The organism is Marinobacter flavimaris (assembly GCF_002933295.1).
GTDB lineage: Bacteria > Pseudomonadota > Gammaproteobacteria > Pseudomonadales > Oleiphilaceae > Marinobacter > Marinobacter flavimaris.
On record NZ_PSSW01000002.1, the window covers coordinates 113,895 to 336,996 of the forward strand.

The following is a 223,102-nucleotide window of genomic DNA, read 5'->3' on the forward strand; positions in this document are numbered from 1 at the left end:
TGGGCAAGCAGGTAAAGGAAGTCATGGCAACAGGCGGCCTGGTGTCTGACGACATCATCATTGCGCTGATCGAAGAGCGTATTCAACAGCCTGATTGCAAGAACGGTTTCCTGCTCGACGGTTTCCCGCGGACTATCCCCCAGGCTGAAGCTCTGAAAGACCAGGGAATTGCCATCGACTATGTGGTCGAAATTGCCGTGGATGACGAAGAAATTGTGAGCCGTCTGTCCGGTCGCCGGGTGCATGAGGGAAGCGGTCGTATCTACCACGTGAAATACGATCCGCCCAAGGTCGAGGGTAAGGATGACCAGACCGGAGAACCGCTGGTTCAACGTGAGGACGACAAGGAAGAGACGGTTCGCAAGCGTCTGAAAATCTACCACGACCAGACTGCACCGCTGGTTGGCTACTACCAGGACTGGGCGTCGAAAGAGCCGGCTGCGGCACCGAAATACGTCCGTGTCGAGGGCGTTGGCAGTCTGGACAGCATTCGCGACCAGATCCTGTCTGAACTCAAATAAATTGGCATCCTGACCTGAGGTTTTCACACCGGTGAAACTGTTGGCACTGGATACGTCATCAGAGGGCTGCTCGGCAGCCCTTCTTGTTGATGGCGAAATCTCCGAGCGCTTTGAGCTTGCCCCCAGAGGCCATACCCGGCTATTGATGCCGATGGTGCGGGAGCTTCTGGCGGAGAAAAATCTTGCTCCGGCAGAGCTTGATGCCCTGGCCTTTGCCTGCGGGCCGGGCTCTTTTACCGGTGTCAGGATCGCGACCGGTGTTGTGCAGGGTCTTGCCTGGGGGCTGGACATTCCGGTGGTGCCGGTGTCTTCACTGCAGGCCGTGGCGCTGGGTGCCATGGATGCTCTGGACCCTCACGAGGAAACCGGTATTGCGGTAGCCTTTGATGCCCGCATGGGCGAGGTGTATTGGGGCTGCTTCGCTGCCCGGGCAGGACTGCCTGAGGCGTTGGCTTCGGAACAGGTCTGTCCACCCGAGGCAGTCACACTGCCTGCGGGCCCCGAGCGCTGGTGCGGAGCAGGGCCGGGCTGGCAATACCGCTCCGCCATGCCAGCGGAGGTGTCAGGGCGCGTTGATCCCATCGATGAAACCCTGGTGCTGCGAGCAGCCTGGGTTGCGCGCCTGGCGGTAATCGCATTCGGGCACGGCAAGGCGGTGCCGGCGGAGCAGGCCCAACCTGTCTACATCAGGGATGAAGTGGCCTGGAAAAAACTGCCTGGTCGATAGTGACCCCGGCCGACTGGTCTGATCCGGGCAAACCGCTTTGGGTAAAAACTGACCAGCTGTCTTTTCTTCCGTGCGATAATCTTCCATACTTCCATTTCACGTTTTCCTGTCATCCGGCCAGCGGTATCTGAACATGATTGGCGGAATTAACCCGGGCAACAATTTCAACTTCCAGACCGGCAACAACAGCCCGGTCAGGGAGCGCAGCGATGCGGCCCGTGCGCCGGCATCAACGCCCGAAAAAACACCTGACGCGGCCCGCCGTGACCTTGCCGATGGCAATCAGGGTGTTGTCAGCGACCGCAATGCGACCGAGAGCCTCGAGCGGCGTGTAGAAGCCCGTCGTGCCGCTGAAGACGCCCGTCTGGAGCGGTTCCGCGCAGACGAAGTGTCCCTGCCAGCCGCCAGGGCGCTGTCGACCTTTGCCTCTGTCGCCGCAGCCGGTCAGGAAACTGGCGGTAATGGAAGCCTGGCCGGAATTGATATTCTGGTCTGATGCCTGACTCGTCCCCGTCCGCTCCGTACGCCCTCTCTGACCGTTTCCAGAACATCGTCGCTGTTGCCCGCAGTGCATTGGGTGACCGATTGCAGGCCGATGCTCTTGCCGATTCGCTCGGGGTCCCGAATCTTGGTGTCGTCCGCCCCAGAGACATCCGCGACTTCCCGGTTTTACTGTTCCTGGATGAGCAGGGCCTTGGCCTGCAGATGACTGGCAAAGGTGCGCCGGGACCGGTGCGTGCAGAATTCGTGACCGGCAAGATGGGGTATCGGCGGGAGCACGGCGGTGGCGCGGGCCAGTTGGTGGCCAAGGCGGTCGGCTTGCAGAAAACACGGGCCGCATTGCATATCGTTGATGCGACGGCAGGGCTTGGCCAGGATGCCTTTGTGCTTGCCAGCCTTGGCTGCACGGTTACCCTGTTCGAGCGTAACCCGGTCATTCACGCTCTCTTGGCCGATGGTCTTGCGCGCGCAGCCCTGAATGTGGATTGTGCGGCCATTGTCGAGCGCATGCGACTGCTGGAGGGCAGCAGTATTGAATGGCTTGCCCGACCAGGCACCGAGGCGGCGGATGTTGTCTACCTGGATCCGATGTTTCCGCATCGGGACAAGTCGGCCCTGGTAAAAAAGGAAATGCAGGTTTTCCGCACTATCGTAGGAGACGACGAGGATTCCGCACAATTGCTCGCGGCCGCTCTGGAGAACGCCCGTTACCGGGTGGTGGTCAAGCGGCCCCGTAAGGCATCGGCCATTGAGGGAGCGGAGCCAACCACCCGCATTGAGGGCAAGAGCAGCCGCTACGATGTGTACGCCATCCGGGCGCTACCACCGCAGTAAATGCCATCAGGCACCCAGCATGGTGACCTGCTGGATTGCCTGTCGCTTCTCGACACTCAGCACCAGGCGGGCATCGTCCGCCACCTCATCCAGCCCCTCCCCATAGCAGAGCAGGCCATTGTCGTCGGTGGTGATAACGCCATTGTTCTGCATATTGGCAATGAAGTTGCGGAACAGGCTCTTGTCGAAAAACTCCGGCGCATTCAGGCCGAACAGGATCGACATCCGCTCGGCCAGCAGCGCGCTCTGTTCTTCCAGTTCGGCGGCGCTGATCTTGCCCGAGCCGTATTTGCGGAGAATGCCCAGAGCGATGTGGTAGCGCTCTACCGTCTGGATGATGAAGCGGGACAGAACCCTGAGCCTCAGCATGGCTTCGGTGCCTTCCTCGGGTCGACCGATCCGGTCATCGTCCAGGGGCTTCAGCAAGTCATGTTCGATGAGAACGTCAATCCACTGATTGATGACCTTCCTGGCTTCATCGGGCTGGTATTTCAGGAACAGTTCCGATTGCAGGTAGGGGTAGGCTACGCTGGCGAGGAACACAATCTTGTCCCGGCCCAGCGAATCCTTGTTCTCGAAAAGGCTGGCGATCAGTGAGGGCAGCGCAAACAGGTGCTGGATGTTGTTCCGGTAATAGGTCATCAGGATTGCGTTGCTGCCTTCGAGGGCAATAATGTCGCCCAGCTTCTGCGGCTGGCGCGTCACCAGGCCCATGCCTTCACAGTAGGCGATCCAGTCTTTGCCGGACCCCTCTGGCAGGGTTACCGTTTCCGCATACGGGAAAGCCTTTAGCAGGGCGGCGTATTGATCCATCAAGCGGATCAACTGTCCCTCGTCCATGGCCAGTCGCTCGGTGCCAAGAAGAACCGTGGCGGCCATGCCGATCGGGTTTACCGCAACCGACGCGTTGATGTTCGACGCTACCCGGAAGGACAGCTCTGAAACCGCGCTGTTAAGCCACTTCGGACGATACTCGGCGTCGTAGGCCTCGTCGCGCCAACTACTGTGAACATCGTCCAGAACCTCAGACAAATGAATGGCTTCGCCAAAGTTGACTGAAACCCGACCAAAGGAGTTACTGAGTTTGCGAACGGTCTTGGCAAGACCGAATACGCTTTCTTTTTCCTTTTTCTTTCCACGAAGTTCACCCAGATAGGAACGGCCTTCCATCACCTTTTCATAGCCGATGTACACGGGCACGAACACGATGGGTTTGCGATGGTCCCGAAGGAAACTGCGTACGGTCATTGCCAGCATGCCGGGGCGGGGTTGCAGCATGCGGCCTGTGCGGCTTCGGCCGCCTTCGATGAAATACTCGACGGAATAGCCCCGGGAGAACATCACGTGCATGTATTCATTGAACACGGTGGCGTACAGCGGGTTGTCCTTAAAACTGCGGCGCATAAAGAACGCCCCGCCACGGCGCAGGATCGGGCCGACAATGGGCATGTTGAGATTGATCCCTGCGGCGATATGCGGAGGCATCAGGCCATTCTTGTAAAGCACGTAGGACAGCAGCAGGTAGTCGATGTGTGAACGATGGCAGGGCACGTAAACCACGGCATTGTCTTGCGCCACTTCCTTCACCACCCGGATATTGTTGATGGCAATGCCGTTGTAGATCCGGTTCCAGAGCCATGACAACAGCACCTCCATGAATCGAATCGTGACAACGGACATGCTCGCCGCAATCTCATCCGCATATTTGTAGGCCTTGGCGCGGACTTTCTCAGGTGGTATGTCGTCTCTGGCAGCGGTCTCCCGGATGGCTTCCTTGACCGCCTGGGTGCGCACCAGACCTGCCACCAGGGTGCGGCGATGGGACAGGTCTGGCCCCAGTACCGCCTGGCGAACCCGGCGGAAGTGGGTTCTCAGGATCCGGGCCAGCTTGCGGTTAGCCCGCTCCTCGCTGTGCCGGTATTCGTCGATCACCTGTTTCAGTGAGAGCGGCTGGTTAAACTGAACGTAGGTGTTGCGACCATGAACCATGATGATCAGTAACTTCTGAAGCCGGCCGGCGATGGACCAGGTGTCGGACAGCAAAAGTTTTACCAGGGACTTTTCCTTGTCCGGGGAGCGCCCCCAGAACAGGGACACTGGAACAATCTGTACGTCCTGGTCCGGATGTTCGAGACCGTAGCGAACCAGGGCCTGAAACTCGTTCGTGGGTGCCGGCGCCTGACGCCCCCTGAAAAAGCCACCGATCCGGCGATAGAGGAAAAAGAAGGAGTGGGACGGGCCGTTCTTCACCGGAAGGGCTTCGGTGGCGCCAGGAAGTCCTGCACGGATAACTTCCTGCTCCAGAACCAGGCGGCTCGACAGCGAGCTGTATTGCAGCACGTAGCAAACCGGTTTGTCGGGATCCAGAGCGAGGGCTTCAACGCTGTTGCCGCTGACATCAGTCCGGACCCAGATAAACAGTATCTTGCGAAAAAGGGTCAGGATCAGGCTGCGAATGCCCTGGTAAAGACGCATAAATGGCAACTCCGTTGACGAAACAGGTGCCAAGTTTACTTGGTTGAGTACAGGGCGGAAAGGTGGACCTTTCATTCTTGGCCGGTGCGGCAATGTGGTACATTTCCGATTGATCTTCCAATAACCCAGTTGATGCATCGAATGGTGATCGCAATGACTCAGTGGATACCGGGCTGGACGACCCGCCGGCCGGAAAACGGCGATCTGATCCTCGCGCTGTCGGGATCGGGTGTGGTCAAGCCCGATAACGGCTGGCTGCACAGCGGCGACAGCAGCCTTTTCCGGGGCGAATTGCCCGATTCCGTATCTCTGGGCAGTTACAATGGGCGCGGTGTATTCGTGACAGAACTGCCGGACACCGGCGTCGGTAATCAGGAGGTTGTACCGCTGCGGGATGCGCTTTTGATGGTTAGCGATGCGCCGGCGGATATGCTCAGTACCGGCTTTCAGGTCTGGCAATGGTGGCGCGACCACCGATTCTGTGGCCGCTGCGGCGAGGAAACCGGTTTCCATCCGCGTGAGCGGGCCAAGTGGTGCGAACCCTGTGGCATTCCCTGGTACCCGAGGCTGGCGCCCTGCGTGATTGTCGTCATACGCCGGGATGATCGGCTTCTGCTCGCGAAGTCCTCGCGGGTCAAACGGCACTTCTACAGCCTCATCGCGGGGTTTGTTGAACCGGGCGAGAGTCTGGAAGGCGCTGTGCACCGTGAAGTGAAAGAGGAGACCGGGCTGGACGTCACTAACATCCGCTACCACGCCTCGCAACCCTGGCCATTCCCCCATCAGCTCATGGTCGGCTTCTTCGCCGATTACGCCGGAGGCGAGCTGGTTCTCCAGGAGGACGAGCTTGCCGATGCCGACTGGTTCCTGCCGGGCGATACGCCACCGGTACCACCGGAAACCACCATTTCTGGCCGATTGATCCGGGCCATGGAACACGAGATTTCCCGGGGAGGCATTCCGGTTTGAGCAGGCAGTCACCTCCAAGGGTTCTGGTGTTTGACTCCGGTGTCGGTGGTCTGAGCGTTGCGGCCTGCATTCACCGGCAACTGCCGGGACTGGAAATCGTCTATCTGGCAGACAACGCAGGCTTTCCCTATGGCGACAAATCCGAGGCGGTTGTGATCGACCGTTGTTGCAGTCTGATCACCAGAGCGCTCGAGCTCTACCCGTCAGACGCCATCGTGGTGGCCTGCAACACCGCCAGTACCGTGGTTCTGCCGCATTTACGTGCGATGACGGCGGTGCCGGTTGTGGGGGTGGTGCCGGCCATCAAACCGGCGGCAGCAAAGTCCGTGAATCGGCGAATGGGGCTGCTGGCGACACCGGCAACGGTTCGCAGGCCTTATCTCGACAGGCTGGTCGAGGAATTCGCTGGCGATTGCAGGATTGAGCGTATTGGCCATCCGGGGCTGGTGCGCTGGGCAGAGGACCTGGTTTCCGGAATCGAGGTTCCGCTTGCCGAGCTGAGCGAAGCCATGAGGCCTTTTAAAGAGGCCGGTGTGGACACCGTGGTGCTTGGTTGCACTCACTATCCACTGTTACTGGAGAGTCTGAGGGCGAGTCTGCCGACGGTTCGTTTCTGGGTGGACTCGGGTGAGGCCATTGCCCGACGGGTAGCCTGGCTGTTGGAACAGACCGGTCGGCTTGATGTTGCTCAAGGCCCAGTTGCCAGCGCAGGGAAACAACCTGTGAGCGCTGCGCTGTTTTCAGGGCCGGCACCAAAGGGCATCGCGCCCTTCATGGCGGGCCTGGGGCTGGAGGCCAAACGGGTGAGCGAACACTGGCCTGGAGAGCCCCTGGGGGCTACAGCAACCGGGTCAGCTTGAACATGGCGAAAAACTCCAGCGCCGGAATCGACCGTTTGTGACAACAGTAGGTCTTGAAGTTGTCTCCCCTAAAGCGCGACTTTGTAAACTCCAAGCCTTTGAAGTTGTATAGAAAATTGCCCTTCTCGTAGAGCCCGTGCAACAGGCGTTTCAACAGCCTGCTCTCCTGATGCTCTGTTGCAGGATCCAGTGACAGGGGTATCAGTCCGAGATCCAGATAAGGCACGCCTTCCGCCTTGAAGACCTCCATCGCATGAGCCATCAGGGTATAGAAAATGCCCTGTCGGAAATCGGCGTTGGCCCGGGAGATATTGGGCACGTAGCTGATAATCTCGTTGTTGCGATAAATCGGGTCAAAATAGATAAACCCTACGGCCTTGTCGTCCTGATAGGCGTAGAAATGCCGTTCGTTTTCGCGATAGTCCATTTCCATGGGACGGATCAGAAAGCGGATTTCATTGCTCTTGCATTTGCGGGTTCGAATCCAGGCCTCGGATATTTCACGGGTGTGATCGTCACTGAAACGCTCTTTCACCGTAATCCCGTTTTTTTCTGCCTGGTTCAAAGCGGTTCGCAGGATCTGTTTTTTCTTCCCGCTGAGTGACCAGCGGCCCAGATCGATACGGGATTCGCTGCCAAACTGGGTGCCGTAGAGACCAAATCGCAGGTGCAGGAAATCGACGACGGGCTTGGAGACCTGGATGTAACTGGCGTTTGGAAAGCGCTGGTGGAAGCTCTCCAGCAGGTTGCCAAAGTCTTCCGGCGCACAGACGGGATCCGAGAGCACGAAGGTGCCGCCCCATTTGCGCATGTAGGCGATATACCCCATGCCCGGTACATCAAAATATTGCATGCCCGGTTGGAGCGTTGAAAACGACTGGGAATGGGTACCGTACTTCTTCAGGAAGCCGACCCGCTCGGTAAACGTGAATGAGCCGCTCTCAAGTGTGCCAACCCTGTCCAGTGCGAGTATCTGATCCGACATGCTGCTGCTCCCTGATTGTTTTTGTTGGGTGAATCTCTAGCAAAGTGCTCAGGCCTGCTTGCGTCCGAGAATGGACCAGTAGCAGTTCATGTTCAGAAGCTTGAAGTGCTTCTTGTCCGTGACCTGAAGGCCCAGCCGCTGCATGTGCTCGGGATAGTTGTAGATTTTGTGGAATGCATTGTTGGCGAACAGCCAGAAAATGAAGACGGCCATGTACCAGTAAAGCTTCTTGAACATTCTGGAAAGCAGGTTGCCAGTGGGGTAGGAAAAGTCACCAACAACGACCCGGGCGTCGGCTTTGCCCAGCCGTATCAGATGTTCGAGGACCCGGACCATCATGTCTTCATCGAACACGTTCAGGAAGAAATTGGCCACGACCATGTCGTACTGCTCGAACTCATCTACTTTCATGATGTCGCTGTGGATGCGTCGGATCGTGAGGTGTGGCGCCTCTTTTTCCTGAGCTTCGGCAAACTTCCGCAGCATGGTTTCGGACAAATCCACCACGGTCACGTCTGCACCTAGCTCGGCCGCCCGAATGGCGTCCCGGCCATGGCCAACTCCGGCAAACAGAATCTTGTCTCCGGGCCGGACGGTTTCCACATCCAGCATGGCGGTTTTGCAGCGGTGAATATTCTTGCCGCTATAGAGATTGCTGAGAAAATCGTAGACGGGACCGATGTATTTGTACTTGTCGCGCATGATGACTGCTGCCTGTTCTTGTTCCTTGGATGCTGTCACCGTTTTTGTCGTTATTGGTCCGAGAATGTCGGACATTCCGGTAATCAGCGCCTATGGATTCGAGCTTAGAGAACAGGGTGGGAGAAATATGTGCAGTAATGCGCATTTCAGGATACATAAAGTAACGTACTGCAATACTTTGCAAACCCTATCGCGCTTTTATATCGGAGTGTCTGACAATCGATAATCGTATGTCAGAATGAGGCAGCTTTGGCCCTGGTGGATCCGAGAGTTCTGGAAATCTCGGCGGCGGGCCTGGCAGGGCCGTAGAAGAAACCCTGGACCTGGTGGCAACCCAGGCTCCGCAGATAATCCAGTTGCTCGTCGGTTTCCACGCCCTCTGCAACGATCTCCAGCTTGAGTCCATGGGCCATGGCGACAATGGCGTTTACGATGCATGCACCGTCGTCGCCACTGCGGATGGCTTTCACGAAAGACTGGTCGACTTTGAGGGTGTGAATGGGTAGGCGATGCAGGTAATTCAGTGACGAATAGCCTGTGCCGAAATCGTCGATCGCGATCCGGACATCCAAAGCTGCCAGTTCCCGGAGTTTCTGGGAGATCTGTTCCAGATCGTTCATGATCACGTTTTCAGTGATTTCGATTTCCAGGTTACCGGCCGGGAAGTTGTGGGCCTTTACCTGCTGCATCAGGGTTTCTACAAACTGCGGATGCTCAACCTGGATGGGGGACAGGTTGACGGCCAACCGGAGGTGGGTGTGGCCCTCCCGGATCCAGCGGCCGACATCCTGGCAGGCCTGGTCGAGAACACGCTCACTGAGCAGGCCTATCAGTTTGGTTTCCTCCGCCAGGGGCAGGAAGTCTCTCGGGTAAAGCAGTCCCCGCTCCGGGTGCTGCCAGCGAACCAGGGCCTCAAGACCCACGACCCGGTTGGTTGTTGAGCACACCTGGGGCTGATAGAACACTCGCAACTCGTCCCGTTCAAGGGCCTGACGCAGATCCCGCTCGAGGTTCAGCCTGTTGGCCGTATCGATACTCATGCTGTCGGAATAGAAGCGGTAACCGTCCTTGCCCTTGCCTTTGACGTGGTACATGGCAATGTCGGCGTTCTGGATCAGCTGATCCATGGTCTCGCCGGCCTCGGGGAAGATTGCGATGCCGATACTGACACCTACAAATACTTCGTGATCCCCCAGTTGAAACGGTGCCCGCAGGGCATCAATCAGCTTCTTGGCGATCTGTCTCGCGTCTTCGTGATTGTGGATGGAGGGCAGGAGCAGGGTAAATTCGTCGCCACCGAACCGGGAAAGGGTGTCGCCCTTGCGCAGGCATTTCTCGAGCCGGTGAGTCACTGCCTGCAACAGCCGATCTCCCATCGCGTGGCCGAGGGTGTCGTTGATGACCTTGAAACGGTCAAGGTCCAGAAACATAACCGCCAGCTTCTGGCCACCACGGTTGGCGTGGGTGATCGCCAGCTCAAGTCGGTCCTTGAAAAGTGCACGGTTCGGCAATCGCGTTAAAAGGTCATGGTAGGCCTGGAAATTGATGAAGGCCTCGGCTTCCTTCCTCTCGGTAACGTCACGAGCGGTCCCATAATAGGTGGCGCCGTTGCCACTGCCGCCTCCTTGCGTGTTACCGGAGTGCGGCCAGGTTTGCGGATCGATGGGAAAAGCGGTTATCTCGAAATGACGGGTTGCTCGCCGGCTGCCACGGGTTTTAAGGCGGACTTCCAGGGTTCGAGGGTTATCTGCAGTGATGTTTGGTCCCTTCAGGGCCAGTGTCCCGCGGGTCACGTCCCGGTCGTCGAGAATGTGGCGGAAATGCTGGCCGCAAAGTTCCGCTGGCTTATATCCGAGCAGGCTTTCTACCTTGCTGTTCACGAAGCAAAAGTGACCGTCCTGATCAAGCATGAACACGATGTCAGGAGAGCTGTTAACGATGTAACGATGCAGCGCCTCGGATTTCTCCAGCCGCATCTGGATATGCTCGTGGGCTTCGAGGAGTGACTTTTTTCCGATCACGCTCTCAACGGTGGCCAGCAGTTCCTCAGGATCAAAGGGTTTACGGATGTAGTCCAGGGCGCCCCGCCGCAGTGCTCGGCTCACAGCACTGAACGAACTTTCGCCGCTGACCACGATCACGCCGCAATCCGGCTGTCCGATGGCAAGGTGTGCCATAACGTCGAAACCTGTGACCTCGGGCATCCGGAGATCCAGCAAGGCCAGGTCGAAGGTTTGCTGGTCGATCAGCTCGCAGGCTTTTCGGCCCCCGTGAGCTTCCGCAACGTCATAACCCCGGCTACGCAGCAGCGAAGCCAGTGTATTGAGCAGGCGGGGTTCGTCATCTGCTACCAGTATCCGTGCCGTTAACCCGTGACTGAAAGGCTGATCAGTATGTTCAGGTGCCATCGGTCTGTGTCCGTTGTTTCTGCGTCAGTCGGTCTCATTCTTTTTGTGGCTGGCCGCTGGAAGCAGAATCCTGAAGGTGGTCCCTTCCTGCCCCGTGCGACAAGCAATGATGCCCTCCATGTCATCAACGAGCTGTTTCACAATGCTCAGGCCCAAACCGCTGTGGCCCTCTCCCTTTGTGGTTTTCACCGGTGAAAACAGGGCGTCCCTGACCTCACCGGGTATTCCTCTGCCTGTGTCCGAGATTTCCAGCTCAACCCAGGTTCGGTGGTTCTGCCACACTGGCGAAGACGTCCGTATTTCAACCGTGCCGCCATCATCCGCCAGGCTTTCCGCCGCATTTCGAACCAGATTGATCACAATCTGCCGAATCCTCGTGGGGCCAGCCGCAACCCGCGTTGGCTCGCTGCAAAGCGATAACCGAAGGCTGCGGCTATCTGAGCTGAACAGACTATCTTCAAGGATACGAGCCAGACTTTCCAGTTCGGCATTGAGCTCAACCCCGTCATCGCCCTGATCCACGGAGTCAGTATGGCTCATTTGCAGTAAAAGATTGCCCGCCCGATCCAGCTCATCCCGGATTACGTCCAGCTCCTGCTGGACACCAGCATCTTCAAGCCTGCCTCGCAGCTGGTAAATATACTGTCGGATTATGGTCAGTGGGTTGCTGACTTCGTGAACCTGTTTACGCAGCCGGTCGCGGGCGATCTCCTGATCCAGGCCCTCTGTACTGGCTTCGGCATCGGTTTGGGCCGGCACCCGGTCTGCCAGTACCGATGCCAACTGAGCCGTGAAGATATCGGCCAGTTCCAGGGTTGTTGGCAGATGCTCGTTGTCTGTGCCCAGGGCGAAGACACCAGGGCAGTCCCCGCCATTGTTAACCGGTACGGCAAGTATGGAGGGCGTATGGAGCAGTGACAGCAACTGTCGGTCGAGTACTGTTGGGGATCGATCACCAAGGCTGACTGGCAGGCCAGAAATAAAGGCTTCCGTAAGGACGCTGCCGCCGGGCTTGGCGGTGACCGCCAGGTCAGGGATGTCGCCAATGGTCCCGGACAGGAGCACAAGGTTTTCGCCTGTGTGCCCAAAGCACAGCGCCGGCAGGCCGGTGATCAGCGTTAGACTGTTGACCGTCTCGGCGAGAATGTCCTCGGTTTCTCCGGTCAGATCGGCAAGGTTGATCGCCTGGTTCGCCATGGCCTGGCGCAGAATTGTCTGTTTCAGCTGTCGAGAGGCGCTCTCGCCGCAATAATTTTCGTCCAGAGGAATCCCCAGCGATGCAGCCATACCCGAGACTTCGTGGCCGATGCGGCGATTTATCTCCCGGGTCAGTTCCTCGTTCAGCCCGAATACCGTGCCTGCCGCTGCAATGCCGGCGGCATCGGAGAGTGCCAGTCGGGTGGCCAGGCTGATCAGCTTCACCAGATGTCCGGCATCCCGTAGCTCCGAGGATAGTGCCTGCTGGTAGCGCATGGCATCGGCGGCCATTGGCCCCAGCCCCCAGGAGGCAACGAGTTCCGCTGCGATGTCGGACTGATGATCAAGATAGTGTTGCTTCGCCTCGGTGGCTGGCGTTTTAATAGCGATCAGCTCGCCAATGTTGTGAAGCATGCCCAACATGAAGGCTTCGTCAGGCTCCGGATAACGGGTCAGCGTTGCCAGGGCCCGGGCGGTCAACGCGGTGGTCAGCGAGTGTCGCCAGAAATCTCTGAGTTGTTGCCATTCGTCACCGCCCAGCTCGAATAGCAGTTGGCGCAGGGCTGCGGTCAGGACCAGCGTGTGAAAACGTCGGGTGCCAAGTCTCAGGAGTGCCTGGTCGACGGAGCGGATCGGAGTAGAAGGGCCATAAAGTGCGGAATTGGCCAGCGCAAGAATACGAGCTACCAGCGCGGTATCAGCAGAGACAATTTCGCTGATTTTTCTGTAGCTCTCGTCCTGATGACAAGCATCGAGCGCCCGCAAGGTAACTTCCGGGAGACTCGGTAGCTGTAAATCAGGCGCAATGTGCATGGGCTTACCTGCCGTGCTGCGAAACAAGTCAGTAACTGACGGAGCGTTCATTCTTATTGTCCGAAAAGAGCTTAGACAATAATCCGTCGTTATTAAATACTTATTGCTCTTTTTTTAAGCAATATATTATCTGATTCGTGATATGTGTAGAATTTTTACAGGTTAAAATACAGAAAACCGAAAAATCAGGGACCTAGATTGCCGGTGATGAACGCCAGAGAACCTGTTAAGCACAATCCGAACCAACCTCGCACCATCGCCATAACGGGTGGCAAGGGTGGGGTGGGCAAGACCTCGGTCGCCCTGAATCTTGCGCTCACCCTCGCAAGGCAGGATAACCGCGTTCTGTTGCTGGATGGCGACACCGATCTGGCCAACGTCAGCATCATGGTTGGCCTTTATCCGAGAAAAACCCTTGCCAATGTGATGGCCGGAGAGTGCCGTCTTGAGGATATCATCCTGGAGACCGACTACGGCCTGCATATTGTTCCGGGGGCCTCCGGCGTGCAGGAATGCATGGATATGGGGCCAACGGAGAGCCTTCGCATACTCCGGGCACTGTATAACCTGGAAAACCGCTACGATTACGTCATTACCGACACGGCTGCCGGGCTGCAGGCTGCCGGGCTGCATATGATTGCCGCGACAGAGCTGGCCTGCATGGTCGTGACCCCGGACCCCGCGTCCCTGACCGACGCCTTTTCCCTGATCAAGGTTCTCCGGCGCAGGGGCTATAACCGGATTCCGAGCATTCTGGTGAATATGGCCCAGGGCGCCAGTCAGGCACGGTCCGTGTTCCAGCGCCTGGACGCCGCTGCCCAGCGCCACCTGGGAATCTCGCTCCACTATATGGGTGGGATCTGGCGGGACGAGACCCTTCGGCAGTCGGTTCTCAACCAGAAGCCGGTCGCGCTTCTGCCTGTTTCAGACCCTTCCTGCCGCCAGTTTCATACCCTCGCGGATATGCTTGATGTGCGGCTGTCCCAGTTGCCGAGACGAAAGGCTGGCATTGCAGCCTACTGGCATAAGGTGTCCAAACGAGGATCCGAGAGCCCGCTCAAAACAGTGACCAAGCCGGAGCCCGAAACCGAGAGTGAGGCTCATACCCTGAAAGATCGGTGCCTGCAGGCCGTGGGCGAGATTGAGTCTGTTTTCAATGCAGGGCCGATCGATCCTATGCTGCGTTATGAAGCATTTACCCGTCTTTTTGCACTGCTGGGGAGCACGCTGGACAGTGATGCCGTCGAGATTGTGCAAACCGGCCTCGGGTCGTTCCAGTGGGAGAGTCTCAGCCCCGAGCGAAAGAATCACCTGGCCATTCATCTTCGCGAGCTGGCGGACCAGATTTCACCCCTCGAACGTAAAGCGGAGCCTGCCGAGCCGCCTCAATCCCTACTCCGCGAGCCGTTTTACGATCGCATCAGCTTTGGTGAACAGGATCGCCTGGTGCGTGTGCTGAAGGAGCAGCCTGCAGATATCTCGCTGGATCAGCTTCTGCGATCTCTCTCCGGCAATGACCAGGGCGGCTCCCGATAGGCAGAAATACCCACCCTTTTTTCCGTCATTTTTTTTACGTTTTTTGTAGCGTAACTTTGCTGTGTGTCACCGCTCTGTCACCGAAGTTGTGCAAGGATTGAGCATAAATCTGAATCGTGGCCCGCAATATGCAACACATCTGTCGAATCTGATTCGCAAACTTTCCTCTGGTTGGCGGGTGTGCGGCGACAACGAATTGAAATGAGAAGGAGTTCTCCCATGGCAACACAGCAGCTGAATCCCGATGCATCATCAAAAGTACTTGAGCGGCTCCGGGGCAAGCACGTTCTGATTACCGGCACCACGGGCTTTCTCGGCAAGGTGGTTCTGGAAAAGCTCATTCGCGCCGTTCCGGACATAGGCGGCATTCATCTGCTGATCCGTGGAAACAAACGTCACCCCGATGCGCGGGATCGTTTTTTTGAGGAGATCGCCACGTCGTCAGTCTTCGATCGTCTTCGCCAGGACGACAACGAGGCTTTCGAAACTTTTATTGAAGATCGTGTGCATTGCGTAACCGGGGAAGTGACCGAGCCTTTGTTTGGTCTGTCCGCTGACCGTTTCCGCAAGCTGGCTGGCGGCATCGATGTGGTTGTCAACTCCGCAGCCAGTGTGAACTTCCGGGAAGAGCTTGATAAAGCGCTTGCCATCAATACCCGTTGCCTCGACAACGTGGCCGAGCTTGCGCGACAGAACAAGTCGCTGGCGGTGCTGCAGGTTTCCACCTGCTATGTAAACGGCATGAATTCCGGACAGATCACGGAGACCGTGATCAAGCCGGCAGGTGAGGCCATACCCCGGAGCACTGAAGGTTACTATGAGATCGAAGAACTTGTCCGGCTGCTGGAGGACAAGATAGCGGACGTGCGTTCCCGCTACTCCGGCAAGGCACTGGAAAAGAAGCTGGTGGACCTTGGCATCCGTGAAGCCAACCATTATGGCTGGAGTGATACCTATACCTTTACCAAGTGGCTCGGTGAGCAACTCCTGCTCAAGGCCCTGTCCGGGCGGGCACTGACCATTGTGCGCCCATCCATTATTGAAAGTGCACTCGAGGAACCCGCGCCAGGCTGGATTGAAGGCGTGAAGGTGGCGGATGCCATTATCCTTGCGTATGCCCGCGAGAAGGTTACGCTCTTCCCTGGCAAACGCGCTGGGGTCATCGATGTTATTCCCGTGGATCTGGTGGCCAATGCCATCATCCTGGCGGCGGCTGAAGCCGTTGCTGATTCGCCACGTCACCGGATTTACCAGTGTTGCAGTGGCAGCTCCAACCCGGTTTCCCTTGGGCAGTTTATTGACCACCTCATGGCGGAATCCAAAGCCAACTTCGCCGAATACGATCAGCTGTTCTACCGACAGCCGACCAAACCCTTCATTGCAGTCAACCGCCGGCTGTTCGATGCCGTTGTGGGCGGGGTGCGCATTCCACTGAGCATTACCGGGAAGGTTTTGCGCATGCTGGGCCAGAATCGCGAGTTGAAAGTGCTCCGGAATCTGGACACGACACGCTCGCTGGCGACCATTTTCGGTTTCTACACCGCGCCAGACTATATCTTCCGGAATGATGATCTGCTGGCCCTGGCATCGAGGATGGGTGAGCTGGACAAGGTGCTGTTCCCGGTAGATGCCCGCCAGATTGACTGGTCGGTCTATCTGCGCAAGATCCACCTGGCAGGCCTGAACCGATACGCCCTCAAGGAGCGCAAGGTATACAGCTTGCGCTCTGCCAAGGCCCGAAAAAAGGCAGCGTGAACCCAGGAGCCCGGTCGCAACGACCGGGCTTTTTTATGCGTGGTCGTTTCCTTCCCGGGTTTGCCATCGGCTCCAATCCAACTATCCTTTAAAAAGCTTCTCGTTCGGCGCAATTTACCGTTGTTTTCTTGCGGGTTACCGACCTTTTTGGGCTAAAAGTTCAGGCGGATTAGGACGTTAGTCTAATTCATTGTGTAGTGGCTAGCATGGTGAACTACCACTATCCGTCTAAAGGGCCGGAGAGGCCTCAACGTCTGAATTCCAAAACCGACAATGACAACAGACTCTGACTAAAGGGGGAGCACAATGACTGGTAAACAGGTATATCCGGTAAGCCCGGAAGTGGCCAAACAGGCCCTTCTGAACCGGGAACAGTATGAAGAAATGTATCGTCAGTCAGTTGAAGACCCGGATACCTTCTGGGGTGAGCACGGCAAGCGCCTTGAGTGGATCAAGCCTTACACCAAGGTGAAAAACACGACCTACGATTACAACAATCTGTCCATCAAATGGTTCGAAGATGGCCAGTTGAATGCCTCAGCCAACTGCCTGGACCGTCATCTGGAAAAGCGCGGCGACCAGACAGCCATCATCTTTGAAGGCGATGATCCCGCCGATTCACGCAACGTGACCTATCGCGAACTGCACGAAGAAACCAGCAAGTTCGCCAACGTCCTTAAAGGTCTGGGCGTGAAGAAGGGTGATGTTGTTACCATTTACATGCCGATGATTGTTGAGACAGCCGTCGCCATGCTGGCCTGCGCACGTATCGGCGCGATTCACTCCGTGGTGTTCGGCGGATTTTCTCCGGAAGCGCTTGGTGCCCGGATTGTGAACGGCAAATCCCGCTTCGTAGTCACCGCTGACGAAGGCGTTCGTGGCGGCCGCAAGATTCCGCTGAAGAAGAACGTGGATGCGGCCCTGAAGAATGAAGATGCCGCCAATGTCGAGAAGGTGGTGGTTGTTACCCGGACCGGCAATTCTGAAGTGCCCTGGAATGACGCCCGCGACGAGCGTTACGAAGACCTGATGAAGTCCGCCTCTGCCGACTGTCAGCCAGAGCCGATGAACGCCGAAGATCCGCTGTTCATGCTGTATACCTCGGGTTCCACTGGTGCACCCAAGGGCGTTCTGCATACCACCGGTGGCTACATGGTCTATGCCTCCATGACCCACGAGTACGTGTTCGATTATCATGAAGGCGACGTGTACTGGTGTACTGCCGATTTCGGCTGGGTCACAGGTCACAGCTATATCCTGTACGGCCCGCTGGCTAACGGTGCCATCACCGTTCTGTTCGAGGGTGTGCCCAACTATCCGGACAGCTCTCGTATGGGGCAGGTTGTCGACAAGCACAAGGTCAACATCCTGTACACCGCTCCGACCGCAATTCGCGCCCTGATGGCGGAAGGCGAGTCCTGCATGAACGGCACTACCCGTGAAAGCCTGAAACTGCTGGGCTCCGTGGGCGAGCCGATCAACCCCGAAGCCTGGGAGTGGTACCACCGGGTTATCGGTAACAGCAAGTGCCCCATCGTGGATACCTGGTGGCAGACTGAAACCGGTGGCATCCTGATTTCCCCGCTGCCGGGCGCGATTGATCTGAAACCCGGCTCAGCCACGGTACCGTTCTTCGGTGTTCAGCCGGCACTGGTAGACAATGACGGCAACATCCTTGAGGGCAAGACCGAGGGTAACCTCGTCATCCTGGACAGCTGGCCGGGCCAGATGCGGACGATCTATGGGGATCACGAGCGTTTCGCTCAGACCTATTTCAGCACTTACAAGGGCATGTACTTTACCGGTGACGGCGCCCGTCGCGATGAAGACGGCTACTACTGGATCACAGGTCGTGTCGACGATGTTCTGAACGTGTCAGGTCACCGTCTGGGTACCGCCGAAGTCGAAAGCGCCCTGGTTTCCCACGAGAAGGTCGCAGAAGCTGCCGTTGTTGGCTATCCGCATGACATCAAGGGTCAGGGCATCTATGTCTATGTAACCCTGGTACATGGACAGGAACCTTCTGACGAGCTGAAGAAAGAGCTTGTCCAGTGGGTGCGCAAGGAGATTGGCCCCATCGCCTCTCCAGATGTGATCCAATGGGCACCTGGACTGCCTAAAACGCGTTCTGGCAAGATTATGCGGCGTATTTTGCGTAAGATTGCCGCTAACGAGCACGACCAGTTGGGTGATACCTCTACGCTGGCAGATCCGGGTGTAGTCGATGACCTGATCAGCGGTCGTGCGAACCAGTAACGCCTGTGTGTTACCAGGCCATGTACCTGTAAGGAATCTGTTGAATGGCACAAACAATTATCGTCGCTGATGATCACCCGCTGTTTCGCGCAGCATTGAAGCAGGCGGTCAGTCAGGCGGTGCCCGATGCCGAGACGGTGGAAGTCGACAGCATCAAGGCACTGCAGGCGGCGGTAGATTCGCACCCGGATGCGGATCTGGTTCTGCTGGATCTCAATATGCCGGGTGCCCACGGCTTCTCGGGGCTCGTCTTCATGCGAGGCCAGTACCCGGGGCTGCCGGTGGTGGTTGTGTCAGGATCCGAGGAATTGCAGGTAATGCGTCGCTCGATTGACTACGGTGCTTCCGGTTTCATACCGAAGTCGGCGCCGCTGCCAACCATTACCGAGGCGATTCAGGCGGTTCTGGAAGGCGACGTCTGGTTGCCGCAGGGAGTGGCCGACAAGATCGAGCGAATGCATTCAGATGCCACCGACTTTTCCGAGAAGCTGGCATCGCTGACGCCTCAACAGTTCCGGGTGCTGGGTATGCTGGCCGAGGGGCTTCTGAACAAACAGATCGCCTATGATCTGGATGTGTCGGAAGCCACCATCAAGGCCCATATCACGGCGGTGTTCCGGAAGCTTGGGGTGCGGAACCGCACTCAGGCGGTGATTGCGATCCAGCAGATGGAGATTGATCCATCGGATCAGTCCTTGTCTGGTAGCTGATTGGTTTTGATGGTTCGAATATAAAACGGGAGCCTTTTGGCTCCCGTTTTGTTTTTGGATGAGTGCCGGGCACGGTTATTTGCTGCCAGCGTAACCCAATTCCTTGTCGACCAAATTGAACAGCTCGTCACCCTTGTGCCAGCGGTCGAAGTTCTCCAGGAACTGATCCGTCAGTGCACGTTTCCAGCCGATGAAGTCGCCGGCCATATGGGCGGTCATGGTGACATTCTCCATGTCCCAGAGCGGATGATCTTCCGCCAGCGGTTCCTCTTCGAAGACATCGAGTCCTGCGCCGGCAATTTCGCCATTTTCGAGGGCCGTGATCAGGTCATCGGTTTTGACGATCGGGCCACGTCCAATGTTGATCAGACGGGCAGAGTTTTTCATGGCCTTGAAGGCTTTCTCGTCAAACAGGCCTTCGGTCTGGGGTGTTAGTGGCGCCGCAATCACTACAAAGTCCGCATGCCCGAGCTGCTCGTAAAGATCGTCATTGCCGTGTACCGCCACAAAATCGGGGTCCTCCTTCCTGGGCTTGCGGGCGATGCCGTGTGCTTTTAAACCGGCAGCGCCGACCAGGCGGCCGATCTGCCGGCCGATCGAACCTGCGCCAACAACCAGAACCTGCTTGCCCTCTGCCCGCTCTGTGTCCCGATGTTTCCACTGGTGCTTCATTTGCAGCCGGATGGAATTCGGGAAATCCTTGGCGAACATCAGGATGGTGCACAGCACGTATTCGGCAATGGTACGGTCGAAAATGCCCCGCGCGTTGGTGACGGTTACATCGCCCCTGATCAGATCCGGGAACATCAGGGCATCGACGCCGGCACTGGTGGCGTGGATCCATTGGAGCTTGTCTGCGGTGTGCCAGGCGGCCGCGAGGGCCTCCGTGCGAAAGTCCGTCACCATCATGATATCGGTGCCCGGCAGGGTGTCGCGAAGGGTTGGCTCGTCACAGGCAAAGCGCACATCGGCGCGGGCCCTGACTGCGTCCATTCCCGGCGGTTCCTGCTCTCCCGGCGCGGTGAGAACGGTAACAACAGGTTTGCTGTGCTGAGTCATTGAGCCTCCGCCTTTTTGATGAATGACTTCGTTGAACTGGTCGTTGCCCCGAGGGGTAATAACAGTCTGGTCGGCAGGCTCTGTCGGGTCAACTTGCGAGGCACCGGAATTTCCACTCACAGCGTTGATGGCGGTACTTTCACGTACATCATCTATATGATTTTTTGTCTTGTAGAGGCCATCCATACTGACTAACCTGCAGGGGTAGATCTTATTTGCCCCGTTTGCAGGAGGTGTTTATGGCAGAAGCCGCCAACAAAGAAACTGGTCAGGAAAAACCGCGTAGAGTGAAGTACCGGAAAACCAAGGCCAGTTGGAACCCTGCCATGCAGGCGATCCCGGTGCCGGGTATCCGTCGCATGGTGAATATGGCGGCCACCATGAAGGATGTTATTCATCTTTCCATCGGTCAGCCTGATCTGCCGACCCCAAAGCACGTCATCGATGCCTACATCGATGCGCTCAACGCGGGGCAGACCGGCTATACCATGGATGCCGGCCTGCCTGAATTGCTGGTTGCCCTGCGCGACTACTACGGCAAGCGCTACAACCGGAAACTGACCCGGGACAATATCCTGATCACCAGCGGCGCTACAGAAGCCATGTACCTGGCTATTTCAGCCACCTCTGCGCCCGGGCGGCAGTTTATCGTGACGGACCCGTCGTTTTTGCTCTATGCGCCCCTGATTCGCATGAACGGTGGTGAAGTAAAGTTTGTGCAGACCCGGGCAGAGAATAACCACCAGCTGGATCCGGATGAGGTCATCAAGGCCATGGGGCCCAGGACTTATGCGCTGATCCTGAACAACCCCAACAACCCGACCGGGGCGGTTTACCCGCGTAGCACCGTGGAGACCATCCTGGAGGAATGTGCCTATCGGGGAATTCAGGTGTATGCCGATGAAGTCTACGACCACCTGATCTTTGATGACGAAGACTTCGCCAGCGTGCTGAACTGCTCGATGGATCTGGACAACATCATGTGCATCAGCAGTTTTTCAAAAACCTACAGCATGGCAGGTCTGCGGGTTGGCTGGGTGATTGCCAGTCAGGCGGCCATCAAGTCTCTGCGTCGCTTCCACATGTTCACCACCTCCGTGGCTAACACGCCGTCCCAGTTTGCCGGCGTCGCTGCACTGACCGGTGACCAGCAGTGCGTTCGCGATATGGTAGATATCTACCGTGAGCGCCGGGACAAGGTGGTCGAGCTGGTCGATCAGACCCCCTACATGACCGGTTATAAGCCTGGCGGTGCCTTCTTTGCTTTCCCTGACCTTCCACCTCATGTCGATGGCTCTGATCTGGCCTTGCGAATGCTGAAGGAAACCGGCGTCTGCATGGTGCCCGGTGACGCCTTTGGCGAGGGATGCACCAACGCCGTTCGGATCAGTTTCTCCACGACCTGCGAGAAGCTGGAAGAGGCGTTCGATCGCGTCATCCCCTGGATGGCCAAGCAACAGTTCTGAGGTGATGCCATGTCCGCCCTGGATTCGGTACTGATTCAGTGCCCGTACTGCTGGGAGACGCTGGATGTCAGCGTCGACCCGTCGGTACCGGAACAGGAGTATGTCGAGGATTGCCAGGTCTGCTGCAGACCCATCTTGATACACGTGGTTTTTGACGACACTCTTACGCCTCATGTCGAGGCCCGGGCCGAAAATGAATAGAACGCCGATTTACGCCCTCCGTGCGCTTCTGGCCCTGCTGCTGGTGCTCGCCAGCGGTTGCGCCAGTCTGTCGCCCTATTCCATCTCCGAAGGCGAGCTGGAACGGCACCTTCAGGATGTGGTTCGCGACTTCGACCGCAACCAGCTGAATAGTGGTTCGCCATTGAGTCTGAGTCTCGACGACGCCGACATTACCCTTGGGCCAGATGGTCGCGATGTGGCGGTGATCGATGTGAGAGGTCAGGTGGCACTGAATGCGCTGATGACGAAGCTGCCCGTGGACATTGCCTTGAAGGTCGAAGGGGCGCCGGTTTACGACAGCACCGAGAAAGCCATCTTCATACGGCGGTTGCAGCTTCTTGAAAGCAGTATTGACTCTCCGTTCTTCAAAGGGGATTTGAAGCCTGTAACCGATACGGTCATGCGGCTGGTTGCCCAGATGCTGGAGACCATGCCGGTGTACCGACTGGACGAAACCGACTTCGCCCAGCGTATGTTCGGTATGATGCCGGTAGATGTGCGGGTAGCGCCTGGCCGGCTCGAATTTGTCATGGCCGACCAGTAACCCTGATCTATCGGGACAGCCGCTCGCAGATTGCAGAGCCGATCTCGTGGGTGCCTCGTCGGCTGCCCGAGTTTTCGGCAAGGTCTGCAGCCACTGCATCGAACAGCTCCTTGCCAGCTGCGGCAATGGCAGGGTCCTTGCGGCCCAGCCACTCGAGCATGCGGGCGGCGGTAAAGAGCATGGCGGTGGGGTCAGCCAGGCCCTGGCCGGCAATATCCGGCGCGCTGCCATGGGTAGGTTCGAACATAGAAGGCATATCCGGATCCGTCGGGTTCAGGTTGCAGGAGGGTGCCACGCCCATGCCACCTGACAGAACCGCAGCTAGGTCGGTAAGAATGTCCCCCTGGAGGTTGCTCGCGACGACCACGTCAAAGGCCCAGGGGCTTTGCACGAACTTCATGCAGGCCGCGTCCACCAGCTCATGATGCGTGGCCACGTCCGGGTAGTCCTTGCTTATCTCCTCGAACGCTTCGGTGTACATGTCGCCCCAGTAGCGCAAGGCATTGCGCTTGGTGACCAGGCACACCTGGCTTTCACAGGTTCTGCCATCCAGGGTCCTGAATGTCCGTGTGCGACCCTCCGAAACCCGGTCTGCGGCGCGGTTTCGGGCCTGTTCAAACCCATAGCGGATGATCCGGTCGGTTGCCTTGCGTGTGAACACCTCCATCTGGGTGGCCACTTCATCCGGCGTGCCCTTGCGCAGACGTCCACCCTGGCTGACGTACTCACCCTCGGAGTTTTCCCGAATCACCAGCATGTCGATGTCCTTGGCGCGCTCATCGGCCAGGTACTGGCGGGCACCGGGCAGAAGCCGGGCCGGACGTTCGCAGACCCACTGGTCGAACCCTTTGCGCATGTCCAGCAGTGGCGCCAGTGAGATGCTGTCTGGAAGCAGGTATCGGTCCGGATCGTCCATAGGGCCCGGATCGCCAAGGGCACCCAGAAGGATGGCATCGTACTTCTGTAACTGCGCCAAGGCATCCGCGGGCATGGATTCGCCATGCTCCTCGTGCCAGGCGTGGGATGGCCAGGGGAATCGAGTCCACTCAAGGTCCAGGCCGTGTTTGGCGCGCAGGGTCTCGAGGCAGCGCACAGCCTCGGCCACCACTTCAGGACCTATGCCGTCGCCCGGGGTTACAGCGATGCGGGTAGTTTGGGCCATTAGGGAAACTCCTTTTGTGGACAGACACGTATAAACGACAAACCCCAGTTTAGTCATGTAGGCAGGGGATGCCACCGTTTGACACGCTTTAACCAGAAAGTGGTTTTACCGGGGAGGGGATCGCGGCTATATTGGGTGAAAAATACGCCATATAAACATAGCAAAACCGCCAGAAGTGAATTCAGGAGTTGAAGTGAACCAACCCGCCGTACTGTTTGACGAGTCTCATTGCGAGCAATGTGCATGTGGAGAGGGGTTGGATTTTTCCTTTACCTTCGCGTTCCAGCCCATTGTTGACGTTCTCAACAAATCTGTTTACGCCTACGAGGCGCTGGTGCGAGGCACCGAGGGTCAGGGGGCGATGAGTGTCCTCTCGAAGGTAACCGAACAGAATCGCTACGCCTTCGATCAGGTTTGTCGGGTCAAGGCGGTCAAGCTTGCCGCCAGGCTGAACATGGAGCCGATGCTCAGCATTAATTTTATGCCCAACGCGGTGTACCGGGCCGAGTACTGTATTCGCACGACCCTGGCGGCTGCCAAGACCTACAATTTTGATACCCGGAAAATCATTTTCGAGCTTACTGAGGACGAACAGCTGACCTCCACATCTGTCGACCACCTCGTGTCGATTATCGAGGCTTATCAGGAGATGGGTTTCAGCACCGCCATTGATGATTTCGGGGCCGGTTTCTCACGGTACAATGTCATGATGGCCAGCCCGCCCGATCTGTTGAAGCTGGATATGGCATTGATCCGTGATATTGATCGGCAGCCGAACAAGCAGGCCGTTGTTGCAGGCATCATTACCATGATGACTCAGCTTGGCGGCCAGATCATTGCTGAGGGCGTCGAAACCAAGGAAGAATACTTCTGGTTGCGCTCCCAGGGGATCAATCTCTACCAGGGCTATCTATTCGCCAAACCGGGGTTCGAGTGCCTTCCGGAGCCCGTGTTTCCGGCCTGACGGGCCTCTAAACTGACAGGAACGACACCTTGCTATACCGAATGATCACCATTGTCGGCGGACTGGTTTTTGTCATCATCCTGTTCGCTCTGATCTGGTTTTTCTGCAAGAAATTTCTTGAGCACCACGGTGTCACCGACCAGGTCAAAGACCGGGCCATGGTTCTGGCCACCTGGACCTTTGCCGGTATCAGCGTCGGACTGGTATTCGCGGTGGTTGGTGCATTTGTCCTGGGCCCCTGGGCTTTCTACCGAACCCTGAGGGGCCACGATGTGGAGATATCCGATGGTGCCGCCGTCTGGTGGGGCCTCGGCATCGTAATGGCGTCCCTGGGGATCACGGCTATCGGATTCTTCGGTTTCCTGATGGTGGTTGGCGCCTACTGAGGCTCAACTGATTGCCTTCAACTGCTCCCGGAACCAGATCAGCGCCGGCTCCCGCTCGTAAGCCTTGTGCCAATACAGGTGCACGTCGATAGACGGCAGGTCCGCCGGCGGATCCATAATCCGGATGTTGGCCCGCTCGGCGATAATTCTGGCGTAAGCTTCCGGCATGGTCAGCAGCAGATCGGTCTCTTCCACCACTCTGCAGGCGGCATAGTAGTGCTGACACCGCAAGCGGATACTCCGTTGTACCCCCAGTCGCGATAGTTCAAAGTCCTCAATCCCGGGTCCTTCGGTCCGCGAGGATACCAGCACGTGTTTTGCGGACAGGTACCCTTCCATATCCAGCGACTCTGTTGCCAGCGGGTGCCCCTCCCGGGCCAGAACCACCAGACGGTCGCGCCTCAGGAGTTCGTGGGACGTCTGGTTACTCACGGGCAACAGCACATCCACGGCAAAATCCAGTTTGCCGGCCGCCAGTTGCGTCTCCATGTCGCGCCTCGCGATCCTCTGGCTGACAATTTCCAGTTCCGGATAGGCGTCCAGGCGCGCCATCAGGCGGGGCAGGAAGGTCGATTCCAGAATGTCACGTAGCCCGAGCGAATAGGTTTTACGCTGGGTGGCCGGATCAAAGGCATGAAACTGGTTTACCGCGCCCTGGATCTGGGTGAGCCCCGGTCGCATGGACTCAAGGAACCGCCGGGCCAGTGGTGTTGGCACCATCTGGTTGCCCTGACGGGTAAACAGGGGGTCGTCAAAATGGTCCCTTAGCCTCGACAGGGAATGACTGACAGCCGGCTGAGTGAGATGCAGTGACTTGGCTGCACGAGTCAGGCTTCCCTCCCGGTAGATGGTGTCGAACACGTGCAACAGGTTCAGGTCCAGGCGGTTGAGGGCCATGAGCGGGATCCGTTTCTGGAGAATTTGAATAAGTTTGGTTAATAATAAACGATAAGAATAATTCAGTCGCGTAATAGTTAAGTTATCCCTAGACTGGTCTCAACGTGATGATTCCGTGCACGCCACCGTGCAACCGTTAGCGAGGAGACGGCGATGGATTTCAATATTTCCGAGAAAGGCCAGGATTATCTCAACCGCGTGAAGCAGTTCATGAAGGATGAGATTTTTCCCATCGAAGAGCAGTACCACAAGGAGCTTGCCTCACTGGATAACCGCTGGGTTGTGCTGCCGATCATCCGGGAGCTAAAGGAAAAAGCCAAAGCCCAGGGCCTCTGGAACATGTTTTTCCCGGACGAAAAATACGGCTGTGGCTTGTTGAACTCCGACTACGCCCTGATTGCCGAGGAAACCGGCCGCAGCTTCATTGCCCCGGAGATTTTCAACTGCAACGCGCCAGACACCGGCAATATGGAAGTATTGATCCACTATGGCTCTGAAGAGCAAAAAGCCGAGTGGTTACCGCGTCTGCTGAGCGGCGAGATCCGCTCCGCCTTCTGTATGACTGAGCCGGCGGTTGCCTCTTCCGATGCCACCAATATGGAGGCAACGGCCGTTGTTGAAGGCGACGAAGTGGTTCTGAACGGTCGCAAGTGGTGGAGCACCGGTATCGGGCATCCCGACTGTAAGGTTGCCATCTTCATGGGTCTGACGGATCCGAATGCGCACAAGCATCGCCGTCATTCCATGGTGCTGGTGCCGCTGGACACGCCTGGCGTCAAGATCGAGCGTATGTTGCCGGTATTCGGTGAATATGATGAGCCCTATGGCCATGGCGAGGTGCTTTTTGACAACGTGCGTTTGCCCAAGAGCGCATTCATCGCCGGCCCGGGCCGCGGATTCGAGATTGCCCAGGGCCGTCTTGGGCCGGGCCGAGTGCACCACTGTATGCGGGCAATCGGTGCGGCAGAGCGCACGCTGGAGATTCTGATCAAGCGGGCAACGACTCGTGAGGCCTTCGGGCGTCCGATCGCCAAGCTGGGCGGCAATCCGGATATCATTGCCAATGCCCGCATGGCCATTGAGCAGGCCCGTCTGCTCACGCTGAAATGCGCCTGGGCACTGGATACCAAGGGCATCATGGGGGCGCTTCAAGAGGTCTCCATGATCAAGGCGGTGATTCCATCCATGCTGCAAACCATTGTGGATCAGGCCATTCAGATTCACGGTGGTGCCGGAGTCAGTGATGACGATTTCCCGCTGACACAGCTGTTTGCCTATGCCCGTGTTTTACGCCTGGCGGATGGCCCGGATGAGGTGCATCGGGCTATGGTGGCCCGTCTTGAGCTGCGTAAATATAAAAATTGAGAATCTGAATCGGGAGTCTGGATTCGGCGGAAGGGTGTTTCTGAAACACGCTCCTTGCGGCACGTCCCTGTGACGCTTGGGCTCCGCCATCCATGGCTCCGCACAGTTTCAGAAACACCCTTCCGCCAAATCCGTCGTACTTCGGAGTTGGTTTCAGTTTTTAGCAAGATAACAGCGGGGAAGCATTGATGACTCAGAGAGTATTCATAACCGGAGGCGCCAGCGGACTTGGCCGCGCCATAGCACTGCGTTATGCCAAAGAAGGCGCCAAAGTCTGCATCGGCGACATTAACCCGGAGCAGGGTGTTGGCGTCGAGAAAGAGATTAATGCGGCCGGAGGCGAAGGTTATTTCGTCGAGTGCGATGTTCGACGCCTGACCGATTTCGAAAAGGTCCGCGATGATCTCGTGAAGAAATGGGGTGGCGTTGACGTGGTGGTGAACAACGCTGGCGTTGCCTCTGCCGGTTCCATTGAAGATACCACCATGGCGGATTGGGAGTGGATTCTCGATATCAATGTGCTGGGTGTGGTTCGCGGCTGTAAGGCGTTCACGCCGCAGTTCAAGCAGCAGGGCTCCGGGGCATTTGTGAACGTGGCCTCCATGGCCGGGCTGATGCTGGCGCCGTTGATGGATAGCTACAATGTGACCAAGGCCGGGGTGATTGCCCTGTCTGAAACCTTGAGCCAGGAGCTTCGGGATGCCGGTATTCATGTGAGCTGTGTATGCCCGGCATTTTTTCAGACCAATCTGACCAGCAGCATGCGTTCAGATATCCCCGGCATTCAGCAGAATGTGAACAAGCTGATGAAGCGCTCCACGGTAACCGCCGAGGATGTGGCCGAGGATATTTTCCGGTCGGTGGAGAACAAGAGCTTCTGGGTATTGCCCCATGCCAAGGAGCGCCGGATGTGGATGCTCAAGCGCCACGCACCCAAGGCCTTCGACTGGCTGATGCATCAGGAAAGCAAGCGCTGGATGAGCAAGATGGGTGGCAGCAAGGCCTGAGTGCGCGGTTTTTTACTGTTTTAAACTGAAGATTCAAAAGGAGAGTCCTGAATGACCCAGATCGACGAGGCCGTGGACATCCGGGAAGGCGAGGAACTGGACACTGGCGCCGTAGACCGGTTCATGAAAGAGGCGATCCCGGATCTGCAAGGCGAGCCAGAGATTCGTCAATACCCGGGTGGCGCCTCAAACCTGACCTATCAGGTGGATTACGGCGACCGGTCCTACGTCTTGCGCCGGCCGCCGTTTGGCAAGATTGCCAAGTCTGCCCACGACATGCTGCGTGAGGCGAAGGTCATGCGGGCGCTCAAACCGGTTTATCCCTACGTACCCAACATCATTGCCATTTGCGATGATCACGACGTGCTGGGTTGCGATTTCTACGTGATGGAACGGTTGAAGGGCATTATCCTGCGCCAGGACTTTCCCAAGGATTTCGAGCTCAGTGAAGCCGATACCCGCAAGCTTTGCCTGAACGTGATCGACAAACTGGTGGATCTTCACCGTGTGGATGCCAAGGCAGCAGGCCTGGACAAGCTGGGCAAGGGCGAGGGCTACGTTCAGCGCCAGATTGGCGGTTGGAGCGACCGTTTCCGCAAGGCCCGCACCGACGATGTGGGTGACTTTGAGCAGGTAATGAGCTGGCTCAATGACAAGATGCCCGACGACATTGCCCAGGTGGTGATCCACAACGATTTCCGCTTCGACAACGTGGTGCTGAATCCGGACAACCCGTTCGAGGTCATCGGCGTGCTGGACTGGGAAATGGCCACCATCGGTGATCCGCTGATGGATCTGGGTAACAGCCTGGCTTACTGGATCGAAGCCGATGATGAAGGCCCGTTCCAGATGCTGCGCCGGCAGCCAACCCATCGCCCGGGCATGCTCACCCGCAAGGAGGTGGTGGAGTATTACATGGAGCAGTCCGGCTTCAAAGTCGACAACTTCGACTTCTATGAGATCTACGGCCTGTTCCGGCTGGCAGTTATCATCCAGCAGATCTATTACCGGTTCTACCACGGCCAGACCAAAGACAAGCGTTTCGCTGCCTTTGGGCACGCCGCCAATTACCTTGAGAAGCGCTGCCAGCGACTGATTGCGGAGAGCTCCCTGTAATGGCGACAATTTATCTGGTTCGTCACGGCCAGGCCAGTTTCGGGAAGGAGAACTATGACCAACTCTCTTCCACCGGCTGGGAGCAGGGCAGGGTGCTTGGCCGCTGGCTGGCTGGAAAAGTTGAACCGGCGGCGGTTTTCGGAGGCGATCTGGAACGCCACCGGGAAACCGTTGAAGCCATCGCCACCGGGTACGGATCCAAACTGCCCGATATGCAGGTGGTTCCCGGCTTCAACGAGTTTGATCACACCACTGTGGTGGCCCGGTACCGCCCGGAGTGGAGTGACCGCGCGGTGATGGCGCGGGACCTCAAGGCGTTTCCCAAACCGGCCAAAGCGTTCCAGGAGGCCTTTGTGCACGCGGTGCATCGCTGGGCCTCGGGCGAGTTTGACCACGAGTACGAGGAAAGCTGGCCGGACTTCAAGGCCCGCGTTATGGCGGCCTTCGAGGAAATGATTGACTACGCCGATGGCGGCGATGTGCTGGTGGCGACCTCCGGCGGGCCGATTTCCGTGATCGCCCAGCACCTGCTCGGTCTTGATGACGCCCGGGCACTCGGTCTGAACGAGGTGATCGCCAACACCAGCGTGTCGCGGGTCCTGTATTCCGGCCCCCGGCGAAGCCTGGCCGTTTTTAATAACTACAGCCACCTGGAAGCGGAGGATCCCGCCCTGGTGACATTCCGATAGTGAATCGAGGTGAACGAATGAGCAGCAAGAACCTGTTTGATCTGACTGGCAAGGTTGCCCTGATTACCGGTGCCAGCCGCGGCATCGGCGAGAGCATCGCCCGGACCCTGGCCGAGTATGGCGCCCACGTAATCGTCAGCAGCCGCAAGATTGATGGTTGCGAAGCGGTTGCCAGCAGCATCCGGGATGCCGGCGGTAGCGCCGAAGCCTATGCTTGTCACATTGGCGATATGGATCAGATCGAAAGCATCTGGGCGCACATTGACCAGACGCACGGCAAGCTGGATATTCTGGTGAACAATGCTGCTGCCAACCCTTATTTCGGGCCGGTGGAAGACACCGACCTGGGCGCGTTCAACAAGACCGTGGATGTGAATATCCGGGGCTATTTCTTCATGTGCGCCCGCGGCGCCCAGATGATGAAAAAAGCCGGTGGTGGCTCTATCGTGAACGTGGCTTCCGTGAACGGCGTCAATCCGGGGCACTATCAGGGCATTTACTCGGTCACCAAGGCCGCCGTAATCTCCATGACCAAGTCCTTTGCCATGGAGCTGGGTCAGCAGAAAATCCGCGTGAACGCGCTGCTGCCAGGGCTGACCGATACCAAGTTTGCCAGCGCCCTGACCACCAACGAAGCCATCAAGAAGCAGGCCATGGCCCATATCCCCATGAAGCGGGTGGCCGATCCGGGCGAGATGGCGGGTACGGTGCTATATCTGGTTTCCGATGCTTCCAGCTACACCACGGGCGCCTGCATCAATGCCGACGGTGGCTACCTGACAGTCTGAGTAATCGTTGGGGTCGGATGACCGCTTTCATCCGACCCCGCCTTCACTACGTCCGAGCTTATCAGGCCGGCGAACAGGTCAGTGCCTCGAAGTCATCGTTCAGCTCCACCGTCCGATCCTGGAGCTGGGCCAGTGTTTCCCTGTCACCTGCCATAATCAGGTCGTGCATCAGGGAGGACATGGCAGCCCGACTTTCTGCCATCATGGCTTTATAGGCCTCACCACGCACCTCTTCGGAATTCAGAATCAGGTATTCCAGCTCCGCCTCGAACGTCGGCGCGTTTCTGTTTTCCAGCAGTTCCAGCAAGGCCAGTTGCCAGTTCCTTCGACCCTGCAGCCAGATCTCAGTCTGCTCGCCCCGATTGGCTGACCATTGCCGCACGATGTCGCGCTGCTCGCTGTTCAGGTCCCCCAGCCATCGCTCAACCCGCTCCGCGGTTCTCTCTGCGCGTGCTTCGGCTGTCGCCTCCGGGGAGTCGGCCAGGAATTCGTCTTCCATTTCCCGCTGACTTTGCGCCATGTTGTTCGCCAACTCCTGCACCTGTTCATCGCTCAGGCTTGAGAGAAGGTTTACCGCGACAGGCGTTGCCTTTTCCAGAAGACTCGGGAAGAAACTGAAAAGCTGTTGTTGATGGTAGTCGACGGTGGCCTTGTCGGGTGGGTTGCTGGAAACATCAGACTCGAGTTCATCCAGCCAGGCCTGGTAGCGGGGCAATTCGGCACTGCAATGCCATTGCCGCAATTGATCAATGTCGCTGTTGAGCTGCTGTTTCTGGTCGGCCGTCAGTGTCACGTAGTCTTCTACCCACCACACGATGCCCCAGTCCGCGTATCGATAAGCCATCTTGGTCGAGCTGCAGCCAACCAGTCCAAGGACCAGTACCAGAATGAGAACAAACGGTTTGAAAAAGCCGGGTGTCCAGTCTTTGGCAGTATCCATGGCGCACCTGTCCTGGTAAAAAGGCTTATCGAAAAAAGATTGCAAGCTCACTATCATTTCAGTTTTGAGTGATATCAGTGTACGACATATCACGCCTTTCAGATGCTGCTCCGGGGAACCCTGGAGCATTGTTCAGGAGAAGTCATGAGCTAAATGAGACTTTCACGTCTACGCCAGCTGATCTTTGGCTTTTACATGTCCGGAATTATGTCGCTGCTGATGTCCGGGGTGATCACCTTCATCAACACGGGCATCGACGGTGAATTCCACTACCGGTGGGGGCCGGCTTTTCTCGTCGCCTGGGCCGTTGCTTTTCCTCTCGTGACCTTCATCGCGCCGCTTGCCGGGAAGATGACTGAGTTCACCATGCGCAGGTTTGTTTGATTGCGTACATCTGTACGCTTAAATGTCAAAAGTTGCAAATCCGTTCTTTCTGGCTCCCCGTAAATGCATTGACGCATGATTCATGGACGGAAATTGTGCAGGTTCGAACCACTCAAATCCTGGTAAACAACCTCAAAAGTGGGGAGTTTGAAAAATGAAGACAAAATATGCTTTACCGATGGTTTTGGCGGGTAGCGTTGTGCTATCCGGGTGTTGGCTTGATGACGATGATGATCCAGCAACAACCAGTGTTCGGGTCCTGCATGCGTCCTCTGATGCACCTGCGGTGAATGTACGGGTGAACGGTGATGTTGTCGTTCCAGGTGCTGATTATAAGCAGGCTGCCGTCCTCACTCCGGGTGCCGGTCTTGCCGATATCGCGGTTGATGGATTGCTGCCGAGCGGCGCGACCGCGACTGTAATTTCCGCTGACGGCGTGTCGCTGCGTGCGGATACCAACTATGACGTGATCGCAGTTGGCAAAGTTGGTGACGAGACCATTGAGCCGCTGATCTTGACGGATGATGGTGCCCGTGATGATGCCAACAGTGCGCGTCTGAGGGTTGTCCATCTTTCGCCCGAGGCAGAGACCGTTGCCGCTGGTCCAGTGGATGTATATGTGACTGCATTTGGGGATCCGCTCCCTGCTGAAGCTACCTTCAGCTTCTCCTTTAAAGAAAGTGTTGGCCCACTGGAGCTGCCTGCATCGGACGATTATCAGATCCGGGTTACCGCTGCAGGATCTAACGGAGTTGTATTCGACAGTGGGCAAATTGGGTTGCCAGTGGGTTCTGATCTGCTGGTAGGCGCTGTTGACAATACGGTCTTCGGAAGTTCACCTGTGAGTCTTTTGGTTCTGAACGGCGCTGAGGTATCCGAACTTCTCGATATTGGAACGGGAGCTGGTATCCGCGCAGTTCATAATTCATCCGCTCCCACTCCGAATGTCGACATTTATCTCAACGAAGAGCCCGATGGATCGCCTGCGGCCACTGATCTAGCATTTGGTGAAACAGTGCCTGGTGCGCCGTCAACAGGCGAGTACGTTCCCCTTGATGCCGGCGACAACCGTGTTGCAGTCACAGCTACAGGAGTGACTGCTTCGACTGCTATCGATGCAACTTTGAATTTTGCGAACGGCGATTTAAACACCGTTGTTGCCGCAGGTGTACTTGCGGAGGGGCTTGATGCTTTGGTTTTTGCTGACAACAATCGTCGAATTGCCACAGAAGCAAAACTGAGGGTTATACATGGAGCGATTGAAGCGCCCACAGTCGATGTGTTCCTTATTCCGACGGACGCTGGGGGTGCCGAGAACACGCTCATAGGTAATTCCATGCCTGCTCTGGACGACTTCAATTATGCTGAGTCCTCCGGTTACCTTGGCGTTGCCGAGGGGAACTATGTTGTCTTTATAACTTCGGCGGATGGCGCTACCGTGCTTTACAAGTCCCCAAGTCTCAATCTGGAAGTTGGCGGTGTCTACACTGCCATAGCCCGGTTGAATGAAGGGCCCGAAAGCGTCGCCACGGTAACGCTCATGGACGATTTTGTTCCAGTTATAGAGTAAGTTCGGAAGCAAGATCGAGCTTGAAAGCCCCGGCTTACGCCGGGGCTTTTTATTGAATGCTAGTCTCAGAAGTGCCGGAAGCCGCATGTGAAATAGCGGTCCCGGTCGGCGGCCTGAAATGCAGCGAATAGAGAATACGGTCCAGCACGGCCTGGCCATTCCAGGCAGGATCGTTATTGACCATCCCGACCACGGCCCAGGTGGTGTTATTGGAATCGCGGGTGAATCCGGCGATCGATCTCACATTCTCCAGGTAACCGGTCTTGATGCGACCCTCGCCATCCATGCCGGTGTTGCGCAGGCGGCGTGCCATGGTTCCATCCATCGCGATGATAGGCATTGAGGCCATGAGGTCTGCCGAGTAGGCGCTGTTCCAGGCGTGTTCCAATATTTGAGCGCCCTGGCGCGCGGTGATCCGCCCGTGTCGGGTGAGGCCAGCGCCGTTGTCGATCACCATGCCGGCGGTATTGATGCCCTTGTTTTCAAGCCAGTGGTAGATCACCCGTATACCGGCAACCCGGTCATCGCTTTCATCTTCCTGGCGGTTTTCCGCACCAATGGTGAGGAGCAGTTGGCGCGCCATCACGTTGCTGCTCCACTTGTTGATGTCCCTCACCATGGTAACCAGGTCCGGCGAGGTGGTTTTCATTACCAGTCGGGCATCCTCAGGCGTTACGCCATTCAGGTCTCCACCAGACACCACGACGCCAAGGTCTGCCAGCAAGGAGCGAATCAACGAGGCGCTGTACTGCTCATGGGACAGCAATGAAAGATAGGTGGTGGTTCGGCAGCCCTGGGGAAGTTCACCGGTTACCCGAACGGTCACCCGGTGGTCTTCATGAATGATGGGCTCCCATTCAAAGTTTCTTCGTGATGGGCACGGGCCTTCTGCAGTGGCAACCACACGGTTGTCGATGACAACTTCGCCCAGGGAGGGCGTGCTCCAGGCCTGGGTGCCACGCTCATCGGCACGAACCTGGAAATGCATCAGGTTCAGGTTGGTCAGATAGGCGGACGGTTCCACCAGAAACGGCGCGTGGGGGTTGTCGCCGTTGTCTTCAAACGCAGGAAAACCACCGTCTACCTGAAAGTAGGAACCATCAAGGATCAGGTCTCCCTCGATTCTGGTAATTCCCATGCTGCGAAGCTCACCCAGTGTGGTCCAGAGGCGTTCAATAGTGAGCTTGGGATCGCCTCCGAAGCGGACGTAGAGATTACCCTTGAGAGTGTCGCCGACCATGACACCGTCGGTCAGGAAATCGGTATCCCAATGGTGGTTGGGCCCGAGAACCTCCAGCGCCGCAAAGGTTGTCACCAGCTTCATGATGGAACCGGGGCTCATCAGCGCATCGGCATTGATGTACTGATTGATGCCGGGCCCATTCAGCGGAATGGCGGCCATGCTCATGGCGTCTTCATTTTGGAGGGACTTGAGCGCGTAATCCTGAAGCTGGTTCGTCCAGAGGCGATTTCCCGAGAAACCGGAATTATCGTCTTCGGCGACCACAACGGACGGGGTGGTAATCACGGCAAGGGCCGTGAGGGATGCCAAAAGAGACCGTCTGAATCCAGAACCTGTTTTTTCTCTACTTTCAGAACGCCGCATACCCGGGGCTACCATGATCGCTATCCAGTGAGTTCCTATAGTCCAACAATAGCCCATCCTGCCGGTTTGTACTATGCAGAAAAGCTCTACATGACGTTAAAAAATGGCAGTAGTGTCGTTGTTTGTATTGAACTTTTGTGACGCGATGTAAGTGCCCTTGCGAATCATGGAGTTAGGTGGATAAAAATTAACCTTCGGGTTGTCAATGACTTTTCTATCGGATTTATGGGTGCTTTTTCCGGCGTTTGAGTCATGGAATTCGCGGCCAAAAAGGCGTTTCCTGATGAATGTGTAACCAAGTGTTCCGAAAACAATAAAAGGAGGACACCATGATTGGTATTCCACTGGGTCTTTTGACCGCCAATGGCGTGGAATGGGTATTCCATAAACACGTTCTTCATGAGCTGGGCCGGAACCGGGCAAGTTTCTGGTCGTTTCACTGGCACGATCATCACCGAAATGTCCGGCGAAATGGCTTCCTGGATGACGACTATCGCAGACCGCCCCTGACCTGGAATGCCCAAACCAAGGAGGTGGCTGCCCTCGTTGCGGGGGCTGCAGCAGTCACCCCGCTGCTGCCATTCGCACCCTTTTTTGTGGGTACTCTCTACTACAGCGCCTGGAATTACTACCGGGTACATAAGCGCTCACATCTGGACCCGGAATGGGCGAGAAAGAACCTGCCCTGGCACTATGATCATCATATGGGACCCAACCCCAATGCCAACTGGTGCGTGACCAAACCCTGGTTTGATCACATCATGGGTACCCGGGAGCCAATGGAAAATCGTCAGATTGCGTGATAATGGCGTGGTCTCCAAAAAAAGGTTTGTTTATGTCGAATATGCTTTCTCATAACGTCCACGTGCTGGGCTCGGTCGCCACATCGTCGCTCACTGCCTGGCGTGGTTGCCTGGTGGTAAAAAATGTTCCCCAGCCGGAAAAGCCGATCGTGCTCTATGACATGGAAGGCTGTCCGTACTGCCGTCGCGTTCGTGAAGCCCTGACTGCCCTTAATCTGGATGTGGAAATCCGGCCCTGCCCGAAGGGCGGGTCGGTTTTCCGGGCCCAGGCGGAAGCGCTGGGAGGCCGCCAACAGTTCCCTTTGCTGGCGGACCAGAACACGGGCACGGTCATGTACGAATCCGAGGAGATCATCGAGTATCTGTTCCGGCAATATGCCGGCCGGTCGGTACCGTCCTACTATCGTGGTCGGGTCTGGCAGCCGGTCCTGGGCTCTGTAGCCTCGGTAACCAGCGCCATGCGGGGGCTGAGGGTCAGCCAGGGCAAGCGGCCGGAGCAGCCGTTGCACCTCTGGAGTTTCGAGGGGAGCCCGTTTTCACGTTTGGTGCGTGAGCGGCTGTGCGAGCTGGAAATTCCGTATACCTTGCACAACCTCGGGAAGGAGCACTGGACAGAGATCGGGCCAGCGAAGCAGCGCATCAAGCCGGGGCCTTATACGCCGATTCCCGGTGGCAAGCGGGATGCGTTTTTCCAGGTGCACAAGCGGGTTCAGGTGCCCTATCTTGAAGACCCCAATACCGGGGAAGGCCTGTTCGAGTCTGCCCGTATTCTGAAATATCTTGATGCCCACTACGGGAACTGAGTTGTTGGTAAGACTGTCAGCCATGTAGCTGCCGCCCGGGTGGGTCATCCCTTCTCCAGACACGCCGTAAATACTTCCATGTAGGCTCGGTCGGGCCATCCGTGGCCCTCCACGGTCTGGAGAAGGGATGACCCACCCGCGCTGTTTGAGCATCATGCTATTCGCACTGAAATTTCTGTCAGTGGGGGCGCTATGGCGAATCAGATTACTCGAAGGAAGTTCCTGATCAGTTCCGGCCTCGCCGGAATTGCTCTCAAAGCCCCGATGCTGTTCGCAAACACATCGGGAAGCACTGCATTATCTCCCACCATGCGCCGGATTCCCGGCACAGACGAATCCATCCCTGCAATCGGTATGGGCACCTGGATCACCTTCAACGTTGGTGGTGACGAACAATTAATCACCCAGCGCACTGAGGTTTTGAAAACCTTTTTCGAGCTCGGCGGCACGGTGGTCGATGGCTCGCCGATGTATGGCAGCGCTGCAGATGTAATGGGCGAGGCGCTGAACGCTCTGGACGGCCACGACCGGATTTTTGCAGCTACCAAGATCTGGACCGGCGATGAATCAGCAACCCGGGCGGAGGCGGCGCGTTCGAGCAGGCGTTGGGGCGTTGACCGGTTCGATTTGTTGCAGGTGCACAATCTGTTGGGGTGGCAGGGGCATCTTGAAACGCTCAAGCAGATGAGGGCGAACGGTGAGGTTCGGTATATCGGCATCACCACATCCCATGGTCGCCGGCATCGGGAATTCGCGCAGATTATGGAGCGGGAGCCTCTGGATTTTGTGCAGCTGACCTACAACGTTCTGGACCGGGAGGTTGAGGACCGGTTGCTGCCATTGGCCCAGGAGCGCGGAATCGGGGTGATCGTCAATCGTCCATTCCAGGGCGGTTCGCTGTTTCGGCGATTCCAGTCGGAGCCACTGCCCGATTGGGCCGGGGAGGCCGGTGTTGGCAACTGGGCGGAGTTTTTCCTCAAGTACATTATTTCCCACCCGGCGGTGACCTGTGCCATTCCGGCGACCAGTAAGGTCGAGCACATGAAGGAAAACATGGGGGCGATGTACGGTACATTGCCTGATGCCAGCCAGCGCCAGCGGATGGCGGGTTACGTGAGGTCGCTGTGAGTGGGGCTGATTGGCTGAGCTACTCGCTACAGGATTTTGTGATGTTCGGGCCGCAGGTGTTTCTGCGGCTGTTTGTCCGGATCAACCAGGATCTATGGCCCTGGCAGTTGCTGGCGGTAGTGATCGCTATTTTTATACCGGTGCTGATCTCCAGACAGAACAGGGCGGCACGGCGTTTGGCCGTCGGCCTGATGTCGCTTGCCTGGATAGTCAGCGGTTACGGGTTTCTGGTGGGCTATTTCGGCCCCATTAACTGGCCGGCGGCGTGGTTTGGGTGGGCCTTCGTGGCCCAGGGCGCGTTGCTTGCGGCTGCCGTGTTTTCAGGCGGCGTTCATGACAGCAGGCTAGCGATCGGAAGACTTGCCGTACTCTGGCTGCTTGCTGTCTGTGTCTTGCCCTGGTTGGCAATGGCTGATTCCGGCCAGTGGGAGGCCGTCGGATTGTTTGGCGTAGCACCCGGCACCACCGCAGCTGCCGGCGCGCTCGCTCTGGCACTCGTGACCAGGACCTGGCGCTGGGTCTACCTGCCGCTGCTGGTGTTGTGGAGTCTGTTCAGTGCCGCCCTCTTATGGGTGCTTCAGACCTGGTGGTTGCTTGTCACCCCGGTGGCTACGCTCTTGCTGGTTGGAGCCGGGTTCTGGCTCAGTCCCAGGACGGCGCAAAGTCCGGATTAGCGATGCGTTCGTTACGGTCCAGTTCGTCAATCGCGCGGATTTCTTCCTCGCTCAACTCAACCTCCAGCGCCTCCAGGTTAGCCTTCTGGTGGCCGGGCCGTGTTGAGGAAGGGATCGGCACAACGCCTCTCGATGCCACCCAGGCAATGGCCACCTGGGCCGGCGTCAGGTTTCGCTCAGCGGCAATGCGCTGCAGTGTTTCGTCCTCCATCACCTTACCGACTGCCAGCGGCATATAGCCGGTCACGGTAATGCCGAGCTTCTGGGCATGTGCCACCACCTTGCGGTTGGCCAGGAACGGATGCACTTCTACCTGATTGGTGAAGATGGGCGTGTCGCCCAGTATGGCTTTCGCCTCATCCATCTGGGCACAGGTAAAGTTCGAAATGCCGATGTGCTCTGCCAGACCCTCGCGCTGGGCATCCCTCAAGGCACCCAGATACTCCTTCATGGGCACTTCGTCACCGGGCGATGGCCAGTGGATCAGCGCCAGATCCACATGGTCGGTTTTGAGCCGTGCGAGGCTGTCATGGAGGCTGTTGATCAGGTCACTGGCGTGCAGCTGGTCGTGCCAGATTTTGGTGGTCAGGAAAATTTCCCGGCGCGGAATACCACTGGAGGTAATGCCATCACCAACTTCCGCTTCGTTCCCGTACATCTGGGCGGTATCGATATGGCGGTAGCCCAGGGACAGGGCGCTCTTGACGGCATCACGGGCGTCGTTGCCCTTGAGCCGGAACGTTCCCATGCCGATTTTCGGAAGTGCGCTGAATGACATAATGTCCTCCTTAGCGAGTGGTGTGTTCTTAAAGTGGTGCCGGCAGACTGGTTCTTCAAGTGGCCGCCGGGTATCATCGCGCCTGAATCAACCTCTGAGCCGAACCAGTGAGGCCCGCTCCATGTACACCGGTCGTTGCCTGTGTGGCGATATCTGTTTTGAATACGATGGCCCTATCGGCCCGGTTGCCCTGTGCCACTGCAGCCAGTGCCGGCGCGCCCACGGTAGCGCGTTCTCGGCCAGCGCGCCGGTGCAGAAGGTGAGGTTCCGGTTCGTAACCGGCGAAGACAGGATTACCGAGTTCGAATCGCGTCCCGGCAAGTACCGGGGCTTCTGCAGCCGTTGCGGCAGCCAGCTTTACAGCCGTGTTGACGCCATTCCCGGCATACTGCGCCTGCGGGTTGGCTGTATCAACGAACCCCTGGGCAAGGGGCCGGCCCAACATGTGTTTGTGGGCTCAAAATCCGACTGGTTCGAGATTACCGACGAGCTGCCACAGTTTGAAAAGACTGAACGAACCAACGATCCTCACTGAGGCGGTACCATCCGATAGACCTTGCCCCTTGGTGAATCTGTCAGTAACCAAAGAGCGCCGTCAGGGCCCATGCGTACGTCACGAATACGCTCGCCGAGATCGGTCAGCAGATCTTCCTCTTCTGTTACTTCTCCGCCCTGAATGCGCAGGCGAACCAGCTTGCGCATTTTGAGTGCTCCCACGAACAGATCCCCCTGCCATTCCGGGAACAGGTCACCGGTATAAAACGCCATGCCAGATGGCGCAATGGACGGATCCCAGTAATGAAGTGGCTGGGCCATGCCTTCCTTTTCGGTGTCGTCAGTGATGGGCAGGCCAGAATAGTCGATGCCGAAGGTAATTGTCGGCCATCCGTAATCGGTTCCTGCCCGGATGATGTTGATTTCGTCGCCACCCCGGGGACCATGTTCGTGGCTCCATATTTCGCCCGTCTCCGGGTGGATCGTCATGCCCTGGATATTGCGGTTACCGGTTGTATAGAAGGTATCGTTAACGCCGCTGGTGTCGAGGAAAGGATTGCCGGGCGCGGGACCGCCGTCAGTCGTAATCCGGTGAACGCCACCGGCATCATCCCCATTGTCCTGGGCCCGGTCCATCTCGCCGCGGTCTCCAACGGAGATGTAAAGATTGCCTTCCCGATCAAACTCCATCCGACCTGCAAAGTGCCTGCTGGTGTTCGAGCGGGGTAGCGCTTCAAAGATGACGTCAACGCCGGTAAGGCGCTCTCCGTCCAGTCGGGCGCGTGCCACGCGGGTGGTGATGCCGTCCCGGTTTCGATGGGCATAGCTCAGGAACAGAATCTGATTCTGTTCGAAATCCGGGTGCAGAATCACGTCCAGCAGCCCGCCCTGGCCGGATACCACGAGCTCTGGTAGCCCGCTGATAGGGGGACTCAACAGCGCACCGTTACGGATCATTCGCAGCTGTCCTTCCCGCTCCGTCACCAGCATGGAGCCATCCGGCAGGAACGCCAGGCTCCAGGGATGCTCGAGGCCTTGTGCAATGGTCTCGAGCCGGAAATCGGTTTTGTCGGAGGAAAAGGTCGGGTTCGCCATGCTGGTAACGGCAACCAGCATGAAACTGCCTGTCAGTACAAGGTGTTTGAGTATACCCATTGGAGCCTCCGTTCCTACCGGTGCCGTGTGAACATTGAGAGTAGCAGTTGAAGCGGGCTTCGCCGAAGCGTGTCCCATTATCAAGAGTATAGGGCTTCCTTTGGATTACAGATCAGTGGCCTTTACTCTATTGCAAATAATAATGATTCGCAATAGAGTAAAGGCCACTGGGTTCACCTCAAACGGGAGAAAAAGGAATGGCACCCGAACAGGAAATGATCGAAGGGTTGAAACTGGCGGCAGGGGCCGGTGTGCTTATTGGCCTGGCTGCCATCGGCCTGGTGTTGTCGTCCGCTCTTGGGGCATGAGAGCGGCGAATCGTTCCTTGCGATGTACGCCACAGGTACCGCAGTAACCGCCCTCCGGCAGCAGGTATTTCAGGCAACACCCCTTTCGCTGGGGGATTGCCGTGGCCTGCTCACCGAACACCGCAGGAATCCAGTCAATAAACTGGTTTGCATCGTTTTGAAATTGCTCCAGCCAGCCTTGCGCCAATTGGCAAAGCGCTTGCGGTTCGACCCGGTTCCACACGGCTGAAAACGGCGCCCCCAGTCCAAGACCTGTACTGCTCCAGTAGGCGCCCGGGCTGACTCCCAGCTGGCGCCGGAAGACAGGGTACCACTCAGCTGTCAGAGCTCCTGCTGACCTGACAAACGTTTCTTCATCAACACCCTCGCCACCCGGCAGCTGAAACCAACGGGATACGGTTTTTTTCGGGTGGTCGGCCGGAGCCAGGAATATTCGTTGGGCATCCGGTAAAGGCGCGTGGCCGTCGCGGAACAGCCTCAGGGTCAGCGGCGCAATCACGCTGAGCGCCAGATCCTGCTGAAGCACAGAAACAAACGCGCGCATGGCCCGGGGCCCGGCGTTGTCAGGGTATTCGCTGCCAACCTGGCTGAGCAGTAGCGACGGTTGCTCCAGGCACTGGGCCAGAGAAAAGAGGCCGCTTCGCGCACCAGCTTGCGTTTGGAGAGCCTCGCCAAGAACTGTTTCACCATCCAGCCCTGACTGACTCAGCAGACGGCGGTATTCCCGACCCCGGGGACCGACTCTCGGGTTACACTCAGGCCCTGCCATGACGACTCAAACCCCAGAGGAAATACAGTCCGCCCACCAGGGCCGCCAGGAGTCCCGCTGGCAACTGATTGGGGTAAACCACAATCCTGGACAGGTAGTCTGCCATGCCGAGCAGAAGGCCGCCGGTAAGGGCAGCGACAACGAGCTGCCGGCCAACGGTCTGCTGGCCCAGAACTCTTGCCAGGTGGGGTGCGATAAGACCTACAAAACTTAGCGGGCCGATCACGACCGTCGCCGAAGCGGTCAGCAACGCTGCTAACAGAAGCAATGCCAGGCGGACTTTCGTCACCGGCAAGCCCAGTGAGCTGGCCGATGTTTCTCCCAGGGGAAGAATGCTCAGGGGCCGGATAATCACCAGGAGGCCGGCCGAAATCAGCACAATGAGTGCCAAAAGCCCCAGGGCTTCGACTTCTGAAACCAGCCAGGTGGACCCGTACATCCAGTTGAGAAGCTGCGAGGCGACCGTGCCACCGGAAGCCATGACCAGGCGAAGGCCCGCGTCCATGAACACGTATAACGCGAGCCCGCCAAGCAGGAGCTGGTTGCCGGCAAACCGGTGCTTGCGGGCAAGCATGATCAGCAACCCCAGCGCAGCTGCCGCACCCAGGGTGGCCGCGCCCAGCTGTCCAGCGCGGCCAATATCGGCACCGAACAGCACGATCAGAACCATGACCACCGCCGCGCCGCCGCTGATGCCGAGCATCTCCGGGCTGGCCATGGGGTTGCCTGTCATGCGCTGGATCAGTGTGCCCGCAAGGCCCAGGGCCACGCCGGCAAGAATGGCGGCCAGCAATCTGGGGCCGCGCCAGACCCACGCCTCGTGCCACTGGGCGATCGAAGTCCAGCTCCATTCGTCCAGTCCTGGAGACCACCCCATGGAGATTACGATGGTGGCCAGCAGAAGGGCCGCTATGACCCCACCAGTCAGGAAAATAGAGCGCCTCTTTGGTAGGAAACCGGCGGGGCTGTCATCCTGCCCTGGCATATGATGGGTGTTCTTCAAACCCTGCAGGGCCAGCAGGATAATCGGCCCGCCGATCAGGGCGGTGGTCGTGCCGGTTGGCACCAGCGATCCGTCGCCCCAGGTGGATGCCCAATGGGCGAGGGTATCTGCCAGCAACAGCAGACCCGCGCCCAGGAGACTGCTCCAGATCAGGCGTTCAGAGAGGGTGCGAGCGCCCAGCAGCCTTGCCAGCACCGGTGCCGCAAGACCGATAAAGGCCACGACACCGACCCGGCTGACGACGGTAGCACTCATCAGGACCACCAGAAATAGCGCCAGCACCCGAATCAGACCGACCTTGGCACCGAGGGACCGGGCGGAGGTTTGCCCCAGTTGCATGACCTGCAGCGGGCGCATCAACAGGACCATGAATACGCCCAGCACCAGCACCCGGGGCCAGAGTTCCATAAACGGTTGCCAGTTGTTCTGGACCAGCGAACCCGCGCCCCAGATAAACAGGTTCCCCAGCCATTCGCCTTTGAGTAACAGGAACGCCATGTTTACGGCGCCCAGGAAAAAGGTGATAACAAGCCCGGCCAGTATCACTGTGACCGGTGAAAAGCCCAGGCGCCAGGTGAGCGCGATGACCAGCCCGATGGCCAGTAGCCCGCCGGAAACCGCCACAAGGTCTGGACTGAAGGCGAGCAGGCCGGGAAAGAACATGGTCGCCACCGTTATACCGAACTGGCCGCCTGCCTCCACGCCCAGGGTTGTGGGCGAGGCGAGAGGGTTACCGAGGATCTGTTGGGTAACCGCGCCGGCGAGACCAAGACCAAAGCCAATGAGGACTGCAATGGCGACCCGGGGGGCCCAGCTGTAATGGGCCAGTACCGAAGCGTAATCGCTGCCCTCAAACGTCCAGAAGGCGGCGATGAGAGCGCTCGGGTTGAGCTGACCAAGCCAGGGTGCCGCGCTCGCGAGAAATGCGCCACACCAGATCAGTGCTGCCGCCGCTGGTAGCCTTGCTGGCAAGGAAGGTTTTGCGACCGGGTTGTTGGCAGTTTCAGCGTACATTGTCTGATCCTCCTGCCAGCAGGCCTTCGGCGAGTAGTGTCGCCAGTCGCTTGACCGGGAATACCCCGCCAAACGGCCAGACCGGATCAATCTGGTACACCTGATTGCGTTGAACCGGTGGCAGATAAGTCCAGAAAGGGCTGTCGGCCAGGGTGTCAGACAACCCGGGCAGGGTCGGAGAAATCACCACAATCCGGCTGTCCTGATAGGGCGCAATTGCCTCAAGCCCGACGACCGAGAACCCCCAGTAATTCCCGGTATGGGGCCAGGCGTTCTCAAGGCCAAGGGCGTCCAGGCCACTCTGGAAAAGGCCGTTGGATGCGTATACGCGAACGTGGCGGTCGTCCAGAAAGTTTACGAGTGCTACCGGTCGTTCGGTGAGGCCGGCATTTTCAAGACGACGGCGTTGGGTCTGAAGTGTCTGGTCAATGTCGTTAAGAACTGCCTTTGCGCGTTCCTCCCGGTTCAGCATCTCACCGAGAGTTGTAAGCATACCGCTGGCCTTTTCGAACGGTCGGGAGCCCTGCTTGTAAACGCTGACAACATAGGTGGGCGCAATGCGCTCTAACAGGTTGGCTGCGGGCGCCATCTCGGAGCTGGTGACGATCAAATCCGGTTTGAGCTCGGCAATGGCTTCCAGACTTGGCGCGACGCGGGTGCCGATGTTGGCGACTCCCTCTGGCAGTTCCGGTTCCCTGACCCAGACGTTATAGCCATCCCGATCGGCAACGCCGATGGGCGTGACACCGAGTAACAAAAGCGCCTCGGTGGCGGCCCAGTTGAGAGCGATCACCCGTTCCGGAGTCTTGTTCAGGGTCAGGGTGCCCTGTTCGTGCTGCCAGCTTGCAGCGCCGGCAAAGACCGGCAGCAGACTCAGCAGCAACGCCGCGCCGTATCGCCAGCAGCGTTCAGACCTAGTGAACATAGGAGACCCACTGTCCGGGCGCGCGCTCCATCACGCCCATGGGCACGCCATATATGGATTCCAGGATGCCGGAATCCATGATGTCCCGGGAGCTGCCATCGGCAACCAGTTGCCCGGACTTTAGAGCGACCAGACGGTCGCAGAACCGGGCCGCCAGATCCACGTCGTGCAGCACCACGATAACCGTAAGATCCCGCTGCTCGGCGAGACGATGCACCAGACGCAGGGTTTCCACCTGATGTTTCACATCCAGGGCGGATATGGGCTCATCCAGCAGCAGGCATCGTGTTTGCTGGGCCAGCAGCATGGCAATCCACGCGCGCTGGCGTTCACCACCGGAGAGCGTGTCGACAGAGCGATGCTGGAACTGGCCGAGTCCGGTGTCCTCAATGGCCCGGGTGATCAGCCGGTGGTCTTCCTCGTTATAGCGTCCCAGCGGTCCGCGCCAGGGGTAGCGCCCCAGGGCAACCAGCTCGCGAACCGTCAAACCGTCGGTTCCCGGCGGATGCTGGGGCAGGTAGCCCACATTGCGGGCAAATTCCCGTGCACCCGTGCTCCGGAAGGATTTGCCCAGAAGCCGGACATTGCCGGTTGAGGGTGCAAGCTGGCGGGCAAGCACCTTGAGCAGAGTGGACTTGCCGGAGCCGTTATGCCCGAGCAGGGCTGTTACCTCACCCTCACCAAAAGCGAGGTTCAGGTTCTGAAGTATGGTGGTGTCGCCAATGCGGACATCAAGATTGGAAACGTCGAAGAAAACAGGCATGCAGGCTCCCGAAATGCTGAGGGCCTGCAGAATAATTTAAATGCGAATCACTATCAATATATATTGCGTTAAATGGCTGCCTGTATTTGCCCGGTCTGCACCCGCCATTGGTTGGCATAAGCGCCGTCCTGGTCCAGCAGCTCCCGGTGAGTTCCCTGTTCCAGCACTTTGCCGCCTTCGATGACCGCGATGGAGTCGGCATCAACGATGGTGGAGAGCCGATGGGCAATCATGATCACGGTCCGGTTATGGCCGATACGCTTCAGTGACCGCTGGATGGCGGCTTCTGTTTCGTTGTCCACCGCGCTGGTGGCTTCATCAAGCACCAGTATCGGCGGATTTTTCAGCAGTGCACGGGCGAGGGACAGTCGCTGGCGCTGTCCCCCGGACAGACGAACGCCCCGTTCGCCCACCGGTGTGTTCATGCCCTCGGGCAGCGCTTCAATAAACGACCAGGCTTCCGCGGTTTTCGCTGCATCTATGATCTCGGTATCGGACGCCGCCGGATTTCCATAGGCAAGGTTTTCCCGAATGGTGCCCTCGAACAGGTAAACATCCTGACTCACCAGCCCAATTGCGCCGCGCAGGGATTGCAGGCTGAGATCCCGAATGGGTTGTCCATCGATTCGGATTTGGCCGTTGCTCGGATCGTAGAACCGCAGCAACAACTTGATCAGAGTGGATTTGCCGGAACCGGTTGCGCCGACCAGCGCAAGGGTATTGCCAGCTGGCACGGTCAGGCTGATATCCCGGATTCCTGCGCCGCTGGAGGGATAGTGAAAGCTTACTTTGTCCAGCTCAACATCGCCTTTCACCGGCTCTGCCAGTGCCTTGCCACCCTCGTCTCGCACGTGCACGGGCTCGGCCAGAAGGTCCAGAATCCGACGGGTGCTTGCCATGGCCCGTTCGAACAGATCAATCACTTCGGCAAGCCCGGTCAGGGGCCACAGCAAGCGCTGGGTAAGAAAGACCAGAACGCCATAGGCACCCACGTTCAGGTTTCCTTCAAGGGCCATCATGCCCCCCACCGTGAAGGTGGCCAGGAAGCCGGCCAGAATGGCCATCCGGATCACCGGAATAAACGCAGAGCTGATGCGGATGGCCCGGCGGTTGGCCTCCACGTAGGCTTCGCTGCTTTCTTTCAGACGCTTTGCCTCTCGCTGTTCAGCGGTAAAGCTCTTGATGGTGGCGATGCCGCCCAGATTGTTGGCCAGCCGGCTGGACAGGTCACCCACTTTTTCACGAACGTCGGCGTAGAGCGGCCCCGCTTTGCGCTGGAAGTAGAAGGCGCCCCAGATAATCAGGGGAATGGGGGTGAATGCGAGCAGGGCAATGAGCGGCGAGAGCACGAAGAATACGGCGCCGACGGCAACCACGGTCACCAGCACCTGAATCATGGCGTTGGCGCCGCCGTCGAGGAAGCGCTCGAGCTGGTTGACGTCGTCGTTCATGGTGGCCACCAGCTGGCCGGAGCTGCGAGCCTCGAAGAAACTCATGTCGAGGCGCTGGGCATGTTCGTAGGCATCCTGCCGGAGGTCCGACTGCAAACGCTGGGCTAGGTTGCGCCACAGGATCTGGAACAGGTATTCGAACAGGGATTCGCCGGCCCAGATAAAAAAGGTGAGTACGGCCAGAATGGTGATCTGTTCCTGGGCGGTTTCAAAACCGAGGCCAGCCACAAAGCTCTCTTCCTGGTTGACGACCACATCAATGGCGACACCGATCAGGATTTCCGGGGCAATATCAAAGAGTTTGTTGATGATCGAGCAGGTGGTGGCAGCGATGATCTGTCGGCGATATCCCCGGGCGTATCTCAGCAGGCGGGCCAGGGCAGCAAAGCTGCTGGTGGTTTGGTGGCTGTGTGAGGACATACTCCGCTTCTCTCCCTTGAATCAGGCAGGCCCGCGTTGAGCCTGAAAATAATAAGGCGGGAAGGGTAGCGGATCTGCCCAGGTTTTAAAATAGAATCATTATCAACTGCGTTTGTTTCTTTGCAGCCAACGGTCAAGCTTGTCGGCAAATTCCTTGCGGTCGGTCTGGCTGAAAGGGGCGGGGCCTCCGGTGACCTGGCCGGCATTGCGCATTTCTTCCATAAAGTTGCGCATGGCAAGGCGCTGGCGAATATTCTCTTTGGTGAAGGCCTGGCCGCGGGGATTGAAGACGTCGGCGCCTTTTTCAATGGCTTCGGCGGCCAGGGGAATGTCCTGCGTGATCACGAGATCGCCTTCGTGCATCTGGTCCATGATTTCGTTGTCGGCCACATCAAAGCCCTGGGGGACCTGTCGGCGCTTGATGTAAGGGCTCGGTGGCAGGGTGATGGCGTGGTTGGCGATGAAGGTGGTGTCGATTTGCCAGCGGGTGGCGGCGCGGCAGAGGATTTCCCGGATTGGAACGGGGCAGGCGTCGGCGTCGACCCAGATTGGCATGATGGTTCCTTCTGTTTGCGTGGTTCTGTGCAGAGTTTACCTTTTGTTGATATGAGCCTGATAGATATTGCTCGCGTATCTCTTGCAAGGCTGCGGACATTGGTGCTGGAGGCATTGGGAGCCCCCTTCCAAAAACCGCTACGAGCACGTCCATGTGCGCTTGTTTCAGGCCATCCTTGGCCTTCAACATTTTTGGAAGGGCTCTCCCAATGCCTCAATCGGACATCGTCAGTTCATCCGCGCATTGCACAGCTGCATAGGATTTTTTTCAGGAGGTAACAATTATGCTTGCCAGATCTATCCTAACCGCATTTCTGGCGGTCGCCATGTGTTTCAGCGTTTCCGCCGCCGATAACAACGAAGAAGCCTGGGAGGCTCTGAGAGACGGACGGGCTGTTCTGATGCTTCGCCATGCCTTGGCCCCGGGGACCGGAGATCCTGGCAACTTTGATATCAACGATTGCAGCACCCAGCGGAATCTGAACGACGTCGGTCGTGAGCAGGCGCGGGCGTGGAAGCCGTTTCTGGCGGACCATGGTATTACGGACGCGCGGGTGTTCAGCAGTCAGTGGTGCCGTTGCATGGATACCGCAACCGGGATGGACATGGGGAAGGTAACGGAGTGGCCGTCGCTGAATTCTTTCTTTCGCAACCGTGGCGATGGTCCGCCGCAGACGCGGCAGACGATTGCTCTGGTGAATGAGTTGGAGGACGGGGCACCGGTGATCATGGTGTCGCATCAGGTGAACATTACGGGCCTGACCGGGATTTTCCCTTCGTCGAACGAGGGCGCGATTATCGCCCTGCCTCTTTCGGAAGATCCGACGGTGCTGGCGAGGGTCTCGCCCGGGCGTTGATGGTATAATCCTGCGCCCATTCAATTAACAGGAAATGATAATGTCGCAGCTTCCGCCATGCCCGCAGTGCAGTTCCGAGTACACCTATGAGGACGGCGTTCAACTGGTTTGTCCCGAATGCGGGCATGAGTGGTCTGAGGCGGAGGCTGCGGCGGCTGACGCCGCGAAGATGATTCGCGACGCCAACGGCAATGAGCTTCAGGATGGTGATACGGTTACGGTCATTAAGGATCTGAAGGTAAAGGGCTCCAGTTCCGTCGTTAAAGTTGGCACCAAGGTGAAGAATATCCGCCTGGTAGACGGCGATCATGATATCGACTGCAAGATCGACGGTATTGGTGCCATGAAACTGAAATCGGAGTTCGTCAAGAAAGCCTGACGACTACCCTGCTGTTGCACTCTGGATCTGTTGTTCCAGTTCCCTGGCAAGACCCGGGTCGAGCTGGAGGGCGCTGGCGAGTTGATCCAGCCAGGCCCGCTCCATGGGGTTCTGTTCGTCGATCATGACCGCACTGACGATGTAGATTTCCCGGCTGGCCTGGGGTGAGTCGGCATTGCGTGCCAGGGCAGTGGCGTCCAGAGGGGCGTCGAACTGCTGCTGAATCCAGGCGTGAAGTTCGTCATCTGGCCCCAGTTTTTCAATCTCCTGGGTAAGCAGCGCGCGTTCGTTGGCGTCTATGTGGCCGTCAGCGCGGGCTGCCATGATCATGGCCTGGAGTATTTCAAGTCCCCGTTGTTCCTGCGCCTGGCCCTGCAGTTGCTCCAGTGGCTGGCCCTGCTGTGCCAATGCCGGTTTCGCCGGGCTCTGACTGTTGGTCTGATAGTTCTGATAGGCTTTCCAGGCCAGGACACCCACGCCTGCCAGGGCACCGTATTTGAGGGCTTTGCCGCCCATCTTTCGGCCGCGCTTGGAACCCAGCATCATGCCGAGGGCTCCGCCGCCCAGCAGGCTCTTTACGTCGATGCCTGAACCGGATCCCTGGCTGCCCTTGAGTTGACTGCCAAGGCTGTTCATCATTTTGTTGACGTCCATGCCACTACCCTGGGACTGGCCACCCTGAGCCTGCTTCATTACCTGGTTCAGTACAGACATCACGTTCATAAACACACTCCTTTAAGATCGACTGCCGTTCAGCTTTTCAGAATAGTACACCCGATACCCTGATCGGTGATGGACGCGGAATTACTCTGTTGTCACGAATCGACGCATTTAGTTCCATGGGAATTAACAGCCTACAAATTAGCGGTAAATAGTAATGCGCTTTTCAGGCTCTCCCGTATACTGACGCAAAGCCGTTGTTCAACCTCCCGAATTTCTGGAACTGCTTTTGGCAATTCTCAAACGCAATCTTTGGACACTCTTCGCTCTTATCCTCCTCGGTGGTGTGTTGCTCCTCAGTGTCGTTCTGTTCTTTCGTTGGCAGGGCCTTATTTCGGACGAGAAGCTTTACCAGACCGCCCGTGTCGAGCTGGTTGCTCAGTCTGTAGACAGTATCCTGCGAACCCAGGAGCTGGTTCTCGATGTAATTGGCCGCGAGTTGCTCAATCAGGACAACCTCCTGTCAGGCAGTCGACAGATCCCCTTGCTCGACAGCATCCTCGCCGCCAACCCCATGCTCGTGGGCTTTGGATTGGCCAGGCCGGACGGCACGCTGGTTCGTGTCAGCACCAACCTCGATCTGTCGACTCTTCCAAATCTGAGAACCGATCCCGAGACCCGTGACAGTTTCCTGGGAGCACTGTCTTCCGATGCGATGGTCGTGGGCCGGACCTATTTCGTAGACGCCCTGGGCGCGTGGGTTATACCGATCCGAAAAGCGATACGTTCCCCGAGTGGGGAAGTCGTTGCCGTCATGACAGCCGGCATGCGGCTTGATGGCCGTGGTTCGGTTTTCGGCAAGACACTGCATGACGGCGACTCTGACACCGTAATGTTGTTCCGGGAAACCGATGGCTATGTTCAGTTCATGTCGGCTGACGGCATTGGCCCGCAACAGTATTCGCAAATCCGGGTGCCGATGGACCAGAGGGAGATAAATCGGGCAGCGTTTGAAAAGGAGCTCGGCAAGAGCGTAGAGGAGGTCATGCAGGGCAGTGATTCAGTGGTTATCCGAACCCGACGCCAGGGTGAGGATTATCTGACGGCTGCTGTCTTCAACGCCCGTTACCAGTTGTGGTCCATCTCGGAAACCCGGTTCGCTCCGCTTTACCGGGAATTTCTCCAATCCCTGTTGCAGTATCTGCTGACTTTCCTGGTTTTCGGGATTGTTTTCTACAAGGGGTTCCGGATTATCGACAACGCCGAGAAGAAGCGGCGTCTGGAGCTTTCTTACCTCTCACGGCACGATGATTTGACCGGGCTGTTGAATCGCAATGGGCTGCTGGACCGCCTCGACAACCTGGTTCCGGATAGAAAACCGTTCTGCCTCATTGTGATCAACATTGATAACTTTAAAGGCATCAATGACCGGTTTGGGCTGGAGACCGGCGATGAAACCCTTCTGGAATTCGGTCGTCGGCTCGCCGAACTGGTTGAAAGCCGGGACGATCTTGCCCGGCTTGGTGGCGACGAGTACGCCATTGTGACCCCGAACACCAATCTCGACGATGTTGAAAAAGCCTGTGTGTCGCTGGCCGGCAACCTGTCCCGCACCTTCGAGGTGGGCCGACTGAGGTTGCAGGTAACGGCGAGTATTGGTGTGGCCTGTTTTCCGAATGACGGAGATTCCCTCAGCAAGCTGATTCGAAGTGCCCATCTTGCGCTGTACGAGGCCAAACAGAGCCGGAACGACGTCTGCATTTACCGCAGCGAGATGGAAATGGCCTATCTTCGCAGGCTGTCGGTCGAGCAGCGTCTCAGGTATGGCCTAGCATCGGGCTCACTGTACATGGTCTACCAGCCTCAGGTAGATCAGACCGGAAAAGCGGTCGGGCTGGAAGCGCTTGTTCGCTGGCAGGATGAGGAACTCGGCTTTGTTTCGCCCGCGGAATTTGTCGAGGTCGCTGAAAAAAGCGGGCTGATGGTTCCGCTCGGGCGCTTTGTGCTTGAAACCAGTATCCGGGAATACAGCCTGTTTCGTAACGAGGTCGGCGGTTTCGTGGACCTGTCTATCAACATTTCTGTTATCCAGTTTCGCCAGCCAGACTTTGTTGAAACAGTGCTTGAGGTTCTGGCAATGCACCGTGTGTCGCCTGGAGAGCTGGTTCTTGAGATCACCGAGAGCCTGTTCATGAGTGACTTTGAGAGAGTGCTGAAAACGATCGAACGATTGCGAGAGAAAGGGATACGGATCTCGATGGACGATTTCGGAACGGGTTACTCCTCGCTCAGTCTTTTGCGTAAGCTGCCGCTTGACGAGTTGAAAATCGACAAGAGCTTTGTCGACACCATTCTGGAAGACGAAAAAGCCGCGAACATGATCCGGAGTATTATTGCCATTGCCCGGAGCCATAACATGGAGCTGGTTGCCGAGGGTGTTGAAGAGGAGGCCCAGGCCAGCGCCCCGGTCGAGATGGGCTGTCGACGTTTTCAGGGTTATTACTTCAGTCGTCCGGAGACCCTGGACAGACTGAAAGCGAACCCGGCTCTCGCCATCGGGCATTGACCCGGTCTGCGACCATTCGTCGCACTGAAAAGCTTGGATCCGGGGCCTACCCTTTCTATCCTTTGGTTTTGAACCATCGACAAGGAACACTGGACATGAAGTATTGCCTGAGCGTGTTTGTGCTGGCACTGGCCCTGGTTGCCCCGACAGCATTTGCCCATGATTACAGCCATGGCCCGGTCACGGTCGATCATCCCTGGAGTCGGCCTACACCGCCTGGCACGCCCATGGGCGTGGGTTACATGAGTATCTCCAACAGCGGCAGCGGTGATATTACCCTGGTTGGGGCCGCAACCCCGAGGGCAGGTAACGTATCGATCCATGAGACCAGCATGCACGATGGTGTAATGCGAATGGCACCGGTCAAGGGCGGGCTCGCCATACCGGCAGGTACCACCGTGGAGTTGAAGCCCCACAGCTTTCACCTGATGCTGGAGAAACTGAAAAGTCCGTTGCGCGAGGGTGAGAGCATTCCCTTGACCCTGACTTTTGAGGGTGCCGACGAAATGCAGGTTGAGCTGAATGTCGAGTCGCTGGATGGCGAGATGATGAAAAGCGAGAGCATGGATCACTCGGGCAAAAGTATGGACCACAGCGGACACTGATCGAACCTGCCCGGGGCAGTCTTCGCGGCTGCCCCCAAACCTACCACTCTCTGTCTTCGGCGCTCTCCTCGGCCTCGATCTCCGCCTTCCGGGCCTGGATTTTCTTCATCTTTTCATCGGAGATTTTCATGCTGTGGGCATTGTCACGCAGTATCATCAGGCTGCCCACGATCAAGGCAAGGGCAACAACTATGAATATCCATCCTATGGCTGGCATGTAAACCTCCACCAACTGATCCGCTTTCCTACATAGTGGACCACGCATTGATTTGCCACAACTGTCATGCATCCTCCCAGAAAGCCGTTGGATCGAGCCGGTAATACCCTTGCAGGGCCTTGTAGACCTCGGGCTGTTCTCGCTTGAGATGGCGCGGCTGCTGGAAAAATGCCTCGGTCAGCACTGCGAAAAATTCTGCCGGTTCGGTAGCGCCGTATGGATCAAGCCAGGATCTATGGTGGTGCCGGAGGGAATGCCTGAGGTCTTCGTAGGCCGTCGTCATGGAACTTTGCCAGTGCCGGGCCTGCTCTCCACTCAGCGGCGGTGCCCCGTCTGCGGTGCCGTCCAGGTAGTCCAGCTGGTGTGCAAACTCATGGAGCATGACGTTATGGCCGCTGTGCGGGTTCCGGGCGGCCTCCTGACATTCTCGCCAGGCCAGCACCACCTGGCCCCTGCTTGAGGCCTCGCCGGCCCGTATTTCATTACTTTCGCTGACAATCATGCCATCGCTTTCAATGTCTCTGACGTGATAGGCATCGGGATAGACCAGAATGCTGCTTACCTCGTCAAAATCTGAATAGGGGCGGGCAAGAACCAGCAAACAGGCGTGGCCGGCAATGGTCACTCTCACCGCGTCGTCCACCTCAAAGCCGTCACAGCCATAGAATTCCTTCTCGGAGAGAAAAAGCTGGACCCGTTGCTCCAAGGTTTGCTTGAGGGCTTCAGGAAGCCGTCGGTAAAGCGGCACGTTCGCATCAAGATGCTCGCGCCAGGATGTTGGAAAGGGGGCTCTCAGTTCCCGTTCCCTCCGCAAGGCGCGGTAGAAGAAGAGGTAGAATACGGTTGCTGCGATCAGGGTCACTGCGAAGACTGCGAAAACAAGTGCTGCTGACATGCTGCTCCCGGCGACCATTGATTGAATTACCCCGTATCTTACAGAAAAATTGGATCTGCACGCAGTCAGGGCCCGTATTGCTGGTTGTTCTACATTGCAGGGGATGTGAAGCTGCATGAACCGTATTGATCGTTGAGGAGGCTGATATGTCCGATAATTCCACTGTTGTAATCACCGGGGCAAACCGGGGCATTGGTCTGGAGCTCGCCCGGCTCTATGCAGGCCGCAGCTGCTCGGTAATCGGCGTGTGCCGGGAGGCCTCGCCGGAGCTGGAAGAGGTTGCGGCGAGGATCATCGACAGTGTCGACGTGACGACCAATGAGGGTGTGGCAAGGCTCGTGGCCGGTCTTGAGGGCCAGTCCATTGATCTGCTGATCAACAATGCCGGTCTGCTGCAGGACGAGAAACTGGGCAGTATCGATTTTGATTCCATCCGTACGCAGATGGAAATCAACGCCTACGCTCCACTGAAAATCGCTGAAGCCCTGTTTGAAAAAATCCCCTCCGGAGGCAAAATCGCCAACATCACCAGCCGCATGGGCTCTATCGCCGACAACGACTCTGGCGGCCGCTATGGGTACCGTGCTTCAAAGGCGGCGTTGAATGCCTTTGGCAAGTCCCTCGCGATGGATCTGAAACCGAGGGGTATCGCGGTGGCCCAGCTGCACCCGGGTTATGTTCAGACCCGAATGGTGAATTTTGGTGGGTTGATTACTCCGGAAGAATCGGCAAAAGGCCTGGCAGAGCGGATTGATGGCCTCACCTTGGAGAATACCGGGTCGTTCTGGCACAGCAACGGCGACGAGCTGCCGTGGTGATCCTGAAAACATTTTCATTTGTTTGCATTGGAGTGAGGCAGGATTCTGTTTTAACGAGTACTCTTGTTACCTAAAAAAGGAATTCTGCTGTCGATGAAAAGTGCGAGTGCTCCAATGAATTATGAGCCTGAGCGGGAACGCAGGCCCCAGTTCTGGCGTTTGGCCATGCGATGTGCCCAGATCGCCGGGACTGTAGATGTCATCTTTTTCTTTCTTTTTCATGCATTGGGTTCGCCGGTTCTGGCATGGATCAACGTGGTTAGCGTGGCCATGTATGCCGGCGCCTACTACGCACTCAAATACCATAAAAACAAGATTGCGGTCGTACTGATCTGGGCAGAAGTGCTCGGGCACGCCGGCCTCGGTACCGTTCTTATCGGCTGGGAGAGCGGTTTCCATTATTACCTTCTTATGTTCATACCGGCGATCTGCGTTTCCGCGTCCCGAAGATGGGCGGTTTATGCGCTACTCACTCTCTGGGGATACTACGTCGCGCTCGATGCCTTGATGTGGTACATCGAACCGTTGCAGCCAATTCCGCAGACAGCCCTGAACATAGTCCATCTGTTCAATCTGAGCGTGGTCTTTGCAATGTTCAGTTACCTGGCTTCCTATTACCTCAGCATGGTTGTTTCGGCACAGCGCAAGCTTCGCGAAATGGCAACAACGGACTCATTAACCGGGCTTTTCAATCGCCGTCATATGACCTACCTGGCTGAAAAAGAGGTATCGCGGTTCCGGCGCAGCGGACACCCGGTCGGTTTCCTCCTGCTGGATGTCGATCATTTCAAGTCGATCAATGATGCCTTCGGACATGAAGCCGGTGACAGGGTACTCGGCTGTGTTGCCGATGTGATCCGGGAAGAATTAAGGGCTCAGGATCTGATAGGTCGATGGGGTGGTGAGGAGTTTCTGGTCATTCTTCCGGATACGAATGCTGATAAAGCGCAAGCAAGCGCGGAGCGGATACGAAAGGCGTTTTTGGCAAGGGACTGGCGCGCAGTTATCGGCGGTGATATCGATGTTACGATCAGCATCGGGGTAAGTGAGCTGCGAACTGGCGAAGACCTGAGTGCCGCGGTCAGCAGGGCTGATGAAGCTCTTTACCGCGGTAAAACGGGCGGCCGTAACCGGGTAGAACTGGAAACCATCTGAAGCCAAAGCAAGGGGTAGGTTTATGAGTCTGGCAATTGCACTGCATGTTCTGTCCGCGGTTATCTGGGTTGGCGGTATGTTCTTCGCCTACATGGCGATGCGTCCGGCCGTGGTTGAGGTGGTAGAGGCCTCCCAGCGTGGCCATCTTTGGTCGAAGACGCTTGAACGGTTCTTCCGCTGGGTCTGGCTCGCGGTTGTGCTGCTCCTGGTTACCGGCTACTGGATGATTTTCAGTGTGTTTGGCGGTATGGCCGGTGCTGGCTGGCACATTCATGCCATGCAGACGCTCGGGCTGGTGATGATGCTGCTTTACTTTCACGTGTATTTTGCGCCTTTCCGACGGCTCAAGCAGGCGGTTGCAGACAAGGATCCGCAGGCTGGTGGTGTTCAGGTGGGAAAGATTCGCCGTCTGGTCGGTATCAATCTGATTCTCGGCCTGATTGTGGTCGCCATAGGGTCTGGCGGTCGGTACCTGTAAGGCTGAGCGATCGGGGACCGATACCATGTCTGATATTCGAAAGAGAGCCATTGCAGGCCTGAAAGCCGGCGATTCGTTTACCCTGGTGCGTACGTTCACCGAGGATGAGACTCTGTCCTTTGGGGAAATCAGCCGCGATCAGAATCCGGTTCACTACAGCGATGAGTTTGCCCAGGCCAAGAACCTGCAGGGAAAGATCTGCCATGGCTTGCTGGTTGGCGGGATGATCACGGAAGTGGGTGGGCAGATTGGCTGGCTGGCGTCCGGGATGAATTTTCGCTTCCGCCGGCCAGTGTATTTCGGTGATACCGTCACCTGTGTATTCACCATCACCGAAGTGGATGCAAGGAATCGGGCCCGGGCCGAAGCGGTGCTCTCGAATCAGCATGGTGAGCCGGTTATCGAAGCCACGCTAACGGGTGTTCTACCCGGGCCGAAGGAACAGCAGTTGATGTCAGCAATGATCAGCGAAGAGAGAACCACGTCTGCCGGCTGACCAGCACCGGCTAAGGCGTCAGTCCTCCTCGGCGTCCCTCATCCGTTCCTGTCGCTCCCACTCTTCCTCTTTTGCCGCATCGATGATTTCCATCAGTTCGTCGACGTTGGCAGCGGTGTCATCGTGCTGGAAGCAGCCCGTGAGCTTGCTGTCCGGGTGCAGGTCGCCTGACTCGTAGAGCGCCCAGATCTCCTTGCCATAATCGGTGTTCAGCAGTTCCGGCGCGAAGCGTCCGAAATAGCGGCGCATATTGTCGACGTCGCGCTCCAACATGCGTTCCGCGTTGTTATTGCCGGACGCATTGACGGCCTGGGGAAGATCAATAATGACAGGACCGCGGGCATCGACCAGCACGTTGAATTCCGACAGATCCCCATGGATCAGACCGGCGCTCAACATACGGACAACCTCTCGGATGACCTGGCCGTGGAAGTCGCGGGCCTGTTCCGGGGACAGGGTGACATCATCCAGCCTGGGCGCGGCCTTGCCATCTTCATCCGCCACCAGCTCCATCAGCAGTACACCGTCCACGAAGCCCAGAGGTTCGGGAACCCGGACACCGGCGGCGGCAAGCCGGTAGAGGGCATCCACCTCGGCGTTGAGCCAGGCATCTTCCTGTTCCTTCTGGCCGTACTTTGTCTTCTTGCTCATGGCCCGGGCTCGACGACTGTTCCGGACCTTTCGTCCTTCCTGGTATTCCACCGCCTGCTTGAAACTCCGCTTTGTCGCTTCCTTGAAGACCTTGGCACAGCGCGTCTGGTCTCCGCAGCGCACAACATAAACCTGGGCTTCCTTGCCGCTCATGAGCTGGTAGAGCACTTCGTCCACCATGCCGTCATCGACAAGTGGTTGTAATCTTTTTGGTACTTTCATAAAACCTTTCAGGCTGACAGTGAGTCGGGCAGCCACGTTCGTTGATCTGGAACAAGGCCGGATTCGGGCAGGGCAGGGACAATGACTGCTACGGAGCATAGCTTACATGAAAATCTTTTTCCTGATCCTGTTGATTCTGGTGGTTGCAGTCACCGTCGCCCTCTGGTTTTGGCGTCAGTCTGACCACACCGCAGACCGGGCTGTCATTACCGGATTGGCAACGCTGCAGCCGGCTGCCCCGGAGCGCTTTGATCTTGCTCTTCTTGAGGGTTTGCCGGAGCCAGCCCAGCGGTATTTCCGTTACACCATTCAGCCTGGTACCCCGCTCTATACCGTGGCCCGTATCTCTATGAACGGAAAATTCGGTATGGGCAATCGGGAGTCGCCCGACTACGTGCACATGCAGGCCACCCAGGTGCTGGCCATGCCGGAAGGGTTTATCTGGAAAATGAGCGCCCACAGAGGCCTGCTCGGGATTTCCGGCTCGGACACTGACCAGTGGACGCGGTTCTGGCTGATGGGCCTATTCCCTGTTGCCCGGGCGGGTGGTGATGCGGATCATGCCCGTTCGGCATTCGGCCGTTATGTGGCAGAGGCGGTTTTCTGGACGCCGGCTGCCCTGCTGCCGGGGCCCGGCGTTTCCTGGAAGCTGGTCGATATAAACACGGCCAGGGTGGTTGTTCGTCATGAGGGCATGGAACAGGCAGTGGATGTTGTCGTTGCCGGCGACGGCCGGCCGCTCCAGGTGAGTTTTGACCGGTGGACCAATGCGAATGCGGAAAAAGTCCATCGCTTGCAGCCCTTTGGCGGCTACCTGTCAGAGTTTCGGGAGTTCGAAGGCTTTGTATTGCCGACCCAGGTGGAAGCCGGGAACTTCTTTGCCACGGAGGATTACTTTCCCTTTTTCATTGCCAGGGTAACGGGAATTGAATTTCCAAAGCATGACGCAACAGGGCATCCGGAATAGTGTCTCGGATGCCCTGTTATCTTTACCGAACGACTAAAACCGAAATATCGCTGTGTTTAACGATATTGGCGCCGTTCGAATGGAGAATGTGTAGCCGGTCGCCAATCCCCGGCGGATGTGAAGCCATCACTACCAGATCTGTCCCGGTTGTTTTGATCGCCTCAAGCAACTTGTCTTCAAGCTCCACGGCGGTATCAGCAGATTCAATCACCATGCTGTCGGTATTGATCCCGTGGGATTTTCCCTGCTCCTCCGCAAACACCCTCAGTTTCTCTGCGAGTTCTTTCGGGTTGTGCGCGGCCGCTCCCGGGGTGCTGTTGGTGACGGTGACGTAGCACAGGGTGGCGTTGTAATGCTTGGCAATATCAATGGAGGTATTGAGCGCCTTCACCATTTTATCGGTATGGGCGAGGTCGACCGGAACGAGGATCTTGCTGTACATAAGAGTTCTCCTTTTCCGCATGCGATACAGACTTGGGTCTGTTGTCCTGAATTCAGATTGGCAGTGCCCTGTTGGGTATGTCAAAAAAAGCCCGGTGAAGTTCACCGGGCTTTTGCGGTTGGAGAGGCCGGATTCGTTTTACAACAGGTTGTACAGGAAAACCACGGCGATACCGGCGGGCGTCAGATACCGGAGTACGAACATGAATGCCTTATAGCTGCTTCCTTGCAGACCAATATCGGCCGGCAGACCCTCACGTTTCATCGCCCATCCGGCAAACAGCGCAATGGCGAGTCCGCCGAGAGGCATCATCAGGTTGGAGACGAGGAAGTCGAGCAGGTCGAAGACCGTCTTGCCCTCGAAGAACGGAATAAAGCCAAGCGGGTGCACACTTTCCCAGACGTTGAAGGACAACACGGTACCGATACCGATAAACCAGATGGCGAGCCCGCCACCAATGGCGCTTTTCGCTCGACTCACGCCTTTGTGTTCTTCCAGCCATTCGACTACCGGTTCCAGCATGGAAATGGCCGAGGTGATGGCTGCTACCAGTAGCAGGGCGAAGAAAATGGTGCCGAACAGCGCACCACCACTCATCTGGCCAAAGGCCAGTGGCAGGGTCACGAAGATCAGGCCGGGCCCTGCCCCTGGCTCAAGGCCATTGGCAAATACCAGGGGAAAGATGGCCAGCCCCGCGAGAAGCGCAACGCTGGTGTCCACGACGGCAATGGTCATGGCGGTCCGCGCAATGTTTACGGTTTTTGGCAGGTAGGAGCCATAGGCCATCAGAACACCAATACCGATACTGAGCGTAAAGGCGGCGTGCCCCAGGGCAGTCAGAACCCCCGCCGTTGTCAGTTTGCTGAAATCCGGCGAGAACATGAAACTCACGGCCCGGCCAAAGCTGCCGCTGTTCATGGCATAGATCACCATGGCAACCAACAGCACGAACAACAGAGGCATCAGCATATTCACAGCTTTCTCAAGCCCCGAGCGAATGCCCCTGCCAACGATGAACACCACAATCACCATGAACACCGAGTGCCACATCAGCAGTTCCCAGGGGTTGGCAAGGAGCCCGCCGAACTGGCCGCCGATGGCTTCGGTATCTGCTCCGGTAAACAGCCCGGTTGCGGCCTTGCCGATATAGACCAGGGCCCAGCCGCCAATCACGGCGTAAAAAGAAAGCACCAGGAAGGATGCAATTACCCCGTTCCAGCCGATGGCTCTCCAGCCCCTGGCTGTGCCTTCACTTTTGGTCAGGGTGCGCATGGTGGCCACAGGGCTCTGACCGCCGCGCCGACCAATCATGGTTTCGGCAATCAGTACCGGCACGCCGATCAGGAAGATACAGGCCAGGTAGATCAGAACGAAGGCGCCGCCGCCGTTCTCGCCAGTAATGTACGGAAACTTCCAGATGTTCCCGAGGCCAACGGCTGAACCAGCCGCAGCCAGGATAAAGGCCATCCGTGAGGACCAGAGGTTATTGGCCTGCTGGTGTGGTTGGGTACTCTCACTCATTCTTCTCTCCGGCTAATTGTTTTTGTCGGATTGATTGGTTGTTGTCGAAAAAGTATTTACTTGCCGAGCACCTCGCGCAGGGCGGAAGCGACTTGTGGCAAGACGTGGTCGTTCAAACCGGCAACGTTTACGCGGCTGCTTTCCAGCATGTAGATGCCGTGTTCCTTCCGTAACCGGCCCACCTGCTCCGGACTGATTCCGAGGAACGAGAACATGCCTCGCTGACGGGCGATGAATTCGAAGTCGCCGAACGATGAAAGCGCGCCGGCAAAAGCGTGGCGCAGATGCAGGATGCGCTCACACATACCGTTTAGCTCCTGTTGCCACTGGGCTCGCAGGTCGTCATCGCCAAGGATGGTCTCCACTATTGAGGCGCCGTGGGCCGGTGGCATTGAGTAATGCGACCGGATGACGCTCAGCAGCTGGCTTGTGGCGGCGGCATTCACGGTTGCGGTTTCCGAAACCAGGGCGAGGGCGCCGGTGCGCTCCCGGTAGAGGCCAAAGTTCTTGGAGCACGAGGCTGCGATCAGCATTTCAGGTACCGCACTGGCCAGGTGCCTCAGACCAGCTGCATCCGCGTCCAGGCCTTCGCCAAGGCCCTGATAGGCCATGTCCACGAAGGGCAGCAGGCCTTTGCGCTGGATCAGGCTGGTCACTTCCTGCCACTGGGCTAGGCTCAGGTCCGCGCCCGAGGGGTTGTGGCAGCACCCGTGCAGCAACACCACGTCGCCCGCATCCGCCCGTTCCAGGGTTTCCAGCATGGCGCCGAAGTCTACCTGCAGGGTCTCTGGATTGAGGTACGGATATTCGCGAATAGTCAGGCCGGCGCCACCGAGCAACGGCAAGTGGTTGGCCCAGGTGGGCGTGCTGACCCAGACTTTTGTATCGGCTTTGCACAGACGCAGAAACTCGGCCGCCATACGCAGGGCGCCGCAGCCGCCCGGTGTCTGGATGACCGATACGCGACCGTCGCGGACCAGTGGGCTGTTGCTGCCCAGGATCAGCTCCGCCATGGCGCTGTTGAAGCCGGTGGAACCGGCAGGGCCCACGTAGCTCTTGGTGGTTTCGCCCTCAAGAAGGCGACGCTCGGCTTCATGCACGGCGGCCATGATAGGCGTATTGCCGGCGTCATCCTTATAGACACCGATGCCCAGATCCACTTTGTCCGGTCGATCGTCTTCACGGAAGGTCTGCATCAACTGCAGGATCGGATCCTGGGGCAGGGGCTGGAGTGCTTCAAACATGATTGGCCTCCTCGTTAGCCTGTTGGGTGCGAATCAACGTCGGGCGACCGGTATCCAGCGCCTTGATCAGTTGCGTCTGCTTTTCACGAATGCTTTCTGCCGCTTGCTCCCGCACAGGGCCGTACCCGCGGACATCGGCAGGCAACTCGGCAAGCTGCAGGAGGGTTTCGTAGTTGCTGGCGTTGAGCTCACGACCGATCCGGTCTACCAGGCTCTGATAATCCTTCAGCATGGCCCGATCCAGCTTGCGGTCGGCGGAATAGCGGAACGGATCGATTGCGGTTCCGCGCAGGCCGCGAAGTTTCGCCAGCAGCCGGAAGGCCCGGAACATCCAGGGGCCGAACCGGCGTTTTTTCGGGCGGCCCTGGGCATCGGTCTCGCCGCTGAGCAGGGGCGGGGCCAGATGGAAGTGGACTTTGAAGTCACCCTCGAAGGTTTCATTCACCTCTTTCATGAAGTCGGTTTCGGCAAACAGTCGCGCGACTTCGTATTCGTCCTTGTAGGCCATGAACCGGTACAGCTGCTGGGCTACTGCACGAGTCAGCAGCAGGTTGGTTTCACCGAGGGACTCCTCAGCCTTCCGGACCCCTGCAACTGCGTCCCGGTATTGGTCGGCCCAACGCTGGTTCTGGTAATTGACCAGGTGCTTATGCCGGGTATTGATGAGTTCGTCCAGGGTTGGTTCGGGTTTGACCTCAACCACCTGGGCATTACTGTCATCCAGCAGATCCGTGACTGCGCTCGGATCCACGGCCGCCAGCCGTCCCCAGCCGAAGGCTTCCTTGTTCCGGTCGATGGCGACGCCGTTCAGCTCAATCGCCTTCATCAAAGCCGCCTCGGACAGGGGCAGCAGGCCTTTCTGCCAGGCAAAACCGAGCATCATCACGTTGGAGAATACGGTATCGCCCATCAGCTTTTCGGCGATGCCATTGGCGTCCAGCTGATCAAAGTGATCCTCGCCCACGGCGTTCTTCAGTAGCCCAAGGCGCTTGTCGGCCTTCATATCGGCGTCGCGGAAGAGCACATAGTCGGCAGTAGGCAGTTCCGCTTCGTTGGCAACGATCCGGGTGTGGTTTGGCCGGAGAACGCTCAGGGCCTTCTGGGAAGACGCTACGACCAGATCGCAGGCGATGACCGCATCGGCCTGGCCATTGCTGATCCGTACCTGATGGAGCTTGTCCGGAGACGGTGCCATACGAACGTAGCTCAGCACCGTGCCGCCTTTCTGGGCGAAGCCCATGAAATCCAGTACAGAGGCGCCGCGCGACTCCAGGTGGGCCGCCATGGTGATCAGTTGGCCAACCGTCACCACGCCCGTACCGCCAACGCCGCCCACCAGCAGATCATAGGAGCCGGTCATTTCCGGCAATTTGGGAGCTGGAATATCAGCCAGCTTGCGGGTGAGTACGGAGCCGGTGTCAACGCCGCGGGATTTGCGCAGCTGGCCGCCTTCGATGGTCACGAAGCTTGGGCAGAAACCGTTAACGCAGGAAAAGTCCTTGTTGCAGGATGACTGGTCGATCTTCCGCTTGCGTCCCAGCTCCGTCTTGCGGGGAACCACCGAGAGGCAGTTGGACTGCACCGAGCAGTCGCCACAGCCTTCACACACGTGATGGTTGATAAAGGCCCGCTTGGCCGGATCCGGGAACTGCTTGCGCTTGCGACGGCGGCGTTTCTCGGCGGCACAGGTCTGGTCGTAGATCAGTACGGTACAGCCGGGGATATCACGCAATTCCCGCTGCACCTGGTCGAGCTCGGACCGATCGTGGAAGGTGACGTCCTTGGGAAACAGGTCATGATGGCCATCGTATTTCTCGGGCTCGTCGCTGAGAACAACAACCCGATTGACCCCTTCTGCGGCCATTTGCTGGGCAATCCTGTCGACGGTGATCTGCCCGTCGACGGGCTGACCGCCGGTCATGGCGACGGCGTCATTGAACAGAATCTTGTAGGTAATATTGATGCCGGCAGCTACCGCCTGACGGATAGCCATGGAACCGGAGTGGAAATACGTGCCTTCACCCAGGTTCTGGAACACGTGGGGGTTGCCGGTGTAGCGGCTCTTGCCAATCCAGTTGACGCCTTCGCCACCCATCTGGATGAGGGATTCGGTGTTCCGGCCCATCCAGGACGCCATGAAGTGACAGCCAATGCCGGCCAGGGCCTTGCTCCCCTCCGGGACCTTGGTGGAGGTGTTGTGTGGGCAGCCCGAGCAGAAATAGGGCATACGCTTGACGCCGCCCGGATCCTGGGCGTTGGTCATGGCACTGATTTCAGCCATGCGCTCGCTGAAGTCCACCTCGAAGAAGCGACCAAGACGGGCTGCGAGGAAGCCGGCAACCAGTTTGGGGCTCAATTCGCCAACGTACGGGATCAGCGGGCGGCCCAGCTCATCCTGTTTGCCGATAATCAGAACCTCGCCGGGACGGTCCGGCTCGGACATGTACTCCTTGATCTGGCTCTCGATAATGCCGCGCTTTTCCTCGATCACGAGGACTTCTTCCTTGCCGTGCACGAAGTCCAGGATGCCGCGGCGCTCCAGGGGCCAGACCATGCCCACCTTGTAGATATCCAGACCCATGTCCCGGGCCTTGTCTTCGTCAATACCGAGCAGATCGAGGGCTTCCAGCAGGTCAAGGTGCCCCTTGCCGGTGGTGACAATACCAAAGCGGGCTTCCTTATTGTCGAACAGGCACCGGTCAATGCGGTTGGCCCGGGCAAAGGCCTGAACGGCCGCGAGCTTGTGTTCGATGCGGGTTTCCAGCTGGGGGCCGGGCAGATCCGGCCAGCGGTAATGAAGGCCGCTTTCCGGCGCGGTGAAATCGTCCGGAGTGACAAAATCCGGTGCTGGCGGAATTTCCACAGAAGCCGCGCTTTCCACGGTTTCCGAGATGGCCTTGAAGCCGACCCAGCAGCCACTGTAGCGGGAAAGGGCATAACCCCAGAGACCGAATTCCAGGTATTCCGCGATGTTGGCCGGGTTGATGGTGGGCATGAAGAAGCTCATGAACGCCACATCGGACTGGTGGGGCATGGACGATGACACGCAGCCATGGTCGTCGCCCGCCACCACCAGCACACCGCCATGGGGGGAGGATCCGTAAGTGGTGCCATGTTTCAGGGCGTCGCCGGCTCGGTCCACGCCCGGGCCCTTGCCATACCAGAGGCCGAATACGCCCTCTACCTGACGGTCTTCATCGGTTTCTACCTGCTGGGTACCCAGCATGATCGTCGCGGCAAGATCCTCGTTGATGGCGGGAACAAAATCGATCCGGTTCTCGTCCAGCAGGTCTTTCGCCTGCCAGAGTGCCTGGTCGACCGCACCGAGGGGGGAACCACGGTAGCCACTGACCAGGCCGGCGGTATTCAGGCCTTGCTTGCGATCCAGGGCAGCCTGCATCAACGGAATTCGGACCAGGGCCTGTGTGCCGGTCAGGAACACCCGACCGGATTCCCGCAGGTAGCGGTCTTCGAGTTTGTAATCGTCGAGTTGTGGGGTATCGGCGGACATGGCGCCCTCCTTTTTGTCGATTTTATGACCAAAATTCTAGAGGTAAGTCCGCAAAAGGTGCTTGCTTATTGGAAGGAGGTTTTCAGGATTTGCGAAAGAATGTTTGATAAAAGACAATAAAGAGAAAGAACCTTTGATAAAAATCAGGTGTTACCAAATGAAACAGGTGGAGCTGGACAAGCTGGATCGGAAAATTCTATCAGCACTGCAGCAGGATGGGCGCATCAGTAACCAGTTACTGGCCGAACAGGTGGGTTTGTCACCGGCTGCTTGCTGGCGCCGGGTGCGCACACTTGAGGAAAGCGGTGTGATTCAGGGATACAGCGCAAGAGTGGATCCGGAACGCATTGGTCAGGGGCTGTGCGTGCTCGTCAATCTGTCACTGCAGCGGCACAACATCGACAGCACGGCGGAGATTGAGCAGCAGGTGAGCAGTTATCCGGAGGTGCTTCAGTGCTTTGCGGTGACCGGTAATGCCGATTTCGTGCTCAGGGTAATCGTGCCGGATATGGCCAGTTACGACAGGTTCCTGAACGAAAAAATCTTTACCCTGCAGGGCATTGCCCAGGTGAATTCGAACTTTGCGTTGCGGGAGATAAAAAATACCGAGACGATCCCGGTGGAAGGTATTCTGTAGTTTCGGCAGGTAGCAACAACGAAAAAAGGCAGCCGAAGCTGCCTTTTTCTGAACGTGTCGTCTGTTATTTACAGAGCGACAACGTTTTCCGCCTGAGGACCTTTCTGGCCCTGGGTAACGGTGAACTCGACCTGCTGGCCTTCAGCCAGAGTCTTGAAACCGCCGCCCTGAATAGCGCTATAGTGAACAAAAACGTCCGGGCCGCTTTCGCGAGTGATAAAGCCAAAACCTTTTGCTTCGTTGAAAAACTTAACGTTGCCGGTAACTGTAGACATAGTATTCTTCCTGATTTCAATCATTTAATGTGCCGTCACGTCATCTTGTTGATGGCTGATCGGCGGTATGCGGAAACAAAAAACTGGCGTGATCAAAAACAGGACGTGCTACTTATTACAGCTGAGCGGTCTTATTGATGAAATGCTTTGCTAAATCTTTCCAACGAGGCCCACTGTACTCCTGCCAGGGGGAAAAGCAAAGCTATTTCTTGTAGGCATAAACCGGGGTAGTGGAATTCACGGTTCCAAGGCTGTCCAGCCTGCGCGGCTTGGCAATGGCGAAGCCCTGGGCGTAGTCCACCTGGATCTCTTTCAGGGTGTCCATGATTTCCATGTCTTCCACATATTCGGCGATGGTCTGAAGATCCAGAAAATGACAGAGCTCGTTGATCGACCTCACCATGGCGTAGTTCGTGAGGTTGGTCGCCATGTCCTTTACAAATATGCCGTCAATTTTCACGAAGTCCACTGGCAGTTTCTGGAGGTACGCATAGGAAGACAGGCCGGTGCCGAAATCATCCAGTGCGAACCGGCAGTTCAGCCGCTTCATCTCGCGCATGAAATCCGAGGCAAAATGGAGGTTGGCGACGGCAGAGGTCTCGGTTACTTCAAAGCAGAGCTTGTGGGCCAGCTCCGGATTCGCCCTGAGATTGGATTCCAGGCCGAGCATGAAGCTGTCATCGCTCAACGACGAGCCTGACAGGTTAACGTTCAGAGTGGCAATCCTGGCGAGCGCCTCGGGATTATTACGCATCCATGTCAGCACCTCGGAAATGACCCACAAATCAACCCGCGTACTGCGTTTGAATTGTTCGGCCGCCTCGATATAGCCCTGGGGCGAGATCTCCTTACCAGCACTGTCTTTCAGGCCGAGCAAGAGTTCATACATCGTGCCTTCGCCGTCTTCCGGTTCAAGGGCAACGATGGGCTGGGCCCGAAGGTAGAGGCTGCCATCACGGATGGTCCGGTCTATTTCGGTGACCCATTGGGGGGTGCCGAGCCGGGACTGGTCCCGGTTTTCCCTGGCCAGTTCAATCCGGTTCCCGCCCAGCTTCTTGGCTGCTTTAAGCGAGAGGCTCGCAAGATTGAGAAGGTCGCCAGGTGACTGTCCCGCCCCGGTTACCGGCCGGATACTGATGCTGACGGTTGCCCGATATTCCGCCTGCCCATGCCGGAACACATGTTGCTCGAAGTTGCGCCGCAGGGACTCTGCAAAATCCAGGCAGTCTTCTGTACTGATGTTATTGATGAGCACCGCAAACTCATTGCCGCTGATCCGGCCAACGTGGGACTCCGCGAATCGGGATTCGCTCTGCTTACGGAGTGTGTCGGCGACATGCCTCAACAGGGCGTCGCCGGCGTCCGCGCCATAGGAGGCGTTGATGACACTGAACTCGTCTATATCCAGAACCATCAGGGCGGCGGCATGGTCTTCAGCAGATGACGGCAGGATGCTGATCAGCTGAGAAACCTGTTTCTCGAAGTCATGGCGGTGCATACACCCCGTCAGGGCATCGTGGGTTGCCTGAAAATTGAGCTTCCGGTAAACATCTTCAACGATGCTGAACAGGCTTTGGTCGAGGAATGGGACGTCTCCGCTCTCAACCAGCCAGGCTTTGTCTTCAGCGAGTTTCTGCACAAACTCGGGAAATCCGTAACTGACCTCGCTCATGCCTTTGGGCGAAAGAAAAACAAACCTGAGTGAATCCTCGCTGCCCCACACCAGCCGCAACCGGCGGGTCTCGCCGGTATCCAGACGAACCTCAACCCAGTCGCCTACGGAAATCTCCTTTGCCCTTGAGGCCCAACGACTGTCTTCAAGCTCCGGTGGCAGCGGGGCTGGCGCTTCATCGGCGTCACCGTACTCATCAACCCATGTGGTTTCTGCTTCCCCGTTGCCCTCGAGAATTCCGGATAGCTCGTCAATAACCGGCCTTACGCGCGAGACTTCCCCGGCGGTTTTCAGCTCCCGCTCGATGAACTGCAGCATGACGCTGCTCTCCAGCTCCCGTTCAAATGCCAGCTCTTCGGAGGTGTCGGCAGGCGAAAGCCAGGCCTGGAGCTGTGCAACCACATCAAACAGTTCCTCACAATGCCGGCTTTCCGGACCTTCTCTCAGCATGGTCAGGACGATCAACTGCTCCCAGCCCGCCTGAAGAATGCGGATCAGAATCTTCGGAACCTGTCTGTTGCTCAAGAGCGAGTTCAGCCTCTGCCTTGCCTCCTTGCGGGTAAGGCGCAGGCGCTCCTTGCCCTCCAGGGTTTTTGCCAGCCGTTCCGAGTTGCGGAGAAACGATTGGTCCTGACGCTCGACAAGCTGTTTCAGGCGTTCACCCAGGCTTCCCATCAGGTCCGGATCCGATACCTCGATCTCTGTCAGCTCCTCGACGATATCGGCAACCGTTGCTTCCAGCTTCTTGCTTGAGGCTCTCTCGGCAAGACAGATGTGCATCAGGTTATTGATGATATCCCGGGCCGGGTGGTCGCCGGCATTCAGAAAATCCGGTGTTTCAACCAGCGTTTCGAATACGGGTAGTCGAAGCTTTTGCAGTTGGTGGCGAAGCGAGCCCGAGAGTTCATCGTGGGTTTTCAGAGGCTCGAACAGTCGGTCCACCAGATTGGCCTTCTCAACGGCCGTGTGATCCAGTGAGCTGGCCAGGTCGGAGTCCGAGTTGGCCAGTTCCCGAAGCAGTCCCGCCATATCGGGCTCGTCGCCGTGCAACCGGTCCAGCAGTTCCCGGCGCCGGGAGCGGAGGTTTTCCGAAAGCCTTGGATTGGGCTCCTCCCAGTCTGAAACTTCAGACGAGGGGTTTGACTCCAGTGCCATCAATTGAAAAAGGGAACGACCGACCGAAGGCGACCCGGACGCCTCGTGCCTGGCGTGATTGGTTTCCGGAGTTTCTTCGGATGAGTCTTCTGTGGCTGTCGTTGCTGAACCCGAGTCGTCCGTTGCGTGCTCCCGGTCGCGGAGTGACCAGTTTGCGGGTAGCTCGGTGATATCTATGGCCTCAAGGCCAGCTCGTCGGCAGTCATTGATCAGGGACCGGATGGCCGCGGGCCAGACCCGGACCAGAGCATTTTCCCAGGCGCGGTAGATGGTCAGGCGGTGCTCCCGCGCAATGCCCAGATGATCGACCATATACTGCAGGCAGACGCACAGGGCCCGGGGCGTCAGAGGATTGTTGTCATCGTTGACGTCCTGTCGGAAAATCTGGTTGAGAAACTGGTTGAGCAGGAAGTTGGCCCCGGTATTTGCTTTGTTTACGCGGGTGGCGATGGCCTGCAGGTCCAGCCAGTCCTCGAACTCGTGCTGTTGCAGCAGGTGCAACTCCTTGTTGCCGGCCCGGGACTCGGCGGCGGGCTCAAGGGTTGCCTGATTGGCCTGGAACTGGGCCTGGAAATCCTGGAGCATTCGTTGCTGGCGACTCTGAAAAATGAAGCGCATGTCCTTGAGCCGGGTAATCTCACGCAGCTCTGCAGCCTCTTCCAGGTCGGCTTCAATGCCCTCGAAGGTGCCTTCCATAAATTCCGGAAGCAACTGTTCCAGAAGCCGACGGCAATGCTGGTGGTAGAGCTGTTTCAGTGAAGGATCCGGAGTCGCGGCTTCGAGCCGATTCGTTCCAGTGTGCTGTAACAAACACTCAATGTCGTTGCTGAGTTCCTCAGTGTTCCCCGCTATGTCCAGCGAAATGCCGCTACTGCGGCCAACCTGGACCGTGCCTCTGTAATGGATATGCTGTTTTTCACGGTCATTATCGAGGAAAACATGAAGATCGGTCTGTGCAGCGGCAGACGATGACAGTTGGTCGAGTACCGCGGGCGACGAAAAGTGCTTCAGGGTGAGGCGCAGCCCTTCTTTACCCAGAGCCACGCTGTCAATGACACAGCCACAGGGAATGAGGCCGGGCGCGACGACAACCGCATCCTTGCTGAGTCTGGAGTGTTTTGCGTTGAGCCGGGTCATTGACCGCCTTCCTGAGCAGTGAGAAATGAATCTTTGTTCAATTTATCGTGATTGCAGTTTAATTGGAACTTGAACAAACGCAAAGTGAATGTACAGAAGCGACACATCTGAAGTCATGCACGAGCCTGAATCCACGACTGCATTATAGATGCTCAGTGGCGTTAAATATCAGATCTTTGCCCAGGGTATAGCGTGCGAAATCCCTGGCCAGATACAGGTTGCCCCGATAAATGCCTTTGGCTTCGGATTCGATCTCACCAATGTGCGGATAGGCATCCGGATTGAACTGGTAACGGGAACTGAAGTGGGTAAGGACGAGATTGGGAACGCCTGCGGCCTCGGCGAAGCGGGCTACCTGGGCAGCGGAGCTGTGTTGCGGCCAGGGTCCGACACGGTCAGAGACTTCCTGCGTGTAGGTCGCTTCGTGGATGACCACCTGAACACCCGTGCACGCTGCCAGAAGCAGGTCGGGCTGGTCGTTGTCGCCGGCGACGATAACCTTGCGAGGTTTTCTGGCAATTCGGGTGTAATCATCGCAACGGGCGAGGCGCCCATCTTGCAGTACTACGTCGTCGCCCTGTTGCAGGCGGCCCCAGGCGGGCCCGGCCTCAATACCATCCGCTTCGAGCCTGTCCCGGACCAACTGGCGTTCCAGATTCTTTTCCGTGAACACAAAGGCCCTGCAGGAGACACGATGGGACAGGGGGACTGCAGTTACCGACAGGGAGTCGTCTTCCCAGTAGAAGTTCTCTGCTTCGGAATCGACAAATCTCAATTCAAAACTCAGGCTGGAGTCACTATTACCGATGGCGGCCTCTATGAAGGTTTTTACCGGTCTTGGCGCAACCAGGTACAAAGGAGCGGTGCGGCCGAGCATGGAGGCGCTGGTCAGCAGTCCCGGCAGCCCGAACGTATGGTCGCCATGGATGTGGGTGATAAATATTGCCTGCAGCTGCATCACGGAATGATGGGTTCTCAGCAACTGGTGCTGGGTGCCTTCACCGCAGTCAATCAGGTACCAGTGTTTTGGTCCGCCGTGGCTCAGCGCCAGACCGGTTACGTTGCGCGATTTTGTCGGCGTTCCGGCTGACGTGCCGAGGAAGGTGAATTCCATACCAGGCCTTTTCGGGTTAACGTGTCGTCTCTCTGTTCGCCATAATACGAAGGTAGCAGAATTGACGATACATTAGCCGGGGCGACCGCTAATGAGCCGGTTAGCGACATTTATATAAGGAGTTCTGTCTTGTCTGAGTTGTCCAGTTACGAGAGTTTTTCGATTGAGGTTAAAGACCACATCGCCCACGTTCAGTTCAGTCGTCCGGAGGCCCTGAACACCATGAACAAGGCGTTCTGGCTCGAGTTGCCCCGGTGCATGCAGGATATTGAGGCCAACACCGATGCCCGCGTTATCGTCATTTCCTCCACCGGCAAACACTTCTCTGCGGGCATGGATCTGGGTGTATTCAGCGATCCCAAAGCCGTGCCCATGAACGGTGACCCCGGGCGCATGGCGGAAAACCTTCGCAGGGTTGTGCTGCAGTTGCAGGATACTCTCACCTCTCTGGAAAAAATCCGGCTTCCCGTGCTGGCAGCCATCCACGGTGGCTGTATCGGTGGCGCTCTGGATCTGGTGTGTGCCGCCGATAGCCGTTATTGCACGGAAGATGCCTACTTCACCATCAAGGAAACCGAGCTGGGCATGACCGCCGACGTCGGCACGCTCCAGCGCCTGCCCAAACTGATGCCCGAGGGCGTGGTTCGTGAATTGGCCTACACCGGCCGAAAATTCTCCGCCACTGAAGCGCAGAATCTGGGCTTCGTGAACGCCGTTTACGCCGACCAGGAATCCATGCTGGCAGGCGTTATGGCCATTGCCGGCCAGATTGCGGCGAACTCTCCTCTGGCCGTCACTGGCTGCAAGGAAATGCTCAATTACAGTCGCGACCACAGTGTGGAAGACAGCCTCAAGTATATGGCCACCTGGCAGGCCGGCATGTTCCGCCCGACGGACATGATGAAATCGTTCCAGGCCAAAGCCCAGAAGCAGGCGCCAAAATACGATGCGCTGTTTCCAGTGAAGCCCTTGTTCGACCAGTAAATGGCGTTGGGTAAACGACGAAACTCGGGTATGTCCTCCAATGCCGCTCTGTTATTCCAGGGCGCCATTGGCGTTATCGGATTAGTGGCGATACTGCTATTCGGAATTCCGGTGCTGCATGTTGGGCCAGGCCTGTGGCCCAGCATCTTCCTGGGGACGGTTGGAGCCGCTCTTACCTACGCCGCTTTGCTGTTGCTTACGCGGGTGCCCGGCTTGTTCCCGGAAAACCTCGAGCGGCAGATGCAAGGTTTGTATGACTTTGCCTCCAGCTACTCCCCGGCTGTACTCATTCTGCTATCCCTCCTGGCCGGAGTCGGTGAGGAACTGTTATTCCGGGGCGCAATCCAGGGCTGGCTGATCACAAAGACGGACCCTGTAACGGCCGTGCTTGCGGCATCGGTGTTGTTCGGGCTGGTGCACTACGTTTCATTTACCTATTTTCTGGTGGCTACCGGCCTTGGCATGGTTCTGGGGGCGGCCTACCTGTTATCCGAAAGCCTTGCTCTGGTCATGGTCTGGCACGCCCTTTACGACATGATTGCCCTGTTTTGTCTGCTCCGGTTTCCGCGCTGGTTTGGTGTCCGGGTCGTGAATTCCGGCGCAAACAGGCCTCACGAATAGTCGACATCTTCCCGGCCGGCACTCTTGCGGGCCTCAAAGCTGGCCAGCTCGACATTGATGGCATTGGTTGAGATCTGGATTTCGTACAGCGAGTACAGCAGCGAGAAAGACAGCAGTACCAGGCTGGCGCCAAACGCGATCACCCCTGGCAGATCGGCACCCAGGAAAAGCAGGAACATGGAAACCGTACACAGGAAGAAACTGAGTACGCCGAACGCCTGCATGCGTTTGGTCAGCACAATCCGTTTGCGCAGCATGCCGATCTGTCGGGCAATCAGGGCGTGGTCTTCCTCGGTGTCCATCTGCTTGAGTTGGCGGATCAGCTGCGCCAACACCAGAAACCGGTTGGTGAAGGCCAGCAACAGCAGTGAAATCGCCGGGAAGAGCAGGGCAGGCGTTGTCAGGTCCAATCTGTTGTCCTTATGGTGAAGGTGTGTGGGCTATGGTCTACCAGCTCCCGGAGCGCAGCCGCTGGATCGTTTTAACCGGCCGATTGTAAATGTACACCCAGGCAGACCCGTGGCGAGTGTCCATGGTCTGGCGGATATACAGGCTGCTTTGCGGGCGTTCAGGAAAGAAGTCTTCCAGTTCGTCCAGTGTTTTCAGCATCGTATCGGTAACCGCATAGACTTCCACGCGGACGCCCGGGGAAGGTTCCTCTATGGCACCCGGGTAGGGGCCCAGGTGATACAGGCTCAGTTCGGGCATCCAGTCTGTCCCGACAAAACGGGCGCCTCGCAGAATATGGCTGTTGTTCCGGCCACGTTTCAACGTGCCGTAAACCGCCACAAGGTGCTTCATTCTGATCGTTGCTCCCCCTGTTTACATGTTTGAATTCAACGTGGCCGCAGACCGCAAGGCGTTGGTCAGGCGGTCCATCACGCCGCCGCCATGGCGCCAGAAGTGCCAGTATAGCTGCACTTCCAGGGTTTGTTCAGGCGCGATGCTCACCAGGCGCTCGGCAGATATTTCCGGGCGGGCCTGCATTTCCGGAATCATGCCATACCCCATGCCGGCCAGCGCCAGTTTCACAAAACCTTCCGAGGATGGGCAAAGGTGGTGAGGGAAGGTGCCGTGATACCCGCACTGGGCCAGGAACCGGTGTTGCAGCTGGTCATTCGGCCCGAAAACAATGGCCGGGGCATTCTTCAGGCTGGTTTCGCTCAGGCCTTTCCCGAAGTATCGGTGCACATAGTCCGGAGTTGCCAGTGGCATGTAGGTCATGGTGCCAATGGGCACGCAGCGGGCACCGGCAACAGGCTGGGGGCTACTGCACAGGCAGGCAGCCACATCCCCTTCGCGCATCCTGCGAAGGCCAATGTCCTGGTCCTCGACCACAAGATCCAGCAGCAGGGTCTCCTCCGCGCAGAAGTTGCCTACCGCGGCCGCCCACCAGGTGGCGAGGCTGTCGGCATTCAGCGCGATGCGCAGTCTCGCTGTGGGTTCCGAGAGTGCCGGGATGGACTTGGTCAGGTCGCGCTCCAGCAATTGCACCTGCTGAACGTGGTTGAGCAGACGCTGTCCGGCCGGTGTGGCCTTGAGTGCCGGGCTTCGCACCAGAACCGGCTGTCCGAGCCGGATTTCAAGGGTGCGAATTCGCTGCGAAATGGCCGACTGGCTCAGCCCGAGCGCCAGGCCGGCACGTTCGAATCCTCCGCACTCAATGACCGTCGCCAGGGCTTCAAGCAATTTGTAGTCAATCATAAGTAAAACTGATGCAGCATTATGAGTATGAATTTCAAGTATAGCTGGGAAGCGGTAACCTTGCGCCATTCATTAAGGAGAGATTCACGTGCTTGAGAGTTACCTGACCGGTCTGATTGTGTGTGGCGGCATTATCGTGGCGATTGGTGCGCAGAACGCCTACCTGCTGAGCCAGGCAATACGCCGGGAACATCATTGGTGGTCAGCCGGGTTGTGCATAGTGGCCGATATCACCCTGTTTACCCTGGGCATGTTCGGCATCAGTGCTGCCCTGATGGCCATGCCAGAGGCCCTGGAGATTCTCCGGTGGCTGGGTGTGGCCTTCCTTGGCTGGCTTGCGATTCAGTCCTTCGTTCGCGCCAGCCGCGGCAGAGCGGTTCTTGAAGCGGGTGAGGTAACCAAACGAAGCCTCAAAGCCGTGGTGTTCACGACCCTGGCAGTCACTCTGCTCAACCCTCAGGTTTATCTGGATACGCTGCTGTTGATTCCTGCCATCGGAGCCCAGCAAGAGGACGCGACCACCTTTGTGGCCGGTGCGAGCAGTGCCTCGATTCTCTGGTTCGGCCTGCTTGCCTGGGGCGGCTCGGCGCTGGCGTCCATTCTCTCCCGGCCGCTGGCCTGGCGGATTATTGATGGTGTCATTGGAATCATGATGGCCGCTATCGCCCTGCATCTCACGTTCAGTGGTCTTTAATATTCAAACGATCGTATGAATTTCTTGCATCGGCGCGCGTCGGGTTGGAAGATAGCGTGCTACTGAATTTGCAGTCATTTATACCATCGAGGATGTTTGATGAACGCCACTCTACGTCGCTGGCTTGCCAGTGCCGGGGCCATGCGCCGTGTTCTTTCCACGTTTGCTCCCTATATCGGTGCTGGAATCCGGGTGACCCACATTGCTGAGGATTTCAGCTCGGCCCGGGTGGAGATGGGCCAGCACTGGTACAACACCAATTACGTGGGCACGCACTTTGGCGGTTCGCTCTACAGCATGGTTGATCCCATGTACATGCTGCTGCTGATGCGACGGCTGGGCAATGAATACATCGTGTGGGATAAATCGGCGAGTATTGATTTTATCCGTCCCGGCAAGGGCAAGGTGATGGCACGCTTTGAATTGACCGATGAGCGTGTTGAAGAGATCCGCGCCGCAACGGCAAACGGAGACAAAATGCTGCCAGAGTGGGACGTGGATATTGTTGATGAATCCGGTGAGCTCGTCGCGCGCGTCCTCAAAGTACTAAAGTACTCTATGTGCGCCGGAAAAAGCGTTGAAGCGGGCTATTCAGCTTGGCTCAGTCAAAGCGTCTCGCTTCGGTCAGGCGGCCTTTCCAGTAGTAGCCGCTGATCGAGGACTGGATTACGCCGGCCGATGTTGATGCGTGGATAAAGCGGTCCCCGCCCATATAGATACCGGCGTGTTGTTCCTTTCCGCCAATCCGGAAGAACACCACATCGCCCGGTCGAATCTCGCCGGGATGAACCACGTCACCACTGGCAAGCATTTGGGTCGTTGTCCTGGGCAATTGTTTGCCCAGACCTTCCTGGTAGGCGGTAAGAATGAATCCTGAGCAATCGAAGCCATTGCCGGAGGTGCCACCGTATTCATAGGGGGTGCCCCGGTAACGCTCGAACACCTGCCAGAGTTTTTGGGCCTTTTCCGAACTGGATGCCTCGACAGGAACGGTCTGTAGTCCAGGCGTAGAACCCGGCTGCAGCTTTCCGCTACTGGCGCAACCGCCGAGCGCAAGCGCCACGAATGCCAGAAATAAGATGTTTCTGAAGGAATAACGCATCTCAGACCCTGTGCAAGTTTTCACTGTCTTCACTTTAATTGTCGCGCCCGGGAATGTCAGGTTACGGAGCGTGAGATTTTGTTGATGCGGCTCCACTAAGTCGCCGGGCATCACCGGCTATCTTTTCCTTTCACGCAGGAATAGTCTGTCACGAGACCATTCGGGAGAGCTGCAATGAGCGAAGGAACACGCAACACCCCCATACCGCGAGACACCCTGGCGGCCATCCTCGAGAGCGCAACATTGGCGCCATCAAGCCACAACACCCAGCCCTGGCGATTTGAACTCGGCGAAACCGGGATTTCCCTGTTTGCGGACCGGTTACGGGCATTGCCGGTCAACGACCCCGACGACCGGGAACTGACCATCAGCTGCGGGTGTGCCCTGTTTAATCTTCGGATTGCCGCCGCTCATGCAGGATTCAATACCGAATGCCAGCTTTTGCCGGACCCGGGCGACGAGGATCTGCTGGCGACCGTCTCGTTCACACCGGTATCCGGGGAGGAGGGCCGTCAAACGGAACTGTTCCGGGCGATTGCCAGGCGACGCACCTATCGCAAGCGGTTTGAGTCAAAGCAGGTGCCTTCCGAGGTGCTGGGCATCCTTGAAGAGTCGGCGGAGACCGAAGGAGCATGGTTCCAGGTTCTGGAATCGGAGCATGCGCGTCATCAGGTGGCCGAGCTGGTGGCGGAGGGCGACGCTGCCCAATGGTCCAACCCGAGTTGGCGACGGGAGTTGGCTGCCTGGATGCATCCCCGCCGCAAGGGAGACGGTTTGACGGTTCCCGGCATGGTTGCGCCCGTGGCCCAATTGGTGGTGCGCACATTTGATATGGGCAACGGCGTTGGCGCCAAGGACCGTCAACTGGCGGATGAATCACCCGTGATTGCTGCGTTGGGAACGGCCGGGGATGGCGTAGAAGACTGGCTGAAGGCCGGGCAGGCGCTGGAGCGGGTTTTGCTCCGGTCCCTGGGGCAGGGGCTGCAGGCTTCCTATCTGAACCAGCCCATTCAGGTCGCCGTGCTTCGCCCGAAACTTCAGCACCTCCTTGGGCGTTCGGGTTTCCCGCAGATTCTGCTCAGGTTGGGTTACCCGGCGACAGATTTGCCGGCGGCTCCGAGGCGGAATCTTCAGGAGGTTGTGGAAACCGCAGACACCCGGGATATCAAGGCAAAACAGGCGGGTCAGGGACGCCAGCGCTGACTGACCTCCTCTTATCAGTGCCTGGCCTTGGTTACCACCTCCGGTGTTGCCGGCTCACCGGATTTGCTGGCAAGAATGCGGTCTGCATCCAGCGAGGCAATCGGAACCCGGGTATCCCGGGGAACGTCGCCGCTCAGCTGGAGCTCCAGATAGCGGAGCGCACACACCCGAAGGAAGGACGTGAAGTTACCGAGGTCGTGGCCGGCATCAATGGATTCGTGGTAAAGCCGTGTGATCATCTGGGGCAGGTTCATGCCATCCCGTTCGGCCAGCTCGGCCAGTGCCTGCCAGAAGGCGTTTTCCATTCGCACACTGGTCACCATGCCATCGATTCGCAGGGAGTGGGTCCGGCTGACCCAAAGCTCCGGATCGGCGTTGATAAAGAGCTTGCACATGCGGGCCTCCCTGAGAGCGTGGCGGGGCCGGTGGGCCGGCCCCGTTTGCATTACTGATCCAGCAGCTTGAAAAACTGCGCCAGCCAGGCCGGATGAGCGGGCCATGCAGGCGCTGTTACCAGATTAGCATCGGTAACCGCCTGATCAACCTCGATACCGGCGAACGTGCCGCCGGCCAGTTCCACCTCCGGCTGGCAGGCAGGATAGGCCGAGCATTTGCGCCCCTCCAGAACCCCGGCTGCGGCCAACAACTGGGCACCATGGCAAATCGCTGCCACTGGCTTGTCAGTCTCGAAAAAATGGCGAACCAGATTCTGTACATCCTTGTTAAGCCGCAGGTACTCAGGAGCGCGACCGCCGGGCACCACCAATGCGTCGTAGTTCGCGGGGTCCAGCCCGTCAAAATCCGCGTTCAGGGCGAACCGGTGCCCCGGTTTTTCGGTGTAGGTCTGGTCACCCTCGAAATCATGGATGGCTGTGGCAACCGTGTCGCCGGCTTTCTTGTCGGGGCAGACAGCGTGAACCGTGTGCCCGACGGCCTGCAGTGCCTGGAACGGCACCATGGTTTCGTAATCTTCGGTGAAGTCACCCGTAATCATCAGAATCTTCTTCCCGCTCATGGCTGTCTCCTTGTGATTGTCTTGCCAAGTCTGGAAACAGTATCAGCGTCGGTGAAGAAGCGGGTATTAGAGGATTACTACAGGCCTCAGGCCTCCCGGATCAGGTCCGGCGAGTTATGCCTCGGATTATTCACCTCCGGCGAAACGGGAATGGCTTTCAGCTGTTCAGGATCCAGGCGATGGGTCACTGCTCGCAATTGTGTCCGGTCGGTGATTTCCGGATTCAGCCAGTCCCTCAGGCAGGCCGGATCAAGCACCACGGGCTGACGTTCATGGATATGCTTCAGGTGTTCGCTGGCCGGTTCGGTGATGATGGCGCAGGCGGTGGTCTCGTCGCCTTCTCTCGGGGTCCAGAGGCCGGCGAAGAAAATCGCCGGATACTTCCCGGAATTCGCTGGCGTTATGTAGTGAGGTTCTTTGCCATGTTCCGTTTGTTGCCATTCGTACCAGCCATTGGCCGGTATCAGGCAACGGTGATGGGCAAAGGCGTCCCGGAAGTATTTTGATGTGGCTGCTGTTTCTGCGCGGGCATTGATCGGAGCCGGCGCTTTCTGATCCGCCCAGGCCGGCCGGAAGCCCCAGTGGGAGTGAGCCATGATCAGGCTGCCGTTCATGCTCATCCGGATCATTGGAATACCTGTGCCGGGAGGGATGTTGTAGCCGGGGTCAAAATGCCCGTCCACCTCCATGCCCTCGGGAAAAAACTCGAGGATCAGGGTGTCCGGTGGGGTATAGAAGGTGAATCGTCCGCACATGATAACTGGTTGTTCCTCACACAAATCCCGGTGCTGAAAGCCCACGGTTCTGGATTCTGTTAACCTTAGCAGATGCTGAAACTATCCAACGCTGTTGAACTTGCTGACTGGGAAATCGAAATCACCCAGATCCGGGCCCAGGGTGCCGGCGGCCAGAACGTGAATAAAGTCGCCTCCGCGGTGCACCTGCGCTTCGATATTCCCAACTCCTCTCTGCCACCGTTCTACAAGGAGCGACTGATGTCGCTCAATGATCAGCGAATCAGTAAAGAGGGTGTGCTGATCATCAAGGCGCAATCTTTCCGAACCCTGGAGTTAAACAAGGAGGATGCGCTGGAGCGGCTGAAAGAGCTGATCCAGGAGGCCGTCAAACCCCGCAAGGCCCGACGTCCCACCAAACCGACCCGGTCCTCACAGCGCAAGCGTGTGGACAAGAAGACCAAAAAAGGTAAAACCAAGGCCCTGCGGGGCAAGGTCCAGGTTTAGGCCGAAGCCTGTTCGCTACCCCGGGACTCCAGCTGCTCTAGGAAAGCCCTGATGTCATCGAAGGCCTCCTCCGCTTCCGGGAGTAAGGGCACAAAGATCTGCCATACGTGCACCATTCCCGGCCAGGTATGAAGGGTAACCGGAGAACCTGCTGCTTCTGCCCGCGCGGCGTAACGCCGGGCGTTGTCCAGCAGCATCTCGGTGTCGCTGGCCTGTATGAGCGTTGGGGGCAGGTCCTTCAGATTCCCGCGTAATGGTGAGGCGACAGGGCTGGTTGGGGAGACCCGGAATGCCGCCAGTGTGGCCCACCAGATAACCGGCAGTGGGATTTTCGACAGGCCACCAAACACAGGCCCGAGCAGTGGATCGGTACCGATGTTGTTGCGGTTGCTCGGCGCGGTCAGGGTCAGATCGGTGGATGGTGAGAACGCGATGGCAGCATCCGCCTGGCGCAGGCCATTGTCACGAATCCACGCAATCAGCCCGAGAGTATGGCTACCGCCGGCAGAATCCCCGGCGACCACCATGAAATCAGCCGGTTCGGCGCCATCAGGGCCGTGTTTCAGGAGCCATGTATAGGCTTCGCGGCAATCCCTTACACCGTCCATAAACCGGTTCTCCGGCATTAAACGGTAGTCCAGTGCGAACACTGCGGCTCTGGTTATCTGCGATAAACGGTCGGTAATGGCCCGATGGCTTCTGGGGCTGCCAGCGGCCCAGGCGCCACCATGAATGTACAGGATGCGGCGGCGGGTATCACATCCCGGGGCGAGAACCCATTCGCCACGGGGTGACTCGCAATGACGCAGCTCCGAGGCCAGTTCGATGCCTTCACTCAGCCCGTCCATGTGTTTTCGGAGCGCCATCAGCCGCGCCTTACCGCGCAGGCCTTTTGAAGATTGCCCCAGCTCGCGGATGCGTCCCAGCACTTCTCGGTTGGCTTCGCTGGGTGTTGCGTCTTTGATCGGGTAATCATCCCGATCCAGATGAGACAGATCCTCAAGCCGGAACAGAAGCAGGGTTGCGGCAACGATGAACACGATGATGGCGAGAATAATCCAGAGCATGGTCGATCCGTATGTTATTGGCCCCACCGGGCAGGTCGAACTATCCTTCAAATGATACTCGCAGATTTGTCCCGGTTCTGCCCGGAACGGTCACAGAAGGAGTCGCGTGTTGCAAATAGCCTATCGGGCCAGAGACATAACCGAAGCCCACATTGTGGCTGGTCTGTTGGAAGCCAATGGTATTGAGGCCCATGTCGGAGGCCATTACCTTCAGGGTGCCATGGGTGATATTGGTGCCGCGGGCTTCAGCAACGTGCATGTCGATGATGAGGATCTCTACCGGGCGCGGCAACTGGTGTCCGAGTATGAGCAGACGTCAGGCAGCAGTCTCAGCCGGGCTGCCAGCGACCAAGAGGATCGCCCCGACCACTACGCCCGCTGGTTTCTGTTGGCCCTGGCCATCGTCGCTCTCATCCTGCTGCAGATCTACTGACTGATCGGTCTGGGGTCACCGGGCGTAGCCCTACCCACACTTCCCAAGCAACAGGAGACAAAGCTTATGGCAGATCAACCTGTAATGCTGATTACCGGCGCGTCGTCAGGCATCGGCGCGGAAACAGCGCGAGCGGCCGCGAAACAGGGCTATCGGCTGGTTCTGGCCGCGCGCTCTGAAGACAAACTCAAAGGCCTGCAGCAGGAGCTGGGTGGCGAGGAAAAGGTGTTGACGGTCCAGTGCGACGTCCAGAGCGGTGATGACCAGAAAAACATGGTCGACCAGGCCCTGAAAACCTTTGGCCGCATTGATGCGGTGTTTGCCAACGCCGGCCGCGGTGGTGAGCCGGGCGGATTCAGCGGCGCTGACCCGGACGTCTGGAAGGATATGATCCTGACCAATATCTACGGGGTGGGCCTGACCCTCCAGCATTGCATGCCGGCGCTCAAAGAGAGCAAGGGCCACTTGCTGTTAACCGGCTCTGCGGCAGGCCGTGCCACCATTCCCGGTTCTATGTACAGTGCGACCAAGTGGGCGGTAACCGCCATTGGCTATGGTGTTCGTGAGGAGCTTCGAGGCTCTGGTATCCGCGTTACCCTGATCGAACCGGGCATGGTGGACACGCCCTTCTTTGATGAACGTCCTGGCCATGCATTGAAGCCGGAGGACATTGCCAATGCGGTCATGTATGCCGTGGCTCAGCCGGCACATGTCGATGTAAATGAAATTCTTGTCCGGCCCACGCCCAAGGTTGAGTAACCGGTAGGGGCGGTCGTAACGGAGGTTGTTTTGAGTCAAACCGATCGCGTCGCATTGGTGACCGGCGGCGCCAAAGGCATCGGCCGGGGCATTGTGCTTCACCTGGCCGCTGCTGGCTGGAAGGTGGCGTTCTGTGACACCGACAGTGCCGTCGGTGAGCGGTTGGCCGCCGGTGCAGATCATGCACTGCACTTTCTGCCCGGCGATGTGGCTTCGGAAACCGATGTGGAGCGCATCGTTGCCGAAGTCCTTCGCTGGGGCGGCCGTCTGGACGCCGTTATCAATAATGCCGGAATCGCCAACCCCGAGACGGGGCCGATTGAGGAACTGAGCCTGGATCAGTGGCAGCGCCGCCTGGACGTGAACCTGACCGGGCCGTTCCTGGTCACCAAGCATGCGGTGCCGCACCTTCGAAAAACGAAAGGCGCTATCGTTAATATGGCCTCCACAAGGGCGCTTCAGTCCGAGCCGGACACCGAGGCATACGCCGCTACCAAGGGTGGCATTGTGGCACTCACTCATGCCCTTGCTGTGAGCCTGGGGCCCTATGTCCGCGTTAACTGCATCAGTCCCGGCTGGATCGATACCCGGGCCTGGCAGGGCGGCGCAGAGCCGGTTGAACCGCTTTCCGAAAACGACCACCTGCAGCACCCGGCGGGCAGGGTAGGGCAACCTGGGGATATTGCCTCCTTGGTGGCCTACCTCATTTCGCCGGAGGCCTCGTTTATCACTGGCCAGAATTTTGTGGCCGATGGCGGCATGGTGCGCAAGATGATCTACGAGGAATAGGGCGTTGCCACGGCTTTTTTTCGGGCTGGAGCTTCCGGCTGAAATCAAGGCCCGGTTGTTGAAGGTCAGATCACCGGTGACAGGCGCCAGATGGCAGAGTGCTGAGCAATTGCACATCACCCTCCTGTTTCTGGGGAAGGTGAGCGCGGAAGGTCTCGAAGCCGTAGCCATTTCAGCCCGTGAGATAGATTCGGAATCCTTCCCGCTTGAGGTTGCCGGCGTTGGTTGTTTCGGCCAGCCCGAAAGTCCGAAGAATCTATGGGCCGGTGTTCAGCCGGCGGCACCGGTGGCTGCGCTGCACCAGACTCTCGGGCGGCGACTGGAGAATCTGGGCTTTGTGGCTGAACGTCGGGTATTTCGCCCGCACATTACGCTGGCCCGTTTCAAACGCCATCCGGGTTCTGTTGAACCGTTGTTGGTTGAATATGGTGACCATGGATTCGGCCAGTTCCAGGTGACTGAATTTGTGCTTTTTGAAAGCAAACCTGGCCCGGCCGGTTCCGTGTATTCAGTGGTCGATCGCTTCTCCCTGCGCAACGCCGGATAGCCGATTTGTCTTGACGAATCCCTGTCGTCCCACCAAAGATGAGGGGAAATCAACGCCTTTCCTGAGGTGTCTATGTGCCCCCCGTTTTCCGATCCTGATCAGCGTCTGTACGTCCGCAATGCCACGCTTGCAGATATCCCAGGCATCATCCAGCTCAGTCGCCGGGTTTATGAAGGCACGGGCATGTACGGCTATACCAAGGGGCCGTTGACCGGGCAGATCAATACCTTTCCCGACGGCCAGTTTGTTGCCATGCTCGGAGACACCGTGGTCGGCTACTGCGCCACGTTCCGGATCGCGGAAGAGATCGCACTCGCTGCCCACGACTGGATCTCCATCACCGGTAACGGTTATGCCTCGCGGCATGACCCGGAGGGGGACTGGTTGTACGGGATGGAAGTCTGTGTTGATCCGGAATGCCGGGGTTACCGCATTGGGGAGCGGCTCTACAACGAGCGCAAGCAGTTATGCCAGGCCCTGAACCTGCAGGGAGTGGTGTTTGCCGGCCGTTTGCCGAGCCTGCGCCAGCGGCTGAAGAAGTTCACGAGCGTCGAGGAATATGTGGAGGCCATTCGAAGCAAGGAACAGAAGGATCCGGTGCTCTCCTTCCAGCTTCATCAGGGCTTCGAAGTGCACGGAATTATTCCGCATTATCTCGATGCCGACCACGATTCCATGGGCTATGGTATTCATCTGGTCTGGCGTAACCCGAAAGTACCCCAGTCGGAGAACAACGGCCGTCGGAAGCGCTACGGTCAACGCATGCGCGATACCGTGCGCATAGGCACGGTTCAGTACCAGCAACGCCCGGTCGGATCGTTCGACGAATTCAGCGAGATTGTCCGCTATTTTGTCGATGTTGTTTCCACCTACAAGGGCGACTTTGTGGTGTTCCCCGAGCTGTTCACCCTGCAGCTGCTTTCCATCGAAGCCCGCAAGGGCAGCCCCGCCGAGACCTTTGCCGCAGTCACCCATTACGCAGAGCGTTATCGTGAACTGATGCGGGATCTGGCTCTGCGCCACAACATCAATGTTGTCGCCGGCTCAACGCCAGTCCGTGAGGAAGACGGCACCATCCGGAACATGGCGTACGTGTTTCTCAGGGATGGTCAGGTGTTCAGCCAGCCCAAGATTCATCCGACGCCGAACGAGGCGTTCTGGTGGAACGTTCAGGGCGGCAACCGGGTCAGCGCCATCGAGACGGACTGCGGCACCATCGGTGTGCTGATCTGCTACGACGCGGAGTTCCCGGAATTGACCCGCCACCTGGTGGACCAGGGCGTGCATATCATCTTTGTGCCTTTCTGTACCGATGAGCGGCAGAGCTACCTGCGGGTTCGCTATTGTTGCCAGGCCAGAGCTGTGGAGAATCAGGTCTACGTGGTGATGTCCGGCAACGTCGGAAACCTGCCGAACGTACCGAACATGGAAATCCAGTATGGCCAGAGCTGCATCCTGACGCCCTGCGACTTTCCCTTCGCCCGGGATGGCATCGCCGCTGACACCGAGCCCAACGTGGAGACGGTTGCCTTTGCGGATCTGCGCCCGGAAGTACTGATCACTGCCCGCAACAGTGGTACCGTTAAAAACCTTCAGGACCGCCGGCACGATCTTTACAGCGTGACCTGGCGTGGTGAGTAAACCGAGCCGACAGGAGCGTCGTTTTGCCCAGTAGAGGGTCTGTAAAGCCTGAACGCATCGGCCGCGGGCTTCTTTGGGCCGGTGGTATGGCTCTGGTGGCCTGGCCCCTGGCGGTTGCAGGCTGGTCCTTTGCCATTGAACAGAGCTCGGTGGGTATGGCATTGCCGGATATACGGTCCGGCGGATGGGAAGTAACAGGCAGCCGTGCAGATGTCCGGCCTTCTGTGACCGCCAACGGTGATGTCGCAACCATCGATTTTGCTCCTTCGTCTCTTGTTCTGACCAAACATCTCACGTTTGTCGGTGCAGACCAGCCGCTGACGCTCAACAACCTGCGCACGGATCTCAGCAATACAACGGTAACCCTGGACTATGGCGCAAATGGCCCCTGGGCGCAGCGCATTTCCATTGATGGCGACATCAGGGTCGATGCCGCGCGCGTCGAACATCCGCAATTACTGCCGCAAACGTGGAACTTTCAGGGAAGGGCAAAGGGCCGCCTGGCAGATCTCAGGGTGCAGGGCACCTTGGCTTCCGAGTCCGGCTTTACGGCTGATCTCGATATCCAGCTCAATCCCGAAGGCGGCGTATCCGTCGCCATCGACTCTGTTATCGACGGTAAACAGGGCGTTCAGGCCCTGGCAGAAACCCTGGTCGGATGGCCGGATCTGCTGACAGTGGATTCTGGCAATGCCCGGTTGTCGATGGAGGTTTCGACCGGCCAGGGTGGTGAACTTGCAGCCAGTGGCAGCGTTGAACTGCAGGATGTTGGCGGGGTATTTAACCGGACCGCGGTATCAGGGCTCACCGGCCAGGTGCGGGGATCGCTGGAAAATTCCCGGATTACGACCCGTTTCAGGGACATGACCGTTGGCGAGATCAATGCCGGCATTCCCGTCACCTCGGTTCTTTTTTCAGGGAATTACAGCGCGCCGGTCACGGAACTGCTGGCCGGCACTCTGGAGGTTCAGCAGGCCAGGGCCCGGTTCCTCGAAGGTACCCTGAGAGTGCCTCCTGCCAGGTACGATTTAGGCGGTGGGTCTGGTCGCATCCCTGTGGAGGTTGAGGACGTCTCCCTCAGCCGTCTGATGGCCGTGTATCCAGCCGAAGGACTGTCTGGAAGCGGGTTGCTTCGAGGGCGAGTTCCTCTGGGCATCAGTGGCGACGGGGTGCAGGTGAGTGCAGGCAGTATTTCCGCAATAGATCCTGGCGGCCGTTTGCAGTTGCCGGCGGACAAGCTCCAGGCGATGCTCGGTGGCAACCAGGCCATGGACATCGTGGTCCAGGCGTTGCAAAACTTTCACTATTCAGTCCTCAACAGCACGATAGACTACGATGAACAGGGTAAGTTGAGCCTTGGCCTTCGCCTCGAAGGTAAGAATCCGGACCTGAGGGGTGGGCAGCCGGTGGTACTCAATGTCAATCTTGAGGAAGACATTCCCGCGCTGCTCACCAGTCTGCAGTTGAGTGGCAGGGTCAATGAAGCTGTTACCAGGCGCGTCCGGAAATTGCTGCAGGAATCCGGTGAGGAGAAAGCACCATGATAAAACCCGTGCGGCCCTGGTGGCCTGAAAGGTCGCCCATGGCAAGAACACTGATGATACTGATGCTTCCTCTGGCGATGGCTGCCTGCACGCCGACAGTGCAGATGGCGGCGCCAAAGGAGCCGATTACGGTCAACCTGAACGTGAAAATCCAGCACGAAATCTACGTGAAAGTGGATAAGGAAGTGGATGATCTGTTCAGCGAACAGGGCTTGTTCTGACTGTGTCCGGAAAGTTTGAGGGGTTGAAGATGAAACGATTGATACAGATGTTTGCGCTGGTTCTGGCGTTCGGTATCAGCGCCTCCGTGCTTGCCATGGGGCTGGATGAAGCCAAACAGAAACTGGACTCGGTCAAGCAGCAGGGGCTGGTTGGAGAAACACCGACGGGTTATCTGGAAGTGGTGCGCGCCGAAGGGCAGGCGAAGGAAGTGGTGGAAGCCATTAACAGCGCCCGTCGGGATGAGTACAAGCGCATTGCCGAAAAACACAACATTCCGGTAACCCAGGTGGAGACGGTTGCAGGCAAGAAGGCGATTGAGAAGACTCCGTCCGGCCAGTATGTGCAAATGGGCGGTAAGTGGGTGAAAAAGTAGCCCGGCGCGGCCAGGTGCGAGCCTCGCTTACCGTTTAACGCTCTTTTGCCTTGGCTTGCCGCCTTTTGGCCGTTTGCCCGATGCCGGCTTTTTGCCAGGTGCGGGCTTGCCTTTCGGGCCGGGGCGCCTGGCGCCACCGGGCTTACCTGGTGCGGATGCAGAGCCAGGCTTGCGATCAGGCTTTGGTTTGGCCTTCGTTCCGGACTTCTTTTTTGCTGGCTTGCCAGCGCCGGGCGGGGCTTCGGAAGACGAATCCCGGATGGCATCGAACAGCCCGGCCAGCTCTTTCTCGCTCAGGTCCCGCCACTGGCCCACCGCAAGCCCTTTCAGGCTCACGTTCATGATCCGGATCCGTTCCAGTTTGGTAACCTCGTAGCCAAAATACTCGCACATGCGACGGATCTGGCGATTGAGGCCCTGAACCAGGGTGATCCGGAAGACAAATCGTGACTCCCGCGACACCTTGCACTTTTTCGTCATGGTTCCGAGGATCGGCACACCATTGGCCATACCCTCCACGAATTCCCGGGTGACCGGCTTGTCGACGGTAACCAGGTATTCCTTTTCGTGGTTGTTGCCCGCCCGCAGTATCTTGTTGACCAGGTCGCCGTTGCTGGTCATAAAGATGAGGCCCTGGGAGTCCTTGTCCAGACGTCCGATCGGGAAGATGCGTTCGCTGTGACCCACAAAGCGCTGGATATTGTGTTTCTCCGCGCTGTCCGTGGTGCTGACAATCCCTACCGGCTTGTTCAGTGCAATGAACACGAGATCTTCTTCAGCCCGTGGCTCGATCACCTGGCCGTTCACCTTGACCGTGTCACCCGGAAGCACCTGGTCGCCCACGGTTGCTCGTTTGCCGTTGATGTAGACGTTGCCTTGCTCGATATAGCGATCGGCCTCCCGGCGGGAGCACATGCCGCTTTCGCTGATGTATTTGTTGAGCCGGGTGGAATTGCCAGTGGTCATCGGGTGTCCGGTTGCCAGTGAGAATGACGGGCATCATATCAGTCTGGAACCCCGGTCGCAGCAGGGGTGGTTCTTTCCCGGCGTCTCTGCCATTCTTTGCGCCTATCCTTAAAACCAACAAACCCTGAGCCGCCATGGAAAAGACACGCATCACCATTGTTGCCGTTACCTGCATTGCCCTGTTTTTCCTGACCAACTACCTGTTCCGGTATCTGATCGGATTTACCGGGTTGCTGGCCTCATTGGTCATTGCGGCCCTGATTGCCGTCTACATGAGCTTCTCAATCGCACGGACCCTTGAGCGTTTGCCGATGCCTGAGGAGCGCTCACGGGCGCTGTGGATCTATGGCGGTTTTCTGGGCGCCCTGTTCGTCGCCTTCGGGGCCTGGATGTTCCTGGATGCCGGCATGGATGCAGTCACCCTCGCCACGCTGTTTGTTCACTATCTGCCCTATCCGGCACTTGCTCATGCCCTGCTATCAGACAAGGCCGTCGGACTGTTCCTGAAAGAGGATCGTCCTGGCGGATAAATTGTTATAATATAACATTTTGATTCTTAGAGGAGTGCCTCCGGCGCCATGGCTCAACCTATTCCTACCAGCCTGATACTTGGTTTTCTGGGTGTCGGTAAAACCACCGCCATTCTGGATCTTCTGAAAAGCAAACCGGAAAACGAGGTCTGGGCGGTTCTGGTCAACGAGTTCGGCGAGGTGGGCATCGATGGCGCCATGCTGAAGACCGAAGGCGCCTTCATCAAGGAAATACCCGGCGGATGCATGTGCTGTGTTGCCGGCCTGCCGATGCAGATAGGGCTCAACCAGCTGATTCACAAGGCAAAGCCCGATCGTCTGTTGATTGAGCCGACCGGGCTCGGTCACCCCTCTCAGATTCTGGACACCCTGACCAGCGAGCACTACCAGGATGTACTCGCCATGGGCCCTGTAATCTGCCTGGTGGACCCCCGAAGGCTCGAAGAACCGAAGGTGCTCGGCAATGTGCAGTTCCGGGATCAGGTGGCTGCGGCGGATATTCTCGTTGCCAACAAGACTGATCTTTGCACCCCGGAGCAACTGACTCATTTTGATGAGTGGGCCGCACAACTGGAACCCGCCAAGCGGGCGATTCACCACACGCGGTTCGGGCATCTGGCACCGGGCTGGCTGGACGGCCAATCGGATGCCCTGCCGGTGACCGATCCGGAAGCTCACCATCACCACCATCATAAGACTGCATCGCCGGCCCCCACTATTGATGACGAGCCCTGGCAACAGATTACCAATCAGGGACAGGGGCATTTCAGTGTTGGCTGGCGCATACATCCGGAACTGATACTCGATGAGAACGCATTGCTGGTGATGGCCATGGACTCGGCCTTTGTGCGCTTCAAGGCTGTCGTTCAGACCGTGGACGGCTGGCGGGCGATCAATGTGGTTGATGGAGCCCTGACCGTTATTCAGGGTGAACCGCAAGCCTACAGCCGGGCAGAGATCATAGCGTCCGATCAGATTGACGCCCGGGAACTCGATGCCCGCATGAGGGCGGCCGCGGGACTTGATCCGAGGTGAGGGCGTGAGTCATTGTCCGGTGTGCGAGCAGGGCAGTCTCTCGGATTTCCGTTCAGTGAAGGCCCAGCGTTACCTTCGATGTGATGTCTGCGAGGCGACGGTGATGGATGCGTCCTGCCGGTTATCGCCTGAGCAGGAGCGGGAAATTTACCAACTGCATGATAATGACCCGTCTCATCCGGGGTACCGGACATTTCTCTCGAAACTGACAGAACCTCTGCTTGAGCGCCTGCCATCGGGCGCCAGCGGCCTGGATTTCGGCTGCGGCCCCGGCCCTGCACTGGCGCAGATGCTTGAGGCGGAAGGCATGGCAGTCAGTCTCTACGATCCCTATTTTTATCCCTCAGCAGTGGCTCTCGATCAGACCTACGATTTCATAACCTGTACCGAAGTGGTAGAGCATCTTTACGCCCCCGCTGGCGTTTTCAGGGAACTCGACCGGATGCTGAAGCCCGGTGGTTGGCTGGGTGTGATGACCTGCTTCCAGACCGACGATGACCGGTTCGACAACTGGCATTATCGCCGTGACCCGACCCATGTGGTCTTCTACCGGGAATTCACCTTCAAGCTGCTCGCCAACCGGTTTGGCTGGCGCCTGGAAATACCGAGAAAGGATGTGGCTCTGTTCCGGAAGCCAGCCTAGGGGGCTTCCCTTGGGCACTCGGGAAGTGCAGGACACTGTTCCGCGGATGTGGTGCCTTCTTGTTTGAGCAATTCTGATTCACCGAAGCGGTCCGGTGTCAGTGCGGCGGCGCATCTCGCCGCCTGGGTCGCAACGTTTGTGCAGCCGCTCGCCTGCAGCGCGAAAGCGAGGTTGTTCCAGCCTTCGGCGAATTTCGGAAAACGTTTCACCGCGCGCAAGAAATGCTCCTGTGCTTCGCCTCGGTGGCCCAACTGCCAGGCAAGGTTGCCTCTGGCCATAGTGGCCGTCGGTTGGTCCGGCCAGGTCGTCTCGGCTGTCTTATAGGCCATGCCAGCGGCTGTGGTTCGGCCGGTTGTCTCGAGGTCGTGGGCCGATTGGAGAAAGCGGAGTGGTTTTGCCGTGGCAGGCACCCGGTCGGGCGGAAGGATGGTTACTGCCCAGTTATCGGCCCGCCCCCAGGTATTGGCGAAAACTTCCAGATCGATCGCTTCATGCTTGCGGGTATCGGTGTGGAGTATCAGGTCGCGCTCACCGGCGTCATAGCCGATCACAACCGCAAAGTGCCATTGGGGCCACCAGCCAAACCTCAGATTTTGCATCACCAGGACTGGATTGCCTGCTGCGATCTCGGTCAGGACACTTTCTAATCTACCGTCCAGCGGGTAAACCAACATGCCATGGGCGCGTGCGCCGGCGATCATTTCGACCTGAAGGGAGCCTTCCCGGCCCGGAATATAAACCAGCTCCGTGAGAATATCGGGATTGGATGAAAGGCCCTGGCTGTTCAGCATCATTGCCAGCGACGCAGGCCCGCACTGATACCTTTCCTGGGGGTAGAAAGGTACGTCGTCCAGCACAACCCTGTCGGGCAGCATGGCCTGGTGAGTTTCGGGCGCTGGCCATTTGGGAGCACTGGCGCAACCGGCCAGCAGGCTGACCAGTAACATCAGGATCAGCCTGCTGGATGTCGCTTCTAGAGAGGGAAAAATGACAGCCACTGATCCCGCTATCGAATGCAGTTCACGAACGGGAAGACATTCGTAGCACAGAGCATATCGGTGATAATGAATACCAGCAGGAACAACACAATGATGCCGACCACATCCTGCCCTGCAGGGGCCTCGGCGAGCTGACGTTCAAAATCCGCCAGTTCCGCGGGCGTGAGGTTCTGGATGCGTTCCTTGACCTGGTCCTGGCTGACCCCAAGGTCTGCCAACTTGGCCTGCACATCCTGTCTGTCGAGCATGCTGATCAGCTCCTGCCGGTCCAGCTGAACCTGTTGTTGCCCGATCATTTCGCCGGTTCCAACCATGCCGGCGGTAGCGGTGGCCGACCAGACGGAACCAAGAGCCATCATCATGGCCATAAAAAAGGAAACGTACCTCAAGTGCTTGCGAATGCCTGACATGGGTCACTCCTGCTCGTTGGCTACTTCCGGTGTAGCGGTTTGTTAGTCATCTTGCACTAACCGGACGATAAAACAGTCGGTTGCGTTCCCTCAACATACGAATCGTTCAGGATTCACAAACCTGCAGCTTTCGTTCCGGCCAATGGAGTATAGCCGAGCGTGCGACCATTCGGCTGGCGAGGTCTGGGTACGCCTGGCGGATAACGTTGGCACCGAACTCTGCCAGGAACGCCGATTTCAGTTCTGCCCGGGCCTTATGGGTGCCCGGTTCCTGGTAGGGCGCGGAGCAGAGCAGCAGGAAACCATCATCCGGAACACGTCCATTATCCATGTTGCTCTTTATGATCCCGGCGGCCTGGCGGATGGGATGGGACAGATCCGGGCTGTAAGGGCCGATGATCAGGGCTACGTTGGGTGCGTGCAGGAAATCGAACCCCCTGCCAAGGCAGATGACCCACTCCCGGTGCTCTATGTTCAGTTCCCGGTCAAAACGCCGAATCTCGTTCACGTGCCGGATATTGCCCTCAACCAGGGGCAGCAGATCACGCTGAACCGGTTCCGGCATATCCGGACAAAGGGAGGCGATTTCGGAGGCCATATCGGCAAGTCGCGTTACAGGAATGGTAGACAGATCCAGCGTTCGCTCCTGGCTACCGTGCAGAACCAGTGCATCCTCGTCGCTCTCGAAACCACATACCAGGGGATAGACCGTTCGGTGGCCGTTTCCGAACAGCTTTTCCACCTGGCTTCGGATCTGGAACGCATGGCGCATGGCGGCCTCACGATCGCAGTCAAAGCCGGCGCAGCCCCGTTCCCGTGAACCTTTTGAATAGTGGTAGGTAATGATGATCAGCACCCGTCGTCCCTGGGTTACGGCTTGCTGGACCGTGTCCGCCAGCATGTCGCCAAGGTAGGGCCAGCCCAGCTCAAAGATCCCGCCAAGGTTCCGGAACGGGTGAATGACACCAAGAGGCGTCTGGGTCACGTAGGGCAGGTGGATGCGGCCATCCATGCACTTCATCGCAATGATCTGGGTATTGTGCTCTGCCAGGTAGCGCTGCCTGGCCAGATGGTTTTCCGGGCTACAGAAGCTGGCCGAATGGGCCCGGCTGAGCTCCATCAGCCAGTCGATACGCTCTGCGATAGGGCGCGCATGCACGGGTGTTGTCATGGCTTTTGTCCTGTTCTGTTCAGAAGGTCGACAGGCCGGTCGCCTCCATAATCCGGTAGCGCCAATAGCGAAGTCTGGATTCGTCGGCCCAACGCTCGTAGGGCAGGCTCATCACCGGATCGTCGCCAGGGCCTTTTTGCCATTGCTCGTCAAAGAATCGCCGGGCTCCGCTCGCAACCTGTGACTGCTCCACCACCGATACCCAGACATCGGTCTCGAGATTCAGATCGTCGAGATTGCGCCGGGTAAAATTGGCCGAACCCAGGAGCAGTTCTGTTGCGCCGTTTTCTCTGGCCAACATCAACAGTTTAGTGTGGCATTGCTCACCCAGGGTATTACACCAACGTACCGGAACGCCCGCGCGAACCAGTTCCATGGCGACCTGCCTGTTGGGAATGCCACTCTTCTGGTGGCCGAAGGCCTCGTTGTTGGCATCAAGCAGAACTCGCAGTGCAACGCCCCGTCTGGCGGCGTCGACCAGGGCTGTGACAATATCGCGATGTGAGAGGTAAAACATGGCCATGTCCAGCTGATCACCGGCCGAGGCCTCTTGAATCATGGACAGAGCCTGATCCCGGATTTCCGATTCGGTCAGCACTGCCACCAGGGGGATTTCGGATTTCTGCGGTTCTCCAGTGACTTCGGGAGCCATGCTGATTCGCTCATCAATGGGCGTGGTGTCCGCTCCCGACATGGCGAGAACCGCCCGCTCGCTTTTCAGCAGATCAAAGACCGCCGGCCCCGTGAAGCTAAGCCCCAGGTTGCTATGCCGGCTGCTGCCGTCGTGGGGGTTGGCCGAGGTAACGATGGCCCTCAGGGAGCCCGCCTCATCCGCGACCATAAGCTTGCGATGGTTGGCCTTGAAGTTCAGTAGGGCGAGATAGCTTCGAAGGGTAACAGGCCTGGTGCCCAGGGCGTTGTCCAGCCAGCCTCCATCGGGGTTGTTGCCGAACCACTGACAACACAGCCGCCAGATTGAAGACCAGGTGGGATTACTGTCCCGTAGCGGCCGGAGTGCCGTCTCCACAACCGGAATGCCACCATCGCGCAGGGCTTGAAACCAGGGTGAGGTCGTGCCGCCATACATGGTGTTCAGGGGGTCGGAGATAACCGTAATGGATAGCTCCGGTTTTTCCGCTTTTCTCGCCAGCAGGGCCTCTGTGAGCTGTTGAGCCAGAGGCCGGTGGGCTACATCCTCCGGCTTGGTGCTGTTGAACAGAAACATGTCGATGAGAATGAACTCGTTGGCTTGTCCCACAAGCCGGAACACCTCGTCGAAGATTTCATGGTCTCGCTCCTCACGGCCGTTCTGATAGTGACGGGTGACGTCTGTCAGCAGGACGGGTTCCTCCAATGGCACCGCGGTTCCACGATAGCTGATGCCTGGCGGCAGTGGCTTTTGGGTGTGGTAAAGGCCGATGCCGGCCAGGGTGAGCAACAGCAGGAGAATCAGTAACTTCAGTGTCATGTGTGTATTTCCATCATCCCTGAGGTAAACGACGGCATAACTATACGTGACCTCTCTCTCAGGTAAACAAACACTTACAAAAAACACCCCGGTCGTTGTATCGAAGTTCCGCCACGCTTTCTAAACTAGTCAGATCAACCATTTATAACAAAGTTGCCTGTGAACGCCATACTCTCTTTCATACCGCGCCTGTTCAGTCTGCGGGCCGTTATTCTCGTTCTGGCTGTTGTGTTTGCCCTCATGGGGGACCAGCTTGCCCTCGTTGGCTGGGCTGACCGTGCGCTATTCAGCATTCTCGGCGTGCCAGAGGGCGCGACCCCGGCCACGATTCTCCCGCAGGAGGCATTCGGGCCGGCTATGGCTGATCGGGGGCTTTCGGAACCACTCTGGTCCGACATGGCGGTGACCGCCGGGCTGGCAATTGCGGCACTGTATCTGGTGCTTGCAATTCCGGCGATGGGCGCGGCCGTTTCCCTGCCGGTCACTCTTTTGCTTGGTGGCTCGCTCGTGGTGATCCAGGCGGCTTTGATGTTCTACCGCAATGCCTGGGTGCCGTTTGGCGTGGTGCTCACGTTGCTGGTGGTCGGTTACGTGGTGATGCTGTTCTGGCTGCAGCCCCGCAAACACATCCGTGCACTGACAGATAATGTGCGGGATGCGCGGCTGAAGCTGGCCAAGGTATTTCTGCAACAAGGTCATACAGACGAGGCCCTCGAAGCGCTGGATCGCTGCCCCGACTGTGAAAGCGAGATCGAGCTGCGCTACGACGCCGCCATCCAGCAGGAGCGCAAGCGCCAGTACGACAAGGCGGTCAGCACCTACCGCAGTATTCAGGAGCGAAAGAAAGGTTTTCGGGATACCGCCGCGAGGCTGTCGGCATTGGAAAAGCTCGCGCCGGATAACTCGTTGATGCAGGGAGGGAGTTTCGACAATACCCGCACCCTGTTGATGCCCGAGCCCGCCGTTAGTCGCCCGACCCTCGGAAGGTACGAAATCGAGCGGGAGATTGGCCGAGGGGCCATGGGTGTGGTTTATCTGGGCAAGGATCCGAAGATTGCCCGTACCGTTGCCATCAAGACTCTCAGCTACCAGGCGTTTGATGATGGACAGCTTCAGGATCTCAAGGAGCGATTCTTCCGGGAGGCAGAAGCCGCTGGCCGCCTGAGCCACCCGGCTATCGTCACCGTGTATGACGTTGGCGAGGAGGCAGACCTCGCCTATATCGCCATGGACTATGCGAAAGGACGTCCGCTCAGTGAATTCGGCAGAACCGGACGGTTACTGCCCCTGCCCAGGGTTCTGGATATCGTTGCCCGCGTGGCGGACGCTCTGGCCTACGCTCACAGCCAGAAAATCGTCCACCGCGACATCAAGCCCGGGAATATCATCTTCAATCCCGACAATGGCGATATAAAGATCACCGATTTCGGCATTGCCAAGATCTCCGATGACTCGCGAACCCGCACCGGCGCGGTAATGGGCAGCCCATTGTATATGTCGCCGGAGCAGTTGAAGGGTCAGAAGGTAACCGGTGCCTCCGATATCTACAGCCTGGGCGTAACGCTTTATAAGCTGGTGAGCGGCGAAACGCCCTATCAGGGCGATACCCTGGCCAACCTGACCTACCAGATTCTTAACAAGCGCCCACGCAGCGTCCGCGAGTTCAACGCGGATCTGCCAAACGGGGTGGTCCGTCTGATCAACAAGGCTATCCAGCGCGAGCCGGACAAGCGCTTTGCCAGTGCCGCCACCATGGCCGAGGCCGTGCGTCGTCTGGCCGTTCGTGAGGCTGGCCAGGAGGTGTCGTCCTGATGCGATATCACGTTGCCGGCCAGAGTCATCGCGGGGCCGTCCGGGAATCAAACCAGGATGTGGTGGACTGGCGGATCAATGATGCGGGTGACCAGGCGTTGTTGGTGGTTGCTGACGGTATGGGCGGTCACCAGGGAGGCGAGGTTGCCAGTCGCCTTGCGGTTGATGCCATCATCGAATCCCTTGAGCCTGAAATCGCCGGTGCCTCGAGCGGCACCACGGATGCGGATATCCGGGGAAAACTGGATCGGGCCTTCAGGTTGGCCAATGAGCGCATAGTGAGCCGCCGTTCCGGGGATCCAAGACTTGAAAAAATGGGCACGACACTGGTGGTGGCCTGGTTGAGTGGCAATCAGGCGCATATTGCTCACATTGGCGATTCCCGTTGCTACAGCCTGCGTGGCAGCCAGGCGCTGTGTCTCACGCGGGACGATACCGTGGTCCAGAACATGCTGGAAGACGGCAGCATTACCAGGGCCGACGTGCCCAATGTGCCGTTCCGGAATGTCCTGACCAGGGCCGTGGGAACGGTGGAGCAGGCGGCCCCCAGTTATCGGCGTGAAACGCTTGATGAAGGAGATGTGCTGCTGCTGTGTTCCGATGGGTTAACTGATTCGGTTCCGGAATACCGGTGGCTTGAAATCCATAAGGAAAGTGACGGCATGGAGCGCACGGTTCAGGCAATGATTGATGCCGGCCTGGCAAACGAGGCGGGTGACAATGTGTCTGTGGTATTACTGACGTTGGAGTATTGAGGAAACTGACATGGCTTCGCTTTCGCAACTGGTGGATAACGTTGTTGTTAACACCTTTGAACTCGGTCAACCGGAAACGCGCATCGGTCGGCGCCCGGACAACGATATCCAGATTGATGAAATTTCTGTGAGCGGCCAGCACGCCCTGATAGAAGCGGTGCCCAATGCCTATCTGGAAGGTACGGTGGATTACTACATTACCGACAGCAACAGCACCAATGGCACTTTTGTGAACGAATTGCGGGTTGCTGACCGCCAGCGTCTCAACAGCAACGACATGGTGCGCATTGGCTGGAATGAGTTCCGTTTCATCGATGAAGAAGAGCAGGCAATGGAAAAAACCGCCTATATCCTCGACTGACCCTAACGGTTGGCCCGCGAATTACCGGATCCGATCCTGAACAAATCTGCTGAAACGGGAAAGCAGCGAGGACGCATCCGGCGCTGGCTTTACGCCGGCGATCAGGGCCTCCGCATCAAGCCCCTCCCGTGTCAGGTCGGGCGCCTGGACCTTCAGGTAGGCGCTCATAATGGCGTCCGTGAACTCTGGATGGAACTGCACGCCCCAGGCGCAGGGACCAATTCTGAAAGCCTGATGAGGCTCGAACTGGTTGCGTCCCAGCAACACCGCGCCTTCAGGCAGGCGCAGCACGGACTGCCGGTGTGTCAGCTGGGCCGGAAATTTTTCCGGTAGCTCCCGGAACAGGACATCGGAAGCTGCCTCGGGAAGGAGTTCAACCTCGTGGGTGCCGGTTTCCCGGCCATTCGGATGGTAACCAGCTTCCCCGCCCAGCGCGTGGGCCAGTAACTGGTGGCCATAGCAGACACCAAGCACCGGCACTTCGCTTCTGACGGCTTTTACCAGCCAACGCCCCGCGTTCTCGCTCCACTCGGCCCGGTCGCTCACCATGGCAGGGGAGCCCGTCACCACGATGCCGTCCCAGTCTTCAGGATTCCCCGGCAGTTCACCGGCCTCGGCATTGGCAACGGTGATATCCAGCTCGTCTGACAACCCGCGCAGGAACCACTCGTCAAAATCGCCAAACCTTGCCCGAATGTCCGGGTAGGTGGTGCCTGTTTTAAGGACCACCACGCGCGCCTTGCGGTTTGTGGGAGCGTTCTGTTGCATGGTGCTATCTTCCTGCGAGGCCAGCGGGCCGGGTTGTTTACTGCTCTGGCAGTTCGGCGTTGTGGAACACGTTCTGCACGTCGTCCAGTTCGTTCAGCATGTCGAGGAATTTCTCGAACATGGGGATGTCGTCGCCTTCCACCATTGTGGTGGTTTTGGGCAGGAACTGGATTTCATCCACTTCAAAATCGATGTCTTCGATTGCGTCCACGAGTGCCTGGCGAGCCTTGGCGTATTCGGTGTTCGGTGTGAACACGGTAATCAGGCCATCTTCGTTCTCGATGTCGGTTACATCGACATCCGCTTCCATCAGCGCCTCGAGTACGGCCTCTTCATCCTCGCCCTTGAACGCAAAAATAGCGCTGTGGTCGAACATGTGAGACACGGCTCCGGGCGTGCCGATCTTGCACTTGGTCTTGGTGAAGGCCAGGCGCACGTCGCCAAAGGTGCGGTTCGGGTTATCGGTCAGGCAGTCCACGATCACCATGCAGTTGCCCGGTCCGTAGCCTTCGTAGCGAGCTGCAGCATAGTCTTCGCCGGCGCCACCCTTGGCCTTGTCGATGGCCTTTTCAATGACGTGCGAAGGCACCTGGTCTTTCTTGGCCCGCTCGATCAGTCCGCGCAGGGACAGGTTGGCCTGGGGATCGGGGCCTCCGGACTTGGCGCTCATGTAAATCTCGCGGCCGTACTTGCTGTAGACCTTGGTTTTTGCCGCAGCCGTCTTGGCCATGGATTCTTTGCGGTTCTGGTAGGCTCTGCCCATCTGCGCTGCCTCTTGGTTCTCTGGAAAAGGCCGGATTTTACTCAACATTGCCGGTTTGGGACAGGCTTATTTGGCCCCTGTTCCGGGATGGTTTTCACGATCCGCCAATACCAAGGTGCCAGCAGGACAGCACTTTTGATGCACAGACCTATAGGCAAGCCACTGCTAGCGTGAGAGGACAACTGGCAGGCGTCGGGGAACAGAATGCAAAGACAAAGCGCAACGCAGACAATGGTTCGGATGCTGTTTCTGTGCCTGGTCTTTTCATGCTCGTTGGCGAGTGCCGGGGGTAACGAGAACGGCGATCAGGACCAGGTGGCACGGGACATGATCCGGGTTCTCAACGCTTATGTCGTCTACAAGATGGGGCAATATGAATCGGCCTTCGAGCAGTATCTGGAGCTGGCAGAGGAGGGCAGCCGCCAGGGCATGCTGAATGTGGCCAACATGTATGCCCAGGGGCAGGGCGTTGAACAAAACCAGGAGAAAGCCTTCCAGTGGTACCTGCGGGCAGCCGACAGTGGTGATTCCATCAGTATGGTCGAAGTGGCCATGGCCTATGAAGAGGGCAGGGGAACGGTCCTGGATAAAGACGAAGCACTCAGTTGGTATCGCCGAGCTGCGGAAGCGGGAAACAGTGATGCCCGCTGGCGGCTGGGCAAAAGCCTTTTTGACGAAGGCCGCATGGCTGAAGGCTTGTGTCTGATCCGGCTGGCGGCAGTTGACGGCGGCCAGCCCTCAGCACAGCAGTTCCTGTCAGCGCTGGGGCCGAGTGCCGGACCGGAGAATAAATTGCCCCGGTCTCGGTGCTCGCCTTCCGGCAGTTAAACGTAATCGACCGGGCGCCGGTAGTTTTCCTGGGTCATCAGGTCGATGCCACACTCCATATCGCTGACCCAGTTCAGGAAGCGATCAACCATCACCGGTCCTTCGAAGCGTTTGCCGTGCTGGGGCACAATCATCGAAACATCCATGTCGCGGACCATATTCGCCCAGAGTTGGCAAACCTTCCGGGAGGCAATGTAGCGCCGATGGAAGCCGATCATGCTCGGTATATGCTTGTCGAAGTCCTTTACTGGCAGGTGATCGTCCTCGCCACCCATGGAGGCGCCCAGGTCGCCCGAGAACAGAATCTTCGAGACCGGATCATAGAACTGCAGGTTGCCGACCGAATGCATGAAGTGGGCTGGCAGACATTGCAGATAGGATTCCCCGAACTTCACATTGGCGCCAGCATCCGGAACGCTAACGATGCGGTCGTATACGCTGCCGCTGAGCTGGTTGGTCACGTAGCTGGAAACCAGGTGCGGAAGGAACCGGGCCCAGAGTTTCGAAGTTACGATCTTCGCGCGGGTATGAACGATCCAGCGGTCGATGGCACCGATGATGTCCGGGTCCTGGTGAGAGGCGAACACGTAATCCATGTCGCGGATGTTCATGTAGCGTGATGCCGCCACCGACAGCGGGGTGTAGGTGAGGTCGCCACCCGGGTCGATCAGTGCTTCATGTTTACCGTCGACAATCAGGAACTGGTTGGACTGGACGCCCTCTCCGGTTACCAGGGAATCGAACATCAGGCATTTGTGGTGTCCGTTATCGAACAGGACAATGGGTTCGGCTGCCATTTCGGTCTCCCGCAAAATACAGTTTGATCCGGCCGGAATGGCCGGATATTGCAAGCTGCGCGGAGATTACAAAATTGACAAAAGCCAACTCTTGCCTCAGGTCAATTCTCTGATATTCCTCAAGTAACGATTTGTTGTTGCCAGTTCTCAGGCCAGCTGTGGTACCCGTTTGATCCCGCGGCGAATGCCCTGTTCAAGAGCGCTGCTGACGACCTTCCCGGTGAATGGTACGATGTCTTCGAAGGTGATGGTGTAGTTCACCCGGGTGTGGCCTTCCGGTGTGTCCTCGAAACGGATTCTTCCCAGATGGTTGCGGATCGGGCTCATGCTGGTGATGGTGTATTCGATCAGTGAATCCGGCTCGAAGCTGGTCACCGTTTCTTCCAGGCCGACCGGCCCGATGCCGATTTTGCGAACGGAGCCGATGCCGTTGGGATCAGCCTGATCGCTGTCCTTGATTCGTTTGACCGGTGCTCCCAGCAGTTTTCCGAAACGGTAATGGTCGGCGAACAGGGCGAAAACCCGTCGTCGGGGTACGTCAAAGGTTTCATCAATTTCAATGGTGTACATGGCCATGGGCTCACTCTTTTTGTCATTCGATGCCCCCAGCCTAACCCCTTGGCTCCTACAACAAAAGTCGTAGAAGGCGGCAGGTTTCAATCTGGCCCGGGTTGACCGTTCAGTGTCGGGCGGTATGCCGGTAGTCCCGGGGTGACTGACCCATTACCTTTTTGAAAAGCCGCGAAAAATAGTAAGCATCGTCATAGCCCAGGCGTCGGCTTATGTCTGCGAAGCTCAGGCTGCTGGTGTCCAGCATCTGGCAGGCGCGTTCCACCTTCAGGTGCAGGAAGTGCTGGATCGGGGAGGTGCCGGTCTGTTCCCGATAGCGGGTGGCAAAATGAGCCGGTGAGAGGCCGGCGAGATCGGCCAGTTGCTCCAGGCTGATACGCTCATCCAGATGCTCCCGCATATAATTGTGAATGGTTTCCAGTTCGGCCTGCCGCTCGTGCCCGGTTTCGTCGGCGTTGATCGGAACTGCAGCCAACAGTTGCCGAAGCCGGTTGGCCGCGTGGATCAGGCCGCGGGCCCGGAAACCGGTCTGTCGCACCGATAGCAGGCCATTGAAGTCAACCAGAAGCCGGGGTTGCCGGCCCAAATGACGAATCCGGGTCGGGCCGTCGAACCCCATGTAGTGTTGAAAATCTGCTGCCAGTGGTCCGGTGTAGTGCACCCAGTGAATGGTCCAGGGGTTGTCCGGATCGGCGGTATACCGATGGTTGGCACCGGCCGGCAGAAGCAGCAGATCGCCAGCCTCCACCGTGTAGGGCTCCCCGTCTACGTTCAGGAACGCACGGCCTTCCGTGCAGTAGATCAAAAGATTGTCGTGATGGTGTTCCCGATGCATGTGATGGCCGACGGCGCGCCGGTAGTGGCCGAACGCCAGCGGATAGAGATCCCGGGTCAGTGGATGGCTCGCGAGCAGTCGAATGATCGGCTCAGGCACCACGTAGCGAATGCTGTCTTTGGGCACCGGCCACTGTGAGGTTTGGGTCATTTCTGGTCTTGTTTGTTTGAGCTTTATCGAAAGATAGTCCATTACGGGCGAAATTTAGTCAATCACCCATTGGTCAATCCCGTGCTAGCCTTTGGGTAAACGTGGCAAGGAACCCTCAGGTTCCGGCCGGCTTCCCGTACAACAACAAACAGGGACATCAACATGAAAAATGTACCGTTGTATATTGCAGGTGAATTCATCCAGAGCCAGACCAAGGACTGGATTGAAGTTACCAACCCCGCCACCAACGAAGTGATCGCCAAGGCTCCGAACACGACTCATGCGGAAATGGAGCAGGCCATCAAGTATGCCGGTGAAGTATTCAAGACCTGGAAGGAAGTGCCGGTTTCCGAGCGCGCCCGGGTTATGCTCCGCTATCAGGCACTTCTGAAAAAACATCATGACGAGATTGCTGAAATCCTTTCGCAGGAAACCGGCAAAACGTTTGAAGACGCCAAAGGGGACGTCTGGCGTGGTATTGAAGTAGTTGAGCACGCTGGAAACGTCGCTTCTCTGATGATGGGCGAGACGGTTGAGAACGTTGCCCGTGAAGTGGATACCCACTCCTGGATCCAGCCGCTGGGTGTGTGCGCCGGTATTACGCCGTTCAACTTCCCGGCCATGATTCCGCTGTGGATGTTCCCAATGGCGATTGCCTGCGGTAACACCTTTATCCTCAAGCCTTCCGAGCAGGATCCGTTGACCCCCATGCGCCTTGCCGAGCTGTTTGAAGAAGCCGGTGCGCCCAAGGGCGTTCTGCAGGTGGTTCACGGTGGCAAGGAGCAGGTTGACGTACTGCTGACTGATCCCGCCATCAAGGCCGTTTCTTTCGTAGGTTCTGTGCCTGTTGGCCGTTACATCTACGAGACCGGCACCCGCAACATGAAACGTGTCCAGAGTTTCGCCGGTGCCAAGAACCACATGGTCATCCTGCCGGACGCTGACAAACAGCAAGTGATCAATGCCCTGGTTGGTGCCTCGGTTGGTGCTGCCGGCCAGCGCTGCATGGCAATTTCGGTCGCGGTCTTTGTGGGCGAAGCCCAGCAGTGGATTCCAGAGCTGAAAGAAGCCATGGCGAAAGTTCGTCCAGGCGCGTGGAACGATTCCGGTGCCAGCTATGGCCCGATCATCTCTTCCAAGGCGAAAGACCGTATCGAGTCCCTGATCGCGACCGGTGAAGCGCAGGGCGCTAACCTTCTGCTGGATGGTCGCGGCTGCACCGTAGACGGACTGCCCGATGGCAACTGGGTTGGCCCGACTCTGTTCTCCGGTGTTACCACCGAGATGGATATCTACAACGAGGAAATCTTCGGTCCCGTGCTCTCCTGCATGGAAACCGACACCCTTGGTGATGCCATCGAGCTGGTGAATAACAGCCCGTACGGCAACGGCGTCTCCATCTTTACCAGTTCCGGTGGTGCCGCGCGTCGCTTCCAGCATGAGATCGACGTAGGCCAGGTGGGCGTGAACATCCCCATTCCTGTGCCCCTGCCGTTCTTCTCGTTCACCGGCTGGAAGGGTTCCTTCTACGGTGACCAGCATGCCTACGGCAAGCAGGCGGTTCGCTTCTACACCGAAACCAAAACGGTTACCTCCCGCTGGTTCTCCAGTGAAGCGACCAGCTCGGAAGCCAACTTCTCTATCCAGTTGCGTTAATTGCGTTGAAGGTGGGGTATTTGGGCCGGAACCTGTTTCCGGCCCCTTGTTTTCCCCACTCAATGCCAAGCCCTCTCTATCTGGAGCGTAACGATGGACTTTAACCTCACCGAAGATCAGCTGGCGTTTCGCGAGGCCGCTCGGGCGTTCGCGGAAAAATCCATGGCGCCCCACGCTGCGAAGTGGGACAGCGAGCATATTTTCCCGGTCGATGTGATGAAGGAAGCCGGCGAAATGGGCTTCATGGGTATGTACACGCCCGAAGCGCTTGGCGGCATGGGGCTGTCCCGGCTGGACACCTCGGTCATCGTGGAAGAGCTCGCTGCTGCGTGCCCTTCAACCGCCGCGTTTATCACCATCCACAACATGGCCACCTGGATGGTCGCCAGCTTTTCGTCGGATGATCTCAAGCAGGAAATCGTGCCTAAACTCGCCAGCGGCGAATGGCTCGCCTCCTACTGCCTGACCGAGCCGGGTGCCGGCTCAGACGCGGCCAGTCTTCGCACCAAGGCCGTGCGGGATGGCGACAGCTACGTAATCAACGGCAGTAAAGTATTCATTTCCGGCGCCGGGGCCACCGATATTCTGGTCTTGATGGCCCGAACCGGAGCGCCGGATTCCGGCTATAAAGGCATTTCCACCTTCGTGATTCCCGCAGATGCCGACGGCATTTCCTACGGCAAGAATGAAGAGAAAATGGGCTGGCACAGTCAGCCTACCCGGATGATCAGCCTGGAGAATGTCCGCATTCCGGCCAGCAACCGAGTTGGTGACGAGGGCGACGGGTTTGCCATCGCCATGAAGGGGCTCGATGGGGGGCGTCTGAATATCGCCACCTGTTCCCTTGGTGGTGCCCAGGCGGCTCTTCTCCGTGCCCGTAACTACATGCACGAGCGGGAACAGTTTGGTAAGCCGCTGGCGGCTTTCCAGGCTCTGCAGTTCAAGCTGGCCGACATGGCCACCAACCTGGTTGCCGCGAGGCAGATGGTTCGTCTGGGCGCGTTCAAGCTTGATAACGCCGATCCGGAAGCGACACTGCATTGTGCCATGGCCAAACGGTTCGCCACCGATGCCTGTTTCGAAGTGGTCAACGAGGCCCTGCAGCTTCACGGCGGTTACGGCTACATTCGTGAATACCCGCTTGAGCGCTATCTGCGTGACCTGCGTGTGCACCAGATCCTGGAAGGCACCAACGAAATCATGCGTCTGATTGTTGCCCGTCGCCTGCTCGATGACGGCGTGGCTGAGGCAATTCAATAAGCATAGAAATGGGGTCTGATGAAATCGTCATCCGACCCCATTTTCAGTATGAGGAATAGCAAATGAGTGACCTGATTCAGCTCGAAAAACGCGGACATATCGCGGTACTGACCATCAACAATCCACCGGCCAACACCTGGACGAAGGATTCCCTCATTGCCCTGACGAGCATCGTCAAGGAACTGAACGAAGACCGGGACATCTTTGCCCTGGTAATGACCGGGCAGGGCGAGAAGTTCTATTCCGCCGGCGCCGATCTGAAAACCTTCGCCGATGGCGACAAGGCCCGGGCGAACGAGATGGGCCAGCTTTTTGGCGAGGCCTTCTCCACGCTGCAGCGGTTCCGCGGTGTTTCTATCGCGGCGGTGAACGGCTACGCCATGGGTGGCGGCCTGGAGTGCGCCATGGCCTGTGACATCCGCATTGCCGAAGAGCATGCCCAGATGGCACTGCCCGAAGCAGGCGTTGGCCTTTTGCCCTGTGCCGGCGGCACCCAGAACCTGCCCTGGCTGGTGGGTGAGGGCTGGGCCAAGCGGATGATTCTGTGCGGTGAGCGGGTAAAGGCCGATACGGCACTGCGAATCGGCCTGGTTGAGGAAGTGGTGCCGAGCGGACAGAGCCTTGATAAGGCGCTGGAGTTGGCGGAAATGGCGTGCCAGCAGAGCCCGTCGTCAACTGCTCGTTGCAAGACCCTGGTGATGAGCGCCCGCGATGGCCGCAGCCACGACGACGGCTGGCGCATGGAGCGGGAACTGTTTGTTGAGCTGTTCTCTACCGAAGACCAGAAAGAAGGCGTAAACGCGTTTCTCGAAAAGCGCAAGCCGGAATGGAAAAACCGCTGAAGCCGGCTTTGAAGGCTGGCTCAAGGACCTGTTATGAGTGATCAACCCATTATCTTCGAAGAATGGAAGACGGGCGATGGCGCGCTGATCGCCGTGGCCCGGCTGAATACGCCCAAAGCGCTGAACTCGCTGTCTCTGGAAATGATCCGGTTGCTGACTCCGCAACTGAAGCGTTGGGCGGAGGACCCCGTAATCCAGGCCGTCTGGCTGGAATCCGAGGGCGACAAGGCGTTCTGTGCCGGTGGCGACATCGTTGCCCTGTATCGCAGCATGACCGAGCCACAGGGTGCCAGTGAGGGTGAGGCATTCTTCACCGAGGAATATGAGCTGGATTACCTGATCCATACCTTCCCGAAACCGCTCGTTTGCTGGGGACACGGCATCGTAATGGGTGGCGGTATGGGCATTATGGAGGGCGCGTCTCACCGGGTGGTGACGGAAGGATCGAAGCTTGCCATGCCCGAGATCACCATCGGCCTCTACCCCGATGTTGCGGCGGGCTGGTTCCTGAACCGCACCCCCGGGCGCACCGGCTTGTTCCTGGGGCTGACCGGTGCTCGCCTGAACGGCGCTGATGCAATCTTCACTGGCCTTGCCGACCGCTTCATCCGGCATGATCTGAAGGCCAATGTTGTTGCCGAGCTGTGCAAGCGTAACTGGCAGGGTGAAGATCCTCATGCAGTGGTCGGTAGTGTGTTGCGTCAATACGAGCGTGAGAGCGCCGACGCCATGCCGGAGTCACCTGTTCGCACTCATTTCGATGAGATCAATCGGGTTACCGATGCTGACTCCCTGGAAGCGACCGTTAACCAATTGAAAGAACTGTCTGGTGGCGACGGCTGGGTGGCGAAAGCGACCCGCTCCCTGGCTGGTGCGTCACCCACATCCCTGGCTTTGGTCTGGCGGCACCTGCACGGCTGCAAACACGACAGCCTGAAAGAGGTGCTCGACAAGGAACTGGTGCTTTCCACCAAGTGCCTGACCAAGGGCGAGTTTGCCGAAGGCATCCGAGCGCTTCTGATCGACAAGGACCAGCAGCCCCGCTGGCGCTATGCGTCCCTTGCCGAAATGGACAGCGCCTGGATCGACGATTTTTTTAGCTGATCTATTACAAGAACAAGGAGAAAAGACATGGCAAAGATTACCTTTATCGGTCTCGGTAACATGGGCGGCCCAATGGCCGGGAACCTGGTAAAAGCCGGCCACGAGGTCACCGTATTCGACCTGTCCAAAGACGCTGTTGCTGCCCTGGTGTCCGAAGGCGCGAAAACAGCAGGCACCGCCCACGAAGCAGCCAGTGGCGCGGAGTGTGTCATCACCATGCTGCCTGCCGGCCAGCATGTAGAAGCGGTATACCTGGGTGACGATGGTCTGCTGGCAAAACTGCCGGCCGGCACCCTGGTGATTGATTCTTCCACCATCGCTCCGGAAACAGCCCGGGGCGTTGCCGAAGTTGCACGAGCCAAGGATATCCCGTTCCTCGATGCGCCCGTCTCCGGCGGTGTTGGCGGTGCCAAGGCCGGCACCTTGACCTTCATTTGCGGCGGCTCGGAAGAGGCTTTCAACAAGGCCAAGCCGATTCTCGACGCCATGGGCAAGAACATCTTCCACGCCGGTGATCATGGGTCCGGCCAGGTGGCCAAGATCTGCAACAACATGCTGCTGGCCATCCTGATGTCCGGCACCAGTGAGGCACTTGCGCTCGGCGTGAAGAACGGTCTGGATCCGGCGGTTCTCTCGGAAATCATGAAGCAGAGCTCTGGCGGCAACTGGGCGTTGAACGTCTACAACCCCTGGCCTGGTGTGATGGAGGGCGTACCCGCGTCACGTAACTACGAGGGCGGCTTCCTGGTCAATCTGATGACCAAGGATCTGGGGCTGGCGTTCGACAACGCCGTCAAGAACCAGGCTTCCATTCCCATGGGCTCTCTGGCCCGCAACCTGTTCCAGCTCCATGCTGGGCAGGGCAACGGTAGCCTGGATTTCTCCAGCATTCAGCGGCTCTATAAGCCTGAATAAAGGTTGGGTAAAGACACGATCAAAACGCCGGACGGGCGCTACCTTGTGGTAAAGGGGCGCCTGTGGCGTTGTTCGAATCCCGATCTTCCGGAGCAGGTGTACCGGGAGCAGGTCAAGCACCTGATGTCTGCTCGCCGGATGGTGCGGGATGCGAAAGCATCCGGCGACGAGGGTCAGGAGCGTGAGGCCCGCCAACAGGTGGATCACGCCAAGCGTGCCCTGGGTGAGCGCGGGCCGGTCTGGTGGTCTGATGACGAACCGGACTATACCCAGTGCAAGATCGAGAACACGCCGTACGCCGAATGGTATCGTTCGCGCCAGGAGGCGAGTGAGTAACGTTCGGTCTTTTCGTTGAATAACCGCGACTACGCTGTTAATGTTTCACCCGCTACGATGGAAGAACTGCCAGGGATAGTGCAGTTTTTGTAGCAGAATCATCCGGATTGATGACTTCAAAGGATTGAAGACATGCCCCAGGCAAATGGATTGCAGTTCACCGTCCGCGTTGGCGGTCTCCCCTCTGATATTTTTTCACTCGTCGGTTTTACCCTGACCGAATGCCTGTCCGAGGTGTTTCACGGTCGGCTTGAGCTGGCCAGTATCGACTCATCGATTCAGGCAGCGGAGATCCTGGAGCAACCGGTGGATCTCGTTATCTGGCAGGACAGCGTGCCGCTAAGGCGTTTCACGGGTGTGGTCAACGAATTTGTTCGGGGCGATGCCGGTCACCGGCGAACCCGCTATGAACTGAATATCCAGTCGCCGCTCTGGCGTCTGGGGCTGATGCACAACAGCCGGATTTTCCAGACCCAAAGCAGCGATACCATCGCGCGAACCTTGCTGGAAGAGCGCGGCATTATCGACTCGGTTTTCGATCTGAAACGCACTCCCGAGCAGCGGGAGTATTGTGTTCAGCATCGAGAAAGCGACCTAGCCTTCCTCGAACGTCTCGCGGCTGAAGAGGGCTGGCATTACAGGTATGAACACGGGAGCGTGGACGCAGACACACAGCCGGCGCTTGTAATCGCCGACCATCATGGCGATGCGCCGAAGCTGGAGCCGGCAGAATATAACGCCAGAGCCGGCGGCAGCAGCAGGCGCCCGGTCGTGTACCGATTTCGATATGAAGAGCGGGTGCGGGTGGCCTCTGTGGCCATGAAGGATTATACCTTTAAGAATCCCGCCTATGCTTTGATGCATCAGCATGCTTCCGGCGACCTGAAGCACCGGGAAGATTACCAGCACTACGATTACCCCGGCCGCTTCAAGGCCGATGCCAGTGGCCAGCCGTTTACCGAAGCCAGACTGCAATCCCTCCGCAATGATGCCAGTACCGCATCCGGTGAGAGCAATCGCCCGGACTTCAGCGCCGGCGCCAAAGTTGAGCTGAAGGAGCACGACAGCGACGCCCTGAATCGGGAATGGCTGCTGACCGCAGTCACTCACACCGGCACCCAGCCCCAGGCCCTGGAAGAGGAGGGCGGCAGCGAACCCACCACCTATCACAACCGGTTCAATGCCATACCTGCAGACCTGACCTGGCGTCCCCGAACGCCCCATCGTCCTCTGATGGACGGCCCGCAAATTGCGATTGTCACAGGCCCGGAAGGCGAAGAGATTCACTGCGATGAACATGGCCGGGTCAAAGTCCGTTTCCCTTGGGATCGCTACTCGAAAAACGACGAACACAGCAGCGCCTGGCTCCGAGTCAGTCAGGGCTGGGCCGGCGGCCAGTATGGCTTCATGGCCTTGCCACGAATCGGCCACGAAGTAATTGTCTCCTTCCTGGACGGCGACCCGGACCAGCCCATCATCACCGGGCGAACCCATCACATCACCAACACGCCACCCTATGGGCTGCCGGAGCACAAAACCCGCACCACCCTGAAAACCAAGACCCACAAGGGCGAGGGCAGCAACGAACTGCGGTTTGAGGATGAGGCGGACCAGGAACAGATCTACGTCCACGCCCAGAAAGACCTGGACCTGCTCACCGAGAACAACCGCACGGAGGTGATTCGGAACGACAGTCACCGCACGGTCGAAAACAACGAATTCAGTCACGTCAAAGGCAATGAGCACCGAACTGTCGATGGCGAACAGCGTGAGTCGGTCGGAAGTGATTACAGCCTCTCCATCGGTGGCAGTCTTCACAGCAAACAGGGCAAAAACCAGCTCGTTGAAGCTGGCACCGAGATCCACCACAAAGCGGGTATGAAAGTCGTAATCGAGGCGGGCGCCGAACTCACGCTCAAGGCGGGTGGCAGCTTTCTGAAGCTGGATCCCAGTGGCGTTACGGTCTCCGGGCCTTCGGTGCGCATGAACTCTGGCGGTGGTCCGGGGAGTGGGAGTGGGGTGGCGGCCCAAGACCCGGCGCTTCCGGCCAGCTTGAGTGAAATTGCCGATACGAATAAACCGGCACAGCTTGCTGAAACCGACACCCGGGCTTTAGCAGGTCCGACTCCAAGTTCGGTGCAGGCCCTGAAAGCGGCGGCCAGGAATGATGTTGCACTGGTCAAGCAATGCGGGCGCAAGTCGGATGGCACCTGCGCCCTCTCATCCTGTTCATGCGAGGATGTGACTGCATGATAGGGCTGGATGAAACAACGAGGGCGAAGGCCTACATTCTTTTTGACGGTGCATTGTTTGATGCACCGCGCTTCACCTACGAGCATGATGATCAGCCCCAACTGGAATATCTGTTCTTGGGCACACCACATGAAGCGGCTATGGAAGTAACCCCTTGCCTGGTCAAACCCTCCGAGGGTACACGGCTTTGGCGTGCCCAGCCGGAGTGGCAGGATAAAGCCGTTATCCTTCTATCGGATCAAAGCCTCCCCCTTGTGGCGGGCCATTTGCGCAGTTTGCTCAGTGTGCAGATGCCGAATGGGGGATTCTCCTACCTGCGCTATTACGCACCCAAGCAGCTCACGCGGCTGATGTCTGCACTGAATGAGCAGGAACGCGCTCGCTTTAGTGGGCCAGTCAGAGAGTGGCTGGCCTTCCAGCCGAACGGAGAGCTATCCCGGTTCGATTCAGATGGCTCGCAACACTTCAGGAAAGCGGCTGAGGAAGGCTGGTTTCTCCTCACTGAAAATCATGTGGCAGTGCTGTCACAGAGCGCCAGGCATGAATTCGTCGAGAAGTTGGGCCGTTTTCTCGACATCACGGATCGAGCAAGGTTGGAGCAACTCATCAATGAGGCAACCGCGCTGGGTTTTCGAACCGAAAAGGAGGTTAGCCGTTACTCAGAGCTGGCCGTGGTTCACGGGGAGCGGATCAAGCTTGCCGAAATCCGCACCATTCTGTCTGACTCTGAGGTCTCGACTGGCGCACGCCTGAAAGCAGTGGATAACCATTTGGCATACGGAGTTGCCTGATGAATTCTGAATACACCGTTCGCTCCGGCGACACCCTCAGTGCGATTGCACAAAGGCATCAAACAACCCTGAGCAGCCTGATGCGGCTGAATCCTGCAATTGAGAACCCGGATCGTATCTTCCCCGGACAGCTGCTCAAGCTGCCAGCGGCCAACGAGGCTGATTTCTCCAACTGCGAAGTGGGATCTGTTGCTCAGGAGCCTCCCTGTTCCGAAGAAATCGTGGAAGTTGTTCATGTAACCGGGTCTGACGAACTGATTCTTCTGACTGAGGCAGAATTGGCGGATTGGGTCGAAGAAGAGGAGTTTGTTTGTGGTCCCATCACTGAATTTTACGGGAAGCTTGACGGGCTTGATGAGGGTGAGACCGACTCTGAACTGGGCGTGACTGAAGGCGAAGGGCGGTTGCTGTCGGAAGTACAGGAGGAGAAGGAAAGGCTGATAGACGAACTTGAGGCGCGCTCAGTCCTGACCAACGACATGCAATCCATTCCACCGATTACTGAAATAAAGCGGTTGGCCGGCAATAAGCACGTCACATTTGTTCGCTCTGACAAGATCGCGAACCACCCTCGCCGGTATTCGATGGCATCGCGAGACAGGGAGCGCAGTAAGGGTTGGCTAACCGAGAACGGCGTTGATCCGGCTAAGCTACGAGATGCTATCCGAAGCGAACTTAACATCAAATTCAACGCAACCCTCTGGGAGCCGGATAAAAATGGCGCGCTGATGACGACGTTGAACAAGTTTTACGATGAGGCATCCTGGTCCATCTGGGGAGACGCGGAAGCCAGGCGGGAAGCGGTCGATGAAACCGGGTTTGATGCCTCCGCAGAAGCACAGTTCATGCGCTTTGCTGCCGGTGCGGCAGCTTCGGGTGAATTTGATCCGCGCAAGGGGAAAGTGCATTTCCAGGCGAAAGCGGAAGCGCAGTATGCGCTGGCGCAGGGCAAGGTTGGTGTTGAGCTGGCGTTTCCGGTGAATAACCGGTCCGAAATCCGGATTCCTTATCGGGTTGGAGGCTGGGATGGCGAGCGCAAGATCGCGTCGCTCGGCCATTTCCAGGCAGCGATCAACGCCTCGCTGACCGGATTTGCCGGCGCCTCGGCTCTTATTGCTGGAAATGTTCACGTGTCCACCAAGGACGGCCTCCCCACTCTGAAGGGCATTGCTTCGAGGAATAACGGGCAGAGGGCGGGGGCTGAGGCTGGGGTATTCGCAGGCATTCGTGGCGGATGTGAGGTGGCAGGTGAGCTGCGTTGGAAAGACGTACTGACCGAGAAGCGAGAGTGGGAAAGGCTTTGTAGGGTAGGTAAGAAGGTCGAGGCAGCGTTGGGGGCTGGGGCAGAGGCCGAACTCAGGCTGTTATTCAGCCCGGAGACTGGCAAATTTTATGTAAACGCACACGCTGGGCTTGTGCTAGGCGTGGGGCCATCTGGAAGCTTTCTCTTGGAGATCGAGACTCAGAAAGTCATTCGGATGCTCCATTTCGTCTACAACGCACTATTGGATGTGGATTTCAGGTATTTAGAGCTCTTTGATCAAAGTACCGACGCTTTCGAGTGGTATAAACGAATGGGGCTATATGCTTTGGCGAGAGGGTTGTCGGCATTTGAAGTGGCTAACGAGTTTGCTGGTTCTATCGCAAATGAGCTGGCTACATACGCCCAGGAGGTTTTTGTTAATCGTTACCGAGAAAAACAAAGCACTGACATCGCGCAAAACATACTCACTGATCTGCAATTGAAGGAGAATTCCGTTTTCCTGCATGCCCCACCTGAGGTCAAAGGTACGGTTCTGGATAATATTCTTTATGACTGGTGGGTGACACCCGATTTGTGGGATGACGATGACATCAAAATTACGGCTGTTAAGCAGATAATGGAAACTTTCCAGGGGTGGCGCGATTTCGAGGAAACCGTTGTGCGAATGAATCCTGAAGGTTTTGCAATGCAAGAGGAGTTTGACTCGAACGTTGAACGACTTTTTGCGTTCATTGGAAAAAACAAAGCGGATCAGCGCATGTTCATGCTCGGGCTTCAGGGTCAAACAGCAATAGCGGGAAGGCCTGTGAGAATGGATCCTTTCGACGTCTGCCGTATTTGTAGGATTGGCTACGGAAAACCACATATGGTTCTGAACAATGGTTTGCAGTTGGGGTTGTTGGTGTTGCTTGCAACCTCATTATCTGCTTGTGAGAGGTTTGGTAACGGCTCGGCCGATGCGGTTTCTCGAATCAAGCAAAAAGCGATTGAAAATCTGGTCTTTGTTGACGGAGGTACTTTTAAGCTGGGTGATGTGGGACACCCGAATGGTTCGCCTTATGTAGTTTTAACCGATCATGCTCGGCCTGCTGTCGAGGTTAGTGTCGATAGCTACTCAATCTCCAAATACGAGACAACTTGGGGAGAAATGCATGTCTACTACGAAAAACTTGGACGCTTTTCCTTGTATGAGGGCTCTGTCTATGACGAGAAATTTATCGCCGAACCAAGTGAAGATCCCTTTTCTCCTTATTTTTATCTTAAACCTGCCAGAACGCCAAACTACCATGAAGCGGAAGGTTACTGCGCCTGGTTAGGCGATCAAACCGGCTTGCCTTTTGCTCTCCCTACGGAGGCGCAATGGGAATTCGCTGCCCGAAGCAGGGGCAGTAATGTTCCCTTCGCCACAAATACTGGCGTTGCAGATAACGATACATATTTGCAGAGGCCCAGGCAGTATATTGATCCAAGTATCCCGCCTTCCGGCAATATGCTTAGCCATTCTTCTCTAGTCATGGAGAGGAGACCTGTTGGTAGTTATCCGCCCAATCCGATAGGACTTCATGACATGTCGGGGAATGTTGCGGAATGGACTCAGGACTGGTTTCAGAAGGACTATTATCAGCATGCGCCGCGCAACAATCCCAGAGGTCCGCTGAAACCCATTGACCCAGATAGTCCGGAGAAAACTGTAAGAGATTGGGCTGGCCACGGAGACCACGTAGGTGGCAATGCTACTGTGTTTGCGCGATCCGGTGTGCCTGTTTCCGCTGGCGGCAACGGCTTCCGCTGTGTCGTTAATCATCCGAAGCCAATCAATCGATAAGCTTAGTCATATGAACAGGGAAGTTAGGCTAGATGCAGTATATTGCAGCTTTTTTACTCATACCTTCGACTCTCATTCTTATTAGCTACATTGGAGTTTCGGTTTTTGAAGGTGCCGAGGCATCCTTTCTAGAAATTGAGAATGGAATCCTGAACGTTGGGTTCATGATCGCATTTGCCGTTAGCACCCTGGCCGGTTGGTTGGCGGTTCTCTTCAGTGTTCCTTTCCGGGATAACAATCGAATTACTCTTGTGGGAAAAGGGGTGTCTCTGGGCTTTTTGACCTGGCCTTGTGTTTTTGTTTGGTTATTTTTTACCGAGCGGATTGCTCTGGCGGCGTGTTTGCTTTCGGGCTGGGTCGGTTTGCTTACTCTGGCAATGCCAGCGTTGAGCGACTCCTCGAATCAGCGATTACCTGCTTTCGGTCTGGTCGCTCTCATGGCGTCTTTTCCGATTGTGGTTAGTCCGCTTTTATGGGCCGATCCACAACCCGATGGGCTGAAAGAGGCTAATTGGGGAGTCTATCACCCGGACTATGAGGTGGAAGAGGGTGAGGAGTTCGTAGCACACTACCAAGAGCATGGGCGGCGCTTTAACAAACAGGCGAGGCTCATCATATCGAAAACGACCATGTTTATGGCTAACCTACTCGGGCAACCTCTCTCCAATACCTTCAATTTTTGTGATTATAACGACAACTATGCGCTGTTCATGAGCTCCTTTGGTGATGGGTGTGCCAGCCAAAAATCGAATAACAGAGGGGCTTTGCTCGAAATTGAGTTTTACGAACCTGGCAAGTTGCGTTGTATGAATTGCCGAAAATTCGGTAAGCCGAAGCACTGGGTTATGGTTCAGAGCTTGCGGCAATGGTATTCCTCGATGGAGCCACCAATACCCTATCCTGAATGACGGTTGCTTTCTTGAAGGAACCCGACCACCAATAAAGAATGGGGGTCTGGATTTACCAGACCATTTCATTTCCAAGGTGCGCAGGGTTCATCATGGAAGAGCAATTAAAAATTGTGAGTCGGCACGTGAGAGCAAGCGCCCGCTGATTTCATCGGATCTTGCCACGCCGATATACGGCTTGTTCGGCTTGGGGACCCTGTACACCCAGTACGTGGCTAATCAGATTGTTCTGCGCATCATTCTCGCGGTAATGACCAGCCCGCCATGCTCGCCTCTGGTCAAGAAGGCATACGTTAAGTGGCGGATTCCCCGGATGATCAGTTCTCTTCCGGGTTGGAGGCTAGGATGGGGTGCGCAAGATTGCGTCACTCGGTCATTTTCAGGCTGTGTTTAGTGCCTCGCTTTCGGGTTTCGCCGGTGCTTCGGCTCTCATTGCCGGAAATGTTCACTTGTCCACAGCCGATGGCCCTCCCACCCTGAAGGGAATTGCCTCGAGGAAGAACGGGCAAAAAGCGGGGGTGAATTAGGCGTACTCGCACGCATTCGTGGTGGATGTGTGCTGGAAGGTGAGCTGCGCTTGCAAGACGTACTGAGCGATAAGCTCGAGTGGGATAGGCTTTGTCAAGTGGGGATGAAGGTCGAGGCAGCGTTGGGCGTTAGGGCTGAAGCTGAGCCCAAACTTTTATTCAGTCCGTAGACTAGAAAATTCTACGTAAACGCTCACGCGGGGCTTGTGCTAGGCGTGGGACCATCCCGAAGCTCTCTCTTCGTCCACTCATCGTTAGAAACAGAATGGCGACCGCTAGGCTCTTATCCTCCGAATCCACTCGGTATACACGATATGGTAGGTAACGTCTCGGAGTGGACCCGGGATCGATACTATTCCGGATTTGGTCACCTGGGTACCGTTAATTCCGTTGCAGCTGAGCCGAACGAGTCCGAAGCGGATAAGAAAACTGTCCGCGATCTCGCCGGTTACGGCGATCACTCGGGCGGTTTGGCAACGGTCTACGCTCGAAGGGCTGTGAGTATTGACTCTCCAAACCAAGGCTTCCGCTGTGTCGTCAATCATCCAGAACCGATAAATTGAGCGCCCTACAAATGTGGGGAACATTTGAAAAGGCAAGTGTCATGGGTTCCGGCAGTTAAATTTTTAAGAGGGAGCACCGAAAACCGGTGGATTCATTTGTTGCCCGCTCTATCGCTTTGCGTCTTGTGACTGTTGTGTTCCCTGAGAAGTCTCTAAAATCGCCGCCTCGGAGGACCCGGAAGGGTTCGTTGCTCCAGCTTTCTATGATTGGGCTCTCGGGTCCCTTAGGGTTATTTACGGGGGAGCGCTCATAATAATCGGCGTGATAATAATCTCTCACCCATTCCGCAGCATTCCCTGACATGTCGTACAGGCCAAGCAGGTTTGGAGGGTAGCTCCCTGGCGGCTGCGGAAGTGATTTATTCTGTCGTCTGTACTGTGATGGGCGTGCTGCCATTGTTACACCTTCTTTCGCGTCTCCGTTCTCAGTAGCATAGCGAAACGGTTTGCCACCGCTTCGGGCTGCATATTCCCACTGTGCTTCCGTCGGGAGTTCAACGGCTTTGCCAGTCTGAGATCCAAGCCATTCGCAAAAATCCGACGCATCTTTCCATGACACTACTGCCGGGAAGCTTGATTGAAAGCGATCCGGAGAATGATCTCTAAGGCTTTCGTAGGAACTGTTCGAGTGTTCATACCCCGTCACCGCCATAAACAGCTCAAAGTCCCCCTGAGTGACCTCATACTTCTGAATATAGAAATCGTCCAGAACTACTTTATGCGGCGGCCAGCTGTCCTTGCTTCCGTCCCACCCCCCAGGATTCCCCATCATAAACTCCCCACCTTCCACAAAAACCATGGCGTCCATCTGACGCTGAATCATGTCTTTTGCCTGGGACTCGTAATAAAGGCTACAACCGGAAAGGGCAGAAGTGACAACAAGAGAAGAAAAAACGAGGTAACGCATGCTTGCTCCGTGCAATGGGGTTAACACTCCATGTGTTGGGAATATTCTATCAACTTGCTTGGAGCAACAGAATTACCATAGAGATAGTTTGTATGGATTGGAGGAACCGCGTCTCATCTTGTGACTTTCAAGCCTTGTTGAATCGAGTATAATTCCGAGCTCCGAAAACAGGGTGTTTTCGGGCAAGGAAGCAATCTTCAAGGGAACTGATATGAAAACCTTCAATACGCTGCGGGTGATTTTTTCACTCGTGGGTGTCGGCATGCTTGTCGGCGCCTTTTTCTCTTTCCAGAGCACTTCAACCTTTCTTGAAACCGCGACAGCCAAGCCGGGCGTTGTAACCGACCTGATTCGATCACGATCCAGTGATTCCAATGCCTACTATCCTCTCGTCCGTTTTGAAGACGAAAAAGGCAGGCTCACAGAGTTCCTCTCATCCAGCGGCAGCAACCCTCCGAGTTACAGTCGCGGAGAGACGGTTCGTGTGTTGTTCATGCCAGGCAATGCTGAGTCTGCAAGAATCGATGGATTCTTTTCGCTGTGGGGAGTAACCCTGATCGTAGGCGGTTTGGGCGGTGTTTTCTTTATGGTTGGAGCCGGTATGTTTGTTGTGCCCGCTGTCAGGAACAGTGGGGCTGCCAAACTTCGCAAAACCGGGCAACGGGTTCAGGGTATGTTTCAGGGTGTCGAAAAGAACCAGATGATCGTCATGAATGGTAAGAGCCCCTATCAGATCGTTTGCCAGTGGCAGAATCCGGTCACCTCCGATATCCATGTCTTCAGGAGCGGCAACCTCTGGTTTGATCCTTCGGACCATATCCAGAGCGAGTCCATTCCCGTTTACATCAATCCAACAAACCCCAAGCGGTATTGGGTGGACACCTCCTTTTTGCCAAAGATGGCGAGCTGATCGGGCGCTGAATACGACTCAAGTGGACCCCGCGTAACCCTCTCCCGGGTGCGCTCGCGCCATGGTGCAGGTAGACTGACCGTTTTTAACACTGGCCTGGAGTTACCGGGCCAGCATTTTTCACGGTATACAGGCTTCATCATGGAAGACCAATCCACAAATAAGGAACCGGCGGGTGAGAACAAGCGCCTGCTGATTTCATCGGATCTTGCCACGCCGATATACGGTTTGTTCGGCCTGGGAATCCTGTACACCCTGTACGTGGCTCATCAGATTGTCCTGCCCATCATTCTTGCGGTAATGACGAGCCTGCTGCTCTCGCCCCTGGTCAAGAAGGCATACGTTAAGTGGCGGGTTCCCCGGATGATCAGCTCCCTGGTGTTTGTGCTCCTGGTGCTCGCCGGCATCGTCGGCATTACACTGGCCGTCGCGACGCCTGCCCTCAAGTGGGTTGAGGAAGTGCCCCAGGGGATATCGAGGCTGCTGGTGGGCGAGAGCGAAATCAGTCGCCAGATCGCCAGAGTCTCCGAGTCTGCGGAACAGGTTGAAAAGTCCGTTGAGGAGCTCTCGGAGTCAGAAAGGCAACAGCCAACGACGGTTGTTCTGCAGACGGATTCCTGGCGCAACCAGTTGATGACCAAAGCCCGGAACGGCATCGCTGGTCTGGCTTTGGCGCTGGCATTGACTTATTTCCTGTTGGTGAGCGGTGATCGTCTGATCAAGAACTTTGTCCGTCAGTTGCCCATTGATCAGCGGAAAACCGTGCTTCGGATTACCCACGATTCTCAGCATCAGATTGCCCAGTACCTGGGCGTTCTCGGCCTGAGTAATCTGGCCGTCGGCACCACAACGGGTCTGATCTGCTGGGCCGTCGGGCTGCCGGATCCGGCTGTGTGGGGACTGGTCGCCGGGCTTGCCCGGTTCATTCCCTATCTGGGGGTTATTCTCTCTATCTCCATGCTGACGATTGTCTCTGCCATTAGCCTTGATGAGTTCTGGATGATGGCCATTGCGCCACTTGGCTTCCTCGGTTTGACCACGCTGGTCGGGTTCTTTATCGAACCCTGGATTCACGGCTTTCGGATGGCGATCAATCCGGTGATCATCTTCGTCTCGATCTTCTTCTGGGGCTGGCTCTGGGGGCCGGTGGGCGTGCTCCTGGCGGTGCCTCTGATGACGGTCATCCAGGTGGTACTCAAGCAGATTCCCAAGCTGCGTCCTGTCTATAAAGTGATTGCCCGGTAGTCTGATAATGGATACCCGCAACACGCACTGACACGCCCGGTAAACTCACCTATCCTCTTTGAATACCCGAAATACAGCAAACAGGGAGGATCGTCAGCCCATGATCCCGAACACCATGAAAGCTATGGTTCTTACCGGTCACGGTGATGTCGATAAACTGGAGTACCAGGACGTGCCTGTTCCTGCGCCCGGAGCCGGTCAGGTGCTTGTTCAGGTTACGGCAACGGCGAAGAACAACACCGACCGCAAGGCACGGGAAGGGCTGTATCCCACCAAAAAAGGCGAAATGACATCCTTCCAGATGGGCGGCAAGCCCACGCTGGTTTTTCCGCGGATCCAGGGGGCAGACATCGCCGGGCGCGTTGTGGCTGTTGGTGACGGTGTGGATGAGTCCCGCGTTGGAGAACGGGGCCTTCTGGATTTCAACATCTACGCCAATGACCGCCGAGACATCAATCTCACGCCCGATTACTACGGCCACGGTGCCGACGGCGGTTACGCGGAATACGTAGCGCTGCCGGCTGACCAGTTCCATCACATACCCAATGCCGAACTGGCGGATGCCGAAGTGGCGTCCATGGGCATGTGTTCCTACCAGACCGCCATGCACATGCTTACCTCGGCCAACATCAAGGCCGGAGAGCGGGTCCTGGTGACCGGCGCCAGCGGGGGCGTTGGCACGGCCCTGATCCAGCTTTGCCGAATTATGGGGGCTATTCCCTATGCTCTCAGTAAACAGGACAAAGCGGCAGCGCTGTTGGAACTGGGCGCCGAGGCGGTGCTGGATCGCTCCGATATGGACAGCTTTGTAGATCGGGTGAAAGCGGAAACCGGAGGCAAGCCCATTGATGCGGTGATGGACCTGGTGGGCGGAGAGATGACCGATGTGTTCATCGACACCATGATCTTCGATATGAACGCCCGCAGCACCTACCCGCGCCTGAGTATTGCCGGGGCCAGTGGCGGCAACATCAGCGAAATCCTGTGGACCCGGATCTACCTCTATCAGGTACAGATTTTCGGGGTATCTCATGGCACCCGAGAAGAGGCGGAACAACTTATGGCCTGGATCCGGGGAGGGCAACTGAAACCGGTTCTGCACGGTGCGTTTCGGCTCTCTGAACTGCACCGGGCAGAAGAATATTTTGTGAACCGGGGTAGTAATTATCTCGGCAAGATCGTGATCGTTCCCGACTCACAATGGGAAGAACACGGCCAACCCTGGTCACTGGAGAGCGCTTGATGAAACCGGAACTGACCATTCAGTTGATGGATACCCATGCCGGCGGTGATGTCAGCCGGATCGTGACCGGTGGCATTGATCTGTTGCCCGGCGATACCGTGCGAGCGCAGATGGAGTACCTGCGGGATGACGCCGACGGTCTACGCCGGCTTTTGCTGGAAGAGCCCTACGGGATACCGGAAATGTCTGTGGATCTGTTGGTGCCGCCCACGGATCCGCGAGCTGCCGCCGGTTACATCATCATGGAAGTCATGGGCTACCCTATCTACTCGGGCTCCAACACCATCTGCACGGCTACTGCGGTGCTGGAAGCGGGCATTGTGCCCAAACAGGAAGGCCAGCAGAGTTTTATACTGGAGTCGCCCGCCGGACTGGTCCAGATTGAGGCGACGGTGCACGACGGAGTGGTAGAAGCCATCACCTGTGAAGGTCTGCCCAGCTATATCCACACCTACAAGGCCACCATCGACGTGCCTTCGCTGGGCGAGATTACCTACAGTGTTGCATACAGCGGCGGCTTTTATGCCCTGGTTGATGCAGCCAGCATGGGCTTCGATCTGACCCTGGACGAAGAACGCAAACTCGCTGAAACCGCCCACGCCATTGTCGAGGCGATTCAGGCAGAGCGGGGCTTTTCCCATTATACGCTTGGCGACGTAGGGCCACTGCCGTTCCTGCACTTCATGGGCCCTGTGGAGCATGTGGCAGAGGGCTATTACCGGTCCCGCTCGGCAACCTATGTGCATCCCGGTGTGATCTGTCGGAGCACAACGGGCACCGGCACGTCCGCCCGTCTGGCGTTGATGAACTACGAAGGCAGTATCAAGCCGGGCGACAAGCTGGAAACCGTTTCTCTCAGAGAGACGGGCTTTATCGGTGAATTCACTTCCGTTGAGGAAGAGGGTGAGTACCAGGTGATCAAAAACAGCATCACCGGCAAGGGTTATGTCATTGCCCGCTCCGACATCGTGGTCAATTGCGATGATCCCATGGTGGAGTGCGGCTCCCTGCACCACATACTTTCAAGCCGCCATCCCGGGAAGATCACGCCGAAATCCTGATTTTTGTGTTTGATCCCTTCAAGGGTGCGGCAGGCCTGTCGCACCCGCTTTTCCTGCTCATAAAGCCACACAGATTTCTTCCTTTTTGGTCTAAAGTTTACCTTTACGTAAAGTGAAGCCTGTGCTAAACCTTGACCCGTGCTTTCAATGATAAAAACAACAGGAGTTGAGAATGAGCCTTCCGGAATATACCGACGTTTACAACAACTTCGATCCTGCTGCTCTGGAAGCGGACATCCTGGATGGACGTCTGGATAGCGGGCTCAACGTATGTCACGAAATCTGCGACAAATGGGCAGATGACCCGAGTCGGGTTGCGCTTTACTACGAAACCGAAGATGGCGGTGACGGCGCTCTGACTTTCGCCGAGCTGAAAGAGGCCTCTGCGCGTTTTGCCAATTATCTGAAATCCCTGGGCATCGGAAAGGGCGACCGGGTGGCTGCACTCCTGCCGCGCACTCCGGAGCTGCTGATCGTTATCGCCGGAACCCTGCGTGCTGGTGCCGTGTATCAGCCGCTGTTCACGGCCTTTGGTTCCGGGGCGATTGAGTACCGGTTCGAGCGAGCCAGCACCAAGCTGGTGGTGACCAACCCGGAGAACTATCCCAAGCTGAACGACGTCAAAGTCTGCCCGCCGGTTGTGGGTGTAAGCGCCAGTGAGATTGGCGCGGACATCCCTGACTTCGAAGAGACCCTGGCGGCCCAGTCCAGCGATTTTGAGCCTGTCATGATCAAGGGCGACGATCCGTTCCTGCAGATGTTCACTTCTGGCACCGTGGGTAAGTCCAAGGGGGTTGCGGTACCGGCCAAAGCGTTGCTGGCGTTCTACGTTTACATGAAATACGCCATTGATCTGCAGGATGGTGACAGGTTCTGGAACGTGGCCGATCCCGGTTGGGCCTACGGTCTTTACTATGCCGTGGTTGGGCCGCTGCTGATGGGCCACGCCACGCACTTCAACCCGGGTGGTTTTACCCCGGAATCCACCTACGACATGATCCGCAAGTACAAGATCACCAACCTGGCTGCGGCGCCTACGGCTTACCGTTTGCTCAAGGCAAACGATCACGTGCTGCCGGAAGGCGAGAACCTGGGCCTTCGGGTTGCCAGCAGCGCCGGCGAGCCTTTGAACCCGGAAGTGGTGAACTGGATTCGCAACCGTCACTACTGCCCGGTTAAAGATCATTACGGCCAGACCGAGACTGGCATGACCTGCTGCAATTTCCACGGTCTTGCGCATCCGGTTCGTGAAGGCTCAATGGGCTATGCCTCTCCTGGCCACAAGGTGGTCGCGCTGAACGAGAAAAACGAGGTAGTAGGCGAGGGTGAAGTTGGTCAGCTGGCGGTTGACGTAAAAGCGTCCCCGCTTTTCCACTTCGACGGTTACACCTGGGGTGAAAAGGATCCGTTCGTTAACGGCTACTATCTCACCGGTGACATGGTCATCAACCACGGCAATGGCAACTTCTCCTTCAGTGGCAGGGATGATGACATCATCACCACGGCCGGCTACCGGGTGGGACCGGCAGACGTCGAGAGCACACTGCTCGAGCACGCCGCTGTGGCGGAGTCCGGCGTTGTCGGCAAGCCGGACGAAAAGCGCGGTTCCATCATCAAGGCTTATGTGGTGATCAAGGGCGATTACGCTCTTGGAGACGAACAGGCCCTGAAAGACGAACTGCAGGAGTTGGTGCGTCGCAGGCTCTCGACCCACGCCTTCCCCCGGGAGATTGAGTTTGTCGATGAGCTGCCGAAGACTCCCAGCGGCAAGATCCAGCGGTTTGTCCTGCGTAATCAGGCCAAGGAAGAAATCGGCGCATGATCATTACGTTCGAAGAGCTGCAGGCCTTCCTTGACGAGCAGTTTCCGCAGGGGGAGGCCTACGGCACCCTGCAGAAGCTCGGGGATGGCTGGGCAGAAATGAAACTGGAAGTGGATGAGGCGCATCTCAGGCCCGGGGGCACCGTCTCCGGGCCGGCCATGATGGGGCTGGCGGATGTCACCCTTTATGCGGCGCTGTTGAGCAAGATTGGCCTGGTTCCCCTGGCGGTGACCACTAATCTGAACATTAATTTTCTACGCAAGCCGGTGGCGCATCAGCCTATCTGGGCCCGTGCCACCATGCTGAAAGTCGGCCGTACCATGGGCGTGGGCGAAGTGTTCGTTTACTCGGAAGGTGCCGAAGAGCCGGTTGCCCACTCCACCATGACCTATTCAATTCCGCCAAACCGGTAATCCCATGCAGATTCGTGACATGATGGTGCCGGTAGGCGACGGTATTGAGCTGGAAGTCAGGCGGATCCAGCACGCGGAACCGAAAGGGCCGGTGCTGGTTTTTCTCCACGAGTCCCTGGGCAGCATCGCCTTGTGGCGTAAGTTTCCGGAAAAGCTCGCGAAAGCAACCGGCTGCGACGCGCTGATCTACAATCGTCAGGGCTATGGCCATTCTTCCGATGAAGAACTCCCGCGCCCACACGATTACCTTGAGACAGCTGGCGAACAGTGGTTGCCCCGTCTCCTGGACAAGCTCGAAATCAGGGATGTGGTGCTGATAGGGCACAGCGACGGTGGTTCCATTGCCCTCGTGACTGCCGGCACCATGGGGGGCCGTGTAAAGGCGCTGGCGACCATGGCGGCGCACATCTATGCCGATCACCTGACCCTCGCTGGTATCGAGGAAATGGCCGTGCGTTACCGGGAGACGGATATCCGGGATCGGTTGGCGCGCTATCACGGCAACCGGACTGACGATCTTTTCAACGCCTGGCAGACAGTCTGGCGTGACGAAGGGTTTCAGGCGGCGATGGATTTCAGTCGCTGGCTGGCGGCAATTGAATGTCCGGCTATTATCATTCAGGGAGAAAACGACGAATACGGAGTGCCGGAGCAGGTCACGGATATCGTTGCCGGCATCGGACCAAAGGCCCGCGGCGTTCTTCTCGAGGATGCGGGGCACTCGCCACACCTGGAAAAGCAGGACCAGGTAGTAGAACTCCTATACGACTTTTTGCGTAGCGAGAGTGTACTTAAAAACTGCAATTAAGTGTTGACGTTTACGTATACGTCAATCTAATCTGGTAGTCAGATAAAACGCACAACAATAACAAAGGTAGATTGGCTCATGAGTGAACAGTACGTTCTGGAGACCCGTAACCTTGTCAAAGAATTCAAGGGCTTTGTTGCAGTCGACGACGTGAACCTGAAGGTCCAGAAAGGCCACATTCACGCCCTGATCGGCCCCAATGGTGCCGGCAAGACCACGGTCTTCAATCTGCTCACCAAATTCCTGATCCCGACCCGGGGCCAGATCCTGTTCAAGGATCAGGACATCACCACCATGAAGTCCGCCGCCATTGCCCGCCAGGGCATTGTTCGCTCGTTTCAGATCTCAGCCGTATTCCCACACATGACCGCGCTGGAGAACATCCGGGTAGCCTTGCAGACGTTCGAGGGCACCTCCTTCAGTTTCTGGAAATCCGGCAACTCCCTGCACAAGCTCAACCAGCGTTGCATGGAGCTCCTGGACGCCGTGGGCCTGGCTGAATTCGCCAACACCACCACCGTTGAGTTGGCGTACGGGCGCAAACGGGCGTTGGAACTGGCCACCACGCTTGCCATGGAGCCCCAACTTTTGTTGCTGGACGAGCCAACCCAGGGCATGGGTTCGGAAGACGTTGATCGCGTTGTGGAACTGGTACGCAAGGCTGCCGAGGGACGAACTGTCCTGATGGTTGAGCACAACCTCAGCGTAGTCAGCAAACTGTGTGATCGCATCACTGTACTGGCTCAGGGCGCTGTTCTGACCGAAGGCGATTACGCGACGGTTTCCGGCGATCCACGGGTTCGCGAGGTGTATATGGGCAGTGATGGTAGCGGCGAGCGCGGCACCACCGCCGACAATGATCAGGCGGAGGCGGCGCAATGACCACGAAATCCGACCGCGAGTACGAACAGCTGCGACTGTCCGGATTGCACGCCTTTTACGGCGAATCTCACATCCTCCACGGCATCGACATGGTGGTGAACCGCGGGGAACTGGTGACTTTGTTGGGTCGCAATGGCGCGGGCCGTAGCACAACGCTCAAAGCCATCATGAATATGGTTGGCCGGCGCACCGGCTCCATTATGATCAATGGTGAGGAGACAATGTCCTGTGCACCTCATCATATTGCCAGGTTGGGTGTCGGGTATTGCCCCGAACATCGGGGCATTTTTTCCTCACTCAGTGTCCAGGAAAACCTGACACTACCGCCAGTTGTGCGTAGCGGCGGCATGAGCCTGGAAGAAATCTACAACATGTTCCCCAACCTTTATGAACGTCGCTTCAGCCAGGGCACCAAGCTGTCCGGCGGCGAACAGCAGATGCTGGCCATGGCGCGTATTCTGCGCACCGGCGCCAACATGCTGTTGCTGGACGAGATCACAGAGGGCCTGGCCCCGGTTATTGTAGAAAAGCTGGGAGAGGTCCTGATTGCCCTGAAAAACAAGGGCTTGACCATTGTCCTGGTTGAACAGAATTTCCACTTCGCAGCACCGTTAGCCGACCGTCATTACGTTGTTGAGCACGGTCAGATTGTGGAAGAAGTCAGCGCCAACGAACTGAGTGCAAAACAGTCGGTGCTGGATGGCTATTTGGGGGTCTGATCCCGGATAGGACGAGAGCAAGAAAAGTAACAACAACCCGAACCAACGCAAGACAGTAGCGGAGATACAACAATGACAATGATGAAAAAGCTTCTGACATCAGCCGTTGCATCAGCCATGATGGTAGGCGGAGCCCAGGCGGCCATTTCCAACGACACGGTCAAGATCGGTTATCTGGCGGACATGTCCGGCACCTACCGTGACCTGGCAGGCCCCAACGGGCTGAAAGCCCTGGAAATGGCGATTGCCGATTTTGGTGGCCAGGTAAATGGCGCCAAGATTGAAGTGGTGAGCGCCGATGACCGTAACAGCCCGGATACCTCATCCAGCACCGTACGTCGCTGGGTTGAGAACGAGGATGTCGATCTCGTAGCCGGTATGGTGGCTTCCTCTGTTTCCATCGCCGTGAGCAAGATTCTGGAAGAGCACGATCGCCTCGGTATCATTTCCGGTTCAGCGGCTTCCAGCATCACCAACGAGCACTGTACCCCGAACCACATCCACTACGTTTACGACACCTATCCGCTGGCCAACGGCACCGCCAGTGCGGTCGTTAAAGAAGGTGGCAAAACCTGGTACATGCTGACTGCCGATTACGCTTTCGGTCATGCCCTGGAAGGCGACGTAACTCGCGTGGTCGAAGCCAACGGTGGTGAAATCATCGGTTCAGTGCGTCATCCGTTCCCCACTCAGGACTTCTCATCGTTCATCCTGCAGGCTCAGGCATCCGGTGCTGATGTTATCGGTCTGGCAAACGCTGGCGCCGACACCACCAACGCCATCACCACCGCCAGTGAGTTCGGTGTAACCCAGTCCGGCCAGACGCTGGCGGCACTGCTGCTGTTCCTGACTGACGTACATGCGCTTGGCGCTCAGACGGCCCAGGGCATCCAGCTCACCACCGGTTGGTACTGGGACATGAACGATGAAACCCGTGAGTGGTCTGATCGCTTCATGGAAGAAACCGGCGTGCGTCCGACCATGGTTCACGCTGGCATTTACTCCAGCGCCATGCAGTACCTGAAAGCCGTAGAGGCCACCGGTTCTGACGATGCCCAGACTGTGCGCAAGCAGATGATGGACACTCCGATCAACGACATGTTTGCCAAGAACGGCAAGATCCGCGTTGACGGCCGCATGGTGCACGATATGTACCTGGCGGAAGTGAAGACCCCGGCCGAGTCCAAGAACGAGTGGGATCTGTACAAGATTCTGCGGACCATCCCGGCCGAAGAGTCCTACCGTCCGCTCTCCGAGAGCAAGTGCAAGCTGGTCAATAACTAAAAGCGACCGTTATGGGTTCGTCCTGCAACAGGGCAGGGCGAACCCATGAAAACGGAAAAGAATAAAGCCAAAAAACAATCCCTGTGCTGCTTCTGGAGTTAGCCCAATGTCCATGATTTTCGGCGTCCCTTTAGCTGTGCTATCCGGCCAGCTCCTGATCGGAATAATCAACGGCGCCTTTTACGCCCTTCTGAGCCTTGGGCTCGCGGTCATCTTCGGTCTGCTGAAGATCATCAATTTTGCCCATGGCGCAATGTATATGCTCGGCGCTTTGACCACCGTCCTGATGTTCGACTATCTGGGCGTGAATTACTGGGTCGCCTTATTGCTGGCGCCACTTCTGGTTGGTGCCTTCGGTGTCGCCATTGAATATTTTCTGCTGCGTCGCATTGCGGGGCAGGATCACATCTACAGTCTGCTGCTGACGTTCGGCGTCGCGCTGATCATCTCGGGTGTACTGGTGAACTGGTTCGGGGTTTCCGGGCTTCGCTACACCATGCCGGACATGTTCAAGGGTGGCGTAAACCTCGGCTTCATGTTCATGCCGTACTACCGGGCCTGGGTCATCGTAGCGGCACTGGTCGTCTGCTTTGCAACCTGGTTCGTGATTGAGAAAACCAAGCTGGGCGCCTACCTGCGGGCCGGCACGGAAGACTCTCAATTGATGCAGGGTTTTGGCATTAACGTGCCGCTTCTGATTAGCCTCACCTACGGGTTTGGTGTTGCGCTGGCAGCCTTTGCAGGTGTTCTGGCCGCGCCCATCTACTCGGTGACACCGGTCATGGGGTCGGCCACACTGATTACGGTCTTCGCCGTGGTGGTTATCGGCGGTATGGGCTCCATCGGCGGCGCCATCATCACCGGTATTCTGATGGGCGTGATTGAAGGGCTCACCAAAACCTTCTACCCGCCGGCATCCTCGGCGATCATCTTCCTGGTCATGGTTCTGGTTCTTATGTTCCGGCCCAGTGGCTTGTTCGGTAAGGAGGCATAACCATGAATCAGCCAGTCAATTCCGCCGACATTCACAAGGCTATCGTTCAGGAACAGGCCGCTCAGGATCGCAAAAAGATGATGCTGAACGGTGTCCTGCTGCTCCTCCTGCTGGCGGCACCGTTCATGATCTATCCGGTCTTCCTCATGAAGATCCTGTGCTTCGCGCTGTTTGCGGTGGCGTTCAACCTTCTGTTCGGCTTCACCGGCCTGTTGTCATTTGGCCACGCAGCCTTCCTGGCCACAGGGGGCTACACCACCGGTTACCTGCTCAGTAATTACAGCGGGCTAAGCACCGAGATGGGCATCATCGCCGGTACGCTGGCGGCCACAGTGCTCGGTACTGGCTTTGCGTTGCTGTCGATTCGTCGCCAGGGTATCTATTTCGCGATGGTAACCCTCGCGCTTGCCCAGCTTGTGTTCTTCTTCTTCGTCCAGTCTGAATTCACGGGTGGTGAGGACGGTATGCACGGCATTCCTCGTGGCGAGTTGTTGGGCTTCATCAATCTTGAAGACAACCTGAACATGTATTACTTCGTCCTGGCGGTGTTCATCGCCTGCTACCTGTTGGTACAGCGTATCGTCGGTAGTCCGTTCGGCCAGGTGCTGAAGGCGATCAAGCAGAACGAACCCCGTGCCGTCTCCCTGGGCTACAACGTCGATCGCTACAAGGTGCTCGCGTTCGTCATCTCGGCGGCCCTGGCCGGTCTGGCCGGTTCCATGAAGTCTGTGGTGTTCCAGCTTGCCTCCCTCAACGATGCCCACTGGCATATGTCGGGCGAGGTCATCCTGATGACTCTGGTTGGTGGTATGGGAACACTGTTGGGCCCGGTGGTTGGTGCCACCTTCGTGGTGAACATCGAGTACCAGTTGTCCCAGGGTGCCCTGCGTGACTGGGTGGACCCAATCCTCGGCGGGATTTTCGTCCTGACGGTACTGGCATTCCGTAGCGGTATCGTGGGAGAGATCCAGAAGTTCGTGAAAAAGAACCTGGGCTGACGCCTGCTTTAGCTCGGAAAACAAAAAGGGCCACCTCTGGGGGTGGCCCTTTTTGTTGTTCAACTGGCAGGGTTTCTCGGGTTAGAACTCCGCCAAACGACTGGGTGTACCCACATACACATAAACCGCTGAATCGCCGCGGAAGGCCACCTTGTGAACCGATACATTCGGTTTCCCAGCCTCAGCCGCGCTGAACCGGGTGACCATTCCTGCATTCATCCCATCCCTCGTTCTTTCCCCTTCAGTGCTTGACCAGCTATCACCCAGGCACTGCCCCATCCAGTTTACAGCCGTGTTGTACCTGGTGGTCGCCACCTCGTCGTTGGGAGTATTGCCGGAGCAGACGTAGGCGCTGTCGTTATTGGCCCAGCTCCAAACTTCGCAGTGTCCGCGGATTATCTGTTCTTTGGCATTGTAGACAGTTACCGAGCTGAAACTATTGGAGCTGCCACGGTAAGCCTCAAAACCAGAGGGGTAATCAGCAACGATGCCTTTCAGTGAGGCGCAGGGATCGTCAACGCCCAGTGACAGCGTGTTCTGAATTGAGCATCCCGCCAGGGAAAGCCCGATGATGACGGAAGTAAATTTTACGGTTTTGGGGATTTTCATTTCATGAATCTCTGAGTCGAACGATTCAGGGAAATATAGCAAAGATTCGACTAATCTTATTTTCGACTTGATTGAACCCCGCCAGCAAACTGCTTTCTTTTCACCGAGGGAGCGAAAGTCAGCCAGGGTGAGCTCCTGATCCGGCTTGAGGACACTCGCGCAAGCGCCGATCTTCAGCAGGCGGATGCTGAACTGGCCGCCGCCCGCGCCGAGTTGGAGTCCGCAACCCGAAACCTCAGGCGCGGAGAGGAAGTGTCAGAAAAAGGGTTCCTCTCCGCCGCGGACCTGGACAAACTCAAAGACCGTTTCAGTGCAGCTGAAAGTCGGTTAAAGGCCGCCCAGGCGGCGGTTCAGAAGGCCGATACCAATCTGGAGTATGCGGAAGTACGAGCCCCTTTTGATGGCTGGATTGGTCGGCTGAACTATGACGTCGGTGCCGTGGTCAGTCCTGCAAGCGGGCCCATGACGTCCGTGCTGGTGACGGACCCTGTGTACGTCGAATTCCAGGTCAACGAAGCTGATTTTGTCAGCTTCCGCCGGAGGGGCGCTGAATCCGCCGAAGCGTTTTCGAAGTCTCTGGGGCTCTCTTTGACTTTGCCGGATGGCGAGCGCTATGAGCAGCCTGGTGTGCTGGATTTCGCCGACGTACAGACCGATGCCAGTACGGGGACCGTCGAGATGCGAGCGGTCTTCCCCAATCCCGATGCGGTCCTCGTGCCAGGCCTGTACGTGACACTCCGGGTTGAGGGGCAGTCGGGTGAGGCCAAGGTGCTTGTCCCTCAGGTAGCGGTTCAGGAGACCATTGAAGGAAAGTTTGTTCTGGTGGTTGATGACCAGAATCAGGTTGCCCAGCACTTCATCCAGACCGGCGCGCGGGAAGGAGCGCTGCTGGTGGTCAACTCAGGGCTCGAAGCCGGTGACCAGGTGATTGTGGAGGGCCTCCAGAAAGTTCGGCCCGGAGTCACAGTCAGTGCTGCTCAAAAACAGATTGACCCGCAAACCGGAGCACTCATCCAGACGGGTGAGGCGAGCCAATGATCAGCCGGGTTTTTATCCATCGACCGAAGTTTGCGTTTGTTATTTCCATCCTGATTACCCTGGCCGGGCTACTGGCGTTACGCATTCTGCCGGTCAATATGTATCCGGACATGGCCCCGCCCCAGGTTCAGGTGACCGCATCGCTTCCCGGGGCCAGCGCCCAGGTAAACGTCCAGAACCGCGTTGCCCTGGCGGAACCGTTTTTGCCCGATGAAGTCCGTCGACAGGGCGTGGTGGTCAGCAAGCAGGCTGGAAACATGCTGATGGGTATCAACCTGACCTCCGAGCGACCGGATCTCGACGGCGTCTTCCTCAGCAACTACGCCTCCAATAACCTTGTCGAAGCCCTTGGTCGGGTGCCAGGGGTAGGGTCGGCGGAAGTGATGGGCGCGAAAGACTACAGCATGCGAGTCTGGCTGGATCCCCGCCGGATGGCCTCGCTGGATGTGACCGTTGCGGAGGTTGCCGCTGCGCTCCGGGAGCAGAACCAGATTGTCGCGGCCGGCAAACTCGGCCAGCCGCCCGTGCCTGCGGGCCAGCAGTTTGTCTACAGTATCCAGACCCGGGAACGCCTGTCAGATCCCGACGAGTTCGCCCAGACCATTCTCCGCTCCAGGCCTGATGGCGGCTTTGTGCGCCTCAGGGACGTCGGGCGTATCGAACTGGGCTCCCGTTCCTATACCTCCACCGCGAAACTTAACAATCAGGACACGGCATTCCTGGTGATCTACCAGCTGCCCGATGCCAATGCTCTGGAGGTCGCGGAACGGGTAAAAGCACTGGTTGATGAGGCGTCCGCGAGTTTTCCGGAGGGTGTGAATCACACCGTACTTTACGACACCACGGAGTTTATCAGCCGCTCCATCAGCGAAGTCATCGTTACCCTGTTCCAGGCCGTCGGCCTGGTGATCCTGGTGGTGTTCCTGTTCCTGCAGAACTGGCGGGCCACGCTGATTCCCAGTATCGCGATCCCGGTCTCTCTGATCGGCACCTTTGCGGTTATGTCGGTGCTTGGCTATTCCATCAACACCATCACGCTGTTCGGACTGGTTCTGGCGATTGGCATTGTGGTGGATGACGCCATTGTGGTTATCGAGAACGTGGAACGCATTCTTGCTGAGGAGAAGCTGCCAATACGCGAGGCGGTCACCAAGGCGATGGCGGAGGTCACAGGGCCGGTGATTGCCACCACGCTGGTTTTGTTGGCCGTGTTCGTGCCTGTTGCCTTCATGCCCGGGATCACCGGCAAGCTCTACCAGCAGTTCTCGGTCACCATTTCGGTGGCCGTGATCATTTCCTCAATCAATGCGCTGACACTGAGCCCGGCCTTGTGCGTTGCGCTGCTTGGCAGGAGCGGGGACAAAGCCATTGGCTGGCTCCGGCCTTTCGAGGTACTGATTACGCGGACCACCAGCGGCTACTCGAAGCTGGTGGTGCAGCTCCTGCGCAAAGGGGCGCTCGTTGGCGTTGCCCTGGTGGTGATTCTGGTTGCCGGTGCCGGCCTGTTCAAATCAGTGCCTTCGGCGTTCGTCCCGCCGGAAGATCAGGGCTTCCTGTTCGTGGATGTGCAGTTGCCCGATGCTGCTTCCCTGGAGCGCACGGAAGCCGTGCTAACCAAAGTAACGGACATGGTTCTGGAAGACCCGGCAGTAACTGACTTCATTACGGTATCCGGCTTCTCGCTGCTGGGTGGCGCATCCTCAAACAATGGCCTTGGCATTGTAATGCTGAAAGACTGGGAAGAAAGGGAAGATGCCAGTCTGGGTCTGGGGGCGGTCATTCCCAGACTGTATTCCAGGCTCTGGACAATCCCCGAGGCACAGGTGATGGTCTTCAATCCGCCTCCGATCCCCGGGTTGGGAACCTCATCCGGCTTCGATTTCCGTCTGCAGGACAATCAGGGCAGGGACGTCTCCGAACTGGCGCAGGTTATGAATGGCCTTATCTATGAGGCCAACCAGAGGGAAGAACTATCCCGGGTATACAGCACCTATCGCGCGAACATTCCGCAATATCTGCTGGAGGTTGAGAGGAATAAAGCCAAGGCCCTGGGTATTGAGCTCTCCGATATCTTCTCAACCCTGCAGACCCAGCTCGGCTCGCTCTACGTGAATGACTTCACCCGTTTCGGCAAGAACTACCGCGTACTTCTTCAGGCCGAAGGCGAGTTCCGGCAGCGTCCGGAGGACCTGTCCCATTACTTTGTCCGCAACCGGGATGGCGACATGGTGCCACTGACCACGCGGGCTTCGCTCCAGCCTGTGCTCGGGCCCTCAAGCATCCAGCATTTCAACTTGAAGCGCTCGGTAACCATCTCCGGGGAGGCGGCAGCGGGCTTTGCCAGTGGCGCCGGGGCTGCAAGCCGGGTAAGCCTCGGTATTACGGTTCTCAGTGGCATGGTTGCCGCCACCGTTCTGGGCACATTGCTGGTCCCGGTATTTTACAAATGGATCCAGTCTGTTCGGGACCGCCGCCAACCGGCAGCGTAGTTCGCTGACCGTTCAGGCTGGGTGCTGAAAAACGAAAGCATCCATGGCCAGAACACCGTGTTCGATCCCGCCATCAATCAGCCCGCCGGGTTGCTGCTCCCCGGCTGCACCGGCGGCCACCAGCAAAGGTAGAAAATGCTCGGTGGTTGGGTGCGCCCGCTTGGCATGGGGGGCCTCCTCCAACGCTGCTATCAGTTGCTGATGGTCGCCGTCCTGCACTTTGGCACGGACCCAATCCGTGAATTCCCTCGCATACCCGGATGCGTTCGGGTCACCCCAGCGAACCTCATACAGATTGTGGGTAAGGCTGCCTGATCCGATGATGAGCACACCATCATGCTCGAGCGGCTGCAGGGCCTGGCCCAACCGCCAGGCAGACGCAGGCCCAAGATCCGTTGGCATCGAAACCTGGAATACCGGAACCGAATGATCAGGGAACAGGTGCATCATTGGCACCCAGGCCCCGTGATCCAGCCCCCGGGTCTCGTCAGCACTGGCCTTCCAGCCCCCTGCCTCCAACAACGCCAGAGCAGTTCGCGCAAGTTTCGGATGGCCTGGTGCCGGATAGTCGAGGTTATAGAGTTCGGGTGGAAAACCCCGAAAATCGTGAATCGTCTCGGGTGTTTCCGAGACGCCTACCCGGATTTCTTCCGTCATCCAGTGTGGTGAAACCACCAGCACAGCTGCGGGCCGGGTCAGGCGTTTGCCCAGCTCTGTCAGGGCCGGGCCAGCAAGGCCCGGCTCCAGCGCAAAGGTGGGAGCGCCGTGGGAAACAAACAGACTCATGATTTGCTCCTCCGGGTTGCGGTGGTTATCGGGCTGCAATCGCGCGGTCAATGGACGCGCGGCCTGCGCCGCTGAATACCAGGGATACCGATACGGCCAGCAAGGCCAGGCCAAACTCGTAACCATTGTTACTCATGAACAGGCCGTTGCCGATATGAACGCTGAAAATGGCGATCAGCATGGCGAATGCCAGTACCGCGCTGGCGGGGCGAACCAGCAGGCCGATGATCAGAGCCAGGCCACCAAAGAATTCCGCACCGCCGGCCAACAAGGCCATCAGGTAGCCGGGACTCAGCCCGATGGAATCCATCCATTGTCCTGTGCCTTCCAGGCCATAGCCGCCAAACCAGGCAAACAGTTTCTGGGCGCCATGAGCGGCGAAAATGATACCGACGGGAATTCGAAGGGCCAGAGCGCCCCAGCCTGCGTCAGTGGCGATCAGTTTGTTCAGGAATGCGTTGTTCATGATGAATCTCCTTGGGTGTGTTGTGAGCATGTGGGTACTTTACAAATATCAATAAAAGGGATAAACGTGGCTTTAATGAATTAACTGTTCCGGAAAATGAAACAATGGATCGATTGCTGGAGATGCAGACGTTCTGCACCGTGGTTGAGGCGGGGAGCTTTGTGGCTGCGTCGGAGAATCTGGGGATGTCCAAGGCCGCTGTCTCGCGTTATGTCAGCGAGCTGGAAACCCGTCTAGGGGTTCGGCTGTTGCAGCGGACCACCCGCCGGCTGTCGCTGACGGGAGAAGGGGAGGTGTTCTATGTCCGATGCCGGGAGTTACTGGCTGGCGTTGAGGAGGCCGAAGCGGAAATCACCTCCCGCAATGATGTCGCACGGGGCACGTTACGAGTGAATGCGCCGGTCAGCTTCGGAATCAGCCACCTGGCGCCTTTGTGGGGAGAGTTTCACGCCCGCTACCCGGATGTGGAGCTGTCCATCGACCTTTCAGACCGGCTGGTGGTCATCGTCGAGGAAGGCTTTGATCTGGCCATCCGGATTGCCACACTGCAAAGCTCTACACTGGTCAGCCGACGGATAACCTCCACCCGGCTGATGGCTTGCGCCTCGCCGGATTACATTGCCACTCACGGCTCCCCAGCGAAACCGGCAGACCTGTTCAGCCACAGAGTTATCGGCTACAGCAACTTCACGACCGGCAATGACTGGCCTTTTGAAGGCCCCGATGGCGCAATAAGCGTGCGGGTAAGACCATGGATGTACGCCAATAATGGCGAAACCTGCTGCGGCGCTGCCGTGGCCGGCCAGGGCATCGTGCTGCAGCCCGGCTTTCTGGTTCATAAAGACCTGGAAGCCGGGCGGCTGGTGGAGCTGATGCCAGAGTATCGCTCCACCGAGCTGGGCGTTTACGCCGTCTATCCCACCCGCAAGTTCGTTACGCCCAAAGTCCGTGCGCTGGTTGACTACCTTGTCTCTGCCTTTCCCGATGCCCTGTGAGGGCGCGAGCGGGGCTTCCGGACGCTAGGCGTCCGGTGTCTGCAGCCGTTTGCGTTCCGCCCGGCGCATCAGATACCAGGCGATAAATGCAATCAGCGATACAGCCACGATGATCAGGGTGGCCAGCGCGTTGATCTTCGGCGAAACCCCCATCCGCACGGAGGAAAACACCACCATCGGCAGTGTTGTTGCACCCGGCCCGGAAACGAAGCTGGCAATCACCAGATCATCCAGCGACAGAGTGAACGCCAGCAGCCAGCCAGATACGAGCGCTGGAGCAATCACTGGCAGTGTAATCACGAAGAAGGTCTTCAGTGGCGTACAGCCCAGGTCCATGGCCGCCTCCTCAATGGAGCGGTCCACTTCCTGCAACCGGGCCGATACCACCACCGCCACATAGGCACTGCAGAAGGTGGTGTGGGCGATCCAGATGGTGGCCATGCCACGGTCCACCGGCCAGCCAATGGTCTGGGCCATCTGTACGAACAACAGCAGCAGCGACAGGCCCGTGATCACCTCTGGCATAACCAGTGGCGCGGTAATCATGCTGGACAGTAGCGTGCGCCCGCGCATCTTCTTGAACCGGGTGATCACGAACGCACATAGCGTCCCCAGACACACCGCCATGCTGGCGGAGTAGAAGGCAATCCGCAGGCTCATCCACACCGCCGACAGAATCTGCTCATCCCGGAACAGCTCGCCGTACCACTGGGTTGAGAAACCGGCCCACACCGATACCAGCCGGGACGCATTGAACGAATACACGATCAGCACGAACATCGGCAGATACAGGAACAGCAGACCGAGAACCAGCATCACTTTAGAGAAACTGAAGGAACGGGACTTAACCATGCTTTTCCATCTCCCGGGCCCGGAACCGATGGAACAGTACAATCGGCACCAGCAGTAACAACAGCATCACGATCGCCAGGGCAGACGCCACCGGCCAGTCGCGGTTGTTGAAGAACTCTTCCCACAACACCTTGCCGATCATCAGCGTATCCGGCCCGCCCAGCAGTTCCGGGATAACGAACTCGCCAACCGCGGGAATAAACACCAGCATGGAACCGGCCAGAATGCCGGCCTTCGACAGGGGCAGGGTAATGGCCCAGAAGGTGGTCAGGCTGCGGCAGCCCAGGTCTGATGCCGCCTCCAGCAGCCGCACATCCAACTTCACCAGGTTGGTGTAAATGGGCAGCACCATGAACGGCAGGTAGGCATAGACAATGCCCAGCACCACCGCGAAGTTGGTGTTCAGCATTTTCAGGGGCTGGTCAATCAGACCCAGCCACATCAGAAAACTGTTCAGCAACCCCTGGTTGCCGAGGATACCCATCCACGCATAGACACGGATCAGGAACGAGGTCCAGGACGGCAGCATCACCATCAACAGCAACACCAGTTGCCAGTGCTTCGGCGCCCGCGCCATGGCGTAGGCCATGGGGTAGCCAATGACCAGGCACACCACCGTTGCCAGGAATGCCGTTTTCACCGACCCCCAATAGGCGGCGAAATACAGGCTGTCCGAGAGCAGGAACAGGTAGTTGCCAATGTTCACCACCACCGACAGGGTGTTGTCCACCCACCGGAATACGGGCTCGTAAGGGGGGATGGCCATGACCGCCGAGGTCAGGCTGATCTTCAGCACCAGCGCAAAAGGCAGGAGGAAGAACAGCAGCAGCCACAGGAACGGGATACCGAACACCACCCGGCGATTAAACAGCACTGCACGCACCCGCTCGGTCAGAGGGGTGGGTAAAAGTTTCCGTCTCATTTGCTCAGTTCCAGAGCAGGATGGGGCTGGAGGCTTCCCAGGATACGAATACCCTGTCGCCCCAGGTTGGCCGCTCGCCACGGCGTTCCACGTTCGCCATGGTCGCCTGAACGCGTTTGCCGCTGGCCAGCTTTACGTAGTAGGACGTGATGTCGCCCAGGTAGGCAATATTGTCCACCGTGCCGCAGCTCCAGTTGTGCTCGCCCTCGGGTTTGTCCGCGGTGAGGTAGATTTTTTCCGGGCGCATGGCAACCAGGGTTTCGGTGGTTTCCGCTGGCGTGGTTACACCACGATCAATGAAAACCGGCGCATCCAGCAGGTTGCTGGTCAGCGTGATGCTGTCGGCCTCGTCTTCCCGGATGTGGGCCTCGAAAATGTTCACCGAGCCAATAAACTCTGCCGTCATGCGGCTGTTCGGGCTCTCATAGATGTCGATGGGCGAGCCGATCTGGGCAATCCGGCCCTGCGCCATGATGGCGATGCGGCTGGCCATGGTCATGGCCTCTTCCTGGTCGTGGGTCACCATCAGGCAGGTGGCACCCACGTTTTCCAGAATTTCCACCAGTTCCAGCTGCATTTCGGTACGCAGCTTTTTGTCCAGGGCGCCCATGGGCTCGTCCAGCAACAGCAGCTTGGGACGTTTGGCCAGTGAGCGGGCCAGGGCAACGCGTTGCTGCTGACCACCGGAAAGCTGCTGGGGTTTGCGCCGGGCATAGGGTTCCATCTTGACCAGCTTCAGCATGGCGGCCACCCGGTCGCGAATTTCGCTTTTCGGCAACTTGTCCTGTTTCAGGCCCATGGCAATGTTCTGCTCCACCGTCATATGGGGGAACAGAGCATAGGACTGGAACATCATGTTGGTCGGGCGCAGGAACGGGGGCAGAGCTGTAACGTCCTGGCCGTCGAGCATGATGGAGCCGGCGTTGGGCGTTTCAAAACCTGCGAGCATGCGTAGCAGGGTGGACTTGCCGGAACCGGAACCACCCAGAAGGGCAAAGATCTCGCCCTTGTGGATGTCCAGGTTCACATTGTCCACGGCCAGCGTGCCATCAAAGCTTTTGGAAATGCTCCGAATGCTGAGTAACACCTCCGCTTGCGCGGAGGTGTTGTTGCCGTTTTCCACCGCTTAACGACCAGACTTCACGTTGGTCCAGGTGCGGGTCATCAGACGCTGGGCGTCCTGAGGCCGGCCTTCCATGATGTACAGCTTCTTCATCACCTCATCGGTCGGGTAGATGCTGATATCGCTCAGAATCTCCGGATCAACGAATTCGTTGGCCGGCTTGTTCGGGTTGGCGTACCACACATAGTTGGTCACGTCCGCGATGATTTCCGGACGCATCAGGAAGTTCATCAACTTGTGGGCGTTCTCAACGTTCGGTGCGCCGGCCGGGATGGTCATCATGTCGAACCACAGGACTGCACCTTCTTTGGGAATGGTGTAGCGGATCACGTTGCCGTTCTCGGCTTCCTCGGCGCGTGCGGCGGCCTGCAGGATGTCGCCGGAGTAACCGGCAGCCACACACAGGTCACCGTTGGCCAGGTCAGCAATGTAACGCGACGAATGGAAGTAGGTGATGTTCGGGCGAATGGCCTTGATCACCTCGCCGCCTTTCCTGATGTCGTCGGCGTTGTTGCTGTTCGGGTCCAGGCCAATGTAGGCCATGGCAGCACGAACCATTTCCTCGCCGGAATCCAGCATGGCAATACCGCAGCCGCCGGCGGCAAGCTTGCCGGTGACTTCAGGATCGAATACCAGGGCCCAGGAATCGGTGGGAGCGCTGTCACCCAGGATTTCCTGGATACGGCCTTCGTTATAGCCATAGCCGTTGGTGCCCCAGAGATAAGGCAGAGCAAACTGGCTACCCGGGTCAACCTTTTCCAGATCGTCCATCAGATCCGGGTTGAGGTTGCTCATGTTCGGCAGCTTGCTGTGGTCCAGCGCTACGAAGGCGTTGGCAGAAATCTGCTTGGCCACATAGTGGTTGGACGGCACAACAAGATCGTAGCCGGAACGACCGGAAAGCAGGGCGGCTTCGAGGATCTCGTTACTGTCGTAAACGTCGTAGATCACCTTGATGCCGGTTTCTTCCGTGAACTTCGCCAGGGTATCCTCGGCGATGTAATCGGACCAGTTGTAGACACGCACTTCCTCGGCGGCAAACGCGGAAGAGGCACACAGAGACAACGCAACAGAGGCGGCCAGCGCCTGTGGCTTACACAACTTCAACATTGGATGATGTCCCTCACTCAAAAGGGATAAATACAAAACGTGCAGGACGCACGCGGTGTTGTGCAGGTCTGCTGAGGGTGGCCGCAGGTGGCTGTTGTCCCGGGAAGAACCGGTCGCCGCCTTTTGACTCCTTTAAGGCTTGTCCTGGAAACGGCGGTGGGGAACCTGCCGAATTCTCGCGATATTTATCATGAGATGCGGGGTTGCGCTATAAAAATTTTACTCCGGGATTTGTGGTATGTCCCTATCTTGCCAAACACCCCGGAAAGCGGGATAAAGGAGTGTTGAAACCCCTGCGCCGGCTCCTCGGCACCAGGCCTGTTTGCGTTGTGGATGGCTTCCCTTATGGCTTCTGGTTCTTCGAGTGCCGACTCGTTCCTTCAGGCACACCCCGAACTGCAGTTTGTTGATCTGCTGATCCCGGATATGAATGGCATTGTTCGCGGCAAGCGGGTAGACCCGTCTGCTTTGGCGAAGGTGTTTGAACGCGGTGTGGCTATGCCGGCGTCCATCTTTGCCCTGAACATTCAGGGCACTACGGTGGAAGAAACCGGCCTCGGCCTGGATATTGGCGAGGCAGACCGCGTCTGTCTGCCCATTGAAAATACCCTCACTATGGAACCCTGGCAGAAGCGGCCCACTGCGCAACTTCTGTTGACCATGTATGAGCTGGATCGCGAGACACCGTTTTTCGCAGATCCGCGGGTGGTCTTGCAGAACATCATCAAGCGCTTCGAGGAACTGGGGCTGACTCCCGTGGCGGCCTTTGAGCTGGAGTTTTACCTGATTGACCAGGAAAACCTCGCCGGTCGCCCTCAGCCACCCAAATCACCCCTCTCTGGCAAACGCCCGGCGGGCACGCAGGCCTATTCCATTGATGATCTGGACGAATACGCTGAATTCCTGGCGGACGTGCTGGATGCCGCCCATGAGCAGGAGCTGCCGGCGGATGCGCTGGTAGCCGAGTCCGCGCCCGGGCAGTTTGAGGTCAACCTGCACTACGTGGATGACGCGGTGCAGGCGTGCGACCACGCCACTCTGCTGAAGCGTCTGATCAAGAACATGGCCTACGACCATGAAATGGACACCACGTTCATGGCCAAGCCCTATCACAACCAGGCCGGCAGTGGCATGCACCTGCACTTGAGCCTGGTGGATGGCGAAGGCCGTAACGTGTTTGCCGGCGACGCCGAGCAGCCAAACGACATGCTGCGCTGGGCCGTGGGTGGATTGGTCGCCACCATGAACGACGCCATGGCCTTGTTCTGCCCCAATATCAATTCCTACCGCCGGTTCAGCCCGGAGTACTACGTGCCCAGCGCTGCCACCTGGGGCGTGGACAACCGCACTGCGTCGCTGCGTCTGCCGGGCGGTGATCCCGAGGCCCTGCGAATCGAACACCGGGTCGCCGGTGCCGATGCCAACCCGTATCTGCTGATGGCTGCGGTGCTGGCGGGTATTCACTACGGCATCTCCAACAGGATAGAGCCACCACCGGTCACCGTGGGTAATGCCCATGAACAGCACGAAGCCTCACTGGTGAATAACCTGCGGGATGCCTTGCGGGAGCTGGGGCAATCGAAAGTGATGGCCGATTATCTCGGCAGCCAGTTTCTGGATGTGTTCGTCGCCTGCAAGGAGCATGAACTGAACGAATTCGAGATGACCATCTCCGATCTCGAATATCTCTGGTACCTGCACACGGTCTGATCAATTCCGGGATAAAAAACGGCGCCTTGAAGGCGCCGTTTTTCGTTTGCCGGACTGCGACTAACTATTCCGAACTACTCCAGCACCAGCCAGGTGGCTTTCAGTTCCGTGTACTTGTCGAAGGCATGCACAGATTTGTCGCGCCCGTTGCCGGACTGCTTGAAGCCACCGAAGGGTGCGGTCATATCGCCGCCGTCATAGTGGTTAATCCACACGCTGCCGGCTCGCAGGGCCTTGGCTACCTTATGGGCGGTATTGATATTGGAGGTCCACACTGCTGCGGCCAAGCCGTAGATGGAATCGTTGGCAATGGCGACGGCTTCGTCTGCGGTATCGAAGCCGATGACAGAAAGCACCGGCCCGAAGATTTCCTCCGAGGCAATGCGCATCTGGTTATTCACCCCGTCAAACACCGTGGGCTGAACAAACAGGCCGCCCGTGTTTTCCAGAATCCGCTGCCCACCTTCCACCAGGCGTGCGCCCTCAGACTGCCCGATGCCGATGTAGTCGATGATCCGATCAAGCTGGGCCTGATCCACGATCGCGCCACAGGTAGTCGCCGGGTCCAGCGGATGGCCGGGGCGCCAGGTTTTCAGGGCCTCGCATATCAGCTTTACGAACTCGGCACGAATGCTGTTCTCGACCAGCAGGCGACTGCCGGCAGTGCACACTTCGCCCTGATTGAAGGCTATGGCACTGGCCGCCTCGGCAGCGGCCTTTTTCAGGTCTGGCGCATCGGCAAAGACAATGTTCGGGCTCTTGCCACCGGCCTCCAGCCATACCCGTTTCATGTTGGATTGGCCGGCGTAGATCATCAGTTGCTTGGCCACATTCGTGGACCCGGTAAACACCAGGCAGTCCACGTCCATGTGCAGCGCCAGGGCCTTGCCCACGGTGTGACCATAGCCTGGAAGCACATTGAAAACACCGGCGGGAACGCCCGCTTCCCCGGCCAGGGCGGCCAGGCGAATGGCGCTCAGGGGCGATTTCTCGGAGGGTTTCAGTATGAGGGAATTACCAGTGGCCAGGGCCGGGGCAATTTTCCAGGCCGCCATAATCATCGGAAAGTTCCAGGGCACGATGGCCGCCACCACACCCATCGGCTCACGGGAGATCATGCCGATCTGGTTGTGGGGTGTGGGCGCAAGTTCGCCGTACACCTTGTCGATGGCCTCGGCGGTCCAGCGGATTGCCCGGGCGGTGGCCGGCACGTCCACGTTTCTGGCGTGGTTGATGGGTTTGCCCATGTCCAGGGTTTCCAGCAGGGCAAGCTCGTCGCCGTGGGCTTCGATAAGCTCAGCGAACCGGAGCAGCACCGCCTTGCGTTTTGCCGGTGCCAGCTGGCTCCAGATGCCCGCCTCAAAGGCGGCCCTTGCAGCCCTAACGGCCTGGTCGGCATCGCTCTGATCGCAACTGGCAATAGAGGCCAGCTCGCGCCCGTCAATCGGGCTGACCGAGGTAAACGTCTCGCCGTTGGCCGCCCATCGATAGGTGCCGTTCAGATAGGCGCGGCCCTCCAGAGTGAGGTTTGTGGCCAGGGCCTGCCATTCGGCCTGGCTGGTCGGTGTGGAAGAGCTGACGGGTTGATTCATGGACGCCTCGCAGGCTGTAGAGTTGAGCAATCATAGCAGTACTTTTATCCCCAGGCGCCGCCCGCGATATAGGTATAAGAACGTGTCTTTCCGAACGCGCGGCGCTGGCATAGACTTCCTGCGGCGCGCATCGTTGCAGCCTGATCCTGAACGTCTCTATCACCTTTTCTGGCGTCACATAATGATCGAGTATCCCCCGGTTCCCTCGTATTACGCAGCTTCCGCCAACTCGGCCCCTGTGCGCCCGGCGCTGCGAGGGTCTTGCGAGGCCGATGTTTGCGTCGTCGGTGCCGGCTACACCGGCCTTTCGACAGCGTTGTTCCTGGCGGAAGCCGGTTTCCGGGTGGTGGTTCTGGAGGCAGCGACGGTCGGCTGGGGTGCTTCGGGGCGCAATGGCGGCCAGATCGTTAACAGCTTCAGCCGGGATCTGGACAGCATCGAACGACAGACCTCTCAAGTCCACCTGAAACTGCTGTCCGAGATGGCCTTTGAGGGCAGCCAGATCATTCGCCAGCGGGTGAAGAGTTACGGCATTCGGTGCGACCTGAAAGAAGGCGGTATTTTCGCAGCGCTCAATCCAAAGCAGCTCAGGCACCTGGAATCTCAGCAAGCGCTGTGGCGCCGGTTCGGTTACGACCAACTGGAACTGTTGGATAGGAATGCCATCCGTTCCCGGGTTGGCACGGAACGGTATGTCGGCGGCGCCATTGATCACACCGGCGGCCATATTCATCCGCTCAATCTGGCTCTCGGCGAAGCCGCGGCCCTCGAGTCGCGTGGCGGCGTGATTCACGAGCACTCCACAGTAACGAGCATCGCCCCCGGTAAAACCGTAACCGTTAAAACCGACATGGGCGAGGTGAGGGCGCAAACGGTTGTCCTGGCGGGCAACGCCTATCTTGGCGGCCTGGTGCCGGAGCTCGGGGCCAAATCCATGCCCTGCGGCTCGCAGATTATTGCTACCGAGCCGTTGGAGGAGGCCGTTGCCAGGCAGTTGCTGCCGAACGACAACTGCGTCGAAGACTGCAACTACCTCCTGGACTACTTCCGGCTGTCGGGTGACAACCGCCTGATCTACGGCGGTGGCGTGGTCTACGGCGCCCGCGACCCGGCTAACATCGAACGGCTGATTCGCCCGAATATGCTGAAAACCTTCCCGCAACTGGCGAATGTGAAGATCGATTACGCCTGGACCGGCAATTTCCTGCTGACCCTGTCGCGCCTGCCACAGCTCGGGCGCTTGCACGAGAACGTGTTCTACTCCCAGGGTTGCTCCGGCCATGGGGTTACCTTCACACACGTGGCAGGCAAGGCATTGGCACTGGCAATCCAGGATCAGGCGGAACGGTTTGATGCGTTCGCCAGCCTGCCGCATTACCCGTTCCCGGGTGGGCGCGCCTTCCGGGTGCCGTTGACGGCGATGGGAGCCTGGTACTATGCGCTGCGGGACAGGTTGGGCGTTTGAGTCCCCGGAAAACTGTGAAACAGTACCCGTTTCATCAACGTTTAAATTTGTAATCAGTCGGCCCGCTATTCGCTCCCGGCCCACAGCCGGGATTTAAGCGAATTGTGAAAAGCGGACCTAAAACAATGACCTATGCTCAGGAGTCCGGGCTCCATGCTGTAACCTTCCATCACAACGTGTATCCCTCCGTAAACGCCAATTTTCTGACGTAATCCGGCCGAAAAATCCGGAACTGGGCCGCATATAACCGAAAACTGCCGCTGTAAGATTCGCTCAAATTCGTCAAATAATTGGTGCGAAACAATGTCATATTGCGGCAAAAAACTAACGAAGCAAGGACTGCTGATTTTACCTGCGGTTGTTATGCTTTCGGGCTGCGGTCTGGACATTACGAGTGAAGAGAGCACCACGGCGGCGCAGGCTGCTCCCGCGACGCCTGAGCCCACAGTCCAGATCGCCGGCGCAGCCGTTAAAGGAATCATTCAACAGGGCCTTGTGGTTGCAAATCGGCTGATAGCTGACAAAGACGGCTACTACGCCCCGCAGCGTCAGGCAGCCAAACCGGTATTAACCGCAGACGATGGCAGCTATACCTGGCAGCTTCGCGGTAAGGCCGAAGGCTGGGCCCTGGTTGAGCTTTCTGCGGACGGCGGCACTCGCATGGTCTGTGACGTTCTGCCCCAATGCGATCAGGCCGGTGCCGAGCCAGTGCCGTTTGGGCAGGTAATGCCGCTGGATAGCAACTTCAGTCTGTTGGGTGCTGGCGATTTGCGGAACGAAACGGTAAACCTTACGCCGCTCACCCACCTGGCTGTAAAACTGGCTGAGCGCAGTTCGGAAGGTCTCTCACCGACAGCGATTTCCAGCGCTTACACCACCGTTGAAAACTGGTTCGCCCTTCCGGCCGGTGCTTTGCGCCTGACTCCTCCGGACCTGACCAATCTGGATGGAATGACCGGCGTAACCGCGGATGCCATTCAGGTGGCGATTGCCAATGCGTCATTCCTGGCGCTGGTCAATGACAACGCCCAGTGGGATTCGATTTCAGCTGTCCTGGATGACGTTACTTCACAGGTCAGTGCCACCGGCCAGATCAGCGTTATGGGCGATGGTACCAACGTGGCACTGGCAGATCTTGTCAGCGCGGCGGCCTTGCAGTCCTCAGAATTGCAGAACGTGGTGAATTCAAGCGTCATTAGCCAGAAGCTGGTGGTGGTCGAATACCGCAATGTACAGCGCTTCAAAACCATTGCCGATGTTAACGAAGAAAGTGATACCGACGTCGCCGATTCCGGTGACACCACCGACGGAACCACTGGCGGCGATGAAACCGCTGGAACTGATTCCGGCAGCACCACTGACACCTCAACCGACACCAACACCGATACCTCGACCGATACCTCAACAGGTTCAACCGACGAGCAGGTTGCCGGTACAACTGAGCCCGATACAACCACCGACGAAACCGTAGCGGACACAGGAACAGACACTGAAATCAGCGAGCCCGTCACCGAGACGACGCCTGAGGAAACCGCTCCTGCAAACACAGCACTGCTGAGCTGGACCGCGCCGCTGACCCGCGAAAATGGCGACAGCCTGGCCATGGGCGAAATCGCAGGCTTCGAGGTGGTCTACGGCACCAGCGCTGAAAACCTCGACCAGAGCCTGGCCATTGGTGACGCCTCCGTCGACGAGCTGCTGGTTGATGAGCTGACAGAAGGCACCTGGTACTTCGCTATCCGTACCCTGGACACCGATGGTAATCGCAGCCGGTTGTCTGAAGTGGTCTACAAACAGATCTGATTTGGCGGTAAAAGGCAGCGACCCCCTCTGGGGGCTTCGCTGCCAGCCTGTTACTATGTGCTGGTCCATTGCTCCATACCAGGTACATCATGGCCGGTTCAGACTACTCCCGCAGTCTCCTTGAAGTGATCCCTGACGCCAGAGACGGCCTTACCCGCACTGAAAGAATCATTCTTTACGTCCTGCATGAAACTCAGAAAGAGCTGAAGGGCCGCAATGTCCCGACCGCCATGCTGTATGGGCGCGTACTTGAATACGTGGACATTAGCGAGGCGGAACTCCATCTTTACCTCGACAGATTGGGCGTGAAGGGGGACGGCAGATAGGGTTGGCCGTGGGTAATTAATCCGGTTTGATATGCCGGCTGCATTCGCCAGTCAGCGCAGCAGCCGGCACTATCGCCAGCGATTATTTTGCGGTAATAGTCTGCATCACCAGCTTGCCATCTTTCTTGATCGGGCCGTCTTCCTTGGCGCCCAGGGTGTATTCAAAAATACCCGTTTTCATCCCGCCGTCTTCGCTGTGAACCATCAGCATCAGCATGTCACCGGATTGCACTTCCTCGGTCAGGATGGCGGCGACGTCCATGTTCATACCTTTGCGCAACGGCGCGTGGGCGACAACAGGGCCCGGCTTCATGGATTCGTCCGTGCGGTGAACCACCAGCCACCCATTCTGTTCGGCAACCACCTTTCTGGCGGATACAACGCCGTTGGCAACTGACTGATCGTTGGTCCAGACACCGGCCTTGTGTTCAGCGGCCAACGCTGAACTGGTTGCGAAAGCGCCGGAAACGAGGGCGGCCAGAAGTGTGGAAGTTTTTGCGTGCTTGATCATTGCGTTCTCCTGAGTGTCAGTGTTTCCCGCCCGTCGGGTTGTTTTTGGGCGGGTTAACTGCAGCTACGGGAGCCGATGCGCAAAGTTTCAGGAACGGAAGATTTTTTTTGGCACCTGCCTATTAATTGTTTCCGTCGGTGGGGTAGAGGTAACCGTGAATCGCCGGTCCCGTGGGCTGTCCGGTGGGTGAGCCGCCTTCGGGCTCGACACTGATGCCGAACGTGGCCTCCTTGAGCAGGGCAGGGTCGTAATTGCTCAACGCCCCTTCATCCAGCGCGAAATCGTTGCCCAGAACGCCCACGGAGCGGGGGTTTGGACCCAGCTCGTCGGCCTTGATCCACAACTGATAGGATTTTCCGGGTCTTGGCTCGGCAGTTACCGGCCGGATGTTGAGCCGTTGCTCCTTCAGGTCCACCGTCAGCAGGAAGGCCGGCTGCTCATCGTTGTTCTGGAAAACCGCAACAAACGACTGGGCTTGAGGCTCGGGCTGCGGCTGGAACGCCAGAATGGCCACGAGAACCAGGGCGGCCGCCGAGGCAATCGCCGTGCTCCAGCGCCAGCGGTTCAGCTGGCTGCGCAGCGCAACCACGTTTGACGTTTCGGCAGCCTCGCGAGGCGTCGATTCCACTCGGTCCAGAGCCTTCTCGATTTTTGCGAACAACGCCGGTGAGGGCTGAACGGGCTCGGTTTCCTCGGCCAGCTTACCCAGGCGCTCTTCCCATTGCAGAATCAGCGCATCTACCTCCGGGTCCTCATTGCGCCGGCTTTCAAGATAGGCCCGCTCCGAGGCTGGCAATGTGCCCAGAACGAACTCTGCAACCAGCATGTCCAGGTCGTCGCGTTCAGTCATGATTCGAGGCACCTTTTGAGCTGTTTCAATGCGCGGTGAAGCCAGGTCTTTACCGTGTTGACCGGCTGTTCAAACTGGCTTGCCAGGTCCTCCCGGGACCATCCGTTAAGGTAGGCCAGGCGCACCATGTCCTGTCGGTCTTTTTCCAGTTGGTCGATGCAGTGATTCAGTTGATTTGCCGCCCGCTGGTCTTCCAGCTGTTCCTGAGCTGATGTCTGCCGGCCTGGCATCTCATCCAGCTCGTCGCTGTTCGTGGTGCGTCCGGCGGGGTGTTTGCGCAGCTCATCAATGGCACCGTTACGGGCAATCGACACCAGCCAGGTAATCGGCGAAGATTTGCCGTCCTGAAACTGCTCGGCTTTTTGCCAGATTTTGAGATAACTGTCCTGGATAACATCGTCTGCCCACCCTCTGTCTCTGAGGATACGCAACACGGTGCCCAGAAGTTTCGGGGCAGTTGCCTGGTAGAGGAGGGCGAAAGCCTGGCGGTCTTTTTGAGCGACGCGGTGAATCAGCCGGGCAACACGCTCAGGGCCATCGGATGGCGACTGCGGGCCGGTTCCTGCGCTGGCATTGTCTGGGAGCTGATGGGAGTCAGGCTTCATGGGGCCTCGGGCTTTGGTGTCTGATCAGCAGGTTACTGGTTGGTCCGTTGTTGCTCAACATGAAATTGCAGTCTGGCTAACACTCGGTGTGAGCTATTCGTTTGCTCAGTGGCACAGTTGGCTGAGGAATGCAGAGACTGGCGGATGATTGGCCAAGGCATTCGGGTAGACCACCATGAGTTCCTTTTCCAACCCAGGGTTACTAACGGGGATGGCTCGTAGCGAGCCCGCCTGGACTTCCTCCCTTACCGTCGCTTCCAACACCAGCGATATACCCAGTCCAACCTTGACTGCCTGTTTGACAGCCTCTGTGCTCCCTAGTTGCATAGACACCTTCGGAAACGGTCCCTCGTCACCAAAGAAGTTTGCCAGTAGCCGGCCTGTGCCTGTGCCAGGCTCTCCGCCAAGCAGCGTCATTTCTGCGAGGGTGTCCCGATCTATGCTTTGAAGATCTGCGCATGGGTGATCGGGTGGAACAATCAGTACCATCTGTTCTCGCCGCCAATCCTGCGCCAGAAATCCGGGTTTAGGCTGCCACCACTCCATTATGGCTATGTCGAGTTCACCGATCGTTAGTTGCCGGGCAATTGAGGGGTTATTATCAATTACGAGGTCCACGTCGGGCGAGGCTTTATCGTCCCTGAAGGCCCGAAGATAGGGCTGGAGCATATATATGCCAATGTTTGAGCTCGCCCCTATCCGAACGCCGGCCCCCCGAACCGCTTCACGGGCATGTTTGTCGAGGCGCAATATACTGTTTGCGAATGGTACCAGTGCCAAAGCTGCCCTGGTGGGCTCGCAGCCTGATCTTCCCCTTCGAATCAACAACACATCCAGGTCTTGTTCCAGTTTCTGGATATGCTGGGAGAGAGTGGGTTGGGCGATTCCAAGATTCTCTGCAGCGGCCTGAAAACTCTGATGCTGGACCAACGCGATAAAGCTCTTGAGCCAGACCGGATTCAGCATGGAGAGTCCTCACGTAATGACGGAGAATTGATCGCATCCCGCGGCCGTTCACCCCGTAATGCCTGCAGAATGTTCTCGGCCGCCCGTTGCTCAATGGCCAGCCTTACACTTTGTACGGCCGAGCCGATGTGAGCGGTAAATAATGTGTTCGGATGGGCAAGTAACTCCGGACTGATTTCATGCGGACGATCCGTTCGTGCCCAGTCCTCCATTTCGAATACATCGGCGGCGTAACCACCCAACTGTCCGGAGGCCAGTGCCGCCAGTACGGCGTTCTCATCGACCACAGAACCCCTGCATGGGTTGATCAGATAGGCACCCCGCTTCATCAGTGCCAGGCGTATAGGGTTTATGGTGTGAAAGGTATGCTCGTTCAGTGCCAGCGCCAGTATTACGATATCGGATTGGGCGAGAAGCTCTTCCAGTCCTGTATGCGCCAGCCCCAAATTCCTCTCTTCATCAGAGGGCAAGCCCTCGGGCTCTGAGTAGAGCAGGTTCGCACCCCATCCCTGCAGACGGACAGCTATGGCCTTGCCAATGGCACCCATTCCAACAATGCCAATGGTAGCGCCCTCAATTCCCAGCCCATAGAACTTCGGCTGCCACCCTCTGAACTCTCCGGAACGAACAAATTCGTCCGCTGCCTTTACCTGCCGGGTAAGGCCAACGGTGAGTCCGATGGTCAGTTCTGCGGTGGGTACGGTTAAAAGATCCGGCACGAATGAAAGCCACACCCCATGGCGAGTGCAGGCGTCCACATCGAAGTTGTCGTAACCTTTCAGGGCTGCGCCCACGATCTTCAGGTTCGGGCAATCCGCCAGAAACTCATCGCCGATCCTGTCCGGCATGAAGGCCATCACGGCATCGGCTGTGGCTACCCTGGCCTTCACCGAATCTGGCGGGAGCGTGCGGTTTGACTGATTGGTTACAAGCTCACAATGTGGTTCGAGGGCAGCCAGGACTTCATCGTGTACCCGGTGAGTTATCACAACTCTTGGTTTCATTCGTTTTCCTTACTTGAATTTCTTACGGAGGAAGCCGCTCAGGCTGTCGACAATCGTGACCATCAGGAGGATAACAATCAGGATGGCACTGACTTCCTGGTACTGCATGATGCGCAGTGAGCCCATGAGTTCGAAACCGATACCCCCTGCTCCCACCATGCCCATAACGGTCGAGGCGCGGAAGTTGTACTCCCAGCGGTAGATGGATACATCTGCGAACTGCGGCAGAACCTGGGGCAGAACTGCGTGCCAGAGAACCTGTAGGCGAGTCGCTCCGGCGGCATCGGCTGCTTCCACCGGGGCTTCGTCCACATGTTCAATGGCTTCTGCAAAGAATTTGCCGACCATCCCAATAGAGTGAAGGCCGAGGGCAAGAACGCCCGGTAGCGCGCCAAAGCCGACGGCAGCGACGAAGATAATCCCCATGATCAGTTCGGGAACTGACCGCAGGCCATTCAGAATGGTGCGTGTTATGTGGAAAACAGCCGGGTGTGGCGACGTATTCCGTGCAGCAAGGAAAGCCAGTGGTACCGAAGCGGCAACCGCAATTGCAGTGCCGGCAATGCTCATGGCGAGGGTGTCGACAAGTGGCGAAACCCAGTTCATGACATTGGTAAAGTCGGGCGGCAGAGATTCACCCAACAGGACGCCAATCGCTGGCATGCCATTGGCCAGGGTTTTGAAATCGAGCAGGCCCACGTACCAGCTGGCAATGAGAATCACCGCAAGGACCAGACCTGTCTGCAGGAGTTTTTTCCGCCAGCCCCGGGCATGCTCATCCAGCACCGGAGCTGACGGAGCCGGCGACAGAGTCGCCGGTTCCGTCGGGGTATAACTCATGGATTTCCTCACATCTTGGCAAAGTCGAGGTTCAGGAGGCTGCCCATGCGCCGGATTACGTCGTAATCCGAATCGGAGATAGCAGCAAAGCCTTCAGCCTTGAGGTTGCTCAGGATTTCCTTGTCGTCGATGCTGATGAAGGCATTTCGAACCTTTTCTTTCAGCTCCGGGGCGAGATTTGAGCGCATGGCCCAGGGATACTGGGGGAATTCGCCGCTATATCCGAGAACCTTCACGTTATTGCGGTCAATCAGGCCACGATCCATCACATGCTGGAAAATTACCTCGGACAGGCCGCCGGCTTCTGCGTTGCCATTTGCCACATTCACTGCCACAGAGTCGTGGGACCCTACGAAATGTGCCTCATAGTCACGGCCGGCTTCCAGGCCCGCAGATTCCATCAGGACAGTTTTGGGAATCAGGTGGCTCGATGTAGAGGCCCGATCACCGTAGGCCATCTTCTTGCCCTTGATGTCAGCATAGGATTCAACCCCGGCGTCTGCGTTGGCAATGATGATGGAGCGGTACGTTGGCTTGCCGTCCACAATCATGGCTGCAAAGGGTTCGATGTCGCTCTTGCTCTTGGCCATCACGTAGGACAGAGGGCCGAAGTAGGCCAGGTCGATACGTCCGAAGCGCATGGCTTCAATCATTGATGAATAATCGGTAGTCACGATCAGCTCAACTTCCTTGCCAAGCGTGCTTTCCAGATAGTCTTTTAGTGGTTGATTGCGTTTGATCAGTTCAGAGGCGTTTTCATCGGGCAGGAGAGCAACTTTCAGAAGATCAGGGTCTGGATCCGCTGCGAGTGCCTGCGAATTCAATCCTGTCACCAGGCAGAGTGCTATCAAGAGGTTCATTAACGCTTTCATCGGGCTATCTCCAGTTTCTTCGGTTGGGGGTTAACGGGTTTGGTGGCGGGAACCGGGACGGTTCGGGGTTTGGTTTCGTAGTTTCCGTGGTAGATCTCATTCAGGTGGTGTTGCTTCAAGTCTGCAGGTGGTGCATCGAACACAATCCTGGCATTCGCCAGGCCGATGATTCGGTCTGCAAAGCGTTGGGCGTATTCCAGCTGATGCAGTGAAATAACAGCGGTAATACCGTCTTCCTGGCAGATATCGCGCAGTAACCCCAGTACCTTTTCCGACGTCGCCGGATCCAGACTGGCAACGGGTTCATCCGCGAGGATCATTGAGGGCTGTTGTGCAAGTGCGCGCGCGATGCCAACTCGTTGTTGCTGGCCTCCAGACAGCTGGTCAATCCTGGCCAGGGCTTTGTCGGCAAGTCCAACGCGTTCAAGGCAGTGAAGGGCAAGTTCAAGATCGCGCCTGGGCATTGGTAACAGGCTGCGCCAGGTGCTGTGATAGGCAAGCCTGCCCGTCAGTACGTTCTGGAGTGCAGTGTGGCGCTCAATTAACTGATGGTGCTGGAACACCATGGCAGTGCGGCTTCGGTGCAGCCGAACGGTTCTGCGGTTATCAAGGTCACCAAATTCCGCCGAAACGACCTTGCCAGCCGTTGGCTGCACCAGGTGGTTGAGTGACCTCAGAAGCGTGGATTTGCCCGCACCGGAAAGGCCGAGCAGGACCGTAAATTCGCCCTTGTTGAAATCAACGGTGGTTGGCCGTAGAGCAAGGACATTGCCGGGGTAAGTCACCCCCATGTCCTCAATGCGAAGCATCATGTCGGGGTATGAAGCAGGCGTCATTGGATCACCTTTTGCAATGAATAAGCTCGCTTGATTGCGACTTACAATGCAACGCTAATCCTGAGAGGTGACAATGCAGTGTCAGTGACGTGACACCTTAGTGACCATTTGCGCCGGCCGAAGAAGAATTACGAAGTCAGGTTTTCCTGCTTGCGCCACCGCACCGGTGGCATGCCCGTCCAACGCCGGAATGCCCTGTAAAACGTGCTTACCTCGGCAAACCCGAGCGCTTCGGCGATTTCAGGTAGGGAAGCGCTGAAATCAACGACCGCCTGCAGGGCTTTTTCACGGCGCACGTCGTCGACCAGCCCGTCAAAGGTCTGGCCCTGTTCCCGGAGCCGCCGGGCCAGGCTGCGTTCGCTGATGCCCAGGGCTTCGGCTGCGTCTGCCCGGCGGGGCAGAACCGGGCCTATCCGGGCAGTGAGCCATCTTCGTATTTCTGGCACTGAGGCACTGTTGATGGAGAGGGCGGCAAGGCGGGCATTGGTGTAGCGCTCGTGCACCTGGGCAAGCTGGGGGTCCGCCTGGGGCAGGGGCTGGTCCAGAACGGCGTTGTCGATCTGAACACCGCTGAACGCCTGCTCGAACTCCACCGGGCAATTGAATACGGTCTGGTAACCGGCCAACGGCCCCAACCGGGGCTGGCTGAACTGCACCCGGGATGGTTGCATCCGGGTGCCGGTAACCCAGCTTCCGAACCCCACCACCGACGCCAGCACCGCTTCGATCTGGTGCGGGCTGAAGGCCAGCCGGCCCTGCCTGGGATGGTAAACCAGCCAGGTGGCTGTGTTGCCGGCAACAATCTGGAACCGCCCGCCATCGGAGATCAGCCGCTGGAAACGCTGCACCATCACAATGGCCTCCCGCAGGGTTGCGGCAGATTGCAGCGCAAAACCCACGCCACTGATGCTCATCGGGGAGAACTCCGCTCCCACCTTCAAACCAAAGCCCGGGTCGCCGGTGCAGCGTTCGGCGGCGTGCCAGAGTCGGGTAATATCGTCGATCGGCCAGCGCTCCAGTTCGCAGGCGGCTTCCGGAATGCCGGCTTCTGCCAGCAGTTGGTTGGCGTTTAAAGACAGTCTCTCGGCAGCACCGATGACGGTGTTAACCCATCCAATGGAAACCGTGGCCTCTAACGTCAATTTTGTTGGCCTCTGAAGTCAATTTTAAAGCCATGGTACCGGTATATCTTTAAAGCTGACAACTCATTGCGATCGGGTCGGATGCGATATGGCCAAGGTGATTTCCTCAGACATTCTGGTGGTCGGCGGCGGGCTGGCCGGTATTGTCGCCGCTCTGGAAGGATTGCGCGCCGGCAAGTCCGTAACCCTGGCAGACCGGGACACCGAAGAACGGATGGGTGGCCTGGCGCTTTGGGCCTTTGGTGGCATGATGCTGGTGGGTACGCCGCTGCAGAAGCGCATGAAAATTGCCGACACACCGGAGATTGCCCTGGAAGACTGGCTCAGCTTTGGCGAGCTGGCCCCCGACGATGAATTGCCCCTGCAATGGGCCCGTTACTACGTGGAGCATTCACGCTCCGAGGTCTACGACTGGCTCAGCAACGAAGGCATCAAGTTCCTGCCCGCCGTGAACTGGGTTGAGCGCGGCCGTTTCGGCGATGGTAATCGTTTGCCCCGTTACCATGTGGTGTGGGGCACCGCCCGGGAACTGGTCCGCTGCCTGATGACCGCGCTGCACCGGGAGAACACCAGCGGCAAGCTCACGCTGCTGCACCAGCATCGCATTACCGAACTGGACCACGAAGCGGGAAAGGTCAGCGGCGCCCTGGCCATCAACGAAGCCACCGGTGAGGAAGTCCGCTTCGCGGCGTCGGCCGTGGTTCTGGCCACTGGCGGCATCAACGGCAGCCACAAGGAATGCCGCGCCAACTGGCCGGTGGATCGCCCGCAGCCCACCCGCATGTTGAATGGGGCCCACCCCTATGCCGATGGCCGCATGCATCACTGGGTGGCCGACACCCTCGGAGGCCGGATTACCCACGCTGGCGAAATGTGGAATTACGCGGCCGGTTTTCCGCATCCGTACCCCCACTTTCCGGGCCACGGCCTGTCCACCATTCCCTGTAAATCCGCCCTGTGGTTGAACCATCGGGGCGAACGGATTGGCCCGGAACCCCTGGTGACCGGCTTCGATACCCACTGGCTGTGCCAGCGCGTGGCCGAGCAGGAAAAGCCCTGGACCTGGCACCTGCTTAACTGGCGCATCGCCGCCAAGGAATTTGCCATCTCGGGCGCCGAGCATAATGCCCGCATCCGGGATAAACAGTTCCCCCAGTTTGTGAAAGAGCTGTTGCTGGGCAACCACGCCCTGATTCGGCAGATGCGGCATGAAAGCCGGGCCTTCCTGGTGGCCGACAGCCTGACGGATCTGGCCGGCAAGATGAACGCGCTGACCTGCTCCAACGACATCAACCCGGCAACACTCAAGGCTACCGCGGATGCCTTTGATGCCAACTTCGCGGCAGGCACCAGCCTCCACGACGACCCCCAGATCCGGATGATCCAGCATGCCCGGGAATGGAAGCCGGATCGCCTGCGCACCTGCAAGCCGGCCCCGTTGCAGAAATCCGGCGCCGGCCCCTTTATCGCCATCCGAATGCAGCTGATTACCCGCAAGAGCCTGGGTGGCCTGCAAACTGATCTGCAGAGCCGCGTCCTCACCGCCCAGGGCGCACCCGTTGAAGGTCTCTACTGTGTGGGCGAGGCTGCAGGCTTTGGTGGCGGTGGTGCCAACGGCAAGCGCTCCCTGGAAGGTACCTTCCTGCCGGGATGCATCATGACGGCCCGGGCAGCGGTGCGCTCCATTGTGGCGGGGGGCTAACCGCCATGACGCTGAAGCTAAGCTACCCGGCCACCGCTGAAGACTACCGTGCAAGGGCCCGCGCCCGGTTGCCCCGGTTCCTGTTTGATTACCTGGACGGCGGCGCAACAGACGAACAGACCCTCCGGGCCAATGAAACTGAATGGGACGGCATAAAGCTGCGCCAGCGGGTATTGATTGATGTCGATCAGGTGGATACCACAAGCACCCTGGCCGGCGAGACCTGTGACATGCCCGTGGTGCTCGCGCCGCTCGGGCTGGCCGGCATGATGGCCCGGCGTGGTGAAGTGCAGGCGGCCCGCAGCGCAGAAGCAGCCGGCATCCCGTTTACCCTCTCCACCGTGGGCATCTGCCCGGTGGAAGAAGTGCAGACCTCCGTTTCCAGGGCGGCCTGGTTCCAGCTCTACATGATTCGTGACCGGGCCCGCATCGAAGCCCTGCTGGATAAAGCCTGGGCTGCCGGCTGCCGCACACTGGTGTTTACCGTCGACCTGCCGCAACCGGGCATGCGCCATCGCGACTTCCGCAATGGCCTCTCCAGCTCCGGCGCCCGCGCGAAGGCCCTGAAGGCCGTTCAACTGCTATCCCGCCCGGGCTGGCTCTGGGATGTGGCCGTGCGCGGCGGCCCCCTGAACTTTGGCAACCTCAGTGACGTGGTGCCGAATGCCGGGGATCTCGACGCGTTCAAGTCCTGGATTGATGCCCAGTTTGATCCCACTGTGACCTGGGCCGACATTGAATGGCTGCGCCGCCACTGGAAAGGTACCCTGCTGCTGAAAGGCATCCTGGATGGGGAAGACGCTCGCCAGGCTGTGAGCGTGGGGGCAGACGGCATCATTGTCTCCAATCACGGCGGCCGTCAGCTGGACGGCGTCGCCTCCGGCGCAAGCAAACTGCCGGAAATCGTGGCCGCGGTGGGATCAGAAACCGAACTGCTCGTGGATGGCGGTATTCGCAGTGGCGTTGATATTTTCCGGGCCCTGGCTCTCGGCGCCCGGGGCGTGATGATCGGCCGCCCCTGGGCCTGGGCACTGGCCGGCGGCGGTGAGGCCGGGCTGAATAACCTGCTGGCCAGTCTGCAGCAGGAGCTGCGCCTGGCCATGACCCTCACCGGCGTGACCCGAATTGCCGACATCGGCACAGACCAACTGGATAGAAACTCAAACCCTGAACCCGGAAAGCTTGGAGAACAACAATGACAAACGGCGCACAAGCCCTGATGAAAACCCTGGTGGATGCCGGTGTTGAGGTCTGCTTCAGCAACCCCGGTACCAGTGAAATGCACTTTGTGGCCGCCCTGGATGACGAACCCAAAATGCGGGCGGTTCTTGCCCTGTTCGAGGGTGTGGCCACCGGCGCCGCGGATGGCTATGCCCGCATGGCTGACAAACCCGCCGCTACCCTGTTGCACCTGGGCTGCGGGCTGGGCAACGGCCTGGCCAACCTGCACAACGCCCGCAAGGGCAAGGTGCCGGTGCTGAACATTGTGGGCGACCACGCCACCTACCACGTGAAATACGATGCCCAGTTGCAGTCGGATATCGAGACCGTAGCCCGCAACGTATCCCCGGGGTTTGTGCGCACCGCCAAGAGCACGGAAACCCTCTCCCAGGATGCCGCCGAAGCCATTGCCGCTGCCCGTACGGCGCCGGGGCAGGTCGCCACACTGATACTGCCTGCGGATGTGTCCTGGAGCGAGGGCGGTGTGCCCAGCGCGCCCCTGGCGCCGCCGACACCGGAGCCTGCAGACGATGCCACGGTGGAAGCCATTGCCAAGGCCATCCGATCCGGCAAGAAAACCGCCCTGCTGATGGGCGGCCATTCCCTGCGCGAACCGAGCATGCTGGCGGCCGCCAAGCTGGCTGCCCACGGCGGCGTGACCCTGCTGGCGGAAACCTTCCCAACCCGCATTGAGCGGGGTGCCGGCCTGCCTTACATCGAACGCCTGGCCTACCTGGCCGAATTGGCTACGGTACAACTGACGGACGTGGAACAACTGATTCTGGTGGACGCCAAGGCGCCGGTCTCTTTCTTCGCCTATCCCGGCAAGAAGAGCTATCTGGTGCCGGATACCTGCCAGGTACATACCCTGGTGGCGCCCGACCAGGACATCCTGGCCAGCCTGAACAAGCTCAACGACGCCGTTGGCGCCAGCCAGGCCGAACCGAAGCTACAACCAGCGAAACGGCCGGGCCGGCCACGGGGAAAGCTCACCGCCGAGAAAGTCTGCAAAGCGGTGGGTGAACTGATGCCCGAGAACGCCATCATCGTGGATGAAGGCATCACCTCCAGCCTGATGCTCTCGGTAATGACCGCCGGCGCACCTCGCCACGACATGATCACCCTCACCGGCGGCGCCATCGGCCAGGGCCTTCCCAATGCCGTGGGTGCCGCCGTGGCCTGCCCGGACCGGCCGGTCATCGCCCTGATCGGCGATGGCACCGCCATGTACACCATTCAGGCCCTGTGGACCATGGCCCGGGAACAGCTGAATGTAACCTCCATCATCTTCAACAACGCCTCTTACTCCGTGCTCAACATCGAACTGGAGCGGGTAGGTGCGGAAGAAGCCGGGGAGAAAGCTAAATCCCAGCTGGACCTGCGCGGCCCGGTGATCAACTTCGCGGAAATGGCCAACGGCATGGGGGTTCACGCTGTGCGGGTGCACACCGCCGAGGAAATGGCAAAAGCCCTGGAATACGCCCAGAGAATGCCGGGACCACACCTCATTGAAGCCGTGATCCCGGAATCCCTGAGCGGGGTCAAGCGCCGGATACTGCCGTGGATGCTGCGCTCATTGCCGAGCCTGCCGCTGTCGGTTTCCAAGGCGCTGAAGCGCAAGCTGGCGCCCTGAGGCAGATTCAGTCAAACCTGGCCAGGTTCTGGAGCGCAATGGTGTACTCACCCTTACCGGCATCAAACCCAATCCGGTAGGTTGCCGGATACCAGGCCGGGTAGCTGTACCGCTGGGGTTGCTTTACCGGTGAGGTCATTTCCGGAAGCGACTCCAGGAAGGCCAGGGATACCATAGGCTCAACGAACATCAGCTCGCCCTTGTAATAGCCGTAGATGAAGTTGTGGCTGAACGGTTGGCCCTGGAATTCATGCCCCGCAGGGTCCAGGCCGTGCATTCCCATCCTGTCCACAGCGGTATCCGGGGGGACGACATAGCCAGCCGGAACCAGTTGTGGGTCTGGTGCCGTCATGGCCAGTTCACGGCCCTCGCCATGGAAGGTTATAGCTTCACGCTCACTCCCGCTGATCAGATAGAAATGCACGTCGAAGTGGGGAACCGTGTAAACCCCATCAGGAATATGCCCGGCCGGGTTCCAGTCGAGGAGAACATGATCGTAGCCTGTTTTCGGGCCGGCTTCCGGCATGGGTAACGCAAACTCCCAGACCATCTGGTTGCCCTGAACCTCGGGAAGCCCCTGAAGGGCATCCCTGGTCAGAACCACGGACACCGACTCAGGTTCGTCCATCCCCTTGGTTGTCACCTCCACTCGCGCGGTACCGGTACCCACCGCCACCGGGGTTCCGGTATAGACGACTGGATCGGCAGCGAATGCAACACTGGCAAAACCCAGACACACCGCCGTCAAGACGGAACAGCTGGGCCGGAACAGATAAACAGCAGTTTTCATCTCACCACTCCTCAGTGACACATGCCATTTGGCATTATCGAGCGGCCACCATGGCCAGAAAGCCATTGCCCTTCGGGCTGACTCAGAGGAGATCGGATTTGGCAGGCTGGACTGACAGCAGTAAAACGCGCTTCCTGTCTGCACGCTTCTCCCTACTACCACCAGAACGGGATTTGGCTGGGTTTGTTCAATATACCACCAGATTCACAGCCAAGAACTGATTTTTATGGCCTGCTTGGTGTGTTTGCCGCTTTCGAATTCCAAGACGCTGAGGCGCATCGTGGAATGTTTGGGCCTGGGAGAGATCGGGAGGATCCGGGGAGTTTGAGAGCTCCCCGGATTCAGTGGTTGGGCAGACGTTAGAGCCAGGTCAGGCCAGCGCTGATGACGATGCCGGTGATGATCAGAAGCATCAGGCAGTAACCCATGATGTCCTTTGCTTTCAGCCCGGCAATTGCCAACACCGGCAGGGCCCAGAACGGTTGCAGCAGGTTGGTCCAGGCGTCACCCCAGGCTACAGCCATGGCCACCCTGGGAATATCCGCACCCAGCTCCTGCGCCGCCGGCAGCATGACCGGGGCCTGGACGGCCCATTGGCCACCTCCGGAAGGTACAAAGATGTTCACCAGGCCGGCGCTGATGAAGCTCCAGAATGGCAGGCTCTCGGCGCTGGCCATGGAGACGAAACCGCTGGAAATGCTCGCGGCCAGACCAGAGGCCGTCATCACGCTCATGATGCCCGCGTAGAACGGAAACTGGATTACGATGCCCGCCCCGCCTTTGACTGCCTCGTTCAAGCTGGCCAGCAGGCGCTTGGGGGTCTGGTGCAGGATGATGGCAATGAACAGGAACATGAAGTTCACGATGTTCAGGTTCAGCCCGCCCCCGTCCATGAAGTATTGGAAGATAAATGCAATTCCACTGAAGCCGATCAGCCAGGCCAGAGTGCGGCTGTTCTCCAGATAGTCGGCGGGACGGTTGATCACCACAGAGGTATCCGGCTCGTCGTCCAGGATCTTCGGGTCGGCATAAATACTGTCCCTTTCCTCGGGCAGCATCAGCCGGTTGACCAACGGTACGATGATGAACAGGGCCGCCACGATGGCCAGGTTAAAGAACGCGAAGATGGTTTCCCCGGTACCGATAATGCCGATGGTGTCTTGGGTAAAGTGGCCCTCGGTGGCAACGACAAGGGGAATGGAGCCCGCCAGACCACCGTGCCAGACGATAAAGCCGGAATAGGCACTGGCGATCAGCAACGGATAGTGAACGCGGATCTGTCGGGCGAGAGCTTTAGCGAACAGCGCGCCAACAACAAGGCCAAACCCCCAGTTTATCCAACTGGCGATCAGGGCTATGAAGGTTACCAATATAATCGCCTGGCCCGGCGTTCTGGCGAGTCCGGCAATCCGGTTCAGGATGCCTCGTACCAGCGGCGTGCTGGCCATCATAAACCCGGTCACCAGAACCAGCAGCATCTGCATGGAAAAGGTCAGAAGATTCCAGAATCCATTCCCCCACATTTCCACCACAGCCATCGGGCCGTGACCCTGGAAAACCATTGCAGCGATGAAAGAGATAAGCGTCAGTATTATGACGAACAGGTAGGGGTCCGGCAGGTACTTGTCGACCAGACTGACCATGGGTCTGGATGCTCTGTCTAGCATAATCTACTCCTTTGTTATTTTTGGCTTTGTTTAAGAGTAGCAACCTAAACGGAAAACGCACTGAGGTTCAAATTATTCTTTCGGCGTATTGCAACCTCCTATCATCCGGGAATCCGGGATCTCAGAGCCTAGGCAATGAAAAAGCAGCCTTGCGTGCCCGGCGTGCGCGTGCACACCGCCGAGGAAATGAAAAAAGCTTTGGAATACGCCCAGAGAATGCCGGGACCACACCTCATTGAAGCCGTGATCCCGGAATCCCTGAGCGGGTTCAAGCGCCGGATACTGCCGTGGATGCTGCGCTCATTGCCCAGCCTGCCGCTATCGGTTTCCAAGGCACTGAAGCGCAAGCTGGCTCCGTGAGGTAATCGAGCCGGGCGGCTCATCAGCGGGCGGACGAACTGGATCTCAGCGACTATCCTTTCTCCAGGCATTGTCACTATTGCCAACGGAGCGCTGAGCCCCGTTCGTTCGCAGCCCACCTGCTTTACGAGGTGATCATGACTGATACGGAAAAACGCCCGCTGTATATACCCTACGCCGGCCCCTCGTTGCTGGAGATGCCTTTGCTGAACAAGGGCAGTGCCTTCACCAACCGGGAGCGCATGGATTTCAACCTGGTCGGCCTGCTGCCACAGCATGTGGAAACCATCGAGGAGCAGGCAGAGAGGGCCTACAAACAGTACAAGCTGTGCCAGAACGATCTCGACCGCCACATCACACTGCGGGCGATCCAGGACGACAACGAAACCCTGTTTTACCGATTGCTGGAAGACCATCTGGAGGAAATGCTCCCGATCATCTACACCCCGACCGTGGGGGATGCCTGCCAGGAGTTTTCCAACATTTACCGCAACCATCGCGGCTTGTTTGTCTCCTACCCGGACCGCGAACACCTGGACTACCTGCTGCGCAGCGCCACCAAGGAACGGGTCAAAGTGATTGTGGTGACCGACGGCGAGCGCATTCTCGGGTTGGGAGACCAGGGCATCGGTGGCATGGGCATTCCCATCGGCAAACTGTCCCTGTACACCGCCTGTGGCGGCATCAGCCCGGCCAATACCCTGCCGATCATGCTGGACGTGGGAACCAATAACCAGCAACTGCTGGATGACCCCATGTACATGGGCTGGCGGCACAAGCGTATCGGCCAGAAAGAATACGACGAATTCGTGGCCGACTTCCTCGCGGCAGTGAAGCGCCGCTGGCCCAGCGTGCTGGTGCAGTTTGAGGACTTCGCGCAGAACAACGCCATGCGGTTACTGAACAAGTACCGGGACCAGGCCTGTTGCTTCAACGACGATATTCAGGGCACGGCTTCAGTGTGCCTGGCCACCTTGCTGGCCGCCTGCAAAACGAAGAAAGAAAAGGTCAGTGAACAGACCGTCGCGTTTTTGGGCGCCGGGTCCGCCGGCTGCGGTATTGCCGAGCAGATTATCGTTGCCATGACCAATGAGGGGTTGTCCGAGCATGAGGCGCGCCAACGGGTCTACATGGTCGACCGGGACGGGCTGCTGACCAACGATCAGGACGGCCTGCAGGATTTCCAGAGAACACTGACTCAGGACCCCGGGCGGTTAAAGGGCTGGCCGGGCCGGGAACTAATCGATGTGGTCAAACAGGCCAAGCCATCGGTGCTCATTGGTGTCTCCGGTCAACCCGGCCTGTTTACCGAAGACGTGATCAAAACCATGCACGCGAGCTGTGACCAACCCGTGGTAATGCCCCTGTCCAATCCCACCTCCCGGGTGGAGGCCACACCCGAGGATATCCTGAAGTGGACCGATGGAAAGGCCCTGGTCGCTGCCGGTAGTCCCTTCAAGCCGGTGGAGCTTGATGGCAAAACCTACCCCATCGCCCAGTGCAACAATGCCTACATCTTTCCGGGCGTTGGCCTGGGTGTGGTGGCCGCCGGCGCCTCCCGGGTAACGGACACCATGCTCACAGCCGCCTCCAACGCCCTGGCAACCCAGGCCCCCATTGTGCAGGGCACCGGGGATGGGCTGTTGCCAGACTTGGCCGGTATCCAGGACCTCAGCCGCCGAATTGCCTTCGATGTGGCCAGGCAGGCTCAGGAAGAGGGAGTGGCTCTGAGATCCGATGAAGACACCATCCGCCGATCCATCGAGCGCAATTTCTGGCGACCGCGTTATCGGCGTTACCTGCGGCGCGCCATCTGACAGTTAGACAGCCGTGCGGAGCTAGGGGGAACCGCCGCCCAGTGAATCTTCCGAGGCCAGCGCCTCCGCAATGTATTGATAGCCCCGCTGGCCGGGGTGATAACCGTCACTGGCCAGGAGCTCAGGGTCGGTGACCACGGGGTAGTTCACGTAGCGGAAGTCCTGGGGAAACCGCCTTGCGAGGCGGATATAGAGGTTATCCAGCTGCCGCGCCCGCCAACCCACCACGTACCGAAGCGGCGAGGGCAGCGCCGTGAACAGGTGCATGGGCGGCACGCTGAGAAGCAGAATGGGCCCCGAATACCGAGGTGCGAGCAATTGGCGCAATTCCCGCAACTGCCGGCGGAAACGAAAACGGGGAGTGAACCCCGTGGTGTCGTTCACCCCCATGCTCAACAGCACCACATCCGCCTCTGGCAGTTCAGTGGTTTCCAGCTTGCGAATCAAAGCCCCGAGCCGAATACCGTTGATCCCGAAGGTGTGCCAGGCAATGGTCTGGCCCGTGCGCTCATGAATCTGCTTCGCCAACTGGCTGGCCAGTCCCTGATCGTGGGTTTCAACACCGACACCGGCCGCCGTGGATTCGCCAATCACCAGGACCCGCCTGGCGGGGGTGCCTTCACCGTATTGACCGCACGGTGAACCGCCGGCTTCCGGCAGCCTGGGCGTGGTGCGGCGGGCCTGCTTGCCCTGGTAGAGCAGTACCGGGAAGAGCAGGGCGGTGGTCAGCCAGAAAGGGAGGTGCATCTGAAGGGTCTCCGGTTATGCCGACAGACTAGTGAGCGACTGACTTGGAGAATACATTGATCACCACAACACCGGAAATAATCAGCGCCATCCCGATCACACTGGCGGCATCCAGAGTTTGCCCGTAAATCAGCCAGCCGATAAGTGCAACCAATACAAGGCCCATCCCCGCCCAGATGGCATAGGCCACGCCCACCGGAATTTCCTTCAGCGTGATCGAGAGGAAGTAAAAGGCCACGGCATAGCCCGCAATCACCAGCAGGGAGGGCCAGAGTTTGGTGAACCCTTCACTGGCTTTCAGCCCGCTGGTTGCTACCACTTCCGCAACAATGGCAACGCCCAGGAATAACCAACTTTTCACAGTGAATCTCCAGTACCGCACGAAATTGGGAAGCAGACGATACCAGCCGGCAGTGCCTTCTTACAGGGTGACTGCAGAAAAGGGAAACTGCACTAAGCTGGGAGTGCATGCCGGAGTTATACGAACGCGTTCGCAAAACTCCGGCATGCAGGATGAGATATGAAGGTAACTATCTGATAGTGTTGAAAGGGTAACGATGGCTAGGAGGAGTTATCCGCCCCTGGTTGAAAGTGGAGTGGCTCGTGAGTGGGCTTATAACTCTGGCGGTAGCTGTGGTAACTGGTTTCTAAGATGCTATTTTTACTGAATAATTCGGCTTCGCCACTGCTGCAGGGAACTGGAGTTTTGCGAACGGGGGATATACGAACGTGTTCGTATAATTAGCTGTTAGCTGTAAAGGAGACTACGTGCAAACACAGTATTGGGTAGTAGGTGCCACCTGGGGTGGGAGTGAAGATGTATTACCGCAATTCCTTAAACGGGGCTATTGGTACTGCTGGGATATCAATAAATTTGCTAATGAACAATCTGGTGTAGGCAATACCATTAAAAATCAGCAGCAAAGATTCGATAAGGTTCGAGTTGGTGATCGTATCGCGGTAAAGCGCCTACGAGGCCAAGGGGCAACAGATATGTCCGTTCTCGCTATCGGTATCGTCAAAGATGTCGACGTGGAAGAGTGGCGAATTTATGTGGACTGGGTTGCCGACGAGCTTGGCGACCGTAGGGTACCGCTGAAGGGGTGTACCGCTTCCATACATGGTCCTTTCCTCAATGAGGGAGAAGATAGTGTCTGGGTTAACCAAGTCTTTTGCCTATGACCTCAGCTAACCAGTGGGTGAAGCTGACCGCTACTAAGCTGCGCTCCGTATCGGCAGCTTACCCAGGGCGTTAGACATCTATGGTCTGTTTTATGGAAGTGTGGGTCTCTCCAATTAAGGACGTTATTGTTGCATTGGCCGCGATCATTGGGGCGGGTGTTGCTGTTATTGGTTTATCCACATGGAGGCGCCAGCTTCAAGGAACTGCACAATATGAGCTCGCCCGACGCTTGCTAAAAGAGGTTTACCAGTTTCGTGAGGCGCTTCAATCCGTTCGGTTTCCGTTCATCGCGTTGAAAGAGATGGAGTTGTCAGACGATGAAGGGCCTCCACCAGCAAATGACAAAGACAGGCGCCATAGAGAATTAGCAAAGGCATATCAGAACAGATATGACCGGGTGTACGATGCCAGGAACGCTCTTGAGGCGACCTTACTTGAAGTTGAGGTACTTTGGGGTGCTGAGCTAGTCGAGAAGGTTCGAAAACTATATAGCTGGGACGGGGAGCTTTACGCCGCAATCATGGATCATTTAGATACAATTATGTCGGACGCTCCTCGCGGAGGTAGAAGTTTAGAAGACATACGGCGGACAAGAGAAACCATAAATTCCCGCGGCAACAGGAAAGAAGATAAATTTTTGAGTGGCCTGCAAAGTGATATTCAACAGATAGAAATGGAACTAAAACCGCATCTTAAGCGAGCTGTCTAACCAGTCGTTCCAGTTCGTTTTGGGCCTGGCGGCCCTCCACCGGACGCCCTTATCAGGGCGCCGCTGAACCAAAGCGTTACAAGGCCAACTGAAAGGGAGTTCAAGTGGTTACCTGCTATCTGAAGTACGTTATAGATCCCTACAAAACCGCCGAGTTCGAGCGCTACTCGAAAATGTGGATACCTTTGGTCCAGAAATTCGGCGGTCAGCATCATGGGTATTTCTTGCCCTCCGAGGGCGCAAACAATATAGCTATCGCGTTATTCACGTTCGAGTCGCTGGCAGCCTATGAAAAGTATCGTGAGGCCTCGTTCAAAGACTCGGATTGCCAAGCCGCCTTCCGATATGCCGAAGAAACTCGTTGTGTACTAAGCTGTGAGCGCAGTTTTATGAGGCCGGTTTTCGAGTGAGCTTGTAACAAGTGCATTAAGTCTGCTCCGGCCCGACTAGGGCCTCCACCGGACGCCCTAGTCGGGCGCCGCTTATGCAAGCGTTTTGCGCAAAAGGAGGGGGCGTGCATCATTTGGCAGCCCAATGGATTGTGAGGTTACTGAGGGATAGGAATATTCCCTTTCTGATCTGTGGCGGACTCGCAGCAAAGGGATATGGCTCTGAGCGCGATCTAAATGACATCGACCTTTTCGTTCCTGGTGAATACTTTTCGTCGGTGGTTCAGGCTGGCCAGGAGTTTGTCTCTAAAGCTGCCGCTCACCGACAAGAGGAAGGCTGGGATCTAACCTACGTCCAGTTCAAGTATGAAGGTATCAAAGTGGAGGTAGGTAGCGCTGACGGTCCAAAAATCTACGATGCAGTAAACGAAACCTGGGTTCCGCTTAGCATAGATTTTTCTCGATATGCGACCGTGCATTTGCTGGGCCTTGAGCTTCCCCTTATGTTGAAGGACGACTTGGTCCAGTATAAATCCGCGCTTTCACGTCCGGTGGATATCGAGGATATCCGTGCTATCCGTGAGAGCGCATAACCAGACCGTGCACTGAATGCAGAAACCTCCGGTGCCGTTATGTCACCGTTGATGGCAAGCGTTATAGGCCTGGTCGATTTCTGTGCACAGCCTGATCCAATGTAGGTTAGGCTAATCCATACCTTTCGGGAGGGCATGGCTATGGTAGATATGATTTTGGAATCAACGATCAAATGTCCAAACTGTGGCCATCAGAAAACGGAAACCATGCCTACCGACTCATGCCAGTATTTTTACGAGTGTGAGTCGTGCCATGTTTTACTGAAGCCCAAGCATGGCGACTGCTGTGTCTTTTGTTCATACGCCACAGTACCGTGCCCGCCAATTCAGCAAGGGGCAGGGTGTTGTGCTCCTGGCCCATAGCAAGTCACGTAAGGCGGACGCGTGAGACGCGCCGCTTCGTTTTCGCGTTAGCTGTGATTGCCTCACCCGAAAAGTGATACTATAGTATCACTATAAATTTGGATCAGGGTTAGCCCATGAAAGTTGAGCTTGTTACGAACCTTAAGCGCCAAGCCACAAAGATTCTTGCAGATTTGCACTCGTCTAAGGAGCCGATACTGATCACGGAGCATGGTCAGCCATCCGCATACCTTGTTGATGTGCAGGATTATGAGTTTATGCAGCGTCGACTTGAGCTGCTTGAGGGGCTCTCACGGGGAGAGCGTGCTGTACTTGAGGGAAGAACGTACAGCCAGAGTGAGGCCAGGGAGAAAATGAGTAAATGGCTGAAGTAATCTGGACGGAGCCCGCCCTTCAAGAACTGGATGCCATCGCCGAGTACATTGTTCTTGATAATCCTGCAGCCGCAAGTCACCTGGTCCAGGATGTTTTCGATAAGACCGAGCGTTTGGAAGATTTTCCCCAATCCGGACGGATTCCTCCAGAACTCCCTAATTCAGTATACAGGGAGGTAGTGGTTCCGCCGTGTCGCATTTTTTATCGTGAGGATGATAAGCGAGTTCTCATTCTCTATGTCATGCGAGAGGAGCGACAGCTTCGGGCGTACATGCTTGGGAACAGCTAACCAGGCGCGGCACTCGGATGCCTATGTCTCCGCTTCGCTTCATAGCAAAGCCAAGCGTTAAATCAAGGAGACTTCCCGTAGCAGAAAGCCCCCTGAAACTGTCTTGGCGCTTATTGGTAGGCGCCCGCACTGTAGATCAATTCATAGCTGTGGCTATAGATTTCCAGGATGTTTCCGAACGGGTCTTCCATATAAATCATGCGGTAGGGCTTCTCGCCGGGGTAATAGTAGCGCGGTTTCTCCATGCGCTTTTTGCCACCTGCGGCCACAATCCGCTCTGCCAGTTCCTCTACGTTCGGGTCTTGAACGCAGAAATGAAAAACCCCTGTTTTCCAATACTCGAAATTGTCTTCCGGGTTGGTCTGGTTCTTAAACTGGAAAAGCTCCACACCAATCCGATCGCCTGTCGATAAGTGAGCGATACGGAACTTGCCCCAGCCCGCGCCAAATACGTCTGTGCACATTTCTCCAATGGCGCTGTCGTCTTCCTCGATCTCGGTTGGTTCCATAATCAAATACCAACCCATAACCTCCGTGTAGAACTTTACGGCTTGTTCAAGATCCGGCACGGATATGCCGATGTGTGAAAAGTTTCTTGGGTACACGTTGCTCATTGGCTGTCCTCCTTTGTTAAGACTGAGAGCAGGTTACATGGGGCTGATAATTAGTTAAAATTATCATTTATTCTCTAAAAGATTACGTAATGTAATGATAAATACGGCCTGGTTACGCACCTTTTGCACACTGGTGGAAGTCGGTCATTTCACCCGAACCGGCGAGCGCCTTCACATGACACAGTCGGGGGGTGCATATTCCGGCGAACGTGAACGCCCATTCTGGCTGAACGTGAACACCTTTTTTCTTAACGCATCACCCACCGGAGTTTGTACCCTGGGTGTTCACGTTCAGTCAATTTCCTGAAGTCGCTTTCTCATCGATTCCCCTTTCAGAGCCCAGCGGTGAGCGTTGTGCATCAACCGATCCAGAATGGCGTCCGCCAGAGTGTTATCGCCGATGGCGGCGTACCACTGATCGGTGGGTAGCTGGCTGATGATCATGGTCGAGTGAGTGCCGTGACGGTCATCCATGATCTCCATCAGGTCGTTCCGGTGTGCAGGTTTCAGAGCTTCCAGCCCCCAGTCGTCCAGGATCAGCAGCTTTACTTTGGCTAGTTGGCTGAGGGTTTTCTGGTAGGTGCCATCGGCCTTGGCCTGGGTCAGTTCCAGCAGTAATCGGGAGATCCGGTAATACCGGGTGCTGAGGCCGTTGAGGCAGGCCTGATGCCCCACGGCGCAACCCAGATAGGTTTTGCCGCTGCCGCAAGGGCCGGTAATCAACAGGTTCTGACCCCGTTCGAGCCAGTCTGTCTGGGCCAGTTGGGCTACCTGTGTTTTCTTCAGATTGCGTGGGTGCTGGTAGTCGATGTCCTGAACCGAGGCCCGGAGTTTGAAGCGGGCCTGACGCACCAGGCGATCCTGCTTGCGGTGATCCCGGGTCTGGAACTCCCGGTCGAGCAACAGCTCCAGGCGTTCGGTGAACGACAGCTCGTCATAAGTTCCCGGCTGGTTTTGTTGATGTTCCAGGGCGGCAGCCATGCCGCCGAGCTTCAGATCTCTCAATCGTGTCAGGGTTTGCAAGGTGTTCATGCGGGTATCCTAGTGGAAGCTCTTCGGGCCACGGATGTTCTCGTGGTGCTGGGGCAGTTCTGTGTGCAAGGGCAGTTGTTCGGGCAACTTGTCCCGGTTGCTCCGGAGAATGGCCTTGATGTGTTTCAGCCGGTCCAGGCCTTCGCGGTTGGCAATGCGGCAACCGGCGTTAAGGCGCTCGCTGGGATATTCCTTGCTCAGATTGAGTAGCCCAAGACAGACCCGGTAGGCCTGCTCCGGATGCTCCCGCTCATCCAGTCGGTCACTGACCCAGATCAGGGTGTCCGGCCCGATGTCCCGGGCCCAGTTCTTAAGCCGGCCGGGGGACCACTGTTGTTGTTTTTGATGGCGGGTGGGCATGTGCCCTGACTCGGTCGTGATGCCGTACTGATGACTGCGTGGGTGGCTGGCGATCTGTCGTTGCCGGAAGTAGATCTGTACCAGTCGCTCACTGGCGTGGAGGTCCACCTGCTCGCCCACATACTGGTGCGGCACCGAGTAGTGGTGCTGGCTGAACTCGATGTGGTAATCGATGTTGACCCGGCAACGCCGGATCTCGACGTACTCATAGGGGTGTTTGGGTAGCGCCTTCAGGGCTGGCTGGTCGAGCGTCTTGAAGGCCTCCTTCCGGTTGCCTGGCAGCGCTCGGAATGGTCGGCTGTTCAGGTCGTCCAGCAGGGACCGGATGCACTGATTCAGGTCGGCCAGACAGGCTTTGTTGACACCGCTACGCAGATTATCGGGGATAATCATCTCCGGAACACCCGCAAAAAACTCAAAGGTGCGCACGTGACTCATCAACCAGTCCTGCAAGCCCTGGCTCCAGGTGGCCTCCGCATAGGTGTAATTCGAAGCCCCCAGCACGGCGACAAACACCTGGGCCGTGCGGATTTCGCCGGTTTGCGGGTTAATGATCGGAACGGTGGGGCCACAGTAGTCAATGAAGCACTTTTCACCGGCCTTGTGGATCTGGCGCATAGAGCGCCTTTGCTGCTTTTGCCAGTGCCGGAAGCGGTCACAGTATTGAGAATAGCTGTAACAGCGATTGGGGTATTGGGCGGTGTATTCCTCCCATAGCAGTTGCTTGGTAACGCCCTTGTGTTTGAGGCTCTGATGGACGGTCAACCAGTCCGGTACCTGATAGCGGCTGGAGCTGGTGGGGTCAGCACCGGGATAGAGCATGGCCGCCAGGCGGCCATCGTCCAGATCCTCGGGTAAGGGCCAGGTGATCTCTAAAGCCTGGGCTCGGGTCAGGAGCTTCTGGATAGCCCCGACACTGGTCTTGGTGCTGGCGCTGATTTGCCGGATCGAAAGCCCGGCTTCCAGCCTCAGGCGAAGCACTTCTCTTATTTTGCGCATTGGAATTCTCTTTGCTGCCATGACCCTGATTCCCAAAAAAAGAACCAGAGTAGCAAGCGGTTGAATAAACAATGCGTTAAGAAGGATTCTGGTTGAACGTGAACACCGATTCCGGCATGGTGAACACCGATTCCGGAAATTTCCGAAAAGTGTTCATCTTCGACCAGAATGACTGTTCACGTTGAACCAGAATAGGTGTTCACGTTCGTCCGGAATGGGTGTTCATGATGGGCCGGAATATGCAGGGGGCAGTCAGCATGTGCGTAAGCTTGAAGAGCAGCTCGGTACCGAATTGCTTGTGAGGCAGGGTAAGCAGTTTTCTCTATCGGGTGCAGGCGAAAGGCTTTATACCGAGGCGCAGGGCATCCTCTTTGCGTTGTCGAATCTGGAACAGACAGTCGGAGAGGATCCGCCCTTTGCAGGCAGTGTGCGGATCATGTCTCCGGGTAGTGTCGGGCTGAAGCTTTATCCACATCTCTTGGCGCTACAGAGCAAGCACCCGAAGCTTGTTATCGATTACCGGTTTGCGCCAAATCCGGATGTGGAGAACGCGATCGCGAAGTCGATTGTTGATCTCGGATTCATGACTTCGAAATCTACCCTGTCCGAGGTAAGTTGCACGCCTGTCGCGCAGGAATCGCTGCTGTTGGTAACACCTGCTACTGTCGAGGAACCGGACTGGGACACTCTGATGGCTCTAGGGTTTATCGATCACCCGGATGGGAGTCATCACGCCAGCTTGCTTCTTGGTGCCAATTACCCTGAGTTTCAGCACAGTAACCTGTTTCCCAGAAAGGGGTTCTCGAACCAGATCGGTTTGATTCTGGAGCCGGTTAGTATGGGTTTGGGTTTTACCGTCTTACCTGCACATGCCGTTGAGGCCTTTGAGAAGTCTGAGCACATCAAAGCTCATCCTCTCGCTAACCCGGTCAGCGAAACGTTATATCTGTGCGTTCCCCGGCATCGGGCACTTCAGGCGAGGATGAAGACTGTAATAGCTGAAGCCAAGAGGGGGCTTTAAAACCGGCTGTTGCCTTCGTCTTTTACTTGGCCTTTTCTGGCAAGACGCAGAAGGCATTTGTTCGCCAGCAAGCATTACTCGAAACCCGCCAACCTCAACGTCATTTCCCCGGCTGAGATCTCTTCGCACCCCATGGTGTTCTGCCCCGCCCAAAGGGGCGAAAAGTCTCCCTTGCCAAGCTTTTCCGCCTCCGATCTGAGGGGTGCCAACGCAGCCGCCGCATTGGGAAAATCAGGCACGCGCAAACTGATAGGGCCTTGCTCGCGAATGAGCCGGTTGACGATGCCGCGCGCTGGCCGGCCGGAAAACACGTTGGTGATTTCGGTGTGGGAAGCTTGCTGGGACTGAAGGGCGGCCCGGTGGATGGCACTGGTTTTTGCTTCGGTACACAGCAGGTAAGCTGTGCCGACCTGGGCCGCGGTGGCGCCCAGTTGTATGGCTGCTTTGACACCTTCGGAAGAGGCAATGCCGCCTGCCGCAATTACAGGGAGCTTCACTCTGGATGTGATTCGGGGGAGTAACGCAAAGATACCCATGTGCAGACCAAGGTCGTCAGACAGAAAGTGGCCGCGGTGACCACCGGCCTCGAGCCCTTGCGCAATGATGGCGTCCGCGCCTCTCTCCTCCAGCCACAAGGCTTCGGCCACCGTAGTGGCACTGGCCAGTACTTTAACACCGTTGGATTTGATGTGGGCCAGCAAATCGGGGGCCGGTAAGCCGAAGTGAAAGCTCACTACCGCAGGCTTCAATTCAGCCACCAGGTCGGCCGTTTGTTCATCGAAAGGGCGGCGGCCTGGGCCGCCGGCGTCTTCGTTCATCTCCAGCCTCAGTTCCTGGTAGTAGGGTTGCAGGCTTTGCCGCCAGGCGGCTTCTTTCTCCGGGTCTTCCGGTGGCTGGGTGTGGCAGAAGAAATTAAGATTGAAGGGGCGGTCTGTAGCGGCTCGGATCCTGGCCATTTCTTCGCGGATTTTTTCGCCTGTGAGCATGGCGCAGGGGAGCGAACCCAGCCCGCCCGCTTTGGAAACTGCGATGGTCAACGCGCTGTCCTGCACGCCCGCCATGGGCGCCTGAATCACTGGGTAGTCAACGTTCAGAAGTTCCCGGAGGGTGGTCATGGTGAGTTCTGCTCCCCTGTTAGTTGGTTATCGTTTTCGCAGTTCGGTGACGGTTTCCCCTTTGACGCCCCAGTTGTCATCGGTGATCTTGATATTGACATAAGGCATTCGAAATTCCTCTTGTTCAATGGTTGGATGCCCTGCCGCACTACAGGCTTTTAGATATGCGAGTGCTGGAAAAGTGAGTGAATACATCGAATACCTAAAAGAAACTTTTTCCGAATTCGGTGAAATTCGCGCCAGAAAGATGTTTGGTGGCTACGGCATCTACCACGATGATGTGATGATAGGCCTTGTCGCCGACGACATGCTCTACCTGAAAGTAGACTCTGAGTCCGTCAGCTGTTTTGAAGAACGTGGGTTATCACAGTTCATGTATCCGAAGGGACAGAGAATGGTGGGAATGTCATACTACCTGGCACCCGAAGAGGCGCTGGAAGACCCATCAGAAATGCGTCATTGGGCGACAATGGCCTACGGTGCAGCACTAAGATCACGTAAACAATAATCACTGCCGGGCTGCCTGTTCGCGATGTTTCAGGTGTCTCAGTAAGAGGCGATAGAGAAAAACCGATGACTGTTCATTCTGGTTCCTGCCTGTGTGGCACTGTGAAATTTGAGGTACAAGGCAGTTTCGACAGTTTCTATCTGTGTCATTGCCAACACTGCCAAAAAGATACCGGATCTGCTCATGCGGCAAATTTGTTCTCGCAGTCCGCTGAATTGACCTGGTTATCCGGTAAAGACGCTGTGACCTCCTTTACGCTCTCTGGCACTCGTCACAACAAGAGCTTTTGTAAGTTGTGCGGGTCAGCATTGCCGAGCACTCAGCTTGAAGGTGTTGTTGTCGTTCCTGCAGGATGTTTAGACAGCAGAATCTCCATGGTACCCACAGCCCACATTTTTACAGGCAGTAAAGCACCCTGGGATGGCGACTTTGGCGACGTGCCAGAGTTTGAGGGCCTGCCAGAGTAAGCTAGTTGCATAAATCCGAAAACCCGCAAGTAGGTGCCCCCTCTATGACGGAACACTCACAGGTTGCTGGCCTGTCTACGGATCATCTTTCAAACATTGAAAGCCACCTTGACCGTTGCTACGTCCAGCCCGGGAAGTTACCCGGCGCGCTGACACTGGTCGCCCGGCAAGGGGAAATTGCCTATGTGAAAGCCCAGGGACTGATGGACGTGGAACGCAACAAGCCGGTCCGCCGGGATACGGTGTTCCGCATCTATTCCATGACCAAGCCGATCACATCTATCGCCATGATGCAGCTTTATGAGCAGGGACGGTTTTTACTGGATGATCCCGTACACAAGTATATTCCTGCCTGGAAAACCCGGCGGATTTATAAAAGCGGGGTTTACCCCAACTTCCTGACCACGCCTGCATCCAGCACCATGACAATTCGCGACCTGTTCACGCATATGTCAGGCCTGACTTACGGATTTATGCAGCGCACCAACGTTGACGCTGCCTACCGCGAGCTTAAGCTGGATGGCAGCCGGAGCATGACGCTGGAAGCCCTGGTCGATCGCCTCGCAGAGCTGCCTCTGGAGTTTTCCCCGGGCACAGCCTGGAACTATTCGGTCAGCACGGATGTGCTTGGGTATCTGGTGCAGTTGCTGGCTGATAAGCCATTTGACGAGTATCTCCGAGAGCACATCTTTGAGCCTCTGGATATGCCTGACACCGGCTTCCACGTTCGGGATGATCAACTTGACCGCTTCGCTGCCTGCTATCAGTACCAACCTGGTGATCAGTTCGCGTTGCAGGATGATCCCGAAACGTCTCCCTTCCGCCGAAAACCTCAGTTTTTGTCAGGTGGTGGCGGGCTGGTTTCCACCATTGACGATTATTTCCACTTCGCCCAGGCGTTGTGTCAGGGTGGCGAGTTCCGCGGGCGGCGGATTATTGGTCGAAAAACGCTGGAATTCATGTGTCGCAACCACCTGCCTTACAATCAGGACCTACCGGGCCTGTCTGTCGGTGCTTTCAGCGAGACACCTTATGCCGGCACTGGCTTTGGTCTGGGCTTTTCGGTAAAAACCGACGTCGCCAAATCCCAGACCAACGGATCGGTCGGTGAGTACGGTTGGGGTGGCCTTGCGAGCACCAACTTTTTCGTCGATCCCGTGGAGGAGCTGGTGATGATCTTCATGACGCAACTGATTCCCTCATCAACATACCCCATCCGTCAGGAGTTACGGGCAATCGTTAACGGAGCGCTGCTATGAACACAGTTTCAACACCCTATCCAATCGGCACTCCCGGCACTCCCTGGGGCGATGCGGAACGCGCCGAGTGGTTGTCACGGCAGACTCGTCAGCGCAGTTACGAGGCGGCGGTGTTGAGTGTGATCGAGGGCCTGCGCTCGCGCTTTGACGTGGAAGAGTACGGCGCTCTGGATTACGGCCCGGATTACTATCCGCTGATGGCGATTCGCAGCCGCGGCTGGAATAACGATCTGCCGGTGGTGCTGATAACCGGCGGGGTTCACGGCTATGAAACCAGTGGTGTGCATGGCGCGCTACAGTTCCTGGATAAGCACGCAGCGGATTATGCCGGCCGCGTGAACTTGCTGGTTGCGCCCTGTGTCAGTCCCTGGGCGTATGAGCGCATTCATCGCTGGAACTATAATGCGATTGATCCCAACCGTTCATTCCACGAGGGCAGTCGGGCGGAGGAGTCAGCCGCCCTTATGCGATTGGTAGCGCCTGTTCGTGACAGTGCCCTGATTCATATCGACCTGCACGAGACTACCGATACCGACGAATCAGAGTTTCGCCCGGCGCTGGCTGCCCGCGACGGCAAGCCGTTCGAGCCGGCCGGGATTCCCGATGGCTTTTATGTGGTCGACGACAGCGAGAACCCACAGCCTGAATTCCAGCAGGCATTGATCAGGGCGGTGGAGCAGGTGACGCATATTGCGCCGGCCGATGACAGCGGCGAGATCTTCGGCTCCCCGGTGGTCGCCCGGGGCGTGATCGCGTATCCGCTCACGCAGTGGGGCCTGTGCGCCGGTATTACGAGTGCGCCCTACCGGACCACCACCGAGGTTTACCCCGACAGCCCCCGCGTAACCCCCGAGCAATGCAATGCCGCGCAGGCCGCGGCGGTGTGTGCTGCCATCGACTATGGGCTTACTCACTCTCAATAGGCCAAATAAGTGGGAAAGCTGACTAGCCGGACTCGGATAGATAGGGCTGCGCCAGGGCCTCAAGCTTTTCTTCTCTGAGTTCGCCGATGGCATTCCATATGTGCTCTGCAAGCTCCGGGTTTGCCGCTTTGAATTCCCGTGAGAGCATCAGGTAGTAGGGCTTGGTTTTGAGAGGGGGATCAATCCGGACAATGCCCGGGAGCTGCCTGGCGTTCTGGCGTAACAGAAAATCGGCGGTGACCGATTGGAGCGCAACGGCATGAACGCGTCTGGCAGTCAGTAACTGCAGGCTCTGCCTGGAACTCCGAACCTTGATTACGGAAACGCCCAGGTTCTCCAGATCGTTCACGATTGAGTAGCCCAATGGGGCGCCAACTGACAGGTCCGTGTCTTCGAAAGCCTTGCCGCTCCAGCCCAGCTCTGTATCTGGCAGGACATAGAGATTGTAGCTGATGGTGGTTAGTCGGCGGGTAGGGTCAACCTGACCGTCCCGCCGGGGGTATTCGCCAATTCGGGTGCGCGCGGCATTGTAAGAGGCATTGAAGATACCATCCACCTGGCCGGTTTCGAGCATGGCCAGGCATCGTTTCCAGGGGTATCGGCTGAACTTGATCCGCAAACCCGGTATCCGTTCCTCTACCAGCTTGACCAACTCCACGGCTGCGCCGGGATTCTCCAGAACCTTTTCGGTGTCACCCATGTAGTAGGGGAACTGGGTTTTATCCTCATAGGCAACATGCAGGACGGTTTCCGCATGGCCAATTCGGGCTGGGCTCCAGAGAAGCAGAATGGATAGCGCGAGAGTGAGACCTGCATGAAGACACGCTTTCATGGGCATGCTCAAAAGAGTGAAGAGACAGGAATAGCTTAGTTTGTGGCGAGGAATTTTCAATACATCTTTCCATTGAGACCAGCAGGTCTGGCATCGGGCTGGAATGTATAAGACCATGCTATCCATACTTTCGAAAAGAGGCCATTACGGCCTGGGAGACCTGATCAATGAAGTACAAGAGTCTTGGGTTTTTGTTGGCGGTTGGCGCTTTGACGGGCTGTCAGACGTCCTCTCATGTTTCTTCCGCAGCTATGGATGGAGACGGCATTACCTGTAATGAAATCTACCAGGCATTTTCAGCCTATGAGAGTGACCGGCAATCCGCGGCGGCTTGGGCCCAGCTGGGCACCTTGATCAGCCCCAGTGCCGGGAACTACGCGGATATGGGCGTGAAAACCGCCGCGAAATACTACGATCAGATCAAGGCGGCAACGAATATCTCTCTCGCTGTGCGCGGTTGTCAGCCGGTGCAGTGACGCACGGCCGCATGCAAAACGGGTGAATCAGTTCTGCATGCGGATATCGTCTTTCCACCGGAAGCCCACGCCACCGGCCTGCCATACGCCGTCTTTGTTGAACGGGTGGGGGCCGGCCATGTTGATGTATTGGGGCAGCCCGAAATGGGGCGACAGGTTTCTCGGTGCCTTGATGGTGACCCGGTCCATGATGCGCAGTCCCTGTTGCTCTGCCGGCAGATGCGCTTCTGGCGCGGCGCGGTGGGCGACGGCCCAGTTATCGATAAATAACAGATCGCCGGTTTCGTATTCGTAGCGAATTCCGTAGCCACCCTCGAAGGAATCGTTCAGCAGATCGTTGTAATCGTTGAACAGTTCCTTCATGGCGGCCTCGTCCAGCAGGTGGAAGCTGTCCGCGGGTGCGGGTAGGGTCTTCAACTGGTCGAGCGTCAGACCTTCTTCCGGCAGGCGCTCCAGCACGGCGCCGGTCATGCCCAGATGCAGCCAGACACTCTTGCGACCGGAAATCGGGTGGGTGTGAACCACGGGGTGGGTCACACTGGATGCGGAGTTTACCGACACCAGTCGTTCCCAGAAATCCTGTTTCTCCGGAGGGAGTGCGTCAAAGGCCGCACCCTGGTGCGCGAAGTGGGTGCCGCCGCCATTCTCGGGCGCACGGGCCATGTAGTAGGCGCTGTGGGAGAAGGTGGCGGCTTCGAAACTGCCATCGTTGTGCCATTGCGGGCCAACGCCAAGAATGCCCTGGCGGCCATCGTTAGAGCAGCGGAAAATGTGCCGGTTACGGCCGGGTGTTGCGGGATGCACGCCGTGGGTGGAATGGATCTCGCGCCCGCCCCACCATTTGCAGGCTTCAATCAGTTCATCGGGGGAAAGGCCGGCTTGGTGCTTGAATACGATGAACCCGCGATTTGCCATTTCCTCTTCCAGGGCCTTGATAGCCGGCTCTGGCAGCTGGTTGCGCACGTCGGATCCGTAGATCTCAACGCCGATAGGGTCCAGTGGCTTGAGGGTTAAACCTTCCTGTTCGAGCAGTGCCACGTTATCAGGGTTCAGGGGCGCTACGGTGGAGGTGGGTTCGAGGGTCTTTTCCAGGGTCTGTGCCATAACCTTCACTACCATGCTGCTCGCTATTTAGACAGCCTAACCCGTTGGGTTTCCGGATTTCAAATACGATGTCCGTTCCGCCCGATTTTGGAACTGGCCTCCTGCGGGCCGGTGCCGGCAAGACCAAATCCCGTTTGCCTTCGTAGATGCGGCCTCTAGACTGATAGTGGTAACCAAAAACCGAGAGGAATGGCCGTGACTCCCAAATCCCTTTTGCGCCGCACAGCGGCATTGATAGCGTTCGTGATGTCCGGATCGGTAATGGCTGCTGATCCCGTGGTGGTGTCCTCCAAGATCGACACCGAGGGCTCGGTACTGGGGCAGATGGTGTTGCAGTCCCTGGAGGGGGCGGGTATTCCGGTTGAAAACAGACTGCAGTTGGGTGGCACCAGCATCGTCCGCAATGCGATCAAGGCCGGCGAAATCGATATCTACCCCGAGTACACCGGCAATGCTGCGTTCTTTCACGATCAGGCGGATCGGGATATCTGGAAAGATGCGGATAAGGCCTACCAGGAGGCTGCTCGCCTGGATAAAGAGGCACATAACATTGTCTGGCTGGAACCCGCCGAAGCAAACAACACCTGGGCTATGAGCGTGCGGGGCGATTTGGCGCGGGAAAATAACCTGGCCACACTCGAAGATCATGCGAATTACATCAATGAGGGCGGTGCCTTCAAGTTTGCGGCCAGCGCCGAGTTTGTGGAATCCGCCAGTGCCTTGCCGGCGTTCCAGGAGGCCTATGGCTTCAAGCTGGAATCCGACCAGCTGTTGATTCTTTCCGGTGGCAACACGGCGGCGACATTGCGCGCGGCGGCCCTGAATAACAACGACGTAAACGGTGCGATGACCTACGGCACCGATGGCGGGCTGGATGCGCTGGATCTGAAGGTAATGGAAGATACCGCAGGCGTTCAGCCGGTGTATCAGCCAGCGCCGATCGTGCGTGGCGAGGTGCTGGAAGCCTATCCGCAGATCCGGGAAGTGCTGACGCCGATCTTCGAATCGCTGGATCTCGAAACGCTGCAGCGCCTGAATGGCCAGGTGGCCGTGAACGGGGTACCGGCGGATACCGTCGCCCGGGATTACCTGGATTCCCTGGCCCAGGACTGAGGTTTGTCGATTTACAGCTCTGTTGCCTCGAACACCATGCCGAACCGTGTCCTGCCTGTGCTGGGGTGTCTTGCCCTGGCGCTGGTCTGGCTTTTGGACCTGGGCGTCATTCAACCCAACCGCATTGTTCCGGGTACCGGTCACGGCCTCATTTCGGCCGTTGGCGGGCCCTGGGCTGGCCTGGTGTCACTGGTTCTGGCTGGCTGCGTTCTGCTGTCTTTTCTGCCGTTGCGCCGGCGGTACCTGCCGCTTCTGGGCCTGGTAGGCCTCTCCCTGGCGCTGCTGCCCCTGTTGCTCGAGGTCTTTGCGGGCCGGCACCTGCCGGAAGACGCACCTTATGCGCGGTCGTCCATCGGAGCCGGTTTCTGGTGTTTGCTGTTTTTGCTGTCGCTGATGCTGATCGAAATCCTCGGGCGCCTCGGGAGCGGGCGAGGGCTGCAGCTGATGATACTGGCCGTCATCGTTGGCAGCTGGCTGTGGATCCTTCGAGGCGGTGGGCTGGAGAGTTTGTCGCTGGTTCGGGAATTCAACGCCCGCCCGGACAAGTTCGAGCAGGCCCTGTGGACTCATCTGGCACTGGCCTTTGGCGCGGTCGGCATCAGCGCCGGTCTGGCTTTTCTACTGGCCCTGAAGATGATTCGTAGTGTGGCCTGGCGCCGTCCCATCCTTGGCGCGGTCAGCTTTCTTCAGACTATTCCCAGCCTGGCGGTATTCGGGTTACTGATCGCACCGCTCAGTGCGCTGGCGGCCGCTTTTCCGGCACTGCAGGCCATGGGGATTCGTGGCATTGGCTGGGCTCCGGCCTTGCTGGCTTTGGTGGCTTACAGTCTGTTGCCCATGGTGCGCAACACCTTCGTCGCGCTTACCGAGGTGCCGGAAAGCCTCGCCGATGCCGGGCGGGGTATGGGAATGAACGAGCGACAGCTGTTCTTCAAACTCAAGTTGCCACTGGCGCTTCCCGTGATTGTGGAAGGCGTGCGCATTACCACCATCCAGGCCATTGGCCTGACCGCGGTTGCCGCGCTCATTGGCGCCGGCGGTTTTGGCAGCTTTATCTTTCAGGGCCTGGGGCAGGCGGCGATGGATCTGGTATTGCTTGGTGCGCTGCCCACCATTGCACTCGCGCTGCTGGCGGATGCTCTGCTCACCATGCTGGCGGCCAGTCTCAAGCCGACACCGGCGACGGCCTGACAGGAGAGGGATAAGCCCGGATGATTGAACTGAAAAACGTTACCCGCCGCTTTGGAGATGCCGTGGCGGTGGACCGGATAAACCTCACGGTCGAAACCGGCGAAGTGTGCGTGCTGGTGGGCAGCTCAGGCTGCGGCAAGTCGACTACCCTGCGGATGATCAACCAGTTGCTGCCCCACAGTGAGGGCCAGATCCTGGTGGATGGTAACGATGTTACCGCCATGAACCCCGAGCAGCTGCGGTTGAACATGGGTTATGTGATTCAGGGCACGGGGCTGTTTCCACACTGGACGGTGGCCCGCAATATCGCCATGGTACCCCAGCTTCTGAAATGGCCACGGGAGCGGATCGACGAGCGCGTGCATGAGTTGCTGACGCTGCTGGATCTGGACCAGGCCACCCACGCCAACAAATATCCCCAGCAATTGTCCGGCGGGCAGGCTCAAAGGGTGGGCGTTGCCAGGGCGTTGGCTGCCAACCCCAATATTCTGCTGATGGACGAACCCTTCGGTGCGCTGGATGCCATCACGCGGGAGAACCTGCAGCTGGAGATGCTGCGTATCCAGAGTCAGCTGCGGAAAACCACGGTCTTTGTAACCCACGATATTGACGAAGCCCTGAGGCTGGCGACCCGCATTGCCGTGATGGATCAGGGCCGGATTATCCAGCACGACACGCCGGAGAACATTCTCCGGCGACCCGCCTCCGTTTTTGTGGAGAATCTCGTGGGCAAGCAGGACCGAGGCCTGAAACTGATGAGCCTGCATACCGTGCGGGATCTGATGGAGGCTCCCCCTCAGCCCAGAGAGCCGGAACCCGGCGCCGACGGCCTCAAGGAAGACGACAGCCTGCGAGTGGCTCTTTCAATCATGCTCTGGCAGAACTGGAGCCAGGTGCCGGTGTTCAATGCCGATGGCCAGGAAACCGGAACCATCACCCGTGACCGCATTATCCAGGAAGGTGCCTGATGCGGGTCTGGTTGCCGCCTGTGATGCTGACTGTGCTCCTCTGTGCCCTGAGCGCGGGCATGCCGGCTCTCGAACCGCTTTTCGAGTGGATGCAGCCCGATAAGCAGAATGTGATCTACGAGCGGGAGAGCTTTCTCTTTCTGCTCCAGAACCATCTGATGCTGGTGGTGATTTCCGCCCTGGTTGGAACCGTCGCTGCGGTTGCCGGGGGAATCTTCGCCACGCGCCCGGCTGGGCGGGACTTTCTGCCGCTGGTTAGCCAGATTGCCTCTATCGGCCAGACCTTCCCGCCGGTGGCGGTTCTTGCCCTGGCGGTGCCGGTTCTCGGGTTTGGTGAGGCGCCGATTCTGGTGGCGCTGATTCTGTATGGCTTGCTGCCCATTCTGCGCAATACCCTGGCCGGCTTGGAGGGTGTCGATGCCACAGTGAGGCAGGCGGCGCTCGGTATGGGCATGTCGCCTTTTCAGGTGCTGTTGCAGGTGGAGTTGCCGCTGGCGGGCAGGGTGATCCTGGCCGGTATCCGGACCTCGGTAACCATCAACATTGCAACGGCCGCCATTGGCTCAACCATCGGTGCCAGAACCCTGGGGGATCCGGTGATCGCCGGTCTCGTCAATGGCAACACAGCCTACGTGTTGCAGGGCGCGATTCTGATTGGCATGCTCGCGCTGACGGTGGACAGCCTGTTCGAGGCCGCTGAGCGGGTCTGGGACCGCCGGTTTCTGCCCCAGACCGCAGGCTGATCGCTGGCGCAGGCCATCCGCTGCTTTAAAAATCCTGCTTTGATGTCTAGTCTGACGAAGATGGACAGCGCAAGGAGCACAGCGGAATGAAGTTTCCTTCGAGCACGTCATTTGCACTCCTCGGCGCAGCACTGATCGCGATCAGCTATGGTCTGGCGCGCTTTGCGTTCGGTCTGTTCGTCCCCCCGATCCGGGATGACCTGGGGCTGGCGCCGGATGTGATCGGTGTGATCGGTGCGCTGCCGCTGATCAGTTTCGTATTCGCTACCCTGGTGGCTCCGCTCTCGGCAAATCGTCTTGGTGCCCGCAATACCGCCATGGCATCCGGTATTTTTGGTGTTGTTGGCCTGGCGCTGATCAGCCAGGCCGTGGGGGCCGTCTCCCTCGGGGTGGGTGTTGTTCTCTGTGGTATCTGCACGGGCCTGATGATGCCGGCTCTCACAGCCGCCATGCAGGCGTTGGTGAGACGCTCGCTCCACGGCCGGGTAAGCTCGGTGATGAACGCGGGCACCAGTATCGGTGTCGTCGTTGCTGTGCCGACGATCCTGTTCCTCGCCGGGGCCTGGCGCTATGCCTACGCGTCCTTTGCCGTGCTGGCGGTAATTGGCGTGATTGCCACCTGGTTCTTCATTCCGTCTGTATCCCGTGTTGTGCCCGCCAATGCTGCGCCGGCGCAGCCAATCAGTGCGGATCAATGGTGGCGACTGCTCAGGCTCTCGCTGTTCGCGTTCATGATGGGCTTTGTCTCCGCCGCCTACTGGATTTTCGCACCCGATCTCGTGGTTAATCTGGGATCCATGCCATCCGATGCCACGGCATGGCTGTGGCTGGGGGTCGGTATTGCCGGCCTTGGCGGCGCGGTGGTGGCCGATCTGGCTGACCGGAACAACCCACCGGTTACCCAGGCCCTGATGCTGATGACACTGGCCGCGAGCCTGGCGTTGTTGGCGGCCAGCCCCGACAACCTGATGATTTCGGCGTTTTCAGCACTGGTGTTTGGTCTGGCCTACATGAGTCTGACCGGGCTGTACCTGATGACCGGCATTCGCCTGCTGCCGGGGCGGCTGTCCATGGGCCCCGTACTGCCTTTCATGGCAGTATCACTGGGCCAGGCGGCTGGCTCGCCGATAGTCGGTATTCTTGTTGGCAAGGTGGGTTACGCCGATGCCTTTGCCATGTTCTGCGCCATCGGCATTATCGTGGCCATGTTGTCGCCGCTCTATCCAAGGCATCTGGAATACGAACCGGATGATGAGACCGAAGAGGATACCGGTCTGCAGGCCGCCTACGACTATCAGCTGCAGAACGAGGAGGGCGAGCCCCTGTCGCCGGTCACCGGTAAGACCGAGAGCTATTAGGGCGGATAGCCGAGAGTGTTATTCCTCGGATGTATCTCTCGGCGCCGCCCAGCTTGTGTAGCCCAGGTCCATAACCCGGGCGACTTCCTCATCGGGTATCGCCGATAGATCGCCCAGTTCCAGCGGGTCATAGTGGAAGGCGTACAGTCGAGACGTGAATTCGGCCACGGGCAGGGAAGCTTCACCGCGAAACTCGCCATTGCCGTGGGTTGAGCAGGTAATGCCCTGGCCCCAGTTCTGGCCGCTGTCGTTGTTGGGGTTAAAAAAGTACACCCGCATCTCGTTCTTCGGGCTCAGGGCAACCCGCAGGATATTGATGGCGTGCCGGCCAACAAAGCGGGCGGCGCTGTCTGTTACAGCAATCCCTGCCGGCTGGGCGTGAATGACCGGTATGTTGCCGTTGTAGAAGGGGTGATAGCTCGCGTAGAAATGCCGGATAAATCCCTCGTAGTCCTTTACCTCGCCGGTTTTTACGTCGGCGACCACGCGGAAGCCGTGGCTGACCCACCAGCCGTAGAATTCCGGGTTGATCCAGCGATGGGCGTCGTCGTCCCGGGTCTCACAGCGGCGCCACATCTCACCGTAGAGGCGATCGAGATGAGGGATGAGCACGAGCGATACCGGGTCCACATCCACTGGCGTTCCCTTAACCAGGCCCGGTTCCAGATCGCGGGAAGAAACCTCCTGGCCTTCAAAGCGGCTCAGCACTTCGTTGTCGCGTGCTGCCCAGGCCAGGACTTGCAACAGGTAATCCGCCTCGTTTGACGCCCACATGGAGAGGCCAATGGCAGACTGGCAGGTGGGGTTGTTGCCCTGACCAACGCCCAGCGGCTGGCCCAGCAGGTTGATAACCCCGGCCAGCAGGAATACCCGGGGTGGCCGGGCATCGCCGAACGCCTCTCTGAGAGCCTGATCGGTTTCCGCAGAGGGCTTCAGTTTGATTTGCCGCCACAGTGCCTGGGCCACAGAGGGTGTAAACAGCGATCCGCGCTCCAGCATCATGGTCAGGCCATAGACGGCCTGGCAGGTTTCCGGGTAGATGGCCTCGTCAATCAGGGCATGGACCAGATCGGTGTAACAGTAGAGATCGTCCAGCCCGGTCATGGTCAGCCCCAGTGTGTTGGGGATGAGATCGTCCTGGCCGCTGGCGCGCAGGAACCGGAGCATCACCGCGTGGTAGGGAGAGGCAAGGCCGGTGTCGAACATGCTGCGGGCAAAGTAGGTGGCTTCGGAGGAGAGCGCCACGTCGTCCATGTCTTTCAAACGCTGCTCGTAAACGGCAAGGCCGGGGTCCTCGGCGCTGGCAGGTGTGGGGGCAAAGAGGGCCTTCACCAGCCGCGTGGCATCGGCATTGCGTCCGGTTTTGATGTCGGGGTCGTAAAGGCATTTGGCGATCTGCCCGATCATTTCCCGAATACTGTCGACCTGCACCGGCCCCTGGTCCAGCAATCGCCAGACTTCCGCCACCAGGCTGTCCAATAGGCTTTCATAACCGAGGTGGGAGATCAGGTACCGATAGAGTTCCTGAACGATGGTGCCAAGTTGCTTGGGTCTTTCACGATCGGCTTCGGTGAGCTGGCCAGACAGCAGGTCCAGGTTTAATGCCATCACCTGGGTGAGAAAGTGGCGTGCCTGCTCAGCAGAAATTCCGGGATGGAAGTATTTGCCACGGGTGACGGCCAGCATGCGCAGTTCGCTGATCGCCTCGACAATGGTGGTAACTGCACCCGCCTCCCTCAGAGAGTGTTTGGCGAGCGCCGGTTGCAGCAGGGCTGGCCGGGCCCAGTCGCTGGTGCCGAAAATGCCAGCGGATTCGAGCGACCTTACGCGCCGGTAGATGGCGTCGAAGCCGCCTGGCAGCGTCATTAGCATCCGTGTGCGCTCCAGGAGACTGAGACTGGAGGCTTTGGGGTCCGATTTGCGGGCGCGGGCAAATTCTGCCAGCGCCATGTCGAATTGCATCAATGCCGGCTTGAGCGCAGGATCTGCGTCTTGGCGCTCCATAGCGTTGGCTCCCTTGAGGTATTACCCGCCCTGGCGAAAGCGTTGAATAAAGGCTTCAGACTCCGCGATTGACTGTTCCATATTGCGAATCAGGGAATCTACATCCTGACGGATGCTGACCAGTTCGTTTTCCAGCGAACCGATCGCCTGGGCATTCAGATTATGCTTAAGGTACAGCACCTGATCCTCAAATGCCTGCAGCACCGGTTCCATTCTGTCCTCGGCGTCGTGCATCCGGCTGATCAGCTGGCCGTACTGAACGCGGGTCTCTTTCAGCTGCTGTTCGCTACTGCGGCGCAGTGATGCGCTCTCGTACAGGCTGAGTTCGTCTTCCCATTCATCGAACAGGTCCTCGGCGACTTCTTCTACCTTGTCGATCCGGTCTCTAACCTCTTCGGCACTCGCCAGGCTGTCTTCGTAGGCATCGCTGATTTCGGCATATTGTTCCTTTAGCTCGGTGTCAGGCGTGTCCACCACACTCTGGAAACGCTCAAGCGACGAACGGAAGGTTTCCTGGGCGTCGTTCTGGCTGTCCCGGGCATCTTCAACCCGATCCACCAGGATGTCCCGCTTTTCATACCCGAATTTTTCCATGGTTTTGTAGTACACCGTGGAGCACCCGCCAAGGAGCACCGCGCTGAGCAATAGCACCCAGACACGTTGAAGGCTGATTTTTGTTTTCGAGTAGTCGGTTGCGGGGCTGGGCATAGGGGCGTCTCCGGTTGCATGCTAATCACAGAAGTGAAGCATGGCGGTGGAGCGCTGACAAGCACGTATTCGGCCTTGATTTGCTGGAGCGGAAAACGACAAACCCCGGCAAGTGCCGGGGTTTGTCCGTTCAACCAAAGCAGGGACCGTGGTTATTTCTTCAGTCCCATCTCCTCGATTGAAATCTCCCGCATCTTGAATTTCTGGATCTTCCCGGTGACGGTCATCGGGAATTCGTCCACGAACTTGTAGTTCTTCGGGATCTTGAAGTGAGCGATCTTGCCCTTGCAGAAGGCCTGCAGGTCCTCGGCTGTGACTGGCGCCGCGTCTGGAGCCAGCTTCACCCAGGCAATCAGCTCTTCGCCGTACTTGTCATCGGGAATGCCGGTTACCTGCACTTCTTCGATGGCCGGGTGAGTGTAGAGGAACTCTTCGATTTCTTTCGGGTAGATGTTCTCGCCACCGCGGATGACCATATCCTTGATGCGGCCAACGATCTGGACATAGCCTTCTTCGTCCATGGTGGCCAGATCGCCGGTATGCATCCATCCGGCGCTGTCGATGGCTTCGCGGGTTTTCTCTTCGTTGTTCCAGTACTTCAGCATCACGCTGTAGCCACGGGTGCACAGCTCGCCGATCTCGCCACGCGGAACCACGTTGCCGGTGCCCGGATCAACGATCTTGGTTTCCAGGTGCGGCTGGGTGCGGCCCACGGTGGTGACCTGCTTCTCGAACGGATCCAGGGAGCTGGTCTGGGTGGAAACCGGGCTGGTTTCGGTCATTCCGTAGGCAATCTGAACCTCTTTCATGTTCATCTTGCCGTTGACCTTCTTCATGACCTCTGCCGGGCAGATGGACCCCGCCATGATGCCGGTGCGCAGGCTGGAAAGGTCATAGGTCTCGAATTCCGGCTCGGTCAGTTCGGCAATGAACATGGTGGGCACGCCGTACAGGGCGGTGGCCTTTTCCTGGTGCACGGCCTGCAGAACCGACTTGGGCTCGAAGCCTTCGCCGGGATAAATCATGGTAGAACCGTGGGTGATACAGCCCAGGTTGCCCATGACCATGCCGAAGCAGTGGTACAGGGGCACCGGGATCACCAGGCGGTCTTTCTCGGTCAGGATCTGGCTCTCGCCCACAAAGTACCCGTTGTTCAGGATGTTGTGGTGGGTGAGGGTAGCGCCTTTCGGGTTGCCGGTGGTGCCGGAGGTGAACTGGATGTTGATGGGGTCGTCAAACTGCAGTTCGCCCTGGCGTTTTACCAGATCGTCCTGGGACACGTCGCTTGAGAAGCCGAGGAATTCCTTCCAGGTCCACATGCCGTCGTGCTTGTCTTCGTGCACGTTGATCACGGCCCGCAATTCCGGAACGTGGTCGGCCTTGAGCTTGCCGGGGGAGCTTCGCTTCAGCTCCGGGGCCAGCTCGTAGATCATCTCGCGGTAATTGGAAGCTTTGAAGCTGTCAGCCGTCACCAGGGTGGTTATACCAGCCAGGTTGAGGGCGTATTGCAGTTCGTGGACACCGTAAGCCGGGTTGATGTTCACCAGGATGGCACCGACTTTGGCGGTGGCGAACTGGGTAACGGTCCACTCGTAGCGGTTGGGGGACCAGATGCCCACGCGGTCGCCGCGTTTGACGCCAATGGCCATGAAGGCGCGGGCGGCTTCGTCGACTTTTTCAACAAACTCTTTGTAGGTCCAGCGAATGTCCTGGTGCAGGCACACCAGGGCTTCGTTGTCCGGGTATTTCTCGGCGGTGCGGTCGAGCATTTCACCGATGGTCATGCCCAGCAGGGGCACTTCCGCGGTTCCGCTGGTATAACTTGGTAGAGTCTTGCTCATATCTCTGCCTCCATTGTTTTTGTATTCGAGGGCGAGCAGGGTGGTTTACCTGCTAGCGACTCTGACTGTGATATTCGGGGTTCGGTTGCATATCGCTGGCAATCGCCACCCGGTTGGACATGTTGTAAAAGCCGATCAGGTTACTGAGATCCCAGATGCCGCGGTCGCTCAGACCGGCATCCCGCAGGGCCTGGATGTCGTCTTCGGTGACGGTGGCCGGCGAGCGGGTAAGGTGGGATGCAAAATCCAGCATCGCCCGCTGGCGCTTGTCGAGTTTGGCGCTGCGGTAGTTCATCACCATGTGCTCACCCAACTGGGGATCGCCGCTCAGGACCCGCACGGCGGCGCCGTGAGCAACCAGGCAGTAGAAGCATTTGTTCTCGGAGGAAACCACCACGGCGACCATTTCCCGCTCCAGTTTGGAGAGTTCGCTCTCACCGAGCATAAGCTCGTTATACAGGCGGGTGAAACCGTCCAGCTGTTTAAGGTTCTGGCTGTAGGCGGTGAGTACGTTCGGGATCATGCCCAGTTTTTCCTGGCAGATCTGGAAGTACTTCTGGGTGTCTTCCGGCATGTCTTTGATCTCCGGGATGGGGAGATCGAGGGCCACTACGTTTTTGTTGCTCATTCTTGGGCTCCTAGCCTTCCTGTTTGGTGCTTTGGCGGGCGGGAACAGCTTCCCAGGACACGCTGTGAATACGTCCGTGTACGCTTGACTGCAGCATCCATGCTGCAGACAGTCCTGGGAAGCTGTTCCCACCCGCCAATTTGATCATTGGCAGTTGCCGCCTAGTGCCTGGCCGACTTTTGAGCCGTTGTGGCGATTCAGTTGGCTGCATATCCAGTCGCCTGTGGCGACAAGCTTTTCCAGATCGACGCCGGTTTTGATGCCAAGGCCGTTAAGCAGGTATAGCACGTCTTCGGTGGCGACGTTGCCCGAGGCGCCTTTGGCGTAGGGACAGCCGCCGAGGCCGGCGACGGAGGCATCGATGACGCTGACGCCTTCTTCCAGCACCGCGTACAGGTTGGCCAGTGCCTGGCCATAGGTGTCGTGGAAGTGGGCCGCCAGCTTTTCCATGGGCACGTGGGCAGCGACGGCTTCGAGCATTCGCTTGGCTTTGATCGGGGTGCCCACGCCGATGGTGTCGCCCAGAGAGATTTCGTGGCAACCCATTTCGTACAGGGCTTTGGCCACGGTGGCCACCTGTTCCGGGGCGATGTCGCCTTCGTAGGGGCAGCCCATGACGGTGGAAACGTAACCACGCACTGGGATGCCGTGTTTGCGGGCTTCTTCCACCACCGGGGCGAAGCGTTCGAGGCTTTCGGCGATGGTGCAGTTGATGTTCTTTTTGGTGAAGGATTCGGACGCGGCGCCGAACACCGCCACTTCGTCGGCCTTCGCCGCCAGTGCCCCCTCAAACCCTTTCAGGTTCGGGGTGAGGGCGGAGTAGCGAACGCCAGCCTTGCGATTGATGCCGGCCATCACCTCGGCGGCGTCGCCCATTTGTGGCACCCATTTCGGGGACACGAAGCTGGCGGCCTCGATGTGGCTCAGGCCGCTGTCTGCCAGGCGGTCGATCAGCCCGGTTTTGATGGCGGTGGCGATCACCGGGCCGGGCTCGTTCTGGAGTCCGTCCCGGGGGCTCATCTCAACCAGGCGGACCTGTTTGGGAAAGGCCATTAGCCTGCCTCCTCTTGTTTCGCTTCTGGGTCGTTCACCTCAATGGCAATCAGTTCGGCACCTTCGGAAACCTGGTCGCCTTCGGCGAAGAAGATCTCGGTGACCACGCCGTCGGCCGGGGCCTTGATGGCGTGCTCCATCTTCATGGCTTCCATGATCACCAGGCTCTGGCCGGCGGTGACCTTGTCGCCGACTTTGGCCTGCACGGCGACGATGGCACCGTTCATGGGCGCGGCCAGGCTGCCTTCGCCGGCCATTTCCTCGAAGCCGTAGCTTTCCTTGTACACGGTGCAGTTGAAGGTGTCGCCTTCGTAGAACAGCACCAGCTGGTCGTTGTGCAGGTTGCCGTGGATGCTGATGCGGTGGCCGTTGATGACCGCCTGCAGATAATCGTCGTCCAGGCGGGCGGTGAGGTTATAGACGCTGTCGCCCACATACACCTGATAACGGTCATCACGCTCCAGTACCTTCAGGTCGTGAATCTCGTCACCGACCTGCAGTTGCAGCGGCTGGGCGTATTCTGAGTTCATGCGCCAGCTGTTCTGGCGGCCGAACGGCGACCAGGGGTCGGTGCTGACCACTTCACGGGATTTGCGCTGTTCCAGAACAAAACCGGCGGCCAGTACCAGGGCTTTATGGGTATCCAGCTTGGATTTCGGGAACAGCAGTTCCCGGTGATCGTCGATAAAGCCGGTGGTCAGTTCCGCTTCCCGGAACGGTTGGGCGTCCGCCAGGGCGTGCAGGAACCGGATGTTGGTCTTCACGCCCGCGATGCGGTAGTGCTCCAGGGCCTGAACCATGCGGTTGATGGCCTGGTCGCGGGTTTCGTCCCACACGATCAGCTTGGCGATCATGGGGTCGTAGTGGATGCTGATGTCGTCGCCTTCGGTCACGCCGGTGTCGACGCGCACATGGGCGCTTTCATCCGGGGTGCTCAGGTAGCGCAGGTTACCGGTGGCCGGCAGGAAGTCCTGGTCCGGGTCTTCGGCGTAGATCCGCGCTTCCAGGGCGTGGCCCCGGGTTTTCACCTGGGACTGTTCCAGCGGCAGGGCATCACCCCAGGCCACTTTCAGCTGCCATTCCACCAGATCCTGGCCGGTGACCATTTCGGTAACCGGATGCTCGACCTGAAGGCGGGTGTTCATCTCCATGAAGAAGAAGGAGCCGTCGACGTCGTACAGGAATTCAACGGTGCCGGCACCCACGTAGTTAATGGCCTGGGCGGCGCGCACGGCCGCCTCACCCATGGCCTTGCGGGTTTCTTCGCTCAGGCCCGGGGCCGGGGCTTCTTCGAGGACTTTCTGATGGCGGCGCTGCACGGAACAGTCACGCTCGGCCAGGTACACGCCCTTGCCTTCCTGGTCGCAGAAGACCTGGATCTCCACGTGCCGGGGCTGGGTCAGGTAACGTTCGATCAGCATGTCCGGGTTGCCGAACGCGTTCTGGGCTTCGCGCTTGGCAGCAGCCAGAGCATCGTCAAACTCGCCCATGTTGTTCACGACGCGCATGCCTTTGCCACCGCCGCCGGCGACAGCCTTGAGCAGCAAGGGGAAGCCGCATTTCTCGGCTTCGGCCCGCAGGGTTTCAACCGACTGGTCGTCGCCGTGGTAACCGGGCACCAGCGGCACGCCAGCCTTTTCCATGATGGCCTTGGCCGCTGACTTGGAGCCCATGGCAGCGATGGCCGAGGAGGGCGGGCCGATGAAGACAATGTTGTTGGCTTCACAGGATTCGGCAAACCCGGTGTTTTCCGAGAGGAAACCGTAGCCCGGGTGGATGGCCTGGGCGCCACTCTTTTTGGCAATCTCGATGATCTTTTCGGCCCGCAGGTAGCTCTCGGAGCTCGGTGCAGGGCCGATGTGGAAGGCTTCGTCAGCCATGGCCACGTGCCGTGCATTGGCGTCGGCCTCGGAATAGACGGCGACAACGCGAATGCCCATGCGGTGGGCGGTTTGTATGATCCGGCAGGCGATTTCGCCCCGGTTGGCGATCAGTATCTTGCTGAACATTGTTATTCTTCCTCCGGAACCCAGTTGGCCTTGCGCTTGTTCAGGAAGGCGCTGAGCCCTTCCTGCCCTTCTTCACCCACCCGGATATCCGCGATGCGGTGTGCGGTGTCGTCAATCACGTCGTCGTTGATGGGCTTGTGGCTGACGGCGAATACCAATTCCTTGGCGGCTTTCATGGCCTCGGGCCCGTTCATGGCCAGTTGCTGGAGCATCTCGTTGCAGCGGGCTTCCATGGCATCGACATCGTCACAGACGATGTGTACGAGGCCGTATTCCTGAGCCTGCCTGGCGGTGAATACTTCGGCGGAGATGAAGTACCGCCGGGCCTGGCGCTCGCCGATGGCGCGCACCACGTAGGGGCTGATCACGGCCGGAATCAGGCCGAGCTTCACTTCGCTGAGGCAGAAGCTGGATTTCTCGGTGGCGATGACGATGTCGCAGCAGGCGGCAAGGCCCACCGCGCCGCCGAAAGCGGCGCCCTGTACCAGGCCGATCACCGGCTTGGACAGGTGGTTGAGTACGTTCATCAGCCGCGCCAGTTCCCGGGAATCGTCCAGATTTTCCTGGCGGCTGTTCTCGGCCATGCGGCGCATCCAGCCAAGGTCGGCCCCGGCGGAGAAGTGCTTGCCTTCGGAGCGCAGGATGACGACCTTCACGCTGTTGTCGGCATTCACCTCGGTGAGGGTGCTGATCAGCTGCTGGATGATCACGTCGTCAAAGGCGTTGCGTTTATCAGGGCGGTTGAGAACCACCTCGGCAATGCCTTCGTCGCGACGTTTGAGCAGAACTGCGGATTCGTTGTCTGTCATGTCAGTCTCCCCGATTACATCCGGAACACGCCAAAGCGTGTCGGCTTGGCGGGTCGGTTAAGGGTGGCAGACAGGCTCAGGGCAACCACTTCCCGGGTCTGGGCCGGGTCGATGACGCCGTCGTCCCAGAGGCGGGCACTGGCGTAGTACGGGTGGCCCTGGTGTTCGTAGGTGTCGATGATCGGCTTCTTGAATTCAGCTTCTTCCTCGGCGCTCCATTCCTGGCCCTTGCGCTCCATGCCTTCACGGCGAACGGTGGCCATAACGCCGGCGGCCTGTTCGCCGCCCATCACTGAGATACGGGCGTTCGGCCACATCCAGAGGAAGTCTGGGCTGTAGGCGCGGCCGCACATGCCGTAGTTCCCCGCACCGAATGAACCACCGATCAGCACGGTGATCTTGGGCACGTTGGCACAGGCCACGGCCATGACCATTTTGGCACCGTGCTTGGCAATGCCTTCGGATTCGTACTTCTGGCCAACCATGAACCCGGTGATATTCTGCAGGAACAGCAACGGAATGTTGCGCTGGCAGCACAATTCAACGAAGTGGGCGCCTTTCTGGGCGGCTTCGCTGAACAGGATGCCGTTGTTGGCGATGATGCCCACCGGGTAGCCGTGGATATGGGCAAAGCCGGTGACCAGGGTCTGGCCGTAATAGCGTTTGAATTCGTCAAACTCGGAACCGTCGACGGTGCGGGCAATGACGTCGCGCACGTCGAATTGTTTGCGCAGGTCGGTGCCGACGATGCCGTAGATTTCTTCAGCGTCGTAAAGCGGTGCCTTGGGTTTGCGGATTTCCACATCCGTTGGCTTGCGACGGTTCAGGTTGGAGACGCTGCGCCGGGCGATTTCGAGGGCGTGTGCGTCGTTCTCGGCGTAGTGGTCGGCCACACCGGAGATTTTACAGTGTACGTCGGCGCCACCGAGGTCTTCGGCGGTCACTACTTCACCGGTGGCGGCTTTCACCAGCGGCGGGCCAGCCAGGAAGATGGTGCCCTGGTTGCGGACGATGATGGATTCGTCGGCCATGGCGGGTACGTAGGCGCCACCGGCAGTGCACAGACCCATTACGACGGCGATCTGAGGGATGTCGTCGGCAGACATGCGGGCCTGGTTGTAGAAGATGCGGCCGAAGTGGTCACGATCCGGGAAGACTTCGTCCTGGCGGGGCAGGTTGGCGCCGCCGGAATCGACCAGGTAGATGCACGGCAGGCGGTTCTGCAGGGCGATTTCCTGGGCGCGCAGGTGTTTCTTGACGGTCAGCGGGTAGTAGCTGCCGCCTTTTACGGTGGCGTCGTTGGCAATGATCATGCATTCGGTGCCGGAGACGCGGCCCACGCCGGCGATGACGCCTGCAGCGGGGACTTCTTCATCGTAAACGTTATAGGCGGCGAACTGGCCGATTTCCAGGAACGGGGAGCCGTCGTCCAGGAGGCGGTTGATGCGCTCTCTGGGGAGCAGCTTGCCACGGGCGATGTGGCGCTCCTGGTAGGAGGGGCCGCCGCCTTGCTGGATGGTGGACACTTTGTCGCGCAGGTCGGCTACGGCCTGGGCCATGGATTCCTGGTTGGCCTGGAACTCTTCGGACCTGGGATTAATCTTGCTTTGAAGTATTGTCATTTTTTCGGGCCTCGAGGTTCGGGGCGGCGGGACTGGCAGGGAATCTTTCCGGGAACCGCTACGAGCACATCCATGTGCGCTTGACGTCGGCCATCCATGGCCGCCGACATTCCCGGAAAGACACCCTGCCAGTCCCTCGTTGTACTTTGGGTGCAAGCCGTCCCCCGCTTAACCGGCTGCGGACGGCTACTGGCTTAAAGCTGCGCGTTATTTGTTCAGGTACAGCTCACGGCCGATCAGCATCCGACGAATCTCGGACGTTCCGGCACCGATCTCATACAGCTTGGCGTCCCGCAGCAGGCGGCCTGTCGGGTATTCGTTGATGTAACCGTTACCGCCGAGCAGCTGGATGGCATCCAGGGCGATTTTGGTGGCCATTTCGGCGGAGTAGAGGATCGCGCCGGCGGCGTCTTTACGGGTGGTTTCCGCGCCACGGTCGGCAGACATGGCAACCATGTAGACGTAGGACTTGGCGGTGTTCATCCAGGTGTACATGTCGGCGACTTTGCCCTGGACCAGTTCGAATTCACCGATGGCCTGGCCGAACTGCTTGCGCTCGCGGATGTAGGGTACGACCACGTCCATAGCGGCTTGCATGATGCCCAGTGGGCCGCCAGAGAGAACCAGGCGTTCGTAGTCGAGGCCGCTCATGAGGACTTTTGCGCCGTTGCCAACACCACCCAGGACGTTCTCCTTGGGTACTTTGCAGTCCTGGAACACCAGCTCACAGGTGTTGGAGCCGCGCATGCCGAGCTTGTCGAGTTTCTGGTGGCGGCTGAAGCCCGGGGCGTCGCGCTCTACGATGAAGGCGGTCACGCCCCTGGAGCCGGCGGAGGTGTCGGTCTTGGCGTAGATGACGTAGGTGTTCGCATCCGGGCCGTTGGTGATCCACATTTTGTTGCCGTTGAGGAGGTAGTGGTCACCTTCATCTTTAGCGGTCAGTTTCATGGAGATGACGTCGGAGCCGGCGTTGGGCTCGGACATGGCCAGGGCGCCAATGTGCTCGCCGCTGACGAGCTTCGGCAGGTATTTCTGTTTCTGTTCTTCGGTGCCGTTGCGGTGAATCTGGTTCACACACAGGTTGGAGTGGGCACCGTAGGAGAGGCCAACGGAGGCGGAAGCACGGCTGATTTCTTCCATGGCGATGACGTGCGCCAGGTAGCCCATGTCGGAGCCGCCGTATTCTTCGCTCACGGTGATACCCAGCAGGCCCATGTCGCCCATTTTCCGCCACAGGTCCATGGGGAACTCGTTGTTGCGGTCAATTTCCTCGGCGCGCGGTGCGATTTCGGAAGCAGCGAAGCCGTTGATCTGCTCGCGGAGCATATCGAGGGTTTCGCCGAGGCCGAAGTTGAGCTCTGAGTATTGTGATTTCATCGTTGGCTACCTTTGATTTCTGTCATTCATTAGTTTTCAGCGGTCTGCCTGGCTTCTTCTTTCGCCGGCGCCTGCTGTTTCTTTTTCTTCTGCAGCTCGGCCAGGGCTTCTCGGCACCGGGCTTCGGCTGTATCCATTTCCATTTCTGCTTGGGCAATGTCGTTTTTCTGCTGTTCCAGCTGAGCCCGCTTGTTTTCCAGGATGGTCAGCATCTTCAGCAGCTGTTTTTCATTGCCGCTGAGGGTTTCGTCCCACAGGTCGAACAATTCTTTGGTTTCCGCGAGGGAAAATCCCATTCGCTTGCCGCGGAGAATAAGCTTCAGACGCACTCGATCCTTTGAACTGAAGATCCGTGTCTGCCCGCGCCGCGTGGGCCTGAGCAGCTCCTGATCCTCGTAGAAACGAATGCTCCGGGTTGTCACGTCGAACTCTTTGGCGAGCTCGCTGATGCTGTATGTCTGTTTAATGTCCATTGGGATTTCCTTTTTAGACTTAGGTTAGATAAAGTTTACGTAAACGTAAAGTAGTTTTAGGGTCCGATTTTTAACAAACAGAATCCTGAAAAGGGGAGTGAACGATGGAATTCAAAAATGTGGCAGCCATTGTAACAGGCGGTGCTTCCGGGCTGGGCGAGGGTGCGGCCCGTGCGCTGGCGGCATCCGGATGCAAGGTGGCGATCCTGGATCTGCAGAAAGAGCAGGGCCGCAAGGTGGCCGAGGACATCGGCGGGATTTTCCTTGAGTGCGATGTAAGCTCCCCCGACAGCGCCGAAGCGGCCATCAACGCCGCCCGTGAGGCCCATGGCCCCTGCGGTATTGCCGTGAACTGCGCCGGTATTGCCACGGCCTCGAAGATTCTGGGCCGTGAGGGTGTGATGCCGCTGGAGAACTTCAGCAAGGTTATTCAGGTCAACCTGATTGGTACCTTTAATATTCTGCGCCTCGCCGCAGCGGATATGGCCCAGCGTGAACCTAACGCCGATGGTGAGCGCGGTGTGATTATCAACACCGCGTCGGTGGCCGCCTACGAGGGCCAGATTGGCCAGGCGGCCTACAGTGCCTCCAAGGGCGGTGTGGTATCGCTGACCCTGCAGTCGGCCCGTGAGCTGGCTCGCGAAGGCATCCGTGTAAATACGATTGCACCGGGCCTGTTCATGACGCCCATGATGGCGGGTATGCCCGAGGAAGTTCAGGAAAGCCTGGCGGCCACGCTGCCGTTCCCGAAGCGCCTCGGCAAGCCGGAAGAATTCGGCATGATGGTTGACCAGATGGTGCGCAACCCGATTCTCAACGGCGAAGTGATTCGTCTGGACTGCGCGCTTCGCATGGCGCCCAAGTAAAGCATTCAGTTGCAGGAGACATACATGACCGTGTCTGTTGATAAAGAAGAACTGGCGATGTTCCGGGATTCCGTGATCAAGGTCCTGGAAAAAGAAGTGACGCCGCACTACGAAGCCTGGGAGAAGTCCGGGCTGGTTCCCCGCGAGCTCTGGAACACCCTGGGCAACGCCGGGATGCTCTGCGTGGATGTGCCCGAAGAGTGGGGTGGCATTGGTGCGCCTTTCCAGTTCTCCGTGGTGGTGGGTGAAGAGCTGGCCCGCATGGGATTCGGCGCGCTGTCCACCAACGTGATGGTGCACTCGGACATCGTGGCTCCTTACCTGAGCCACATGGGTAATGAAGAGCAACGGCAGCAGTGGCTGCCGTTGCTGGTCTCCGGCGACGCCGTTGGTGCCATTGCCATGACCGAGCCCGGCGCAGGCAGTGACCTGCAGGCGATTCGCACCAGCGCGGTGAAAGATGGCGATGAGTACATTCTTAACGGCTCCAAGACCTTCATCACCAACGGTCAGCACGCCGATATGGTCATCGTTGCCGCGAAAACCGATCCGAAGGCCGGCGCCCGCGGCATCAGTCTGTTCCTGGTGGACACCTCGCTGCCGGGCTTCAGCAAAGGTCGAAACCTCGACAAGATCGGCCAGCATTCCGGGGATACCTCCGAGCTGTTCTTCTCCGACATGCGCATTCCGGCTTCCGCGCTTCTTGGCGAAGAGGGGCAGGGTTTTGTGTACCTGATGAAGGAACTGCCCCGTGAACGTCTGGTGATCGGTGCCCTCGGCGTAGCTGCCGCCCGTGGCTCCCTGGATCTGACTATTGCCTACGCCCAGGAGCGGGAACTGTTCGGACAGAAACTGGCCCAACTGCAGAACACCCGCTTTGAAATCGCGCGCATGGAAACTGACTACCGGGTGAACAAGGCGTTCGTGGACCAGTGCATCGACCAGTACGACCTGGGCGAACTGGACGCGCCAACCGCCTCCATGGCCAAGTACAGCGCCACCGAAATGCAGTGCCGCGTGGCCGATGGCTGCCTGCAGCTTTTCGGCGGTTACGGTTACACCACCGAGTATCCGATTTCCCGAGCCTTTATCGACGCGCGGGTGCAGCGAATTTATGGCGGCACCTCGGAAGTCATGAAAGAAATCATTGCCCGCTCTGTGCTGGGCAAAGCCTGATTAAGTGAGGAAAACCATGAGCAACAACGACGTAGTGATTGCAGGATCAGCGCGCACCCCCATGGGTGGCATGATGGGCTCCCTCAGCTCCGTGCGCTCTCCAGACCTGGGCGCCATCTCCATCAAGGCGGCCATTGAACGCTCCGGCCTACAGCCTGCGGATGTGCAGGAAGTAATCATGGGCTGCGTGCTGCCAGCAGGCCTCGGCCAGGCCCCGGCCCGCCAGGCTTCCCGCGCCTCCGGCATTCCGGACAGCTCCGGTTGCACCACCATCAACAAGATGTGCGGCTCCGGCATGCAGGCCGTGATCATGGCTCACGACCAGATCAAGGCCGGTACCAATAACATCATGATCGCCGGCGGCATGGAAAACATGAGCCAGGCACCGTACCTGTTGCCCAAAGCCCGTGGTGGTATGCGCATGGGCCACGGCCAGGTGATGGACAGCATGTTCCTGGATGGCCTGGAAGACGCCTACGAAGGCGGCCTGATGGGCGTCTTCGCACAGCGCACCGCTGATAAATACGACATCAGCCGCCAGGCCATGGATGAATTTGCCATCGGCTCCCTGCAGAAATCCCTGGCAGCCATCGAAAACGGCTGGTTCCGCGACGAAATTGTTCCGGTAACCGTACCTGGCCGTGGCGGTGACACCGAAGTCGACACCGACGAGCAGCCGGGCAACGCAAAGCCGGAGAAAATCCCGCACCTGAAGCCGGCCTTCGCCAAAGACGGTTCCGTGACCGCGGCCAACTCCAGCTCCATCAGCGACGGCGCCTCCGCCCTTGTTCTGGCCTCCGCCGCCGAAGCCGACGCCCGTGGCCTGTCACCCCAGGCCCGCATCGTGGCCCACGCCACCCACGCACGCCTGCCGGCCGAGTTCACCCTTGCGCCCATCGGTTCCATCGAGAAGGTGCTGAAGAAAGCCGGCTGGACCGTGGACGACGTGGATCTCTTCGAGATCAACGAAGCCTTCGCCGTTGTCACCCTGGCGGCCATCAACGAGCTGAAACTGCCGGCTGACAAGGTCAACGTCCACGGTGGCGCCTGTGCCCTGGGGCATCCGATCGGTTCTTCCGGTTCGCGGATCATCGTTACCCTGATCAATGCCCTGAAGCAGCGTGGGCTGAAGCGCGGTGTGGCTTCGCTGTGTATTGGTGGTGGCGAGGGGACTGCAGTTGCCATCGAGTTGATTTGATCGATTCTTGTTGTAGCCTGCCCGGCTAGGGGCGGGCTGCGGGGTGGCCGGTGAATTTTTCTTGGAAAAAGAACTCGCTTCGCTCAGACACCTTTTGCCGGCGAAAAATCCACCGGCCACCCCGCGCCGAGATGCTCTCGAGATATCGCGATTTTCAGAATCTTGCTTTCTCGTTTTTGAAGAAGTGCATTCCTTAGTCCAAAGGACGGTGGTGGGGGTACCTTTTCTGGCGGGAAAAAATGTCTGAGCGAAGCGAGTTGTTTTTCCCAGAAGAAAAGGTACCCCCACTGCCGGCCATCCCCCAAGGCAGAAGTCTCACCATCCCAGAAAGCCTGACTTGATATCAGTCATGCGACCAACTCGATGATTTGCTAGCCTTCAATGCATTGAAATTCCCCGGCATTGGAGAAGGAACCCCCGTGCGAAAGCGCCACGAGTTTATTGAGGAATCCCGCAAACAGTGGAGTTCCGAACCTGCGTTTGTTGCTTCGATGGCCGCAGCGGCTGTTGGGCTCGGGAATCTGTGGCGGTTTCCGTACATGGTGGGGGAGAACGGTGGTGGGGCTTTTGTGGTGGCTTATCTGCTGGCGCTGATTGTGGTGGTTTTGCCCATCATGATTCTGGAAGTCTCTGCAGGGCGGCTCTCAAAAGGCAGTACGGTTCAGACCTACCGGCAGGTGAACCGCTTCGGGGTGGTGTACGGCTGGTTTGTGGTGCTGATCACCGTTGCCATCACCAGCTATTACCTCGTGATCACCGGCTGGACCCTGGGTTATGCAGTGGATGCGGCAACAAACAACCTCCAGGTTTTTGATGACTTTACCGCGGGGTACAACTCGCTTTGGTATTTTTTCGCGGTCACTGTGGTGGGGGCGATCATCCTGGCCAAGGATGTAACAGCGATCGAGCTGTTGTCGAAGATTCTTATGCCGGTGTTGATCGTTGTGATGATCGGGCTGGTGATTCTGGCCAGCCGCACATCCGGCTGGGAGCAGACCAAGGATTTCTTTTTCCAGGTGGACTGGAGTCGCCTCACGGACGGCAAGCTTTGGGCGTTTGCCTTCGGCCAGGCGTTCTATTCTCTGGCGATTGGCCAGGGTTACCTGGTGACCTATGGCAGCTTTATTCCCCGGCAGACCCACGTGCCCCGGGCCTGTCTGATTGTTGCAGGTACCGAGACCAGTGTGGCGCTGCTGGCGGGCTGGATGATCTTTCCGTTTGTGTTCAGCCTGGGTATGGAGCCGACCGAGGGCAGTCAGCTGGCGTTTGTGACCATGCCGCGGGTGTTTGAGGATATGGCTGGTGGCTATTGGGTGGGTACGCTGTTTTTCAGCCTGTTTTTTATGGCGGCGTTCAGTTCCAGCCTGGCCGGGCTGAAGGTGATGATTGCCGCGGTGGCGGAAGAGTTTCGGCTCAGCAATGGCAAGGCTGTGAGTCTTGTTACCCTAATGATGCTGGTGCTTGGAACGGCATCTGCACTGAGCTTTACGCCGCTCGAGTGGAATATTGCCGGTGAGCCGGTGCTGGATGTGATCGACCGGGTGGCCGGGGGTAATGTGATTATCTTCTCCGGGGTGTTGGGCGCCGCTTTGTTCTGCTGGTTTATTCCGCCCGAGAAAATCCGGACAGTGCTGGGTACCCAGAGCCGTTGGTGGGAGTGGCGGATCTACCTGATTGGCCGCTATCTGCCGCTGGTGATGCTGTTCTGGATTTTGGTGACCTACGCCCTGAACCAGGTAGGCATTACTCCGACCTGACCTGGAATTCTCTCGGTTCGATCTTCAGCTTTTTCAGGCGCGAGGTCAGCGTGGTTGGTTTGATGCCCAGCATGGCGGCCGCGCCGTCATCACCGAAGACCCGGCCACTACTCATGGTCAGCGCCCGGGTGAGGTTCTGTTTCTCCAGCTCCCGCAGCTCATGTTCTGTCATCAAGTCACCGCTGTAATGTCTCGCTGGGGCTACTTCTGCAGGGGTGGTTCGGGCTGCGGATTCCGGCCCCGGCAGGTCCAGATCCAGTCGGCCGTCTGACGTGATCACCTGTCGCTCGATCACGTTCTCCAACTCCCGCACGTTGCCGGGCCAGTGATAAGCTCTCAGGGTTTCGACGTCGCGCTCTTTCAGTGCGAGCAGGGGCCGGTTGAACTTCTGGCAGGCCCGGTTCAGAAACTCCTGGGCGAGGATGGGAATATCCTCCAGACGCCGGCGCAAAGGCACGGATTCAATCGGGAAAACATTTAGTCGGAAGTAGAGGTCTTCCCGGAAGGTTTTCTCCTGAACTTCCGATTTCAAGTCCCGGTTGGTGGCGGCAATCACGCGAACATCCACCGCCCGGGTGTTGTTTTCGCCCACACGTTCGAATTGCTGATCCTGGAGTACCCGGAGCAGTTTGCCCTGAAGTTCCAGCGGGATTTCACCGACTTCGTCCAGGAAGAGTGTGCCGCCATCGGAGAGTTCGAATCGGCCCACACGGTCACTGACGGCGCCGGTGAAAGCACCTTTGATATGGCCGAAGAACTCGCTCTCGAACAGGTCTTTGGGGATGGCTGCACAGTTCACCCGAATCAGGGGGCGGTCTCGCCGACTGCTGGACTGGTGGATGGCCCGGGCAATCAGCTCCTTGCCTGTGCCGGATTCCCCGGTGATCAGCACGTTGGCATCGGTGGGCGCCACCATGCCGATACGTCGCACGATGGCTTTGATCGCCTCGCTCTGGCCAAAGATTTCGTGGAAATGATACTCGGCGCTGAGCTCCTCCTGTAGATAGGCATTCTCCATTTCCAGCCGGTGTTTGAGGGTCTCCACTTCCTCCAGCGCTTTCTGCAGTTCCTTCTGGGCCTCCTGCCGTGCTGATATGTCCCGGAATACCACCACTGCGCCTACCGGATGCCCGTTATCCAGAATCGGCGTGCTGGTGTATTCCACCGGGAAGCCGCTGCCATCCTTGCGCCAGAACCAGTCTTCGCCCACGCGCTTCACGCTGGCATCGCGGAAGGCGGCGTAGATCGGGCAGTCCTTGAGTGGGTAAAGGCTGCCATCGGCATGGGAGTGGTGCACCACGCGATGCAGAACCCGACCCATAAGCTCATCAATTCGCCATCCCAGCATGCGCTCGGCGGCGGGGTTTGCGAAGGTGCCGCGCCCTTCGGCATCCACCCCGTAGATGCCTTCCCCGACAGCATGAAGAATCAGCTGGTTTTCCCGCTCCATGTCCTTGAACAGCTCTTCCACCCGCCGCCATTCAAGCAGGCCGCCCCGATGGTAGTGGTTGGCATCGTGGCGTTCCCGAAGGGTTCGCAGCTGGCGTCTGTCCCTCAGTAACAGCAGCACATTCTGGGTTTCCGCCTCGCCAACTCTGGATGAGGAGATCTCCAGTTCCACGGTATGACCGTCCCGGTGCTGGAGAAAGAAGTCGCGGCTCCAGCCGTGGCTGCGAAACAGGGTTTCCTCGGTGAAGGCAATCAGTTGGGGGCGCTGGTCGGTGAACAGGTGGGTGCATGGCGTTCCGACGAGGGATTGCCGGTCGGAGCCGATCATTCGGCCCATGGCGCTGTTGGCGGACAGAATCAAGTCCCTGCCTGCATCTACCAGCAGGGCAGCCTCTGGCAGGTGGTCGATCCAGTTTCCGGTAAGTTCCGGGGCATTGATGGCTTCGGTATTCATGGCGATGTCCTGAGGGCAGTCGGGGAAAACACAACAAACCCTGTGCCAACTACGAAAAATCGCAGTTAAGACTACGAGAAATCGTGAAATACGAAAGTTCGTAGTCGTTCTGTTTGCGGGCATTTAAATTTTATTTAAATAAAAACAGTCAGTTAAAAAAATAACCGGACTTGGCACAAACCCTGCGATACCTCCCTCAGAACGCGGAGCCGACCCGGCCATTTTCAGCCTCGGGCCCGAGCCGCACCTTTGTTGCACCGTGAGAGTGCAGAAATAACCCAAAACTTAGGTCCCAAACCCAGGAGAGTGCGCCATGACCACGAAAAGCCTTGGAAACCCGTTTGACGGTGACAAGTCCCTGATTCATGCCAAGACCTGCGGCTGCCCCGAGTGCAAACCCGGCGACAGCACCCCGTCGATTTCCCTCGATCTCAAGCCCTCTGCCGGCCAGCAGGCAGTTGCTGATGAGCATCTGGATTCAGAAGCGATGATGGATCGCGCCATCGAAGGCGCTGTGGTGCGCTCGGTGTTTGGTCACAACGAACACAGCCGGCGCGCCTTCATGAAAATGATGGGCGCGGGCACTGCAGCGGCGGTTCTGGGTAGCGTGTTCCCGATGGAGAAGGCCAAGGCCGCGGTAAAGGAATCCCTGGGCAAGCTTGAGAAGACCAAGCTGAATGTTGGCTTTGTGCCGATCACCTGCGCGACACCCATCATTATGGCCCACCCGATGGGCTTTTATGAGCGTTATGGCCTGGATGTGACCGTTACCAAGACCGCAGGTTGGGCGGTGGCCCGGGACAAGTCCCTGGCTGGCGAATACGACGCCTCACATATGCTTACTCCCATGCCCCTGGCGATGACCATGGGCGCGGGCTCCACACCGGAGCCGTTCATCATGCCGGCCGTTGAGAACATCAACGGCCAGGCCATCGTGCTGCACGTCGACCACAAGGACAAGCGCGACCCGAAACAGTGGAAAGGCTTCAAGTTTGGCGTGCCGTTCGAGTACTCCATGCACAACTTCCTGTTGCGTTACTACCTGGCCGAGAACGGTATCGACCCGGACAAAGATGTGCAGATCCGAGTGGTTCCGCCACCCGAGATGGTTGCCAACCTCCGCGCCGGTAACCTGGATGGCTACCTGTCACCGGATCCGTTCAACCAGCGTGCTGTTTGGGAGAAGGTGGGCTTCATCCACATGCTGACCAAGGACATCTGGGAAGGCCACCCGTGCTGCGCCTTTGCCTGCAGCAAGCAGTTCGCGACCCAGAACCCGAACACCTACGGCGCCCTGTTGCGCGCCATCATCGACGCGACGCAGTACTCCAACAATCCGGATAACCGTAAGGAAATCTCCGAAGCCATCGCGCCAAAGAACTATCTGAACCAGCCGGTTCCGGTGATTCAGCAGGTGCTGACCGGCTACTACGCCGATGGCCTTGGCGAGGTAAAAGACGTGCCGGACCGCATCGACTTCGACCCGTTCCCGTGGCACTCCATGGGCGTGTGGATCCTCACCCAGATGAAGCGCTGGGGTTATATCGAGGGTGATGTGGACTACAAAGGCATTGCCGAGCAGGTCTACCTGGCGAGCGAGACCGGCAAGATCATGGAAGAACTGGGTTACACCGCTCCGGACAAGACCTACAAGACCCACACCATCATGGGCAAGACGTTCGATTCTGATCGTGCCGAAGAATACGCACGCAGCTTCGACATCGGGAGGGTGTAACCATGGCTTCCCTGAACGTCCGGGCAGCACTGCTGTCGGTGTCGTTCCTGATTCTGGCCCTGGGGCTCTGGGAAATGGCAACCCAGCCCCCGGAGGCCCAGACAGGACTGACCGAATACGAAATGCTGATGGGTGGTGTGGAGCAGGAATCCCGGGTGCCGCCACCCTCGGCGGTGATCAAGCTGGCCTGGGCGGAGTTGTCCGATCCGTTCTATGACGCCGGCGCCAACGACAAGGGCATCGGCATCCAGCTGGCCTATTCGGTGTACCGGGTATTGACCGGCTACCTGGCGGCCATGGCCATTGCGCTGCCCGTCGGGTTCCTGATCGGCATGTCGCCGCTGATGTACAAGGCCCTGAACCCTTACATCCAGGTGCTGCGGCCAATTTCGCCGCTGGCCTGGATGCCCCTGGCCCTGTTCATCATCCAGGACTCCGATGCCTCAGCGATCTTTGTGATCTTCATCTGCTCGATCTGGCCAATGCTTCTGAACACCGCCTTTGGTGTGGCGAACGTGAGGCAGGACTGGGTCAACGTGGCCCGCACCCACGAACTCGGCCCACTGCGCACCGCCATTACGGTGATCCTGCCGGCCGCAGCACCCACCATTCTGACCGGCATGCGGATCTCGATTGGCATTGCCTGGCTGGTCATCGTGGCCGCGGAAATGCTCGTGGGCGGCACCGGCATTGGCTACTACGTGTGGAACGAATGGAACAACCTGGATCTGGCCAGTGTGATCTTCTCCATCCTGATGATCGGGGTGGTGGGCATGCTGCTCGACCTGGCCCTGGGCAAGGCCCAGAAACTGGTGGAATACAAAGAATGAGCGGTCCGGCACCGGTTTCCGGTGCCGGCCTCAACCCTCCGAATGGAGACCTGTTATGAGTAAATCATTCCTGGAAGTAGATGGCCTGTCCAAAGTCTATCCGGACGGCCAGGGCGGTGAGCTGACCGTCTTCGAGGATATCCGCTTTGCCCTGGAGAAAGGTGAGTTTGTTTGCATCATCGGCCACTCCGGTTGCGGCAAATCCACCATCCTGAACGTGTTGGCAGGCCTGGACGAAGCCAGCGCCGGCAACGTGGTGATGAACGGCAAGGAAATCAAAGGCCCAGGCCTTGAGCGCGGGGTTGTGTTCCAGAACTACAGCCTGCTGCCCTGGAAAACCACCCTGAACAACATCGTCTTCGCCGTGCGCGCCCGCTGGCCGGAGTGGTCCAAGGAAAAGGTGAAAGAGCACAGCGAACGCTACCTGAAGATGGTGGGCCTGGACCACGCCCTGAACCGCAAGCCGTCCCAGCTGTCCGGCGGTATGCGTCAGCGGGTGAGTATCGCCCGGGCCTTCGCCACCCAGCCGGAACTCCTGCTGCTGGACGAGCCTTTCGGCGCGCTGGATGCGCTCACCCGGGGTGTGATTCAGGACGAGCTGGTGAAAATCTGGGAAGAAACCCGCCAGACCGTGTTCATGATCACCCACGATGTGGACGAAGCCATTCTACTGTCTGACCGCATCTTCCTGATGTCGAACGGCCCCAACGCCCGCATCGCTGAGAGCGTGAAAGTGGACATTCCGCACCCGCGGGCCCGGGCCACCATCTTCCAGAACCCGGCCTACCACAAAACCCGGGACTACCTGGTGGACTTCCTGGTCAACCGAAGCGGCTCGGCTCTGCCGGAAAAAGACGGCACCCCGAAAATCGTCGAACCCGCCAAAGGCGTTGCCCAGTCCACGCCAGCGTCTGCCGACTCTGAAACCGAATCCGAATCTGAGACTGCCGCCCGTGCGGTGAATGCCTGACGTTAAAACCCAAGAGAGGAAACAGCCATGATGAACAAAGAACTGATGACCGCCAAAATCCTGGAAGCCAAAGTGTCCAAGGGAATGACCTGGGAAGCCATCGCCGAAACCATCGGCCTATCCCCGGTGTTCACCACCTCAGCGGCCCTGGGTATGAACAGCCTCACCGAAGACAAGGCCTTTGCCCTGTGCGAAGTCCTCGACCTGGACAAGCCGATAGCCGAAGCCCTGCAGGTCTGCCCCAAAAAAGCCTGGGACGGCGCCGTTCCGCAGGATCCGCTGATTTACCGTTTGTACGAAGTGGTGGGTGTCTACGGCGACACTATAAAAGAGCTCATCCATGAGAAGTTCGGCGACGGCATCATGAGTGCCATCGATTTCACCATGGACATCGAGAAGGAAGAGAATCCGAAGGGCGACCGTGTGGTCGTGACTATGAACGGGAAGTTCCTGCCTTACAAAGCCTGGTAAATCGGAAGAGCCCGCCTTTGTAGCCTGTTGGTTGAGGGGCGGGCCTGCGGGGTGGCAGGTGGAGTTTTTCTTGGAAAAAGAACTCGCTTCGCTCAGACACCTTTTTCCGGCGAAAAATCCACCTGCCACCCCGCGCCGACGTGCAACACGGGTTCACCGGTTTAAGGATTTTTGTGCTTTTGTAGGTTGGATTAGCCGCAGGCGTAATCCAACGGGTTTTGTCGGATTACGCTTCGCTAATCCTACGAAATATTCCCTTTAGAATTATCGCTGCTGCCCGTCGGTAGGGGGTGGGGGTATTTTTTCTGACAGGGAAAAGATGTCTGAGCGCAGCGAGTTGTTTTCCCCGAAGAAAAGATACCCCCACCCCCGTACCTGCCCGCCAAATCTCAGGCTACAGAAAGACCACGCCCGCCAAACCTCAGGCTAGGAAAGGACGATACCCCCCAAAGTCTCAGGCCGAACGAGACCGGGCCACAGATCCAGCCGCGAGGGCAACCTCGGCAACCGTGTGCAGCTTCTCCAGTTGCGACTGCAACATGGCAATCGGCCTTGTACCCTCCAAAGTCAGTGCGATATCCAGATGCTCGCCAGCGGTTTCAACCGCCATGGTGGCAATCCGGAACCCGCGGATGCGGACCACCTGGCAGAGCCGCTCCAGGGCGGCGGCTTCGTGGGTCATGCGGCAGTTGATGGTGTAGCTGGGCGTTGATGGCTGGCTTTGCGGGTTCATGCAACTTGCTCCTTGCTGGCTTTTGCGGTGCGGGCGGTTTCGTCGATCATGTCTGTGTTGCTTGCGCCGGGTTTGACGATGGGCCATACGTTTTCTTCACGGCTGATGGCAACGTGCAGCAGCATCGGGCCGTTGTAGGCCAGGATGGTTTCGATGCCGCGGCGGATCTGGTCGGTGCGTTCGATGTGCAGGGCCGGAATGTCGAAGGCCCGGGCCATGGCGACGAAGTCGGGGTTGTCGTCCAGGTTTATCTGGCTTTCGCGGTTGTTGTAGAACAGTTCCTGCTGCTGGCGGACCATGCCCAGGCACTGGTTGTCCATGACGATCAGCTTTACCGGCAGGTTGTAGCGGCGGATGGTGGCCAGTTCCTGGGCGTTCATCATGAACGAGCCATCACCGGTTACGTTGATGACGGTGCTGTTGCGATCCGCAAACTGGGCGCCGATGGCAGCTGGCAGGCCGAAGCCCATGGTTCCGAGGCCGCCGCTGGTCAGGTGATGGCGCGGGTGATAGAAGTCGTAATGCTGGGCCACCCACATCTGGTGCTGGCCAACGTCACAGGCGATGACGGTGTCGTCCGGGGCAATCCGGGAGAGCTGGCGGATGAAGGCCGGGCCGGTGATCGGGGCCATCGGGTCATCGTTGTCGGCCGCATGGAAGCCGCCGGTGGTGTGCCAGGTGCGGCACTGTTTCTGCCATTCATTGATGGCCAGTGGCTCGGCCTGCAATGCGTCCGCCAGTGATTTCAGTATCTCGTTCAGGTCGCCGCGGATGGCCAGGTCGGCGTCGCGCAGTTTGTTGATTTCGGCTGCGTCGGCATCGATGTGAATCATCCTGGCGTTGGGCGCAAAGCCATCCAGTTTGCCGGTGGCGCGATCATCTAGGCGGGCGCCGATGACCAGCAGCAGGTCGCACTCGTCGACGGCCTTGTTGGCAGCCCGGGAGCCGTGCATGCCCAGCATGCCGAGGTTGTAGGGATTGTGTTTCCCGGGGTTGCCGATGCCTTTCAGAGTTACAACCGCGGGCAGGGCGGAGGATTCGGCAAAGGCCCGGAAGCTGTCCTCGGCGTGGGCCAGGCTGATGCCACCGCCACTGTAGAGCAGGGGCTTGCGGGCTGCGCGCAGCATTGCCAGGGCGTCCGTCAGGTCGGTTGAAGCTGTTTCACGGGCTTCAGGCTGGGGGAAGGGCGCATAGGCCGCTTCGCTCAGCAACAGGTCCTTGGGAATATCAATCCAGACCGGCCCGGGGCGACCGCTCTGAGCCAGTTCGATCGCCTCTTCCATGATGGTCGGCAGGCTGTCTGCATCGTCAATCAGGTAACTGTGTTTAACGATGCCCAGGGTCATGCCCAGTACGTCGGTTTCCTGGAAGGCGTCGGTGCCGATCAGGCCCGAGGGAACCTGGCCGGTGATCACCAGCATGGGAATGGAATCCCGGTGCGCGTTGGCAACGCCGGTGATCAGGTTGGTGGCGCCGGGGCCCGACGTGGCAATGCAGACGCCCAGCTTGCCACTGGCCCGGGCGTAGCCGTCTGCCGCCAGGGCGCAGCCCTGTTCATGGCGGCACAGCACGTGCTCCACGCCCACATCGTCCACCAGCGCGTCGTATAGCGGCATGATGCAGCCACCCGGATACCCGAAAACCGTGCTGATGTTGTGGCGGTGGAACGCTTCAAGAATGTGCTGTGCGCCGTTCATGGTCGTTTTTCCCTTTTCTTTTGCCGTAAAAAAAGAAACCCCCGGGACCTTTCGGTGCCGGGGGTTTCTGGTGTTTTGTCAGGTTTGTCGCTATCTCACCCGCTTGTCCACGCAGAAGCCCCCGGACGGTACCACGACCACCAGGACAAGCTTCACAAGGACAATCACTGCGTTGAGATTCATAAAATCGACAGTCTGCTCTGAATTCGTAAAAAGATTCTGTGTAGAATCTACCCCACGTTTTTATACAGATGCAACCGTTAATTGCCGGTTTTTCTGCCAACCTCCGATTCAGGAACAGTGAGCATTCAATGACGAAAGCAAAATGGGGTTCTCTTGGGCTGTCACTTCTGATCGTGATCGCGCTGGTGGTCTGGATGGCGACCGGTGAGGTAAAGGTGGCCAGTGATGAGGCTCCGGAACGTCAGGACAGCGGCGATGGCCAGCCTACAACTGTGCAGGTGGAAACCCTGACGGCACGGCTGCATGAGCCGGGCCTGATGCTGCAGGGCCAGTTGGAGCCCTGGAGTTCGGTGATGCTGAGTGCCCAGGTGCCCGGCCGCGTGGAGTCTCTGGCTGTGAGTCTGGGTGAGCAGGTCCAGCAGGGTCAGAAGCTGCTTACGATAGCTGATGAAGGGCGGAGTGCCGCGGTGTTGCGCTGGCAGTCCCAGGTTCGGAAACTGGAAGCGGACCTGGTGGCGGCCCGCCGGCTCCGCGCCAATAACCTTGCCTCGGAATCCCAGATTTTGAGCCTGGAAAGCGAACTTGCTGCCGCTGAAGCGGAGCTGACCGGTGCCCGACAGGCCATCAGCCACCTCACTCCCGAGGCGCCTTTTGACGGCATTATCAACAGCAAATCGGTGGATATCGGCGATCTGGTGCAGGTGGGTTCCCCCCTGTTTCAATTGGTGAGGGTGGATCGCCTGAAGGCTACCGCGCAGATCCCCCAGCAATCGGTGGGCAATGTGGCGCCCGGTCAGTCTGTTCGCGTGGATTTGCTGGATGGCAGCCGTCTTTCTGGCGTGGTGACCTTTGTGGCCAGCGCTGCCTCGCCCGAAACCCGGAGTTTTGCCGTGGAGATCGCGGTGGAGAATCCGGATCGCAAACGGGTGGCCGGTGGCAGCGCCAGCCTGCGGGTGGCATTGCCGGAGGTAAAGGCGATGTTTATCTCACCCGCTTATTTGTCCCTCGGTGATGACGGTCGCCCCGGTGTGAAATACGTGAACGGTGAGAACCGTGTCGAGTTCGGTGAAGTGAAGTTGTTGAGTGTATCCACCGAGGGTGCCTGGGTGACCGGCTTGCCGGATGAGATCCGCCTGATTACCCGCGGCGGTGGTTTCGTCAGCACCGGGGAACAGGTTGTGCCGGTCGACGCCGCTGAAGACAGGGGCTAGACCGCATGCGCGCACTGATCTTCGCAGCCATTGATCGCAGCCGGACCACCTTGCTGACGCTTCTGTTCCTCCTGCTCGGGGGTATTGCCGCGTTTCAGACCATCCCGAAGGAAGCCAACCCCGACGTCACCATCCCCATGATCTATGTCTCCATGACCCTGGATGGCATCAGCCCGGAGGACGCCGAGCGTCTGCTGGTGCGGCCCATGGAGCAGGAGCTGCGTTCGCTTGAAGGCATCAAGGAAATGCGTGGTACCGCCTCGGAAGGTCATGCCTCGGTGATGCTGGAGTTCGATGCCGGGTTTGATCCGGACAAGGCGCTGCAGGATGTTCGCGAGAAAGTGGATACCGCCCGAACCAAGCTGCCCCAGGAGGCGGACGAGCCCAGGGTGAACGAAATCAACGTGTCCCTGTTCCCGGTGTTGTCCGTCGGTCTGTCCGGGCCACTGTCGGAGCGGGAGCTGATCACCATCGCCCGCCGGTTCCAGGATGCCATCGAGTCCATTCCGGAAGTGCTTGAGGTGGAGATTGGCGGCGATCGGGAAGACCTGCTGGAAATCGTGGTCGATCCCCAGGTTCTGGAGAGCTACGGCATCGACTTCGATCAACTGGCTTCCCTGGTAACCCGCAACAACCAGCTGGTCGCTGCAGGCTCCCTCGATACCGGCAACGGCCGCATGGCCCTGAAAGTGCCCGGCGTGATCGAAACCATCGAAGATGTGATGTCCATGCCGGTGAAGGTGGATGGCGACACGGTCGTTACGTTTGGCGACGTGGCCATGCTCCAGCGCACCTTCAAGGATCCGACCGGTTTTGCCCGCATCAATGGCGAGCCGGCGTTGGTGCTGGAGGTGTCCAAGCGCTCGGGCGCCAACATTATCGAAACCATTGCCCAGGTTCGCGAATTGATCGATGAGGCCAGGCCTCAGCTGCCGGACTCTCTGGAAATCCGCTACATCATGGACCAGTCCGAGGAAGTCCGGGATATTCTCAGTGACCTGCTGAATAACGTGCTCACCGCCATCGTGCTGGTTCTGATTGTGGTGATTGCCGCCATGGGGCCGCGTTCGGCGGTTATGGTGGGGCTGACGATTCCTGGTGCCTTCCTCACCGGCATCCTGGTGATCTGGAGCATGGGGCTCACGCTCAACATCGTGGTGCTGTTCAGTCTGATCCTGGTGGCCGGCATGCTGGTGGATGGCGCCATTGTTGTGTCGGAGCTGGCGGACCGGAACCTGTCGGAGGGGCAGACGGTAAAGCACGCCTGGGCCGAGGCGGCCAGTCGCATGGCCTGGCCCATTATTGCGTCGACCGCAACCACGCTGGCGGTGTTTGTGCCGTTGTTGTTCTGGCCCGGCGTTGTCGGGGAGTTCATGAAGTTCCTGCCGCTGACGGTGATTATCTGTCTGATTGCTTCCCTGGCCATGGCGCTGGTGTTCCTGCCCGTGCTGGGCAGCACCAGTGGGGGGCGCCGGGCGCGGCAGGGGCATTCTTCGGGGCGCCTGATGGAGGGTTATCGACGGGTACTGGGGCTGCTACTTCGTTCACCGGGGCTGACGTTGATTGGTGTGCTCTGCGTGATCGCCGTGATCTACGCCGCGTACGCCCGCTTCAACCATGGGGTTGAGTTCTTCCCCAGTGTGGAGCCGGATTCCGCCCAGGTTCAGGTGAGGGCGAGGGGTGATCTTTCAGTGTGGGAGCGGGATGCCATTGTGCGTGAAGTGGAGCAGCGGTTGCGTGGCATGCCCGAGGTGAAGGCCCTGTACGCCCGCTCAATGGTACAGACCAGCTCGCAACTGGCGCCAGATGTCATAGGCGTTCTGCAATTCCAGTTTACCGACTGGTTCACCCGGCGACCGGCCAGCGCGATTCTCGAGGACTTCCGCGACATGACCTCTGATATAGCGGGCGTTGAGCTGGAATTCCGCAAACAGGAAGGTGGGCCTGCCGAAGGCAAACCGATAGAGCTACAGGTGAGCAGCCGCGAAGCAAACAGTCTCAATGGCTACGTGGACGAAATCAAAGACCGCATGCGTGAGCTCGGTGGTTTCGTGGACATCGAAGACGACCGCAGCCTTCCGGGGATTGAGTGGCGGCTGCAGGTTGACCGGGAAGCCGCCGCTCGCTTCGGTACCGATGTGCTGGGTATCGGCAGTGCCGTGCGCTTGGTGACCAACGGGTTGAAACTGGCCACCTATCGCCCTGAAGACGTGCGGGATGAAGTGGACATCGTGGTGCGAGTTCCGAATAACTGGCGGGAACTGGATCATCTGCAGCGCCAGACCATTCATACCTCCCGGGGCCAGGTGCCGCTCTCTGAATTCGTCGATCTTCGCCCCGGCGACAAAACCAACAGTATTGTCCGGGTGGATGGCCAGCGCACGGTAACCATCAAATCCGATCTGGCACAGGGGCGCCGCGTGGATGAGCTGCTGCGGGCCCTGCAGGCCGAGATGCCGGAACCGCCAGAGGGAATTTCGGTGAAGTTTGCCGGCGAGAACGAGGATCAGCAGCAGGCATCAAACTTCCTTGCGACGGCCTTCCTGGTAGCCATCGGCCTCATGCTGTTGATACTGGTGACCCAGTTCAATTCGTTGTACCAGACCTTCCTGATTCTCTCGGCGATTGTGCTCTCCACCGCCGGGGTGCTGCTCGGGCTTCTGGTAAACGGTCAGTCGTTCGGCATTGTGATGGTGGGAATGGGTACGATTGCCCTGGCAGGCATCGTGGTAAACAACAACATCATTCTGATCGATACCTACAACCAGATGCGCAAGGACGGGGTTGAGGCCTACGAGGCCGCCCTGGAAACCGGTTGCCTTCGCCTGAGGCCGGTGCTGCTGACGGCCATCACCACTGTGCTGGGGTTGATGCCCATGGTCCTCGGCGTCAATGTGGACCTGCTGACGCCCTCCCTGGGCCTTGGTGCGCCATCAACCCAGTGGTGGACCCAGCTGTCCAGTGCCATCGCGGGGGGGTTGGCGTTTGCTACGGTGCTGACGCTGTTGCTCACACCTGCATTGCTGGTGCTGGGTAACCGGGCCGGTCGGGCTTTCGGGAGTCTGACCAGCCGCTTCCGAACTACTTAATGCTTGATCCGGCCCGCCAGTTCCTGGGCCCGGGCAGCCATGGCTTCCAGTTCAGGTACCGTGCGCAGGTTGTTTTCAGCAGCCTGGTGCATGGCTTCGGAGGTTTCGGCCACATCCGTGACATTGCGGTTGATGTCTTCACAGACACTGGTCTGTTCTTCGGCCGCTGTAGCAACCTGGGTTGTTGCGTCGTTGATGCTGCCCATGCGCCGGTTGATTTCGGCCAGGGTGGCGCGTACGGCTTCAACGGCCTCGCTGCTTTCCTGAGCTACAACGCCTGAGGCCTGCATGAACTCGGTGGCGTCCCGCGAAGCCCCACTGATGGCGCCGATGATCTGGTCGATTTCCACGGTGGCTTCCTGGGTCTTGGCAGCCAGGTTCCGGACTTCATCGGCAACCACCGCGAATCCGCGACCTGCGTCGCCGGCCCGGGCCGCCTCGATGGCGGCGTTCAGTGCCAGCAGGTTGGTCTGGTCTGCAATTTCCCGGATAACCTGCATAACGTCGCCGACCTTCTTGCCATCATTGGCGAGTTGGTTAACGGTTTCGGCCGAGTTCCGGATCTGGTCGGTCAGACGCCGCATGCTGTCTACCGCCTTGTTGATCTGCGAATCCGCTGTAGCCGTCTCGTCGGATGTCTGGCTCACTTCGGTGGCTACCGAGGCAGCGTGACTGGCCACATCCTCCGCGGTGGCAGACATTTCGTTCATGGCTGTCGCAATCTGCTCAATGCGCTGGTGGGCCAGGTCAGACTGGCTGACGACACTGTCGGCGTTCTGGCGGATCAACTCGCCGGTATCGTTCAGTTGCCTGGCGTTCTCGCTCAGTTGGCTTCCGGTATCGCTGAGGAAGCGGTGCAGGCTTCGGGCAGCGTCGGCCAATTGCCCCAATTCGTCAGCCCGCTGCATGGTTACAGGATCCGAAAGATCACCGTCGCCCAGTCGGGAGATCTGCGAGGTGAGCTTCTGTGCGGGCCGGACCACACCTGACAAAAGGATCATTATCAGCGCGATGGTACCCAGAATGATGGCGGCAATCAGAAGACCCGCCACCAGCCAGCTACGCTCGGTGACAACGGTGTTCAGGGTTCGGGCCCGGACAAGGCTATCTTCACGGACTGCGGTTGCAGCATCTACAATCAGTCTGGCAGGTTCACGGTCGATCCCCTGTACCGCGGCATCGCCTGCGTTCGGATCAAAGCCTGAGCGTGTGAACGCCTCGAATCCCTCACGATAGGCACGCCCCATCGTCTGGTGTGCCTGTTTGAAGTCGGACATCAGTGACTTTGCCTGTGGCTCCTGAATTCGGGGAATCAGGTCATCAAGCTGGCTCTGTATTGATGCTTCGCGCTGCTGAAATCGGCCCCAGTATTTGTCCAGTTGTTCCGGGTCGGCTCCGCGGATCAGGACGTTTTTCCACTCCTGGACCTGGGTCTTGAAATCAGAAAGCACATCCTGGGCTTCAAGGGCGTTCACCATCCTGGTACTTACAAGACTGTTGAAGTCATCTTTGACTTTCAGGGAGAAGTTCAGGTAAATCACCGCCACTGCGGCGACGACTAGATTTGCCGTCAAAACGACGAGAAGAACCCGGTTGAGAATGCTTTTCGAGTACCAGTTCATCAGCTATTCCTGGGAGCGATCGATGGTAAGGGTGTGTCGCTAGTGTATACGTAGCGTTAGTTGATTAGGTTATCTACTTTGGTATCGGCTAGGGAAGCGGGCTCTTGAATGCAATTGGCCGACTTGAATATGAAGCTTTTATGACATCTATCTTATGAGCAACCCACTAACCGTTCTTTACCGGGACGAACACCTTCTGGCTGTCCACAAACCGGCCGGGCTGTTGGTTCACCGGAGCCCTATCGACAAACACGAAACCGAGTTTGCCCTGCAATATGCCCGGGCGCTAAATGAGGGCCAGCATGTTTACCCGGTCCATCGACTGGACCGGCCTACCTCCGGCGTCCTGGTGTTTGCCAGGGACAGCGACACTGCCCGCACGCTGGGTATGGCGCTGATGGCCGGTGAGGTGACGAAAACCTATCTGGCGATGGTGCGTGGCTGGCCGCCGGAACACGGGGAGATTGATCATCCCTTGCGAGAGGAACCGGAGGATCGACGGCTGAAAGGGGAAGAGCAGCCGGTGCGGGACGCTCTCACTTATTACCGCACGCTGGCGACGACCGAGATACCAGTGGAGATCGAGAAATACCCGAGCAGTCGCTACGCCGTTGTTGAACTGAACCCGAAAACTGGCCGAAAGCACCAGTTGCGCAGGCATATGAAACACATCAACCACCCGATCATTGGCGATGCCAATCACGGTCGGGGCCGCCACAACCGCTATTTTGCAGAGCGATTCGGCCAGGGGCGGTTGATGCTGGCCGCAACCCGGATGGCATTCCAGCACCCGGTTTCGGGTAAACCACTGACCATTAGCGCCGCGCCTGAGGCGAGCTTTCTGGAGGTGTTATCGCTTTTCCCGGGATTTGACGTACGGGATCACTCGGAAAAGTAGCGCTTGATAAACCCTGGGTAGGGAAGCGGTTTACTGTAACGGTAGCCCTGAAGGTAGTCGCAGCCTTTCTCGAACAGCCAGCTTTCATGGGCTTCGCTCTCCACACCTTCTGCAACGACAGAAAGGCCAAGCCCCCTGGCCAGGCCAATGATCGACAGGGTGATAGCGCAATCGTTTTCGTCATCCGGAAGGTTGTTGATGAACGAGCGGTCGATCTTGATGCGGGAGAAGGGCAGGCTTTTGAGCCGGGTCAGCGATGAGTACCCGGTGCCAAAGTCGTCGATAGCGAGCTCGGCGCCGGCGTGTACCAGCTGTTCCAGAACCCGACCGATGACACTGAAATCACCCTGGATGGAGTCTTCGGTCACCTCAAACTGCAGGGCACTGACCGGCATGCCCTGGTTACCGCAGATCTCTTTTACCAGCTCTGGCAACTCTGGGACCAATATCTGCTCTGCCGACAGGTTGACGGATATCGTTGGTAATGGCGTATTCCGGTCTTTTGCCTCACGCCAGTGAGCGCAGACGTTTTTCAGCACACAGGCGCCCAGCTCATACATCAGGCCGGCGCTGCGCGCCACGTCCAGAAATTCAATCGGTGACAGCCAGCCACGTTGCGGGTGCTGCCAGCGAACCAGGGCCTCGGCGCTTTCCAGCTGTGTTCCCGTGCGGTCCATGATTGGCTGGTAGAAGACATCGAGGCCGCTGGTTCTGAGTGTTTCCCGCAGCTCGCTCTCGAGCGCAAACCGGGAGCGGGCTGTCATCTGGATTTCCGAATCGAACAGGGTCGAACGGTCCCCGCCCTGCCGCTTCGCGTGGTACATCGCAGCCTCTGCACCTCTGAGCAGTTCTTCTGACTCGTGGCAATCGCCCGGGAAGTGACAGATGCCCACACTGGCACTGACATTCAGATCCTGATCGGACACCCGGATAGACTGGCGAATACGGCTGTGGATCTCGCGGATCACCTCGTCCAGAAAGCTCGGCTGGGTGTAGTTGCGAATAACCAGGGCAAATTCATCCCCTCCAATGCGCGCCAGAAAGTCCTTGCCCGCCAACTGGATTTCTTTCAGGCGCTGTCCGATATCGGCGATGACCTGATCCCCCGCCTGAGGGCCAAGGCCATCGTTGATGGTTTTCAGGCGGTCAACGTCAATCCAGAGCAGTGCAAGACTGCCGGTACCCCGGCCTTTGATCTTGCGCACCAGGTGGTTCAGCCGGTCACGCAGTGAATCAATGTTGGCGAGTCCGGTGAGGGAGTCGTAGCGACTGACGTATTCCAGCGCCCGCTTGGATCTCAGCCATGCCTCGTGAGTGTTCATCAGGCTTATGGTGTCTGCAATGGCAGCTGACAGCGAAATGTCCGGGACCGACCAGTCACGGCGCACACTTGACTCCAGGCAGACAACCCCGCTGAGTTGTTCGCCGTCGAAAATCGGCGCGTCTAACATGGAATGAATGTTTTGCACGGACAGATAATCGCGGTCGAAGGAACGGGTACGGATATCATTGCGGGCGTCTTCCACGGCAATGACTCGTTCTTCGGTGATGGCGCGGAAGTAGTCAGGGTGGTCTGAGCGAAACAGGTTGAACTCTGAGCCATTCTGCGCGATGCAGCTATTGCGGCCGGGCAGCTCTGTGTCGTGAAGCCACTCGCAGGTGATCCGGTCCCGTTCCGGAGGGAAAAGCCAGACACTCGCCCGTTTCACGCCCAACAGCCGGGTGCACAGCTCCATGAGTGCTGCCAGCTTCCGGGGGCGGGGCATCTCGATAAAGCTGGTATTGTGGCTCAGCTCCATCAGTGCCTTGTGGTGGGTCACGAGGACTTCACTGTCACGCATGGCCGGGCTCAATAAATTGTCCTTCTTAGAATTACGAACGGCCTTGGCTCTCGGTTTGGATACTTGATCAGGTTACGTCTAAGTTCTTTAAAGAATATGGCAGCTGTTTTTATAAGTGTCCAACTTCAAGCGGGATTGGCCAGTGAGTCCCTGGCGTTTTGTTCCCCACTGCCAGGATTGTTCCGGCTGAAATCGCAAAGCAGCGGCCAGGGATGGGTGGCTTCCAGAGTGAAGGCGATATCCAGCAACGTGCGTTCGCCTCCGTGCCGCCCCATAAACTGAACGGACACGGGCAGTTGATCGGGCGTGTGGCCCATGGGCAATGAGATTGCCGGTGCGCCCGTGGCGTTTGCCAGAGGGGTGAAGCTCACATACTCGCGCAGCCGTTCGAACAGGGTGTCAAAAGGCACATCGGGGCTCAGGTGGCCAAGGGCGGGCGTGGTGTGGCCAAGTACCGGTGTGAGCACGGCATCAAATCCGGCCATGGCATGTGCATAGTCGTGCCAGGAACGCTTGAGCCGCCAGAGCGCAGTTGGCAGGCGCCAGAACTGTCGCCGGAACATCCTGTCGAGGCCGTTGGTCAGGCCGTCTGTTTTGTGTTTGTCGAAGGCCGGGTGAAGCAGTTTCCTGCCGTTGGCCCTGATGCCGAAGGCAAGCAGTGCCCAGTACAGGGCAAAGTCATCGGGGAAGGTGCTGTGCACCGGAACGGGCACTGGCTCAATGCGGTGGCCCATTTTTTCCAGCTTGAGCGCCGTTTCTTCGACAGTCCATCGGGTGATGTCATCGGTTTTGTGACCATTGATGGAATCCAGCACCAGTCCGATTCTCAACGGACGACCGGAGGGGCCCTCCATTCTTCCAATGGGCGGCAGGCCGGGATTGCGGAAATAGGTCTCGGCCTGCTCGAAAAAATTAGCGGTATCCCGTACCGAGCGCGTCACTACGCCCTCGCTGATAATGTTGATCGGCAGGGAGGTCGCCGCTTCGTTGTCTATCAATCGTCCTCGTGTGGGCTTAAGGCCGACCAGGCCGCAGCAGGCGGCCGGAATCCGTATGGAGCCTCCGCCGTCATTCGCGTGGGCAATGGGTACCACGCCGGCCGCCACAAGGGCCGCTGAACCGCCTGAGGAGGCTCCGGAGGAATAGGCCAGGTTCCACGGGTTACAGGTTGCCGGCGCGTGTGCGGGCTCGGTTGTGGCGTTGAATCCGAATTCCGGCAGGGTGCTTTTACCCAGGCACAGAAAACCCTGGGCAAGCAACTGGCGGGCAAATGGACTGGTATCGGATGCAGGAACGCTGGGCACGGCCAGGGAGCCGTGCCGCGTGGTCATGTCCAACACGTTGGTGTTGTCTTTGATAAGTGTTGGAACACCGCGGAACAGGGGAAAGGAACCGGTCTGGTCGGCGGCATCAAGCTTTGAAGCAGTCCGGATCGCCTGGTCGTAATTCGCCGAGGCCAGACCGTGAAGGAGCGGTTCGACCGCCTGTGCGCGAGCGATAGCGGCTTGAGTGAGTTCGGTGACCGATATTTCCCGGCGGCGGACCCGTTCGGCAAGGGCAGTGGCGTCATCGCAACCTATCGCGTCGTTTCTGAAACTGTGGCAGGACTGCGGGGCGCTCATGGCCAGACTCTCCTTGAAAGTGATTCCACGACTCTACTGCATTTGAAAACGTGATGACATGTCATTTTAGGTAGGGTGAGTGGTCGGCGGCTAGCACAGGGCCTTTTCACAGACCTCTTCAAATAATAAGCTGTCGGCCTGAAAACGTTGTAAGCGATCCTGATGGAATTTATTGAACCCCTCGTACGCCACTTTCTCGGCATTTTCTTTCTGATGATCGGTCTGCAGTTTGCTGGCCGAAGCCTCGGGCTGTATCAGAGAATGCGCTTTTCGCACATTAACTATGGTGAGCGAGGGAGTGCGCCCTGGTGGCACCGGCAAACCTTCAATGTGTTTCGGGCGTTCATTCTCGGCGTCTGCGTGGTGCGGATTTTTGCGGATATCGACCCCTGGCTGGGCGTGTTCGGCCCGCTCTATGTGTGGCCGATTTTGCTGGTTGGCATGCTCCTCCTGATTGGCTCATTTACTACCGTGAACTATCTGCAGGCCTACATGCATGAGGATTGGCGCTCTGGTATCGATCCTCGGAAGGATGAGCGCAAACTGCTCACAGGCGGGCCATTTGGCCGTTCCCGTAATCCCCTGTTCCTGGCTGTGATGGCTGGGCAGCTCGGTTTTTTCCTGGCCTTGCCCAGTGTGTTTTCCCTGGTATGCCTGGTGGCCGGTGTACTGGTGATCACCCGCCAGGCCCGGGAGGAGGAGAAGGCGCTGGCGGATAAATTTGGCGAGGACTACGAGCATTATCGCGTGCGGGTACCGCGCTGGTTCTGACCCGGTGACGGCAGAGGGCCTTACGCAGATTTTTTCCGGGCTTCCTTGATCACATCGTAGGCATGACTGATTTCGCGGGTGCGTTCCTCTGCCATCTCCCGCATGCTCTCGGGCAATCCCCGGCCCGCAAGTTTATCCGGGTGGTTCTCACTCATCAGCTTACGGTAGGCCTTCTTGAGCTCATCATCACTGGCGGAAGGCGATACCCCAAGAACCTTGTAGGCATCGCTGATCTGATCAGCGGAGGAGGGCTGGCCAGCACCGGCCCGGTTGGTGTGGGCCCCACGGAGCATGGCTTCGAGCTGGTCCACCTGGCTCTCCGGTAACCCCAGCCCACGGGCGATTTTTACCAGCATTTCGTGTTCGGCCGGGTGCACCTTGCCGTCCGCAGCTACGGCTGATACCTGAACCTGCAGGAACATCTGGAGAAACGCGGGTTGGCGTCCGCTGGCCTGGAGGAACTGGTTAAGCTCGGCATCCAGGTCGAAATCCGGCTCTTTACCACGGTTGAAGGCGGTTTTGGCCTTGGCTTTCTGTTCTTCATTCAGGCGGAAGCGAATGAACATGGCTTCGGCCATCTGAATTTCATCCCTGGATACCACGCCATCTGCCTTGCAGAGGGCACCCATCACAGCAAAAACCGATTCAATAAAACCGGACTGAATGCTCTGGAGCTTGCCAATAAGGCGGCGCTTGAGAAGGTTCAAGAGA

At 58.0% G+C, this 223,102-nt stretch carries 215 protein-coding genes and 1 pseudogene (2 of these 216 only partly in view); 124 read left to right on the forward strand and 92 right to left on the reverse strand.

Features of this window, described 5'->3' with window-relative positions:
• From adk to MDHKLMBL_RS04160, 4 genes are all read left to right on the forward strand, one after another.
• Positions 1–521, forward strand: partial view of an adenylate kinase gene (gene adk, locus MDHKLMBL_RS04145; protein ID WP_008176153.1) — the 3' portion only. Its footprint begins 133 nt before the window's first position; the window shows 521 of its 654 coding nt (coding positions 134–654); its start codon lies beyond the left edge, outside the window; the stop codon is at positions 519–521.
• A 31-nt stretch (positions 522–552) separates the two neighbouring features.
• Positions 553–1,248, forward strand: coding sequence for a tRNA (adenosine(37)-N6)-threonylcarbamoyltransferase complex dimerization subunit type 1 TsaB (gene tsaB, locus MDHKLMBL_RS04150; RefSeq protein WP_104270182.1), 696 nt, complete (start codon positions 553–555; stop codon positions 1,246–1,248).
• A 133-nt stretch (positions 1,249–1,381) separates the two neighbouring features.
• Positions 1,382–1,744 (forward strand): UDP pyrophosphate phosphatase, encoded by a 363-nt coding sequence (locus MDHKLMBL_RS04155; RefSeq protein WP_104270183.1) that lies wholly within the window; start codon positions 1,382–1,384, stop codon positions 1,742–1,744.
• Entirely contained in the window at positions 1,744–2,583 is an 840-nt protein-coding gene (locus MDHKLMBL_RS04160) for a class I SAM-dependent methyltransferase (RefSeq protein ID WP_104270184.1), read from the forward strand. Before MDHKLMBL_RS04155 ends, MDHKLMBL_RS04160 begins: the two co-directional genes overlap by 1 nt.
• 6 nt (positions 2,584–2,589) lie before the next feature.
• Here the strand turns inward: MDHKLMBL_RS04160 and plsB are convergent, their stop codons facing one another.
• Positions 2,590–5,058: a glycerol-3-phosphate 1-O-acyltransferase PlsB gene (gene plsB, locus MDHKLMBL_RS04165; protein WP_104270185.1), complete on the reverse strand. Its 2,469-nt coding sequence runs from the start codon at positions 5,056–5,058 to the stop codon at positions 2,590–2,592.
• 153 nt (positions 5,059–5,211) lie between these two features.
• On the opposite strand from plsB, the gene nudC reads away from it, so the two are divergent.
• Positions 5,212–6,027 carry an NAD(+) diphosphatase gene (nudC, locus tag MDHKLMBL_RS04170; RefSeq protein ID WP_104270186.1) on the forward strand — a complete coding sequence of 272 codons (816 nt, stop codon included), beginning with the start codon at positions 5,212–5,214 and terminating at the stop codon, positions 6,025–6,027.
• The gene (gene murI / locus MDHKLMBL_RS04175; RefSeq protein ID WP_104270187.1) at positions 6,024–6,887 is read left to right on the forward strand and encodes a glutamate racemase; all 864 of its coding nucleotides are present in this window, start codon (positions 6,024–6,026) and stop codon (positions 6,885–6,887) included. The genes nudC and murI overlap by 4 nt, the downstream gene beginning before the upstream one ends.
• Here murI and MDHKLMBL_RS04180 read toward each other — a convergent pair.
• From MDHKLMBL_RS04180 to MDHKLMBL_RS04195, 4 genes are all read right to left on the reverse strand, one after another.
• A complete protein-coding gene (locus MDHKLMBL_RS04180; RefSeq protein WP_008176138.1) occupies positions 6,865–7,872 on the reverse strand; it encodes a DUF2156 domain-containing protein in 1,008 nt (335 codons plus the stop codon). The two genes, murI and MDHKLMBL_RS04180, sit on opposite strands and share 23 nt — an antisense overlap.
• Before the next feature lie 48 nt (positions 7,873–7,920).
• Positions 7,921–8,574, reverse strand: a complete 654-nt coding sequence (locus tag MDHKLMBL_RS04185) for a class I SAM-dependent methyltransferase (RefSeq protein ID WP_092030267.1) — start codon at positions 8,572–8,574, stop codon at positions 7,921–7,923.
• Between the two features lie 233 nt (positions 8,575–8,807).
• The gene (locus MDHKLMBL_RS04190) at positions 8,808–10,982 is read right to left on the reverse strand and encodes an EAL domain-containing response regulator (protein ID WP_092030265.1); all 2,175 of its coding nucleotides are present in this window, start codon (positions 10,980–10,982) and stop codon (positions 8,808–8,810) included.
• 24 nt (positions 10,983–11,006) lie between these two features.
• Entirely contained in the window at positions 11,007–12,992 is a 1,986-nt protein-coding gene (locus MDHKLMBL_RS04195) for an HDOD domain-containing protein (protein ID WP_104270188.1), read from the reverse strand.
• Between the two features lie 207 nt (positions 12,993–13,199).
• On the opposite strand from MDHKLMBL_RS04195, the gene MDHKLMBL_RS04200 reads away from it, so the two are divergent.
• From MDHKLMBL_RS04200 to MDHKLMBL_RS04215, 4 genes are all read left to right on the forward strand, one after another.
• Positions 13,200–14,528: a MinD/ParA family ATP-binding protein gene (locus MDHKLMBL_RS04200; RefSeq protein WP_053114645.1), complete on the forward strand. Its 1,329-nt coding sequence runs from the start codon at positions 13,200–13,202 to the stop codon at positions 14,526–14,528.
• Between the two features lie 219 nt (positions 14,529–14,747).
• Positions 14,748–16,283 (forward strand): fatty acyl-CoA reductase, encoded by a 1,536-nt coding sequence (locus tag MDHKLMBL_RS04205; RefSeq protein ID WP_008176127.1) that lies wholly within the window; start codon positions 14,748–14,750, stop codon positions 16,281–16,283.
• A gap of 306 nt (positions 16,284–16,589) precedes the next feature.
• Complete coding sequence (gene acs / locus MDHKLMBL_RS04210; RefSeq protein ID WP_053114647.1) at positions 16,590–18,539, forward strand: acetate--CoA ligase; 1,950 nt, start codon at positions 16,590–16,592, stop codon at positions 18,537–18,539.
• Between the two features lie 44 nt (positions 18,540–18,583).
• Entirely contained in the window at positions 18,584–19,249 is a 666-nt protein-coding gene (locus tag MDHKLMBL_RS04215; protein ID WP_104270189.1) for a response regulator transcription factor, read from the forward strand.
• 75 nt (positions 19,250–19,324) lie between these two features.
• On the opposite strand, the gene MDHKLMBL_RS04220 is transcribed toward MDHKLMBL_RS04215, so the two are convergent.
• On the reverse strand, positions 19,325–20,308 hold the full coding sequence (locus tag MDHKLMBL_RS04220; RefSeq protein WP_169702130.1) for a D-2-hydroxyacid dehydrogenase: 984 nt from the start codon (positions 20,306–20,308) through the stop codon (positions 19,325–19,327).
• Positions 20,309–20,547: 239 nt separating this feature from the next.
• Between MDHKLMBL_RS04220 and MDHKLMBL_RS04225 the strand changes: the two genes are divergently transcribed.
• The 3 genes from MDHKLMBL_RS04225 to MDHKLMBL_RS04235 are packed head-to-tail and all read left to right on the forward strand — an operon-like array spanning position 20,548 to position 22,540.
• Entirely contained in the window at positions 20,548–21,774 is a 1,227-nt protein-coding gene (locus MDHKLMBL_RS04225) for a pyridoxal phosphate-dependent aminotransferase (protein WP_008176120.1), read from the forward strand.
• A gap of 9 nt (positions 21,775–21,783) precedes the next feature.
• Positions 21,784–21,975, forward strand: a complete 192-nt coding sequence (locus MDHKLMBL_RS04230; protein WP_008176119.1) for a CPXCG motif-containing cysteine-rich protein — start codon at positions 21,784–21,786, stop codon at positions 21,973–21,975.
• On the forward strand, positions 21,968–22,540 hold the full coding sequence (locus MDHKLMBL_RS04235) for a YceB family lipoprotein (protein ID WP_053114649.1): 573 nt from the start codon (positions 21,968–21,970) through the stop codon (positions 22,538–22,540). The genes MDHKLMBL_RS04230 and MDHKLMBL_RS04235 overlap by 8 nt, the downstream gene beginning before the upstream one ends.
• Positions 22,541–22,547: 7 nt before the next feature.
• On the opposite strand, the gene MDHKLMBL_RS04240 is transcribed toward MDHKLMBL_RS04235, so the two are convergent.
• Positions 22,548–23,702, reverse strand: coding sequence for an isocitrate/isopropylmalate dehydrogenase family protein (locus MDHKLMBL_RS04240; protein ID WP_053114650.1), 1,155 nt, complete (start codon positions 23,700–23,702; stop codon positions 22,548–22,550).
• Positions 23,703–23,895: 193 nt separating this feature from the next.
• Here MDHKLMBL_RS04240 and MDHKLMBL_RS04245 point away from each other — a divergent pair, with 193 nt between their 5' ends.
• Complete coding sequence (locus MDHKLMBL_RS04245; protein WP_169702131.1) at positions 23,896–24,666, forward strand: EAL domain-containing protein; 771 nt, start codon at positions 23,896–23,898, stop codon at positions 24,664–24,666.
• Between the two features lie 29 nt (positions 24,667–24,695).
• Entirely contained in the window at positions 24,696–25,052 is a 357-nt protein-coding gene (locus MDHKLMBL_RS04250) for a hypothetical protein (RefSeq protein WP_227499699.1), read from the forward strand.
• Between the two features lie 3 nt (positions 25,053–25,055).
• Here the strand turns inward: MDHKLMBL_RS04250 and MDHKLMBL_RS04255 are convergent, their stop codons facing one another.
• Positions 25,056–25,949 carry a LysR family transcriptional regulator gene (locus tag MDHKLMBL_RS04255; protein ID WP_104270190.1) on the reverse strand — a complete coding sequence of 298 codons (894 nt, stop codon included), beginning with the start codon at positions 25,947–25,949 and terminating at the stop codon, positions 25,056–25,058.
• 153 nt (positions 25,950–26,102) lie between these two features.
• On the opposite strand from MDHKLMBL_RS04255, the gene MDHKLMBL_RS04260 reads away from it, so the two are divergent.
• The 5 genes from MDHKLMBL_RS04260 to MDHKLMBL_RS04280 all read left to right on the forward strand — a co-directional run bounded on the left by MDHKLMBL_RS04260 (position 26,103) and on the right by MDHKLMBL_RS04280 (position 30,914).
• Positions 26,103–27,314 carry an acyl-CoA dehydrogenase family protein gene (locus MDHKLMBL_RS04260; RefSeq protein ID WP_092030257.1) on the forward strand — a complete coding sequence of 404 codons (1,212 nt, stop codon included), beginning with the start codon at positions 26,103–26,105 and terminating at the stop codon, positions 27,312–27,314.
• 188 nt (positions 27,315–27,502) lie between these two features.
• Positions 27,503–28,321 carry an SDR family oxidoreductase gene (locus MDHKLMBL_RS04265; protein ID WP_014576311.1) on the forward strand — a complete coding sequence of 273 codons (819 nt, stop codon included), beginning with the start codon at positions 27,503–27,505 and terminating at the stop codon, positions 28,319–28,321.
• 51 nt (positions 28,322–28,372) lie between these two features.
• On the forward strand, positions 28,373–29,437 hold the full coding sequence (locus MDHKLMBL_RS04270; protein ID WP_104270191.1) for a phosphotransferase family protein: 1,065 nt from the start codon (positions 28,373–28,375) through the stop codon (positions 29,435–29,437).
• The gene (locus MDHKLMBL_RS04275; RefSeq protein ID WP_104270192.1) at positions 29,437–30,126 is read left to right on the forward strand and encodes a histidine phosphatase family protein; all 690 of its coding nucleotides are present in this window, start codon (positions 29,437–29,439) and stop codon (positions 30,124–30,126) included. The genes MDHKLMBL_RS04270 and MDHKLMBL_RS04275 overlap by 1 nt, the downstream gene beginning before the upstream one ends.
• A 17-nt stretch (positions 30,127–30,143) precedes the next feature.
• Positions 30,144–30,914 (forward strand): SDR family oxidoreductase, encoded by a 771-nt coding sequence (locus tag MDHKLMBL_RS04280; RefSeq protein ID WP_014576314.1) that lies wholly within the window; start codon positions 30,144–30,146, stop codon positions 30,912–30,914.
• 61 nt (positions 30,915–30,975) lie between these two features.
• On the opposite strand, the gene MDHKLMBL_RS04285 is transcribed toward MDHKLMBL_RS04280, so the two are convergent.
• A complete protein-coding gene (locus tag MDHKLMBL_RS04285; protein WP_092030252.1) occupies positions 30,976–31,854 on the reverse strand; it encodes a DUF6279 family lipoprotein in 879 nt (292 codons plus the stop codon).
• Between the two features lie 153 nt (positions 31,855–32,007).
• Between MDHKLMBL_RS04285 and MDHKLMBL_RS04290 the strand changes: the two genes are divergently transcribed.
• Both MDHKLMBL_RS04290 and MDHKLMBL_RS04295 read left to right on the forward strand, forming a co-directional pair.
• Entirely contained in the window at positions 32,008–32,238 is a 231-nt protein-coding gene (locus MDHKLMBL_RS04290; protein ID WP_104270193.1) for a DUF2798 domain-containing protein, read from the forward strand.
• A gap of 154 nt (positions 32,239–32,392) precedes the next feature.
• Complete coding sequence (locus tag MDHKLMBL_RS04295; protein WP_104270194.1) at positions 32,393–33,808, forward strand: DUF4397 domain-containing protein; 1,416 nt, start codon at positions 32,393–32,395, stop codon at positions 33,806–33,808.
• A gap of 49 nt (positions 33,809–33,857) precedes the next feature.
• Here the strand turns inward: MDHKLMBL_RS04295 and dacB are convergent, their stop codons facing one another.
• Positions 33,858–35,414, reverse strand: coding sequence for a D-alanyl-D-alanine carboxypeptidase/D-alanyl-D-alanine endopeptidase (dacB, locus tag MDHKLMBL_RS04300; protein ID WP_167450389.1), 1,557 nt, complete (start codon positions 35,412–35,414; stop codon positions 33,858–33,860).
• Between the two features lie 329 nt (positions 35,415–35,743).
• Here dacB and MDHKLMBL_RS04305 point away from each other — a divergent pair, with 329 nt between their 5' ends.
• The 4 genes from MDHKLMBL_RS04305 to MDHKLMBL_RS04320 all read left to right on the forward strand — a co-directional run bounded on the left by MDHKLMBL_RS04305 (position 35,744) and on the right by MDHKLMBL_RS04320 (position 38,822).
• Positions 35,744–36,217, forward strand: a complete 474-nt coding sequence (locus tag MDHKLMBL_RS04305; RefSeq protein WP_041645015.1) for a sterol desaturase family protein — start codon at positions 35,744–35,746, stop codon at positions 36,215–36,217.
• Positions 36,218–36,249: 32 nt separating this feature from the next.
• Positions 36,250–37,020, forward strand: a complete 771-nt coding sequence (locus MDHKLMBL_RS04310) for a glutathione S-transferase N-terminal domain-containing protein (protein ID WP_053115543.1) — start codon at positions 36,250–36,252, stop codon at positions 37,018–37,020.
• Between the two features lie 192 nt (positions 37,021–37,212).
• Positions 37,213–38,148 carry an aldo/keto reductase gene (locus MDHKLMBL_RS04315; protein WP_104270196.1) on the forward strand — a complete coding sequence of 312 codons (936 nt, stop codon included), beginning with the start codon at positions 37,213–37,215 and terminating at the stop codon, positions 38,146–38,148.
• Positions 38,145–38,822, forward strand: coding sequence for a hypothetical protein (locus tag MDHKLMBL_RS04320; RefSeq protein WP_139216016.1), 678 nt, complete (start codon positions 38,145–38,147; stop codon positions 38,820–38,822). Before MDHKLMBL_RS04315 ends, MDHKLMBL_RS04320 begins: the two co-directional genes overlap by 4 nt.
• Here the strand turns inward: MDHKLMBL_RS04320 and dkgB are convergent.
• Entirely contained in the window at positions 38,791–39,600 is an 810-nt protein-coding gene (dkgB, locus tag MDHKLMBL_RS04325; RefSeq protein ID WP_104270197.1) for a 2,5-didehydrogluconate reductase DkgB, read from the reverse strand. The genes MDHKLMBL_RS04320 and dkgB overlap by 32 nt on opposite strands.
• A gap of 121 nt (positions 39,601–39,721) precedes the next feature.
• Between dkgB and MDHKLMBL_RS04330 the strand changes: the two genes are divergently transcribed.
• Positions 39,722–40,135, forward strand: coding sequence for a GFA family protein (locus MDHKLMBL_RS04330; protein WP_104270198.1), 414 nt, complete (start codon positions 39,722–39,724; stop codon positions 40,133–40,135).
• On the opposite strand, the gene MDHKLMBL_RS04335 is transcribed toward MDHKLMBL_RS04330, so the two are convergent.
• From MDHKLMBL_RS04335 to MDHKLMBL_RS04365, 7 genes are all read right to left on the reverse strand, one after another.
• Positions 40,129–41,250: a PQQ-dependent sugar dehydrogenase gene (locus MDHKLMBL_RS04335; protein WP_104270199.1), complete on the reverse strand. Its 1,122-nt coding sequence runs from the start codon at positions 41,248–41,250 to the stop codon at positions 40,129–40,131. The two genes, MDHKLMBL_RS04330 and MDHKLMBL_RS04335, sit on opposite strands and share 7 nt — an antisense overlap.
• Positions 41,251–41,505: 255 nt before the next feature.
• Complete coding sequence (locus MDHKLMBL_RS04340; protein WP_104270200.1) at positions 41,506–42,327, reverse strand: (2Fe-2S)-binding protein; 822 nt, start codon at positions 42,325–42,327, stop codon at positions 41,506–41,508.
• Positions 42,314–44,344, reverse strand: a complete 2,031-nt coding sequence (gene fhuB / locus MDHKLMBL_RS04345; protein WP_104270201.1) for a Fe(3+)-hydroxamate ABC transporter permease FhuB — start codon at positions 44,342–44,344, stop codon at positions 42,314–42,316. The genes MDHKLMBL_RS04340 and fhuB overlap by 14 nt, the downstream gene beginning before the upstream one ends.
• The gene (locus MDHKLMBL_RS04350) at positions 44,334–45,269 is read right to left on the reverse strand and encodes an ABC transporter substrate-binding protein (protein WP_104270202.1); all 936 of its coding nucleotides are present in this window, start codon (positions 45,267–45,269) and stop codon (positions 44,334–44,336) included. Before MDHKLMBL_RS04350 ends, fhuB begins: the two co-directional genes overlap by 11 nt.
• Positions 45,259–46,032, reverse strand: a complete 774-nt coding sequence (locus tag MDHKLMBL_RS04355) for an ABC transporter ATP-binding protein (RefSeq protein WP_104270203.1) — start codon at positions 46,030–46,032, stop codon at positions 45,259–45,261. The genes MDHKLMBL_RS04350 and MDHKLMBL_RS04355 overlap by 11 nt, the downstream gene beginning before the upstream one ends.
• A 68-nt stretch (positions 46,033–46,100) precedes the next feature.
• Complete coding sequence (locus tag MDHKLMBL_RS04360; RefSeq protein ID WP_092030234.1) at positions 46,101–47,903, reverse strand: ABC transporter ATP-binding protein; 1,803 nt, start codon at positions 47,901–47,903, stop codon at positions 46,101–46,103.
• A gap of 102 nt (positions 47,904–48,005) precedes the next feature.
• Positions 48,006–48,458, reverse strand: coding sequence for a YaiI/YqxD family protein (locus MDHKLMBL_RS04365; RefSeq protein WP_062785464.1), 453 nt, complete (start codon positions 48,456–48,458; stop codon positions 48,006–48,008).
• A 284-nt stretch (positions 48,459–48,742) separates the two neighbouring features.
• On the opposite strand from MDHKLMBL_RS04365, the gene MDHKLMBL_RS04370 reads away from it, so the two are divergent.
• Together MDHKLMBL_RS04370 and MDHKLMBL_RS04375 are read left to right on the forward strand one after the other, a co-directional pair.
• Entirely contained in the window at positions 48,743–49,315 is a 573-nt protein-coding gene (locus MDHKLMBL_RS04370) for a histidine phosphatase family protein (RefSeq protein ID WP_104270204.1), read from the forward strand.
• 40 nt (positions 49,316–49,355) lie between these two features.
• On the forward strand, positions 49,356–49,694 hold the full coding sequence (locus MDHKLMBL_RS04375; protein ID WP_014576332.1) for a zinc ribbon domain-containing protein YjdM: 339 nt from the start codon (positions 49,356–49,358) through the stop codon (positions 49,692–49,694).
• Between the two features lie 3 nt (positions 49,695–49,697).
• On the opposite strand, the gene MDHKLMBL_RS04380 is transcribed toward MDHKLMBL_RS04375, so the two are convergent.
• Positions 49,698–50,417 (reverse strand): tellurite resistance TerB family protein, encoded by a 720-nt coding sequence (locus MDHKLMBL_RS04380; protein ID WP_092030228.1) that lies wholly within the window; start codon positions 50,415–50,417, stop codon positions 49,698–49,700.
• 226 nt (positions 50,418–50,643) lie between these two features.
• Here MDHKLMBL_RS04380 and MDHKLMBL_RS04385 point away from each other — a divergent pair, with 226 nt between their 5' ends.
• Both MDHKLMBL_RS04385 and MDHKLMBL_RS04390 read left to right on the forward strand, forming a co-directional pair.
• A complete protein-coding gene (locus MDHKLMBL_RS04385) occupies positions 50,644–52,920 on the forward strand; it encodes a putative bifunctional diguanylate cyclase/phosphodiesterase (RefSeq protein ID WP_104270205.1) in 2,277 nt (758 codons plus the stop codon).
• A 95-nt stretch (positions 52,921–53,015) separates the two neighbouring features.
• On the forward strand, positions 53,016–53,525 hold the full coding sequence (locus MDHKLMBL_RS04390; protein ID WP_092030225.1) for a copper chaperone PCu(A)C: 510 nt from the start codon (positions 53,016–53,018) through the stop codon (positions 53,523–53,525).
• Positions 53,526–53,565: 40 nt separating this feature from the next.
• Here the strand turns inward: MDHKLMBL_RS04390 and MDHKLMBL_RS04395 are convergent, their stop codons facing one another.
• Together MDHKLMBL_RS04395 and MDHKLMBL_RS04400 are read right to left on the reverse strand one after the other, a co-directional pair.
• Positions 53,566–53,742 carry a DUF2897 family protein gene (locus MDHKLMBL_RS04395; RefSeq protein ID WP_075267673.1) on the reverse strand — a complete coding sequence of 59 codons (177 nt, stop codon included), beginning with the start codon at positions 53,740–53,742 and terminating at the stop codon, positions 53,566–53,568.
• 64 nt (positions 53,743–53,806) lie between these two features.
• Positions 53,807–54,637: a M90 family metallopeptidase gene (locus MDHKLMBL_RS04400; protein WP_092030223.1), complete on the reverse strand. Its 831-nt coding sequence runs from the start codon at positions 54,635–54,637 to the stop codon at positions 53,807–53,809.
• Positions 54,638–54,783: 146 nt separating this feature from the next.
• On the opposite strand from MDHKLMBL_RS04400, the gene MDHKLMBL_RS04405 reads away from it, so the two are divergent.
• The 4 genes from MDHKLMBL_RS04405 to MDHKLMBL_RS04420 all read left to right on the forward strand — a co-directional run bounded on the left by MDHKLMBL_RS04405 (position 54,784) and on the right by MDHKLMBL_RS04420 (position 57,584).
• Positions 54,784–55,455 (forward strand): SDR family oxidoreductase, encoded by a 672-nt coding sequence (locus tag MDHKLMBL_RS04405; RefSeq protein ID WP_092030222.1) that lies wholly within the window; start codon positions 54,784–54,786, stop codon positions 55,453–55,455.
• A 114-nt stretch (positions 55,456–55,569) separates the two neighbouring features.
• Positions 55,570–56,610, forward strand: coding sequence for a GGDEF domain-containing protein (locus MDHKLMBL_RS04410; protein WP_014576339.1), 1,041 nt, complete (start codon positions 55,570–55,572; stop codon positions 56,608–56,610).
• Between the two features lie 22 nt (positions 56,611–56,632).
• The gene (locus MDHKLMBL_RS04415; RefSeq protein ID WP_092030220.1) at positions 56,633–57,088 is read left to right on the forward strand and encodes a CopD family protein; all 456 of its coding nucleotides are present in this window, start codon (positions 56,633–56,635) and stop codon (positions 57,086–57,088) included.
• 25 nt (positions 57,089–57,113) lie between these two features.
• Complete coding sequence (locus MDHKLMBL_RS04420; protein WP_092030219.1) at positions 57,114–57,584, forward strand: MaoC family dehydratase; 471 nt, start codon at positions 57,114–57,116, stop codon at positions 57,582–57,584.
• 18 nt (positions 57,585–57,602) lie between these two features.
• Here the strand turns inward: MDHKLMBL_RS04420 and MDHKLMBL_RS04425 are convergent, their stop codons facing one another.
• Positions 57,603–58,457 (reverse strand): PA4780 family RIO1-like protein kinase, encoded by an 855-nt coding sequence (locus MDHKLMBL_RS04425; protein WP_053114677.1) that lies wholly within the window; start codon positions 58,455–58,457, stop codon positions 57,603–57,605.
• Between the two features lie 106 nt (positions 58,458–58,563).
• Here MDHKLMBL_RS04425 and MDHKLMBL_RS04430 point away from each other — a divergent pair, with 106 nt between their 5' ends.
• Entirely contained in the window at positions 58,564–59,424 is an 861-nt protein-coding gene (locus MDHKLMBL_RS04430) for a DUF6544 family protein (RefSeq protein WP_092030217.1), read from the forward strand.
• Between the two features lie 22 nt (positions 59,425–59,446).
• On the opposite strand, the gene MDHKLMBL_RS04435 is transcribed toward MDHKLMBL_RS04430, so the two are convergent.
• The 4 genes from MDHKLMBL_RS04435 to MDHKLMBL_RS04450 form a co-directional block, all read right to left on the reverse strand.
• Positions 59,447–59,866, reverse strand: coding sequence for a universal stress protein (locus MDHKLMBL_RS04435; RefSeq protein WP_104270206.1), 420 nt, complete (start codon positions 59,864–59,866; stop codon positions 59,447–59,449).
• A 138-nt stretch (positions 59,867–60,004) separates the two neighbouring features.
• Entirely contained in the window at positions 60,005–61,387 is a 1,383-nt protein-coding gene (locus tag MDHKLMBL_RS04440) for a sodium-dependent transporter (protein WP_104270207.1), read from the reverse strand.
• A 56-nt stretch (positions 61,388–61,443) separates the two neighbouring features.
• Positions 61,444–62,631 carry an amino acid aminotransferase gene (locus MDHKLMBL_RS04445; protein WP_104270208.1) on the reverse strand — a complete coding sequence of 396 codons (1,188 nt, stop codon included), beginning with the start codon at positions 62,629–62,631 and terminating at the stop codon, positions 61,444–61,446.
• Positions 62,624–66,142 (reverse strand): indolepyruvate ferredoxin oxidoreductase family protein, encoded by a 3,519-nt coding sequence (locus tag MDHKLMBL_RS04450; RefSeq protein WP_104270209.1) that lies wholly within the window; start codon positions 66,140–66,142, stop codon positions 62,624–62,626. Before MDHKLMBL_RS04450 ends, MDHKLMBL_RS04445 begins: the two co-directional genes overlap by 8 nt.
• Positions 66,143–66,299: 157 nt before the next feature.
• Here MDHKLMBL_RS04450 and MDHKLMBL_RS04455 point away from each other — a divergent pair, with 157 nt between their 5' ends.
• Entirely contained in the window at positions 66,300–66,779 is a 480-nt protein-coding gene (locus MDHKLMBL_RS04455) for an Lrp/AsnC family transcriptional regulator (protein ID WP_104270210.1), read from the forward strand.
• A 68-nt stretch (positions 66,780–66,847) separates the two neighbouring features.
• Here MDHKLMBL_RS04455 and MDHKLMBL_RS04460 read toward each other — a convergent pair whose 3' ends face one another.
• From MDHKLMBL_RS04460 to MDHKLMBL_RS04470, 3 genes are all read right to left on the reverse strand, one after another.
• Positions 66,848–67,054: a cold-shock protein gene (locus MDHKLMBL_RS04460; protein ID WP_008176018.1), complete on the reverse strand. Its 207-nt coding sequence runs from the start codon at positions 67,052–67,054 to the stop codon at positions 66,848–66,850.
• A 202-nt stretch (positions 67,055–67,256) separates the two neighbouring features.
• Positions 67,257–71,018 carry a DUF1631 family protein gene (locus MDHKLMBL_RS04465; RefSeq protein WP_104270211.1) on the reverse strand — a complete coding sequence of 1,254 codons (3,762 nt, stop codon included), beginning with the start codon at positions 71,016–71,018 and terminating at the stop codon, positions 67,257–67,259.
• 142 nt (positions 71,019–71,160) lie between these two features.
• Positions 71,161–72,132, reverse strand: a complete 972-nt coding sequence (locus MDHKLMBL_RS04470) for a ribonuclease Z (RefSeq protein WP_104270212.1) — start codon at positions 72,130–72,132, stop codon at positions 71,161–71,163.
• Positions 72,133–72,270: 138 nt separating this feature from the next.
• On the opposite strand from MDHKLMBL_RS04470, the gene MDHKLMBL_RS04475 reads away from it, so the two are divergent.
• The gene (locus MDHKLMBL_RS04475; protein WP_227507898.1) at positions 72,271–73,116 is read left to right on the forward strand and encodes a crotonase/enoyl-CoA hydratase family protein; all 846 of its coding nucleotides are present in this window, start codon (positions 72,271–72,273) and stop codon (positions 73,114–73,116) included.
• Between the two features lie 30 nt (positions 73,117–73,146).
• Complete coding sequence (locus MDHKLMBL_RS04480; protein WP_104270213.1) at positions 73,147–73,737, forward strand: CPBP family intramembrane glutamic endopeptidase; 591 nt, start codon at positions 73,147–73,149, stop codon at positions 73,735–73,737.
• Here the strand turns inward: MDHKLMBL_RS04480 and MDHKLMBL_RS04485 are convergent.
• The 3 genes from MDHKLMBL_RS04485 to MDHKLMBL_RS04495 are packed head-to-tail and all read right to left on the reverse strand — an operon-like array spanning position 73,728 to position 75,441.
• Positions 73,728–74,147 carry a DUF2721 domain-containing protein gene (locus tag MDHKLMBL_RS04485; protein ID WP_008176008.1) on the reverse strand — a complete coding sequence of 140 codons (420 nt, stop codon included), beginning with the start codon at positions 74,145–74,147 and terminating at the stop codon, positions 73,728–73,730. The two genes, MDHKLMBL_RS04480 and MDHKLMBL_RS04485, sit on opposite strands and share 10 nt — an antisense overlap.
• 37 nt (positions 74,148–74,184) lie before the next feature.
• Entirely contained in the window at positions 74,185–74,538 is a 354-nt protein-coding gene (locus MDHKLMBL_RS04490) for a gamma-glutamylcyclotransferase family protein (RefSeq protein WP_008176007.1), read from the reverse strand.
• A 21-nt stretch (positions 74,539–74,559) separates the two neighbouring features.
• A complete protein-coding gene (locus tag MDHKLMBL_RS04495; protein WP_104270214.1) occupies positions 74,560–75,441 on the reverse strand; it encodes a LysR family transcriptional regulator ArgP in 882 nt (293 codons plus the stop codon).
• An 88-nt stretch (positions 75,442–75,529) separates the two neighbouring features.
• On the opposite strand from MDHKLMBL_RS04495, the gene MDHKLMBL_RS04500 reads away from it, so the two are divergent.
• The gene (locus MDHKLMBL_RS04500) at positions 75,530–76,135 is read left to right on the forward strand and encodes a LysE/ArgO family amino acid transporter (protein WP_104270215.1); all 606 of its coding nucleotides are present in this window, start codon (positions 75,530–75,532) and stop codon (positions 76,133–76,135) included.
• Between the two features lie 99 nt (positions 76,136–76,234).
• Positions 76,235–76,789 (forward strand): DUF4442 domain-containing protein, encoded by a 555-nt coding sequence (locus MDHKLMBL_RS04505; RefSeq protein WP_104270216.1) that lies wholly within the window; start codon positions 76,235–76,237, stop codon positions 76,787–76,789.
• On the opposite strand, the gene MDHKLMBL_RS04510 is transcribed toward MDHKLMBL_RS04505, so the two are convergent.
• A complete protein-coding gene (locus tag MDHKLMBL_RS04510) occupies positions 76,737–77,237 on the reverse strand; it encodes a C40 family peptidase (RefSeq protein WP_008176003.1) in 501 nt (166 codons plus the stop codon). The two genes, MDHKLMBL_RS04505 and MDHKLMBL_RS04510, sit on opposite strands and share 53 nt — an antisense overlap.
• 174 nt (positions 77,238–77,411) lie before the next feature.
• Between MDHKLMBL_RS04510 and MDHKLMBL_RS04515 the strand changes: the two genes are divergently transcribed.
• Positions 77,412–78,440 carry an Acg family FMN-binding oxidoreductase gene (locus MDHKLMBL_RS04515; RefSeq protein ID WP_008176002.1) on the forward strand — a complete coding sequence of 343 codons (1,029 nt, stop codon included), beginning with the start codon at positions 77,412–77,414 and terminating at the stop codon, positions 78,438–78,440.
• A gap of 14 nt (positions 78,441–78,454) precedes the next feature.
• Here the strand turns inward: MDHKLMBL_RS04515 and MDHKLMBL_RS04520 are convergent, their stop codons facing one another.
• From MDHKLMBL_RS04520 to MDHKLMBL_RS04530, 3 genes are all read right to left on the reverse strand, one after another.
• On the reverse strand, positions 78,455–78,835 hold the full coding sequence (locus MDHKLMBL_RS04520) for a ribbon-helix-helix domain-containing protein (protein WP_104270356.1): 381 nt from the start codon (positions 78,833–78,835) through the stop codon (positions 78,455–78,457).
• 50 nt (positions 78,836–78,885) lie between these two features.
• Positions 78,886–79,455 carry a DJ-1/PfpI family protein gene (locus MDHKLMBL_RS04525; RefSeq protein ID WP_008176000.1) on the reverse strand — a complete coding sequence of 190 codons (570 nt, stop codon included), beginning with the start codon at positions 79,453–79,455 and terminating at the stop codon, positions 78,886–78,888.
• 86 nt (positions 79,456–79,541) lie between these two features.
• Positions 79,542–80,210 (reverse strand): SOS response-associated peptidase, encoded by a 669-nt coding sequence (locus tag MDHKLMBL_RS04530; RefSeq protein WP_008175999.1) that lies wholly within the window; start codon positions 80,208–80,210, stop codon positions 79,542–79,544.
• 72 nt (positions 80,211–80,282) lie between these two features.
• Between MDHKLMBL_RS04530 and arfB the strand changes: the two genes are divergently transcribed.
• On the forward strand, positions 80,283–80,696 hold the full coding sequence (gene arfB, locus MDHKLMBL_RS04535; RefSeq protein ID WP_014576363.1) for an alternative ribosome rescue aminoacyl-tRNA hydrolase ArfB: 414 nt from the start codon (positions 80,283–80,285) through the stop codon (positions 80,694–80,696).
• Here arfB and MDHKLMBL_RS04540 read toward each other — a convergent pair.
• Positions 80,693–81,763 carry an alpha/beta hydrolase gene (locus MDHKLMBL_RS04540; RefSeq protein WP_104270217.1) on the reverse strand — a complete coding sequence of 357 codons (1,071 nt, stop codon included), beginning with the start codon at positions 81,761–81,763 and terminating at the stop codon, positions 80,693–80,695. The genes arfB and MDHKLMBL_RS04540 overlap by 4 nt on opposite strands.
• Before the next feature lie 106 nt (positions 81,764–81,869).
• Between MDHKLMBL_RS04540 and MDHKLMBL_RS04545 the strand changes: the two genes are divergently transcribed.
• The 8 genes from MDHKLMBL_RS04545 to MDHKLMBL_RS04580 all read left to right on the forward strand — a co-directional run bounded on the left by MDHKLMBL_RS04545 (position 81,870) and on the right by MDHKLMBL_RS04580 (position 88,071).
• Positions 81,870–82,196, forward strand: a complete 327-nt coding sequence (locus tag MDHKLMBL_RS04545) for a putative signal transducing protein (protein ID WP_014576365.1) — start codon at positions 81,870–81,872, stop codon at positions 82,194–82,196.
• Between the two features lie 66 nt (positions 82,197–82,262).
• Entirely contained in the window at positions 82,263–82,955 is a 693-nt protein-coding gene (locus MDHKLMBL_RS04550) for an SDR family oxidoreductase (protein WP_041645030.1), read from the forward strand.
• Positions 82,956–82,985: 30 nt separating this feature from the next.
• Entirely contained in the window at positions 82,986–83,744 is a 759-nt protein-coding gene (locus tag MDHKLMBL_RS04555) for an SDR family oxidoreductase (protein WP_104270218.1), read from the forward strand.
• A gap of 4 nt (positions 83,745–83,748) precedes the next feature.
• Positions 83,749–84,291 carry an RNA 2',3'-cyclic phosphodiesterase gene (thpR, locus tag MDHKLMBL_RS04560; RefSeq protein ID WP_104270219.1) on the forward strand — a complete coding sequence of 181 codons (543 nt, stop codon included), beginning with the start codon at positions 83,749–83,751 and terminating at the stop codon, positions 84,289–84,291.
• A 72-nt stretch (positions 84,292–84,363) separates the two neighbouring features.
• Entirely contained in the window at positions 84,364–85,932 is a 1,569-nt protein-coding gene (locus tag MDHKLMBL_RS04565) for a bifunctional GNAT family N-acetyltransferase/carbon-nitrogen hydrolase family protein (RefSeq protein WP_104270220.1), read from the forward strand.
• A 23-nt stretch (positions 85,933–85,955) separates the two neighbouring features.
• Positions 85,956–87,476, forward strand: coding sequence for an intermembrane phospholipid transport YdbH family protein (locus MDHKLMBL_RS04570; RefSeq protein WP_241956175.1), 1,521 nt, complete (start codon positions 85,956–85,958; stop codon positions 87,474–87,476).
• Positions 87,477–87,514: 38 nt separating this feature from the next.
• Positions 87,515–87,697, forward strand: coding sequence for a YnbE family lipoprotein (locus tag MDHKLMBL_RS04575; protein ID WP_014576371.1), 183 nt, complete (start codon positions 87,515–87,517; stop codon positions 87,695–87,697).
• A gap of 29 nt (positions 87,698–87,726) precedes the next feature.
• The gene (locus MDHKLMBL_RS04580) at positions 87,727–88,071 is read left to right on the forward strand and encodes a YdbL family probable chaperone protein (RefSeq protein WP_008175984.1); all 345 of its coding nucleotides are present in this window, start codon (positions 87,727–87,729) and stop codon (positions 88,069–88,071) included.
• Positions 88,072–88,098: 27 nt separating this feature from the next.
• Here MDHKLMBL_RS04580 and rluF read toward each other — a convergent pair whose 3' ends face one another.
• Entirely contained in the window at positions 88,099–89,037 is a 939-nt protein-coding gene (gene rluF, locus MDHKLMBL_RS04585) for a 23S rRNA pseudouridine(2604) synthase RluF (RefSeq protein WP_053114693.1), read from the reverse strand.
• A gap of 134 nt (positions 89,038–89,171) precedes the next feature.
• Here rluF and MDHKLMBL_RS04590 point away from each other — a divergent pair, with 134 nt between their 5' ends.
• The 3 genes from MDHKLMBL_RS04590 to MDHKLMBL_RS04600 all read left to right on the forward strand — a co-directional run bounded on the left by MDHKLMBL_RS04590 (position 89,172) and on the right by MDHKLMBL_RS04600 (position 91,245).
• Positions 89,172–89,567, forward strand: a complete 396-nt coding sequence (locus MDHKLMBL_RS04590) for a hypothetical protein (protein ID WP_008175980.1) — start codon at positions 89,172–89,174, stop codon at positions 89,565–89,567.
• 48 nt (positions 89,568–89,615) lie between these two features.
• A complete protein-coding gene (locus MDHKLMBL_RS04595) occupies positions 89,616–90,602 on the forward strand; it encodes a CobW family GTP-binding protein (protein ID WP_053114694.1) in 987 nt (328 codons plus the stop codon).
• Between the two features lie 103 nt (positions 90,603–90,705).
• Positions 90,706–91,245, forward strand: a complete 540-nt coding sequence (locus tag MDHKLMBL_RS04600; RefSeq protein ID WP_241956182.1) for a class I SAM-dependent methyltransferase — start codon at positions 90,706–90,708, stop codon at positions 91,243–91,245.
• On the opposite strand, the gene MDHKLMBL_RS04605 is transcribed toward MDHKLMBL_RS04600, so the two are convergent.
• The 4 genes from MDHKLMBL_RS04605 to MDHKLMBL_RS04620 all read right to left on the reverse strand — a co-directional run bounded on the left by MDHKLMBL_RS04605 (position 91,242) and on the right by MDHKLMBL_RS04620 (position 95,292).
• Positions 91,242–92,192, reverse strand: a complete 951-nt coding sequence (locus MDHKLMBL_RS04605) for a PA2778 family cysteine peptidase (protein ID WP_104270222.1) — start codon at positions 92,190–92,192, stop codon at positions 91,242–91,244. The genes MDHKLMBL_RS04600 and MDHKLMBL_RS04605 overlap by 4 nt on opposite strands.
• A 59-nt stretch (positions 92,193–92,251) precedes the next feature.
• Positions 92,252–92,653, reverse strand: coding sequence for a PA2779 family protein (locus MDHKLMBL_RS04610; RefSeq protein WP_041645035.1), 402 nt, complete (start codon positions 92,651–92,653; stop codon positions 92,252–92,254).
• 106 nt (positions 92,654–92,759) lie between these two features.
• Entirely contained in the window at positions 92,760–93,824 is a 1,065-nt protein-coding gene (locus MDHKLMBL_RS04615; protein ID WP_104270223.1) for a carboxysome shell carbonic anhydrase domain-containg protein, read from the reverse strand.
• A 19-nt stretch (positions 93,825–93,843) separates the two neighbouring features.
• Complete coding sequence (locus MDHKLMBL_RS04620) at positions 93,844–95,292, reverse strand: phospholipase D family protein (RefSeq protein WP_008175968.1); 1,449 nt, start codon at positions 95,290–95,292, stop codon at positions 93,844–93,846.
• 159 nt (positions 95,293–95,451) lie between these two features.
• Between MDHKLMBL_RS04620 and MDHKLMBL_RS04625 the strand changes: the two genes are divergently transcribed.
• Genes MDHKLMBL_RS04625 through MDHKLMBL_RS04635 form a run of 3 tightly spaced genes read left to right on the forward strand, consistent with a single transcriptional unit; the run spans position 95,452 to position 98,220 of the window.
• Entirely contained in the window at positions 95,452–97,104 is a 1,653-nt protein-coding gene (locus MDHKLMBL_RS04625; RefSeq protein WP_053114697.1) for a serine/threonine-protein kinase, read from the forward strand.
• Positions 97,104–97,859, forward strand: coding sequence for a protein phosphatase 2C domain-containing protein (locus tag MDHKLMBL_RS04630; protein WP_008175964.1), 756 nt, complete (start codon positions 97,104–97,106; stop codon positions 97,857–97,859). The genes MDHKLMBL_RS04625 and MDHKLMBL_RS04630 overlap by 1 nt, the downstream gene beginning before the upstream one ends.
• A 10-nt stretch (positions 97,860–97,869) precedes the next feature.
• A complete protein-coding gene (locus MDHKLMBL_RS04635) occupies positions 97,870–98,220 on the forward strand; it encodes an FHA domain-containing protein (protein ID WP_008175962.1) in 351 nt (116 codons plus the stop codon).
• A gap of 21 nt (positions 98,221–98,241) precedes the next feature.
• Here MDHKLMBL_RS04635 and MDHKLMBL_RS04640 read toward each other — a convergent pair whose 3' ends face one another.
• Both MDHKLMBL_RS04640 and MDHKLMBL_RS04645 read right to left on the reverse strand, forming a co-directional pair.
• Positions 98,242–98,988, reverse strand: a complete 747-nt coding sequence (locus MDHKLMBL_RS04640) for a glutamine amidotransferase (protein ID WP_008175960.1) — start codon at positions 98,986–98,988, stop codon at positions 98,242–98,244.
• A gap of 37 nt (positions 98,989–99,025) precedes the next feature.
• Complete coding sequence (locus MDHKLMBL_RS04645) at positions 99,026–99,751, reverse strand: YebC/PmpR family DNA-binding transcriptional regulator (protein WP_008175958.1); 726 nt, start codon at positions 99,749–99,751, stop codon at positions 99,026–99,028.
• Between the two features lie 204 nt (positions 99,752–99,955).
• Between MDHKLMBL_RS04645 and MDHKLMBL_RS04650 the strand changes: the two genes are divergently transcribed.
• Entirely contained in the window at positions 99,956–100,579 is a 624-nt protein-coding gene (locus MDHKLMBL_RS04650) for a tetratricopeptide repeat protein (protein WP_227497869.1), read from the forward strand.
• On the opposite strand, the gene MDHKLMBL_RS04655 is transcribed toward MDHKLMBL_RS04650, so the two are convergent.
• From MDHKLMBL_RS04655 to MDHKLMBL_RS04665, 3 genes are all read right to left on the reverse strand, one after another.
• The gene (locus tag MDHKLMBL_RS04655) at positions 100,576–101,376 is read right to left on the reverse strand and encodes an oxygen-binding di-iron domain-containing protein (RefSeq protein ID WP_008175954.1); all 801 of its coding nucleotides are present in this window, start codon (positions 101,374–101,376) and stop codon (positions 100,576–100,578) included. The genes MDHKLMBL_RS04650 and MDHKLMBL_RS04655 overlap by 4 nt on opposite strands.
• A gap of 147 nt (positions 101,377–101,523) precedes the next feature.
• The gene (locus MDHKLMBL_RS04660) at positions 101,524–101,952 is read right to left on the reverse strand and encodes an SRPBCC family protein (protein WP_008175952.1); all 429 of its coding nucleotides are present in this window, start codon (positions 101,950–101,952) and stop codon (positions 101,524–101,526) included.
• Positions 101,953–102,055: 103 nt separating this feature from the next.
• A complete protein-coding gene (locus tag MDHKLMBL_RS04665) occupies positions 102,056–102,931 on the reverse strand; it encodes an AraC family transcriptional regulator (RefSeq protein WP_092030175.1) in 876 nt (291 codons plus the stop codon).
• 162 nt (positions 102,932–103,093) lie between these two features.
• Here MDHKLMBL_RS04665 and MDHKLMBL_RS04670 point away from each other — a divergent pair, with 162 nt between their 5' ends.
• The 11 genes from MDHKLMBL_RS04670 (at position 103,094) to MDHKLMBL_RS21330 (ending at position 117,175) form a co-directional block, all read left to right on the forward strand.
• A complete protein-coding gene (locus MDHKLMBL_RS04670; RefSeq protein WP_088557834.1) occupies positions 103,094–104,587 on the forward strand; it encodes a CoA-acylating methylmalonate-semialdehyde dehydrogenase in 1,494 nt (497 codons plus the stop codon).
• Positions 104,588–104,680: 93 nt separating this feature from the next.
• Positions 104,681–105,847 carry an acyl-CoA dehydrogenase family protein gene (locus MDHKLMBL_RS04675; protein WP_104270224.1) on the forward strand — a complete coding sequence of 389 codons (1,167 nt, stop codon included), beginning with the start codon at positions 104,681–104,683 and terminating at the stop codon, positions 105,845–105,847.
• Positions 105,848–105,909: 62 nt separating this feature from the next.
• Entirely contained in the window at positions 105,910–106,689 is a 780-nt protein-coding gene (locus MDHKLMBL_RS04680; protein ID WP_092030171.1) for an enoyl-CoA hydratase, read from the forward strand.
• Positions 106,690–106,722: 33 nt separating this feature from the next.
• The gene (locus MDHKLMBL_RS04685; protein ID WP_104270225.1) at positions 106,723–107,793 is read left to right on the forward strand and encodes an enoyl-CoA hydratase/isomerase family protein; all 1,071 of its coding nucleotides are present in this window, start codon (positions 106,723–106,725) and stop codon (positions 107,791–107,793) included.
• 27 nt (positions 107,794–107,820) lie between these two features.
• On the forward strand, positions 107,821–108,708 hold the full coding sequence (mmsB, locus tag MDHKLMBL_RS04690) for a 3-hydroxyisobutyrate dehydrogenase (protein WP_104270226.1): 888 nt from the start codon (positions 107,821–107,823) through the stop codon (positions 108,706–108,708).
• 3 nt (positions 108,709–108,711) lie between these two features.
• A complete protein-coding gene (locus tag MDHKLMBL_RS04695) occupies positions 108,712–109,044 on the forward strand; it encodes a hypothetical protein (RefSeq protein ID WP_104270227.1) in 333 nt (110 codons plus the stop codon).
• Between the two features lie 132 nt (positions 109,045–109,176).
• Positions 109,177–111,297: a type VI secretion system Vgr family protein gene (locus MDHKLMBL_RS04700; protein ID WP_104270228.1), complete on the forward strand. Its 2,121-nt coding sequence runs from the start codon at positions 109,177–109,179 to the stop codon at positions 111,295–111,297.
• On the forward strand, positions 111,294–112,088 hold the full coding sequence (locus tag MDHKLMBL_RS04705) for a DUF4123 domain-containing protein (RefSeq protein ID WP_104270229.1): 795 nt from the start codon (positions 111,294–111,296) through the stop codon (positions 112,086–112,088). Before MDHKLMBL_RS04700 ends, MDHKLMBL_RS04705 begins: the two co-directional genes overlap by 4 nt.
• Complete coding sequence (locus MDHKLMBL_RS04710; RefSeq protein WP_241956176.1) at positions 112,088–115,177, forward strand: SUMF1/EgtB/PvdO family nonheme iron enzyme; 3,090 nt, start codon at positions 112,088–112,090, stop codon at positions 115,175–115,177. Before MDHKLMBL_RS04705 ends, MDHKLMBL_RS04710 begins: the two co-directional genes overlap by 1 nt.
• A gap of 32 nt (positions 115,178–115,209) precedes the next feature.
• A complete protein-coding gene (locus MDHKLMBL_RS04720) occupies positions 115,210–116,085 on the forward strand; it encodes a hypothetical protein (protein WP_104270230.1) in 876 nt (291 codons plus the stop codon).
• Positions 116,086–116,926: 841 nt separating this feature from the next.
• Entirely contained in the window at positions 116,927–117,175 is a 249-nt protein-coding gene (locus tag MDHKLMBL_RS21330; RefSeq protein WP_425269224.1) for a hypothetical protein, read from the forward strand.
• Positions 117,176–117,230: 55 nt separating this feature from the next.
• Here MDHKLMBL_RS21330 and MDHKLMBL_RS04735 read toward each other — a convergent pair whose 3' ends face one another.
• The gene (locus MDHKLMBL_RS04735; RefSeq protein WP_104270231.1) at positions 117,231–118,082 is read right to left on the reverse strand and encodes a formylglycine-generating enzyme family protein; all 852 of its coding nucleotides are present in this window, start codon (positions 118,080–118,082) and stop codon (positions 117,231–117,233) included.
• Between the two features lie 211 nt (positions 118,083–118,293).
• On the opposite strand from MDHKLMBL_RS04735, the gene MDHKLMBL_RS04740 reads away from it, so the two are divergent.
• The 12 genes from MDHKLMBL_RS04740 to MDHKLMBL_RS04795 all read left to right on the forward strand — a co-directional run bounded on the left by MDHKLMBL_RS04740 (position 118,294) and on the right by MDHKLMBL_RS04795 (position 130,461).
• Complete coding sequence (locus MDHKLMBL_RS04740) at positions 118,294–118,992, forward strand: DUF3592 domain-containing protein (RefSeq protein ID WP_041645046.1); 699 nt, start codon at positions 118,294–118,296, stop codon at positions 118,990–118,992.
• Between the two features lie 141 nt (positions 118,993–119,133).
• On the forward strand, positions 119,134–120,237 hold the full coding sequence (locus MDHKLMBL_RS04745; RefSeq protein ID WP_008175930.1) for an AI-2E family transporter: 1,104 nt from the start codon (positions 119,134–119,136) through the stop codon (positions 120,235–120,237).
• Between the two features lie 100 nt (positions 120,238–120,337).
• Entirely contained in the window at positions 120,338–121,480 is a 1,143-nt protein-coding gene (locus tag MDHKLMBL_RS04750) for a zinc-binding dehydrogenase (protein ID WP_104270232.1), read from the forward strand.
• On the forward strand, positions 121,480–122,541 hold the full coding sequence (locus MDHKLMBL_RS04755; RefSeq protein WP_014576406.1) for a proline racemase family protein: 1,062 nt from the start codon (positions 121,480–121,482) through the stop codon (positions 122,539–122,541). The genes MDHKLMBL_RS04750 and MDHKLMBL_RS04755 overlap by 1 nt, the downstream gene beginning before the upstream one ends.
• 172 nt (positions 122,542–122,713) lie before the next feature.
• Positions 122,714–124,363 (forward strand): AMP-binding protein, encoded by a 1,650-nt coding sequence (locus MDHKLMBL_RS04760; RefSeq protein ID WP_104270233.1) that lies wholly within the window; start codon positions 122,714–122,716, stop codon positions 124,361–124,363.
• Positions 124,360–124,776, forward strand: coding sequence for a PaaI family thioesterase (locus tag MDHKLMBL_RS04765; RefSeq protein WP_008175922.1), 417 nt, complete (start codon positions 124,360–124,362; stop codon positions 124,774–124,776). The genes MDHKLMBL_RS04760 and MDHKLMBL_RS04765 overlap by 4 nt, the downstream gene beginning before the upstream one ends.
• A gap of 4 nt (positions 124,777–124,780) precedes the next feature.
• A complete protein-coding gene (locus tag MDHKLMBL_RS04770; RefSeq protein WP_104270234.1) occupies positions 124,781–125,584 on the forward strand; it encodes an alpha/beta fold hydrolase in 804 nt (267 codons plus the stop codon).
• Positions 125,585–125,662: 78 nt separating this feature from the next.
• Positions 125,663–126,466, forward strand: coding sequence for an ABC transporter ATP-binding protein (locus MDHKLMBL_RS04775; RefSeq protein ID WP_008175919.1), 804 nt, complete (start codon positions 125,663–125,665; stop codon positions 126,464–126,466).
• Complete coding sequence (locus MDHKLMBL_RS04780) at positions 126,463–127,185, forward strand: ABC transporter ATP-binding protein (RefSeq protein WP_008175916.1); 723 nt, start codon at positions 126,463–126,465, stop codon at positions 127,183–127,185. The genes MDHKLMBL_RS04775 and MDHKLMBL_RS04780 overlap by 4 nt, the downstream gene beginning before the upstream one ends.
• A 72-nt stretch (positions 127,186–127,257) precedes the next feature.
• Positions 127,258–128,469, forward strand: coding sequence for an ABC transporter substrate-binding protein (locus tag MDHKLMBL_RS04785; protein ID WP_008175914.1), 1,212 nt, complete (start codon positions 127,258–127,260; stop codon positions 128,467–128,469).
• 106 nt (positions 128,470–128,575) lie between these two features.
• Complete coding sequence (locus tag MDHKLMBL_RS04790; protein ID WP_008175912.1) at positions 128,576–129,463, forward strand: branched-chain amino acid ABC transporter permease; 888 nt, start codon at positions 128,576–128,578, stop codon at positions 129,461–129,463.
• A gap of 2 nt (positions 129,464–129,465) precedes the next feature.
• Positions 129,466–130,461 (forward strand): branched-chain amino acid ABC transporter permease, encoded by a 996-nt coding sequence (locus MDHKLMBL_RS04795; protein ID WP_008175909.1) that lies wholly within the window; start codon positions 129,466–129,468, stop codon positions 130,459–130,461.
• Between the two features lie 81 nt (positions 130,462–130,542).
• Here MDHKLMBL_RS04795 and MDHKLMBL_RS04800 read toward each other — a convergent pair whose 3' ends face one another.
• Positions 130,543–131,070: a hypothetical protein gene (locus MDHKLMBL_RS04800; RefSeq protein ID WP_008175906.1), complete on the reverse strand. Its 528-nt coding sequence runs from the start codon at positions 131,068–131,070 to the stop codon at positions 130,543–130,545.
• A 108-nt stretch (positions 131,071–131,178) separates the two neighbouring features.
• On the opposite strand from MDHKLMBL_RS04800, the pseudogene MDHKLMBL_RS04805 reads away from it, so the two are divergent.
• Together MDHKLMBL_RS04805 and MDHKLMBL_RS04810 are read left to right on the forward strand one after the other, a co-directional pair.
• Positions 131,179–132,108 (forward strand): annotated as a pseudogene (locus MDHKLMBL_RS04805) (efflux RND transporter periplasmic adaptor subunit); the annotation flags it as partial.
• Positions 132,105–134,597: an efflux RND transporter permease subunit gene (locus MDHKLMBL_RS04810; protein WP_104270235.1), complete on the forward strand. Its 2,493-nt coding sequence runs from the start codon at positions 132,105–132,107 to the stop codon at positions 134,595–134,597. The pseudogene MDHKLMBL_RS04805 and the gene MDHKLMBL_RS04810, both read left to right, overlap by 4 nt.
• Before the next feature lie 12 nt (positions 134,598–134,609).
• Here MDHKLMBL_RS04810 and MDHKLMBL_RS04815 read toward each other — a convergent pair whose 3' ends face one another.
• Entirely contained in the window at positions 134,610–135,383 is a 774-nt protein-coding gene (locus MDHKLMBL_RS04815) for a DODA-type extradiol aromatic ring-opening family dioxygenase (protein WP_104270236.1), read from the reverse strand.
• Positions 135,384–135,408: 25 nt separating this feature from the next.
• Positions 135,409–135,849 carry a DoxX family protein gene (locus MDHKLMBL_RS04820; RefSeq protein WP_008175901.1) on the reverse strand — a complete coding sequence of 147 codons (441 nt, stop codon included), beginning with the start codon at positions 135,847–135,849 and terminating at the stop codon, positions 135,409–135,411.
• Positions 135,850–135,953: 104 nt separating this feature from the next.
• Between MDHKLMBL_RS04820 and MDHKLMBL_RS04825 the strand changes: the two genes are divergently transcribed.
• Positions 135,954–136,844, forward strand: coding sequence for a LysR family transcriptional regulator (locus tag MDHKLMBL_RS04825; protein ID WP_104270237.1), 891 nt, complete (start codon positions 135,954–135,956; stop codon positions 136,842–136,844).
• A gap of 24 nt (positions 136,845–136,868) precedes the next feature.
• Here the strand turns inward: MDHKLMBL_RS04825 and MDHKLMBL_RS04830 are convergent, their stop codons facing one another.
• From MDHKLMBL_RS04830 to MDHKLMBL_RS04845, 4 genes are read right to left on the reverse strand one after another with little or no spacing between them, the layout of a single operon-like run.
• Complete coding sequence (locus MDHKLMBL_RS04830; protein ID WP_104270238.1) at positions 136,869–137,696, reverse strand: ABC transporter permease subunit; 828 nt, start codon at positions 137,694–137,696, stop codon at positions 136,869–136,871.
• Entirely contained in the window at positions 137,689–138,618 is a 930-nt protein-coding gene (locus MDHKLMBL_RS04835) for an ABC transporter permease subunit (protein ID WP_104270239.1), read from the reverse strand. The genes MDHKLMBL_RS04830 and MDHKLMBL_RS04835 overlap by 8 nt, the downstream gene beginning before the upstream one ends.
• Before the next feature lie 4 nt (positions 138,619–138,622).
• Entirely contained in the window at positions 138,623–139,741 is a 1,119-nt protein-coding gene (gene potA / locus MDHKLMBL_RS04840) for a polyamine ABC transporter ATP-binding protein (RefSeq protein ID WP_104270240.1), read from the reverse strand.
• A 3-nt stretch (positions 139,742–139,744) separates the two neighbouring features.
• Entirely contained in the window at positions 139,745–140,851 is a 1,107-nt protein-coding gene (locus MDHKLMBL_RS04845; RefSeq protein WP_008175893.1) for a polyamine ABC transporter substrate-binding protein, read from the reverse strand.
• Between the two features lie 345 nt (positions 140,852–141,196).
• Here MDHKLMBL_RS04845 and MDHKLMBL_RS04850 point away from each other — a divergent pair, with 345 nt between their 5' ends.
• Positions 141,197–142,561 (forward strand): glutamine synthetase family protein, encoded by a 1,365-nt coding sequence (locus MDHKLMBL_RS04850; protein ID WP_104270241.1) that lies wholly within the window; start codon positions 141,197–141,199, stop codon positions 142,559–142,561.
• A gap of 74 nt (positions 142,562–142,635) precedes the next feature.
• Here MDHKLMBL_RS04850 and MDHKLMBL_RS04855 read toward each other — a convergent pair whose 3' ends face one another.
• Entirely contained in the window at positions 142,636–144,153 is a 1,518-nt protein-coding gene (locus MDHKLMBL_RS04855) for an aldehyde dehydrogenase (protein WP_104270242.1), read from the reverse strand.
• A gap of 184 nt (positions 144,154–144,337) precedes the next feature.
• Between MDHKLMBL_RS04855 and MDHKLMBL_RS04860 the strand changes: the two genes are divergently transcribed.
• The 3 genes from MDHKLMBL_RS04860 to MDHKLMBL_RS04870 all read left to right on the forward strand — a co-directional run bounded on the left by MDHKLMBL_RS04860 (position 144,338) and on the right by MDHKLMBL_RS04870 (position 147,747).
• Positions 144,338–145,618: an NAD(P)/FAD-dependent oxidoreductase gene (locus MDHKLMBL_RS04860; RefSeq protein ID WP_274540920.1), complete on the forward strand. Its 1,281-nt coding sequence runs from the start codon at positions 144,338–144,340 to the stop codon at positions 145,616–145,618.
• 363 nt (positions 145,619–145,981) lie between these two features.
• Positions 145,982–147,421 (forward strand): fibronectin type III domain-containing protein, encoded by a 1,440-nt coding sequence (locus MDHKLMBL_RS04865; protein WP_227497868.1) that lies wholly within the window; start codon positions 145,982–145,984, stop codon positions 147,419–147,421.
• An 89-nt stretch (positions 147,422–147,510) separates the two neighbouring features.
• Entirely contained in the window at positions 147,511–147,747 is a 237-nt protein-coding gene (locus MDHKLMBL_RS04870) for a hypothetical protein (RefSeq protein ID WP_104270243.1), read from the forward strand.
• Positions 147,748–147,829: 82 nt separating this feature from the next.
• On the opposite strand, the gene MDHKLMBL_RS04875 is transcribed toward MDHKLMBL_RS04870, so the two are convergent.
• The 9 genes from MDHKLMBL_RS04875 to MDHKLMBL_RS04915 form a co-directional block, all read right to left on the reverse strand.
• A complete protein-coding gene (locus MDHKLMBL_RS04875; protein WP_104270244.1) occupies positions 147,830–148,258 on the reverse strand; it encodes a DUF7282 domain-containing protein in 429 nt (142 codons plus the stop codon).
• Between the two features lie 121 nt (positions 148,259–148,379).
• On the reverse strand, positions 148,380–149,108 hold the full coding sequence (locus tag MDHKLMBL_RS04880) for an anti-sigma factor (protein ID WP_008175870.1): 729 nt from the start codon (positions 149,106–149,108) through the stop codon (positions 148,380–148,382).
• Positions 149,105–149,713, reverse strand: a complete 609-nt coding sequence (locus MDHKLMBL_RS04885; RefSeq protein ID WP_008175868.1) for a sigma-70 family RNA polymerase sigma factor — start codon at positions 149,711–149,713, stop codon at positions 149,105–149,107. Before MDHKLMBL_RS04885 ends, MDHKLMBL_RS04880 begins: the two co-directional genes overlap by 4 nt.
• A gap of 105 nt (positions 149,714–149,818) precedes the next feature.
• On the reverse strand, positions 149,819–150,679 hold the full coding sequence (locus MDHKLMBL_RS04890; protein WP_008175867.1) for a LysR family transcriptional regulator: 861 nt from the start codon (positions 150,677–150,679) through the stop codon (positions 149,819–149,821).
• Positions 150,673–151,683: a phosphonate dehydrogenase gene (locus tag MDHKLMBL_RS04895; protein WP_008175866.1), complete on the reverse strand. Its 1,011-nt coding sequence runs from the start codon at positions 151,681–151,683 to the stop codon at positions 150,673–150,675. The genes MDHKLMBL_RS04890 and MDHKLMBL_RS04895 overlap by 7 nt, the downstream gene beginning before the upstream one ends.
• A gap of 9 nt (positions 151,684–151,692) precedes the next feature.
• Positions 151,693–152,523: a phosphonate ABC transporter, permease protein PhnE gene (gene phnE, locus MDHKLMBL_RS04900; RefSeq protein ID WP_008175865.1), complete on the reverse strand. Its 831-nt coding sequence runs from the start codon at positions 152,521–152,523 to the stop codon at positions 151,693–151,695.
• 8 nt (positions 152,524–152,531) lie between these two features.
• On the reverse strand, positions 152,532–153,395 hold the full coding sequence (phnD, locus tag MDHKLMBL_RS04905) for a phosphate/phosphite/phosphonate ABC transporter substrate-binding protein (RefSeq protein ID WP_008175864.1): 864 nt from the start codon (positions 153,393–153,395) through the stop codon (positions 152,532–152,534).
• Positions 153,392–154,231 (reverse strand): phosphonate ABC transporter ATP-binding protein, encoded by an 840-nt coding sequence (phnC, locus tag MDHKLMBL_RS04910; RefSeq protein ID WP_008175863.1) that lies wholly within the window; start codon positions 154,229–154,231, stop codon positions 153,392–153,394. Before phnC ends, phnD begins: the two co-directional genes overlap by 4 nt.
• Positions 154,232–154,359: 128 nt before the next feature.
• The gene (locus MDHKLMBL_RS04915; protein ID WP_092030138.1) at positions 154,360–155,373 is read right to left on the reverse strand and encodes an AraC family transcriptional regulator; all 1,014 of its coding nucleotides are present in this window, start codon (positions 155,371–155,373) and stop codon (positions 154,360–154,362) included.
• Between the two features lie 88 nt (positions 155,374–155,461).
• Between MDHKLMBL_RS04915 and MDHKLMBL_RS04920 the strand changes: the two genes are divergently transcribed.
• From MDHKLMBL_RS04920 to MDHKLMBL_RS04930, 3 genes are read left to right on the forward strand one after another with little or no spacing between them, the layout of a single operon-like run.
• Positions 155,462–157,075 (forward strand): FAD-dependent oxidoreductase, encoded by a 1,614-nt coding sequence (locus MDHKLMBL_RS04920; protein WP_092030137.1) that lies wholly within the window; start codon positions 155,462–155,464, stop codon positions 157,073–157,075.
• Between the two features lie 5 nt (positions 157,076–157,080).
• Positions 157,081–158,274: an L-lactate dehydrogenase gene (locus MDHKLMBL_RS04925; protein ID WP_199185486.1), complete on the forward strand. Its 1,194-nt coding sequence runs from the start codon at positions 157,081–157,083 to the stop codon at positions 158,272–158,274.
• On the forward strand, positions 158,271–159,929 hold the full coding sequence (locus MDHKLMBL_RS04930) for an acetolactate synthase large subunit (protein WP_104270245.1): 1,659 nt from the start codon (positions 158,271–158,273) through the stop codon (positions 159,927–159,929). The genes MDHKLMBL_RS04925 and MDHKLMBL_RS04930 overlap by 4 nt, the downstream gene beginning before the upstream one ends.
• Before the next feature lie 7 nt (positions 159,930–159,936).
• Here the strand turns inward: MDHKLMBL_RS04930 and MDHKLMBL_RS04935 are convergent, their stop codons facing one another.
• Both MDHKLMBL_RS04935 and MDHKLMBL_RS04940 read right to left on the reverse strand, forming a co-directional pair.
• The gene (locus MDHKLMBL_RS04935; RefSeq protein ID WP_104270246.1) at positions 159,937–160,719 is read right to left on the reverse strand and encodes a DUF5602 domain-containing protein; all 783 of its coding nucleotides are present in this window, start codon (positions 160,717–160,719) and stop codon (positions 159,937–159,939) included.
• 359 nt (positions 160,720–161,078) lie between these two features.
• Entirely contained in the window at positions 161,079–162,386 is a 1,308-nt protein-coding gene (locus MDHKLMBL_RS04940; protein ID WP_104270247.1) for a short-chain fatty acid transporter, read from the reverse strand.
• 135 nt (positions 162,387–162,521) lie between these two features.
• Between MDHKLMBL_RS04940 and MDHKLMBL_RS04945 the strand changes: the two genes are divergently transcribed.
• Together MDHKLMBL_RS04945 and MDHKLMBL_RS04950 are read left to right on the forward strand one after the other, a co-directional pair.
• Complete coding sequence (locus tag MDHKLMBL_RS04945) at positions 162,522–162,746, forward strand: hypothetical protein (protein ID WP_241956177.1); 225 nt, start codon at positions 162,522–162,524, stop codon at positions 162,744–162,746.
• Between the two features lie 137 nt (positions 162,747–162,883).
• The gene (locus MDHKLMBL_RS04950; RefSeq protein WP_104270248.1) at positions 162,884–164,563 is read left to right on the forward strand and encodes an NAD-dependent malic enzyme; all 1,680 of its coding nucleotides are present in this window, start codon (positions 162,884–162,886) and stop codon (positions 164,561–164,563) included.
• 21 nt (positions 164,564–164,584) lie between these two features.
• On the opposite strand, the gene MDHKLMBL_RS04955 is transcribed toward MDHKLMBL_RS04950, so the two are convergent.
• A complete protein-coding gene (locus MDHKLMBL_RS04955) occupies positions 164,585–165,310 on the reverse strand; it encodes an SGNH/GDSL hydrolase family protein (protein ID WP_104270249.1) in 726 nt (241 codons plus the stop codon).
• Positions 165,311–165,338: 28 nt separating this feature from the next.
• Positions 165,339–165,692, reverse strand: coding sequence for a DMT family transporter (locus MDHKLMBL_RS04960; RefSeq protein WP_115483691.1), 354 nt, complete (start codon positions 165,690–165,692; stop codon positions 165,339–165,341).
• Positions 165,693–166,078: 386 nt separating this feature from the next.
• Between MDHKLMBL_RS04960 and MDHKLMBL_RS04965 the strand changes: the two genes are divergently transcribed.
• The 7 genes from MDHKLMBL_RS04965 (at position 166,079) to MDHKLMBL_RS04995 (ending at position 169,211) form a co-directional block, all read left to right on the forward strand.
• Positions 166,079–166,492, forward strand: a complete 414-nt coding sequence (locus MDHKLMBL_RS04965; RefSeq protein WP_044629348.1) for a hypothetical protein — start codon at positions 166,079–166,081, stop codon at positions 166,490–166,492.
• 92 nt (positions 166,493–166,584) lie between these two features.
• Complete coding sequence (locus MDHKLMBL_RS04970; protein ID WP_146083403.1) at positions 166,585–167,202, forward strand: hypothetical protein; 618 nt, start codon at positions 166,585–166,587, stop codon at positions 167,200–167,202.
• A 104-nt stretch (positions 167,203–167,306) separates the two neighbouring features.
• A complete protein-coding gene (locus MDHKLMBL_RS04975) occupies positions 167,307–167,612 on the forward strand; it encodes an NIPSNAP family protein (protein ID WP_104270252.1) in 306 nt (101 codons plus the stop codon).
• Positions 167,613–167,716: 104 nt separating this feature from the next.
• Entirely contained in the window at positions 167,717–168,184 is a 468-nt protein-coding gene (locus MDHKLMBL_RS04980; protein ID WP_167450390.1) for a nucleotidyltransferase, read from the forward strand.
• 150 nt (positions 168,185–168,334) lie between these two features.
• A complete protein-coding gene (locus MDHKLMBL_RS21120) occupies positions 168,335–168,547 on the forward strand; it encodes a GDCCVxC domain-containing (seleno)protein (protein WP_275541685.1) in 213 nt (70 codons plus the stop codon).
• 116 nt (positions 168,548–168,663) lie between these two features.
• Positions 168,664–168,921, forward strand: coding sequence for a type II toxin-antitoxin system Phd/YefM family antitoxin (locus MDHKLMBL_RS04990; protein WP_008170664.1), 258 nt, complete (start codon positions 168,664–168,666; stop codon positions 168,919–168,921).
• On the forward strand, positions 168,909–169,211 hold the full coding sequence (locus tag MDHKLMBL_RS04995) for a type II toxin-antitoxin system RelE/ParE family toxin (RefSeq protein WP_008170662.1): 303 nt from the start codon (positions 168,909–168,911) through the stop codon (positions 169,209–169,211). Before MDHKLMBL_RS04990 ends, MDHKLMBL_RS04995 begins: the two co-directional genes overlap by 13 nt.
• A 110-nt stretch (positions 169,212–169,321) precedes the next feature.
• Here the strand turns inward: MDHKLMBL_RS04995 and MDHKLMBL_RS05000 are convergent, their stop codons facing one another.
• A complete protein-coding gene (locus MDHKLMBL_RS05000; RefSeq protein WP_104270254.1) occupies positions 169,322–169,825 on the reverse strand; it encodes a lactoylglutathione lyase family protein in 504 nt (167 codons plus the stop codon).
• A 94-nt stretch (positions 169,826–169,919) separates the two neighbouring features.
• Here MDHKLMBL_RS05000 and MDHKLMBL_RS21320 point away from each other — a divergent pair, with 94 nt between their 5' ends.
• Complete coding sequence (locus MDHKLMBL_RS21320; RefSeq protein WP_338063630.1) at positions 169,920–170,132, forward strand: LysR family transcriptional regulator; 213 nt, start codon at positions 169,920–169,922, stop codon at positions 170,130–170,132.
• Here MDHKLMBL_RS21320 and istB read toward each other — a convergent pair.
• The gene (gene istB, locus MDHKLMBL_RS05010) at positions 170,117–170,857 is read right to left on the reverse strand and encodes an IS21-like element helper ATPase IstB (RefSeq protein ID WP_053113077.1); all 741 of its coding nucleotides are present in this window, start codon (positions 170,855–170,857) and stop codon (positions 170,117–170,119) included. The two genes, MDHKLMBL_RS21320 and istB, sit on opposite strands and share 16 nt — an antisense overlap.
• 9 nt (positions 170,858–170,866) lie before the next feature.
• Complete coding sequence (gene istA, locus MDHKLMBL_RS05015; protein ID WP_053113078.1) at positions 170,867–172,237, reverse strand: IS21 family transposase; 1,371 nt, start codon at positions 172,235–172,237, stop codon at positions 170,867–170,869.
• Between the two features lie 238 nt (positions 172,238–172,475).
• On the opposite strand from istA, the gene MDHKLMBL_RS05020 reads away from it, so the two are divergent.
• Positions 172,476–173,237, forward strand: a complete 762-nt coding sequence (locus MDHKLMBL_RS05020) for a LysR family transcriptional regulator (RefSeq protein WP_104270359.1) — start codon at positions 172,476–172,478, stop codon at positions 173,235–173,237.
• A 74-nt stretch (positions 173,238–173,311) separates the two neighbouring features.
• Here the strand turns inward: MDHKLMBL_RS05020 and MDHKLMBL_RS05025 are convergent, their stop codons facing one another.
• The gene (locus MDHKLMBL_RS05025) at positions 173,312–174,352 is read right to left on the reverse strand and encodes an NAD(P)H-dependent flavin oxidoreductase (RefSeq protein WP_104270255.1); all 1,041 of its coding nucleotides are present in this window, start codon (positions 174,350–174,352) and stop codon (positions 173,312–173,314) included.
• Between the two features lie 181 nt (positions 174,353–174,533).
• Between MDHKLMBL_RS05025 and MDHKLMBL_RS05030 the strand changes: the two genes are divergently transcribed.
• The 4 genes from MDHKLMBL_RS05030 to MDHKLMBL_RS05045 all read left to right on the forward strand — a co-directional run bounded on the left by MDHKLMBL_RS05030 (position 174,534) and on the right by MDHKLMBL_RS05045 (position 177,509).
• Positions 174,534–174,860 carry a TfoX/Sxy family protein gene (locus MDHKLMBL_RS05030; protein ID WP_039881837.1) on the forward strand — a complete coding sequence of 109 codons (327 nt, stop codon included), beginning with the start codon at positions 174,534–174,536 and terminating at the stop codon, positions 174,858–174,860.
• 65 nt (positions 174,861–174,925) lie between these two features.
• Entirely contained in the window at positions 174,926–175,327 is a 402-nt protein-coding gene (locus MDHKLMBL_RS05035; protein ID WP_081467501.1) for a GFA family protein, read from the forward strand.
• A 44-nt stretch (positions 175,328–175,371) separates the two neighbouring features.
• Positions 175,372–176,586 (forward strand): serine hydrolase domain-containing protein, encoded by a 1,215-nt coding sequence (locus MDHKLMBL_RS05040; RefSeq protein ID WP_104270256.1) that lies wholly within the window; start codon positions 175,372–175,374, stop codon positions 176,584–176,586.
• Positions 176,583–177,509: a M14 family metallopeptidase gene (locus tag MDHKLMBL_RS05045; protein ID WP_104270257.1), complete on the forward strand. Its 927-nt coding sequence runs from the start codon at positions 176,583–176,585 to the stop codon at positions 177,507–177,509. The genes MDHKLMBL_RS05040 and MDHKLMBL_RS05045 overlap by 4 nt, the downstream gene beginning before the upstream one ends.
• A gap of 22 nt (positions 177,510–177,531) precedes the next feature.
• On the opposite strand, the gene MDHKLMBL_RS05050 is transcribed toward MDHKLMBL_RS05045, so the two are convergent.
• On the reverse strand, positions 177,532–178,341 hold the full coding sequence (locus MDHKLMBL_RS05050; RefSeq protein WP_241956178.1) for a substrate-binding periplasmic protein: 810 nt from the start codon (positions 178,339–178,341) through the stop codon (positions 177,532–177,534).
• A 167-nt stretch (positions 178,342–178,508) separates the two neighbouring features.
• Between MDHKLMBL_RS05050 and MDHKLMBL_RS05055 the strand changes: the two genes are divergently transcribed.
• Positions 178,509–178,817 (forward strand): hypothetical protein, encoded by a 309-nt coding sequence (locus MDHKLMBL_RS05055; RefSeq protein ID WP_008170638.1) that lies wholly within the window; start codon positions 178,509–178,511, stop codon positions 178,815–178,817.
• 27 nt (positions 178,818–178,844) lie between these two features.
• On the opposite strand, the gene MDHKLMBL_RS05060 is transcribed toward MDHKLMBL_RS05055, so the two are convergent.
• Positions 178,845–179,936: a TauD/TfdA dioxygenase family protein gene (locus MDHKLMBL_RS05060; RefSeq protein WP_104270258.1), complete on the reverse strand. Its 1,092-nt coding sequence runs from the start codon at positions 179,934–179,936 to the stop codon at positions 178,845–178,847.
• A gap of 231 nt (positions 179,937–180,167) precedes the next feature.
• Here MDHKLMBL_RS05060 and osmF point away from each other — a divergent pair, with 231 nt between their 5' ends.
• From osmF to MDHKLMBL_RS05085, 5 genes are all read left to right on the forward strand, one after another.
• On the forward strand, positions 180,168–181,034 hold the full coding sequence (gene osmF, locus MDHKLMBL_RS05065; RefSeq protein WP_146083408.1) for a glycine betaine ABC transporter substrate-binding protein OsmF: 867 nt from the start codon (positions 180,168–180,170) through the stop codon (positions 181,032–181,034).
• A gap of 36 nt (positions 181,035–181,070) precedes the next feature.
• Positions 181,071–182,225 (forward strand): ABC transporter permease, encoded by a 1,155-nt coding sequence (locus MDHKLMBL_RS05070; RefSeq protein ID WP_053115549.1) that lies wholly within the window; start codon positions 181,071–181,073, stop codon positions 182,223–182,225.
• Positions 182,226–182,245: 20 nt separating this feature from the next.
• A complete protein-coding gene (locus MDHKLMBL_RS05075; protein WP_104270260.1) occupies positions 182,246–183,193 on the forward strand; it encodes an ABC transporter ATP-binding protein in 948 nt (315 codons plus the stop codon).
• Entirely contained in the window at positions 183,193–183,936 is a 744-nt protein-coding gene (locus MDHKLMBL_RS05080) for an ABC transporter permease (RefSeq protein ID WP_104270261.1), read from the forward strand. The genes MDHKLMBL_RS05075 and MDHKLMBL_RS05080 overlap by 1 nt, the downstream gene beginning before the upstream one ends.
• An 86-nt stretch (positions 183,937–184,022) precedes the next feature.
• Complete coding sequence (locus MDHKLMBL_RS05085; RefSeq protein ID WP_008170625.1) at positions 184,023–185,294, forward strand: MFS transporter; 1,272 nt, start codon at positions 184,023–184,025, stop codon at positions 185,292–185,294.
• Between the two features lie 18 nt (positions 185,295–185,312).
• Here MDHKLMBL_RS05085 and MDHKLMBL_RS05090 read toward each other — a convergent pair whose 3' ends face one another.
• The 10 genes from MDHKLMBL_RS05090 to MDHKLMBL_RS05135 all read right to left on the reverse strand — a co-directional run bounded on the left by MDHKLMBL_RS05090 (position 185,313) and on the right by MDHKLMBL_RS05135 (position 197,818).
• The gene (locus tag MDHKLMBL_RS05090; RefSeq protein ID WP_008170623.1) at positions 185,313–187,298 is read right to left on the reverse strand and encodes a hypothetical protein; all 1,986 of its coding nucleotides are present in this window, start codon (positions 187,296–187,298) and stop codon (positions 185,313–185,315) included.
• Positions 187,299–187,319: 21 nt separating this feature from the next.
• Positions 187,320–188,006, reverse strand: coding sequence for a DUF2959 domain-containing protein (locus MDHKLMBL_RS05095; RefSeq protein WP_008170621.1), 687 nt, complete (start codon positions 188,004–188,006; stop codon positions 187,320–187,322).
• A 152-nt stretch (positions 188,007–188,158) separates the two neighbouring features.
• The gene (locus MDHKLMBL_RS05100; RefSeq protein WP_104270262.1) at positions 188,159–189,847 is read right to left on the reverse strand and encodes an AMP-binding protein; all 1,689 of its coding nucleotides are present in this window, start codon (positions 189,845–189,847) and stop codon (positions 188,159–188,161) included.
• A gap of 52 nt (positions 189,848–189,899) precedes the next feature.
• A complete protein-coding gene (locus MDHKLMBL_RS05105; RefSeq protein WP_008170617.1) occupies positions 189,900–190,475 on the reverse strand; it encodes a peroxidase-related enzyme in 576 nt (191 codons plus the stop codon).
• A 144-nt stretch (positions 190,476–190,619) separates the two neighbouring features.
• Positions 190,620–191,528 (reverse strand): hydroxymethylglutaryl-CoA lyase, encoded by a 909-nt coding sequence (locus MDHKLMBL_RS05110; protein WP_008170614.1) that lies wholly within the window; start codon positions 191,526–191,528, stop codon positions 190,620–190,622.
• Positions 191,528–193,537, reverse strand: a complete 2,010-nt coding sequence (locus MDHKLMBL_RS05115) for an acetyl/propionyl/methylcrotonyl-CoA carboxylase subunit alpha (protein ID WP_008170612.1) — start codon at positions 193,535–193,537, stop codon at positions 191,528–191,530. Before MDHKLMBL_RS05115 ends, MDHKLMBL_RS05110 begins: the two co-directional genes overlap by 1 nt.
• Before the next feature lie 2 nt (positions 193,538–193,539).
• The gene (locus tag MDHKLMBL_RS05120; protein WP_104270263.1) at positions 193,540–194,346 is read right to left on the reverse strand and encodes an enoyl-CoA hydratase-related protein; all 807 of its coding nucleotides are present in this window, start codon (positions 194,344–194,346) and stop codon (positions 193,540–193,542) included.
• 14 nt (positions 194,347–194,360) lie between these two features.
• Positions 194,361–195,968 carry a carboxyl transferase domain-containing protein gene (locus MDHKLMBL_RS05125; protein ID WP_008170608.1) on the reverse strand — a complete coding sequence of 536 codons (1,608 nt, stop codon included), beginning with the start codon at positions 195,966–195,968 and terminating at the stop codon, positions 194,361–194,363.
• 207 nt (positions 195,969–196,175) lie between these two features.
• Positions 196,176–197,345 (reverse strand): isovaleryl-CoA dehydrogenase, encoded by a 1,170-nt coding sequence (locus MDHKLMBL_RS05130; RefSeq protein WP_008170605.1) that lies wholly within the window; start codon positions 197,343–197,345, stop codon positions 196,176–196,178.
• A 29-nt stretch (positions 197,346–197,374) separates the two neighbouring features.
• Positions 197,375–197,818 (reverse strand): MerR family transcriptional regulator, encoded by a 444-nt coding sequence (locus tag MDHKLMBL_RS05135; RefSeq protein WP_014576484.1) that lies wholly within the window; start codon positions 197,816–197,818, stop codon positions 197,375–197,377.
• A gap of 104 nt (positions 197,819–197,922) precedes the next feature.
• On the opposite strand from MDHKLMBL_RS05135, the gene MDHKLMBL_RS05140 reads away from it, so the two are divergent.
• The 4 genes from MDHKLMBL_RS05140 (at position 197,923) to MDHKLMBL_RS05155 (ending at position 202,815) form a co-directional block, all read left to right on the forward strand.
• Positions 197,923–198,684 (forward strand): 3-hydroxyacyl-CoA dehydrogenase, encoded by a 762-nt coding sequence (locus tag MDHKLMBL_RS05140; protein ID WP_014576485.1) that lies wholly within the window; start codon positions 197,923–197,925, stop codon positions 198,682–198,684.
• 24 nt (positions 198,685–198,708) lie between these two features.
• On the forward strand, positions 198,709–199,860 hold the full coding sequence (locus MDHKLMBL_RS05145; RefSeq protein ID WP_104270264.1) for an acyl-CoA dehydrogenase family protein: 1,152 nt from the start codon (positions 198,709–198,711) through the stop codon (positions 199,858–199,860).
• Between the two features lie 16 nt (positions 199,861–199,876).
• Positions 199,877–201,058, forward strand: a complete 1,182-nt coding sequence (locus tag MDHKLMBL_RS05150; RefSeq protein WP_104270265.1) for a thiolase family protein — start codon at positions 199,877–199,879, stop codon at positions 201,056–201,058.
• A 419-nt stretch (positions 201,059–201,477) separates the two neighbouring features.
• A complete protein-coding gene (locus tag MDHKLMBL_RS05155) occupies positions 201,478–202,815 on the forward strand; it encodes a sodium-dependent transporter (protein WP_104270266.1) in 1,338 nt (445 codons plus the stop codon).
• Here the strand turns inward: MDHKLMBL_RS05155 and MDHKLMBL_RS05160 are convergent.
• Positions 202,802–204,718 (reverse strand): sigma 54-interacting transcriptional regulator, encoded by a 1,917-nt coding sequence (locus MDHKLMBL_RS05160; RefSeq protein ID WP_104270267.1) that lies wholly within the window; start codon positions 204,716–204,718, stop codon positions 202,802–202,804. The genes MDHKLMBL_RS05155 and MDHKLMBL_RS05160 overlap by 14 nt on opposite strands.
• A 313-nt stretch (positions 204,719–205,031) precedes the next feature.
• Between MDHKLMBL_RS05160 and MDHKLMBL_RS05165 the strand changes: the two genes are divergently transcribed.
• Genes MDHKLMBL_RS05165 through cynS form a run of 4 tightly spaced genes read left to right on the forward strand, consistent with a single transcriptional unit; the run spans position 205,032 to position 208,724 of the window.
• The gene (locus MDHKLMBL_RS05165) at positions 205,032–206,453 is read left to right on the forward strand and encodes an ABC transporter substrate-binding protein (protein ID WP_008170591.1); all 1,422 of its coding nucleotides are present in this window, start codon (positions 205,032–205,034) and stop codon (positions 206,451–206,453) included.
• A 2-nt stretch (positions 206,454–206,455) separates the two neighbouring features.
• Entirely contained in the window at positions 206,456–207,283 is an 828-nt protein-coding gene (gene ntrB, locus MDHKLMBL_RS05170; RefSeq protein ID WP_008170590.1) for a nitrate ABC transporter permease, read from the forward strand.
• Positions 207,284–207,338: 55 nt separating this feature from the next.
• A complete protein-coding gene (locus MDHKLMBL_RS05175; protein ID WP_008170588.1) occupies positions 207,339–208,253 on the forward strand; it encodes an ABC transporter ATP-binding protein in 915 nt (304 codons plus the stop codon).
• Between the two features lie 27 nt (positions 208,254–208,280).
• Positions 208,281–208,724 (forward strand): cyanase, encoded by a 444-nt coding sequence (cynS, locus tag MDHKLMBL_RS05180; protein WP_008170587.1) that lies wholly within the window; start codon positions 208,281–208,283, stop codon positions 208,722–208,724.
• A gap of 454 nt (positions 208,725–209,178) precedes the next feature.
• On the opposite strand, the gene MDHKLMBL_RS05185 is transcribed toward cynS, so the two are convergent.
• Positions 209,179–209,457 carry an ACT domain-containing protein gene (locus MDHKLMBL_RS05185; RefSeq protein ID WP_008170585.1) on the reverse strand — a complete coding sequence of 93 codons (279 nt, stop codon included), beginning with the start codon at positions 209,455–209,457 and terminating at the stop codon, positions 209,179–209,181.
• Complete coding sequence (gene ilvG, locus MDHKLMBL_RS05190) at positions 209,454–211,154, reverse strand: acetolactate synthase 2 catalytic subunit (protein WP_104270268.1); 1,701 nt, start codon at positions 211,152–211,154, stop codon at positions 209,454–209,456. Before ilvG ends, MDHKLMBL_RS05185 begins: the two co-directional genes overlap by 4 nt.
• Positions 211,155–211,465: 311 nt before the next feature.
• Here ilvG and MDHKLMBL_RS05195 point away from each other — a divergent pair, with 311 nt between their 5' ends.
• Both MDHKLMBL_RS05195 and MDHKLMBL_RS05200 read left to right on the forward strand, forming a co-directional pair.
• A complete protein-coding gene (locus MDHKLMBL_RS05195; RefSeq protein ID WP_104270269.1) occupies positions 211,466–212,548 on the forward strand; it encodes an efflux RND transporter periplasmic adaptor subunit in 1,083 nt (360 codons plus the stop codon).
• Positions 212,549–212,553: 5 nt separating this feature from the next.
• On the forward strand, positions 212,554–215,637 hold the full coding sequence (locus MDHKLMBL_RS05200; RefSeq protein WP_104270270.1) for an efflux RND transporter permease subunit: 3,084 nt from the start codon (positions 212,554–212,556) through the stop codon (positions 215,635–215,637).
• Here MDHKLMBL_RS05200 and MDHKLMBL_RS05205 read toward each other — a convergent pair.
• Positions 215,634–217,259 carry a methyl-accepting chemotaxis protein gene (locus MDHKLMBL_RS05205; RefSeq protein WP_008170578.1) on the reverse strand — a complete coding sequence of 542 codons (1,626 nt, stop codon included), beginning with the start codon at positions 217,257–217,259 and terminating at the stop codon, positions 215,634–215,636. The genes MDHKLMBL_RS05200 and MDHKLMBL_RS05205 overlap by 4 nt on opposite strands.
• A gap of 154 nt (positions 217,260–217,413) precedes the next feature.
• Between MDHKLMBL_RS05205 and MDHKLMBL_RS05210 the strand changes: the two genes are divergently transcribed.
• Complete coding sequence (locus tag MDHKLMBL_RS05210; RefSeq protein WP_008170576.1) at positions 217,414–218,157, forward strand: pseudouridine synthase; 744 nt, start codon at positions 217,414–217,416, stop codon at positions 218,155–218,157.
• Here MDHKLMBL_RS05210 and MDHKLMBL_RS05215 read toward each other — a convergent pair.
• A complete protein-coding gene (locus tag MDHKLMBL_RS05215; RefSeq protein ID WP_104270361.1) occupies positions 218,142–219,998 on the reverse strand; it encodes a putative bifunctional diguanylate cyclase/phosphodiesterase in 1,857 nt (618 codons plus the stop codon). The two genes, MDHKLMBL_RS05210 and MDHKLMBL_RS05215, sit on opposite strands and share 16 nt — an antisense overlap.
• A 125-nt stretch (positions 219,999–220,123) precedes the next feature.
• Positions 220,124–221,620: an amidase gene (locus MDHKLMBL_RS05220; RefSeq protein WP_104270271.1), complete on the reverse strand. Its 1,497-nt coding sequence runs from the start codon at positions 221,618–221,620 to the stop codon at positions 220,124–220,126.
• Between the two features lie 162 nt (positions 221,621–221,782).
• On the opposite strand from MDHKLMBL_RS05220, the gene MDHKLMBL_RS05225 reads away from it, so the two are divergent.
• The gene (locus MDHKLMBL_RS05225) at positions 221,783–222,391 is read left to right on the forward strand and encodes a methyltransferase family protein (RefSeq protein ID WP_008170570.1); all 609 of its coding nucleotides are present in this window, start codon (positions 221,783–221,785) and stop codon (positions 222,389–222,391) included.
• A 20-nt stretch (positions 222,392–222,411) separates the two neighbouring features.
• Here the strand turns inward: MDHKLMBL_RS05225 and djlA are convergent, their stop codons facing one another.
• On the reverse strand, positions 222,412–223,102 hold the 3' portion of the coding sequence (gene djlA / locus MDHKLMBL_RS05230) for a co-chaperone DjlA (RefSeq protein WP_008170569.1). The gene runs 89 nt beyond the window's last position; only the last 691 of its 780 coding nucleotides appear in the window; its start codon lies off the right edge, out of view; its stop codon occupies positions 222,412–222,414.

Bases quoted from the DNA above. Each gene is read 5' to 3' on its own strand.
- MDHKLMBL_RS04155 (WP_104270183.1), top strand. From the start codon at position 1,382: ATGATTGGCGGAATTAACCCGGGCAACAATTTCAACTTCCAGACCGGC.
- MDHKLMBL_RS04160 (WP_104270184.1), top strand. From the start codon at position 1,744: ATGCCTGACTCGTCCCCGTCCGCTCCGTACGCCCTCTCTGACCGTTTC.
- plsB (WP_104270185.1), bottom strand. From the start codon at position 5,058: ATGCGTCTTTACCAGGGCATTCGCAGCCTGATCCTGACCCTTTTTCGC.
- nudC (WP_104270186.1), top strand. From the start codon at position 5,212: ATGACTCAGTGGATACCGGGCTGGACGACCCGCCGGCCGGAAAACGGC.
- MDHKLMBL_RS04180 (WP_008176138.1), bottom strand. From the start codon at position 7,872: ATGTCGGATCAGATACTCGCACTGGACAGGGTTGGCACACTTGAGAGC.
- MDHKLMBL_RS04185 (WP_092030267.1), bottom strand. From the start codon at position 8,574: ATGCGCGACAAGTACAAATACATCGGTCCCGTCTACGATTTTCTCAGC.
- MDHKLMBL_RS04190 (WP_092030265.1), bottom strand. From the start codon at position 10,982: ATGGCACCTGAACATACTGATCAGCCTTTCAGTCACGGGTTAACGGCA.
- MDHKLMBL_RS04195 (WP_104270188.1), bottom strand. From the start codon at position 12,992: ATGCACATTGCGCCTGATTTACAGCTACCGAGTCTCCCGGAAGTTACC.
- MDHKLMBL_RS04200 (WP_053114645.1), top strand. From the start codon at position 13,200: ATGAACGCCAGAGAACCTGTTAAGCACAATCCGAACCAACCTCGCACC.
- MDHKLMBL_RS04205 (WP_008176127.1), top strand. From the start codon at position 14,748: ATGGCAACACAGCAGCTGAATCCCGATGCATCATCAAAAGTACTTGAG.
- acs (WP_053114647.1), top strand. From the start codon at position 16,590: ATGACTGGTAAACAGGTATATCCGGTAAGCCCGGAAGTGGCCAAACAG.
- MDHKLMBL_RS04215 (WP_104270189.1), top strand. From the start codon at position 18,584: ATGGCACAAACAATTATCGTCGCTGATGATCACCCGCTGTTTCGCGCA.
- MDHKLMBL_RS04220 (WP_169702130.1), bottom strand. From the start codon at position 20,308: ATGACTCAGCACAGCAAACCTGTTGTTACCGTTCTCACCGCGCCGGGA.
- MDHKLMBL_RS04225 (WP_008176120.1), top strand. From the start codon at position 20,548: ATGGCAGAAGCCGCCAACAAAGAAACTGGTCAGGAAAAACCGCGTAGA.
- MDHKLMBL_RS04230 (WP_008176119.1), top strand. From the start codon at position 21,784: ATGTCCGCCCTGGATTCGGTACTGATTCAGTGCCCGTACTGCTGGGAG.
- MDHKLMBL_RS04235 (WP_053114649.1), top strand. From the start codon at position 21,968: ATGAATAGAACGCCGATTTACGCCCTCCGTGCGCTTCTGGCCCTGCTG.
- MDHKLMBL_RS04240 (WP_053114650.1), bottom strand. From the start codon at position 23,702: ATGGCCCAAACTACCCGCATCGCTGTAACCCCGGGCGACGGCATAGGT.
- MDHKLMBL_RS04255 (WP_104270190.1), bottom strand. From the start codon at position 25,949: ATGGCCCTCAACCGCCTGGACCTGAACCTGTTGCACGTGTTCGACACC.
- MDHKLMBL_RS04260 (WP_092030257.1), top strand. From the start codon at position 26,103: ATGGATTTCAATATTTCCGAGAAAGGCCAGGATTATCTCAACCGCGTG.
- MDHKLMBL_RS04265 (WP_014576311.1), top strand. From the start codon at position 27,503: ATGACTCAGAGAGTATTCATAACCGGAGGCGCCAGCGGACTTGGCCGC.
- MDHKLMBL_RS04270 (WP_104270191.1), top strand. From the start codon at position 28,373: ATGACCCAGATCGACGAGGCCGTGGACATCCGGGAAGGCGAGGAACTG.
- MDHKLMBL_RS04275 (WP_104270192.1), top strand. From the start codon at position 29,437: ATGGCGACAATTTATCTGGTTCGTCACGGCCAGGCCAGTTTCGGGAAG.
- MDHKLMBL_RS04280 (WP_014576314.1), top strand. From the start codon at position 30,144: ATGAGCAGCAAGAACCTGTTTGATCTGACTGGCAAGGTTGCCCTGATT.
- MDHKLMBL_RS04285 (WP_092030252.1), bottom strand. From the start codon at position 31,854: ATGGATACTGCCAAAGACTGGACACCCGGCTTTTTCAAACCGTTTGTT.
- MDHKLMBL_RS04290 (WP_104270193.1), top strand. From the start codon at position 32,008: ATGAGACTTTCACGTCTACGCCAGCTGATCTTTGGCTTTTACATGTCC.
- MDHKLMBL_RS04295 (WP_104270194.1), top strand. From the start codon at position 32,393: ATGAAGACAAAATATGCTTTACCGATGGTTTTGGCGGGTAGCGTTGTG.
- dacB (WP_167450389.1), bottom strand. From the start codon at position 35,414: ATGCGGCGTTCTGAAAGTAGAGAAAAAACAGGTTCTGGATTCAGACGG.
- MDHKLMBL_RS04305 (WP_041645015.1), top strand. From the start codon at position 35,744: ATGATTGGTATTCCACTGGGTCTTTTGACCGCCAATGGCGTGGAATGG.
- MDHKLMBL_RS04310 (WP_053115543.1), top strand. From the start codon at position 36,250: ATGTCGAATATGCTTTCTCATAACGTCCACGTGCTGGGCTCGGTCGCC.
- MDHKLMBL_RS04315 (WP_104270196.1), top strand. From the start codon at position 37,213: ATGGCGAATCAGATTACTCGAAGGAAGTTCCTGATCAGTTCCGGCCTC.
- dkgB (WP_104270197.1), bottom strand. From the start codon at position 39,600: ATGTCATTCAGCGCACTTCCGAAAATCGGCATGGGAACGTTCCGGCTC.
- MDHKLMBL_RS04330 (WP_104270198.1), top strand. From the start codon at position 39,722: ATGTACACCGGTCGTTGCCTGTGTGGCGATATCTGTTTTGAATACGAT.
- MDHKLMBL_RS04335 (WP_104270199.1), bottom strand. From the start codon at position 41,250: ATGGGTATACTCAAACACCTTGTACTGACAGGCAGTTTCATGCTGGTT.
- MDHKLMBL_RS04340 (WP_104270200.1), bottom strand. From the start codon at position 42,327: ATGGCAGGGCCTGAGTGTAACCCGAGAGTCGGTCCCCGGGGTCGGGAA.
- fhuB (WP_104270201.1), bottom strand. From the start codon at position 44,344: ATGTACGCTGAAACTGCCAACAACCCGGTCGCAAAACCTTCCTTGCCA.
- MDHKLMBL_RS04350 (WP_104270202.1), bottom strand. From the start codon at position 45,269: ATGTTCACTAGGTCTGAACGCTGCTGGCGATACGGCGCGGCGTTGCTG.
- MDHKLMBL_RS04355 (WP_104270203.1), bottom strand. From the start codon at position 46,032: ATGCCTGTTTTCTTCGACGTTTCCAATCTTGATGTCCGCATTGGCGAC.
- MDHKLMBL_RS04360 (WP_092030234.1), bottom strand. From the start codon at position 47,903: ATGTCCTCACACAGCCACCAAACCACCAGCAGCTTTGCTGCCCTGGCC.
- MDHKLMBL_RS04365 (WP_062785464.1), bottom strand. From the start codon at position 48,458: ATGCCAATCTGGGTCGACGCCGACGCCTGCCCCGTTCCAATCCGGGAA.
- MDHKLMBL_RS04370 (WP_104270204.1), top strand. From the start codon at position 48,743: ATGCTTGCCAGATCTATCCTAACCGCATTTCTGGCGGTCGCCATGTGT.
- MDHKLMBL_RS04375 (WP_014576332.1), top strand. From the start codon at position 49,356: ATGTCGCAGCTTCCGCCATGCCCGCAGTGCAGTTCCGAGTACACCTAT.
- MDHKLMBL_RS04380 (WP_092030228.1), bottom strand. From the start codon at position 50,417: ATGAACGTGATGTCTGTACTGAACCAGGTAATGAAGCAGGCTCAGGGT.
- MDHKLMBL_RS04390 (WP_092030225.1), top strand. From the start codon at position 53,016: ATGAAGTATTGCCTGAGCGTGTTTGTGCTGGCACTGGCCCTGGTTGCC.
- MDHKLMBL_RS04395 (WP_075267673.1), bottom strand. From the start codon at position 53,742: ATGCCAGCCATAGGATGGATATTCATAGTTGTTGCCCTTGCCTTGATC.
- MDHKLMBL_RS04400 (WP_092030223.1), bottom strand. From the start codon at position 54,637: ATGTCAGCAGCACTTGTTTTCGCAGTCTTCGCAGTGACCCTGATCGCA.
- MDHKLMBL_RS04405 (WP_092030222.1), top strand. From the start codon at position 54,784: ATGTCCGATAATTCCACTGTTGTAATCACCGGGGCAAACCGGGGCATT.
- MDHKLMBL_RS04410 (WP_014576339.1), top strand. From the start codon at position 55,570: ATGAATTATGAGCCTGAGCGGGAACGCAGGCCCCAGTTCTGGCGTTTG.
- MDHKLMBL_RS04415 (WP_092030220.1), top strand. From the start codon at position 56,633: ATGAGTCTGGCAATTGCACTGCATGTTCTGTCCGCGGTTATCTGGGTT.
- MDHKLMBL_RS04420 (WP_092030219.1), top strand. From the start codon at position 57,114: ATGTCTGATATTCGAAAGAGAGCCATTGCAGGCCTGAAAGCCGGCGAT.
- MDHKLMBL_RS04425 (WP_053114677.1), bottom strand. From the start codon at position 58,457: ATGAAAGTACCAAAAAGATTACAACCACTTGTCGATGACGGCATGGTG.
- MDHKLMBL_RS04430 (WP_092030217.1), top strand. From the start codon at position 58,564: ATGAAAATCTTTTTCCTGATCCTGTTGATTCTGGTGGTTGCAGTCACC.
- MDHKLMBL_RS04435 (WP_104270206.1), bottom strand. From the start codon at position 59,866: ATGTACAGCAAGATCCTCGTTCCGGTCGACCTCGCCCATACCGATAAA.
- MDHKLMBL_RS04440 (WP_104270207.1), bottom strand. From the start codon at position 61,387: ATGAGTGAGAGTACCCAACCACACCAGCAGGCCAATAACCTCTGGTCC.
- MDHKLMBL_RS04445 (WP_104270208.1), bottom strand. From the start codon at position 62,631: ATGTTTGAAGCACTCCAGCCCCTGCCCCAGGATCCGATCCTGCAGTTG.
- MDHKLMBL_RS04450 (WP_104270209.1), bottom strand. From the start codon at position 66,142: ATGTCCGCCGATACCCCACAACTCGACGATTACAAACTCGAAGACCGC.
- MDHKLMBL_RS04455 (WP_104270210.1), top strand. From the start codon at position 66,300: ATGAAACAGGTGGAGCTGGACAAGCTGGATCGGAAAATTCTATCAGCA.
- MDHKLMBL_RS04460 (WP_008176018.1), bottom strand. From the start codon at position 67,054: ATGTCTACAGTTACCGGCAACGTTAAGTTTTTCAACGAAGCAAAAGGT.
- MDHKLMBL_RS04465 (WP_104270211.1), bottom strand. From the start codon at position 71,018: ATGACCCGGCTCAACGCAAAACACTCCAGACTCAGCAAGGATGCGGTT.
- MDHKLMBL_RS04470 (WP_104270212.1), bottom strand. From the start codon at position 72,132: ATGGAATTCACCTTCCTCGGCACGTCAGCCGGAACGCCGACAAAATCG.
- MDHKLMBL_RS04480 (WP_104270213.1), top strand. From the start codon at position 73,147: ATGTCCTCCAATGCCGCTCTGTTATTCCAGGGCGCCATTGGCGTTATC.
- MDHKLMBL_RS04490 (WP_008176007.1), bottom strand. From the start codon at position 74,538: ATGAAGCACCTTGTGGCGGTTTACGGCACGTTGAAACGTGGCCGGAAC.
- MDHKLMBL_RS04495 (WP_104270214.1), bottom strand. From the start codon at position 75,441: ATGATTGACTACAAATTGCTTGAAGCCCTGGCGACGGTCATTGAGTGC.
- MDHKLMBL_RS04505 (WP_104270216.1), top strand. From the start codon at position 76,235: ATGAACGCCACTCTACGTCGCTGGCTTGCCAGTGCCGGGGCCATGCGC.
- MDHKLMBL_RS04510 (WP_008176003.1), bottom strand. From the start codon at position 77,237: ATGCGTTATTCCTTCAGAAACATCTTATTTCTGGCATTCGTGGCGCTT.
- MDHKLMBL_RS04515 (WP_008176002.1), top strand. From the start codon at position 77,412: ATGAGCGAAGGAACACGCAACACCCCCATACCGCGAGACACCCTGGCG.
- MDHKLMBL_RS04520 (WP_104270356.1), bottom strand. From the start codon at position 78,835: ATGTGCAAGCTCTTTATCAACGCCGATCCGGAGCTTTGGGTCAGCCGG.
- MDHKLMBL_RS04525 (WP_008176000.1), bottom strand. From the start codon at position 79,455: ATGAGCGGGAAGAAGATTCTGATGATTACGGGTGACTTCACCGAAGAT.
- MDHKLMBL_RS04530 (WP_008175999.1), bottom strand. From the start codon at position 80,210: ATGTGCGGACGATTCACCTTCTATACCCCACCGGACACCCTGATCCTC.
- arfB (WP_014576363.1), top strand. From the start codon at position 80,283: ATGCTGAAACTATCCAACGCTGTTGAACTTGCTGACTGGGAAATCGAA.
- MDHKLMBL_RS04540 (WP_104270217.1), bottom strand. From the start codon at position 81,763: ATGCTCTGGATTATTCTCGCCATCATCGTGTTCATCGTTGCCGCAACC.
- MDHKLMBL_RS04550 (WP_041645030.1), top strand. From the start codon at position 82,263: ATGGCAGATCAACCTGTAATGCTGATTACCGGCGCGTCGTCAGGCATC.
- MDHKLMBL_RS04565 (WP_104270220.1), top strand. From the start codon at position 84,364: ATGTGCCCCCCGTTTTCCGATCCTGATCAGCGTCTGTACGTCCGCAAT.
- MDHKLMBL_RS04575 (WP_014576371.1), top strand. From the start codon at position 87,515: ATGGCAAGAACACTGATGATACTGATGCTTCCTCTGGCGATGGCTGCC.
- MDHKLMBL_RS04580 (WP_008175984.1), top strand. From the start codon at position 87,727: ATGAAACGATTGATACAGATGTTTGCGCTGGTTCTGGCGTTCGGTATC.
- rluF (WP_053114693.1), bottom strand. From the start codon at position 89,037: ATGACCACTGGCAATTCCACCCGGCTCAACAAATACATCAGCGAAAGC.
- MDHKLMBL_RS04590 (WP_008175980.1), top strand. From the start codon at position 89,172: ATGGAAAAGACACGCATCACCATTGTTGCCGTTACCTGCATTGCCCTG.
- MDHKLMBL_RS04595 (WP_053114694.1), top strand. From the start codon at position 89,616: ATGGCTCAACCTATTCCTACCAGCCTGATACTTGGTTTTCTGGGTGTC.
- MDHKLMBL_RS04600 (WP_241956182.1), top strand. From the start codon at position 90,706: ATGGATGCGTCCTGCCGGTTATCGCCTGAGCAGGAGCGGGAAATTTAC.
- MDHKLMBL_RS04605 (WP_104270222.1), bottom strand. From the start codon at position 92,192: ATGTTACTGGTCAGCCTGCTGGCCGGTTGCGCCAGTGCTCCCAAATGG.
- MDHKLMBL_RS04610 (WP_041645035.1), bottom strand. From the start codon at position 92,653: ATGTCAGGCATTCGCAAGCACTTGAGGTACGTTTCCTTTTTTATGGCC.
- MDHKLMBL_RS04615 (WP_104270223.1), bottom strand. From the start codon at position 93,824: ATGACAACACCCGTGCATGCGCGCCCTATCGCAGAGCGTATCGACTGG.
- MDHKLMBL_RS04620 (WP_008175968.1), bottom strand. From the start codon at position 95,292: ATGACACTGAAGTTACTGATTCTCCTGCTGTTGCTCACCCTGGCCGGC.
- MDHKLMBL_RS04630 (WP_008175964.1), top strand. From the start codon at position 97,104: ATGCGATATCACGTTGCCGGCCAGAGTCATCGCGGGGCCGTCCGGGAA.
- MDHKLMBL_RS04635 (WP_008175962.1), top strand. From the start codon at position 97,870: ATGGCTTCGCTTTCGCAACTGGTGGATAACGTTGTTGTTAACACCTTT.
- MDHKLMBL_RS04640 (WP_008175960.1), bottom strand. From the start codon at position 98,988: ATGCAACAGAACGCTCCCACAAACCGCAAGGCGCGCGTGGTGGTCCTT.
- MDHKLMBL_RS04645 (WP_008175958.1), bottom strand. From the start codon at position 99,751: ATGGGCAGAGCCTACCAGAACCGCAAAGAATCCATGGCCAAGACGGCT.
- MDHKLMBL_RS04650 (WP_227497869.1), top strand. From the start codon at position 99,956: ATGCAAAGACAAAGCGCAACGCAGACAATGGTTCGGATGCTGTTTCTG.
- MDHKLMBL_RS04655 (WP_008175954.1), bottom strand. From the start codon at position 101,376: ATGGCAGCCGAACCCATTGTCCTGTTCGATAACGGACACCACAAATGC.
- MDHKLMBL_RS04660 (WP_008175952.1), bottom strand. From the start codon at position 101,952: ATGGCCATGTACACCATTGAAATTGATGAAACCTTTGACGTACCCCGA.
- MDHKLMBL_RS04665 (WP_092030175.1), bottom strand. From the start codon at position 102,931: ATGACCCAAACCTCACAGTGGCCGGTGCCCAAAGACAGCATTCGCTAC.
- MDHKLMBL_RS04670 (WP_088557834.1), top strand. From the start codon at position 103,094: ATGAAAAATGTACCGTTGTATATTGCAGGTGAATTCATCCAGAGCCAG.
- MDHKLMBL_RS04675 (WP_104270224.1), top strand. From the start codon at position 104,681: ATGGACTTTAACCTCACCGAAGATCAGCTGGCGTTTCGCGAGGCCGCT.
- MDHKLMBL_RS04680 (WP_092030171.1), top strand. From the start codon at position 105,910: ATGAGTGACCTGATTCAGCTCGAAAAACGCGGACATATCGCGGTACTG.
- MDHKLMBL_RS04685 (WP_104270225.1), top strand. From the start codon at position 106,723: ATGAGTGATCAACCCATTATCTTCGAAGAATGGAAGACGGGCGATGGC.
- mmsB (WP_104270226.1), top strand. From the start codon at position 107,821: ATGGCAAAGATTACCTTTATCGGTCTCGGTAACATGGGCGGCCCAATG.
- MDHKLMBL_RS04700 (WP_104270228.1), top strand. From the start codon at position 109,177: ATGCCCCAGGCAAATGGATTGCAGTTCACCGTCCGCGTTGGCGGTCTC.
- MDHKLMBL_RS04705 (WP_104270229.1), top strand. From the start codon at position 111,294: ATGATAGGGCTGGATGAAACAACGAGGGCGAAGGCCTACATTCTTTTT.
- MDHKLMBL_RS04710 (WP_241956176.1), top strand. From the start codon at position 112,088: ATGAATTCTGAATACACCGTTCGCTCCGGCGACACCCTCAGTGCGATT.
- MDHKLMBL_RS04720 (WP_104270230.1), top strand. From the start codon at position 115,210: ATGCAGTATATTGCAGCTTTTTTACTCATACCTTCGACTCTCATTCTT.
- MDHKLMBL_RS21330 (WP_425269224.1), top strand. From the start codon at position 116,927: ATGGTAGGTAACGTCTCGGAGTGGACCCGGGATCGATACTATTCCGGA.
- MDHKLMBL_RS04735 (WP_104270231.1), bottom strand. From the start codon at position 118,082: ATGCGTTACCTCGTTTTTTCTTCTCTTGTTGTCACTTCTGCCCTTTCC.
- MDHKLMBL_RS04740 (WP_041645046.1), top strand. From the start codon at position 118,294: ATGAAAACCTTCAATACGCTGCGGGTGATTTTTTCACTCGTGGGTGTC.
- MDHKLMBL_RS04745 (WP_008175930.1), top strand. From the start codon at position 119,134: ATGGAAGACCAATCCACAAATAAGGAACCGGCGGGTGAGAACAAGCGC.
- MDHKLMBL_RS04750 (WP_104270232.1), top strand. From the start codon at position 120,338: ATGATCCCGAACACCATGAAAGCTATGGTTCTTACCGGTCACGGTGAT.
- MDHKLMBL_RS04755 (WP_014576406.1), top strand. From the start codon at position 121,480: ATGAAACCGGAACTGACCATTCAGTTGATGGATACCCATGCCGGCGGT.
- MDHKLMBL_RS04760 (WP_104270233.1), top strand. From the start codon at position 122,714: ATGAGCCTTCCGGAATATACCGACGTTTACAACAACTTCGATCCTGCT.
- MDHKLMBL_RS04765 (WP_008175922.1), top strand. From the start codon at position 124,360: ATGATCATTACGTTCGAAGAGCTGCAGGCCTTCCTTGACGAGCAGTTT.
- MDHKLMBL_RS04770 (WP_104270234.1), top strand. From the start codon at position 124,781: ATGCAGATTCGTGACATGATGGTGCCGGTAGGCGACGGTATTGAGCTG.
- MDHKLMBL_RS04775 (WP_008175919.1), top strand. From the start codon at position 125,663: ATGAGTGAACAGTACGTTCTGGAGACCCGTAACCTTGTCAAAGAATTC.
- MDHKLMBL_RS04780 (WP_008175916.1), top strand. From the start codon at position 126,463: ATGACCACGAAATCCGACCGCGAGTACGAACAGCTGCGACTGTCCGGA.
- MDHKLMBL_RS04785 (WP_008175914.1), top strand. From the start codon at position 127,258: ATGACAATGATGAAAAAGCTTCTGACATCAGCCGTTGCATCAGCCATG.
- MDHKLMBL_RS04790 (WP_008175912.1), top strand. From the start codon at position 128,576: ATGTCCATGATTTTCGGCGTCCCTTTAGCTGTGCTATCCGGCCAGCTC.
- MDHKLMBL_RS04795 (WP_008175909.1), top strand. From the start codon at position 129,466: ATGAATCAGCCAGTCAATTCCGCCGACATTCACAAGGCTATCGTTCAG.
- MDHKLMBL_RS04800 (WP_008175906.1), bottom strand. From the start codon at position 131,070: ATGAAAATCCCCAAAACCGTAAAATTTACTTCCGTCATCATCGGGCTT.
- MDHKLMBL_RS04810 (WP_104270235.1), top strand. From the start codon at position 132,105: ATGATCAGCCGGGTTTTTATCCATCGACCGAAGTTTGCGTTTGTTATT.
- MDHKLMBL_RS04815 (WP_104270236.1), bottom strand. From the start codon at position 135,383: ATGAGTCTGTTTGTTTCCCACGGCGCTCCCACCTTTGCGCTGGAGCCG.
- MDHKLMBL_RS04820 (WP_008175901.1), bottom strand. From the start codon at position 135,849: ATGAACAACGCATTCCTGAACAAACTGATCGCCACTGACGCAGGCTGG.
- MDHKLMBL_RS04825 (WP_104270237.1), top strand. From the start codon at position 135,954: ATGGATCGATTGCTGGAGATGCAGACGTTCTGCACCGTGGTTGAGGCG.
- MDHKLMBL_RS04830 (WP_104270238.1), bottom strand. From the start codon at position 137,696: ATGGTTAAGTCCCGTTCCTTCAGTTTCTCTAAAGTGATGCTGGTTCTC.
- MDHKLMBL_RS04835 (WP_104270239.1), bottom strand. From the start codon at position 138,618: ATGAGACGGAAACTTTTACCCACCCCTCTGACCGAGCGGGTGCGTGCA.
- MDHKLMBL_RS04845 (WP_008175893.1), bottom strand. From the start codon at position 140,851: ATGTTGAAGTTGTGTAAGCCACAGGCGCTGGCCGCCTCTGTTGCGTTG.
- MDHKLMBL_RS04850 (WP_104270241.1), top strand. From the start codon at position 141,197: ATGGCTTCTGGTTCTTCGAGTGCCGACTCGTTCCTTCAGGCACACCCC.
- MDHKLMBL_RS04855 (WP_104270242.1), bottom strand. From the start codon at position 144,153: ATGAATCAACCCGTCAGCTCTTCCACACCGACCAGCCAGGCCGAATGG.
- MDHKLMBL_RS04865 (WP_227497868.1), top strand. From the start codon at position 145,982: ATGCTTTCGGGCTGCGGTCTGGACATTACGAGTGAAGAGAGCACCACG.
- MDHKLMBL_RS04870 (WP_104270243.1), top strand. From the start codon at position 147,511: ATGGCCGGTTCAGACTACTCCCGCAGTCTCCTTGAAGTGATCCCTGAC.
- MDHKLMBL_RS04875 (WP_104270244.1), bottom strand. From the start codon at position 148,258: ATGATCAAGCACGCAAAAACTTCCACACTTCTGGCCGCCCTCGTTTCC.
- MDHKLMBL_RS04880 (WP_008175870.1), bottom strand. From the start codon at position 149,108: ATGACTGAACGCGACGACCTGGACATGCTGGTTGCAGAGTTCGTTCTG.
- MDHKLMBL_RS04885 (WP_008175868.1), bottom strand. From the start codon at position 149,713: ATGAAGCCTGACTCCCATCAGCTCCCAGACAATGCCAGCGCAGGAACC.
- MDHKLMBL_RS04890 (WP_008175867.1), bottom strand. From the start codon at position 150,679: ATGCTGAATCCGGTCTGGCTCAAGAGCTTTATCGCGTTGGTCCAGCAT.
- MDHKLMBL_RS04895 (WP_008175866.1), bottom strand. From the start codon at position 151,683: ATGAAACCAAGAGTTGTGATAACTCACCGGGTACACGATGAAGTCCTG.
- phnE (WP_008175865.1), bottom strand. From the start codon at position 152,523: ATGAGTTATACCCCGACGGAACCGGCGACTCTGTCGCCGGCTCCGTCA.
- phnD (WP_008175864.1), bottom strand. From the start codon at position 153,395: ATGAAAGCGTTAATGAACCTCTTGATAGCACTCTGCCTGGTGACAGGA.
- phnC (WP_008175863.1), bottom strand. From the start codon at position 154,231: ATGACGCCTGCTTCATACCCCGACATGATGCTTCGCATTGAGGACATG.
- MDHKLMBL_RS04920 (WP_092030137.1), top strand. From the start codon at position 155,462: ATGGCCAAGGTGATTTCCTCAGACATTCTGGTGGTCGGCGGCGGGCTG.
- MDHKLMBL_RS04925 (WP_199185486.1), top strand. From the start codon at position 157,081: ATGACGCTGAAGCTAAGCTACCCGGCCACCGCTGAAGACTACCGTGCA.
- MDHKLMBL_RS04930 (WP_104270245.1), top strand. From the start codon at position 158,271: ATGACAAACGGCGCACAAGCCCTGATGAAAACCCTGGTGGATGCCGGT.
- MDHKLMBL_RS04935 (WP_104270246.1), bottom strand. From the start codon at position 160,719: ATGAAAACTGCTGTTTATCTGTTCCGGCCCAGCTGTTCCGTCTTGACG.
- MDHKLMBL_RS04940 (WP_104270247.1), bottom strand. From the start codon at position 162,386: ATGCTAGACAGAGCATCCAGACCCATGGTCAGTCTGGTCGACAAGTAC.
- MDHKLMBL_RS04945 (WP_241956177.1), top strand. From the start codon at position 162,522: ATGAAAAAGCAGCCTTGCGTGCCCGGCGTGCGCGTGCACACCGCCGAG.
- MDHKLMBL_RS04950 (WP_104270248.1), top strand. From the start codon at position 162,884: ATGACTGATACGGAAAAACGCCCGCTGTATATACCCTACGCCGGCCCC.
- MDHKLMBL_RS04955 (WP_104270249.1), bottom strand. From the start codon at position 165,310: ATGCACCTCCCTTTCTGGCTGACCACCGCCCTGCTCTTCCCGGTACTG.
- MDHKLMBL_RS04970 (WP_146083403.1), top strand. From the start codon at position 166,585: ATGGAAGTGTGGGTCTCTCCAATTAAGGACGTTATTGTTGCATTGGCC.
- MDHKLMBL_RS21120 (WP_275541685.1), top strand. From the start codon at position 168,335: ATGATTTTGGAATCAACGATCAAATGTCCAAACTGTGGCCATCAGAAA.
- MDHKLMBL_RS04990 (WP_008170664.1), top strand. From the start codon at position 168,664: ATGAAAGTTGAGCTTGTTACGAACCTTAAGCGCCAAGCCACAAAGATT.
- MDHKLMBL_RS04995 (WP_008170662.1), top strand. From the start codon at position 168,909: ATGGCTGAAGTAATCTGGACGGAGCCCGCCCTTCAAGAACTGGATGCC.
- MDHKLMBL_RS05000 (WP_104270254.1), bottom strand. From the start codon at position 169,825: ATGAGCAACGTGTACCCAAGAAACTTTTCACACATCGGCATATCCGTG.
- MDHKLMBL_RS21320 (WP_338063630.1), top strand. From the start codon at position 169,920: ATGATAAATACGGCCTGGTTACGCACCTTTTGCACACTGGTGGAAGTC.
- istB (WP_053113077.1), bottom strand. From the start codon at position 170,857: ATGAACACCTTGCAAACCCTGACACGATTGAGAGATCTGAAGCTCGGC.
- istA (WP_053113078.1), bottom strand. From the start codon at position 172,237: ATGGCAGCAAAGAGAATTCCAATGCGCAAAATAAGAGAAGTGCTTCGC.
- MDHKLMBL_RS05025 (WP_104270255.1), bottom strand. From the start codon at position 174,352: ATGACCACCCTCCGGGAACTTCTGAACGTTGACTACCCAGTGATTCAG.
- MDHKLMBL_RS05035 (WP_081467501.1), top strand. From the start codon at position 174,926: ATGACTGTTCATTCTGGTTCCTGCCTGTGTGGCACTGTGAAATTTGAG.
- MDHKLMBL_RS05040 (WP_104270256.1), top strand. From the start codon at position 175,372: ATGACGGAACACTCACAGGTTGCTGGCCTGTCTACGGATCATCTTTCA.
- MDHKLMBL_RS05045 (WP_104270257.1), top strand. From the start codon at position 176,583: ATGAACACAGTTTCAACACCCTATCCAATCGGCACTCCCGGCACTCCC.
- MDHKLMBL_RS05050 (WP_241956178.1), bottom strand. From the start codon at position 178,341: ATGAAAGCGTGTCTTCATGCAGGTCTCACTCTCGCGCTATCCATTCTG.
- MDHKLMBL_RS05055 (WP_008170638.1), top strand. From the start codon at position 178,509: ATGAAGTACAAGAGTCTTGGGTTTTTGTTGGCGGTTGGCGCTTTGACG.
- MDHKLMBL_RS05060 (WP_104270258.1), bottom strand. From the start codon at position 179,936: ATGGTAGTGAAGGTTATGGCACAGACCCTGGAAAAGACCCTCGAACCC.
- osmF (WP_146083408.1), top strand. From the start codon at position 180,168: ATGTCCGGATCGGTAATGGCTGCTGATCCCGTGGTGGTGTCCTCCAAG.
- MDHKLMBL_RS05070 (WP_053115549.1), top strand. From the start codon at position 181,071: ATGCCGAACCGTGTCCTGCCTGTGCTGGGGTGTCTTGCCCTGGCGCTG.
- MDHKLMBL_RS05075 (WP_104270260.1), top strand. From the start codon at position 182,246: ATGATTGAACTGAAAAACGTTACCCGCCGCTTTGGAGATGCCGTGGCG.
- MDHKLMBL_RS05080 (WP_104270261.1), top strand. From the start codon at position 183,193: ATGCGGGTCTGGTTGCCGCCTGTGATGCTGACTGTGCTCCTCTGTGCC.
- MDHKLMBL_RS05085 (WP_008170625.1), top strand. From the start codon at position 184,023: ATGAAGTTTCCTTCGAGCACGTCATTTGCACTCCTCGGCGCAGCACTG.
- MDHKLMBL_RS05090 (WP_008170623.1), bottom strand. From the start codon at position 187,298: ATGGAGCGCCAAGACGCAGATCCTGCGCTCAAGCCGGCATTGATGCAA.
- MDHKLMBL_RS05095 (WP_008170621.1), bottom strand. From the start codon at position 188,006: ATGCCCAGCCCCGCAACCGACTACTCGAAAACAAAAATCAGCCTTCAA.
- MDHKLMBL_RS05100 (WP_104270262.1), bottom strand. From the start codon at position 189,847: ATGAGCAAGACTCTACCAAGTTATACCAGCGGAACCGCGGAAGTGCCC.
- MDHKLMBL_RS05105 (WP_008170617.1), bottom strand. From the start codon at position 190,475: ATGAGCAACAAAAACGTAGTGGCCCTCGATCTCCCCATCCCGGAGATC.
- MDHKLMBL_RS05110 (WP_008170614.1), bottom strand. From the start codon at position 191,528: ATGGCCTTTCCCAAACAGGTCCGCCTGGTTGAGATGAGCCCCCGGGAC.
- MDHKLMBL_RS05115 (WP_008170612.1), bottom strand. From the start codon at position 193,537: ATGTTCAGCAAGATACTGATCGCCAACCGGGGCGAAATCGCCTGCCGG.
- MDHKLMBL_RS05120 (WP_104270263.1), bottom strand. From the start codon at position 194,346: ATGACAGACAACGAATCCGCAGTTCTGCTCAAACGTCGCGACGAAGGC.
- MDHKLMBL_RS05125 (WP_008170608.1), bottom strand. From the start codon at position 195,968: ATGACAATACTTCAAAGCAAGATTAATCCCAGGTCCGAAGAGTTCCAG.
- MDHKLMBL_RS05130 (WP_008170605.1), bottom strand. From the start codon at position 197,345: ATGAAATCACAATACTCAGAGCTCAACTTCGGCCTCGGCGAAACCCTC.
- MDHKLMBL_RS05135 (WP_014576484.1), bottom strand. From the start codon at position 197,818: ATGGACATTAAACAGACATACAGCATCAGCGAGCTCGCCAAAGAGTTC.
- MDHKLMBL_RS05140 (WP_014576485.1), top strand. From the start codon at position 197,923: ATGGAATTCAAAAATGTGGCAGCCATTGTAACAGGCGGTGCTTCCGGG.
- MDHKLMBL_RS05145 (WP_104270264.1), top strand. From the start codon at position 198,709: ATGACCGTGTCTGTTGATAAAGAAGAACTGGCGATGTTCCGGGATTCC.
- MDHKLMBL_RS05150 (WP_104270265.1), top strand. From the start codon at position 199,877: ATGAGCAACAACGACGTAGTGATTGCAGGATCAGCGCGCACCCCCATG.
- MDHKLMBL_RS05160 (WP_104270267.1), bottom strand. From the start codon at position 204,718: ATGAATACCGAAGCCATCAATGCCCCGGAACTTACCGGAAACTGGATC.
- MDHKLMBL_RS05165 (WP_008170591.1), top strand. From the start codon at position 205,032: ATGACCACGAAAAGCCTTGGAAACCCGTTTGACGGTGACAAGTCCCTG.
- ntrB (WP_008170590.1), top strand. From the start codon at position 206,456: ATGGCTTCCCTGAACGTCCGGGCAGCACTGCTGTCGGTGTCGTTCCTG.
- MDHKLMBL_RS05175 (WP_008170588.1), top strand. From the start codon at position 207,339: ATGAGTAAATCATTCCTGGAAGTAGATGGCCTGTCCAAAGTCTATCCG.
- cynS (WP_008170587.1), top strand. From the start codon at position 208,281: ATGATGAACAAAGAACTGATGACCGCCAAAATCCTGGAAGCCAAAGTG.
- MDHKLMBL_RS05185 (WP_008170585.1), bottom strand. From the start codon at position 209,457: ATGAACCCGCAAAGCCAGCCATCAACGCCCAGCTACACCATCAACTGC.
- ilvG (WP_104270268.1), bottom strand. From the start codon at position 211,154: ATGAACGGCGCACAGCACATTCTTGAAGCGTTCCACCGCCACAACATC.
- MDHKLMBL_RS05195 (WP_104270269.1), top strand. From the start codon at position 211,466: ATGACGAAAGCAAAATGGGGTTCTCTTGGGCTGTCACTTCTGATCGTG.
- MDHKLMBL_RS05200 (WP_104270270.1), top strand. From the start codon at position 212,554: ATGCGCGCACTGATCTTCGCAGCCATTGATCGCAGCCGGACCACCTTG.
- MDHKLMBL_RS05205 (WP_008170578.1), bottom strand. From the start codon at position 217,259: ATGAACTGGTACTCGAAAAGCATTCTCAACCGGGTTCTTCTCGTCGTT.
- MDHKLMBL_RS05210 (WP_008170576.1), top strand. From the start codon at position 217,414: ATGAGCAACCCACTAACCGTTCTTTACCGGGACGAACACCTTCTGGCT.
- MDHKLMBL_RS05215 (WP_104270361.1), bottom strand. From the start codon at position 219,998: ATGCGTGACAGTGAAGTCCTCGTGACCCACCACAAGGCACTGATGGAG.
- MDHKLMBL_RS05220 (WP_104270271.1), bottom strand. From the start codon at position 221,620: ATGAGCGCCCCGCAGTCCTGCCACAGTTTCAGAAACGACGCGATAGGT.
- MDHKLMBL_RS05225 (WP_008170570.1), top strand. From the start codon at position 221,783: ATGGAATTTATTGAACCCCTCGTACGCCACTTTCTCGGCATTTTCTTT.